The organism is Aliiroseovarius sp. ABM4_368 (assembly GCF_056161205.1).
The window spans coordinates 169,256-398,480 of record NZ_JBSWYR010000002.1; the positions used below are offsets into that span (position 1 = coordinate 169,256).

At 57.2% G+C, this 229,225-nt stretch carries 212 protein-coding genes, 2 tRNA genes, 1 pseudogene and 1 riboswitch (1 of these 216 only partly in view); of the genes and pseudogenes, 101 read left to right on the forward strand and 114 right to left on the reverse strand.

Features of this window, described 5'->3' with window-relative positions:
- The first annotated feature begins 51 nt into the window (after positions 1-51).
- Positions 52-939: a YghX family hydrolase gene (gene yghX, locus ACXAH3_RS06790; protein ID WP_474861321.1), complete on the forward strand. Its 888-nt coding sequence runs from the start codon at positions 52-54 to the stop codon at positions 937-939.
- A gap of 34 nt (positions 940-973) precedes the next feature.
- On the opposite strand, the gene ACXAH3_RS06795 is transcribed toward yghX, so the two are convergent.
- From ACXAH3_RS06795 to ACXAH3_RS06805, 3 genes and pseudogenes are all read right to left on the reverse strand, one after another.
- A complete protein-coding gene (locus tag ACXAH3_RS06795; RefSeq protein ID WP_474861322.1) occupies positions 974-1,549 on the reverse strand; it encodes a ferric reductase-like transmembrane domain-containing protein in 576 nt (191 codons plus the stop codon).
- 59 nt (positions 1,550-1,608) lie between these two features.
- Positions 1,609-2,097: a twin-arginine translocation pathway signal gene (locus tag ACXAH3_RS06800; RefSeq protein WP_474861323.1), complete on the reverse strand. Its 489-nt coding sequence runs from the start codon at positions 2,095-2,097 to the stop codon at positions 1,609-1,611.
- A gap of 478 nt (positions 2,098-2,575) precedes the next feature.
- Positions 2,576-2,938, reverse strand: a pseudogene (locus tag ACXAH3_RS06805) (citrate/2-methylcitrate synthase); the annotation flags it as partial.
- A gap of 1 nt (position 2,939) precedes the next feature.
- Here ACXAH3_RS06805 and ACXAH3_RS06810 point away from each other — a divergent pair.
- From ACXAH3_RS06810 to ACXAH3_RS06820, 3 genes are read left to right on the forward strand one after another with little or no spacing between them, the layout of a single operon-like run.
- Positions 2,940-3,407 carry an acyclic terpene utilization AtuA family protein gene (locus tag ACXAH3_RS06810; protein WP_474861324.1) on the forward strand — a complete coding sequence of 156 codons (468 nt, stop codon included), beginning with the start codon at positions 2,940-2,942 and terminating at the stop codon, positions 3,405-3,407.
- Between the two features lie 36 nt (positions 3,408-3,443).
- On the forward strand, positions 3,444-3,638 hold the full coding sequence (locus ACXAH3_RS06815; RefSeq protein WP_474861325.1) for a hypothetical protein: 195 nt from the start codon (positions 3,444-3,446) through the stop codon (positions 3,636-3,638).
- Entirely contained in the window at positions 3,635-3,934 is a 300-nt protein-coding gene (locus ACXAH3_RS06820) for a DUF4387 family protein (RefSeq protein WP_474861326.1), read from the forward strand. The genes ACXAH3_RS06815 and ACXAH3_RS06820 overlap by 4 nt, the downstream gene beginning before the upstream one ends.
- On the opposite strand, the gene cysG is transcribed toward ACXAH3_RS06820, so the two are convergent.
- The 11 genes from cysG to ACXAH3_RS06875 form a co-directional block, all read right to left on the reverse strand.
- Entirely contained in the window at positions 3,924-5,321 is a 1,398-nt protein-coding gene (gene cysG / locus ACXAH3_RS06825) for a siroheme synthase CysG (protein WP_474861327.1), read from the reverse strand. The two genes, ACXAH3_RS06820 and cysG, sit on opposite strands and share 11 nt — an antisense overlap.
- Positions 5,318-6,313, reverse strand: coding sequence for a glycosyl transferase family protein (locus ACXAH3_RS06830; protein ID WP_474861328.1), 996 nt, complete (start codon positions 6,311-6,313; stop codon positions 5,318-5,320). Before ACXAH3_RS06830 ends, cysG begins: the two co-directional genes overlap by 4 nt.
- Entirely contained in the window at positions 6,310-8,913 is a 2,604-nt protein-coding gene (locus ACXAH3_RS06835) for a nitrate reductase (protein ID WP_474861329.1), read from the reverse strand. The genes ACXAH3_RS06830 and ACXAH3_RS06835 overlap by 4 nt, the downstream gene beginning before the upstream one ends.
- Complete coding sequence (gene nirD / locus ACXAH3_RS06840) at positions 8,910-9,245, reverse strand: nitrite reductase small subunit NirD (RefSeq protein WP_474861330.1); 336 nt, start codon at positions 9,243-9,245, stop codon at positions 8,910-8,912. The genes ACXAH3_RS06835 and nirD overlap by 4 nt, the downstream gene beginning before the upstream one ends.
- Positions 9,242-11,674, reverse strand: a complete 2,433-nt coding sequence (gene nirB / locus ACXAH3_RS06845; protein WP_474861331.1) for a nitrite reductase large subunit NirB — start codon at positions 11,672-11,674, stop codon at positions 9,242-9,244. The genes nirD and nirB overlap by 4 nt, the downstream gene beginning before the upstream one ends.
- A gap of 5 nt (positions 11,675-11,679) precedes the next feature.
- Complete coding sequence (locus ACXAH3_RS06850; RefSeq protein WP_474861332.1) at positions 11,680-13,368, reverse strand: ABC transporter ATP-binding protein; 1,689 nt, start codon at positions 13,366-13,368, stop codon at positions 11,680-11,682.
- Between the two features lie 5 nt (positions 13,369-13,373).
- On the reverse strand, positions 13,374-14,456 hold the full coding sequence (locus ACXAH3_RS06855; protein WP_474861333.1) for an ABC transporter permease: 1,083 nt from the start codon (positions 14,454-14,456) through the stop codon (positions 13,374-13,376).
- 104 nt (positions 14,457-14,560) lie between these two features.
- Positions 14,561-15,931, reverse strand: coding sequence for a CmpA/NrtA family ABC transporter substrate-binding protein (locus tag ACXAH3_RS06860; RefSeq protein ID WP_474861334.1), 1,371 nt, complete (start codon positions 15,929-15,931; stop codon positions 14,561-14,563).
- Between the two features lie 278 nt (positions 15,932-16,209).
- The gene (locus ACXAH3_RS06865; protein WP_474861335.1) at positions 16,210-17,370 is read right to left on the reverse strand and encodes a CmpA/NrtA family ABC transporter substrate-binding protein; all 1,161 of its coding nucleotides are present in this window, start codon (positions 17,368-17,370) and stop codon (positions 16,210-16,212) included.
- Positions 17,367-17,951, reverse strand: a complete 585-nt coding sequence (locus ACXAH3_RS06870) for an ANTAR domain-containing response regulator (RefSeq protein WP_474861336.1) — start codon at positions 17,949-17,951, stop codon at positions 17,367-17,369. Before ACXAH3_RS06870 ends, ACXAH3_RS06865 begins: the two co-directional genes overlap by 4 nt.
- 129 nt (positions 17,952-18,080) lie before the next feature.
- Positions 18,081-20,081, reverse strand: a complete 2,001-nt coding sequence (locus ACXAH3_RS06875; protein ID WP_474861337.1) for a hydantoinase/oxoprolinase family protein — start codon at positions 20,079-20,081, stop codon at positions 18,081-18,083.
- A 204-nt stretch (positions 20,082-20,285) separates the two neighbouring features.
- On the opposite strand from ACXAH3_RS06875, the gene ACXAH3_RS06880 reads away from it, so the two are divergent.
- A complete protein-coding gene (locus tag ACXAH3_RS06880) occupies positions 20,286-21,566 on the forward strand; it encodes a glycerate kinase type-2 family protein (protein ID WP_474861338.1) in 1,281 nt (426 codons plus the stop codon).
- Here ACXAH3_RS06880 and ACXAH3_RS06885 read toward each other — a convergent pair.
- The 3 genes from ACXAH3_RS06885 to ACXAH3_RS06895 form a co-directional block, all read right to left on the reverse strand.
- A complete protein-coding gene (locus ACXAH3_RS06885) occupies positions 21,563-22,396 on the reverse strand; it encodes an alpha/beta fold hydrolase (RefSeq protein ID WP_474861339.1) in 834 nt (277 codons plus the stop codon). The genes ACXAH3_RS06880 and ACXAH3_RS06885 overlap by 4 nt on opposite strands.
- Entirely contained in the window at positions 22,396-24,021 is a 1,626-nt protein-coding gene (locus ACXAH3_RS06890; RefSeq protein WP_474861340.1) for a PHA/PHB synthase family protein, read from the reverse strand. The genes ACXAH3_RS06885 and ACXAH3_RS06890 overlap by 1 nt, the downstream gene beginning before the upstream one ends.
- A 77-nt stretch (positions 24,022-24,098) precedes the next feature.
- Positions 24,099-24,596, reverse strand: a complete 498-nt coding sequence (locus tag ACXAH3_RS06895; RefSeq protein WP_474861341.1) for a MarR family winged helix-turn-helix transcriptional regulator — start codon at positions 24,594-24,596, stop codon at positions 24,099-24,101.
- Positions 24,597-24,716: 120 nt separating this feature from the next.
- Between ACXAH3_RS06895 and ACXAH3_RS06900 the strand changes: the two genes are divergently transcribed.
- Both ACXAH3_RS06900 and ACXAH3_RS06905 read left to right on the forward strand, forming a co-directional pair.
- A complete protein-coding gene (locus tag ACXAH3_RS06900) occupies positions 24,717-25,316 on the forward strand; it encodes a YceI family protein (protein ID WP_474861342.1) in 600 nt (199 codons plus the stop codon).
- A gap of 3 nt (positions 25,317-25,319) precedes the next feature.
- Positions 25,320-25,892 carry a cytochrome b gene (locus ACXAH3_RS06905; protein WP_474861343.1) on the forward strand — a complete coding sequence of 191 codons (573 nt, stop codon included), beginning with the start codon at positions 25,320-25,322 and terminating at the stop codon, positions 25,890-25,892.
- Positions 25,893-25,953: 61 nt separating this feature from the next.
- On the opposite strand, the gene ACXAH3_RS06910 is transcribed toward ACXAH3_RS06905, so the two are convergent.
- The 12 genes from ACXAH3_RS06910 to ACXAH3_RS06965 all read right to left on the reverse strand — a co-directional run bounded on the left by ACXAH3_RS06910 (position 25,954) and on the right by ACXAH3_RS06965 (position 39,465).
- Positions 25,954-27,237 carry an ABC transporter permease gene (locus ACXAH3_RS06910; RefSeq protein ID WP_474861344.1) on the reverse strand — a complete coding sequence of 428 codons (1,284 nt, stop codon included), beginning with the start codon at positions 27,235-27,237 and terminating at the stop codon, positions 25,954-25,956.
- A complete protein-coding gene (locus tag ACXAH3_RS06915) occupies positions 27,234-28,154 on the reverse strand; it encodes an ABC transporter permease (RefSeq protein WP_474861345.1) in 921 nt (306 codons plus the stop codon). The genes ACXAH3_RS06910 and ACXAH3_RS06915 overlap by 4 nt, the downstream gene beginning before the upstream one ends.
- 11 nt (positions 28,155-28,165) lie before the next feature.
- On the reverse strand, positions 28,166-29,278 hold the full coding sequence (locus tag ACXAH3_RS06920; RefSeq protein WP_474861346.1) for an ABC transporter ATP-binding protein: 1,113 nt from the start codon (positions 29,276-29,278) through the stop codon (positions 28,166-28,168).
- A 127-nt stretch (positions 29,279-29,405) separates the two neighbouring features.
- Entirely contained in the window at positions 29,406-30,539 is a 1,134-nt protein-coding gene (locus ACXAH3_RS06925; RefSeq protein WP_474861347.1) for an extracellular solute-binding protein, read from the reverse strand.
- A 333-nt stretch (positions 30,540-30,872) separates the two neighbouring features.
- Positions 30,873-31,712 (reverse strand): EamA family transporter, encoded by an 840-nt coding sequence (locus ACXAH3_RS06930; protein ID WP_474861348.1) that lies wholly within the window; start codon positions 31,710-31,712, stop codon positions 30,873-30,875.
- 4 nt (positions 31,713-31,716) lie between these two features.
- Positions 31,717-32,862: an iron-containing alcohol dehydrogenase gene (locus ACXAH3_RS06935; protein WP_474861349.1), complete on the reverse strand. Its 1,146-nt coding sequence runs from the start codon at positions 32,860-32,862 to the stop codon at positions 31,717-31,719.
- Positions 32,859-34,241 (reverse strand): aldehyde dehydrogenase family protein, encoded by a 1,383-nt coding sequence (locus tag ACXAH3_RS06940; RefSeq protein WP_474861350.1) that lies wholly within the window; start codon positions 34,239-34,241, stop codon positions 32,859-32,861. The genes ACXAH3_RS06935 and ACXAH3_RS06940 overlap by 4 nt, the downstream gene beginning before the upstream one ends.
- A gap of 89 nt (positions 34,242-34,330) precedes the next feature.
- Complete coding sequence (locus tag ACXAH3_RS06945; protein ID WP_474861351.1) at positions 34,331-35,680, reverse strand: glutamine synthetase family protein; 1,350 nt, start codon at positions 35,678-35,680, stop codon at positions 34,331-34,333.
- 55 nt (positions 35,681-35,735) lie between these two features.
- Complete coding sequence (locus ACXAH3_RS06950) at positions 35,736-36,770, reverse strand: TRAP transporter substrate-binding protein (protein ID WP_474861352.1); 1,035 nt, start codon at positions 36,768-36,770, stop codon at positions 35,736-35,738.
- A 33-nt stretch (positions 36,771-36,803) separates the two neighbouring features.
- Positions 36,804-38,123 carry a TRAP transporter large permease gene (locus ACXAH3_RS06955; RefSeq protein WP_474861353.1) on the reverse strand — a complete coding sequence of 440 codons (1,320 nt, stop codon included), beginning with the start codon at positions 38,121-38,123 and terminating at the stop codon, positions 36,804-36,806.
- Positions 38,120-38,638 carry a TRAP transporter small permease subunit gene (locus ACXAH3_RS06960; RefSeq protein WP_474861809.1) on the reverse strand — a complete coding sequence of 173 codons (519 nt, stop codon included), beginning with the start codon at positions 38,636-38,638 and terminating at the stop codon, positions 38,120-38,122. The genes ACXAH3_RS06955 and ACXAH3_RS06960 overlap by 4 nt, the downstream gene beginning before the upstream one ends.
- Positions 38,639-38,700: 62 nt before the next feature.
- Positions 38,701-39,465: an N-formylglutamate amidohydrolase gene (locus tag ACXAH3_RS06965; RefSeq protein ID WP_474861354.1), complete on the reverse strand. Its 765-nt coding sequence runs from the start codon at positions 39,463-39,465 to the stop codon at positions 38,701-38,703.
- A gap of 135 nt (positions 39,466-39,600) precedes the next feature.
- On the opposite strand from ACXAH3_RS06965, the gene ACXAH3_RS06970 reads away from it, so the two are divergent.
- The 4 genes from ACXAH3_RS06970 (at position 39,601) to ACXAH3_RS06985 (ending at position 47,348) form a co-directional block, all read left to right on the forward strand.
- Positions 39,601-40,473: a MurR/RpiR family transcriptional regulator gene (locus ACXAH3_RS06970; protein ID WP_474861355.1), complete on the forward strand. Its 873-nt coding sequence runs from the start codon at positions 39,601-39,603 to the stop codon at positions 40,471-40,473.
- 138 nt (positions 40,474-40,611) lie between these two features.
- Complete coding sequence (locus ACXAH3_RS06975) at positions 40,612-42,804, forward strand: hypothetical protein (RefSeq protein WP_474861356.1); 2,193 nt, start codon at positions 40,612-40,614, stop codon at positions 42,802-42,804.
- 16 nt (positions 42,805-42,820) lie between these two features.
- Positions 42,821-46,279, forward strand: a complete 3,459-nt coding sequence (locus tag ACXAH3_RS06980; RefSeq protein ID WP_474861357.1) for a D-Ala-D-Ala carboxypeptidase family metallohydrolase — start codon at positions 42,821-42,823, stop codon at positions 46,277-46,279.
- A 13-nt stretch (positions 46,280-46,292) separates the two neighbouring features.
- The gene (locus ACXAH3_RS06985) at positions 46,293-47,348 is read left to right on the forward strand and encodes a hypothetical protein (RefSeq protein WP_474861358.1); all 1,056 of its coding nucleotides are present in this window, start codon (positions 46,293-46,295) and stop codon (positions 47,346-47,348) included.
- Positions 47,349-47,604: 256 nt separating this feature from the next.
- Here ACXAH3_RS06985 and ACXAH3_RS06990 read toward each other — a convergent pair whose 3' ends face one another.
- Complete coding sequence (locus ACXAH3_RS06990; RefSeq protein WP_474861359.1) at positions 47,605-47,838, reverse strand: hypothetical protein; 234 nt, start codon at positions 47,836-47,838, stop codon at positions 47,605-47,607.
- 54 nt (positions 47,839-47,892) lie between these two features.
- Between ACXAH3_RS06990 and ACXAH3_RS06995 the strand changes: the two genes are divergently transcribed.
- The 5 genes from ACXAH3_RS06995 (at position 47,893) to ACXAH3_RS07015 (ending at position 52,594) form a co-directional block, all read left to right on the forward strand.
- Positions 47,893-48,825, forward strand: coding sequence for a 4-hydroxyproline epimerase (locus ACXAH3_RS06995; protein ID WP_474861360.1), 933 nt, complete (start codon positions 47,893-47,895; stop codon positions 48,823-48,825).
- 24 nt (positions 48,826-48,849) lie between these two features.
- Positions 48,850-50,088: an NAD(P)/FAD-dependent oxidoreductase gene (locus ACXAH3_RS07000; protein ID WP_474861361.1), complete on the forward strand. Its 1,239-nt coding sequence runs from the start codon at positions 48,850-48,852 to the stop codon at positions 50,086-50,088.
- 88 nt (positions 50,089-50,176) lie between these two features.
- Positions 50,177-50,623: a peptide-methionine (R)-S-oxide reductase MsrB gene (gene msrB / locus ACXAH3_RS07005; RefSeq protein WP_474861362.1), complete on the forward strand. Its 447-nt coding sequence runs from the start codon at positions 50,177-50,179 to the stop codon at positions 50,621-50,623.
- A complete protein-coding gene (gene msrA, locus ACXAH3_RS07010; protein WP_474861363.1) occupies positions 50,620-51,123 on the forward strand; it encodes a peptide-methionine (S)-S-oxide reductase MsrA in 504 nt (167 codons plus the stop codon). The genes msrB and msrA overlap by 4 nt, the downstream gene beginning before the upstream one ends.
- 4 nt (positions 51,124-51,127) lie before the next feature.
- Positions 51,128-52,594 carry a protein adenylyltransferase SelO gene (locus ACXAH3_RS07015; RefSeq protein WP_474861364.1) on the forward strand — a complete coding sequence of 489 codons (1,467 nt, stop codon included), beginning with the start codon at positions 51,128-51,130 and terminating at the stop codon, positions 52,592-52,594.
- 171 nt (positions 52,595-52,765) lie between these two features.
- Here the strand turns inward: ACXAH3_RS07015 and ACXAH3_RS07020 are convergent, their stop codons facing one another.
- The 4 genes from ACXAH3_RS07020 to ACXAH3_RS07035 form a co-directional block, all read right to left on the reverse strand.
- Positions 52,766-53,107, reverse strand: coding sequence for a CBU_0592 family membrane protein (locus ACXAH3_RS07020; RefSeq protein ID WP_474861365.1), 342 nt, complete (start codon positions 53,105-53,107; stop codon positions 52,766-52,768).
- A gap of 82 nt (positions 53,108-53,189) precedes the next feature.
- Positions 53,190-54,968 carry a bifunctional helix-turn-helix transcriptional regulator/alpha/beta hydrolase gene (locus tag ACXAH3_RS07025; protein ID WP_474861366.1) on the reverse strand — a complete coding sequence of 593 codons (1,779 nt, stop codon included), beginning with the start codon at positions 54,966-54,968 and terminating at the stop codon, positions 53,190-53,192.
- Between the two features lie 179 nt (positions 54,969-55,147).
- A complete protein-coding gene (locus ACXAH3_RS07030; RefSeq protein ID WP_474861367.1) occupies positions 55,148-56,140 on the reverse strand; it encodes a type I glyceraldehyde-3-phosphate dehydrogenase in 993 nt (330 codons plus the stop codon).
- Between the two features lie 64 nt (positions 56,141-56,204).
- Entirely contained in the window at positions 56,205-57,032 is an 828-nt protein-coding gene (locus tag ACXAH3_RS07035) for a bifunctional allantoicase/(S)-ureidoglycine aminohydrolase (RefSeq protein ID WP_474861368.1), read from the reverse strand.
- A gap of 175 nt (positions 57,033-57,207) precedes the next feature.
- Here ACXAH3_RS07035 and ACXAH3_RS07040 point away from each other — a divergent pair, with 175 nt between their 5' ends.
- The 4 genes from ACXAH3_RS07040 to ACXAH3_RS07055 are packed head-to-tail and all read left to right on the forward strand — an operon-like array spanning position 57,208 to position 61,413.
- Positions 57,208-57,843 (forward strand): CDP-alcohol phosphatidyltransferase family protein, encoded by a 636-nt coding sequence (locus tag ACXAH3_RS07040; protein WP_474861369.1) that lies wholly within the window; start codon positions 57,208-57,210, stop codon positions 57,841-57,843.
- Positions 57,840-59,048 carry an ABC transporter substrate-binding protein gene (locus ACXAH3_RS07045; protein WP_474861370.1) on the forward strand — a complete coding sequence of 403 codons (1,209 nt, stop codon included), beginning with the start codon at positions 57,840-57,842 and terminating at the stop codon, positions 59,046-59,048. Before ACXAH3_RS07040 ends, ACXAH3_RS07045 begins: the two co-directional genes overlap by 4 nt.
- Positions 59,049-59,093: 45 nt before the next feature.
- A complete protein-coding gene (locus ACXAH3_RS07050) occupies positions 59,094-60,788 on the forward strand; it encodes an ABC transporter permease (RefSeq protein ID WP_474861371.1) in 1,695 nt (564 codons plus the stop codon).
- Positions 60,781-61,413 (forward strand): ATP-binding cassette domain-containing protein, encoded by a 633-nt coding sequence (locus ACXAH3_RS07055; protein WP_474861372.1) that lies wholly within the window; start codon positions 60,781-60,783, stop codon positions 61,411-61,413. Before ACXAH3_RS07050 ends, ACXAH3_RS07055 begins: the two co-directional genes overlap by 8 nt.
- Here the strand turns inward: ACXAH3_RS07055 and ACXAH3_RS07060 are convergent.
- The 6 genes from ACXAH3_RS07060 to uraH form a co-directional block, all read right to left on the reverse strand.
- Entirely contained in the window at positions 61,410-62,060 is a 651-nt protein-coding gene (locus tag ACXAH3_RS07060) for an energy-coupling factor ABC transporter ATP-binding protein (protein WP_474861373.1), read from the reverse strand. The two genes, ACXAH3_RS07055 and ACXAH3_RS07060, sit on opposite strands and share 4 nt — an antisense overlap.
- On the reverse strand, positions 62,047-62,835 hold the full coding sequence (cbiQ, locus tag ACXAH3_RS07065; RefSeq protein ID WP_474861374.1) for a cobalt ECF transporter T component CbiQ: 789 nt from the start codon (positions 62,833-62,835) through the stop codon (positions 62,047-62,049). The genes ACXAH3_RS07060 and cbiQ overlap by 14 nt, the downstream gene beginning before the upstream one ends.
- Positions 62,832-63,419, reverse strand: coding sequence for a cobalt ABC transporter permease (locus ACXAH3_RS07070; RefSeq protein WP_474861375.1), 588 nt, complete (start codon positions 63,417-63,419; stop codon positions 62,832-62,834). Before ACXAH3_RS07070 ends, cbiQ begins: the two co-directional genes overlap by 4 nt.
- On the reverse strand, positions 63,416-64,033 hold the full coding sequence (cbiM, locus tag ACXAH3_RS07075; protein WP_474861376.1) for a cobalt transporter CbiM: 618 nt from the start codon (positions 64,031-64,033) through the stop codon (positions 63,416-63,418). Before cbiM ends, ACXAH3_RS07070 begins: the two co-directional genes overlap by 4 nt.
- A gap of 10 nt (positions 64,034-64,043) precedes the next feature.
- The gene (locus ACXAH3_RS07080; protein WP_474861377.1) at positions 64,044-64,829 is read right to left on the reverse strand and encodes a DUF4198 domain-containing protein; all 786 of its coding nucleotides are present in this window, start codon (positions 64,827-64,829) and stop codon (positions 64,044-64,046) included.
- A 122-nt stretch (positions 64,830-64,951) separates the two neighbouring features.
- Positions 64,952-65,164, reverse strand: a riboswitch (cobalamin riboswitch).
- A 103-nt stretch (positions 65,165-65,267) separates the two neighbouring features.
- On the reverse strand, positions 65,268-65,621 hold the full coding sequence (gene uraH, locus ACXAH3_RS07085; protein WP_474861378.1) for a hydroxyisourate hydrolase: 354 nt from the start codon (positions 65,619-65,621) through the stop codon (positions 65,268-65,270).
- 113 nt (positions 65,622-65,734) lie between these two features.
- Here uraH and puuE point away from each other — a divergent pair, with 113 nt between their 5' ends.
- Together puuE and ACXAH3_RS07095 are read left to right on the forward strand one after the other, a co-directional pair.
- Positions 65,735-67,156 carry an allantoinase PuuE gene (gene puuE / locus ACXAH3_RS07090; RefSeq protein WP_474861379.1) on the forward strand — a complete coding sequence of 474 codons (1,422 nt, stop codon included), beginning with the start codon at positions 65,735-65,737 and terminating at the stop codon, positions 67,154-67,156.
- Entirely contained in the window at positions 67,153-67,644 is a 492-nt protein-coding gene (locus tag ACXAH3_RS07095) for an ureidoglycolate lyase (RefSeq protein ID WP_474861380.1), read from the forward strand. Before puuE ends, ACXAH3_RS07095 begins: the two co-directional genes overlap by 4 nt.
- Here the strand turns inward: ACXAH3_RS07095 and ACXAH3_RS07100 are convergent, their stop codons facing one another.
- The 3 genes from ACXAH3_RS07100 to tmpA all read right to left on the reverse strand — a co-directional run bounded on the left by ACXAH3_RS07100 (position 67,645) and on the right by tmpA (position 70,924).
- Positions 67,645-69,075 carry a M10 family metallopeptidase gene (locus ACXAH3_RS07100; protein WP_474861381.1) on the reverse strand — a complete coding sequence of 477 codons (1,431 nt, stop codon included), beginning with the start codon at positions 69,073-69,075 and terminating at the stop codon, positions 67,645-67,647.
- 119 nt (positions 69,076-69,194) lie between these two features.
- Complete coding sequence (gene tmpB / locus ACXAH3_RS07105) at positions 69,195-69,782, reverse strand: (R)-1-hydroxy-2-trimethylaminoethylphosphonate oxygenase (protein WP_474861382.1); 588 nt, start codon at positions 69,780-69,782, stop codon at positions 69,195-69,197.
- Positions 69,779-70,924 (reverse strand): 2-trimethylaminoethylphosphonate dioxygenase, encoded by a 1,146-nt coding sequence (gene tmpA / locus ACXAH3_RS07110; RefSeq protein ID WP_474861383.1) that lies wholly within the window; start codon positions 70,922-70,924, stop codon positions 69,779-69,781. The genes tmpB and tmpA overlap by 4 nt, the downstream gene beginning before the upstream one ends.
- A gap of 99 nt (positions 70,925-71,023) precedes the next feature.
- Here tmpA and ACXAH3_RS07115 point away from each other — a divergent pair, with 99 nt between their 5' ends.
- From ACXAH3_RS07115 to ACXAH3_RS07135, 5 genes are all read left to right on the forward strand, one after another.
- Positions 71,024-71,884, forward strand: coding sequence for a LysR family transcriptional regulator (locus ACXAH3_RS07115; protein WP_474861384.1), 861 nt, complete (start codon positions 71,024-71,026; stop codon positions 71,882-71,884).
- A gap of 132 nt (positions 71,885-72,016) precedes the next feature.
- A complete protein-coding gene (locus ACXAH3_RS07120; protein ID WP_474861385.1) occupies positions 72,017-72,748 on the forward strand; it encodes an energy-coupling factor ABC transporter ATP-binding protein in 732 nt (243 codons plus the stop codon).
- On the forward strand, positions 72,723-73,334 hold the full coding sequence (locus ACXAH3_RS07125; RefSeq protein ID WP_474861386.1) for an energy-coupling factor transporter transmembrane component T family protein: 612 nt from the start codon (positions 72,723-72,725) through the stop codon (positions 73,332-73,334). The genes ACXAH3_RS07120 and ACXAH3_RS07125 overlap by 26 nt, the downstream gene beginning before the upstream one ends.
- A 6-nt stretch (positions 73,335-73,340) precedes the next feature.
- Positions 73,341-73,892, forward strand: coding sequence for a biotin transporter BioY (locus tag ACXAH3_RS07130; RefSeq protein ID WP_474861387.1), 552 nt, complete (start codon positions 73,341-73,343; stop codon positions 73,890-73,892).
- A gap of 164 nt (positions 73,893-74,056) precedes the next feature.
- The gene (locus tag ACXAH3_RS07135) at positions 74,057-75,592 is read left to right on the forward strand and encodes an alkaline phosphatase family protein (RefSeq protein WP_474861388.1); all 1,536 of its coding nucleotides are present in this window, start codon (positions 74,057-74,059) and stop codon (positions 75,590-75,592) included.
- Here ACXAH3_RS07135 and ACXAH3_RS07140 read toward each other — a convergent pair.
- Together ACXAH3_RS07140 and ilvD are read right to left on the reverse strand one after the other, a co-directional pair.
- The gene (locus ACXAH3_RS07140; protein WP_474861389.1) at positions 75,565-76,248 is read right to left on the reverse strand and encodes a haloacid dehalogenase type II; all 684 of its coding nucleotides are present in this window, start codon (positions 76,246-76,248) and stop codon (positions 75,565-75,567) included. The genes ACXAH3_RS07135 and ACXAH3_RS07140 overlap by 28 nt on opposite strands.
- Before the next feature lie 102 nt (positions 76,249-76,350).
- Complete coding sequence (ilvD, locus tag ACXAH3_RS07145) at positions 76,351-78,186, reverse strand: dihydroxy-acid dehydratase (RefSeq protein WP_474861390.1); 1,836 nt, start codon at positions 78,184-78,186, stop codon at positions 76,351-76,353.
- 187 nt (positions 78,187-78,373) lie between these two features.
- Between ilvD and ACXAH3_RS07150 the strand changes: the two genes are divergently transcribed.
- Positions 78,374-79,393, forward strand: a complete 1,020-nt coding sequence (locus ACXAH3_RS07150) for an NAD-dependent epimerase/dehydratase family protein (RefSeq protein WP_474861391.1) — start codon at positions 78,374-78,376, stop codon at positions 79,391-79,393.
- On the opposite strand, the gene ACXAH3_RS07155 is transcribed toward ACXAH3_RS07150, so the two are convergent.
- The 12 genes from ACXAH3_RS07155 to mutM all read right to left on the reverse strand — a co-directional run bounded on the left by ACXAH3_RS07155 (position 79,394) and on the right by mutM (position 91,160).
- Positions 79,394-79,786 carry a hypothetical protein gene (locus tag ACXAH3_RS07155; protein ID WP_474861392.1) on the reverse strand — a complete coding sequence of 131 codons (393 nt, stop codon included), beginning with the start codon at positions 79,784-79,786 and terminating at the stop codon, positions 79,394-79,396. It abuts the gene before it with no gap.
- Positions 79,783-80,568 carry a hypothetical protein gene (locus ACXAH3_RS07160; RefSeq protein ID WP_474861393.1) on the reverse strand — a complete coding sequence of 262 codons (786 nt, stop codon included), beginning with the start codon at positions 80,566-80,568 and terminating at the stop codon, positions 79,783-79,785. The genes ACXAH3_RS07155 and ACXAH3_RS07160 overlap by 4 nt, the downstream gene beginning before the upstream one ends.
- A 29-nt stretch (positions 80,569-80,597) precedes the next feature.
- On the reverse strand, positions 80,598-80,864 hold the full coding sequence (locus ACXAH3_RS07165) for a spike base protein, RCAP_Rcc01079 family (protein WP_474861394.1): 267 nt from the start codon (positions 80,862-80,864) through the stop codon (positions 80,598-80,600).
- 255 nt (positions 80,865-81,119) lie between these two features.
- Positions 81,120-83,537 (reverse strand): DNA topoisomerase (ATP-hydrolyzing) subunit B, encoded by a 2,418-nt coding sequence (gene gyrB / locus ACXAH3_RS07170; RefSeq protein ID WP_474861395.1) that lies wholly within the window; start codon positions 83,535-83,537, stop codon positions 81,120-81,122.
- A 99-nt stretch (positions 83,538-83,636) separates the two neighbouring features.
- Entirely contained in the window at positions 83,637-84,257 is a 621-nt protein-coding gene (locus tag ACXAH3_RS07175; protein WP_474861396.1) for a LysE family translocator, read from the reverse strand.
- On the reverse strand, positions 84,254-84,670 hold the full coding sequence (locus ACXAH3_RS07180; RefSeq protein ID WP_474861397.1) for a VOC family protein: 417 nt from the start codon (positions 84,668-84,670) through the stop codon (positions 84,254-84,256). The genes ACXAH3_RS07175 and ACXAH3_RS07180 overlap by 4 nt, the downstream gene beginning before the upstream one ends.
- Positions 84,667-85,776: a DNA replication/repair protein RecF gene (recF, locus tag ACXAH3_RS07185; protein ID WP_474861398.1), complete on the reverse strand. Its 1,110-nt coding sequence runs from the start codon at positions 85,774-85,776 to the stop codon at positions 84,667-84,669. Before recF ends, ACXAH3_RS07180 begins: the two co-directional genes overlap by 4 nt.
- 36 nt (positions 85,777-85,812) lie before the next feature.
- On the reverse strand, positions 85,813-86,931 hold the full coding sequence (gene dnaN / locus ACXAH3_RS07190) for a DNA polymerase III subunit beta (protein WP_474861399.1): 1,119 nt from the start codon (positions 86,929-86,931) through the stop codon (positions 85,813-85,815).
- Between the two features lie 150 nt (positions 86,932-87,081).
- Entirely contained in the window at positions 87,082-88,443 is a 1,362-nt protein-coding gene (gene dnaA, locus ACXAH3_RS07195; protein WP_474861400.1) for a chromosomal replication initiator protein DnaA, read from the reverse strand.
- A 603-nt stretch (positions 88,444-89,046) separates the two neighbouring features.
- Complete coding sequence (gene rpsT, locus ACXAH3_RS07200) at positions 89,047-89,310, reverse strand: 30S ribosomal protein S20 (protein WP_246934031.1); 264 nt, start codon at positions 89,308-89,310, stop codon at positions 89,047-89,049.
- A gap of 156 nt (positions 89,311-89,466) precedes the next feature.
- Complete coding sequence (locus ACXAH3_RS07205) at positions 89,467-90,243, reverse strand: enoyl-CoA hydratase (RefSeq protein WP_474861401.1); 777 nt, start codon at positions 90,241-90,243, stop codon at positions 89,467-89,469.
- 65 nt (positions 90,244-90,308) lie between these two features.
- Positions 90,309-91,160, reverse strand: a complete 852-nt coding sequence (gene mutM / locus ACXAH3_RS07210; protein ID WP_474861402.1) for a bifunctional DNA-formamidopyrimidine glycosylase/DNA-(apurinic or apyrimidinic site) lyase — start codon at positions 91,158-91,160, stop codon at positions 90,309-90,311.
- 74 nt (positions 91,161-91,234) lie between these two features.
- Between mutM and ubiE the strand changes: the two genes are divergently transcribed.
- Entirely contained in the window at positions 91,235-91,987 is a 753-nt protein-coding gene (ubiE, locus tag ACXAH3_RS07215) for a bifunctional demethylmenaquinone methyltransferase/2-methoxy-6-polyprenyl-1,4-benzoquinol methylase UbiE (RefSeq protein WP_474861403.1), read from the forward strand.
- Position 91,988: 1 nt separating this feature from the next.
- On the forward strand, positions 91,989-93,518 hold the full coding sequence (ubiB, locus tag ACXAH3_RS07220; protein ID WP_474861404.1) for a 2-polyprenylphenol 6-hydroxylase: 1,530 nt from the start codon (positions 91,989-91,991) through the stop codon (positions 93,516-93,518).
- Here ubiB and ACXAH3_RS07225 read toward each other — a convergent pair.
- Genes ACXAH3_RS07225 through ACXAH3_RS07235 form a run of 3 tightly spaced genes read right to left on the reverse strand, consistent with a single transcriptional unit; the run spans position 93,504 to position 96,831 of the window.
- A complete protein-coding gene (locus ACXAH3_RS07225; RefSeq protein ID WP_474861405.1) occupies positions 93,504-94,415 on the reverse strand; it encodes a phosphotransferase family protein in 912 nt (303 codons plus the stop codon). The genes ubiB and ACXAH3_RS07225 overlap by 15 nt on opposite strands.
- 36 nt (positions 94,416-94,451) lie before the next feature.
- A complete protein-coding gene (locus ACXAH3_RS07230; protein WP_474861406.1) occupies positions 94,452-95,132 on the reverse strand; it encodes a flagellar hook capping FlgD N-terminal domain-containing protein in 681 nt (226 codons plus the stop codon).
- A gap of 10 nt (positions 95,133-95,142) precedes the next feature.
- Entirely contained in the window at positions 95,143-96,831 is a 1,689-nt protein-coding gene (locus tag ACXAH3_RS07235; protein WP_474861407.1) for a flagellar hook-length control protein FliK, read from the reverse strand.
- A 109-nt stretch (positions 96,832-96,940) separates the two neighbouring features.
- On the opposite strand from ACXAH3_RS07235, the gene ACXAH3_RS07240 reads away from it, so the two are divergent.
- The 6 genes from ACXAH3_RS07240 (at position 96,941) to ACXAH3_RS07265 (ending at position 100,701) form a co-directional block, all read left to right on the forward strand.
- Entirely contained in the window at positions 96,941-97,237 is a 297-nt protein-coding gene (locus ACXAH3_RS07240) for a rod-binding protein (RefSeq protein WP_474861408.1), read from the forward strand.
- Positions 97,224-97,559, forward strand: a complete 336-nt coding sequence (locus ACXAH3_RS07245) for a hypothetical protein (RefSeq protein WP_474861409.1) — start codon at positions 97,224-97,226, stop codon at positions 97,557-97,559. The genes ACXAH3_RS07240 and ACXAH3_RS07245 overlap by 14 nt, the downstream gene beginning before the upstream one ends.
- A 205-nt stretch (positions 97,560-97,764) precedes the next feature.
- Positions 97,765-99,057: a flagellin N-terminal helical domain-containing protein gene (locus tag ACXAH3_RS07250; protein WP_474861410.1), complete on the forward strand. Its 1,293-nt coding sequence runs from the start codon at positions 97,765-97,767 to the stop codon at positions 99,055-99,057.
- A 71-nt stretch (positions 99,058-99,128) separates the two neighbouring features.
- Positions 99,129-99,509 (forward strand): flagellar biosynthesis regulator FlaF, encoded by a 381-nt coding sequence (gene flaF / locus ACXAH3_RS07255; protein ID WP_474861411.1) that lies wholly within the window; start codon positions 99,129-99,131, stop codon positions 99,507-99,509.
- A complete protein-coding gene (gene flbT / locus ACXAH3_RS07260) occupies positions 99,506-99,910 on the forward strand; it encodes a flagellar biosynthesis repressor FlbT (RefSeq protein WP_474861412.1) in 405 nt (134 codons plus the stop codon). Before flaF ends, flbT begins: the two co-directional genes overlap by 4 nt.
- Positions 99,907-100,701: a DUF1217 domain-containing protein gene (locus ACXAH3_RS07265; protein ID WP_474861413.1), complete on the forward strand. Its 795-nt coding sequence runs from the start codon at positions 99,907-99,909 to the stop codon at positions 100,699-100,701. Before flbT ends, ACXAH3_RS07265 begins: the two co-directional genes overlap by 4 nt.
- Here ACXAH3_RS07265 and ACXAH3_RS07270 read toward each other — a convergent pair.
- A complete protein-coding gene (locus tag ACXAH3_RS07270) occupies positions 100,698-102,029 on the reverse strand; it encodes a FliI/YscN family ATPase (RefSeq protein ID WP_474861414.1) in 1,332 nt (443 codons plus the stop codon). The genes ACXAH3_RS07265 and ACXAH3_RS07270 overlap by 4 nt on opposite strands.
- Before the next feature lie 87 nt (positions 102,030-102,116).
- On the opposite strand from ACXAH3_RS07270, the gene ACXAH3_RS07275 reads away from it, so the two are divergent.
- The 10 genes from ACXAH3_RS07275 to ACXAH3_RS07320 all read left to right on the forward strand — a co-directional run bounded on the left by ACXAH3_RS07275 (position 102,117) and on the right by ACXAH3_RS07320 (position 107,416).
- The gene (locus ACXAH3_RS07275) at positions 102,117-102,509 is read left to right on the forward strand and encodes a FlgB family protein (RefSeq protein WP_474861415.1); all 393 of its coding nucleotides are present in this window, start codon (positions 102,117-102,119) and stop codon (positions 102,507-102,509) included.
- A 5-nt stretch (positions 102,510-102,514) separates the two neighbouring features.
- Entirely contained in the window at positions 102,515-102,907 is a 393-nt protein-coding gene (gene flgC, locus ACXAH3_RS07280) for a flagellar basal body rod protein FlgC (RefSeq protein WP_474861416.1), read from the forward strand.
- A gap of 11 nt (positions 102,908-102,918) precedes the next feature.
- A complete protein-coding gene (gene fliE, locus ACXAH3_RS07285; protein WP_474861417.1) occupies positions 102,919-103,209 on the forward strand; it encodes a flagellar hook-basal body complex protein FliE in 291 nt (96 codons plus the stop codon).
- Entirely contained in the window at positions 103,209-103,478 is a 270-nt protein-coding gene (locus ACXAH3_RS07290) for a flagellar biosynthetic protein FliQ (protein WP_474861418.1), read from the forward strand. Before fliE ends, ACXAH3_RS07290 begins: the two co-directional genes overlap by 1 nt.
- 1 nt (position 103,479) lies before the next feature.
- A complete protein-coding gene (locus ACXAH3_RS07295; RefSeq protein WP_474861419.1) occupies positions 103,480-104,202 on the forward strand; it encodes a flagellar hook-basal body complex protein in 723 nt (240 codons plus the stop codon).
- Between the two features lie 9 nt (positions 104,203-104,211).
- On the forward strand, positions 104,212-104,997 hold the full coding sequence (gene flgG / locus ACXAH3_RS07300) for a flagellar basal-body rod protein FlgG (RefSeq protein ID WP_474861420.1): 786 nt from the start codon (positions 104,212-104,214) through the stop codon (positions 104,995-104,997).
- Positions 104,997-105,431 (forward strand): flagellar basal body P-ring formation chaperone FlgA, encoded by a 435-nt coding sequence (flgA, locus tag ACXAH3_RS07305; RefSeq protein WP_474861421.1) that lies wholly within the window; start codon positions 104,997-104,999, stop codon positions 105,429-105,431. The genes flgG and flgA overlap by 1 nt, the downstream gene beginning before the upstream one ends.
- Positions 105,432-105,443: 12 nt before the next feature.
- Positions 105,444-106,172 carry a flagellar basal body L-ring protein FlgH gene (gene flgH / locus ACXAH3_RS07310; protein WP_474861422.1) on the forward strand — a complete coding sequence of 243 codons (729 nt, stop codon included), beginning with the start codon at positions 105,444-105,446 and terminating at the stop codon, positions 106,170-106,172.
- A gap of 12 nt (positions 106,173-106,184) precedes the next feature.
- Positions 106,185-106,673, forward strand: coding sequence for a flagellar basal body-associated FliL family protein (locus ACXAH3_RS07315; RefSeq protein ID WP_474861423.1), 489 nt, complete (start codon positions 106,185-106,187; stop codon positions 106,671-106,673).
- 95 nt (positions 106,674-106,768) lie between these two features.
- Positions 106,769-107,416 carry a GntR family transcriptional regulator gene (locus ACXAH3_RS07320; protein WP_474861424.1) on the forward strand — a complete coding sequence of 216 codons (648 nt, stop codon included), beginning with the start codon at positions 106,769-106,771 and terminating at the stop codon, positions 107,414-107,416.
- A gap of 17 nt (positions 107,417-107,433) precedes the next feature.
- Here the strand turns inward: ACXAH3_RS07320 and ACXAH3_RS07325 are convergent, their stop codons facing one another.
- The 10 genes from ACXAH3_RS07325 to ACXAH3_RS07370 form a co-directional block, all read right to left on the reverse strand.
- Positions 107,434-108,204 (reverse strand): endo alpha-1,4 polygalactosaminidase, encoded by a 771-nt coding sequence (locus ACXAH3_RS07325; RefSeq protein ID WP_474861425.1) that lies wholly within the window; start codon positions 108,202-108,204, stop codon positions 107,434-107,436.
- A 77-nt stretch (positions 108,205-108,281) separates the two neighbouring features.
- Positions 108,282-108,974 (reverse strand): fumarylacetoacetate hydrolase family protein, encoded by a 693-nt coding sequence (locus ACXAH3_RS07330; protein WP_474861426.1) that lies wholly within the window; start codon positions 108,972-108,974, stop codon positions 108,282-108,284.
- Complete coding sequence (locus tag ACXAH3_RS07335) at positions 108,971-109,807, reverse strand: alkaline phosphatase family protein (protein ID WP_474861427.1); 837 nt, start codon at positions 109,805-109,807, stop codon at positions 108,971-108,973. Before ACXAH3_RS07335 ends, ACXAH3_RS07330 begins: the two co-directional genes overlap by 4 nt.
- A 159-nt stretch (positions 109,808-109,966) precedes the next feature.
- Entirely contained in the window at positions 109,967-111,604 is a 1,638-nt protein-coding gene (locus ACXAH3_RS07340) for an ABC transporter ATP-binding protein (protein WP_474861428.1), read from the reverse strand.
- A complete protein-coding gene (locus ACXAH3_RS07345) occupies positions 111,601-112,416 on the reverse strand; it encodes an ABC transporter permease (protein WP_474861429.1) in 816 nt (271 codons plus the stop codon). Before ACXAH3_RS07345 ends, ACXAH3_RS07340 begins: the two co-directional genes overlap by 4 nt.
- Complete coding sequence (locus ACXAH3_RS07350) at positions 112,413-113,369, reverse strand: ABC transporter permease (protein ID WP_474861430.1); 957 nt, start codon at positions 113,367-113,369, stop codon at positions 112,413-112,415. The genes ACXAH3_RS07345 and ACXAH3_RS07350 overlap by 4 nt, the downstream gene beginning before the upstream one ends.
- A gap of 9 nt (positions 113,370-113,378) precedes the next feature.
- Positions 113,379-114,965, reverse strand: a complete 1,587-nt coding sequence (locus ACXAH3_RS07355; protein ID WP_474861431.1) for an ABC transporter substrate-binding protein — start codon at positions 114,963-114,965, stop codon at positions 113,379-113,381.
- A gap of 251 nt (positions 114,966-115,216) precedes the next feature.
- Positions 115,217-117,871: a TRAP transporter large permease gene (locus ACXAH3_RS07360; protein ID WP_474861432.1), complete on the reverse strand. Its 2,655-nt coding sequence runs from the start codon at positions 117,869-117,871 to the stop codon at positions 115,217-115,219.
- Between the two features lie 11 nt (positions 117,872-117,882).
- Positions 117,883-118,875, reverse strand: a complete 993-nt coding sequence (locus tag ACXAH3_RS07365) for a TRAP transporter small permease subunit (RefSeq protein WP_474861433.1) — start codon at positions 118,873-118,875, stop codon at positions 117,883-117,885.
- Positions 118,876-118,986: 111 nt separating this feature from the next.
- Positions 118,987-120,075 (reverse strand): TRAP transporter substrate-binding protein, encoded by a 1,089-nt coding sequence (locus ACXAH3_RS07370; RefSeq protein ID WP_474861434.1) that lies wholly within the window; start codon positions 120,073-120,075, stop codon positions 118,987-118,989.
- Positions 120,076-120,439: 364 nt separating this feature from the next.
- Here ACXAH3_RS07370 and ACXAH3_RS07375 point away from each other — a divergent pair, with 364 nt between their 5' ends.
- From ACXAH3_RS07375 to ACXAH3_RS07435, 13 genes are all read left to right on the forward strand, one after another.
- Positions 120,440-120,895 carry a MarR family winged helix-turn-helix transcriptional regulator gene (locus ACXAH3_RS07375; RefSeq protein ID WP_474861435.1) on the forward strand — a complete coding sequence of 152 codons (456 nt, stop codon included), beginning with the start codon at positions 120,440-120,442 and terminating at the stop codon, positions 120,893-120,895.
- Positions 120,896-120,904: 9 nt separating this feature from the next.
- A complete protein-coding gene (locus ACXAH3_RS07380) occupies positions 120,905-121,972 on the forward strand; it encodes an efflux RND transporter periplasmic adaptor subunit (RefSeq protein ID WP_474861436.1) in 1,068 nt (355 codons plus the stop codon).
- An 11-nt stretch (positions 121,973-121,983) separates the two neighbouring features.
- Complete coding sequence (locus ACXAH3_RS07385) at positions 121,984-125,031, forward strand: efflux RND transporter permease subunit (RefSeq protein WP_474861437.1); 3,048 nt, start codon at positions 121,984-121,986, stop codon at positions 125,029-125,031.
- Between the two features lie 119 nt (positions 125,032-125,150).
- Positions 125,151-125,224 (forward strand) — tRNA-Gly (locus ACXAH3_RS07390).
- Between the two features lie 94 nt (positions 125,225-125,318).
- Positions 125,319-126,005, forward strand: coding sequence for a D-lyxose/D-mannose family sugar isomerase (locus ACXAH3_RS07395; RefSeq protein ID WP_474861438.1), 687 nt, complete (start codon positions 125,319-125,321; stop codon positions 126,003-126,005).
- Positions 126,006-126,146: 141 nt separating this feature from the next.
- Entirely contained in the window at positions 126,147-126,707 is a 561-nt protein-coding gene (rfbC, locus tag ACXAH3_RS07400; RefSeq protein ID WP_474861439.1) for a dTDP-4-dehydrorhamnose 3,5-epimerase, read from the forward strand.
- A complete protein-coding gene (gene rfbB / locus ACXAH3_RS07405; RefSeq protein WP_474861440.1) occupies positions 126,704-127,744 on the forward strand; it encodes a dTDP-glucose 4,6-dehydratase in 1,041 nt (346 codons plus the stop codon). The genes rfbC and rfbB overlap by 4 nt, the downstream gene beginning before the upstream one ends.
- Complete coding sequence (gene rfbD / locus ACXAH3_RS07410) at positions 127,741-128,595, forward strand: dTDP-4-dehydrorhamnose reductase (protein ID WP_474861441.1); 855 nt, start codon at positions 127,741-127,743, stop codon at positions 128,593-128,595. Before rfbB ends, rfbD begins: the two co-directional genes overlap by 4 nt.
- Entirely contained in the window at positions 128,592-129,488 is an 897-nt protein-coding gene (gene rfbA / locus ACXAH3_RS07415) for a glucose-1-phosphate thymidylyltransferase RfbA (protein ID WP_474861442.1), read from the forward strand. Before rfbD ends, rfbA begins: the two co-directional genes overlap by 4 nt.
- A gap of 1 nt (position 129,489) precedes the next feature.
- On the forward strand, positions 129,490-131,430 hold the full coding sequence (locus tag ACXAH3_RS07420) for a glycosyltransferase family 2 protein (RefSeq protein ID WP_474861443.1): 1,941 nt from the start codon (positions 129,490-129,492) through the stop codon (positions 131,428-131,430).
- Positions 131,427-132,539, forward strand: a complete 1,113-nt coding sequence (locus ACXAH3_RS07425; RefSeq protein ID WP_474861444.1) for a glycosyltransferase 61 family protein — start codon at positions 131,427-131,429, stop codon at positions 132,537-132,539. The genes ACXAH3_RS07420 and ACXAH3_RS07425 overlap by 4 nt, the downstream gene beginning before the upstream one ends.
- A gap of 57 nt (positions 132,540-132,596) precedes the next feature.
- A complete protein-coding gene (locus tag ACXAH3_RS07430; protein ID WP_474861445.1) occupies positions 132,597-134,405 on the forward strand; it encodes a tetratricopeptide repeat protein in 1,809 nt (602 codons plus the stop codon).
- A 96-nt stretch (positions 134,406-134,501) separates the two neighbouring features.
- Entirely contained in the window at positions 134,502-135,845 is a 1,344-nt protein-coding gene (locus tag ACXAH3_RS07435) for a GSCFA domain-containing protein (protein ID WP_474861446.1), read from the forward strand.
- A 14-nt stretch (positions 135,846-135,859) separates the two neighbouring features.
- Here the strand turns inward: ACXAH3_RS07435 and ACXAH3_RS07440 are convergent, their stop codons facing one another.
- From ACXAH3_RS07440 to ACXAH3_RS07455, 4 genes are read right to left on the reverse strand one after another with little or no spacing between them, the layout of a single operon-like run.
- The gene (locus tag ACXAH3_RS07440) at positions 135,860-136,051 is read right to left on the reverse strand and encodes a Trm112 family protein (protein ID WP_474861447.1); all 192 of its coding nucleotides are present in this window, start codon (positions 136,049-136,051) and stop codon (positions 135,860-135,862) included.
- Positions 136,048-136,692 carry an LON peptidase substrate-binding domain-containing protein gene (locus tag ACXAH3_RS07445; RefSeq protein ID WP_474861448.1) on the reverse strand — a complete coding sequence of 215 codons (645 nt, stop codon included), beginning with the start codon at positions 136,690-136,692 and terminating at the stop codon, positions 136,048-136,050. Before ACXAH3_RS07445 ends, ACXAH3_RS07440 begins: the two co-directional genes overlap by 4 nt.
- Before the next feature lie 27 nt (positions 136,693-136,719).
- Positions 136,720-137,622, reverse strand: a complete 903-nt coding sequence (gene trxA / locus ACXAH3_RS07450; protein WP_474861449.1) for a thioredoxin — start codon at positions 137,620-137,622, stop codon at positions 136,720-136,722.
- 55 nt (positions 137,623-137,677) lie between these two features.
- Complete coding sequence (locus ACXAH3_RS07455) at positions 137,678-138,466, reverse strand: exodeoxyribonuclease III (protein ID WP_474861450.1); 789 nt, start codon at positions 138,464-138,466, stop codon at positions 137,678-137,680.
- A gap of 265 nt (positions 138,467-138,731) precedes the next feature.
- Between ACXAH3_RS07455 and ACXAH3_RS07460 the strand changes: the two genes are divergently transcribed.
- Entirely contained in the window at positions 138,732-139,568 is an 837-nt protein-coding gene (locus tag ACXAH3_RS07460; RefSeq protein ID WP_474861451.1) for a LytTR family DNA-binding domain-containing protein, read from the forward strand.
- A gap of 10 nt (positions 139,569-139,578) precedes the next feature.
- On the opposite strand, the gene ACXAH3_RS07465 is transcribed toward ACXAH3_RS07460, so the two are convergent.
- Complete coding sequence (locus tag ACXAH3_RS07465; RefSeq protein WP_474861452.1) at positions 139,579-139,956, reverse strand: VOC family protein; 378 nt, start codon at positions 139,954-139,956, stop codon at positions 139,579-139,581.
- An 85-nt stretch (positions 139,957-140,041) separates the two neighbouring features.
- Here ACXAH3_RS07465 and soxR point away from each other — a divergent pair, with 85 nt between their 5' ends.
- The 5 genes from soxR to ACXAH3_RS07490 all read left to right on the forward strand — a co-directional run bounded on the left by soxR (position 140,042) and on the right by ACXAH3_RS07490 (position 144,304).
- Positions 140,042-140,509, forward strand: a complete 468-nt coding sequence (soxR, locus tag ACXAH3_RS07470; RefSeq protein ID WP_474861453.1) for a redox-sensitive transcriptional activator SoxR — start codon at positions 140,042-140,044, stop codon at positions 140,507-140,509.
- Positions 140,510-140,578: 69 nt separating this feature from the next.
- On the forward strand, positions 140,579-141,709 hold the full coding sequence (locus ACXAH3_RS07475) for a hypothetical protein (protein ID WP_474861454.1): 1,131 nt from the start codon (positions 140,579-140,581) through the stop codon (positions 141,707-141,709).
- 54 nt (positions 141,710-141,763) lie between these two features.
- Positions 141,764-141,877 carry a hypothetical protein gene (locus ACXAH3_RS07480; RefSeq protein ID WP_474861810.1) on the forward strand — a complete coding sequence of 38 codons (114 nt, stop codon included), beginning with the start codon at positions 141,764-141,766 and terminating at the stop codon, positions 141,875-141,877.
- Between the two features lie 263 nt (positions 141,878-142,140).
- Complete coding sequence (locus ACXAH3_RS07485; protein WP_474861455.1) at positions 142,141-143,244, forward strand: TauD/TfdA family dioxygenase; 1,104 nt, start codon at positions 142,141-142,143, stop codon at positions 143,242-143,244.
- 166 nt (positions 143,245-143,410) lie between these two features.
- Complete coding sequence (locus ACXAH3_RS07490; RefSeq protein ID WP_474861456.1) at positions 143,411-144,304, forward strand: amidohydrolase family protein; 894 nt, start codon at positions 143,411-143,413, stop codon at positions 144,302-144,304.
- 93 nt (positions 144,305-144,397) lie between these two features.
- On the opposite strand, the gene ACXAH3_RS07495 is transcribed toward ACXAH3_RS07490, so the two are convergent.
- Positions 144,398-145,084 carry a response regulator transcription factor gene (locus ACXAH3_RS07495; RefSeq protein WP_474861457.1) on the reverse strand — a complete coding sequence of 229 codons (687 nt, stop codon included), beginning with the start codon at positions 145,082-145,084 and terminating at the stop codon, positions 144,398-144,400.
- Between the two features lie 151 nt (positions 145,085-145,235).
- Between ACXAH3_RS07495 and ribA the strand changes: the two genes are divergently transcribed.
- Together ribA and ACXAH3_RS07505 are read left to right on the forward strand one after the other, a co-directional pair.
- A complete protein-coding gene (gene ribA, locus ACXAH3_RS07500; RefSeq protein ID WP_474861458.1) occupies positions 145,236-146,315 on the forward strand; it encodes a GTP cyclohydrolase II in 1,080 nt (359 codons plus the stop codon).
- Positions 146,316-146,332: 17 nt separating this feature from the next.
- Positions 146,333-146,821 carry a L,D-transpeptidase family protein gene (locus ACXAH3_RS07505; RefSeq protein ID WP_474861811.1) on the forward strand — a complete coding sequence of 163 codons (489 nt, stop codon included), beginning with the start codon at positions 146,333-146,335 and terminating at the stop codon, positions 146,819-146,821.
- A 3-nt stretch (positions 146,822-146,824) separates the two neighbouring features.
- On the opposite strand, the gene ACXAH3_RS07510 is transcribed toward ACXAH3_RS07505, so the two are convergent.
- The gene (locus ACXAH3_RS07510; RefSeq protein ID WP_474861459.1) at positions 146,825-147,478 is read right to left on the reverse strand and encodes a YggS family pyridoxal phosphate-dependent enzyme; all 654 of its coding nucleotides are present in this window, start codon (positions 147,476-147,478) and stop codon (positions 146,825-146,827) included.
- Between the two features lie 90 nt (positions 147,479-147,568).
- Entirely contained in the window at positions 147,569-148,411 is an 843-nt protein-coding gene (locus ACXAH3_RS07515; RefSeq protein WP_474861460.1) for a porin, read from the reverse strand.
- Positions 148,412-148,706: 295 nt separating this feature from the next.
- Between ACXAH3_RS07515 and ACXAH3_RS07520 the strand changes: the two genes are divergently transcribed.
- From ACXAH3_RS07520 to holA, 4 genes are all read left to right on the forward strand, one after another.
- Complete coding sequence (locus tag ACXAH3_RS07520; RefSeq protein ID WP_474861461.1) at positions 148,707-149,225, forward strand: DUF3576 domain-containing protein; 519 nt, start codon at positions 148,707-148,709, stop codon at positions 149,223-149,225.
- A gap of 152 nt (positions 149,226-149,377) precedes the next feature.
- Entirely contained in the window at positions 149,378-151,933 is a 2,556-nt protein-coding gene (leuS, locus tag ACXAH3_RS07525) for a leucine--tRNA ligase (RefSeq protein ID WP_474861462.1), read from the forward strand.
- Positions 151,920-152,417, forward strand: a complete 498-nt coding sequence (lptE, locus tag ACXAH3_RS07530; protein ID WP_474861463.1) for an LPS assembly lipoprotein LptE — start codon at positions 151,920-151,922, stop codon at positions 152,415-152,417. The genes leuS and lptE overlap by 14 nt, the downstream gene beginning before the upstream one ends.
- Positions 152,414-153,439 carry a DNA polymerase III subunit delta gene (holA, locus tag ACXAH3_RS07535; protein ID WP_474861464.1) on the forward strand — a complete coding sequence of 342 codons (1,026 nt, stop codon included), beginning with the start codon at positions 152,414-152,416 and terminating at the stop codon, positions 153,437-153,439. The genes lptE and holA overlap by 4 nt, the downstream gene beginning before the upstream one ends.
- Here holA and ACXAH3_RS07540 read toward each other — a convergent pair.
- Both ACXAH3_RS07540 and ACXAH3_RS07545 read right to left on the reverse strand, forming a co-directional pair.
- A complete protein-coding gene (locus ACXAH3_RS07540) occupies positions 153,436-154,611 on the reverse strand; it encodes a TIGR03862 family flavoprotein (RefSeq protein WP_474861465.1) in 1,176 nt (391 codons plus the stop codon). The two genes, holA and ACXAH3_RS07540, sit on opposite strands and share 4 nt — an antisense overlap.
- Positions 154,608-155,933, reverse strand: a complete 1,326-nt coding sequence (locus ACXAH3_RS07545) for a mechanosensitive ion channel family protein (protein WP_474861466.1) — start codon at positions 155,931-155,933, stop codon at positions 154,608-154,610. Before ACXAH3_RS07545 ends, ACXAH3_RS07540 begins: the two co-directional genes overlap by 4 nt.
- 30 nt (positions 155,934-155,963) lie before the next feature.
- Between ACXAH3_RS07545 and ACXAH3_RS07550 the strand changes: the two genes are divergently transcribed.
- Positions 155,964-156,311 (forward strand): HNH endonuclease, encoded by a 348-nt coding sequence (locus tag ACXAH3_RS07550; protein WP_474861467.1) that lies wholly within the window; start codon positions 155,964-155,966, stop codon positions 156,309-156,311.
- Between the two features lie 18 nt (positions 156,312-156,329).
- Here ACXAH3_RS07550 and ACXAH3_RS07555 read toward each other — a convergent pair whose 3' ends face one another.
- Together ACXAH3_RS07555 and ACXAH3_RS07560 are read right to left on the reverse strand one after the other, a co-directional pair.
- On the reverse strand, positions 156,330-156,941 hold the full coding sequence (locus tag ACXAH3_RS07555) for an enoyl-CoA hydratase/isomerase family protein (RefSeq protein ID WP_474861468.1): 612 nt from the start codon (positions 156,939-156,941) through the stop codon (positions 156,330-156,332).
- Positions 156,938-157,693: an SDR family oxidoreductase gene (locus tag ACXAH3_RS07560; RefSeq protein WP_474861469.1), complete on the reverse strand. Its 756-nt coding sequence runs from the start codon at positions 157,691-157,693 to the stop codon at positions 156,938-156,940. Before ACXAH3_RS07560 ends, ACXAH3_RS07555 begins: the two co-directional genes overlap by 4 nt.
- Before the next feature lie 116 nt (positions 157,694-157,809).
- Here ACXAH3_RS07560 and ACXAH3_RS07565 point away from each other — a divergent pair, with 116 nt between their 5' ends.
- The 7 genes from ACXAH3_RS07565 to ACXAH3_RS07595 all read left to right on the forward strand — a co-directional run bounded on the left by ACXAH3_RS07565 (position 157,810) and on the right by ACXAH3_RS07595 (position 164,214).
- A complete protein-coding gene (locus tag ACXAH3_RS07565; protein WP_474861470.1) occupies positions 157,810-159,156 on the forward strand; it encodes a TldD/PmbA family protein in 1,347 nt (448 codons plus the stop codon).
- On the forward strand, positions 159,143-159,934 hold the full coding sequence (locus ACXAH3_RS07570; RefSeq protein WP_474861471.1) for an inositol monophosphatase family protein: 792 nt from the start codon (positions 159,143-159,145) through the stop codon (positions 159,932-159,934). The genes ACXAH3_RS07565 and ACXAH3_RS07570 overlap by 14 nt, the downstream gene beginning before the upstream one ends.
- Positions 159,935-160,015: 81 nt before the next feature.
- Positions 160,016-161,056, forward strand: coding sequence for a LacI family DNA-binding transcriptional regulator (locus tag ACXAH3_RS07575; RefSeq protein WP_474861472.1), 1,041 nt, complete (start codon positions 160,016-160,018; stop codon positions 161,054-161,056).
- A gap of 36 nt (positions 161,057-161,092) precedes the next feature.
- Positions 161,093-161,169 (forward strand) — tRNA-Arg (locus ACXAH3_RS07580).
- Positions 161,170-161,324: 155 nt separating this feature from the next.
- On the forward strand, positions 161,325-162,182 hold the full coding sequence (locus ACXAH3_RS07585; protein ID WP_170574502.1) for a hypothetical protein: 858 nt from the start codon (positions 161,325-161,327) through the stop codon (positions 162,180-162,182).
- Complete coding sequence (locus ACXAH3_RS07590; RefSeq protein WP_474861473.1) at positions 162,179-162,649, forward strand: plasmid mobilization protein; 471 nt, start codon at positions 162,179-162,181, stop codon at positions 162,647-162,649. Before ACXAH3_RS07585 ends, ACXAH3_RS07590 begins: the two co-directional genes overlap by 4 nt.
- Positions 162,646-164,214 (forward strand): relaxase family protein, encoded by a 1,569-nt coding sequence (locus ACXAH3_RS07595; protein ID WP_170574506.1) that lies wholly within the window; start codon positions 162,646-162,648, stop codon positions 164,212-164,214. The genes ACXAH3_RS07590 and ACXAH3_RS07595 overlap by 4 nt, the downstream gene beginning before the upstream one ends.
- Before the next feature lie 194 nt (positions 164,215-164,408).
- On the opposite strand, the gene ACXAH3_RS07600 is transcribed toward ACXAH3_RS07595, so the two are convergent.
- From ACXAH3_RS07600 to ACXAH3_RS07610, 3 genes are read right to left on the reverse strand one after another with little or no spacing between them, the layout of a single operon-like run.
- The gene (locus ACXAH3_RS07600; protein WP_170574509.1) at positions 164,409-164,957 is read right to left on the reverse strand and encodes a methyltransferase family protein; all 549 of its coding nucleotides are present in this window, start codon (positions 164,955-164,957) and stop codon (positions 164,409-164,411) included.
- Positions 164,957-165,592 (reverse strand): cation efflux transmembrane domain-containing protein, encoded by a 636-nt coding sequence (locus tag ACXAH3_RS07605; RefSeq protein WP_474861474.1) that lies wholly within the window; start codon positions 165,590-165,592, stop codon positions 164,957-164,959. Before ACXAH3_RS07605 ends, ACXAH3_RS07600 begins: the two co-directional genes overlap by 1 nt.
- The gene (locus ACXAH3_RS07610; protein ID WP_170574515.1) at positions 165,592-166,362 is read right to left on the reverse strand and encodes a transglutaminase-like domain-containing protein; all 771 of its coding nucleotides are present in this window, start codon (positions 166,360-166,362) and stop codon (positions 165,592-165,594) included. The genes ACXAH3_RS07605 and ACXAH3_RS07610 overlap by 1 nt, the downstream gene beginning before the upstream one ends.
- A 70-nt stretch (positions 166,363-166,432) precedes the next feature.
- Here ACXAH3_RS07610 and ACXAH3_RS07615 point away from each other — a divergent pair, with 70 nt between their 5' ends.
- Complete coding sequence (locus ACXAH3_RS07615; protein ID WP_170574518.1) at positions 166,433-166,849, forward strand: MerR family transcriptional regulator; 417 nt, start codon at positions 166,433-166,435, stop codon at positions 166,847-166,849.
- Between the two features lie 212 nt (positions 166,850-167,061).
- On the opposite strand, the gene ACXAH3_RS07620 is transcribed toward ACXAH3_RS07615, so the two are convergent.
- The 4 genes from ACXAH3_RS07620 to ACXAH3_RS07635 all read right to left on the reverse strand — a co-directional run bounded on the left by ACXAH3_RS07620 (position 167,062) and on the right by ACXAH3_RS07635 (position 169,336).
- The gene (locus tag ACXAH3_RS07620; protein WP_474861475.1) at positions 167,062-167,586 is read right to left on the reverse strand and encodes a P-loop NTPase family protein; all 525 of its coding nucleotides are present in this window, start codon (positions 167,584-167,586) and stop codon (positions 167,062-167,064) included.
- Between the two features lie 122 nt (positions 167,587-167,708).
- Positions 167,709-168,608, reverse strand: a complete 900-nt coding sequence (locus ACXAH3_RS07625) for an HNH endonuclease (RefSeq protein ID WP_170574531.1) — start codon at positions 168,606-168,608, stop codon at positions 167,709-167,711.
- A gap of 4 nt (positions 168,609-168,612) precedes the next feature.
- Positions 168,613-168,909 carry a hypothetical protein gene (locus tag ACXAH3_RS07630; RefSeq protein WP_170574534.1) on the reverse strand — a complete coding sequence of 99 codons (297 nt, stop codon included), beginning with the start codon at positions 168,907-168,909 and terminating at the stop codon, positions 168,613-168,615.
- Positions 168,910-168,913: 4 nt separating this feature from the next.
- Entirely contained in the window at positions 168,914-169,336 is a 423-nt protein-coding gene (locus ACXAH3_RS07635) for a helix-turn-helix domain-containing protein (protein ID WP_058249360.1), read from the reverse strand.
- 367 nt (positions 169,337-169,703) lie between these two features.
- Here ACXAH3_RS07635 and ACXAH3_RS07640 point away from each other — a divergent pair, with 367 nt between their 5' ends.
- Complete coding sequence (locus tag ACXAH3_RS07640) at positions 169,704-170,798, forward strand: tyrosine-type recombinase/integrase (protein WP_474861476.1); 1,095 nt, start codon at positions 169,704-169,706, stop codon at positions 170,796-170,798.
- 603 nt (positions 170,799-171,401) lie between these two features.
- On the opposite strand, the gene ACXAH3_RS07645 is transcribed toward ACXAH3_RS07640, so the two are convergent.
- The 7 genes from ACXAH3_RS07645 to ACXAH3_RS07675 all read right to left on the reverse strand — a co-directional run bounded on the left by ACXAH3_RS07645 (position 171,402) and on the right by ACXAH3_RS07675 (position 192,058).
- A complete protein-coding gene (locus ACXAH3_RS07645) occupies positions 171,402-174,821 on the reverse strand; it encodes a TonB-dependent receptor (protein ID WP_474861477.1) in 3,420 nt (1,139 codons plus the stop codon).
- A 20-nt stretch (positions 174,822-174,841) separates the two neighbouring features.
- On the reverse strand, positions 174,842-186,433 hold the full coding sequence (locus tag ACXAH3_RS07650) for a DUF7507 domain-containing protein (RefSeq protein WP_474861478.1): 11,592 nt from the start codon (positions 186,431-186,433) through the stop codon (positions 174,842-174,844).
- A gap of 410 nt (positions 186,434-186,843) precedes the next feature.
- Complete coding sequence (locus tag ACXAH3_RS07655; protein ID WP_474861479.1) at positions 186,844-187,734, reverse strand: endonuclease/exonuclease/phosphatase family protein; 891 nt, start codon at positions 187,732-187,734, stop codon at positions 186,844-186,846.
- A 113-nt stretch (positions 187,735-187,847) separates the two neighbouring features.
- The gene (locus ACXAH3_RS07660) at positions 187,848-188,897 is read right to left on the reverse strand and encodes an ABC transporter ATP-binding protein (protein ID WP_474861480.1); all 1,050 of its coding nucleotides are present in this window, start codon (positions 188,895-188,897) and stop codon (positions 187,848-187,850) included.
- Positions 188,898-188,910: 13 nt separating this feature from the next.
- Positions 188,911-189,789, reverse strand: a complete 879-nt coding sequence (locus ACXAH3_RS07665) for an ABC transporter permease subunit (RefSeq protein ID WP_474861481.1) — start codon at positions 189,787-189,789, stop codon at positions 188,911-188,913.
- Positions 189,790-189,801: 12 nt separating this feature from the next.
- A complete protein-coding gene (locus tag ACXAH3_RS07670; protein ID WP_474861482.1) occupies positions 189,802-190,683 on the reverse strand; it encodes an ABC transporter permease subunit in 882 nt (293 codons plus the stop codon).
- Positions 190,684-190,753: 70 nt separating this feature from the next.
- Positions 190,754-192,058: an extracellular solute-binding protein gene (locus ACXAH3_RS07675; protein ID WP_474861483.1), complete on the reverse strand. Its 1,305-nt coding sequence runs from the start codon at positions 192,056-192,058 to the stop codon at positions 190,754-190,756.
- A gap of 196 nt (positions 192,059-192,254) precedes the next feature.
- Here ACXAH3_RS07675 and ACXAH3_RS07680 point away from each other — a divergent pair, with 196 nt between their 5' ends.
- Positions 192,255-193,265: a LacI family DNA-binding transcriptional regulator gene (locus ACXAH3_RS07680; protein ID WP_474861484.1), complete on the forward strand. Its 1,011-nt coding sequence runs from the start codon at positions 192,255-192,257 to the stop codon at positions 193,263-193,265.
- 13 nt (positions 193,266-193,278) lie between these two features.
- On the opposite strand, the gene ACXAH3_RS07685 is transcribed toward ACXAH3_RS07680, so the two are convergent.
- Both ACXAH3_RS07685 and ACXAH3_RS07690 read right to left on the reverse strand, forming a co-directional pair.
- Positions 193,279-193,983: a winged helix-turn-helix domain-containing protein gene (locus tag ACXAH3_RS07685; RefSeq protein ID WP_474861485.1), complete on the reverse strand. Its 705-nt coding sequence runs from the start codon at positions 193,981-193,983 to the stop codon at positions 193,279-193,281.
- Positions 193,955-194,242, reverse strand: a complete 288-nt coding sequence (locus ACXAH3_RS07690; RefSeq protein WP_474861486.1) for a hypothetical protein — start codon at positions 194,240-194,242, stop codon at positions 193,955-193,957. The genes ACXAH3_RS07685 and ACXAH3_RS07690 overlap by 29 nt, the downstream gene beginning before the upstream one ends.
- 165 nt (positions 194,243-194,407) lie before the next feature.
- Here ACXAH3_RS07690 and ACXAH3_RS07695 point away from each other — a divergent pair, with 165 nt between their 5' ends.
- The 4 genes from ACXAH3_RS07695 to ACXAH3_RS07710 all read left to right on the forward strand — a co-directional run bounded on the left by ACXAH3_RS07695 (position 194,408) and on the right by ACXAH3_RS07710 (position 197,646).
- Entirely contained in the window at positions 194,408-194,908 is a 501-nt protein-coding gene (locus tag ACXAH3_RS07695; RefSeq protein ID WP_474861487.1) for a hypothetical protein, read from the forward strand.
- 122 nt (positions 194,909-195,030) lie between these two features.
- Positions 195,031-195,669, forward strand: a complete 639-nt coding sequence (locus ACXAH3_RS07700) for a ribonuclease HII (protein ID WP_474861488.1) — start codon at positions 195,031-195,033, stop codon at positions 195,667-195,669.
- A 113-nt stretch (positions 195,670-195,782) separates the two neighbouring features.
- Positions 195,783-196,883 (forward strand): DNA methyltransferase, encoded by a 1,101-nt coding sequence (locus ACXAH3_RS07705; RefSeq protein ID WP_474861489.1) that lies wholly within the window; start codon positions 195,783-195,785, stop codon positions 196,881-196,883.
- Positions 196,884-197,022: 139 nt separating this feature from the next.
- Complete coding sequence (locus ACXAH3_RS07710; RefSeq protein WP_474861490.1) at positions 197,023-197,646, forward strand: glutathione S-transferase N-terminal domain-containing protein; 624 nt, start codon at positions 197,023-197,025, stop codon at positions 197,644-197,646.
- On the opposite strand, the gene ACXAH3_RS07715 is transcribed toward ACXAH3_RS07710, so the two are convergent.
- A complete protein-coding gene (locus ACXAH3_RS07715) occupies positions 197,643-198,782 on the reverse strand; it encodes an alkane 1-monooxygenase (protein ID WP_474861491.1) in 1,140 nt (379 codons plus the stop codon). The genes ACXAH3_RS07710 and ACXAH3_RS07715 overlap by 4 nt on opposite strands.
- Before the next feature lie 51 nt (positions 198,783-198,833).
- Positions 198,834-199,874 (reverse strand): A/G-specific adenine glycosylase, encoded by a 1,041-nt coding sequence (gene mutY / locus ACXAH3_RS07720; protein ID WP_474861492.1) that lies wholly within the window; start codon positions 199,872-199,874, stop codon positions 198,834-198,836.
- An 87-nt stretch (positions 199,875-199,961) separates the two neighbouring features.
- On the opposite strand from mutY, the gene ACXAH3_RS07725 reads away from it, so the two are divergent.
- The gene (locus ACXAH3_RS07725) at positions 199,962-200,477 is read left to right on the forward strand and encodes a DUF721 domain-containing protein (RefSeq protein ID WP_474861493.1); all 516 of its coding nucleotides are present in this window, start codon (positions 199,962-199,964) and stop codon (positions 200,475-200,477) included.
- 12 nt (positions 200,478-200,489) lie between these two features.
- Complete coding sequence (locus tag ACXAH3_RS07730) at positions 200,490-201,146, forward strand: DsbA family protein (RefSeq protein WP_474861494.1); 657 nt, start codon at positions 200,490-200,492, stop codon at positions 201,144-201,146.
- 27 nt (positions 201,147-201,173) lie between these two features.
- Here the strand turns inward: ACXAH3_RS07730 and lpxK are convergent, their stop codons facing one another.
- From lpxK to ACXAH3_RS07760, 6 genes are all read right to left on the reverse strand, one after another.
- Entirely contained in the window at positions 201,174-202,172 is a 999-nt protein-coding gene (lpxK, locus tag ACXAH3_RS07735; RefSeq protein ID WP_474861495.1) for a tetraacyldisaccharide 4'-kinase, read from the reverse strand.
- Positions 202,172-203,443, reverse strand: coding sequence for a 3-deoxy-D-manno-octulosonic acid transferase (locus tag ACXAH3_RS07740; protein ID WP_474861496.1), 1,272 nt, complete (start codon positions 203,441-203,443; stop codon positions 202,172-202,174). Before ACXAH3_RS07740 ends, lpxK begins: the two co-directional genes overlap by 1 nt.
- 83 nt (positions 203,444-203,526) lie before the next feature.
- Positions 203,527-204,444: an alpha/beta hydrolase gene (locus tag ACXAH3_RS07745; protein ID WP_474861497.1), complete on the reverse strand. Its 918-nt coding sequence runs from the start codon at positions 204,442-204,444 to the stop codon at positions 203,527-203,529.
- Positions 204,445-204,453: 9 nt separating this feature from the next.
- Positions 204,454-205,707: an organoarsenical effux MFS transporter ArsJ gene (arsJ, locus tag ACXAH3_RS07750; RefSeq protein WP_474861498.1), complete on the reverse strand. Its 1,254-nt coding sequence runs from the start codon at positions 205,705-205,707 to the stop codon at positions 204,454-204,456.
- On the reverse strand, positions 205,704-206,708 hold the full coding sequence (locus ACXAH3_RS07755; RefSeq protein WP_474861499.1) for an ArsJ-associated glyceraldehyde-3-phosphate dehydrogenase: 1,005 nt from the start codon (positions 206,706-206,708) through the stop codon (positions 205,704-205,706). The genes arsJ and ACXAH3_RS07755 overlap by 4 nt, the downstream gene beginning before the upstream one ends.
- 80 nt (positions 206,709-206,788) lie before the next feature.
- Complete coding sequence (locus tag ACXAH3_RS07760; RefSeq protein ID WP_474861500.1) at positions 206,789-207,856, reverse strand: NAD(P)-dependent oxidoreductase; 1,068 nt, start codon at positions 207,854-207,856, stop codon at positions 206,789-206,791.
- 335 nt (positions 207,857-208,191) lie between these two features.
- Between ACXAH3_RS07760 and ACXAH3_RS07765 the strand changes: the two genes are divergently transcribed.
- The 10 genes from ACXAH3_RS07765 to ACXAH3_RS07810 all read left to right on the forward strand — a co-directional run bounded on the left by ACXAH3_RS07765 (position 208,192) and on the right by ACXAH3_RS07810 (position 217,016).
- Positions 208,192-211,017 (forward strand): molybdopterin oxidoreductase family protein, encoded by a 2,826-nt coding sequence (locus tag ACXAH3_RS07765; protein ID WP_474861501.1) that lies wholly within the window; start codon positions 208,192-208,194, stop codon positions 211,015-211,017.
- The gene (locus ACXAH3_RS07770) at positions 211,017-211,748 is read left to right on the forward strand and encodes a 4Fe-4S dicluster domain-containing protein (RefSeq protein ID WP_474861502.1); all 732 of its coding nucleotides are present in this window, start codon (positions 211,017-211,019) and stop codon (positions 211,746-211,748) included. Before ACXAH3_RS07765 ends, ACXAH3_RS07770 begins: the two co-directional genes overlap by 1 nt.
- A 12-nt stretch (positions 211,749-211,760) precedes the next feature.
- Positions 211,761-212,630, forward strand: coding sequence for a dimethyl sulfoxide reductase anchor subunit family protein (locus ACXAH3_RS07775; RefSeq protein WP_474861503.1), 870 nt, complete (start codon positions 211,761-211,763; stop codon positions 212,628-212,630).
- Positions 212,631-212,698: 68 nt separating this feature from the next.
- Positions 212,699-213,058 carry a hypothetical protein gene (locus tag ACXAH3_RS07780; RefSeq protein WP_474861504.1) on the forward strand — a complete coding sequence of 120 codons (360 nt, stop codon included), beginning with the start codon at positions 212,699-212,701 and terminating at the stop codon, positions 213,056-213,058.
- 84 nt (positions 213,059-213,142) lie between these two features.
- Positions 213,143-213,754: a ribonuclease D gene (locus tag ACXAH3_RS07785; RefSeq protein ID WP_474861505.1), complete on the forward strand. Its 612-nt coding sequence runs from the start codon at positions 213,143-213,145 to the stop codon at positions 213,752-213,754.
- A gap of 64 nt (positions 213,755-213,818) precedes the next feature.
- The gene (lptC, locus tag ACXAH3_RS07790) at positions 213,819-214,442 is read left to right on the forward strand and encodes an LPS export ABC transporter periplasmic protein LptC (RefSeq protein WP_474861506.1); all 624 of its coding nucleotides are present in this window, start codon (positions 213,819-213,821) and stop codon (positions 214,440-214,442) included.
- Positions 214,439-214,936 (forward strand): lipopolysaccharide transport periplasmic protein LptA, encoded by a 498-nt coding sequence (lptA, locus tag ACXAH3_RS07795; RefSeq protein ID WP_474861507.1) that lies wholly within the window; start codon positions 214,439-214,441, stop codon positions 214,934-214,936. Before lptC ends, lptA begins: the two co-directional genes overlap by 4 nt.
- On the forward strand, positions 214,936-215,694 hold the full coding sequence (gene lptB / locus ACXAH3_RS07800; RefSeq protein WP_474861508.1) for an LPS export ABC transporter ATP-binding protein: 759 nt from the start codon (positions 214,936-214,938) through the stop codon (positions 215,692-215,694). Before lptA ends, lptB begins: the two co-directional genes overlap by 1 nt.
- 243 nt (positions 215,695-215,937) lie before the next feature.
- The gene (gene hpf / locus ACXAH3_RS07805) at positions 215,938-216,516 is read left to right on the forward strand and encodes a ribosome hibernation-promoting factor, HPF/YfiA family (protein ID WP_474861509.1); all 579 of its coding nucleotides are present in this window, start codon (positions 215,938-215,940) and stop codon (positions 216,514-216,516) included.
- Positions 216,517-216,551: 35 nt separating this feature from the next.
- Positions 216,552-217,016, forward strand: coding sequence for a PTS sugar transporter subunit IIA (locus tag ACXAH3_RS07810; protein ID WP_474861510.1), 465 nt, complete (start codon positions 216,552-216,554; stop codon positions 217,014-217,016).
- Positions 217,017-217,022: 6 nt separating this feature from the next.
- Here ACXAH3_RS07810 and ACXAH3_RS07815 read toward each other — a convergent pair whose 3' ends face one another.
- From ACXAH3_RS07815 to cysQ, 7 genes are all read right to left on the reverse strand, one after another.
- Positions 217,023-218,438 carry a nodulation protein NodH gene (locus ACXAH3_RS07815; protein ID WP_474861511.1) on the reverse strand — a complete coding sequence of 472 codons (1,416 nt, stop codon included), beginning with the start codon at positions 218,436-218,438 and terminating at the stop codon, positions 217,023-217,025.
- 1 nt (position 218,439) lies between these two features.
- On the reverse strand, positions 218,440-220,140 hold the full coding sequence (locus ACXAH3_RS07820) for a DUF5927 domain-containing protein (protein ID WP_474861512.1): 1,701 nt from the start codon (positions 220,138-220,140) through the stop codon (positions 218,440-218,442).
- The gene (locus ACXAH3_RS07825; RefSeq protein WP_474861513.1) at positions 220,137-221,147 is read right to left on the reverse strand and encodes a glycosyltransferase family 2 protein; all 1,011 of its coding nucleotides are present in this window, start codon (positions 221,145-221,147) and stop codon (positions 220,137-220,139) included. Before ACXAH3_RS07825 ends, ACXAH3_RS07820 begins: the two co-directional genes overlap by 4 nt.
- A 146-nt stretch (positions 221,148-221,293) precedes the next feature.
- Positions 221,294-222,334, reverse strand: coding sequence for a glycosyltransferase family 2 protein (locus tag ACXAH3_RS07830; protein WP_474861514.1), 1,041 nt, complete (start codon positions 222,332-222,334; stop codon positions 221,294-221,296).
- 18 nt (positions 222,335-222,352) lie between these two features.
- Positions 222,353-223,246, reverse strand: coding sequence for a UTP--glucose-1-phosphate uridylyltransferase GalU (galU, locus tag ACXAH3_RS07835; RefSeq protein WP_474861515.1), 894 nt, complete (start codon positions 223,244-223,246; stop codon positions 222,353-222,355).
- A 202-nt stretch (positions 223,247-223,448) separates the two neighbouring features.
- Entirely contained in the window at positions 223,449-224,252 is an 804-nt protein-coding gene (locus ACXAH3_RS07840; protein ID WP_474861516.1) for a 3-deoxy-manno-octulosonate cytidylyltransferase, read from the reverse strand.
- A gap of 6 nt (positions 224,253-224,258) precedes the next feature.
- The gene (cysQ, locus tag ACXAH3_RS07845; protein ID WP_474861517.1) at positions 224,259-225,056 is read right to left on the reverse strand and encodes a 3'(2'),5'-bisphosphate nucleotidase CysQ; all 798 of its coding nucleotides are present in this window, start codon (positions 225,054-225,056) and stop codon (positions 224,259-224,261) included.
- 129 nt (positions 225,057-225,185) lie between these two features.
- On the opposite strand from cysQ, the gene ACXAH3_RS07850 reads away from it, so the two are divergent.
- The 3 genes from ACXAH3_RS07850 to dnaJ form a co-directional block, all read left to right on the forward strand.
- On the forward strand, positions 225,186-226,007 hold the full coding sequence (locus ACXAH3_RS07850; protein ID WP_474861518.1) for an ABC transporter permease: 822 nt from the start codon (positions 225,186-225,188) through the stop codon (positions 226,005-226,007).
- A 234-nt stretch (positions 226,008-226,241) separates the two neighbouring features.
- Positions 226,242-228,158 (forward strand): molecular chaperone DnaK, encoded by a 1,917-nt coding sequence (gene dnaK, locus ACXAH3_RS07855; protein ID WP_474861519.1) that lies wholly within the window; start codon positions 226,242-226,244, stop codon positions 228,156-228,158.
- A 65-nt stretch (positions 228,159-228,223) separates the two neighbouring features.
- Positions 228,224-229,225: the 5' portion of a molecular chaperone DnaJ gene (gene dnaJ / locus ACXAH3_RS07860; protein WP_474861520.1), read on the forward strand. 141 nt of this gene lie beyond the right edge of the window; 1,002 of the gene's 1,143 nt are visible here — the first part of the coding sequence; the start codon lies at positions 228,224-228,226; its stop codon lies off the right edge, out of view.

Consider the following 229,225-nt stretch of genomic DNA (forward strand, 5'->3'; position numbering starts at 1 on the left):
GACACAAGGAAGGAGCCTGATCCTTCCGCTTTCTCATCCGGAGGACATGATATGAACCGAATGACCGCAAAAGACTTCGACCAAGAACTGCTCGATCTCTATGATTTCTACGCCCACGGGAAAATCACGAAACGCGAGTTTCTGGAGCGCGCGGGTAAGTTTGCCGTTGGCGGCGTGACTGCCATCGCTCTTCTGAAGATGCTCAGCCCGGACTATGCGTTGGCGCAGCAGGTTTCCTTCAACGATCCCGACATTCATGCAGATTACATCACCTACCCTTCCCCAAACGGGACCGGAGACGTTCGGGGTTATTTGGTGCGGCCAAGCGGGGTCGAGGGCCCGCTGCCCAGTGTTCTGGTCATTCATGAGAATCGGGGACTAAACCCCTATATCGAAGATGTGGCGCGTCGATTGGCCAAGGCTGGTTTCATGGCACTGGCACCTGACGGCTTGACCTCGGTCGGGGGTTACCCGGGAAATGACGCCGATGGGCGTGAGCTTCAAAGAACTGTCGACCGAGTTGAGCTGATGAACGACTTCTTTGCAGGATTTGAACACCTTCTGGGCCGGGAAGACAGCACCGGCAAAGTTGGCGCGGTTGGCTTCTGCTATGGCGGCGGCGTTGTCAGTGCAATTGCCGTTGCATACCCTGAACTTGCTGCTGGCGTGCCGTTCTATGGGCGTCAACCTGCGGCAGATGACGTTGCGAAGATCGAAGCCCCGCTGTTGGTCCAAATGGGCGCGCTTGATGAGCGCATCAATGCGGGCTGGCCTGAATTTGAAGCGGCTCTTAAGGCCAACAACAAGGTCTTTGAGGCCCATATATACGAGGGCGCAAACCACGGGTTCCACAATGACAGCACACCCAGATATGACGAGGAGAATGCTAAACTGGCGTGGGAGCGGACGGTGGGGTGGTTTAAGACCTACCTAATGTAGCAGATTAGGCTGGCGAGTGCGTAGTCCGTGACGGCTAGTCGCGCCCCTTGGGCAACCATGTCGTCCATACTCGCAAATCCACCAATGCTTTCACCGTCACGAAGACAATGATCCCACAGAGCAGGTATTTGGAGATCGGTTCCATCGTCCCCTCGATCAGGATTGCGTGGACCACGCTTCCGGCAACGACAGTCGTCGCAAGGCCCGTATGCGTTCGCCGCCAAGTGCGCAGCTGTAAGCGCATTCTCCGACGCAAAACAGCGATCAGAGCGGCGGCAAATGCCGCCCACATTGCAACAACTCCCCACGCCGAAAACGGCGTGGGTGATACAAACAGCAGCGCATCCACAACATCGGGTGGGCTGGTAAGCCAAAGTCCGGCTACGTGGATCACCACAGCAACGACCAATCCCGCTCCTGTCCAACGATGCACGCGCCGTCCATAGCCGGTCAAAACACCCGGCAGATACCCTGCCGCCAATAGGGGCTGAAGCACAATAAGGACCAGCGCGACAATGCCCGCAAATCCCGCCAAAATGTAGACGGGGTCACGCCACGCAAGCAATGGGCTGTTTGCGGCGGCGAAAATCGGCACGACAGTCGCACCCAAAACAGCCGCCCAAATCAGAACGCTACGCAATCGACTGGAGGGGTTTGGGGACAATTCTTTCAGACCGGTTGAAGAACAAAATGCGCTTCTAAACTGGTATCCTTAGCGCTCGACATGATGGGTCGCAGAAACACAGTTTCAAAGTCACCGCTGTCATAGGCAAGATGCCCATGCGGTTGACCAAAAGCCGGGACAATCTGCGGCATTTCAAGTCGAAACACGCCGCTTGCATCTGTCAGCGTCGCGCCATGGCTGTGGGGATCACGCTCGTGCCCCTCGGTCGTATGTGCCCAAATCTGAATGCGTACGCCTTCAAGCGGCGCGCCATCGCTTGCGCGACGTACAGTACCTGACATCCAGAACCCGCCCCCGCCAATCTTGTCCACAATCGGCGCATCCGGGATATAGTTATTCGCCCCGCCGCGCATCGTGCGTGTCGGCTCTAGTCCTTTTGCCTGAGCCGGCAAAGAAAGGCCTGCCGCGCCCGCACCGATTGCTGCGATGCCAGCGGTTAGAACCTTGCGACGTATAAGTAGCTTTGTGGTCATTCCGAACAGCTCCAATCAGACAATGGGCTTTTGGGGAACCGGACAAATCAAAGCAAAAGCCTGCATGTCCAGATTACCCAAGTCTGATCTTATCATAGTGGGTCGAGGGCAAAAATATGCACACAGTTTTGTGAGACCCACCACAGCCGATTCTAGACCCCATTAGGATGCAAAAAAGGTGGAAAGGGAATCTCACCCGAAGCACGACATCAATTCCCGCGCAGCAACGCAATTTGCCTTTTAGGGCAATGTTTTAGCTTTTCGCCAAAGAAATTCGGGTTGTGGCAGGGTTTGTGAAGCTCACTTCCCCACGGCACCATGAAATTTGCCCAATCAGGATCTTTTATTCGGCAGGGCGCAACCCCGTCTAAGGGCAAAGCGATCAGTCCTAGCACCAGATTGCAACGTGACAGGCATCAGGGGCGACCGAGCCTAGGTTCCTGTTGCTTTTCCTTCGTTCAAGGTGCCAAGTTTTGGGCTACTTGTCCCCAATATAGGTCCAGCGATACTTCGGTGGCGTGGGGCCTTTGTTGCGTCCGCCTTGCTGTGTCTGCTCCCATGCGTGGGCAAGGATACCGACCGAGCGGGACAAGCAAAACAGCCCACGCGCAAGGGGGGGTGCGAAGCCCAGCTCGGCATAGATAACGGCAGTGGCACCGTCGATGTTCATCGGGATCGTGCGGGCTTTTCGGGAAGAGATCTCCACCTCGACACGTTCGGCAATCGCCATAAACCGGCCTTCGCAAGCCCCGGCTGTTACAGCTTCACGCACCAGTTCCATCAGACGCGGCGCGCGTGGGTCAGTGGGGGTGTGAAAGCGGTGCCCAAACTCGGGCACGATCATGATCTCCTTTGATCAAGAAGGTTTCACCGTCACCCCCATGGGGGCCGAGGCCCGCGCCACGCCCTATACCGTGTCGGCGCATATGCTGTACGAGAACTCGAACCCCTATCAGCTTTATGAACCCGGCGGGCATCTGGATGTGACCCAAGCGACCTATACCGCGCTGGACGATCGCACCGTCCGCGTAACGGGCAGCGAATGGGTGCCCAGCGACACCTATACGGTCAAGCTGGAAGGCGCGCGCAGCGGTGGATTTCAGACTGTATCTCTCGCCTTGGTACGCGAGCCGCGTTACGTCGCCAACGTTCGCGAGTGGGTCGCCGACATCGAAGCGAAGTGCACCGCCAAAGCCACCCAGCGCGTGAACGAACCCTTTACGTTGGAACTGCGTCTGATCGGCGCGGATGCCACCTTGGGCCCATTGGATACCGAAGCGCGCATTGGCACCGAAGTCGGTGTCATGTGAATCGTCACCGCGCAATCCGAGGCTACCTCGCGCGAGGTGGCGAAGATCCTGAACCCCTATCTTCCGCACCATCCATTGACCGAGCAGGAAGAAATGCCGACCTTCGCTTTCCCCTTCTCGCCTACCGAAATGGGCCGTGGCGAAATATACGAGTTCTGCCTGAACCACGTTCTTAAATTAGACAACCCAATGGACGCCTTCCGACTGGACATTCTCGAGATGAGCGCATGACCACCCTTTCCGACGTCGCCATGAAAATCCGTTCAAAGAATGCAGGGCCGTTTAGGCTGACCATCGACATTTTCTGCGAGGATGAGCAAACATTTCAACAAGCCTGTCAGATCGCCGAAAATGATCGGGTGGCTGCTGCCCTTGGCGCGACACCTGACGCGTTGAAACGGTTCGAAGTGTCAGATTTGAATGTTCTGAAATTCAGCCTGCCGCGCCCAGCGATTCAGGGAACGCGATTTGACCGCGACATGCATGGCGCGTCATTTGCCAACCTGCTGTCGGACCTCAAGGCATAGCGCGACCGGAAGTACGCGCATGGATCTTGGGCGCTCGGTTCTGGGAATCATGCGAAAGAAAGATAAGAGCGGGGTTCTCGATCCCGTTCTTAAGAATCACATCAACCAGATCAGATGCCCCACAGCTGACTGTTTTCTGATCCGGCATTTCCGCCTTTGATACGATCTTTACCGTTGTGGCCTCGGCCAGATTCTCGGCATCAAGCAACGACAGAATATCTGGCGCCTTCGAGACCCCCATATAGACGGCAACCTGTGCCCCATCCTTAAGATGTGAAACCCATTCAGGCGGAGTCGAGCCGTCCCGCTTATGGGCGGTGGTCAGAACCAGCGCATCATTTCGTCCCCGCTTGGTCAAGAATTCCCCGGTGGCGGCAGCAGCCACGCTTGCTGCTGTCACGCCGGGGACGATCTCAACGTCGATCCCCACGGCCCGAAGCGCGTCGGCTTCTTCCGCGCCGCGGGCGAAAATACCGGGATCGCCGCATTTCAACCTGACAATGCGTTTGCCGCGTTTCGCCTCGGACACCAAAAGCGCATTTATTTTTTCCTGCGGCCACGCAACGCAGCCGGGGGATTTACCGACGAAAACACGTTCGGCATCTCTGCGAGCATATTCAAGCAGTTTAGGGTCGATCAGACGGTCATAAAAAATGACGTCGGCTTCCTGAAGACGCTGAACACCCCTTAGGGTGATCAGATCGCAACTGCCGGCACCCGCCCCCACCAATGCGACAGGGAAAGGTTGCGCCGCTGGTGGCTTCCCCAGTTCAATCGCGGCTTTAAGCGTTCCCGCTGCTTCACGTTCCGACCCGCGTGCGAATAGATCACGAACTGGCCCCGAGAACACCCAACGCCACAGATCTCGTCTCTGACGGGGTTCAAGCCGTTCAGCTTTGGAGCGCAGTCGCCCAACCAAGGCTGCGAGGTCGCCCAACCTTGGCTCTAGCTGCTGTTCAAGTTTGGTTTTGATCTGACGGGCCAAAACAGGCGCGGTGCCTTCGGTGCCAATGGCAACGACAACAGGGTCACGATCAACAATTGACGGGGTGATGGCCTCGCAAAGGTCAAACTGATCGACGACATTCACAAGCGCACGCGCCTCGGTCGCCAATGTGTGAAGGCAAACATCGGCCACCGGGCTGCCAGTTGCGATGAAAACCAGCGCTGCATCCTTGAAGCTGTCCGATTGGATGTCACCGCGCATCCAGTCGATCCGGCCTGTTTCAACCAGATCGGTCAGCTCTGGGTCGAGGCTGTCGGCAAACACCACAATTCGCGCTTCAGTCTTCAGGATCAGACGGCATTTCTGGGCGGCTTGTTCGCCGCCACCGCAAATGATCACACGCTTTCCGGCCATCTTAATGAACATCGGGAAGGTTTTCATACGGATGCCTCCTGACAAGTAGTGTAGCGATTTCGGGACTGCCAAAGTGCGATTGCCTTTGACTTGGCGTCTTCGGGCGGGATCTTCTCGGCAAGGCACAACGCCATTGCGGCGGTGCCCAACACGCAGCTCTCGGCGAAGGGATCGACCTTTTCGCCCGACCAAAGCGCCGCCGGGGCCGGAAGGGGCAGGTCAGCGTCGTGAAGCCGGCGCGTATCATCGGTTTCGGCTTGCCAAACGGTTTCAAACCGTGCGCCTTCGGACAAGCCAAACATTGTGACGTCTTTGGCGGGATGGCGTTCAAACTCTCCTCCACCGCCCTTGATTACGCCTAAGGTGTTTTGCCCCAGCAAGGCGGCTGCATCCGTCTGAAGATCCCGGTACGAGGGATGGAACACCCCCTGCACCATCACCGACGCACCTCCGGGATTGAGCATCCGAAACACCGTATTCAGGCAGGACCGAAGCCCCAGCATTTCACGCAGTTGCAGAAGCTTTAACGCAGGTCCGTGAAGGATCTCGGCAGAAAGATACGCGATCCCAGAGCTTTCAAGCGCGGATCGCGCGTTCTGTATATCCGTGACCTCGGCAATGCCAAGGTTCGGCAAGGCTTTGCGCACCGATGCGATCTTGTTCTGGTGCGAATTCCATCCGTGCAGAAGAACGGGAAAGCCCGCCGAAGCAACCAGCTTGGCGGACAGCAGGAAATAGGGCGCGCCCCGCGTGCGGCCCGCTGCATAGCTGGGCCAGTCGATCGCCACGGGAAGCGTATCCCAATCGGTAAAATCAGCACGCAACGCATCGACAAACCCGGCGATCTCGGGCGCAGCTTCACCGCGATAACGCATCAACATCAATAGCGCGCCGATGGCTTCGGGTGGCGCGTCCCCTTGAAGGATAACACGCATAGCTGTGCGGGCTTCTTCCCGCGTTAACGCGCGCGAACGCGAAGGGCCGCGGCCTAATATACGAACGTAAGGGGCCAGGCTCATTCTGCTGCCACCGACTTCATCTGAGACGCGATCATGGCGGCCAGTTCGGGCTTGCAGGATCCGCAGTTCGTTCCTGCCCCCGTGCATGCGCCCAACGAGTCTACGGTGTTGGCCCCTGCCTCGATCTGGGCGCGCAAGGTGTTTGCTCCGACATCCAGACACGCACAGACGATGGCACCCGTGTCCGGACGCCCCGCCCCGGCTTGGCCGGCCAGAGCATCAAGAGCGGGCATGTCCGATCCCAACAGCGATACGACATGGCTGCGCGATACGGCAACCGGCTGTCGCGCAGCGAAAAAGAGCGCTTTGATCTGGTCGCCTTCCCGGATTACGATACGGATATTTCCGGTGGCCGCATCCTCTAGGACCGAAGCCTCACCCGCGTGCAGCCCGGTGATCTGCCGCGCAAACTCCAGCCAATCTTGGGGGGTATCTACACCGGCCAGTTCGGCACGCCAGCCGTTGCGAGCAGGTGCGACGGCAGTGTACGCGATAGGTGCCTCGGCCGAGATCTCGGCCATCGAAGCGGTGAACCCGTACCAGCCCAAGGCAGCGCGTTTCAGGAACACTGGCGTGTCCTTGCTGGCCGGTTGACCCGATACTGGGTCGGTCAACGGCGCCACCAGGTGATTGACCCGCCCGGACGGCCCGGTTTGGGCTGTCCAGTGCATGGGCACGAACACCGCCCCCTTGCGCGCTTTCGTGGACACCAACACGCGGACAAGGGCCGTTCCGAAACCGGTCGATAGCTCGGCCAGATCGGCGTCGCGCAGCCCATAAGCAATAGCGTCTTCGGGGTGGATCTCTGCATAGGGCTCTGCCAGATGGGCCGACAAGCGCGCGCTGCGACCGGTGCGGGTCATCGTGTGCCACTGGTCGCGGATACGTCCGGTATTCAGTGTCAGTCCTTCATAATTGGGCGGCGCAGGGGCTGTGATCGCCAGCATCTTGGCTTTGCCATCTGCATGATAATACCCACCTTCTGCAAAGAACCGGCCACCCGAAGCGCCCTCTGCTGGGACCGGCCATTGCACCGGGGACAGTGTGTCATATGCGTCGTCGGCAAGCCCGGCCAAACCGCTGATGTCAAAGTCACGTGCGAAGGCTTTTCCAAGGCCAGACAATGCGGCGTATTCGCGAAACACCGTGGCCTCGGACGGATAGTCGAACCCAGCATAGCCCATACGGCGTGCGACATCCGCGATGATATCCCAGTCGTGACGCGCCTGACCCGGTACGGGCAGGAACGGGCGCTGACGCGAGATAACGCGCTCCGAGTTGGTCACCGTACCCGATTTCTCACCCCACGCAGTGGCCGGCAGCAAAACATGCGCCAGATCGCAGGTGTCGGTACGTTTCAGAACGTCTGTCACGACGGTAAATGGCACATTACGGATCGCATCTGCCACGCGCGAGGCATCAGGAAGCGACACGGCGGGGTTGGTTGACATGACCCAAAGAGCCTTGATCTTTCCGTCCTCACAGGCACGGAACAGATCGACAGCCTTCAAGCCGGGCTTCGTGCACATCGTGGGGCTGTCCCAAGCAGTCTGCACGGCGTCGCGGTGATCCGGGTTCTCGATATCCAGATGGCAGGCGAGCATATTTGCCAGCCCCCCGACCTCGCGTCCGCCCATTGCATTGGGCTGGCCAGTCACGGAAAACGGTCCCATGCCGGGGCGTCCAATCCGACCGGTTGCAAGGTGACAATTGATGATTGCGTTCACTTTGTCGGTGCCGCAAGTGGACTGGTTCACACCTTGGGAGTAGACGGTGACAACCTTCTCTGTCCCGCTGACAAGCTCATAAAACTGCGCGATGTCGGCAGAGCCCAGCCCGCTTTCTAGCGGGTCCGTGGCACGGGCGGCCTCTATGGCAGCATCGAACCCATCAACATGCGCGTCGATATAGGCTTGGTCGACCTGGCCGGCATCCACCAGATGCGCCAAAAGCCCATTGAACAGCGCGATGTCTCCGTCGCTTCGAACCGACAGATGCAGATCGGCAATGTCACAAGTGGCTGTACGGCGCGGGTCCACAACAACGACTTTCATGCCGGGGCGCGCGGATTTCGCGGCGGCAAGCCGTTGGTACAGAACCGGATGGCACCAAGCGAGGTTCGAGCCTACCAACACGACAAGGTCGGCAAGCTCAAGATCCTCGTAACAGCTGGGCACGGTATCCGTCCCGAACGCCCGCTTATGCCCCGCGACCGAGGACGCCATGCAGAGCCTTGAATTCGTGTCGATATTTGCCGAGCCGATATAACCCTTCATCAGCTTATTGGCGACATAGTAGTCTTCGGTCAGAAGTTGACCAGACACATAGAATGCCACGCTGTCCGGACCGTGTTCATCGACTGCCGCACGGAATTTTTCCGCGACCAGATCAAGCGCATCATCCCAGCCGGTGTCCTGACCATTGACCCGAGGCGCAAGCAAACGCCCTTCAAGCCCGATGGTCTCGCCCAGCGCTGATCCTTTCGAGCACAAGCGGCCCGCATTGGCAGGGTGGGATTTGTCCCCGCGAACCTCCGTTCCCGAGGCGATAACCCCGCACCCTACGCCGCAGTATGGACATGTCGTGCAGGTCGATGTCATGCGGCAGACCTGTTCTTCAAAAACTCGGCATCCAACATAATGCGCCCATCTTCGACCCGGGCGGGATAGGTGCCAACCGTGCCTTCATCCGCACCCTGCGCAACCCCAGTCTCCAGATTGAATACCCAATTGTGCAGGGGGCATGTGACGGATTTCCCGTGCACGATACCTTCAGCCAATGGTCCCTGTTTATGCGGGCAGGCATTATCGAGCGCATAGACTTCATCCGCACCCGTCCGAAACACCGCGACGCAGCCATGGGCGGTTTTCACCACGCGTGCGCCGCGCTGTTTGATACCCTCAAGCGGGCCGATATCAATCCAGTCGCTCATTCCGCGGCCTCCAGCATCAGGTTTGCAATCGGGGTATAAGTGTCGGCCTCTTCAGCCACATGTTCGGCCCAAGGATCGGTGCGATAGATGCTTTGCGATAGCTCGAACCGTTCGTTCAGCGCCTTGCGGATTTCTGGGTCATTCACCTGTTCTTTGACCCAATCCAGCCCCACCTTGGCCACCCACTTATAAGGGCGGTCGAGGTACTTCGCGTTCTCGCGGTAAAGCTGCATGAAGGCGGTAGCGTATTCGATCACTTCGTCCTCAGAGGTCAGATCGGCAAGACGTTCTGTTTCCTTCACGTCCATACCGGCAGCCCCGGCGACACCGACCTGATAACCACTGTCCACACAGACCACGCCAATATCTTTACAAGTCGCTTCTGCACAGTTGCGCGGGCAACCAGACACGGCCAGCTTGACCTTGTGCGGGCTCCACGAGCCCCACAGCTTCTTCTCAAGCTTGATGCCCAGACCTGTGCTGTCTTGCGTGCCAAAGCGACAGTGATCCTTGCCAACGCAGGTTTTCACCGTGCGCAGCCCCTTGGCATAGGCATGGCCCGAGACCATGCCAGCTGCATTCAGATCGGCCCAAATCGCAGGAAGGTCTTCGCCCTTGACACCCAACAGGTCGATCCGTTGGCCGCCGGTGACATGCACGGTGGGAACGTCATATTTTTCAGCCGCATCCGCTATCGCGCGCAGTTCATCCGGGGTGGTCATACCGCCCCACATGCGCGGCACAACCGAGAACGTGCCGTCCTTCTGGATATTCGCGTGTTTGCGCTCGTTGATGAACCGGCTTTGCGGGTCGTCTTTGTATTCCACCGGCCAATCCGCCAGCAGGTAATAGTTGATCGCAGGACGGCAAACGTGACAGCCATCGCGGCTTTTCCACCCCAGTTCCTGCCATACGGCGGGCTGAGACTTCAGCTCTTGCGACTTGATCAGACGACGCACGTCTTCATGGGTCAGGTCGGTACATCCGCAGATCGGCTGCTCGGTCGGCATGACGAAATCATCGCCGAGGGTTGCGCCCAGGAGTTGTTCGACCAGCCCCGTACACGTCCCGCAGGACGCGCTGGCCTTTGTCGTGGCGCGAATTGCCCCAAGATCAGTCGCACCCCCATTGATCGCCGAGACAATGTCGCTTTTGCATACGCCGTTGCAGCCGCAGATCTCTGCGTCATCCGGTAAGGCTGCAACGGCCGCCATAGGGTCCAGCGGCTCTCCTCCCTGAAAGGCTGGACCGAAGATCAACGTCTCGCGCATTTCGGATATGTCGGTGCCATCCTTGATCATGCCGAAGAACCAGTTGCTGTCGGCGGTGTCGCCATACATGACGGCCCCGATCAGCTTGTCGCCCTCGATCACAAGACGCTTGTAGACCCCGCGCGAGGGGTCACGGAACACGATATCTTCGCGCCCGTCCCCATCCGCGAAATCACCCGCACTGAACAGATCACAGCCCGTGACTTTCAGCTTGGTCGCAACCTCTTTCGGGACAAATTCCGCCTCTTCGCCCAGCAGTGTCTTGGCCACGATCTTGGCTTGATCATAGAGCGGTGCAACAAGGCCGAAAAGCTGGCCGCGATGTTCGACACATTCGCCCATCGCCAGAATATCCGAGTCCGAAGTCACCATCTGGTCGCTGACTGTGATGCCACGTTCAACCTCGATCCCCGCGTCATTTGCCAGACGGGTTTCTGGGCGGATACCCACAGCCATGACCACAAGGTCAGCCGGGATCATCTCGTCATCCTGCAACAACACGCCTTCGACCTTGCCATCACCGACAATTGCCGCGGTCGAGGCCTGACAGCGGACGGTGATGCCCTTGTCTTCCAGCGCCCGACGCAGCAGGTACCCGGCGGCTTCGTCCAGTTGACGCTCCATCAGGTGACCCATCAGGTGCACCACGGTCACGTCCATTCCGCGCAGGGCCAGACCTGCGGCGGCTTCCAGCCCCAGAAGCCCACCCCCGATGACCACAGCTTTGCCCCCCTTGGAGGCCGCGTCGATCATCGTGTTGGTGTCTTCCAGATCGCGATAGGCGACCACGCCGGGCAGATCCTTGCCAGGCACCGGAATGATGAAAGGCGCCGAGCCTGTGGCGATCAGCAGCTTATCATAGGCAACTTCACCCTTCTGCCCCACTACGATTTTGCGGTTTCGGTCGATGGCAACGACATGCTCGCCAAACCGGCAGGTCACGTTATTTTCAGCATACCAATCATCGTCATGTGTGACGATTTCCTTAAAAGCCTTGTCCCCCGACAGGACCGGAGACAGCATAATCCGGTTATAGTTCCCCCTCGGTTCGGCGTTGAACAGCGTGACGTCATAGGCGTCGGCATCGCCGTCAAGAAGATGTTCCAGCGCGCGGCCTGATGCCATGCCTGCGCCAATGATAACGAGCTTCTTCTTCATGATATTCACTCCGCTGCTATTGCCTTGGCAGGCTTGGCTTTTTTCGACGTGTTCCCGTGTTCGTATTCCTCGAGGAAATCGAGAACCTCTTGCCGGTAGGTGTAGTAATCCGGGTGTTCCAGCAGCGCTTTTCGCGTGCGTGGGCGCGGCAGGTCGACGTCGACGATTTTGCCAATCGTGGCCTGCGGTCCGTTGGTCATCATGACCACGCGGTCCGCCAGCAGGATCGCCTCGTCCACGTCATGGGTGACGCAGATCGCGGTGACCTTGGTGCGGTCCCAGACCTCCATCAGAACCTCCTGAAGCTCCCACCGTGTCAGGCTGTCGAGCATCCCGAAGGGTTCGTCCAGAAGTAGAAGTTTCGGCGACAGGGCGAAGGCGCGGGCGATGCCCACACGTTGGCGCATCCCGTTCGACAGTTCGCTGGCCTGCTTGTCCATGCTGTCGGCCAGCCCCACGCGTTCAAGATAGTATTCGATCACGTCCTGACGCTCGGCTTGACTGGCGCGCGGATAGACCTTGTCGACCCCAACAGCCACGTTCTCCTTGGCGGTCAGCCACGGGAACAGGTTGGGCGACTGGAAAACCACGGCGCGTTCCGGGTCTGCGTCGACCACCGCGCGACCATCCAGAATGATCGCCCCTTTCGAGATCGGGTTCAGCCCCGCCGCCATCGTCAGAACCGTCGACTTACCACAGCCCGAGTGCCCGATCAGCGAGATGAACTCGCCCTTGTTGACCTTCAGGTCGAAGTCCTCGACCACGGTCAGCGGGCCTTTCGGCGTGGGATAGATTTTGTGCAACTTCGAGAACTCAAGGAAGCGATCTTCGCGCTTGCGTTCCTGCGCTTTCACATCGGCCTGTGCTTTCGGAATGTTGTGAATGGCGTCGACATTGGGCAGCTGCTTGATACCCTCGGCCTTCGCCTCGATCCCCACATCCATCAGGTATTTGGTGACCGCAATGCGCAGCTTTTTGAAGCCGTCATGGTGGTTCATCTCGCCGCGATCACGTGGGCGGGGGATGGTGACCTTGAACTCTTCACCCAGCGACCCGTCGGGGTTTAACGCAATGATCCGGTCGGCCAGCAGGATGGCCTCGTCCACATCATTGGTGATAAGAATGCAGGTCTTTTTGTCCGCGGCCCAAATCTGTTCGATTTGGTCGGCCAGATTGGCGCGGGTCAGCGCATCCAAGGCAGACAGCGGCTCGTCCAGCAGCAGAACCTCGGGGTCCATTGCCAACGCACGTGCAACGTTCACCCGCTGACGCATCCCACCCGACAATTCGGCAGGACGGCGCGCTGCGGCATGGCTCAGCCCAACCATGTTCACATAATGCGCCACCTTATCAGCGCGATCAGGCTTGGGCATATCGGGAAACATCGTATCCACCGCCAAGCCCACATTTCCGCTGACCGTCAGCCACGGCATAAGCGAGTAGTTCTGGAAGATCATCCCGCGTTCCGGCCCTGGCCCCGTGATGGGCGCGCCGCGAAACTTCGCTTCGCCCTTCGTTGGCGTTTCCAACCCGGCCATCATGTTGATCAGCGTGGTTTTCCCGGTGCCCGAAAAGCCCAGAAGGACAAGGAACTCGCCTTCTTCCACCGACAGGTTGATGTCCTTCAGAACATCGGTTTTCGTAGTGCCTTCGCCGAAGCTTTTCGAAACGGAGTTAAGCTCAAGAATTGCCATACCGATCACCGATTGTTCGAGAAGGTAAACAGGGACTGCAGCGCAAACATCACGCGATCCAGCATGAAGCCGATGATCCCGATGGTGAATACGGCGACCATGATTTTGGCCAGCGATTGGCTGGAGCCGTTCTGGAACTCATCCCAGACGAACTTGCCCAGACCCGGATTCTGCGCCAGCATCTCGGCTGCGATCAGAACCATCCAGCCAACACCCAGCGACAGGCGCAGGCCGGTGAAGATCAGTGGCAACGCCGAAGGCAGAACCAGCTTGGTGATCTTGGTATAGGTGTTCATTTTCAGAACTTTTGAGACCGACACCAAATCCTTGTCGATCGAGGCAACGCCCAGCGCAGTGTTGATCAGCGTCGGCCACAGCGAGCACAGCGTCACAGTGATGGCCGAAACCAAGAAGGATTTGGCAAACAGCCCGTCATTGGTGGCATAGACGGCCGACACGATCATGGTCACGATCGGCAGCCACGCCAGCGGCGACACGGGTTTGAAGATTTGAACCAGCGGGTTGATGGCTGCGTTGGCATAGGGTGACAGGCCCGCAAGGATGCCAAGCGGAATGGCAATCAGGGATCCGATCAAGAAGCCAAAGAACACGGTCATGATCGAGGTGCCAATTTGCGCGTAATAGGACGGTGAGCCGGTATAGGGGATGTCTTTGACCTTGTCAGGCTCGCCCCTGTCCAGATAGCGCTGGTTGCGCGCCTCGACTTTCTCATAGTGTTTACGCTCTTTTTCGGCCTTCAAAAGCGCGTCCTGATGAAGGTTCTTCGCCTCGGTCCAGACCTGCGCCGGTCCGGGAACAGCCCCAAGCGAGGTCTGCACTTTGGGCGCCATCGTGCCCCACAGCAGCAAGAAGCCGACAATCGCCAAAAGCGGTACGCCCAGAAGCTTCCAGATCTCTTTCACCTGAGCCTTCGGGTTGTCTCCAGCGATGGCTTTCAGAATGGGCGTAAGCCAAGAAATCCCGATCACCTGAAACCAGGCGTCGGCCTTGTTGATACGGGTGAACAGTTTGGCTTTCCGGGCTTCTTTAAGGTCAGCGTCCAACGTTTGCGGGTCGATGGCGGTCATGGCTTTCAGTCCTCGAACGGCGGGTTATCCGCCAGTTTTCGAAAATGGGGCGCGACTAGAATGGTGTGGTGATCGCGCCCCAAGGTGGTGATGCGGAGGTGCGGTTAGCCCTTAACCTCGGTTCCGACGATCATCTGTTCGCCCTTCAGGCCGATCGGCAGGCTGTCCAGATACGCGTTGGGGGCTTTACCGTCATAGGGAATGCCGTCGATGATATCGGCAGCCGGGGTTGGCGCTTTATAACCATCGCTGTCCCAAGGGAAATCTTCCTCTTTGACGTGGCCTTCTTCGACCAGCAAACGGGCGGCTTCCAGATAGATCTCGGGCTTATAAACCGACTTGGCGACCTCGTCATACCAGCTGTCGGGCTTGGGTTCCGCGATCTGGCCCCAGCGGCGCATCTGGGTCAGGTACCAGATGGCGTCCGAGTAGTAGGGATAGGTCGCGTTATACCGGAAGAACACGTTGAAATCAGGCACGTCGCGCTTGTCGCCCTTTTCGTATTCAAACGTGCCAGTCATCGACGCCGCGATCACTTCGTAATCCGCGCCAACGTAGTCAGGGCGCGACAGAATCTCGACCGCTTCGGGGCGGTTGGCGTTGTCGTTTTCGTCCAGCCACTGGGCCGCACGGATCAGAGCTTTCACAACGGCCAAGGTTGTGTTCGGGTTTTCTTCCGCGAACTCTGCGGTGATGCCGAATACTTTCTCGGGGTTGTTTTTCCACAGCTCATAGTCGGTGATGACCGGAACGCCGATGCCTTTGAACACAGCCTGCTGGTTCCATGGCTCGCCCACGCAATATCCATAGATCGTGCCCGCTTCCAGCGTGGCTGGCATTTGCGGTGGCGGGGTCACAGACAGCAGAACGTCGGCGTCGATCTGACCAGTAATGTCGTCGGTCGAGTAATAGCCCGGGTGCAGACCACCGGCAGCCAGCCAGTAACGCAGTTCATAGTTGTGAGTCGAAACCGGGAATACCATGCCCATGTTGAAGGGCTTTCCTTCGCCTTTGTATTTCTCGACCACCGGGGCCAGAGCCTCGGCCGAGATCGGGTGAACCGGCTTGCCGTCGTCACCTACTGGAATATTCGGCTTCATTTCTTCCCAGATCTCGTTGGAGACGGTGATGCCGTTGCCGTTCAGATCCATCGAGAAGGGCGTGATGATGTGGGCTTCGGTTCCGAAACCAATCGTTGCTGCCAAAGGCTGACCTGCCAACATATGCGCGCCGTCCAAGGTGCCGTCGATGACGCCATCCAGCAGAACTTTCCAGTTCGCCTGCGCTTCCAACGACACAAACAGACCCTCGTCATCAAAGAAGCCTTGCTCGTACGCGACGGCCAAGGGGGCCATGTCGGTCAGCTTGATGAACCCGAATGTCAGTTCATCTTTCTCAAGGTCCAGCATTTCTGCGAAAGACGGCTGGCTAAGGGCCGTGGTCGCTGTCAGCGCAAGTATGGCGAGCTTCTTCATGTGCATTTCCTTTTGGTCTTGCGTCGGGCGGGGAAAGCCCATTTGAAAAAATAAAAGCCGCCTAGAAACCTGACGCCAGAGGGAGGAGGTTCCGGCGATCGGGTTCTAAGCGGCTTTGCTTTTGATGCCCTTCTTCAGCGAAGAGCTAACGAAAGACGTCAGTGCCTTCCGCGTTGATTCCATGTTTAGCTGCGGCGCAGCATAAACCCCAGAAACAGACGGGGGTTAAGGCCTTTAATCGACCCCGAGACACGGATTGCCCAATAATTAAGCGATAATTACGGGGTCGGGTCGAAGATCTGACCGTCAAAGAAACGGTCTGGATTGAGAATCAGTTTTCCATGGGTCGAAGCCACAGCCGTCGGATAGGACAGTGCGCCCTCTTGCTTGTCCGAGGCACCGGGTAGGTCGGTGGCAACGGTCGCCAGTGCATCACGATACAGGTCGCTGCGGAAAACCGAGCGTGCCGTCGCAACTGCATCCACAACATCTAAGTTGTACCGGGCAGCCAGACGCTGCCCGATCCATTGGGCCTGAGACCGCCACGGAAAATTCGTGGCCCCGCCGTGGAAATGAACAAATCCCGGAACGCCAGTACCAAGCGATCGGGCTTGGGCCAAAAGCTGGCCGCTCATCGCGCGTTCTATGACATCCGAAGGCAACCCCAGATATTCGGGCCGTGCAAGAATGTCCGCTGCGATCATTCGGTTAGTGGGCTCGTGCAGCCAGCGCCCTGCCCTATAGACTGCGCGCATCAGACCCGCCGCGGTCGACGCGTTGTCCTGAACCCAATGATGCGGAGCCGCCAGAACCTTTTCCGGGCTGAACTCCCAAATCGCTCGGCCTGCCAAGATGATCTCGCCAGCTTCTTCATCTACGGCGCGCGACCCCCACGGTTCACCCACGCAAAATGCATCGACCTCGCCCGACCGAAGTGCTTCAGCCATCAAGGGTGGCGGGACCGAGCAGATCTCGTATCGTATGTCGCGATCCTTCAGCCAGTATTCCACCAGTTCGCGGTGCATGGATATCGGGAATGGAACGCCAATACGCAGAACTTCCGTAGCCGCTTTCTCAAGCGCCAATCCTGTCACAGTTGCGTCCATCAAATTCGCTGACCAACCTTGCGCCTTCATCCGCTCGACAATCGCGTTGTTTACAGCGATCACATTGCCATTCACCGACAGAACCATCAGCGCGTCGACAGGCGTGTGCATCCCGCCCAACCCCAAGGACATCGCAATCGCCAGTGGCGACAACAGATGGGCTGCCTCAAGATGTCCGAAGGCCAGAAGATCCCGAAGCGCGGACCACGAGGGCTGTTTTAACAGCTCAAGCTCGATCCCTTCCTTGGCGGCAAAATCAAGCTCGCGCGCGATCACCAAGGGCGCGCAATCGACCAGCGGCACGTATCCGCAATGCACCCGTGTCGCGCTCATCGCAGCAACTCCGATGCTGTGATCAAGGCTTGCGCCACGTCGATCATCCGCTTGCCCTGATCCATCGCCGTCTTGCGCATCAGTTGATAGGCTTCCTCTTCGCTCAGCCCCTTGGCGCGGATCAACAGGCCCTTGGCGCGGTCGATGGTCTTGCGGTTTTCCAGCGCCTGTTTGGCGGCGGTCAGTTCGGACTGCATCTGACTCATCATCTGAAAGCGCGCAATCGCGGTTTCAAGGATCGGCCGGATACGGTCGCCGGACAGCCCCCCCACCACATAGGCACTCAGCCCGGCGCGTACTGCGGCGGCGGACAATTCGGGATCGCTTTGATCGACAAACATCGCGACGGGGCGCTGGTGCGCGCCGGACACTTCACTGAGCGCTTCAAGCGTATCGCGACGTGGATTGGTCAGGTCAATCAAGACCACATCCGGATCGATCTTTGACAGCGCCAATGCCAAATGGCTGTCATCCGAAATGATGGACACATCCGCCCACCCGCCGTGGCCAAGAGCCTCGGTAACCTCGGCGGCGCGATCCGCGTTCGGCTCTACAACCACAATTTTCAATGGGCGCGTCATGGGCGCGACGTATCACCTTGGCCGGGAGAGTTTCACGCGGCAAAGCGGATTTACTGAGGGGAATATCCCCAGCGCTCAAGTTTTAATCACGGGAATCAGCCATTCGCCTGATTTGTGGCCGCTTACCCCCTAGCCCAGCGCGACCCGCGGTCTGCCGCTGGCTTCGACCTGCACGGTGCCTTCGACGAACACGTTCTGCCCCTCGATCTGGGCCGATTGGATATCACGATCGACGATGATGCGGATATCCTCGGCCCCGGCGGCTTTTGCAGCATCTTGGGCATCGGCGCGAAGATAATCCTCGATCACCGCCAAGGCTTGATCTGAATCGGTAAAGTCCTGTGGTCCGCTGGCCAAGTGAACGCGGTACTTGCCTTCAGAGGGCGAGGTAACTGTGCCAGACCGGCGGAACGTCACACGACCGACGACAGCCCCTACCGCATTGGCGACGCCTGCATGTTCGGGCAGGTGCATGGGGCAGTGCAGGCGCGCGCCGACCGCCGGGTAATAGCTTGGGGCCGAAGCGCCCAACCCGACGACGTCGATATTCAGTGCCGCATCCAGCGCCAGCAAGCCGCGATGTTTTGACAGGCCGCGCTGGGTCAGAACGTGGCGGGCCAGAAGGTCAGGCGGCAGGCCGAAATCATCTTCCTCGGCGAAGGCAGTTTCCAGCAGGGTGAGGGCGGTTTGTTCGGTCATCTGGTCAATGATCTTTTGTGCCATCTCGTCGGGTGATTGCGCCAACCGCGCACCGCTGCCGACACGCTTGCGGGCAAACAGCTCGAGCCCCTTTCGGGCGGCATCACAGTCCCACGCGCTCAAACGCCCGAGCACATGACTTGCATCTGACGGCGTCACGCCCGACACCTGAACAATCCCGCGATCCACCAGCCTTGTCAGCGCGCTGCCTTCCAGCCGGGTTTTCAGAAGTTTGGCAAGCGGAACGACGGCATCTTCAAGGCGTTCCAGCAGGGTTTCAGCACGCACATCGATTCCGTCGGCGGGGATCCCCATCACGCGGCGAGCAAAACGCGTGTCATGTTCGCTGGGGGCCGTGGCGCGCAGCTGCTCGTCCAGCGCGGCATGGACTACATCGCCAGCCTCGGCTGCAATCAGGGACAGTGGAAGCACCCGGCGTGGCCCCAACGTGATACCCCCCAGCAATCCGTCTGTTATGAGATGCACCTGACTGTCACCACCCAGCCCATGGGTTCGCATGGCGACGGCTTCGACCATGGTGCGGAACCCGCCGACTTGTGCGCCTGCGGGGTCAATCATCGGCTTTCCATCGCGGATCAAAGCAACATCCGTGGTTGTTCCCCCGATGTCCGATACCAGCGCGTTGTCCAATTTGGTCAGCCAGCGCGCGCCCACGATCGAAGCAGCAGGACCGCTGAGGATGGTTTCAATCGGGCGTTCACGGGCTTGGTCGGCGCTCATCAACGCGCCGTCGCCACGAACGACCATCATGGGCGCGTGAATACCAATGTCGCGAAGCGTATCCTGAGCGCGGCCAATCAACCGGTCGATCATTCCGATCAGACGCGCGTTCAGCACCGCCGTTACGGCCCGCTTGGGACCATTCAGTTTCGACGACAGGTGATGTGAACACGTGACCGGCGCTCCTGTCATCTCGGTTATTAGGTCTGCGGCCTCAAGCTCGTGCGTGGGGTTACGGGTGGCAAATTGTGCGGCGACGGCAAAGCCAGAAATTCCATGATGCGTCGCCAGAAAGTCCCGCAAGGCGTCCAGATCCAGATCGGCCGCCTGCCCGCCCGCATGATTGTGACCACCCGACATCACCAGCGCGGGATCGCCTTTCAGCGCGTCCCTTAACCCATGCTTTTCAAGGTCACTTTCGCGAAAGCCGATATAGATCAGCGCCACACGCCCGCCCTGCCCTTCGACCAAGGCATTGGTGGCCAAAGTGGTCGACAGCGACGCCATCGAGATATCCGCGGGCGCGATACCCGCCTGACCGAGCACTGCCTGAATGGCCTTCCCCATACCAATTGCAAGATCCGTGCGTGTGGTCAGCGACTTGGCGCTGGCGATGACCTTCGCCTCGTCCCGGATCAACACCGCATCGGTATAGGTTCCACCCGTATCCACACCCAGTGACAGCGCCATGCCTGATTTCCCTTGTTAACTGTAGCCCTGAACTAGCAGTGCAGCAGAGCCTTAACTTGTCAAAGAACGTCATTCTTGGTCGATTTCAAGTGAGAGCCAGACACGGTTTCCAAAACTTTCCGCTGATGCTCTGCCCTTGCCCTGTTCGGCAGCTTCTGAATAATAGCGCTAACACCTGCGCCTCAAACCCATCCAGAGACTGACATGACCGTTCACAACACCGAAACGTTGCGCAACCTCGCGCGGCAGATTTTCATGAAAGCGGTCAAGGCAGCCGACCCAGCGCTGGCTGTTCGGCGGGCACTGAATGACGCGCCGCTTCCGGTGCCGGGGCCGAACGGGAAAAGCGTTGTGATCGCCATCGGCAAGGCTGCGCCCGCCATGATGAACGAGGCATTGACGCATATTGAAGGCCCGCGACAAGCGCTGTGCATCACGCATCCTGAAAACAAGGACGCCGTGGAAGGTGCGACAGTACTGTATGGGATGCACCCGGTGCCAGACCAAAGCAGCCTTGCGGCGGGTCAGGCTGTGGCAGATCTGCTGGCGCAGGCTGGGGATGGGGACCAAGTGATCGCGCTGATCTCGGGCGGGGGATCGGCGCTGATGGCGTTGCCTGTGCCGGGGGTCTCGATCGAGGACAAGGGACAGGTCAGCGCGCTGTTGCTGGGCGCGGGGATCGACATCAATCAAATGAACCTTGTGCGTCAGCAGCTAAGCCAGTTGAAGGGCGGCGGGGTGCTGCGGGCAACGCAGCCTGCACCGGTGTCGGCCTATATCTTGTCAGACGTGATTGGCGATGATTTGCGGGCAATTGCCAGCGGCCCAACCGTGGCCCCAATTGGCACGCGGGGCGAAGCACGCGCTGTCTGCGAAACGGCTGGGATTTGGGGTGATCTGCCCGCCTCGGTCCAAAAGCACCTGTCACAGGCTGATGATATCCAGATGCCTGCCCACACCGCCCAGAACCATTTGATCGGATCAAACGGACACAGCTTGCGCGCGGCCGAGGACGACGCGCAAGGCGTGGGTGCGGTTCAAATTGTTTCGGACATGTTGACCGGGGACGTGAAAGACGCCGCCGCCATTCTATTGGACGCCGCCGAGGCCGCCCCTGCGGGCACCACCACAGCCCTTCTGGCCGGAGGCGAGACCACCGTACATCTGACGGGTACCGGACGCGGCGGGCGCAATCAGGAACTTGCGCTGCATGTTGCAATGGGCGCTGCGGAACGTGGATTGCAGGGCGACTGGGCTTTCCTGAGCGGTGGAACGGACGGACGTGACGGACCGACCGACGCGGCAGGCGGCATCGTGGATCAAACCAGCCTTTCGCGGATGCGCGATGCGGGCATCGACCCCAATGCGCTTTTGCACAACAACGACAGCTACGCTGCGCTTGCCGCTTCGGATGATCTGTTGATGACCGGTGCGACCGGCACCAATGTCGCCGACATCCAGTGCTTTCTGATCTCGAAACCCTAATCGCCGCCCAAAAAGCTCGTGATCTCGGCCCCGACCTCCTTACGCTGGGTGTACATCAGCAGATGACCGGTGGGGTACACGCGCAGCTTGGCGTTTGGCAGCATGTTGGACAGCAGGATCTGGTTGGCGACCGGTATTAATCCGTCAAACTGACCTGCAATGACCAGCGTCGGCTGGGCCAACGTTCGCAGCCACGGCAGGCTGGTCCATCCACACATCGCCCGCACCTGCGAGAAGTACCCTTCAGGGCTGGGGCGAATGGCGTGTTTCGAATAATCTCGGAACTCGGCCGGCGCAAAGATCGCCTCGCCCCCATACATCCACGGGCCGATGAAGTTGCCGTAGGCTTTACTGGCAAAACGCATCGGGAGCATGATTTCGGACATAGCAATAGGGGTACCCCACCAGCTGCCGATCCCACCCGCCGAGCAAATCGCCAATACCAGTTTTGCCACACGATCCGGCACTGTATGGGCAATCTGCTGCACCAGCGCCCCGCCCCACGAAATGCCGAGCATATCGAAGCCGTCGATCCCGATCTGATCCAGCACCCGCAGCGTGAAATCCGCATAGTCCGGAATGGTCGAAACCCCGTCGATCAGATGCGACCGCCCGGTGCCGGGCATGTCGATGGCGATCAGGCAGCGGTCTTTGATTTCGTCCAGCAGGGGCAGCAGCACCTCGATGGATTGGGCCAGCCCGTTGCAGACCAGAAGCGGCGGCAGGTCAGAATTCACAACCCGGTGGAGGTAACGGATCTTTGCGCCGTCAACCTCGATCATATGAAAATCTGACTTATCGTCGATCTCGGCCAGATCTTGCACGCCCATTAGTCCTTGCCCTCAAGCACATAAGTTCCCGGGGCGTCAGCCAGACGCTTGTACTTGCGATTATCCAGCGTCTTGGCAGGGGCAACCCGATCAGAGGGGTTCTGTTGATCAAGCCACTCTAACCAATGCGGCCACCAACTGCCCTCGGTCAGCGCAGCCCCTTCCTGCCAGCCTTCAGCGCTGGAGGTATCCGAGCCACCTGCCCAAAACTTGCGACGCGTTTTGGCGGGGTGGTTGATCACTGTGCCCGACACGTGGCCACCTGTGGTCAACACAAATTCGGTCTTGCCGGACACAAGTTCCGTCGCCGTGAAGGATGTCTTCCACGGCACGATATGGTCGCCATCGGCAGCTAGGAAATAACACGGGACGTCGATGTTACGCGTATCGACTGGCGTGCCGCAAATCGTCAGCGCGCCCAGCTCTTTCAATTTGTTCGCCATGTACATTTCCTCGACGAAGAAACTGTACCAGTTGGCAGGCAGGTTCTGCGTGTCGGCGTTCCAATACAGCACATCAAAGGGTGCGGGCGATTTGCCCATCAGATAGTTCGAAACCACAAAGCCCCAGATGCTTTCGTTCACATGCAGCATCGCCATCGCGTTGGCGATGTCACGGCCCGGCGCAACCCCTTCAGATTGCAGGCGCTGGTTATAGACCTTTACCTGCGGCTCATCGATGAACACTTTGATTTGCCCGGAATCCGAGAAATCGATCATCGTCGACAGGAAGGTTGCCGTGCCAAGTTTGGTTTTCAGATCGTCCGGCATGACGGCCAGCGCTGCAACCAACATGGTGCCACCGTTGCACCACCCCATGATGTCCACAGCATCCGATTTCGAAACATCAGACGCTACACGCAGCGCTTCGAAAACTCCGTCCGCGATATATTCGTCCCAACCCAGATCACCCATCTCGGCGCTGGGGTTGCGCCATACCATCATGTAAACGCTCTGCCCTTGTTCCAGCAGATAGCGGATCATGGATTTCTTTTCGTTAAGGTCGAAAATGTAGAACTTGTTCACGCAGGGCGGCACGATCAGGATCGGCGCTTTGCGGGTCTTCGCAGCCATCGGCTTGTATTGGATCAGCTCGATCAACTCGTTGCGGTAAATAACCGACCCCGGCGTGGTGGCGAGATTTTTGCCCACCTCGAACGCGTCTTCGTCGGTGGTGCTGATATAGCCCTTTTCCAGATCCGCCAGCATGTTCTGATAACCATCAATCAGGCTTTGCCCACCGGTATCCTGCGCGAGCTTCTGAGCCTCGGGATTGGTTGCAAGAAAGTTTGACGGCGACATGTTGTCTGCGGCGATGCGGGCGTAAAAGCTAAGTTTGTCCTGTTCGTGGTCCGACAGGCCCGCATTGTCAGCCATGTCTACCATCGCTTTTGCAGTCAGCTCGTAAGAATGGCGCAGAAGCGGGAAGATGCCTTCGTTCCACGCGTCGCCACGGAAACGGTTGTCTTTTGACGGTTCAATTGCCTCGCCAGCTTTCAACGCGGTGGACATCCACAGCTTCGCCATATCCTGTTGATACGACATCCAAGTTTCCACCCACGCGCCAAAGGGATTATCCCCGGACTTGTTCATGTCTTCCAGCAGTTTGAAAAAGTCTTTGTTCATGTCGCGCGCCTTGTGATTCCGGTGTCTCGCTTCGCACTATTCCATCGAATTGCATCACGAGTATTTCAATGCTGACTTTAGGGGCAGTTTTTGCCACGTTCGCGCACCAAATTAAGTTCGCCCTGAAGTTTTTCATCCCCCTCAGGGATCAACGCAGCCAAACCTTCAATCAGCCCCTTAGCATGCGCCTCGGGAACCTTGTCTTCAATTTCCGACAGCATCAGCCCGCCATAGATTTCCCACATCTGAGCGCGCAACGTTTTGCCGGCATCGGTAATCCGCAGCATGCGACCGCGTCGGTCGTTTGGCGCGGGACATTGGGTGACCAACCCGTCATCCACCATGCGTTTTATCGTACGCGACAGATTTGGTTGATCAAAAAGGGACTGACGCTCCAGTTCGTTCTGGCGCATCCCTTCGCCTTCACGTTCCAAGGCCCACAGAATGTCATACCACGCGGCAGACGGCAGCCGCGCGCGTTTCAACTCGGACTCGAAGGTTTGCGTGACCCGTTTGTGGGCAATGTTCAAAAGCACCCAGATCGCTGTGGTCTGTTCGTTCGGTTTCTTATCCATCTCACATTCCCGTTACCGGCCCTATCAGCATCTTTTCATGCACACCTCAATTAGATACATGCACATACATCTAATAATTCGTCCCACGTTGCCATGCAACATGACAAAGGAGCACACACAATGAAACCTCTTCTGACAGCTGCCGCCCTTGGGCTTGGCCTTGCCGCCGCTGGAACCGCCAACGCCGAAATCTATAAATTCGACCCCGGCCACACCGAAATCCGCTTCTACTACAACCACGCCGGCCTGTCCGAGCAGTCGGGCCAGTGGAAAGTGATTGGTGGCGAAGTTGACTTCGATCCGGCAAATGTTGCGGCCACCAAAGTCACCGTGACGGTGGACCCATCCAGCATCGATACGGGTGTCGGCCCGCTGGATGATCACCTGAAAAGCGCTGACTTTTTCGACGTCGAAAACTTCCCCGAGATCACATTCACATCGACGGGTGTCGAGCAGACCTCGGACAACGCCATCACGCTGGTGGGCGATCTGACCATCAAGGACAACACCAAGCCGATCACCATGAACTTCACCCTGAACCACAACGGCCCCCACCCGCTGGGCGAATTCTTTGACTACTACCAAGGTGAATGGATTGGCGTTCAAGGCACCGGTGACATGCTGCGCTCGGATTACGGTGTGGGCATGTTCGCACCCGTGACCTCGGACGAAGTACGGCTGGAAATATCGGCCGAATTGCGCGCTGGCGGTTGGGAATAATCAATGCGCCTGACCAACACGACAAACAGCTGGGGGGCGCTGGCGCGCCTCCTGCATTGGGCGATTGCAGGGATCATCCTGTATCTGCTGGGGTTGGGCGTATGGATGACCCAATTTGTCACGGATGCGCTGGCGCAATTTCCCTTGGTGCAGACCCATAAAAGCTGGGGCTTTGTGGTGTTTGCACTGGCCGTGGTCCGTGTGGTCTGGCGGCTACTTAACCGCAACGCGCCCGAGCTGCCCGAGCACATGCATCCGCTTGAAAAGCTCGCCGCGAAGCTGGGGCATTGGGGGCTTTACGCGCTGATGTTCATCATGCCGCTTTCCGGTTGGCTGATGGCGTCGGCATCGCCTTTGCAGGATCGATTTGGCGTAAAGAACAAGGTCTTCAACTGGTTCGAGATGTATGACCCCTTCGTCCCGGGAAGCGAGGCGCTGGCAAACTTCTTTGCGCAGGTGCATTTCCTGTCCGCCATCGCGCTGGTCGGGCTTTTGCTGGGCCATGCGGGTGCCGCCCTGTGGCACCACATCTATCACAAGGACGACGTGCTGAAGCGCATGACTTGGGGCAAGTGATCCCCTAAATGAAAAGGCCCGGCGCTGTGCCGGGCCTTTTCGCTTTCAAGAAACAGAAGCATCAGTCACTGCCCGACCCAATCGAACTGGGCGCAAACACGTTTCCGAAACCAGAGTTATTCGAAGACTCATCTGCGCCTTCCCCCGATGTACCATCCTCGGTACCTTCGTCCGAAGTACCCTCGCCTTGGTTCTGCAACGTGTTCGGAGCGAACACACCACCAAAGCCCGAGTTATTGGACGGTTTCGGAGCTGTCTGGGTTGCCCCACCTTCAGCTTTCTCGGCGGCTTCCTTGGCACGACGCTCGCGCAGTTCCTGAATGCGCTTCTCGGTTTCAAGGCGCTTTTGTTCCTGCACGTCAGCGATACACTGATCCGGGCTATGGGTCATCGCAGACACCGTCACCGTCCCGATGGCAATCACCAGCACAATCAAGGCAATCGCCGCCGGGTTGCGGCTGATCAGGCCGGGGACCTCGATCTTGCCGGCCAACTCAGCCACAGTAGCATCCTTGCGCGCCTTAGCGATCATGGATTTCCGTTTGATGTTCGCCTCGTTTATCAGGGCAAAGAACACAGTTAGTGCCACGATCATAAAGGCCAAGGCGGAAATCGCCGGGGTGATCCCGTAACGCACTTTCTGTGCCAGCTCGATCGTCAGGGTCGGATACTCGCCAAACGTGAAGGTGGTGGTGTTATAGTTCTCGAACGAAGCGAGGAACGCCAGCACCGACGCCGACAGGATCGCGGGCATCATGAAGGGCATCAGCACCTTACGGAATGCCTGCGCGTGGGTCGCACCCAAGTCCAACGCTGCCTCGGTCAGCGCGATGTCATATCGCTGAAGACGAGCCACCAGAACCAGCATGCAGTAGCTGGCGATGAAGGTGGACTGACCGATGATGGTCAGGAACAACCCGTTTGACAGGAAGCTATCTGCACCCAAACCCAACATGCGGTTGATGCGATCCCAAAACACCAGTGTCGAGATACCAATCACAACGCCCGGAATAAGGATAGGCGCGATGATGATCGTGTAATAAGTCGCCCGCAGCTTGGGCCAGATCTGCGTCAGCATCAAAGCCCCTGCCAGACCCATCGACACCGACAAGATCACCGTACCAATCCCGACAAGGATCGAGTTCCAGATCCCGTTCAGGATACGCTCGTCCTGGAACAGCTCGCCAAACCAATTGAAGGTCAGACACTCCCACGGAGACATGCGTGGGAAGCTGGGCGAATTGAACGCCGTCAACGACATGATGATCAGGGGGCCGAGCAGATAGGCAAAGAAGATGCCCAGGTAAACCCAGATAGAGACGCGAATGATTTTATCAGTCGTCATTTGCCAATATCCCCCATGTTCACTTTGAACAGGCGCATCACGGCCAGCACCAGCAGGATACAGGTGACAAGCAGCACAATCGCGTAGGCAGCGCCTTGCGGCCAGTCAGAGTTGTCGTTGAACTGCTGATAGATCAGTTGCGTGAACCAAAGGGATGATGGACCGCCCAAAATCTGAGGCGCGGCCAACGCACCGGCGGACAACATGAACACCATCGTACAGCCCGAGCTGATGCCCGGCTTGGCATAGGGAATAACCACCCGCTTGTGGATCCGCCACCAAGGGGCGCCCAGATCCCGCGCGGCCTCGATCTGATTATGATCAAGGCTTTCGATCACGTTGTAGATCGGGAAGATCATCAAAAGGATGTAAGCATACCCAAGACCCGCATACAGCGCGATGTCGTTGCGAATGAAGTCAAAGGGCGTGTCAAAAATCCCCGTGCCGACCAGAAACGCATTGATCACACCGCTTTCGCCAAAGATAATTCGCAACGCAAAGGCGCGCAGGATTTCGTTGATCCAATAGGGAATGATCAGCATCAGCGCGAGAACGCGGATGTGGTTGCCCTTGTTCTGACCCAGATAATAAGCAATCGGATAGCACAGGATCAGGTTAAAGATGGTCACACAGACGGCGGCCACCAGCGTGCGGAAGAACACTTTCAGGTCCACCGCATTGTAATCCTGTGACCCGCCTTCGGGGCCATAGATCAGGTATTTATAGTTCTCAAGCGTATAGACATCCTTCGGTCCGCCGATCTCGGGCGGGGGAAGGTTCGGACGGAACGAAAAGTCGAGCATCGACAGCTGAGGCAAGATAATCAGGCCAACGATCCAAAAAAGGACCAGACCCAGCATCAAGGATCCCATCAGCATGCCGTTCCGGTTGAAGAATTCCTTCAGGAAACTTGGCATTGCACCCTCTCCTATTCCGCGGCCAATTCGCCGGCGGGAACCGCAACGGCGTTGTTCACTTCATATACCAGCGTCATGTCCTGACCCGAGTGATCTTCGAACGACTGGCCGTGGTTGGGGATGGCAACCTTCAGCTCTTTCCCGCCGTCGCCTTCCATGAAGATGTTATAAGTGTTGCCCTCAAACTCTTCGTGGTTGACCTTGGCCGTCACGAAGTGATCGCCTTGCGCACCAGCCGGGGCAAGCGACAAAGCCTCGGGGCGGATGAACAGCATCGCGTCATCGCCCACGTTCATCTTGCCCTGATTTGCGGTCGAAATCCGCGACAGCAGATCGCCCGAACGGTTGGTGCGGATTAGGGCCTGATCACCTTTGACCTCAAGCACCTTGCCACGGAACACGTTGTTTTCGCCCACGAAGCTGGCCGCGAAGGCGGTCGCGGGATCGTTATAGATGGTTTTGCCATCTGCGATCTGGTCGATCACACCGGCCCGCATCACGGCGATGTCGTCCGACATGGTCAGCGCCTCGCCCTGGTCGTGGGTGATATAGATAAAGGTAATGCCAACACGCTGCTGAATTTCACGCAGTTCGGTGCGCATGTGCTGACGCAATTTCAGGTCCAGCGCCGACAAAGGTTCGTCCAGAAGCAGCACGTCTGGCTCGGCACATAAGGCGCGGGCAATGGCCACACGCTGACGTTGACCGCCCGACAATTCGCTGGGCAGCTTGTCGCCCTGTCCCGGCAGCGCGATCATGTCTAAAAGCTCGTCCGCGCGCTTGCGACGCTCTTTGGCCGATGCGCCTTTAATCTCCATCGAAAACGTGATGTTCTCCCAAACCTTCATCAGAGGGAACAGCGCAAGGTTTTGAAAAATCAGCGCAGTGGGGCGCTTGTTCGGCCCGATCCCGCGCATGTTGTTTCCACCGATCAGCACATCACCTTCGCTGGGCTCAAGAAAGCCCGATACCGCACGCAGGATCGTGGTCTTGCCACAGCCCGACGGTCCAAGGAACGAGAAGAAGTCGCCCCCTTTGATGTGCACATTCGCGTCGCGCACGGCGACGAAATCTCCAAAGCGGATCCAGAGGTTCTCAAGATCGACGCCTACTCCGGCACTCATATGGTATCTCCCCATAAACGGGCCGCTCACGCGCTGATCTCAGGCGTGCGGCCGTGTTTTCCAGACGTTTTGTTCAGTTTGGTGACGCACCCCCGCCCAGCGGCGGAGGCGCGCATTTCCAAGACGCTTAGGCGCTCTTGAACTTGTTGACGAACTCGGTGCGCACATCGGCGTACCAAGGTGCTTCAGCGGGCCACGGGTTCAGATTGGCCAAGCTTTCACCCGGATAGGCTTCCGAGAAGTTCTTCTTATAGGTATCACCCGAATAGGTGTCCGCACCCAGCACCGGCGAGTTATAGCCATGGCTGTCAATCGCGACGCCTGCGGGCTCCTGACGATAGGCGTATTCGATGAAGGCATAGACTTGCTCTTCATTTGCGGCACCGACTGGCATCGACATACCGTCGACCCAAGCCATCGCACCTTCGACCGGTGCTTGATAGTGTACCGGCTCGCCTGCCGATTTCAGAGCCAGCGGCGGACCATCCCATGTCTGACCTACAACAACTCCTTCGTTCAAAAGACCGTTCTTCTGGGTGTCGGCGTCGTTCCAGATCAACTTGATGCGCGACTTGCGTGCGATACACCATTCGGTGATCTGGCCCCATACTTTGCGCATGGTTTCTTCGTCGTTATAGGCAGCCCAGACTGAACCCGGCTCCATCTCGCCAGACGCTTCCATATACAGACCAGCACCCAACATCATCGAATGTGCGCGACCCATGGTCTTGCCAGCGTTTTCTTCCGACCAGACGTCACCATAGCTTGGCGCATCACCGGATGGCAGCCATTTGTCAGTACGATAGGCAATACCTTCGGTACCCCAGATATGCGGCAGCCAGTGTGCGCCTTTCCCACCAAAGTCCCAAGCATCTGTACCAATTTTGGCCATAGCCGGGTTAACAGCATCAATGTTCACTTTCGACAGATCAAACGGCTTTAGAAGCTCAAGCGGCCCCCACTGAAGCGAACGGTTATTGGTTGGTGACACAATGTCAAAGCCCTGACCTTTGGTCGCTTTCATCTTGTTGATGATTTCTTCGTTTGACCCGATGCCGGTATAGTTCACCTTGATGCCGGTCTCGGCCTCAAAGCCCGCGATGAAATCGGCCGGCAGATAGTCGGACCACATCAGGATGTTGATCTCGCCCGAGGACGCCAGCGCGTTCTTCACATAAAGCGGGGTTGCCAGTGCGGCAGCGCCCATCGTGGTCGCGCCTTTCAGCACGGAACGGCGGCTAAACTTGTTCTTTGTCGTCATTGCATTCTCCCGTTGGATTTTACTTTTTTGTTTGGCGATAGTTTTTGGCATTATCTGATGCTCCAATAGCGCCAGCTTTTATGGCTTACTCAGTCCAGTTTCGGCGCACCGATTGTCTTAGATTACCTATCAACAACTGAAAATCTGCGAAATCGCCTGACCGAGATACATTTTTTCTTTATCTTTCAAGTTACTGAGCGTCGCGGTCCAAACTAGACACATGAACACCCAGCAAGTGATTTCACTGGGTCATCTCTTCAACCTCCTTTGAAAGTGAACCCCCTGGAAGGGGTATGAGTCAACATTTTAAGCACTTCGCTTTTCGAATGAGCATCAGATAGAAAACCCAATCAGCGCGACACCTGCTGCCATCAGAACAGCAGCCATAAGACGGCGCTGCCAATTGCCTTCACCAAGGAAGACAAAGCCAATCAATGCGGCGAAAATCACCGATGTTTCGCGAAGCGCCGACACCGCCCCAAGCGGGGCGAAGTTCTTGGCGTACAGGACCAAACCATATGCAGCCATCGACACGATTCCGCCCAGAATACCGATCACCCATGTACGCGTGGGCAGATCGAGCATCGTCTTTCCGCGTCGCAAGACCACAAATCCTGTGATGAAGATATGCAGCACAGAATGCCATGCCCAATAGGAAAGAGTGCCGCCCGACACGCGCACACCAACCCCGTCGACCAACGAATACCCCGAGATACAAATCCCGGTCCCGATCGCAAAGAACAAAGCCGTCCGCCCGACTCCATGGCGCAGCGCCGTCCAGCTTGAGATCTGGATGGCTACGGCAATCAAGGCGATGCCGAACCATGCCTGCGCGGGAAGGATTTCGCCCACGAACAACATCGCCCAAAGCGAGACCAGCGCGGGGACGATGCCGCGCGCGATGGGGTAGACGACGCTGAGGTCTCCGTGTTTGTACGCCTGCCCCAGCATGTAGAAATAGCCGAAATGGATCACCGTCGAGGCAATCAGATACGGCCAGCTTTCCACAGCTGGCAACGGCAGCACCGCCACCATCGCCAAGCCGGGTATGACGTGGCCCAGCGCCACCAGACCCAATGTGGCTGTCCGATCCCCCGCCGTTTTCACGATGGTATTCCATGTGGCGTGCAACATGGCCGCCGACAGGATGATCAGGACAATGCCCGTGGTCATGAGGTCAGATCACGTCTTCAAACAGTTGGCGTAGGTTTTCGCGGGTCAGTTCGACCGGATTGCCGCCACAGCTGGGATCTTTGATCGCGCCCTCGACCAGCGCATCCATCTGGTCGGCGCTCACACCCATCTCGGAAAGTTTGCGCGGGATTTCGAAGCTGTCGTTGAAATCTTGCACGAAGCTTTGGAAGCCTTTGAATCCGCCCTCGATGCCCAGATAGCCCGCTGCACGGTCGAAACGATCCGCGATTTCAGCTGCGTTGAACTCCAACACCGCCGGCATGCAGACCGCGTTTGTCGTGCCGTGATGAGTGTTAAAAATTGCGCCGACAGGGTGGGACAGCGCGTGGATAGCCCCCAAGCCTTTTTGGAACGCGGTCGCGCCCATCGCGGCGGCGGACATCATATTGGCCCGCGCCTCAAGGTCAGAACCGTCCGCATATGCGCGCGGCAGATAATCGACAACCAGCCGCATCCCTTCCAGCGCGATGCCCTGGCTCATCGGGTGGTAATGCGGGGACGAGAACGCTTCCACACAATGCGCGAAGGCATCCAAGCCAGTACCTGCGGTGATAAACTTGGGCATGCCCATGGTCAGCTCGGGGTCGGCAATCACGACAGCGGGCAGAACCTTCGGGTGGAAGATAATCTTTTTCTCATGCGTCACCGAATTCGTGATGATCGAGGCACGGCCCACTTCCGATCCCGTCCCCGCCGTGGTCGGCACCGCGATGATCGGCGCAATCGCATCTGCATCCGCGCGGGTCCACCAGTCTCCAATGTCCTCAAAATCCCAGATCGGGCGGGTTTGACCTGCGAAGAACGCGACCATTTTACCCAGATCAAGTCCCGAGCCGCCGCCAAACGCGATCACGCCGTCATGGCCACCCGCCTTATAGACCTCGACGCCCGCATGCAGATTGATCTCGGACGGGTTCGGGTCCACGTCACTGAACATGCCACGGCCCAGACCGGCGGCCTCCATGATGTCCAACGTCGCCTGTGTGATGGGCAGATCGGCCAAACCTTTGTCGGTCACCAAAAGCGGGCGCTTCATGCCCGCCTGCGCACATGCTTCAGGCAGTTCCTTGATGCGGCCTGCGCCGAACTTCATTGCGGTCGGATAGGACCAGTTTCCAACAAGGTTCATGATGTTACCTTCTTCAGATGGTAGGATTTCGGACGTGTCAGGTTGTGGAAGCCGATGACCGACAAGCCGCCCCCGCGCCCCGTGTTTTTGCAGCCCGTCCAGCACAGGCCGGGATCAAGATAGTCGGCACGGTTCATGAAAACTGTCCCAGTTTCGACCTGATCACCCACACGCGCGGCACGATCCACGTCGCTGGTCCACAGGCTGGCGGTCAGGCCGAACTCGCTGTCATTCATCAGCGCAATGGCTTCTTCGTCGGACGAGACCTTCATGATACCCACAACTGGACCAAAGCTCTCATCCCGCATCACCCGCATATCATGGGTGACATTTGTCAGGATCTGGGGCGTCAGATACGCGCCGCCGTCATCCTCGGCGAAGGTTTCAATATGCGCGACGGCACCATCGGCCAGCGCCTCGGAAATCTGCGCGCGGACCTCATTGGCAAAACGAACATTGGCCATCGGCCCAAGCGTGGTTTCCGCGTCCAACGGATTACCCAACTTATAGCCTTTCACGATCTCGACAGCCTTGGCGACGAAATCGTCATACAGGCTTTCATGCACGTAAATCCGTTCGATCCCGCAGCAACACTGGCCTGCGTTGAACATTGCCCCGTCGATCAGAGTGTCAACCGCAGCATCAAGATCTGCATCCTCCATGACATAGCCGGGATCCTTGCCGCCCAGCTCGGTGCCCACACCCGTAAAGGTGCCCGCCGCCGCACGCTCCATCGCCTGACCTCCACCGACCGAACCGGTGAAGTTCACGAAGTCAAACGCGTTGCCCGCGATCAGATCGTTGGTCACGTCGTGCGACAGGAACACGTTCTGGAACACATCCGCAGGCACACCGGCCGACGCAAACGCCGCCGCCATCCGCTCGCCAACCAAAAGGGTCTGCGTCGCGTGCTTTAACACCACCGCGTTGCCAGCAATCAGCGCAGGCGCAACGGTGTTGATCGCAGTCATGTAAGGATAGTTCCAAGGGGCCACGACAAAAACGACGCCATGCGGCACGCGCTTGATGTAGCGCTTGAAGGTGGCATCCTCGCCCACCTCGATGTCGGAAAGCGATTCCGCTGCGATAGATGCCATGTGGCTGGCGCGTTCGTTGAACCCGCCAAACTCTCCACCATAACGCACCGGGCGGCCCATCATATGGGCCAGTTCCGGCACGATTTCGTCATTCATCTCGCCAACGGCGGCAACGCCGGCCATCACCAAATCGACCCGCTCGGCCAACGGTCGCGCGGCCCAGTCCGTCTGTGCTGCGCGGGCACGTGCTACGGCCCCTTGCGCAGCTTCCAACGACAACACCTCGCGCTCGGCAAAGACCGACCCATCAATCGGCGAGATACATCTCAACATTTGGCCCATGCCATGTCTCCATCTTCCAAGGGACCAAATCCCTTTTTCTTGTCATAAATATCCTGGGGGCCTGGGGGCTAGCCCCCAGACTGACCTCGTTACGCCCGCTCGAACCCGCGCGCGATTTCCCAATCGGTCACGACGCGCTCGAACTCTTCGATCTCGACCTCGGCGGCGCGGGTATAGTGGTCAACCACATCATCCCCCATCGCAGCCCGCAACATCGCAGACCCATGCAGCGCATCGCGTGCGGCGGACAGATTGCCTGGGATCATTCCAGTATCCCCCTGATAGACATCGCCAGTGGTCGGGGCCTGAAGCGCCAACCCTTCTTCGATGCCAGCAATACCTGCAGCCAGCATTCCAGCTATGGCCAGATAAGGGTTCATGTCAGATCCAGGGATACGGCATTCCACGCGCACCGCTTTGGTTCCTTCACCGCAAAGACGGAAGCCCGCCGTTCGGTTATCCACCGACCATATGATCCGCGTAGGGGCAAACGTACCCTTCATGAAACGCTTATACGAGTTGATATAGGGCGCCATGAAATAGGTGTAGTCCGGCGCATATTTCAACAGCCCCGCCATGTAGTTCTTCATCAGATCCGACATGCCCAGCTCATCGTCCGCGTCGTAAAACGCATTCGCGCCGTCCTTCCACAGCGACTGGTGCACGTGGCTGGACGAGCCAACCTTGTCGTGATGCCATTTCGGCAGGAAAGTCGCAGCATGGCCCTGCTGCCACGCGATTTCCTTCACCGCGTGTTTGGCAATCGAGTGATACTCGGCATTGTCCATCGCGGGGGCGTATTTGATGTTCAGTTCTTCCTGACCGGTCTCAGCCTCACCCTTCGAGTTCTCGATCGGCAGACCCGCGTTCCACAGGTGATTGCGGATCGGCCGCATCACGTGTTCTTCCTTGGTGGTCTGCAGGATGTGGTAATCTTCATTATAGGCCGAGATCGGGGTCAGATCACGGAACCCGCCTTTGCTGATCTCTTCAAAGCTCTTCTCGAACAGGAAGAATTCCAGTTCGGTCGCGGTCATCGCGTCAAAGCCCAGTTCGGCCAAACGCGCAACCTGACGTTTCAGGATCGCACGCGGCGAATGGGGTACATCCGCATGCGTATGGTGGTCCAGCACATCGCAAAGCACCATCGCTGTCCCTTCAAGCCACGGGACTGGGCGCAGGGTCGACAGGTCAGGCTTCATCACGTAGTCGCCATAACCATTTTCCCAAGAGGTCGAGGCATAGCCATCAGGCGTTCCCATCTCGAGATCCGTTGCCAGCAGATAGTTGCAGCAATGGGTTTCTTCATACGCCCCATTCAAAAAATGGCCCGCATGGAACCGCTTGCCCATCAGGCGCCCCTGCATGTCGACCAGACATACCAGGACCGTATCGATGCTGCCCTCGGCAAATTGGGCTTTCAGATCGTCGAGTGTCATAACTGCCTCTTTCAAGAAATGCGGGGGCGGCAGGTCGCCGCCCCACGCGGCATCATTAACCGTAGCGGTAAGGCCGTCCAGCCTTCTGCATGTCGGCGTTATACTTGCGGAATATTTCGACCACTTTGGCCTTGGTCGGGCTTTCTGCGGCGATCTCGTCCCAGAAAGCGACGGCGGCTTCTTCGACCTGTGCCCATTCCTCGTCCGGGATGGTGGTCAGGCTCATCTTGTCGCCATTGACGCGCAGGTTGGCTTCACCGCCCCAATACCACCACTGGCGATAATAGTGCGACTGGTCACAGCAGACGCGGAACAGCGTTTGCAGGTCTTCCGGCAGCTCGTTCCAGCGATCCATATTCGCAAAGAACGACCCGGCCCAGGCGCCCGAGATGTTGTTAGTCAGGAAGTAATTGGTCACATCGGCCCAACCCACGGTGTAGTCTTCCGTGATGCCCGACCATGCGATCCCATCCAGCTCGCCGGTTTGCACAGCGACCTCAATGTCTTCCCACGGCAGGGTCACTGGAACCACGCCGAACTGCGACAGGAAGCGGCCTGCGGTTGGGAAGGTGAAGACACGTTTGCCTTTCAGATCGGCAAGCGAGTTGATCGGATCCTTGGTGGCAAAGTGACAGGGGTCCCATGACCCAGCGCTGACATGCTTGATGCCAACGGCCGAATATTCTTCGTCCCAAATCTCGTTCAGGCCGTACTGGTTGAACAGCACCGGCACATCCAGAGAATAGCGCGAGGCGAAGGGGAAGTAGCCGCCGAAAACGGTCACATCCGTGGGCGACGCCATCGAGTCGTCATCCGACTGCACCGCATCAATCGTGCCTTTCTGCATGGCGCGGAACAGCTCGCCTGTTGGGACAAGCTGGTCGGCATAGAACAACTCGATCTGCATGCGGTCGCCTGCGATCTTGTTGAACATCTCGATCGCAGGATCGATCACGTGAGCAGCAAGCGCTGGACCCGCATAGGTCTGCATCCGCCACTTGATCGTGTTCTGCGCAATCGCAGGCGTTGCCAAAGGAGCTGCGGCCATGCCGACCCCAGCGGTGGTTAAAAACTTACGTCTTGTCGTCATCTTCTCTCTCCTAGTTGGTTGTTTTTATTCTCGTTACTTTCCGTAAACGTAATTGGGCAGCCACAGGGCGATCTGGGGGAAGGTCATGATGATTGCCAACGCCACCACCATGATAAGGACGAATGGCACGATCGAACGGTATATATCCCCCAGCCCAATTTCTGGCGGTGCCATGGCCCTCATAAGAAACAGGTTATAGCCAAAGGGCGGCGTCATATACGCGATCTGGGTGGTGATGGTGTAAAGCACCCCATACCAGATCAGGTCGAAGCCCAGCACATTGACCAAGGGCACGTAAAGCGGCGCCACGATGACCAGCATCGCGGTGTCATCCAGAAACGTGCCCATGATGATAAAGCTTAGTTGCATCAGGATCAAAATGACCCACGGATTCAGCCCAAGCTGTTCGGTAAACAGGTTGTCGATCGCCTTGACTGCACCAAGCCCGTCAAAGACTGCACCAAAGCCCAGAGCTGCCAGAATGATCCACATGAACATGCAGGAAATCAGCAGAGTCTGTTTGGTGCAGGTCTCGAAGATATGCCACGTCATGCGGCGTTTGGCGACAGACGCGACCAAAGCGGTCAGCGCACCAATGGCCGAGCTTTCTACAAGCGAGGTCCAGCCGTTCACGAAGGGCACCATCATCGCAGCAAAGATGGCCAGCGGCAGCACGCCCGCACCCAGCAGGCGGATCTTCTCGGCGCGCGAGACTTCGTGGGCGTCCTCCATTGCGGGTCCAAGTTCCGGTTGGATTTTGCAGCGCAACCAAATGTAGATGATGAACAGTGACGCCATCATCAGACCGGGCAATACACCTGCCAGCCACAGCTGCCCAACGGGCTGACGCGCGATCATCGCATAAAGCACCAACACGACCGAGGGCGGCACGAGGATTCCCAAACTGGACCCCGCCTGGATAACCCCAGTGACCATGATTTTGTCATAGCCCCGGCGCAGAAGTTCGGGCAGCGCGATGGTGGCCCCAATGGCCATGCCCGCGACACTCAGCCCGTTCATGGCTGACACCAACACCATCAGGCCGATGGTACCGATCGCAAGACCTCCGTTCACTGGACCCATCCAGACATGGAACATGCGATACAGGTCATCAGCCAAGCGGCTTTCGCTGAGGACATAGCCCATGAAGATGAACATCGGCAGGGTCAGAAGCGGATACCATTTCATCAGCTTCATCGCGGCGGAAAACGGAATATCCTGACCTCCCACGCCCCACAGAAGCAATGCTGCAATCGCACCTACAGCACCGATCGCGCCGAACACGCGCTGGCCGGTGAACAGCATCAGCATCATCGATGCGAACATGAAAATAGCGATATATTCTTGGCTCATGCGCGTGTCACACCAATCTCGTTGCCACGAATGCGGGCGATGTCTTTGAACAGCTCGGAAATAGCCTGTAGCAGCATCAGCAAGAAGCCGATGACCATGATGGATTTGATAGGCCAAGCATATGGCCGCCACGCGGTGGACGAGCGTTCAAGCCGCCCGACTTCCTCGGCACCCGTAATCAGCCCCCAGAAATACGAAAACGGTTCGTCCCCCCAGTATCCCAGCGAATACGCGGTCGATCCGACTCCACCCCAGATCAGCACACTCAGATAGATCAGCAAGAAGAACACCGTGAAGGCGTCGAACCAAGCTTTCTTGCGGTCATCCCAATTATGGTAAAACAGGTCCATCCGCACGTTTGACCCCATCTGGAGCGAATACGGACCACCCATGATATAGTATGTCACCATCGCGAACTGCGCCATTTCCAAGGTCCAGAGCGACGGCAGGAAAAAGGTCTTCGAGATCGAGGACCAAAGCAAGATCCCCATCATCACAAAAAGCCCCCACATCATCACCCGACCGATGCGATAGTTCACGGCGTCCACGACACGCACATATCCCCTCAAGAATGCAGTCACGCGGTGGTCCTTTCGGTCATGGCGGCCTCGGCTGTGTTGATCCAACCTGTCAGAATGCTGGCGATGCTGGCTTGTTGCTCGGGAGTTTCGATCAGGTCATTTCGGATCTCGATCATCACATTCGGCAAATCATACGGCACCGCATGGTGATTCAGCGTGTGCGCGACACCATCCGAGGCGTCATAGGGCTCGTTCAGCTGTACATCCAATCCAAGCCCCGCGGGGATCGTTCGCATCATCGCCTGCGCCAGCCGGTCATCATCGCCATGCAGAATGCCAATCTGTACCGCGCGCATCTGACCGCGATAGATGGGTGTGAAACTGTGCACCGTGACCATCATCCGAAGATAAGCGCGGTGGATCCCGATTTGTTCGGTAAGCATGCTGGTAAACGGGCGATAGACTTGCTCCACCCTCTCGGCACGCTCGGCGTCGCTTAGGTTCGAATTCCCGGGTATTTCGAACACTTCGCTGCGGGATGGAATTGCATCCGGCGCGTCAGGCGGGCGGTTACAATCATAGACCAGACGTGAGATCCCGCCATACACCAGAACAGCACCGGTCTGCGCCGCCAGCCCCTTGGCTACGGGCAGCGCACCGGGATCCCATGCAATATGGCGGCAAAGCGTTTCGTCATCCAACCCAAGCCCCGCCAAATGCGCAGGCACCCGGTTCGAGGCATGTTCACACACCACAATCACGCCAGGCACGTCAGCTGACTGGTCCACATGCACTGCGGGACCGAAATCGGATTTCAACATTTGCGATTCCATTTGTAAAAAGTTCCACAGCTTAATTTGTTGTGTCAATATTTTTCCGTAAAAAATTCACCGCCCTTGATTTTTATGTCGGCTTTTTGACAGAGTGGTGAAATCCACAGCAAAAGGTATTGCCACGTGCGCGTAACCGATCAGCTTTTACAACATCGCGAGGAGATGACCCCATCAGAGCGTCAGCTTCTGAATGCGATCTTGGATGACTATCCCCTGTCTGGGTTAAGCAGCATTACGGAATTGGCGGGGAAGGCCTCGGTCTCGACCACCACAGTCGCGCGGCTTTTGCAAAAAACCGGGTTCAACGGCTATCCGCAGTTTCAGGCTGCTCTTCGGCGCGAGTTGAAGGAAATGATCTCGGACCCCGTCGCCAAGCGGGATGTTTGGAAGACCGACCTGCCGGAAGAGCATATGCTGAACCGCTATTCCCGGCAGGCGCTTGAGAACCAAAAACGCAGTCTGGACGAGGTCGACCCGGACGAATTCGACGCATTGTGCAAGCTGTTGTGTGACCCAAACCGGCGCATCTTTATCACCGGCGGTCGCATCACCGGCACGCTGGCGCAGTATTTCTATCTGCACCTCCAGATGATCCGGCCTGACGTACGGCTTCTGCCCTTTTCGGCCTCGTGGACGCACGAACTTTTGGACATCCGCAAGGGCGACGTCCTGATCGCGCTGGATGTTCGGCGGTACGAAAACACCACCCTGGTCATCGGCCAGTTGTGCCACGAACGCGAAGCCGAGATCGTGTTGTTCACCGACCAATGGCGCTCGCCAATTCACCGCTTAGCGCGTCACACCTTCAGCGCCCGCATCGCAGTGCCCTCTGCGTGGGATTCGATGGCGGCCCTTTTGGTGCTGTTGGAATGCGCCGTGGCCGAGGTTCAAGAACGGCTTTGGGACAGCGTGAAAGCACGCACGGACGCGTTGGAAGAGGCATTTGACCGTACAAAATTGTTTCGTAAATTTGGACAAAACAGCGGCTCTAGCTAAGACTAGATCACAATCGAGAACAGCCCAACACACCCCTCTTAGCCTGCCCAAATTTTGAGAACACCCTGCTTTGTGATAGAGTGGGTGAACAAGTCTTCTAAATTTAAGTGCAAATTCTGATCTGGGCCGCGGGTGCGCATGTCCGATATTGATACCAAATTTGTTAAGAAAAACGGGGTCCGAGCAGATTGGGTTGATCTGAGGGATCAGAACTATGTGCCGAACCTGGCCATCCTGAGGCACGCACTGTCGATTGACCCCAAACTGCTGAGTGACCCAGACGACGCAGGCTTGCAGCATCCGGCCTTCACCGTCAGACATCAAGGCGCATCCGGGCGTTGCGTCGGCTTTGCGCTGGCCAATTTGATCGACATTCAACGACATCTGCAACGGGTTGAACGCGGCGAGTCATCGCACGACACGCGCGCACCCTCCGAGGACATCACCAGCGCTGACATGCTGTATCGGATGGCTCATTTCCACGACCGTTATCCTTCGCTTGAAGCGATGAAAGCAGATGACCACGAAGGGGTTTTAACCCTGCGCTCGGCTATCAAGGGGTTCTATCACCATGGGGCCTGTCTTGACTGGCCTTTCGATGCGCCTCCGCCTGACGAAACAAGATGGCAAAGCGAATGCTACATGAAGGACGGTCCCGACACTGCACGGCGGTTTACCAGCGTGGCGCAGGCACGGAATGCGCGGGACATTGGGTTGGGTGCGTATTTCCGGCTGTCCTCGATCTTGAACCATTTTCACGCAGCGCTGAACGACGCGCAGGCCATATTGGTCAGCGCGAACATCCATGACGGCTGGCGTCAGGCCACGCCGGACAACAGCGGCGTGATTGGCTGGCCGCCAGCGCAAGGTAAGCTGGGCACCCATGCGTTTGTGCTGACAGGATATGATGAACACGGCTTCCATGTCCTGAACTCGTGGGGCCCTGAATGGGGCGGTTATCAGGGCCAAGCCGGGGTCGGACTTTGGAGTTACGACGACTGGGCGCGCAACGTCATTGATGGCTGGGTGCTGCGGCTGGGCGTGCCCGCCCCGGCAGCTTTCGGCGCATCGGTGGGCGAGAAAGGCACCAAGGGAGTGATCGGCAAGATCAGATCCGGCTCGACCCCGTGTTTTGAACTGGTTGGTCACTATATGCATCTGGACGATGGGTATCATGTGTCAACCGGGTCTTACCCGTCTTTCAAGGATGGCTGGACGCGGACGCAAGCACATCTAACCCGCAAGCTGGATCCCAAAGCCGCGCCAGATGACCCGAATAAATATCGCGGGCTTCTGGTTTGGATCCCCGGCAGTTTGGAAGGCATCAAACCCGCGTTCGCGGCTGCCGTTGCGCAAAAGAACGCGATCAAGGCGATGGGTCTATATCCGTACTCAATCTTCTGGTGCAACAGCTTCGTCGAGAAGTCGTTGGAGGTTCTGGAGACCCTATTTGACAGCTGCACCGAGCAAGCCGGAGAAACCGCCGAGCATCTAGACGAGTTGATCGAGAACCGCGTGCGCGGAGTTGGGCGCGCCTTCTGGCGCGACATCGAGATGAGCGCAATGCGCGCCTTGAAAGGCACAGGCGAACTGCCTTTCGAACGTCATTTGGACCGCAGTTATTCCGACACAGGTGTGGTTGGGGATTTCCTACACAGCCTTCTGGATCTGAAAGAACAGACAGGGTGCGAGTTGCACATCGTGGCCGAAGGTGCGGGCGTGTTGATGGTGCACGAAATGCTGTCGCTGCTGAAACCCGACATGCCTCCGCCATTTTCCCGCCCCGGCATAGATTTCCGCGAAACATGGTTCGACACAATGCATCTGGTGCATCCGGCCATTGGTTTGCCCCGCGCGCAGAATGTGCTTCTGCCACGGATCGCGCAGATGAACGGCGCAATGGATCCCGCCCGCCACAGCAAAAGCCGCGCACGTGGGCCGGTGGTGCAACCCCTGTTGCGCGCAGCCGAGGATGTGCCCGCCCGGATCTATGTCCCCACTGAAGAATTGGAAGATCGCGTCTGCTTTGGCGCCTATGGCAAATCCGTTCTACATCTGGTGTCGAATGCCTTTGAAGACCGATACCCGCTGCCCCGCGGCACCGACACGCCGGACGCAGGCGAGTATTTGAAGGCGCGACCCTTTCTGGGCATGGCCAGCCTTGTCGACAACGACGCGGCGGTCGCCAGCGGCGCGATCTTTCGCCTGAACCGCATCCTAAACCAGAAACACGATCTTGAGCGCATTCAGCAAAGCGATCTGAACGCCGACCCCACCATCACCAACAGTATTTTCGAGTGCATCAGAGGATTTCAGAAACACGTGACCTGACAAAAGGAGAAGACCGATGGCCAAAATCTCAGTCGAAAAGCTTATGTCCCAAATGGCGGACCCCAACGTCGCGGAAGAGGACTTGGCCAAGTACTTCATATTGGATGAAGAAAACTCGGGTGCGTTCAACCCGATGTTCAAGCTGAACCCAGACACCGTCGAGATCCCAGAAGGCCCAGATGCCCGTTCGCGCTCGGCTGCGGCGATGAACTTTTTCAACTGGACGTCGCGGGTGAAGCGGCAGGATAGGTTCTCGAAGAAAATCGCCGCTGGCTATTCGGGGCCGATCGTGGTGTCCGAGGGCGACAGCTGGTTTCAGTACCCGGTGCGCTTGCACGACACCATCGATTACCTGATGAAACCCTATGCGGTGTTTTCGCTGGGGGCGGCTGGCGATCTGCTGAAAAGGATGGCGGACAAGCAAGAGTATCTGCGCGCCTTGGAAGACCAGAAGGGCGAGATCCTTCTGCTGTCTGGCGGCGGCAATGATCTGGTCGCAGGGGGGGCGCTTGCCGCGCATCTTGAGGCATACGACCCGGCGCTGAAACCTGCGGACTATCTACTGCCGTCTTTCCAAACCTTGCTGGACGACGCGATCCACAATTACGGGCGCATGTTCCGCGACGTGCAGCAGCACTTCCCGCATGTAAACGTGTTGTGCCACGGCTATGACTATCCGATTCCGGATGGCGGCAAATGGCTGGGCGCGCCGATGGAAACGCAGGGGATCAAAGACAAGAAACTGCAACGCGCCATCGCGGTCGAGATGATGGACGCCTTCAATCGGCGTCTGCGGCGGTTGGCAAAGTCGGTGCCCAACACAACCTATATCGATTGTCGCGGGCTGGTGGCCGACAAAAACTGGTTTGACGAGCTTCACCCCGACAACACTGGATATGCCGAGGTCGCGCGCGCCTTCCATAAAGAGATCAAGAACATCGAGGCGGGGCGCACCAATACGCCTCCAGTCATCAGCGGGCCGTTTGGTTTGGCCAGTGATCTGGAAGCAGACCTTCATCCGGCCCCGGTCATCGCGGGCGGCACGCCCAAGGGGATGTCGCTGCATGTGGGCCTGAATTTGGTGGACCCCGCGCATTATGGCGGGTGGGACGGCAGGCTTTCCGCCTGCGAGGCCGACGCGCTGGACATGGAAGCCTTGGCCGAGGCCGAGGGCTTTACCCCCACCCGCCTTCTGACCACCGACGGCACCCGTCAGAATGTGGTCGACGAAATCGAACGTGCGGCGGCCGAACTAAAAGCAGGCGACATGTTCCTGTTCACCGTTTCAGGCCACGGCGGGCGTTTGCCTGATTTCAATCAGGACGAGGATCACGATGGCGACGAAAAGATGGACGAGACCTTGTGTCTTTATGATTTCCAGATCGCCGATGACGAGCTTTACATGCTGTGGACCAAGTTCAAGGCAGGCGTACGCGTTCTAGTCGTGCCGGACACCTGCCATTCGGGATCGATGATCCGTGTGGGGCCTGATGCGCCAGCCATGCTGTTTGGTCGCCCGATGGATATGGGCGTGAACCCGAACGTGCGCGCCATGCCCTTGCACATCGAAGACCGTGTGTGGCGCGCGAATGAAGCGATCTATCGCGAGAGGTCGAAATCCTATAGCGCGCTGAAAGAAAGCATCATGACCTCGCCGCTATCCAGCCCAATCCAAGCGTCAGTCCTGAACCTTGGGGCCTGCATGGACACGCAATATGCGATGGACGGCCCACAAAACGGTGCCTTCACAGGCGCGCTTTTGAAGGTTTGGGCAGATGGTGCATTCAAGGGGGACTATCGGTCCTTCCGCACCGCCATCGACGCCGAGATCAACAGCGACAGCCAAACGCCACAATTGTTTGAAACCCTGCTGAAAGAGCCGAACTTTGTCACGGATCGGCCTTTCACCCTGATCCCAACACGCGGCGGGCGCACCACGTCCAGCAGTAGTAGCCAGACACGCGCCAGCGCCGAGGATGAAGAAGGCGACGCGCACGACCAGATCCCAGATGACGACGTAAAAGCCATCCTTGAAGCCAAGTCGCGCGGCGCAGGATTTCGCAGTTCTGCCGCGCTGAACTGGCCGGATTATGCGGATTTTGATAGGTTCATCCGATCCCTGCGGCTGCGAAACTTCTCGACCGACGAGTTTCTGGTTCTGGGCGGTGGACACAACACGCCCGGTGGGCGGTGTCAGGGCAAGAACCGCTACCCTCCACGCAACCTGTGGAACAACATTGCGAAAACCGCGCGGGCCATCGACCATCTGCGCGACAGGCTGGGCAAGCCGATTGCAATCACCAATGCCTATCGTGGACCCGCCTATAACAAATGCATCGGCGGCGCGACGTCCAGCCAGCATATGGCCTTCCGGGCGCTGGACTTTCAGGTCTCGGGAATGGACGCGCCCAAGGTTGCGACGGCCTTGCGCTGGTTGCGCGATAAAGAGGGGTTCTTTACCGGCGGCATCGGGCGCTACAACAGCTTCACCCATATCGACACGCGGGGCACCAACGCCACGTGGCCGCCCGCGTTTCGGGACAGTGCGCTGCCCAGCAAGTCTCCTCTGCGACCGCATAAGCCCGGGGCGCACCCAAAACCGGACAAACCTGACAAGCCTCAGACGTCTGGAAAACCGGACCGCATTTCGGACCGCATCCCCGACCAGATTCCTGAACTGGCCGACCGGATCGCGACGCTGATTTCCACCATACTGGCTAAGACGCGGTCCGCGCCAGGCGATTTTGAACCATCCGCCTTTGCCGGACCAAGCACCCGGTCCGCAGGCCAGTTCGACCCAGACTCCACCAACGCCACCGCTCAGCAAGCACTGCAATCGGCGGTGAACGCGTCCAGCGTGATTTCTTTCGTCGAGAACCTGACTCCGCAGCAAAAGGAAGACGTTTTACTGTCTACGCTCTTCGCCCAGCGCGCCGCAGATGCGGCCTTTGACCCGGTGAAAGAACGTGAAGCGTGGTTCGTAAAATACATGGAGATGCTCAGCATTCTGGGATGGGCGCGCGAGGCTGCGCCGGTCGAGTCCAGCCAGAAAATGAAAGGCAATGGCAGCTTCGACAAGGTCATTTTGGCCACTTTGGCGCAGGTCGCAACGGGCAATCAGTTCCGCATTGTTCAAAGCGCCATCGAAGCCTTGCGCGGGCTGACGGAGGATGACGACAAAATCAAACTATTCGATTTCGAAACCTCGTCATCCACCGGCGGCAATTTCCAGATCGGCAGCGCCGAGGCGGCAGGAGGTGTCATCAGCATGGCCTTGGGTGCGTTCAATTTCACCTTCAAGGATCGCAAACAAAACGTGCTGTTCGTGTCATGGGGCAAGAACGAATTGCAGTATTGGTTGTCCGCCCAGAAACTGACCCTCAGCCCCGACATCTATGCCGATCTACGTGACATCGTGCGTGACAAGCTGGCCGACAGCCGCAAAGCGCTGATTGCCGACATAGCGCTGGCCTGATCGGAGTATGGCGATGAAACGCGCGACAGATATGACCAAGCTGCAAATTGACCCGCGATACCTGCTGATCATGCTTCTGCCCGTTGGGGTCCTTATCATGGCCGAATATCTGCTGGGTACGTTTGGGGACACCTCGGTGCACCTTGAGGGGTTGGAGCTGAAAGACCAAGCCAACTTGATCGAACTCAGTGCGAGGTATCGCTTTCTGGCTGCCGTGTTCTTCTTCGGAGGGGCGACGATCTCGGTCACGGCCATTTTTGTGTTCGAGCTTTATTCGCGCCACACACGGCGGTCGATCCTGACCACGTTGGTCGGCATTCTGGGAATCATTGCGGTCTCGCTTAGTTTTTCGACGTTCGAACCGGATTGGATGCCTGCAAGCTTTGAAAGTCAGTCCTTACTTGGAGAAAACTTGTTTCACGCATTGATGATGCCAGCCAATCTGCCCGGCTGTGATGTGGCTGGCAGTCTGTCCAAGAAATGCGGCCAGCAAGGTGCCTATTTCGCGATGGAGTACTTGTTGGATCGGGTAAACATCCTGACCTCTCTCTCCGCAGGTGCAGTGATCGCCGGGATGGTTCTGGCGCTGTCCCGCCCTAGCAGCGTTGGCCAGGCCGTACATCCTGACCTAGAAGCCGAGGCACGTATCCTGAAAACCGCGCAAGAGGCCACGCAACGGTATCTCTATTGCTCGGGCATTTTGCTGACCACAGGAATGGTTTTGATGTTGTCATGGATGTCATGGCCCGGTGACGCCATTCTGGATGACAATATGCGCAAAGCCCATGGCGAACTGGTCAGTTCGCTGTCGATGTATCGGGGTGTCACCTATTCTGTGTTGATCCTGTCCTATTACCTGCCCGTCAGTCTGTTTCTGAAGGTCCGTATCGACGCCTTTCATGAAACAGTTGACGCCGCCGGGAAGCACGAACTGGCACAGGATGTGGCAGGCTTCGACATCCAACGAATCGCAAGCCTTGATGCGCTGAAGGCAATCATCGCCATTGTTTCTCCAATTCTGACTGGTGCGATTGGCTCGTTCGGAAACCTATCCGGGTTTGGCGGTTAGAAAGCGCAACTCAGCATGTCGCGAATTTCACCCAGAGAGTCGCTGACCGGGGCACTCTCAACCGATGCGCTAGTTTACGCCGGGTCGTCAGATTTTCGCTGGATTTTTGGATCCAAAGTGCCCTAGGCTGCCGAAACCACTCGCGGACATCCGGCCTTCTTTCGAACGGTCGTCAATGAAACAGGACATTTCAATCAATGGAGAGCTCACCCCTTTGAACCAGCATAGTATGCTATCCAGAGGATCCATTGGCGTATCAGCCGATACGAGCAATATACATTTCCATCAACGAGAATGCGCTGTGCCTTCCACCCCTTTGGCGCGGCAATACAGTTTCAAAGGCGTACCCAGAAATGAAGGTGTTGAGCGCATCTTGAATGCGAGTCTGCGCGTCGAAGGCAACTTCGATGCCCTTGACCCAGAACCGGCCGTCGCCCATGCGTTTTTCGCACAGGAAGTGGGCGCGGCAGGGCTGGCGGATATACCTCACAACAAGACGGCCCTACGTCAGCGTATGTTTTCTGAGAACACGGAATAAACGCTCATGGATATTGTTGACAGCCACACCGGCGGTGAACCCACACGTGTTATCCTGAACGGAGGCCCTGATCTGGGCACCGGCCCCTTGGCCCAACGCGCCCGGTTGCTCGAGGATAAGCACAAAGACTTCTATCTCTCCGTGATGCTGGAACCACGCGGCCAGCCTGCGATGGTCGGCGCGCTGCTGGTCGAACCCACAGACCCGAGCTGCGCCACTGGCGTGATCTATTTCGACACTGGTGCAGTGATCGGGATGTGCGGGCACGGCACAATTGGGTTGGCCGTGACGCTGTATCACCTTGGGCGGATCGGGCTGGGCACCCACCGGATCGAAACCCCTGTTGGCGTGGTCGAGGTTCTGCTGTCCGACCCAAACACCGTCACCGTCACCAATATCGAAAGCCGCCGTGTTCAGGCGGGTGTCACTTTGGATGTGCCGGAGCTTGGGAAAGTGACCGGGGACGTCGCCTATGGTGGTAACTGGTTCTTCATCCTCGCCCCCTCTCCGCTGCCCGTCGCGACCAGCAACATCCGCGCCCTGACCGATGCGGCCATCGCCATCCGAGACATCGCCAACGCCCAAGGCATCGGCGGCGAAGAAGGCCAGCCGATTGACCACGTGATTTTCCAAGACACTTCGCCCAACCCTGATATGCAAAGCCGGAACTTCGTGCTCTGCCCGGATGATGCCTATGACCGGTCGCCCTGCGGAACGGGCAGCTCGGCCCGGTTGGCCTGTTTGATCGCCGATGGACGGCTTCAATTCGGGGAGGAGATCACGCAGGAAAGCGTCATCGGCAGCCCTTATCGCCTGTCCTGCACACCGGGCCCCAATGGGGGTGTGATCCCCTCGATCACTGGCCAAGCATTTGTCATGTCCGAGGGGCGATTGATCTTTGACGCCGCCGATCCTTTCAGGAATGGTATCCGCACCTGATCCACCCAGTCCCAAAGGTTCGACATGGCTGACGACATCACAATCATCGGTGCCGGTATCATCGGCGTCAGCATCGGGCTGGAGCTGGCCCGCCGTGGCCAGAAGGTCCGCATTCTAGATCGCAAAGGCGTCGCGGGCGAGACCTCGGCGGGGAACGCAGGCGCGTTTGCCTTCCAGGAAATCGAGCCGCTGGCCAAACCCGGCATTATGAAGCAAGCCCCCAAATGGTTACTGGACCCGCTGGGGCCATTATCCGTTCCGCCAGCCTATGCGATGCAGATCGCACCGTGGATGTTGCGGTTATGGCGGGCCAGTTGGCGCGATCGCTATGAAGGTTCGATGAAGGCGCAGGCCGAGCTGATGCATGTTGCGAAGGCCGCCTTCGAACGACAGGTGGCGCATATCAATCGCGAAGATCTGATCCAGCGTAAAGGGCAGATGGCGCTTTATGAGGGCGAGAAAGCTTACCAAAGCACCCTGCCCGCTTGGGATTTGAAGAAAGAACACGGCTTTGATGCCGTCCACCTGACCAGCCCCGTGGCAATCGCAGAATACCAGCCGGGTTTGCATCCGCGTTTTACCCACGCAGCCTTCACTCCCAACTGGTTCAACACCGTGGACCCGAAGTTGTGGACCGAAACCGTGGCGCAGGCACTGCGCGACGCGGGCGGCAAAATCCAGATCACATCCGTCCAGAACATCCTGCCCGCAGAAACGGGGGTGCGGATCGACACGGATGACGGGCCGATCGAAACCCAGAAACTAATCGTCGCAGCAGGCGCGTGGTCACACCATCTGGCGCGTCTTCTGGGCGACAAGATTCCGCTGGAAACCGAGCGAGGATATAACACCACCCTGCCCCCCGGAGCCTTCGATTTGCGTACCCACCTGACCTTCAGCCAACATGGCTTTGTCGCCTCGGGTATCAATGGCGGTGTGCGGATTGGTGGCGCAGTTGAGCTGGGCGGGTTGAAGCTTCCTCCGAATTTCAAACGTGCGGATGTCCTGCTGAAGAAAGCGAAAGCGTTTATGCCGGGCCTGAATACGGACGGCGGCACGCAATGGATGGGATACCGCCCGTCCCTGCCCGACACACTGCCGGTGATCGGCGCTTCGAGCAAGGATTCACGGGTGCTTTATGCGTTTGGCCACGGTCATCTGGGCCTGACCCAATCGGCAGGCACGGCCGAGTTGATCGCCGATCTGGCCCTTGGCACTTCGCCCGCTCTGTCGCTTGCTCCCTTTGCACCCACCCGGTTCTAGGCAGCCGCTCACGTCAACGTGCAATAACCAGCGCTTCCCTTTTGCGCCCGACACCCCATATTCTTCCCTTACCCTTAAGGAGGACCGCATGCGCTATCAAAAAACCCAAGACGCCATTGAACGCCTGACTCTGGAAGAATACCGGGTGACCCAAGAGAACGGGACAGAGCGGGCGTTCACGGGTAAGTATGACAAGCACTATGAACCGGGGATTTACGTGGATATCGTGTCCGGCGAGCCGCTGTTCTCGTCCTCGTCCAAGTTCAATTCGGGCTGTGGCTGGCCCGCCTTCTCGACCCCCATCGAAACGGCGCACGTGACCGAACACCGCGACAGCACGTTCGGAATGGAACGGGTCGAAGTTAGATCCAAGCACGGCGACAGCCATCTGGGGCACGTCTTCCCCGACGGCCCGCGCGAAACCGGCGGGCTACGCTATTGCATCAATTCGGCCTCGCTGCGATTTGTACCAAAAGACCAGATGGAGGCTGAAGGCTATGGCGATTATCTTGACCTTGTGGAGGGAAACCAATGACTGAACGCGCAATTCTGGCCGGCGGCTGCTTCTGGGGCATGCAAGACCTGATCCGCAAGATGCCCGGCGTGACAAAGACCCGCGTGGGGTACACAGGCGGGGACGTTCCCAACGCCACCTATCGCAATCACGGCACCCATGCCGAAGGTATCGAGATCTGGTTTGACCCAGCCAAGACCAGCTATCGCACGCTTTTGGAGTTCTTCTTCCAGATCCATGATCCAACCACGGTAGACCGTCAGGGCAATGACCTTGGCGCCAGCTATCGCTCGGGCATTTACTATCTGTCGGATGAGCAAAAGGCGACCGCGTTGGACACCATCGCAGATGTGGATGCCAGTGGGCTGTGGCCCGGCAAAGTCGTGACCGAAGTGAAAGCCGCAGGCGATTTCTGGGAAGCCGAGCCTGAACATCAGGATTATCTGGAGCGCTTGCCCAACGGATACACCTGCCATTTTGCCCGCCCTGATTGGGTTCTGCCCAAGCGGGCCGCAGAATAAGCGTATGACCCACCCGGATTTCGACAACAGCTTCGTCCGCGAACTTCAAGGCTTTTACGTCGACTGGAAGGGGGCGCAAGTCCCCGATCCAAAAGTGCTGCGCCTGAACCGCCCCTTGGCGAAACAGCTTGGGCTGGACGCCGATCACCTTGAAACCCGCGAAGGGGCCGAGGAACTGGTGGGCATGCGCATTCCCGACGGCGGCAGCTCGGTCGCGATGGCCTATGCCGGGCACCAGTTCGGGGGTTTCTCGCCGCAGTTGGGCGATGGCCGCGCGTTGCTGATTGGCGAGTTGATCGACACGGCTGGCAACCGCCGTGACCTGCATCTGAAAGGATCCGGAAAAACGCCGTTTTCGCGCGGCGGCGACGGCAAGGCTGTGCTTGGTCCGGTTCTGCGCGAATACCTGATGGGCGAGGCGATGCACGCCCTTGGCATCCCCACCACCCGCGCGCTTGCGGCCTCGACCACCGGGGAAACGGTGTTGCGCAATAGTGGACCTGAACAGGGCGCAGTACTTGCGCGGGTCGCGGCATCGCATCTGCGGGTTGGGACGTTCCAGTTCTTTGCCGCACGGGGTGATCACGCACGGGTCAAGCAATTGGCCGACTATGCCATCGCACGGCACTATCCTGAAGTTGAAGGCGCTGAGAACCGCTATCTGGAACTGTTCCGGCAGGTGCAAGCCCGCCAAGCCGCGCTGGTTGCGCAGTGGGTCCAAGTGGGGTTTGTCCATGGGGTGATGAACACTGACAACATGACCATCTCGGGCGAGACCATCGACTATGGCCCCTGCGCTTTCATCGACGCCTACAGCCCGGACGCGGTGTTCTCGTCCATCGACCGGCAGGGGCGCTATGCGTTTGGAAACCAGCCTAATCTGGCGCAGTGGAACCTTGCACGGTTCGCGGAAACGCTGGTCTTGCAGATCAATCCAGATGACCAAGACGCGGCCATCGCACAGCTGATGGAGGTGCTTGAAGAGTTCCCCGCACTGTACCAGCAGCATTGGCTGGAAGGCATGCGCAAGAAGCTGGGGTTGAACTCCAAGCGGGACGAGGATCTGGATCTAGCGAACGACCTGCACAGCCTGATGCAAGACGCGGGCAGCGACTATACGCGCACCTTCCGCGCGTTGTCGCGCGTGGCGGATGGGGATGCATCTGCTTTGGACAGCCTGGTGCCTTCCGAGGGTCGGGCCGACTGGGTTGCCCGCTATCAACATAGGCTAGGGCATGACGCCGAAAGCACCTCTCGAGCCGAGACAATGGACGCCATGAACCCGGTTTATATCCCGCGCAATCACAAGGTCGAGGAAGCTCTGACCGCTGCATCCGACGGCGACATGGCCCCGTTTGATCGGCTGCTAAAGATCCTAAGCAACCCTTATCAAGAACAGCCGGAAGCAGACGCTTACGCCCTGCCTACCCCAGATGGGTTTGGGCCTTATACGACCTATTGCGGAACCTAGGATCTGCGGAAAGCAGGACTTCGTGAATGTCTCGGGATCGTCGTGGGGTTTTGACGATCCCGAGATTTCACATGGACGCGCCACTCTCTACGCCCACGAAGTGTACTTTGCCATTTCCCGACCCACCCCCGGCCGGATCGTCGCAAAGCACAAACCAAATTCACATATCGCTTAGGAGGCTTCCGTCGCGGGGAAACGTGTCAGTCCCCGGTCTAATTCCCGACGGTCTGACACTGTGGAACGTGGTGTCTCTCCGCGACGAAACATCCCTACCAATCCGAAGAAGATGAAACCGACCTGGATCAGGAAGGCGCCCAGGTTGAAAGCATCGATCAGACTGGCCAGCACAAGCACCGCTGCCACGATTTTGGACAGCGAGTACAAAGCGCCATTGCCACATGTGTACCCACATTGAACCATTGCGAACCCACCTACATAGATGGCTGATCCGATTACGCCCCCAGCCTGGAGGAGTAATGGGTATCCCGCTAAAATTTCGAGAACATATGACAATTTAAAAACCTCTTCGCTCCAATACAGTTGAAGCTAAAAGGTTCGCTTTCGTCGGTCATACCCAAGTTGGGGTAAAATGGTCCTAGACCAGATGTTTTTCGACCTCGTCCAGCACATCGCGCCAGTGGCGGAAGAACACAAGCTGCCCGCCGTCGTCATAAAGGCGATAGTCGATCCAGTCGAAATCGACCCGGAACTCCTCCAAGGTGTCCAGCGGGACCTGAGGATCCTGCGCGCCGTTCATATAGATTACGGGCATGCGCCCTTTCTGCGAATTGGCCATATCGGACCAATCGCCCTGCTGTTCGCCCATCACCATCCGCGAGAACGCTTCGTGTGCAGAATGGGTGTCGGTCAAGGCGGTTTCTGATCCGGTGACCATTGCCTCGAAAACTTCTGGATTTTCAAAGGTTTCGATGTCTGCGGGGTTATTGCCATAGACCGCGTGGACAAAGCCACGCTTGCCGATTTTTCGCGCAAGATAGAACCCGGCTTTGACCATAAAGGGCAGAAGATGCGGCGTATATCGGGCACCTGCCAGAATGAAGCGGTGCCACTTCTCCATCCGCTCGTACTGCACCTTTTTGGTCATGGGAAGCGTCCCGGCACAGGCGATGATGGCGGTCAAATCGATATCCGCTTCTGCGGCCAGCGCAAAGGCATAGTAGCTGTCAGAGCCTAGGGAAATTACCGGGCAACGGTCCACCCCTTCAGCTTTCATGATCTGTATGGTGTCACGCGTGGCGCAAACGTCGTAATCGGCTGATTTCGGCACCATGTCAGATTGACCGTAACCCGCGCGGACGGGCACGATGATCCGTAATCCACGAGCCTTTGCCGCGGCCTCGGCGCTGGCGGGCCAACGGACCAAGCCATAGTCCAATGGCAGGAACAGCACGGGCTTTCCGGCGGTATCGCCCAGCACCAAATAATCCAGCCGCCGCCCATCGGGCGTGATCAGCGTCTGGAAGGGGCGTTCTTCCAGTGTGGCATAGCCTCGGCTGACAATGCGCGGGCCGGGATCGGCGTTCATGGTCAGGTTCGACATGTCCATGACCGACAGCGCAAGGCGTACCAGCTCGATCTGGCTTTTGGTTTCGGTTTTGGACAGGATCGATTTGATTTGCGCGCGCACTGTATCGATCGAGCGGCCCCGTTGCTCGGCAATCTCTTTGACTGAACAGCATTCGACAAGGCTCTGCACCACTTTGGCCTCAGCCCCGGTCAAATCAAATGCACGCTTCAGGATGTCTTCGAACCCGTCTGGACAGCTGACTTCAGACGAGGCGGCAAGGACGAAGCCGCCACGATCGCCAACCTGTACCTCTTGCAGGCGCACTACCACGAAATGCCCCTTCTCACGCGAGCGAAGGCGCAGGACGGCGGTGTTTTCCCCCGCATCCGAGATCAACGAGCGGGCGGCGACACGGATGCTTTCGACATCTTCCGGATTCACCCGCATCGCAGCAATGTCATCGCCAAGCGACAGACCCAAAACCTGTGTGGCCGCCGAGTTTACGGCGGCGACCTTGATCTGCTGATCCAGAAGGAAGGCGGCGACCTTGTCGAATGGCGCAATGGCTGCATTCAACTGATCCTGCGTGCTGGACTGGTCCAACCGATCCAGAAACGCGCCCGCGCGCTCGAAATGGCTGGAAATCGCTTGGTCGTCCAGAAGGCGTGGCGCGGACAGATCTACCCCATCGCGCATCGGCTTCAAGGCGGTTTCCCAAAGATCCAGAAGCGTCTCGTAACGTGTTGGGTCAAGCGCCACATCATACAGGCGTTCGATTGCTTCATCACGGGTTTTGCCGGTCAGGCCATCTTCCTGGGCTGACATCGGATGTGCAGGTTCAGTCATGTCCATTCGGGTGTCAGAGCGCCAATGGGCGCAGGGTTCGCATAGGTTAAGTCTAGCAATCAGCCCGTGACCCGCCAAGGGGTGTAAGCTTACGGGAAACCCGTAGGAATCCCCCCTTGACGTGGCACTTTTCACATATGTGTTGCGCAGTTCGCGCCCAGAACGGCTTTTGGAAAAACCTAGCTTTGGGCCATCAAACGGGCCACATCCAGCATCCGGTGCGAGAAGCCCCATTCGTTGTCATACCAACCAAAGACGCGCAGCAGCCCGCCTTCAGACACCGAGGTTTCAGGGCCAGAAATCACAAGGCTTTCCGGTCGCATCCGCAGGTCGGACGAGACCAAGGGCTCTTCCGTCCAGCCCAGTATCTTACCGGTCGCGCCCTCTTGCAGGATCGCGCGGGCTTGGGCCTCGTCTACCTCGTTGCGCAAACGCACGCTCAAGTCGATGCAGGACACGGAAGCGGTGGGAACGCGGATCGCGCGGGCTTCGACCTTTCCAGCCAGCTGCGGCAGCACGTCACCCACCAGCTTGTGTGCGCTAGTGGTGGTCGGCACCATCGACAGCGCCGCCGCCCGCGACCGGGCCGCATTGGCACGGGGTTTATCCACGGTCGGCTGACTGCCGGTGTAACAATGCACAGTGGTCATATGGCCACCAATCACGCCCAGCTGATCGTCGAGCAGCTTCAAAAGCGGCGCCAGCGCGTTGGTGGTGCAGGAAGCATTGGACACGATCCGATTCCCCGCCAACTGATCCTCATTCGCGCCCAAAACCACAGTCACGTCTGCCTCGGAGGACGGGCCGGAAATCAGGACATTGCGCGCACCTGCGGCCAGACCCCGCTCGGCCACTGCTCGTTTGCCCGCCATGCCGGTACATTCCAGCACCACATCCACATCGGACAGATTCATCGTACTGATGTCGGGTTTTGCATAGAAAGGGATGCTCTGCCCATTGATAACAAGCGCTTGATCCCCAGCCGAGACTTCGCCCGGGAATGGGCCGAACACGCTGTCATATTTGAACAAATAGGCGCAGGTATCCAAGCTTTCGATGTCGTTGATAAACGCCACCTCGAACGGACCAGCGTCTTGCGCCAAGATACGCAGAATGGATCGGCCAATGCGGCCGAATCCGTTCAATCCGATGCGAATCTTCTGTGACATCATCTATCCCTCGCGCGTGTTTCCGTGCCACAGAAGGGGAAATGCGCGGAAGGTTCAAGCCTTATGATCAAAACCCGGTCAGGGGCATGTGGCGATTCACGTCTTTATAAAGCAAATAGCGAAACGGCCCCGGCCCGCCCGCATAGCACGCCTGCGGACAGAAGGCGCGCAACCACATGTAGTCGCCGGCCTCAACCTCGACCCAATCTTGGTTCAGGCGATAGACGGCCTTGCCTTCCAAAACGTACAGCCCGTGTTCCATCACATGGGTTTCGGCGAATGGAATGACGCCGCCCGGCTGGAAGGTGACTATGTTTACATGCATGTCGTGACGCAGATCCGAAGGGTCAACAAACCGCGTCGTTGCCCACGCATTATCAGTATCCGGCATCGGTATCGGATCGTGATCAGCTTCGTTCGTGACGAAAGGTGTCGGGGCGTCGATCCCTTCGACCTGTTGATACTGTTTGCGAATCCAGTGGAAGCTGACGGATGCATCTGATCGGTTTGCCAGCGTCCACGCACACCCCGCCGGAAGAAAAGCATAGCCCCCCGTCTGCATGTCATGTGCTGTCCCGTCAATAGTGATGGTCATCTCGCCATCGACAATGAACAACACGGCCTCAGCTTCGGGGTTGTCTTCCGGTCGTTCACTGCCGCCCCCCGGTGCGACTTCGGCGATATAGTGCGAGAATGTTTCAGCAAAGCCCGACAGCGGTCGCGCCAAGACCCAGAACCGCGCGTCTTTCCAATGCGGCAGCGCCGAGGTCGTGATGTCCGAAAACGTCCCCTTTGGAATCACAGCATAGGCATCCGTAAACACTGCGCGATCCGTCAAAAGCTGGGTTTGCGGCGGCAAGCCACCCTTCGGCGTGTAATAGGTCGGTTTCTTCATCAGGGCCTCCGATTGACGCCCTATTCAATCGCAAGACGGCAGACCGGCCAAGGCTTTTAACGCGGAACCTATGACGATTGCTCACGTTTTCGTATGTCGCATGGACGGCGAGGGGCGATTTGGTCCAGATATTCATCGAACGCCGCGATAGATCGGCGATGGGAAAGGGCGCGTCATGCTGGACGCTTATGCACGTAAACTGATTGATCCGCCGCTGGACCGGATCGGTGGCTTGCTGGCGCGGGTTGGTGTCTCGGCCAATGCTGTGACATTGGCTGGGCTTGGCCTTGGGCTTTTGGCTGCAATCAGCGTCGTGTCTGGGCAGTTCACTCTTGCACTGGGGCTGATCCTTGCCTCGCGCTTGGCTGATGGGCTGGACGGGGCCGTTGCCCGCGCCAGCACACGTACCGATTTCGGCGGTTATCTGGATATCACCGCGGATTTCGCATTCTACGGCGCGATCCCCATGGCATTCATTCTGTACGACCCCGCTACCAACGGAATTGCCGGTGCGTTCCTTCTGCTAAGCTTTTATGTGAACGGCGCAAGCTTCCTTGGCTATGCGATCCTTGCCGAGAAGAAAGGGATCGAAAGCCGCGTGCAAGGTCTCAAGTCGCTCTATTATTCCAACGGCATCCTTGAGGGTACGGAAACCATCCTGTTCTTTGTACTTCTCTGCCTTGCGCCCCGTTTTTTCATGCCCTTGGCATGGCTGTTTGCCATCGCCTGCTTCGCCACCGCCATTCTGCGTGTCTGGGGTGCGTATCAGGCCTTTGGCCCCACAATTATCGATCAACCGGAGTCCAAATGAAACATCTTGCTCTTGCCGCCAGCCTTCTGGCGTCGACCCTTCTGCCCATGGCTAGCTTTGCCGATCCTGACCCCGCAAACTGGGACGCTGTGCTGGACGAGGCGAAAGGCCAGACAGTTTACTGGAACGCATGGGGCGGCTCGCCCACGACGAACGCGTTCATCGAATGGGTCGGTAATCAGATCGAGGCACGCTATGGCGTGATGCTGGAGCATGTGAAACTGACCGACACCGCCGATGCCGTAACTCGCGTGTTGTCAGAAAAGCAGGCCGGCCAGGATGATGACGGCGCCATCGACATGATCTGGATTAACGGGGCCAATTTTGCCTCGATGAAGGAGAACGGCCTGCTGTTTGGCCCGTTTGCCGAAGATCTGCCGAACTGGCAGTTTGTGGATGCCGAGGGCAAGACAGTCCGCACGGACTTCACAGTTCCAGTCGAAGGGTACGAGGCCCCGTGGGCGATGGCCCAAGTTGTGTTCATGTATGACACGGCGGATATTGCCGAGCCGCTGCCGTCAGCCGCCGCGATCCTTGAATGGGCCAAAGCCCATCCCGGCCGCTTCACTTATCCACAGCCGCCTGACTTTTTGGGCACGACGTTCCTGAAGCAAATGCTGGTCGAGCTTACGCCCGACGCGACAGCACTTGCCCAGCCGGTCTCGGATGAGAGCTATGACGCGGCCACGGACCCGCTTTGGTCTTTCCTTGAGGAACTGACCCCCAACCTCTGGCGCGAGGGTCGGGCCTATCCCGCCAATGGTCCGCGTCAAATTCAGCTGATGAATGATGGCGAGGTTGATCTGGCGATCAGCTTCTCACCCTCGGAAGCCTCGACCGCGATTGCGAATTACGAGCTGCCCGACACCGTGCGCACCTTTGTTCTGGACAAGGGCACAATCGGCAACGCGTCCTTCGTGGCGATCCCCTATAACTCGGGGTCGAAAGCAGGCGCGATGGTCTTGGCCGACTTCCTGATGTCGCCCGAAGCGCAAGCCCACGCGCAAGACCCGAACGTGCTGGGCTATGGCACCGTTCTGAATATGGCCGCCTTGTCGGACGAAGACCGCGCACGCTTTGACGCGCTGGATCTGGGCATTGCGACCCTGACACCCGCCCAGCTTGGCCGCGTGCAGGACGAACCACACCCCAGCTGGATGACCCGCATCGCGGAAGACTGGCAGACGCGCTACGGCGTTCAGTAAAACATCTGATTGCCCCGCGTCCTGCACGCGGGGCAGTATCCGACCATGTTCCGCCTTCCCCGCCTTCCTCTGTTTCCACTGCTGACGGTCCTGTTTCTGCTGGGACCGCTGGTGGCGGGGTTGTGGGGAACGCTTCTGCCTGCCTTTGGGCACTTTCCGGCAGGCGGGCAACACGGGCCGTCGATGGAACCCTTTCGTGCGTTGTTGGATTGGCCCGGACTGGCTGATGCCTCCCGTTTGTCGCTGGTCACTGGTGCAGTCTCGGCAGTGCTGTCGCTCGCCATCACCGCGTTGATCCTTGCGGGCTGGACCGGCACACGCGGCTTTCGCCTGCTGGAACGTTTGCTCTCGCCCTTCCTCTCGGTCCCGCATGCTGCCGCCGCCTTCGGACTGGCCTTTCTGATCGCCCCCTCAGGCTGGATCACGCGCCTGTTTTCTCCTTGGCTGACGGGGTGGGAGCGCCCACCAGACCTTTTGATCCTGAACGATCCGTGGGGCCTGTCGCTGATCGCCGGGATGGTGGTGAAAGAGGTTCCGTTCCTCTTGCTCATGTCCATCGCCGCACTTGGCCAGATCGATGGCCGCCGCCGCATGGCGCTGAGCCAGAGCATGGGATACGGCCGCATCAAAGCGTGGATGATCGCCATCTTCCCCGCGCTTTACGCCCGCATCCGTCTTCCCGTCCTTGTGGTCCTGACATGGGCCATGTCGGTGGTGGATGTTGCGGTGATCCTTGGCCCGTCCACCCCGCCCACCCTGTCCGTGCAGATTGTGCGCTGGATGTCCGACCCGGATATCGGCTTCCGCCTGCTCGCCGCCGCCGCAGCGCTGTGGCAGTTGCTGCTGGTCATCGCAGGCGTCGGCCTGTGGTTTCTGGGCGAAGCGCTGATTGCCCGGCTTGCCTGTCGCCACATCCAGTCTGGACGGCGCGGGCGCAGCGACGCAACTTTGCGCGTCACCGGCTTCGCCCTTGGCGCCATTGTCTCTCTGTCCCTGCTTCTGGGCTTCTTCGGCTTGGTCACTTGGTCCTTCGCCGGTTTCTGGAGCTTCCCTGACCTGCTGCCCGACCAGTTCACCTTGCGCAGCTGGATGCGCCACCGCGCAGGCAGTCTGGATGCCTTGGGAGAGACTGCATTGATTGCTGGCGTGTCGGTCACCATCGGGATGATCCTGACCGTCGGCTGTTTAGAGACCGAGGAACGATATGGCCTGCGCATAACCCAGCGCGGGATGTGGCTGATCTATCTGCCGCTGATCCTACCGCAAACCGCATTCCTGCCGGGGCTGCAAACGCTTCTGTTAAACTTCGGGTTGGGTATGGGCCGACTGCCCGTCATTGTGGCGCATCTGGTCTTTGTCCTGCCTTATCTGCGCCTGTCTCTGGAAGGACCGTGGAGCGCATGGGATAGCCGCCAAGCCACCATTGCCAAGGCATTGGGAGCCACGCCAAACCAAATCCTGTGGCGCGTGCGTCTGCCTATGCTGCTGGCCCCGCTGTTGACTGCAACCGCCGTCGGTGTCGCCGTATCCGTCGGGCAATATCTGCCCACGCTGCTGGCGGGTGGAGGCCGGGTCGAAACGCTGACAACCGAGGCTGTCGCGCTGGCTTCGGGCGGAGATCGCCGCGCAATTGGAGTTTTCGGCCTGATGCAAACCGCCGCCGCGATGCTGCCCTTCGCGCTGGCCTTGGCACTGCCAGCTTTAGTATGGCGCAACCGAAAGGGGCTTTTGAATGGATAATGGATTGCATCTGGATCAGGTCCGCATCCTGAAAGACGGCGTAGAACTAATCGAGATCGACACCCATGTCGCGCTCGGATCGGTGCTGACCATCATGGGGCCAAGCGGTGTTGGCAAGTCCACGCTTCTGTCCGCGATCATCGGCACCCTGCCCCCGGCATTCACACTGCACGGCCATGTCCGACTTGAGGGCCGCGACCTGCTGCCTTTGCCTTCCGAGGATCGCTGCGTCGGCATCCTGTTCCAAGACGCACTTCTGTTCCCACATCTCAGCGTCGGGGCCAATTTGGCTTTCGGGCTGACCCAAGGCGGTACGCGCGCGGAACGCCGGGCACAGATCGAGGCGGCACTGGTCGAGGTGGGGCTGGAAGGTTTCGCCGATCGCGACCCCGAAACCCTGTCGGGAGGCCAACGCGCGCGGGTGGCTTTGATGCGAATGCTGCTATCTGAGCCGAAGGCACTGTTGCTAGACGAGCCATTTTCGGGCCTCGATGCCGCGCTGAGAGAACAGGTGCGCGCGCTGGTGTTTGAACACGCCCGCGCCCGTGCTTTGCCCGTTCTGATGGTCACCCATGATCAAGAAGACGCGGATGCAGCGGGGGGGCAGTTGGTGAGGCTCGGTTAGATCCGCACCAGCTTCCGGTGTTCCAGCCGATAGCCATCGGGTGCGATCTCGGTCCGGAACTCGGGGGCATGACTGACCAACAGGATCGCCTGATCCAGCCCTTTCAGGATTTCGGTCAAGCGGGCGTAGTTGTCCGGGTCCAGCGCGTTGGTGGGCTCGTCCAAGATCAGCATCTCGGGCTCCATCGCCAGCACGGTTGCCAGCGTCACCAGGCGTTTCTCTCCACCGGACAGCTTATGCGTGATCCGGTCGCGCAGATGCATCAGACTAAGCCGGGTGAGAACCTGATCGACAATCGCCAGCGCCTCGTCCTTGGACTTACCTAGATTCAGAGGGCCAAACGCCACGTCCTCAGCAACAGTGGGACAGAACAGCTGGTCATCGGCGTCCTGAAAGACAAAACCGATACGGCGGCGGACCTCGTGGAAATCAGCGTCTTCGGCGCGCGGTTTGTTAAACGCGGTGATGGTGCCCGCATCCGGCCGCAATAGGCCCATAATCAGCTTCAAAAGCGTCGACTTACCCGCGCCGTTCGGCCCGACAATCGACAAACGCTCGCCCGGGTCCATCCGCATTGATGCGCCTTCTAGCACGGGCTCAAGCCCCGGATAGGCGAAGTGAATATCCGTGAGCTCAAGCAATGGCATAGGTGACCTCGGCCCAGATCAGGGCCGCTAGTGCCAGCAGCATTGCGCCTGCAAACATGACATCTGTACGTGTCAGGCGGAACTCTTCCAGCAGTATAATGCGCCCCGAAAAGCCCCGACATTTCATCGCCGCCAGAATACGTTCCGAGCGTTCAATCGCACGCACCAGCATCATGCCGACCAGATAGCCATAGCTGCGATAGGTGTGCCAGTTGGTGCCGGGGCGAAAACCACGCAGCTTCATAGAGGTGCGCAGACGCATGTATTCTTCGCGCAGCACGTCGATATAGCGGATGGTGAACATCATCAGATGTACCAACCGTTCGGGCGTTTTCAGCGCGAACAGGGCGTGGCCCATAGTGACAGGCTCCATCGAGCCGACCAGCGTCATGACGGCCAGAATGACCGCATTGGCGGTCAGCGCGATCTCGGTCGCGCGCCACAGGCCTTCCCATGTGGCGTCAAATCCGAACACCGAAAACATCGGCGTGCCGGGCATGGTGAAGGGAAGCAGGATCAAGGTGAAAATAATGAAGCCGTCCATCATCGCCATGCGCTTAAAAGTCTTATGAAACGGCAGACCCGAGATCGCCAGAAGCCACATCGACAGGATCAGCGCACCCGACAGAACCCGCAGGTCATCCAGTGCAACTACGGTGATCGCATAAATCACGGTCATGACAATCCGCATCCGGGGATCAAGCGAAGACACGGCAGAGCGCAATGCGCCAAAGCCGGTCAGCGGCTTGTTTTCTCCGGTCAGGACATAGGTCACGCCTTGCCCTCCATCTTGCGGCGGGCCGCGATATAGAAGCCCAGACCAAAGAGCCCAACGATATAGCCAATCCCACCAAGCACCGATTGGAAGTTTGTTTCGGTTTTCAACGCAGTCAGCTCTTGCCGGATCGGGCGCAGTTCTGTGCGGATCATGGTGGCAAGCTCGGCGCGGGTTTGATCGGACAGACCGGCGGGTGCCATGCTAGAGGCCGGGGCACCGTTCAGGACCGAAGCGCCAGCGCTTGCGTCAGCAGCCTCTTGCCCCATCAATTGAGCGACTTCGGCTGCTGGCATGATCACCTCGGCCACATGACCTGCACCCAGATCGCCCCGGAATATATGGGTCACGGGCTGGTTAGGCGTATAGATGAAGAACCCGTCTGCATCAGTGATTGTCTCGCCCAGTTTATTGCCCGCCTCGTCGAAGACTTCGATCTTCAGATCGGGGGCCATGTCGCCGCTGGAAAAGCCGATCTCGCCCTCGATATCGGACCCAGAAGGGAAGACAGATGCGATAACGTTGTGGGACAACGCGGGCAAAGGCGCTGCCAATGCAAGGATCAGAACTAGGGAACGGATCATGCCAACCCTCCTTTCGAGCGGATAAACAGCTCGGGCTTTACGCGGCGGGCCAGGAAAATGGCTGCGCCAGACAAAAGTGCTTCGATGATGATAACAGGAATATGCGCCACAAAGACCAGCTTGGCAGCGGGGATGAACTCTTCGCCCGAAAGGGCAAGCGAAAGAGCGACGGCCACCGTGGTAGCGGCGATGGCAAACCCGCCACCGATCCCACCCCAGATCGCGCCCTGCACCGGGCTGCCTCGGGCAATCAGTCTTCCAAAGATCAAGCCTGCCAAAACCGCAGGCAGCGCAATGTTCACCGCGTTCACGCCCAGCACGGTCAAACCACCAAAGCCGAAGAACACAGCCTGTAGCAAAAGCCCGACAAACAGTGCCGGAAACGCAGCCCAGCCCAGAACCAGCCCCGCCAACCCGTTCAGGATCAGATGGACCGAGCTGGGCCCGATCGGCACGTGGATCAAAGAGGCTACGAAAAAGCTGGCCGACAAAACACCTGCCGCCGGAATTCGCTCGAGCGGCAGATGTTTCAAGCCCATCGCGATACCGCCCACAGCCAAAGCCGCGCCGCCGATCAGCACGGGATTTGACAAGGCTCCATCTACAATGTGCATCGCGCGGTCCTTACTTCAGCTCGGTGGCTTTGATCCACAGAACTGCGTCTTGGCTCAGCTCTTTGCCTTCATGCTCGGTCGCCGGCCCGGACCCCAAGGCAGCAAAGCCCCAGTTGCCCGCTTTCGGAATGCCGAAAGTGAAGACGCCGTTTGCATCAGTCAGGGCCACGATGGTGCCGCCGGGCATCGCGCCTACGCTGCTGTCGGTTGTCGAGAACGCGGCCAGATCCGGCTCGGCAGCCATGTATTCGATCTCGATCTCGGCACCGGAAACAGGTTTTCCGTCCGACAGAACCACACCCGAGAAGGTCGAGCCAACGACAACGTTATAGGGCTTGTTCAGCGGCATGATCTCGGTCGACAAACCGGCAGGCTGATCCCAATCAGTGGGCAAACCGTTGCGGTTTAGAAACGACTTTGTGATCTGCTGAATATAGATGTCTTCGCTTTCTTCATAGTACGGCGCAGGCACGGTCACGACCACATAGTCGCCCGAGCGTTTGACCGGCACGGAAGCTGTAAAAGCAGCGGCTTCGTTATGTGCACCCTTGAAAGTGGCCGGGGCCACGCGATCCATCAGGTCGGTCCTTTCGCCATTGTGGATCATGAAGAACTCTTGTGGAGCGTCCATATCCATAGCGTGCCCGTTCTCCATCGGGTGCCAGAAAATCAGGCCCATCGGCACATCGCCGGGCTTCTCGATCAGCACCTCATCGGTGTGTTGCAAAAGGAAATGCGCCTGTGCGGCAACGGGTACAAAAGCGGCCAGAGTTGCGGCCAGAAGTTTCTTTTTCATGTCGTCCTCATTCGACGTCGCAGGCAAATGACCTGCAATCAGGAATGAACAACGGGGTATTGGCACGGGAAGGTCTTTGGACCGCCGGGCCAGACGCTCACCCCGGCGTCCGGTGGAAATGGGCAAATGCCCAGCGTCCGGCAGGTCTCCTGACTTGCGGGTCGTCGCGTAGCTGGCCTTCCCGGGCTTCAGCCCAGTGGCATATTCAGCTTTGCTCGCCGCTCACAGTTGCGGGGGCAGTCCCGGATTTGGCGCCTGTTGGCTACACCTCACCGGCTTCCCTATTACTTCCACGGTGCTTCTGCACACGCGAAACCGATCGCTGCTTCTGCATGTCAGATCACGACGGGACGAGTCAAGCGAAAGCAGGGCACGCGATGGGTCGCATACGCCACGGGAGAAGTCGCAAAAACTTCAAAGGGTTGTTTTGGAACGAAATTAACTTCCGCGATAAGTCGAGTATCCATAGGGCGACAGCAAAAGCGGCACGTGATAATGCGTCTGTTCGGACATACCGAAACGGATCGGAACCATATCTAGAAACAGCGGGCTTTCCCCGTCCTGACCGGTCGCGCGCAAATAGTCGCCCGCGTGGAAGACCAGTTCGTAAGTGCCTGTTTCAAACTCGTCTGCCGGAAGGATCTGCCGGTCAGTACGCCCATCCGCGTTGGTTGTCAGGCTGTGGATCCACGCCCGCACCTCGCCCTCGATCCGGTAAAGATCGATGCGCAAACCCTGCGCGGGGCAGCCGCGCGCTGTGTCCAAAACATGGGTGGTCAGATATCCGGTCATGAAACGTCCTTTCCTTGGCACCACTATCAAAGGAACCGCGCCTGCGCGCAATCCTGTTTGACCTGCCCCGCGTTCCTTGGAAGGGTGGGCAAGGACAAAGCACGAGGGAACCCATGCCCGACAGATACACCCGCGACATGCGCGGCTATGGCCCAACGCCACCCAACCCGAACTGGCCAAACGACGCCAAGATCGCCGTTCAGTTCGTCCTGAACTATGAAGAAGGCGGTGAGAATTGCGTTCTACACGGCGATGCCGCGTCCGAGGCATTTCTGTCCGACATTCCCGGCGCCGCCCAGTGGCCCGGCCAGCGGCATTGGAACATGGAAAGCATCTATGAATATGGCGCGCGGGCGGGGTTCTGGCGACTGCATCGTCTATTTACTGGCGCAGATATTCCCGTGACGATCTACGGCGTCGCAACCGCCCTAGCCCGCAGCCCCGAACAGGTCGCAGCAATTAAATCCGCTGGGTGGGAGATCGCAAGTCACGGCCTTAAATGGGTCGAACACAAAGATATGCCCGAAAACGACGAGCGCGCTGCGATTGCCGAGGCCGTGCGCCTGCATACCGAGGTCGTCGGCAGCCCTCCGCGCGGGTGGTACACCGGGCGCTGTTCGGAAAACACGGTGCGGTTGGTCGCAGAACATGGCGGGTTCGACTATGTCTCGGACACATATGACGACGATCTGCCTTATTGGGCCGAAATAGGGTCACATGATCAGCTGATCATCCCCTACACGCTCGAGGCCAACGACATGCGCTTTGCCACCGCACCAGGTTGGGTCACGGGCGATGATTTCGGAGATTATCTGATCGACGCGTTCGATACGCTGTATGCCGAAGGACAAGCCACAGATCGCCCCGCGATGATGTCGGTCGGGCTGCATTGCCGCCTAATCGGTCGCCCCGGCAAGATCAGCGGACTGCGCCGTTTCATCGACCATATCCAACGCCACGACGACGTCTGGTGTCCACGCCGGATCGAGGTCGCCGAGCACTGGGCAACACACCACCCGCACAAACGGTTCGAGCGCCCCAGCCAGATGTCCCGCGACCGCTTCGTGGCGCTGTATGGCGGGATTTTCGAGCACTCGACATGGGTTGCCGAACGCGCCTTCGAGCTGGAACTAGGCCCCGCCCATGACAGCGCAACGGGTCTGCACAATGCGCTGTGCCGCGCCTTCCGATCTGCCACTGGCGACGAACGGTTGGGCGTTCTGGGCGCGCATCCGGATCTGGCGGGCAAGCTGGCGGCGGCGGGGCGACTGACGGCGGAAAGCACCTCGGAACAGGCCAGCGCTGGGCTGGATATGCTGACAGACCGCGAACGCCAGACTTTTACGCAGCTGAACGCGGATTATGTGGCCAAACACGGCTTTCCCTTCATCATCGCTGTGCGCGATCACAACAAAGCGTCGATCTTGGCGGATTTCAAACGTCGCATCCTTAATGACCGCGCAACCGAGTTCGCCGAGGCCTGTCGCCAAGTCGAGCGCATCGCCGAGTTTCGCCTGATGGACCTGCTGCCATGACCGAAGTCATCGCTCAGCCGCTGACGGCAAAAGCCTTCGCCCCGTTCGGAGATGTGTTGGAGCTGACCGACCGTGACAGCCTGACCATCAACGCCGGCATGTGCCAGCGCCATCACGATCTGGCGAAACTGGACTTTGGCGAAGGTCGCGCGGGGATCAGCCTGTTTGACGGCAAGGCGCGGCAGTTTCCGTTCACGCTGGATCTGGTCGAACGGCATCCGCTGGGATCACAAGCGTTCATCCCAATGAACAGCGTAACCCTTCTGGTGACGGTCTGCCCGGACGAAGGTGGAAGGCCCGGCACACCAAAAGCCTTCCTTATGCGCCCGGATCAAGCGATCAACCTGCACAAAGGCACGTGGCACGGGGTTCTCGCCCCCATCGGCGCACAGGGGCTTTACGCGGTTGTTGACCGGATCGGAGACGGCGACAATCTGGAAGAGTACCGATTTGCCAACCCGATCCTGATCCACCCGCAAAAGGTGTGATCAATAGAACTGAATGTCGTCGACAAGGTTCATCTTGTTCGACACGTCTTCAATGACCAGCTTGTCACCGCCTTTCAGTTCGATGTGGACATGACCGTTCTTGACCGTGGCCTTCTGCTTCAGAAGCTTTCGAACCGTCAGTCCGTTCGGAACATCATCCCTATCAATGAATATCGTATCATTCTGGCGCGCACTAAAATCGGTGATGCGGTCCTTACCGCCGTTGAAATAGAACTGGTCCGCGCCTTTGCCGCCTGTCATCTCGTCATTGCCACCCGAGCCGTTCAAGTAGTCTTTGCCCTTTCCGCCGCGCAAATCGTCTGCGCCGAGGCCGCCATACAGTTTGTCAGCCCCGCTATTGCCGACCAACTTGTCGACGCCCTTACCGCCAGTCAGCTTGTTACCCTGTCCATTGCCTACAATTGTATCAGCACCCGAACCGCCCTTGGCATTTTCAATCACCGTTCCTTTGGCGATGGACAGGTTACCCTCGTACCCCAGAACATCAGAGAACTTTTCTTGCCGCAGATCGATACGCTGTTTCCGGCCCGTCTCAGAGAAATCAAATGTATCCTCGCCACCGCTGTCCAGAACGGTCATGGCGACTCCTGGATAGTCCCCAACCGGACCAGTTGCCCGAGCGTTGTCAGCAAGACTTGCAAACTTGGCCGCAGGCCCTTCGGCATTGGACCCATACCCATAGGTCGTCTTTCCGGTGTTCACGTCCGTGGGCGCGCCATACAGTTTCTTCATTGCAAGGATATCCGCCGCCATCGGCGTCAGAAGAAAGGCTAAATCTGCATCAACATTGTCATTATCATCCTGTGCGAAATAGGACATAACCGACATTTGCCAGCTGTCATTGGCGAAAGTGGCATCGTTCGGGAATGTTGCCGAGCCGTTGTAATTGCCTGCATGACCAAGCCCAAGCGCATGGCCAATTTCATGCACATAGGTTTGATAGGAATAGCTGTGTAAATCGTACCTGTCATCATAGCCGTGGACGGGGTCTGGGTCATAGTACCAGCCAGTCGACACATTCACGAAGGACTGGTCAATGATTCCAGGTGAATCAAAGGTGGACCACGCGTAAGCACCAGAATCATCATCACCAAAGACGATGTCCGCGCTTGCCACGTCGTTTCGAACAAAGCTGATACCCGTCACGGCGCTCCAAGCCTCGAACGCCTTTTCGACAAACCATGCACCTTCATCTTCCAGCCCGGCGACCGAATATGTCAGCGTCCCGCCGGTTGAAACATCGAATTTACGCGTAGAATACCCGGCGTCGTCCCAGTAGCCAGTGGTCAGATAGTTCGCAGCCTGATTGGTCGAATAGGTCGGAAGACTTGCCGAGCCTACGCCCGCACCACCGATGTTGATATCATCGACTTTATCGACGTGAAATTTGTTACCGCATTTCGTGCACATGTCGACCTCTCAACAATAAGTTGCGTATTCCAAAGCAAATATTGGTACTTATCGCAAGGCTGACATCATTTTTGGCAGTTTTTGGGCGGGCAACATCATACATTGCTGACCAATCAGCATCATTCCGCACGGTGACGGTCCACCATGCGCTGGACCATGGGGGCAAAGTGCCAATAGTCCGGCGTTTTCATTCCAGCGCGTTTGCCCGCTTCATCAAGATAGCGAACGGCGATGATTTCTTTCAGGTTGGGGTTCTTTTCAAACGTGGCCACCTCGTCCGCATTCATCGGTCCGCCCTGCAGTTCCAATGTATGCACAGAAGCCGCGCTAAGCCGGTCGAAATAGGACGGTTTCGTGGCGCACAAATATCGCTTCGCCGCCACGTGAAAGCGCACGCAATCGGTGATCACGCTGGGAAAGAACTGCCCTAACACCTCGGCGCCCGCATCTTCGTGATGGCGGTCCTCGGTGTCGTCGGGGTGATACGTGCCGAACTCGGAGGTAAAGTGGCCGATATCGTGCAGAAGCGCGCCGACGATGATCTCTTCGCTTTGGCCATTCTGTTCGGCGATCGTAGCCCCCTGTAACATATGCTCGGCCATGGTGACGTCTTCGCCCAGATACTCTTCGCCGCCGCGACGGTCGAAGATACCGCCGATGAATGCGACGATGTTGTCCGGCGTCAGTGTTTCGATATCCGGCTTCATTCTGCGGCCTCCTGACGATGCGCGCGCGACAGGGCGGCAGCAGTCGAGCGCAACCCGTCCGTGTCGGAATAACAACCCTGAAGCCATCGCGTGCCTTCACCGGAGTACCCCTTTCGGGCGTGCAACACGCGGGTGTTGTCGACGACGAAACCCTCTCCCGGCTCCAGACGGAAAGTAACCTCCATCGCCGGATCATCAATGATCTCGCCTAGACGGCGATAGGCGGCATAATAGGCCTGCATCTGGTCAAACGGCACATCCGTAACAGCGGCCAGAGAGCGATTGTTGAAACGGACGCCGATCAGCTCGCCATCTGGGGCTAATTCGATCATCGGGCGTCGCGATTGAAGGCAAACGCCTTCTTCGCCCGCGTATTCGAACCGCGCACAGTGATTGGCCAGAACGTCGAATGCGGCCGGGTCTTCCTCGCGCAGACGGCGGGCGGCGGCGAAGCCGTCCACGACCATGTTCTCGCCCCCAGCGGCCGAACTTTCCAAACAATAAAGCACCTGAACCGAGGGCACCGGATCGCGGTACGGGTTGTCCGTATGCGCTTGTAGTCCCAGCCCGGTGAAGGCAAGGTTGGTCGGGTTCACCTCGGTCCGCACCTCGAAATGGCGGCCATAGTTGGTCTCGCGGACATAGCCGAACAGGTCGACCACTTTGAACAGCGCACCGTCCTCGACCGGGCCGTTCACGACCTTGCCGAAGCCGAAACGTGTGACCTGTTCCAGCCAAGCGCTAAGCGCGACGGGGTCGGTGGACAACTGCGCGAAATCACCGATTGCCACACCGCCCATCAGGCGCGCATCCCAAGTCTCGATCCCATCGCGCAGCCATCCGCGTTCCGCGGGCGCGGGGCGGTCATAGGCGTTCTGGGTCAGCCAACCCGCGTCATAAGTGACGGTTTTACCTTCAGGCGCAAAGCGGATGGAGATCTTACCCCCACTGACCGAGGCTTCGGTCATATGCGTATCGGCAGGCAATGCGCCCAAGGACAGCAGGCGCTGACCGCTTCCAGCCGCGCGCGTTTTCGGGTCCCACGAGTTGTCGCGCAGCCAGATGGCATGAAACCGAAGAGGGCCGTTAGGGGTGGTCAGGGTCAGAACCTGGCCAGATGAGTCAAGCTGGGTGGCAAACATGCGCGTGTCTCCTGTGACGCGGTGATCCTGAGGTGATTGTCCGCGCAAATTGCGATAAGGACAATCAAGCGAAAACACACCTGAGGCACCGATCTGCTTATGGATAATCCCCTTTCAAACCTGCCGCTGGACTGGATCCACGCGTTCGAAGTCGCCGGACGGCTGGGCAGCTTCACCGCCGCCGCGCAGGAAACCGGGCTGACGCAGGCCGCGATCAGCCAGCGGATCGGGCATCTGGAAACGCGGCTGGGCGTGGCCCTGTTCATCCGTAAACCGCGCGGCGTCGTGCTGTCGGTCGAAGGCGAGGCATGGCTTCCTTATGTCACCCACGCGCTTGGAACTTTACGTCAAAGCTCTGAGGAGCTTTTCGGCATTCAACGTAGACGCCTGACGGTCTGGAGCAGCACCTCGGTACTTGAACACTGGATTGCGCCGCGATTGGCAAGACTATCACTGGGAGATGACGTGCAGCTGTCGTTCAAGACGTTGATGCTGGCGTCCGAAGACAATTCGCAACTGCGTGGGGTTCGGCTGCGCTATGGCAGCGGGGATTGGAACATCCTATATCGCGCTCGTCTGTTTGACGAGGTACTGGCCCCCGTCGCGGCGCCCGCCTTGTTACAAGGCATGGATGCCGACCACTGGCAGGGCCTACCCCGGATCGGGCTGTCTGGTCCGCGCATGGGCTGGCACGAATGGGCGGCCCAAACGGGCGACGCCCCAACACCCATCCCGTATTTGCGCTTTGATACCTTCACCGCAGCCCTTGCCGCTGCACATGCAGGTGCGGGTGTATTGCTGGCCTCTTTGCCACTGATCGAGGGCGCGTTGGCATCTGGCGCTCTGATCCGTCTGTCAAAGGAAACGCTCCCTTCCGAGAACTCGTATTGGATGGTGGCGGAACGCGGAGAATTGACCAAACGTCAATGGAATAAGCTCACAACCGCATTCTGCGCCTAACTTGATCAAATTCGAGGCGCAAAATGTGACGTAATGGAACTGCACCATCTGCATTTTCTTACGGCATTCTCTCTTGCGTCCCGCGAAAAGGCCCGTCAAAAACCTGCAAACTTCGGGCCTTGGAAAGGGCACATGGACAGTCAGATGAAACCCGCGCGGATCGAATTCCAAGCTGCCAGCTTTACGGTGGCCGAGCGTCGGATTCTGTCGGATCTGTCGGTGGATCTGGCCGCCCAACGTATCGGGATCATCGGACGCAACGGGTCGGGCAAGACCAGTTTCGCGCGGCTGCTGTCGGGGCTGGTGGAACCCAGCGGTGGCACCGTCCGCATCGACGGGCTAGACCCCGCCAAAGATCGCCGCGCAGCGCTGTCGCTGGTGGGCATCCTGTTTCAGAACCCTGATCATCAGATCATCTTCCCCACCGTGGTCGAAGAATTAGCGTTTGGTCTGCGACAGCTTGGGTTGGACGATCCCGAGGTTGCGGCCCGTACGCAACTAGAACGCTTCGGCAAAAGCCACTGGGCAGAAAGCCATGTGCATGGGTTGTCTCAGGGACAGAAGCAATTGGTCTGCCTGATGGCGGTGCTTGCGATGGCCCCGCGTATACTGGTGCTGGACGAGCCCTTCGCGGGGTTGGATATCCCGACGCGGATGCAGCTTGGCCGCTATTTGGATCGTTACGAGGGGACGCTGGTGCATGTCACACATGACCCGGACGAACTGTCGACCTATGACCACGTCCTGTGGATCGAGACCGGAGAGCTGGTCCAACAAGGTCTGCCCGCCGACGTGCTGCCCGCCTTCACCGCCCAAATGAAACAGCAGGGGGAAAGCGATGATATCTCTGACCTCTCCGATTGAGACCCGCGCCCATAGCTGGCCTGCTGGCTTGAAGCTGGCGGGGCTGTGTGTCGCAACGCTCGTGTTGTTTCAGATGCAAAGCCTCTGGTTCCATCTGGCTGCTTTTGCCACCACGCTGGTTCTGTATACCCTACCCGGTCACAGCTTTCTGCGCGCTGGGCTGCGGTCGCTGAAAGTACTGTGGCCGTTCGTTCTGCTGGTTGGGATCTATCACATCGTGACCCGCAGCCCGGTGGACGGGCTGGGGATCATCCTGCGTATGCTGACCGCCGTGGGGCTGGCCAATTTGGTTACCGTGACAACGCGCCTGACCGACATGATTGCTGTCGTCCGCTGGTTGACCGCACCTCTGCGCGTCTTTGGTCTGCGTACCGAATACCTCGAGACCGCCATCGCGCTTGTCATCCGCTTTACGCCCGAGCTTCTTGCAAAGGGCACCCACCTGACCGAGGCTTGGCGCGCCCGGTCTGCCCGCCGCCCTGGCTGGCGCATTATCCTGCCATTCACGGTTCTTGCGTTGGACGACGCAGACCACATTGCCGATGCGCTGCGCGCGCGCGGCGGTTTCGACGCCATGAAGGAGTGAGACACCATGGAAAAGAATGTAACCCTTATCGCACTGTTTGCAGCGCTGATCGCGGCCCTTGGCCTGATACCGAAGATCGACTTGTTCTTCGGCGTTCCGATCACCGCCCAAAGCCTTGGCATCATGCTGTGCGGCACCATTCTGGGCGCCAAGCGTGGCGCGCTGGCCGTGCTGTTGTTCCTTCTGCTGGTCGCTATTGGCCTGCCGCTTCTGTCGGGTGGTCGCGGCGGACTGGGCGTCTTCGCGGGTCCCTCGGTCGGCTTCTTGATCGGCTTCCCAGTCGCTGCCTTCGTCACCGGCCTGATCACTGAAAAGTGGCGTACAGGCCCGGTCTGGCTAAGCGCCGGTGTTGCCGCTGTCATCGGCGGCATTATCGTGCTGTACGCATTCGGCATCCCCGGCATGGCCATCGTTCTGGACAAGTCGCTGGTTGAAGCCACTGGTCTGATCACTGCTTTCATCCCGGGCGATGTGATCAAAGCAGCCCTTGCAGGTATGCTGACCGCAGCGCTGGTGAAAGTACGCCCGGCCAGCGTTCTGTCGCGCGCCGAAGCGTAAACCAAACACGCCTTAAAGCGTCGAAGCCGCAGCGCCCCTTGCGCTGCGGCTTTTCTTTTGCCCAACTAACCAATTTCGCGGTTTCAACGAGTCCAGCACAACTTCTTCTGGACCGATTGAAAATCCATGCCCTATCAATTTGATGACAGGGTAGGAGATCCGCGATGGCCACCAAGAAGAACGTGCTGTTTATCATCATCGACCAATTGCGGGCGGACTGCCTGCATGGCGCTCTGGCGGATCACGTAGACCTGCCCAATCTACGCGCCTTGATGGATGAAAGCATCACTTTCAAACGCCACTTCTCGGTCGTGAACCCGTGTGGGCCCTCGCGTGCTTCAATCCTGACAGGTCAATACGCGATGAATCACCGGTCGGTGCGCAATGGCACGCCCTTGCGCCACGACACGCCCACCATCGCCAGCGAAATGCGCAAGGCGGGGTATTTGCCGATGCTGTTTGGCTATACAGACACCTCGCAGGATCCGCGCGCGTTTGCGCCGAATGACCCGGCCGTGCAGACCTATGAAGCTGCTATGTCCGGTTTTGTCGAACAGGTCGAAATGCGGTTGGAGATGTCGTATCCGTGGCGATCCTATTTGATGGGCAAGGGGCATCACTGGGACAATTACTGGCAGCTTTATGTCCCCGGCGGGGACGGGTCTGCGATAAACGCGCCTGCCGTTTATTCAGCCGAAGACAGCGACACCGCCTTCCTGACCGATCAGTTCCTTGACCGGATGCCCGCCTATGCCAATCAAAGCTGGTTCGCGCATTTGACCTATATCCGCCCGCACCCGCCACTGGTCGCACCCGCGCCCTATAACGACATGTACGATCCAGCCACGTTGCCAGCACCCACCCGCGTCGGCTCGCGTCAGGACGAAGCCGCAGTGCATCCTTTCTTCGGCCCTGCTTTAGCCAACGAAACGGCTGCGAACTTCGTGTTGGGCGCCAAGGCCGATAACAGCGACGAGACCTTGCAAGCCCTGCGCGCCGTCTATCTGGGGCTGGCGACGGAAGTGGACCACCATATCGGGCGCGTCATCAGTTTCCTGAAAGACAGCGGCCAATGGGACGACACGCTGCTGATTGTCACCGCCGACCACGGCGAGATGCTGGGGGATCACCACGCGTGGGGCAAACACTCGGTCTATGACGCGGCCTATCACACGCCGCTGATCATTCGCGCTCCGGGCTGCTCGGCAGGGCATGTGGTGGACGTACCGACCGAAAGCATCGACCTGACGCCCACGATCCTAAACTGGGTCGGGCAAGAGGCACCGAACGCGATGGATGGGCAGTCGTTGCTGCCGTTTCTGTCGGGCGAGACGCCCGATGGCTGGCGCGACTATTCCTTCTCGGAGCTGGATTTTGGGCACCCGATCACACCCACCCTGTGGCAAAAAGAGCTGGGGACAGATGCCAGCAATTCCTGCGTCGGCATCCTGCGCGACAGCCGCTTTACGCTGGTCGAATTCGCCGCCGATCTGCCCCCGCTTCTGTTCGATCACGAGGGACAGGGCGAGTTGAAGAACGTAGCCGAAGACCCCGCCTTCGCCGCCGATTTGGTTCGTCTAACACGACAAATGCTGCGCCACCGGATGCGGAACATGGACCATACGCTATCGTATGACATGATCACCGATCAGGGGCCGAAACGCGCCCAGCGCTACCCAGAGAATGACGCCAGCGCGTAATCTGCTACGTCCTTCAGACTTTTACCACGCGCCGCCGGCTCGACCCCCAGCCGCTCCATCGGAAGGCCATAGCGATTCAGCCAGATCGTGTGATAGCCGAACCACGTGGCCCCGCAGATGTCCCAGCAATTAGACGAAACGAACAGGATTTCGGACACGTCAAAGCCGAAGGCATCTGGGCCCATCTGATAGGCTTCAGGCGCGGTTTTAAATCTGCCCACGGTATCGACGGACAGAACGTGGTCCAACAACCCGTCCAGCCCGGCGGCCTCAAGCGCGCTATCGATCATCGCGGGTGTTCCGTTCGACAGAATCGCCATTGGCACCCCGGCAGCTTTCAAACGGGTCAGCTGGGCGTGGTTTTCTTCGAAAGCGGTCAGCTTTTCATAGGCACCCATCAACGCGTTACGCTGTTCGGCGCTGGGTGTGACACCCAGCAATTCACATGCGTAATCCAACCCATCCCCGGTCACCTGCCAGAAGTCGGCGTAGCGGTCGCACATCGTCCGCAGACGGGTGTATTCGATCTGCTTGTCGCGCCACGTAGTGGCAATTTTGGCACCTCTTCCGGGGAAGAATTCTTCCGCCAAGGCACCAACCGAATAGACATCCAGAAGGGTGCCGTAGGCGTCGAAGGCAATCGCTTTGATGGGCATGGGGGATCCTTTCCGTTCGCATCCATAGCCTAGGGGCAGATGGGCCGGTCGGAAAAGGGAAAACGGGCGCGTTGGTATTCTTACCTACGCGCCCGGATGAGTTTAGTCGATGACACGAACTGCACCTTTGGCAGCCGACGAGGCCAGCATTGCATAGGCCTTCAGCGCCTTTGACACCTTGCGCTTGCGCGGCTCGGCAGGCACCCAGCCTTTTTCGTCCTGTGCCTTGCGGCGGGCAGCCATTTCTTCGTCCGAAATGGCAAGGTTGATGGTGCGGTTCGGGATGTCGATCTCGATCTTGTCGCCGTCCTGAACCAGACCGATCGCGCCGCCCTCAGCCGCCTCCGGCGAGGCGTGACCGATAGATAGGCCCGAAGTGCCGCCCGAGAAGCGACCGTCCGTCAGCAGCGCACAGGCTTTGCCCAGACCTTTCGATTTCAGATAACTGGTCGGGTAAAGCATTTCCTGCATCCCCGGACCACCGCGCGGGCCTTCGTAACGGATAACCACAACGTCGCCCTCCTTGACCTTGCCAGTCAGGATGTTGTTCACGGCAGCGTCTTGGCTTTCGCAGACATGCGCAGTGCCGGTGAAGGTCAGGATGCTTTCATCCACGCCCGCGGTTTTCACGATGCAGCCATCTTCGGCAATGTTGCCAAACAGAACCGCCAGACCGCCGTCTTTTGAGAACGCGTGCTCGGCAGAACGGATCACCCCGCCTTCACGGTCTGTATCCAGTTCCTTAAAGCGGTTGGCTTGGCTAAACGCTTGCGTCGTGCGCACGCCGCCGGGAGCGGCTTTGAACAGGCTTTCGGCCTCGGGGTTGTTGGCAACCTTGATGTCCCACTTGGCAATCGCCTCGCCCATGGTCGCGCTGTGGACGGTCGAGCAATCGTTGTGCAGCAGACCCGCGCGGCTGAGTTCGCCAAGGATCGAGAATATACCGCCGGCACGGTGCACATCCTCCATATGGACGTTGGCCGTGTTCGGCGCGACCTTGCAAAGACAGGGCACTTTCCGGCTGAGCGCATCCATATGCGTCATGTTAAAATCAACTTCGCCTTCGTTGGCAATGGCCAGCAGGTGCAGAACCGTGTTGGTCGAACCGCCCATAGCGATGTCCAGCGACATGGCGTTCTCGAACGCCTCAAAAGTCGCGATCTCGCGCGGCAACAGACCTTTCTCTTCGTCCTGATAGTGGCGTTTGGTGATCTCGACGATCTTGCGACCCGCCTCGAGGAACAGGCCCTTGCGATCCGCGTGGGTGGCCAGGGTCGAGCCATTGCCTGGCAATGCCAGCCCCAGCGCCTCGGCCAGACAGTTCATCGAGTTCGCAGTGAACATACCCGAGCACGAGCCGCAGGTCGGGCAGGCATTTTCTTCGATGTGTTGAACTTGCTCGTCTGTGTATTTGTCGTCGGCAGCGGCAACCATCGCATCGACAAGGTCGATCTTCTTGGCGTCCAAATCGGCAATGTCGATCTTGCCCGCTTCCATCGGGCCTCCGGATACGAAGATCACCGGGATGTTCAGACGCATCGCGGCCATCAGCATACCGGGGGTGATCTTGTCGCAGTTCGAGATACAGACCATCGCGTCAGCACAGTGGGCATTCACCATATACTCGACGCTATCGGCAATAACTTCGCGCGACGGCAGCGAATACAGCATCCCGTCATGGCCCATCGCGATCCCATCGTCGACGGCGATGGTGTTAAATTCCTTGGCGACGCCGCCTGCGGCCTCGACCTCGCGGGCGACCATCTGGCCCAGATCCTTCAGGTGGACGTGACCCGGCACGAATTGCGTAAAGCTGTTCACAATGGCGACAATCGGCTTGCCGAAATCGCTGTCGGTCATCCCGGTCGCGCGCCAAAGGCCACGGGCACCGGCCATGTTGCGGCCATGGGTCGAGGTTCTGGATCTGTAAGCAGGCATGTGGTTCCCACCCTTGTCTTGAGGTTCCTGTCTGGCAGCGATTATCACCTCGCGCGCCTTGAAACCAGAGCAGAATGTTAAGCGCTGCAAGAACCTCGTCGAAAGAAATTAGGCTACCAAGGTGCTTGGCGCTTGGGTTTGGCCCCTTTAGAAAGGGAATGTAGAATTTCAGAAAAGGTCATTTTCAATGAGCAAACGTAAGGTTCTTGTGACGGGCTCGGCCGGATTTATAGGTTATCACCTGTCAAAACTTCTGCTGGAGGACGGCTTTCAAGTCCATGGCTTCGACGGGATGACGGATTATTATGACGTCACACTGAAGCAGCGTCGCCACCAGATGCTATTGCAAAACGAAGGCTTCTCGGCGACCGAAGGGATGCTGGAAGATCTTGAATTGTTCGATCAGATGGCGGACGACTTCGAACCGGACATCATTGTGCATCTCGCCGCTCAAGCAGGCGTGCGCTACAGCCTTGAGAATCCACGTGCCTATATCGACTCGAACGTGGTCGGCACCTTCAACGTGATGGAAGCCGCCCGACGCCACAAGGTCGACCACCTGCTGATGGCCTCGACCAGCTCGGTTTACGGCGCGAATGACGTGATGCCCTTCACCGAGACCGAGAAAGCCGACACACAGCTAACCATCTATGCCGCGACGAAAAAGGCGAATGAAGCCATGGCGCACAGCTATGCGCATCTGTGGAATATCCCTTCCACGATGTTCCGCTTTTTCACCGTCTATGGCCCGTGGGGCCGCCCCGACATGGCGCTGTTCAAGTTCACCAAGGGGATCATCGAAGGCACGCCCATCGACATTTACAACAATGGCGACATGTTCCGCGACTTCACCTATGTCGAGGATCTGGTGCGCGGCATCCGTTTGCTGATCGACAGCCCACCCGTGCGTCCTGAAAGTAAGGATGACATCGAAGAAGGCGACAGCCTGTCCCCAGCCGCGCCCTATCGCGTGGTGAATGTCGGGAATTCGGACAAGGTGCGTTTGTTGGATTTCGTGGAAGCAATCGAGGCCGCCTTGGGCAAGAAAGCCGTGCGGAACTATATGGAGATGCAGAAAGGTGATGTGCCTGCCACATGGGCGGATGCGACCCTATTGCAGCGCCTGACCGGGTATCGCCCCGCCACGGATTTCCGCGACGGGGTAAACAGTTTCGTGGCGTGGTATCGGAACTACTACAAGGTGTAATCAGCCCTCGATGGGTATCGGTGCGAGCCTTAGCAGGGGGATAAGCGTCGCGGGCTCGACACCTATCAGGGCCAGAAGCTTGTTTTGATCCAAGCGTGGTGGCGTGTTTGACAACAACGGCAACCAGACTTGCAGTGCTGTCTGCGCGCGCGTGGCAGCCACCAAGTCGGTCGCCGGCGAATGTTGCGGAACGACAAGCGCGCTTGAAGCGACCACCGGAAAATCATCACCGGCCAACAACGACGCCAGCGCAAACCGCGTGCCATCCTGGTCTTCCCAGCCTGCGCGCTTAAATGTGTGCCCGTCCGCCGCACTGCTTCCAACACACACAGCGAACTGATTTGCGTCCGGAATCAGCGCCTCGGGACAGACAATTGTAATGCGTAGAGTCATAGGGATACTCCCACTTTGTCCGCCATCCATTGCTCGAGCGCATCAATCTGCGACGGGTTCGGTTGCGTGCTCGTCCCATCCCAGACCTGCAGGCCAAACAGCTTGAACGCACCGGGTATGCTGCCACCTGTCAGCGCCAGACCGATGCGCAGCGGATGCGGCTCGATCATTTCTGTTGCAAGGTTCTGCGAGGTACTCATAACCTCGACACCGTCCAACCGAACTGTGACGTTCCCCGGCGCAGTTTGCAGCGTAACGACATGTGGCTGATGACCGCCCCAAATTGAAGGCGCTACGACATGCGATGCACTAACACCTTGATCAGAAAGGCGGCTATAGAACTGCATTCGATCGTTGTTGGCACGAGGGCCAATCGACATACCGTTGTTCTTATTTCTGCTGATCTCGGCGATGTTTACCCGCGCCGTTCCAAGCGTGGTTATCAGCTGACATCCGAATACCATGGTCACCGGATTGCCAACGCGCAACGACGGTGCGGTAGCCATCGCATCATCCACACCATCCGTTTCAATCCAATGTAGCGTGCCATCAGTGCGATAACTGGGACGTGCGGCGCTGACCGCTTGGATCAAATCCAGCCCATTCATGGTTTCATCGCGCCAAAGGCCAACTGGCTGATTATCGGCTGTGACAGCTGTGATACCCGTATCTTCCTGGAATAACTTCTGCATGTTTGAAGGATCGAACATGGCCGAAGGGGCAAGCTGCAAAGGAGAGAACGGCACCGTTGATGTCGATGGTGCCGCACGGCGCAAAGCCATCGCCGGAAGCTCGAATCCTAGCGCCAACATCAAATCAGCACAAACGCATGGATGCCAGTTGCTGTGGTGCCCGTCGACAAGACCTTGCGGACCCCGACCGGAAGGATCGAGTTATCTGCAACAACCACCGTGCGCGTCATCCCCGCAACGCTTTCAAACGAAACTGCGCCGCCGGTTTCAACATACAAGGACACAGCAACATTTGGCAGCTCGCCCAGATCGGATGGCAGAATGGGTTCCATATCGGTGGCTGGTCCACGCAAGGAAGGTGAACGGTTCTCGAAGGGGTTGGACATAGCATGCTCCTGACAAATTCTCACGCAGGCGGTCACTTGCACATTGCGTGATGGGATGCCGAGCTTTCTAGCCAGATAGGTTGAAGAAGCCTTAACCGGGCCGAACGCCCCGTTGCGCCTGTTTCGCGACCAGAAGACAATTGATGCACAAAGGTCAGCTGGTGGCGGTTTGGCGGCCGCCTATTCCATTGCTTCATCTCAAAAAAAAGACCCCGCAAGTGCTGCGGGGCCTTCGATGTCTTTATACTGGCGCGATCAGAAGTCCAGGTTCTCGACCGACAATGCGTTCTGCTGAATGAACTCGCGGCGGGGTTCCACCACGTCGCCCATCAGCTTGGTGAAGATGTCGTCAGCCTCGGCCAGATCATCCACCTTCACTTGCAGAAGCGTACGTGCCTCGTGATCCAGCGTAGTTTCCCACAGCTGGTCGGGGTTCATCTCGCCCAAACCCTTATAGCGCTGAAGCGTCAAACCCTTCTCGCCTTCGGCCAGAACGGCACTTAGAAGGTCGATTGGACCCTGAACAAGAATCTCGCGATCCTTGCGCGACAGGTGCGAATGCTCGCGATAGATGTCGCGGGTGTCTTGGGACACCTCTGACAAACGCCGTGCCTCGCCCGAGCGCAAGACAGCGCCGTCCAGCGTGCGGATCTCTTCGACACCGCGCAGAACTCGGGCCAAACGGATTCCGTGATCCTGCGTGATCCGCCCCTGCCAGCCGCGCTCATATTCCACGGCGACCTTATCCAAACGCGCGGCCACGTCATCCGCCACACGCTGCAAATCCGCATCCGCACGGCCCGGATCAAAGGCACCGGCAAGGGCGGCTTGCTCCAGAATGTTGCGCGGGTAATGGGTCGGGAATGCGTCCAGAATACGTTTGAAGTTCCGGGCACCTTCGACCACGCGGGCCAAATCGGCACCGGCGATTTCTTCGCCATTGGCAAGGCGCAGAACCGTCCCGTCGATGCCTTGATCAATCAAGTAATCCTCAAGCGCGGTTTGGTCTTTCACATAAACCTCGGACTTACCGCGGCTGACCTTGTACAACGGCGGCTGCGCGATATAGAGGTACCCGCCTTCGATCAATTCCGGCATCTGACGGAAGAAGAAGGTCAGAAGCAGCGTCCGAATATGCGCGCCATCCACGTCCGCATCGGTCATGATAATGATCTTGTGATAGCGCAGCTTTTCGATGTTGAACTCGTCGCGACCAATTCCGGTGCCCAGCGCTGTAATCAGCGTGCCGATTTCCTGACTGGAAAGCATCCGATCAAACCGCGCGCGTTCCACGTTCAGGATCTTACCGCGCAGGGGCAAAACCGCTTGATCGTGACGCGAGCGACCTTGCTTGGCCGACCCGCCGGCCGAGTCACCCTCGACCAGGAACAATTCGCGTTTTGCCGGGTCTTTTTCCTGACAATCCGCCAGCTTACCGGGCAGCGACGCCACATCCAGCGTTGATTTCTTCCGTGTCATCTCGCGCGCTTTGCGCGCAGCTTCGCGGGCCAGCGCGGCCTCGATGATTTTACCGACAATCATTTTCGCGATCTGCGGGTTCTCGTCGAACCATTCTTGCAGCTTTTCGTTCATCAGGCCTTCGACCGCTGGACGTACTTCAGACGAAACCAGCTTGTCTTTGGTCTGCGAGCTGAATTTCGGATCAGGTACCTTAACCGACAGAACGCAGGTAAGCCCCTCGCGCGCATCGTCGCCCGTGAAGTTCACTTTCTCTTTCTTCGCCAAGCCCGAGGAGTTCGCGTACAGGTTCAGCGTCCGCGTCAGCGCACCCCTGAAACCCGCAAGGTGGGTCCCGCCATCCCGTTGGGGAATGTTGTTGGTAAACGGCAGTACGTTCTCGTGATAGCCATCGTTCCACCACATCGCGACCTCAACCCCGATGCCATCCTTCTCGCCGGTGACAAAGATGGGCTCTTCCATCAAAGGGGTCTTCGAGCGGTCAAGGTATTTTACAAACTCTTTAACGCCACCCTCATAGAAAAGTTCGGAATGCAACTTTTCAGCAGGACGTTCGTCTTCGATGATGATCCGCACACCCGAGTTCAGGAACGACAGCTCGCGCAAACGGTTTTCCAGCGTCTTGAATTGATAATCAAGGTTCGAGAACGTGTCCGTCGACGCCAAGAACCGCACCTCGGTCCCAGTACGATCACCACAATCGCCAACCACTTTCAGATGTTCTGCCGTCTCGCCGCGTTCAAAGCGGGCGACGTGCTCTTTCCCATCGCGCCAAACACGCAGCTCCAACCAATCTGACAGGGCGTTTACAACCGACACACCCACACCGTGCAGTCCGCCCGACACCTTGTACGAGTTCGAGTCGAACTTACCGCCAGCGTGCAACTGGGTCATGATGACCTCGGCAGCCGACACGCCTTCCTCAGGGTGCATATCCACCGGAATGCCGCGCCCGTTATCGGATACCGAGACCGAGTTATCTGCGTGAATCGTGACGGTTACGGCGTCAGCGTGACCGGCAAGCGCCTCATCAATGCCGTTGTCGACAACCTCGTAAACCATATGGTGCAGACCCGAGCCATCATCGGTATCACCGATATACATTCCGGGGCGCTTTCGCACCGCTTCTAAGCCTTTGAGAACCTTGATGGATTCAGCACCATACTCGGCACTGTTCTGCGCGTCATCAGCCATAGGGGCCTTCCTGTTATTCGTTCCGGAAAATATAGTGTTTTCCGAGGGGATTGTCACGCCGAAGCCACCATATTTAGCGCTTTTCTGGCGATGTTTTTCCTAGACGAAAGGGATCGCCAATCCGACCAGAATTAACAGCCCTCCTGCGGCATAGTTCATCCGCGTAAGTGCCCGTTCTGACGACAAAAGCGCACGTGCTCGGTCGACGAAAAAGGCTAGTATAAGGTTGCCGACCAGCGGCACGACAAAGGACGCCACAGCGATCGCAAAGATGTCCGCTGCCGTCAGGCGCGAGAGGTCGAAAAAGCCCGGCAAAACGCCCATATAGAAAAGGATCGCCTTGGGGTTCGACAGGATCACGATCAAGCCCGCCACGAACCCTGCCAACATGCCCGGGCGCGTCAGGCGGCTGTCCCCAGTCACCTTGTGGCCTGCCGACCGTATGATCGTCACGCCCAGCCAAAGAAAGAACAGCGCCGCCACGATGCGCAACACCAGCATGCCCCCTTCGACGCTGGATGCAACCCAGCCCATGCCCAGTGCGGCAAGCACAGACCAGAAGATGTCCCCAACCGCCACGCCAAGCGTCAAAGGCCAGGCTTGCTTAAAACCTCCGGCCAGCACACGCGCCACAAGCGCCACCCAGACTGGGCCGGGCGTCAGAAAAAGGATGAACAAGCCGAAGATATAGAACCCAAGTTCCGAAGGAGAGATCGTCATTTCAAGTGACCGTCCTCGTCCATTTCCCAAAACGGGTTCATGGCGTATTCCCAGACATGCCCATCGGGGTCAGCGAAGTACCCCGAATAACCACCCCAGAAAATTTTATCGGGTCTAGTCACCACAGTACCGCCAGCAGAAATTGCGGCGTCAAAGGCCGCATCAACCTCGGCCTCGGTCGGGAAGTTCTGGCCCAAGGTCATTGCGCCCACACCCAGTTCGGACACCGGGCGCTTCATGTCTTCGGCCAGCCCGTCCAGCGTATAGAAGCCAAGCTTCATGCCGTTCATGTCGTAGAAAGCCACCTTCTCCATCACTTCAGAAGGCTCCCACCCTATGGCGTTATAAAACTCGACGGCTCGGGCCAGGTCTTTGACACCCAAAGTGATTAACGTCACACGATTGGTCTTCATCCCGAAATCTCCTTCACATCCGAGATCCCGCCGACCTCGCTCACTTCAAAATGGCTGGCGCGGGTGCCGAGTTCTTCGAACAGCTCTGGCCCGGTGCCGGTCATAAAGGCCTGTGCACCCAAGGCGCAGATCTCATCATACAGCGCCGCACGTCGGCCTGCGTCCAAATGCGCGGCGACCTCGTCCAACAACAATATCGGAGGCGCTCCGAAATCCCGTGCCAACGCGCGGCCGTTGGCAAGGATCAAAGACACCAAAAGCGCTTTTTGCTCGCCGGTCGAGCAGTCCCGCGCCGCAACGCCCTTTGCCGCATAGTTTGCGCCAAGGTCCGTGCGATGTGGACCAACCAAGGACCGTCCGGCCAGCAGATCTCGCGAACGGCTTTCAGCAAAGGCCAGCGCAAGATCTCCTTTGTCATCTGGCAAGGCGCTCTCATCCACCTGCACCAGCGACAGATCCGCCACAGGAAAGGCCGTTTTTGCTTCGGCTTGGGCGCCTCGCAGTTGTTCCAAGCAAACGGCACGGTTGGCGATTATCCGAGCTCCTGCCTGCGACATCTGCGCCTCAAGTGCTCCGTACCAATGGGCATCCCGCTGGCCGTCTTTCAGCAGCCGATTGCGTTCTCGCATCGCCTTCTCATAGGTCAGAACCGCGTCCGCATGGCCGGGCTCGAAGCTCATAGTCATGCGGTCCAGAAAACGGCGACGTCCCTCCGCGCCCTCGACCCATAGACGATCCATCACCGGGACCAGCCAAACGATCCGCGCGATCCGGCCCAGCGCAACCTGCGCGGCGGCTTTCCCGTCGATCTTCACCTGCCGCGACGCCCCAGCCTCGCACCAGGTTTCAACCTCATGCATCTGGTGCAGGCTTTGCAGCACCGACGATATCTTCCAACCCACAGCTTCAGGTTTTCGGATCATGTCGTCCAATGCCGCGCGTCGTAGCCCCCGCCCCGGGGACAGCATCGACACGGCTTCAAGGATATTCGTCTTGCCCGCCCCGTTGCGCCCGTGAATGGCAACAGGCCGCCCGTCCAAGGACAAGCGGGCCAGCTTGTGACTGCGAAAATGGCTAAGTGTTAGCTCGCGAAGGGCGAGTGTCATCACGCCCTCCTTTTCAACGCTTCAAAGACCGATGGTTCACACGCGCATCGGCATAACGACGTAAACGGCGCTCGTGTCATTGCCTTCACGCATCAAAGTGGGATCGCCCGAGGAATTGAACATGAAGACGGCGTTTTCACGGTCTACTTGGCTGGCGATTTCCAGCAAGTACTTGGCGTTAAAGCCGATTTCCAACCGCTCATCATTATACGCAACGGCCAGCTCTTCTTCGGCAGCACCCGCATCCGGTGCATTAACCGACAACACCAAACGATCTTCGTCCAGTTGCAGCTTCACGGCACGCGAGCGTTCGCTGGATACGGTCGCCACACGGTCCACGGCCTGCGCGAACTCGGTCGCGTCCACTTCCAGTTTGCGCGTATTGCCCGAGGGGATAACTCGCGTGTAATCCGGGAACGTGCCGTCGATCACTTTCGACGTCAGCGTGATGACAGGCGTTGCAAAGCGCACTTTGGTTTCCGAGACCGACACGGCAATCGTCGCGTCATCGTCATCCAGCAGCTTGCGCAGCTCGCCCACGGTCTTGCGGGGAACAATAATGCCGGTCATATCCTCGGCCCCTACCGGCAAATCGGCGTCAATTCGCGCCAAACGGTGACCGTCAGTGGCCACGGCGCGAAGCACCTTGCCGCCATCAGCATCCGAGACATGAAGATAAACACCGTTCAAATAGTAACGGGTCTCTTCCGTCGAAATCGCAAATTTCGATTTGTCGAACAAGCGGCGCAGAACCGGCGCGGGCGCCGAGAAGTTGGCCGAGTACTCCGACGAGGCCATAACCGGGAAGTCTTCTTTCGGAAGCGTCGCCAACGAGAAGCTAGAGCGGCCAGCCTCGACGCTCAGACGCCCGGTGGCGCCATCGTCGGTCAGCTGTACCAGCGCCCCGTCGGGCAGCTTGCGCACAATTTCATGCAAGGTCACGGCAGATACCGTCGTCGCGCCAGCGCGTTCGACCATGGCGTCGGTCTTATCGACCACTTCAATATCCAAGTCGGTGGCGCGGAAGGATACGCTGTCGCCCTCGGCCTCAATCAACACATTTGCGAGGATTGGGATGGTGTTCCGGCGTTCTACAACAGATTGCGCCTGTGCCACGGCCTTCAGAAGCGCGCCGCGTTCGATACTGATCTTCATGTCCCACTCCTGACAGATACCGGGGCGGAGACCATATCAGGTTCACCGCCCGGCTCAATTCTTTATTCGGAATGTCCGCTTCTTTCGGGGGCGGGTCAAGGCTTTAAGCCCTGAAACCCATCAATTCACGCCCACCGATTCATGGTTGCATCACGCCTCGAGCGCGCGACGCAGCAATTCCAGATCCTCTGCGATCTGATCGTCGATGCCCTTCAGCTCGTCGATGCGCTTAACGCCATGCATGACGGTGGTGTGATCCCGGCCACCAAAACGGCGCCCGATCTCAGGCAAAGACCGCGAAGTCATATGCTTGGCCAGATACATCGCCACCTGACGCGGACGGGCAATGGTGCGCACGCGCTTGGGTCCGATCAGGTCCGACAGGCGGATGTTATAGTGCTCGGACACTTTGCGCTGGATTTCCTCCACCGTGACCTTGCGATCCGACGCGCGAAGAATGTCACCCAGGCAATCCTGAGCCAGCTCCAGCGTAATCTCGCGCCCTACAAGCGAGGCAAAGGCAAAGAGACGCATCAAAGCCCCTTCAAGCACGCGAACATTGGTCGAGATACGATGGGCCAGATACTCCAGCACGCCATCAGCAATCACCAAACCCTTATACTGTTCGCGGTAGGCGTTGACCTTGGTTTGAAGCACACCCAGCCGCAATTCATAGTCGGTAGGGTGCAGATCCACGACCAGCCCACATTGCAGACGGCTTTTGATCCGATCCTCAAGATCCTTGATCTCGCCCGGCGCACGGTCAGCCGAGATGATGATCTGTTTGTTCTGATCCACCAGCGCATTGAAGGTGTGGAAAAATTCTTCTTGGGTCGAATCTTTTCCTGCAATGAATTGCACATCATCCACCATCAACACATCAACCGAGCGGAAAAGCTGTTTGAAGTCGATCATCTGCTTTTCACGGATCGCCTGTACGAAGCGGTACATGAACTGCTCGGCGGACAGGTACACCACACGAAGGTCGGGCTGGCGGGTCTTCATCTCGTGCGCGATGGCGTGCATCAGGTGGGTCTTACCCAGACCAACGCCACCATACAGGAACAGTGGGTTAAAGGTCACAGGCCCGCCTTCGGCCACGCGACGGGCTGCAGCATGGGCCAGCTCATTCGGCTTACCGACAACGAAACTGTCAAAGGTGAAACGCGCATCCAAAGGTGCGCCCGGCAGATCGCTTTGGTCCCGTTTGGCAGAAATCGTCTGGGGTGCGGATTTCTCGACAGGCTTCGCAGCAGGGCTCGGCTTTGCCTTTTCAGGCACCATGAACTCAAGACGCGCAACTTTAACGCCCTCGCTGTTCAAGTGGCTTAGAATCTGATCTCCAAAATTCTGGCTGACCCAGTTTCCCAAAAAGTTCGTCGGCACCAGAAAGCGCGCTACTCCGCCATCCAGTTCCGCAAATTCCAAGGGTTCGATCCAGCTGGTATAGTTGTTCTGTCCCACTGCTTTTTGCAGCTTGTTGCGGACCTTGCCCCATTCTTCGTTCGTCATTTTACCTCGACCCAGCGTATTATTTAAGACCACCCAAGTTGGTCCTTAACAGGCACTAATATCCCAATCTCATGGCGCACTTGCAGCGCACCCCTCACAGCGACACACGAAATTAGCCGCCCGCTGGTCACGGACATGCTTAAACGCCGCGCCCAATACGGAACCGCACCACATGGTTGCCCATTCTGGCGACATGTCCCACAGGACGTCCGGAACTTGACAGTCTGCTCAACCGCCCCGGCAGTCAGGGCGGCAACAAGCCTTGGCGCGCACCCTTGCAGAGGGATGCATAACAGGCTTTGGGATTTGACTTTTCAGAATCAAATCCAGATGTGGCAAAAAGGGGTTTTCCCTTATAATTCGCGGGTTTAGCCCGCGTATGTCTAATAGTCCCAAGTCGGCGAAGTGAATCGCTGAATGCAAGCTAGCAATCCCTCAGCGACCCGCGCAATAGAACTTCACGCTTGACTCTGTGATTACAAAAACGAATCCCAAAGCCAGTCGACAAAATCAAATTTCTTGGCAGGTTTAACAAAAAGAGCGTGCCCAATTGGACACGCTCTCTTTTTTGTTTTTGAACGGCTGTTCAGCGGTGAAACTGATTCAGCCCAGCGCTTTCACACGTGCGCTCAAACGCGAGACTTTACGCGACGCGGTGTTCTTGTGGTAAACGCCTTTGGTGACGCCGCGCATCAGTTCAGGCTGAGCAGCTTTCAGGGCAGCAGCGGCTGCGTCCTTGTCACCCGACTCGATTGCTTCTTCAACAGCGCGCAGGAAGGTACGGATGCGCGAACGGCGTGCTTTGTTTACGGCGAAACGACGCTCGTTCTGACGGGCGCGTTTTTTAGCTTGGGGCGAATTTGCCATGTGTCTGATCCCTCTTTCGGGTGTGTTACGTTTTATAAGCTGCGCGTACAGCACCCGACCGGGTTCAGAACCGGTGATTCTGGCCTAAGCGGGCCTCACGCGCATGGATGGGCTGTCCTTTAAGCCATTTCGGCCACAAAGGGAAGCCCTATTGAATTACTTATCACGGAACTGCGCTTCGCGCTTTTCTGCAAATGCCGCCATGCCCTCTTTCTGGTCTTCGGTTGCAAAGAGCGAATGGAAAACGCGGCGCTCAAACAGAATTCCTTCGGTCAGCGGAAGCTGTTCGGCACGGTTCACGGCTTCTTTGATGGCCATCACGGTGATCATGGATTTCTCAGCGATCTTGGCGGCGGCCGACATCGCTTCTTCCATCAGCTTCTTGGCAGGCACGACGCGGCTGACCAGCCCCGAGCGTTCGGCCTCTTCGGCGTCCATAAAGCGACCCGTCAGGTTCATATCCATCGACTTGGCGCGACCAACCAGCTTGGTCAGGCGTTGCGTGCCGCCCATACCGGCCATCACGCCCAAGTTCACCTCGGGCTGACCAAATTTGGCGGTGTCAGACGCAATGATAAAGTCGCACATCATGGCCAGTTCACAGCCGCCGCCCAGCGCGTAGCCCGAAACGGCTGCGATAATTGGCTTGCGGATCCGCATGATCGCGTCTTCTTCCGGCGTGAACAGATCGCCCGCGAATACGTCGACAAAGCTTTTCTCGGCCATCATCTTGATGTCGGCGCCAGCGGCAAATGCCTTCTCCGATCCGGTGACCACGATGCAGCGCACCTTGTCGTTGGCCTGCGCGTCGGCCAGGGCATCGCCTAACTCGCCCAGCAGCTCCATGTTCAGAGCGTTCAAAGCATCCGGCCGATGCAGCTTGATCAGCGTCACATGGTCTTCGGTTTCAACGATGATATTTTTATAGGCCATGGTTCCCCTGCCTTTGTCACGAGTGGTTGGAGCGGAGTCCTAGCACGCCGGTCCGCTCGATCAAGCTATCTTTGGCACTGCGGGCAGTAGAATGTCGAGCGCCCAGATTGAGTTATCCGCGCAATTTCCCCCGCGCAGCCGGATGTGACGCAACGTTCACCCTTGCGTCCATAAACGCGAAAATTGTGTTGAAAATAACCCAGATCGCCGTCCGCCTGACGGTAATCCTTAAGCGACGAGCCCCCACTTTCGATAGCTTCAGACAGCACATCCCGAATGATTGGAACCAACGCGGCAACACGCTGTTTCGAGATCTTGCTGGCCTTGCGCGCAGGGTGGATCCCGGCCCGAAACAGCACCTCGCAGACATAGATATTACCCAGCCCCGCGATGATTCCCTGATCCAGCAGCGCCGTTTTGATGGGCGAGTTCTTGGTGTGCAGCGCCTGGACCAGATAGGATTCGTCGAACTGGTTACCCAAAGGTTCCGGCCCCAACACGCGGATCAGCTTGTGATCGTCCAGCGCACCGGTCGGGCACAAATCCATTGCTCCGAACCGACGCGGATCGTTGAACGTCACACGCGCACCGTTCGCCATATCAAACACCACATGGTCATGCTTTTCGGGCGCGGGGTGTTCGTGATGGAACTTCCCAAGTTTATGACCCGAGATCAGCATCCGACCCGACATCCCCAAATGCACAATCAGCGTCTCATCCGTATCCAGATCAACCAGCAGGTATTTCGACCGTCGCCCCAGCCGCTGCACGGTCGCCCCGGTCAGACGTTCGGCCATACGATCGGGGAACGGCCAGCGCAGTCCTTCGCGCCGGGTCTCGGCCCGTCCAATGCGCACGCCCTCCATCACTGGAAGTAATCCGCGACGTACTGTCTCGACCTCGGGTAATTCGGGCATGTTCAAAGCCTCTCCATTGTGCGTCCCTTACTGTCACGATATGAGGGATCAACCGCAAGAAGCGAGTATGCCCAATGAGCACGTCAGACAACCGCACCACGCATTTCGGGTTTAAAACCGTAGATGAAGACGACAAGGCCGGAATGGTCCACGGCGTCTTTACCAATGTGGCCTCGAAATACGACATCATGAACGATGTGATGTCTGTCGGCATTCACCGCGTTTGGAAGGACGCGATGATGGATTGGCTGACCCCACGCGACGGGCAGCGCCTGTTGGACGTCGCGGGTGGCACCGGAGACATCTCATTCCGCTTCTTGAGCCGCGCGCCGGGGGCTGAAGCGGTCGTTCTGGACATGACCGAAAGCATGCTGGTCGAAGGCCGCCAGCGGGCCGAGGCCACGCATCTGGCCAATCATCTGGATTGGGTCGTCGGCGACGCCATGGCCCTGCCGTTTGAGGACAACAGCTTCGACCGCTACACGATCAGCTTTGGCATCCGCAACGTGACCCGAATTCCGGACGCGCTGAAGGAAGCCTACCGCGTGCTGAAACCTGGTGGGCGCCTGATGGTGTTGGAATTCAGCCAACTGCCCGATGACGGCATGCAGAAGCTGTATGACTTTTATTCCTTCAACGTCATTCCCAAGATGGGTCAGCTGATCGCAGGTGATGCGGACAGCTATCAGTATCTGGTGGAATCGATCCGAAAGTTCCCCGATCAAGAAAACTTCGCCCGCATGATCCGCGAGGCCGGGTTCGCAAATGTGAAATATCGCAACCTGTCGATGGGCATCGCGGCACTGCATTCGGGGTGGAAGATCTAAGATGCGCGGCCCTCACAACATTTGGCGTCTGATCCGCACGGGCGCAACGTTCCAACGCACGGGTGCCATGGGTGTTGTACTGGACGCGATGAACGCGCCCCCCGCGTTGCGCGTCGCCGCGCGTGTGATCGGCTTCCCGTTCGCTTGGTTGGGCAAGAAAGGTGATACATCCCTTCCCCCCGTTACGCGCGCGATCACTGCTTTGGGGCCGGCCTACATCAAATTTGGACAGATCCTTTCGACGCGCCCTGACGTTGTTGGGCCAGAGCTGGCAGATCAGTTGCAATACCTGCAAGACAAGCTGCCTCCGTTCGAACAGGCTGTTGCCCGGCGGATGATCGAAAACGAGCTTGAGATCGACATCGACACGGTATTTTCCGAGTTCTCAGAACCCGTCGCCGCCGCCTCGATCGCGCAGGTGCACAAGGCGCGGCTGGCCGATACGGGCGAATCCGTTGCTGTAAAAGTTCTGCGTCCCGGCATAGAACGCGCCTTCCGCACCGATATTGATGCTTTCCACTTCTCGGCCCGCGTGATCGAGATGCTTTTGCCCTCGACCCGCCGCCTGCGTCCGACCGATGTGGTCGAACATTTCGAACAAACCGTTATGGGCGAGCTGGACCTGCGCCTTGAAAGCGCTTCAGCCAGCGAGTTTGCGGAAAACACAGTACAAGATGACGGTTTTATCGTGCCCGAGGTGAACTGGGGTCTTACCGGCCGCACCGTCATGACCCTTGGCTGGGGTGAAGGCATCCCGGCCAACGATCTGGATGCCATCCGTGCGTCCGGCTTGGATATGCACGGGCTGGGCGAGCGTGTGCTGCAACTGTTTCTCTCCCATGCCCTGCGCGACGGGCTGTTTCATGGCGATATGCATCAGGGCAATCTGAAATTTGCCGCGAACGGAGACATAATCGCCGTTGATTTTGGCATCATGGGGCGGATCGACGAATACACCCGCCGTGTCTATGCCGAGATCCTGTATGGCTTCATTACCCGCAATTATCGCCGCGTCGCCGAGGTGCATTTCGAAGCCGGATACGTCCCTGCTGATCGCGATGTCGAGGAATTCGCCCGCGCCCTGCGTGCCGTTGGCGAACCGATTTTCGGAATGAACGCCACCCAGATTTCGATGGGTCGCCTTCTGGCTTACCTCTTTGAAGTGACCGAGAAATTTGGCATGGAAACCCGCACCGAACTGATCTTGCTTCAACGCACCATGGTGGTGGTCGAAGGCGTCGCGCGTTCGCTAAGCCCGGATATCAACATCTGGAAAGTCGCGAAGCCCGTGGTGGAAAGCTACATCTCGAATTCGATCGGTCCGAAGGCGTTGTTGCAGGATCTGGTGCATACAGCACGTGTTCTGGCCCGTTTCGGTCCGCGTCTTCCCGAACTAGCCGAAGCCGCATTGATCCGTCAGTCCGAAGCCCACCCGGAAAGTGATCGCGCCCGACCGCTTCGTGCGATGAGCTATGTCGCTTTGGGGGGCGGACTTGCTTTGGTGGCAGCTTGGGTTTCAACCCTGCTCTAAGGCGCGGCGTTCCAAAACAGCCACCTCCCGATATGCTACATCTCCGTGCGCGGCCTTCCAGTCGCAGTAGCTCGCCATTCGCCAGTGAAAAAGCGGCGCAAGCGCCCGGAAACGCTCGACACCAGTCGCATCACCCCCGGCGTGAATATAGGCCGTCAGGAAATCCGATTGCTCGGCAAGCATTAGGGGCCGATTACCATACAACACCTGCATGGCAGGCGACAAAAAGATCGCGATGTCTGCCGCCGGATCGCCAATCACCGGACATTGCCAGTCGATCAAACGCAGCCCGTCACCGCTGGCCACGATATTGCCCGGAACAATGTCCCCATGCAGTAACCGCCGGGTCGCGGTAGGCAGTTCGTCGGATATACGTGGCGGCGCAGGCGGCTGGATCCCGGTTGCATCCGCCATCGCGCGTGTCTCGGCTTTCAAGGTGATGGGCGATGTGATCGTTTCAGGCAGGCCTTCAGGCGCTTCTATCTTGTGAAGCTTGGCCATCAACTGCGCCACCTCCTCGACACCCCCCGCCCACGGCACCCCATCAACGTGCTGGTACAGGATACTCGCGCCCAGCGCGCTGTCCAAGAACCCCACATAATCAGGTGCGATGCCTTTGCCCGCCAAGTGCTTCAGAACCAGCGCTTCGCGCGTACCGTCATTGGCAAACAAAGGAGTCGCTGCCGCGTCATCATAGAGCTTGCAAACAAGGTCATACGGCATTTCATCAGAGGTGATGCGCCAAACAGGATTGGTGCGCCCGCCCAGAAGACTGGACCAATTGGCCTGTTCCGGCACATGGCCCTCTTCCTGCCAAATCAAGGCCAAAGCCTGTTGCAGCCTATTCTTGCCCTGCACCTCAGCCGGGTGGGCCTGCATGTTGTCGTGCAACGTCATGCAAGCTGTATAGCCTGCTACTTGGGCGTCGAAAACTCATTCATCAGCCTCGCGCAAGGCGGAAACAGCATCGGCGGTCACCTTCTCGCCGCTTTCCAGCACCAGCCAAAGCTGCCCACCGCTGTTTTGGGTTTCGACAATGCGACCGTAGCTCTCCATTGGATCGGTCGACAAATGCTGCCCATTGCTTCGACTGGTCAGCGCGAAGGAATAGATCCCGTGGGGCAGGGCATTGCCATGCTCATCCGTACCATCCCATTCCACCGGGTCCGTCGAAACCGGAAGAGGCTTGCTATCGACAATTGTTCCTTCGGCATTCTTCACCACCAAAATGACCTCGTCCGCGGTTGCGACCGGGTTTGGAGACAAGGTTATGGGGTCACCGTCAAACTGAACCGGAGCCGACACGCGTGCCTCTTTCCCGACCCAATCTGCAATGTCGGACATTCCCATCAGCCCAAGCTGTACGCCCATGTTTTTCAACAAGTCATTGGTACGCACTTGCTGCTCCACGCCCGAGAACGTGGCCAATTGCACGGCATAGTCGGTCGATTCGATCGGGTTCAGCGGGTCCTGGTTTTCCATCTGTGCGGTCAGCATTACCAGAAAGGTTTCAAAGTCAGACGAGATCGTAGGATCCTCCGACACCGTGGCCTGTGCATAATCCGCAGGGGCGGCCGTCAACGCGGCCGGCATCGCTGTAGGGGTAACGGTCATGTTTTGCTCCTCATACTCGAATATCCACACCCGTACTGCTTTCTATGTTCAGCACGATTGGTGCATCATCATCCGAAGCGGCGCTCGGGTCGGAATGCTGTTCACTAGCAGTCCATGTGGTTTCACCGTTAGGGGAAGCGCCACCACCCCCGTCAGATGTCTGCTGTTGAAATGTAAAACTCACTTCGGACATTCCAGATGCGCGCAAATCTTGCGCCAACTGATCGATATGCCGCCGCATCAAGTCCAGTGTATCGGGCCTTTCGAAGCTAAGGGTGACATGCATGGAAGACCCCTCGGATTGGAACGACATACGCAACCGTCCAAGCTCTTCTGGGCTTAGTGTCAGTTCAACAGGCCGATCCGGCTGTTGGCGAACGACATCCGCGATCTGCACCAAAGTGATTCGCGGAAGCTCGGCCGGACGTGCAAACGCGCTTGTTTTCAAGTCGCCGGTTGTGGCTGAAAGCTGCTCGACCATACGAAAGCCAGCGTCATCAAAGAACTGTTGCCCTACCTCGCCTTCCAAAACTTGCACCAAGGGCGCTGCTCCAAAAGGAAAGGTGGCGGCTTGGGTCGACACCGGAACGAAATCGGTCCCGTTACCATGCAACTCCACAGCACGTGCAGCTGTTTGGTTAGTGTCTTGGATCGTGTTCGAAATTGGATCTGTCAACGCCGGATCCTCGACAGTTTTTGGCACGCTCTGCAATTGGTCACCAATGCCGCTTGCGGGGGCAAGCACATGCGGGTGCTTTATCATGGGAGTGCCAAGACTGTTTGAGTCGACAGTACTTTCTGGCGTTGGGCGGCCTGTTTCCACCTGCATCTCGGTGCCCCGTCTGGGGGAAACACCGGCCAATCTATTGCTCAAAACCGTAGTCGGTCCTGACACGGGAAGCGGATGCTGAGCCGGATTATTCTGCGCCTCGATTGCCGGTTCATCAGGAGCGAGAAAAACCGTGTCCAAACGCGCAAGCGGCAGATCCACTTGTTCTGTCGCGAGAGCTCCGGTGCCGCGCGTTGATCTTGGTTCCTCGGATGTAGATAGCGACTTAGAGGCCTTAGGGAGCAGTTCATTTGTTATGTCAGCATTGGCGGCTGGCACTCGATTCGCTGGGGAGTTCCGCACCGTCGGCGCGCTTATTTCGAGCAATTGCGAGGGTGCGGGCGAATAAACCTTTGGAGCTTCGGCAGAACTGGTCGACCGATCGAAAGCTTCGTCCACCGTCGCTGCCTGATGAATCGGGTCCTGTGACGACCAAGCGATTTCAATCTTTGAACCCGCGAGGGCATAAGCGTCCGCGTCCTGACTGGCATCCGTGCTTTCATGCGCAGCCAAATCACGCACTACAGGCATCAGTAACATAGCCTCTGAAAGCTCGGCCTGCATCTGATCAGGCCGCTTTAATTCATCAGCCACGTCCTGTTTCGCTTCCCGAAGACGACCGCTCTCCGGTTCCATCTGGACTACCAGATCCGACGCATCACCGACAGGTTCAGTGCTTACATCGCCCTGTACCTCAAATTGCAATCCGCCCTTGTGATCCGGTCGCATTTCGTGAGTCGCAAACACAATGCCAAAGGACTGCCCCAACTGCTCGGACTGCCTATCTGCATCTACGATAGGGCCCTGAATTTCCCTGCCCATCTTCCCCGCATGAGGGATAAGGGGTTGTGTCATATCCATATGTTCCATCCGGGATTCCTGCCTCGGTCGATCACAGATTTGCAGATGGGAATTACCAAATCTTTACCGCTGTTCGGGATAGTTGGAAAAAATGTGGTTAACTTGAAAGGTCGAAGCCATGGACCCTGTTTCGGGTGTATCGACGCACCTCACAAAGCAAAATCCGGGCGCAGCAGATACTGACAAAGCCCTATGGGACGCCGCGAAAGAGCTTGAGGCCAGCTTTTTGTCCGAGATGTTGAAATCTGCCGGGATCGGCAAAACACCTGACAGTTTCGGTGGTGGAATTGGCGAGGATCAATTCGCATCATTCCTGCGTCAGGAACAGGCGCGCAGCATGGTCGACAGTGGGGGAATCGGGCTTGCCCAATCCCTTTTTGAAGCACTGAAGGAGCAATCGAATGCACAACTTTGACACACTGCTTTCCCTTCTCGAGGATGAACGCCAACTGATTCTAGCGGGCAAGATTGATGCTCTGCCCAACCTGGCCGATGCGAAGTCTCAGGTGCTGTCGCAACTCGGGTCAAGTAGGATCAGCCAAAAGCAGATCTCACGACTTCAAACCGTGATCACCCGCAATCAAAGCCTGCTTGCCGCGGCAGCCGAGGGGATTCGCTCTGCGCAGAATAGGCTTCGCGCCATCCGCAACCCAGATCAAAGCCTTAAAACATATACGCGCGCGGGCGCGTCACAGGTACTTTCGCGTACCGACTCGAGTTTCGAGAAACGCGCGTAGCACCATCAGTTTAGTTCAACTTGTATGGAATCTAATTTGGGGGATTCAGTTTTCCTTCAGAGTTTCCATCGCAGGCTCACTTTGCATCCAGACGGGTGGCGCAGCCGAGCAGATCGGTTTGCAGATGTCAGAAGGCAAAGACTCCCCAGTTTGAAACGGGGTCATGAAAACAGGCGCAAAGCGCCTTAGATTGAAGGAAATAAAGATGTCCAGCATTCTGACAAACAACAGCGCCATGGTGGCGCTTCAAACGCTGAAATCTATCAACTCGAACCTTGCTAACACACAGGCCGAAATCTCGACCGGTAAAGCAGTAGGATCGGCAAAGGACAACGCAGCTGTCTGGGCGATCTCGAAAGTTATGGAGGCCGATGTAAAAGGCTTCAAAGGCATCTCGGAAAGCCTGTCCTTGGGTGAAAGCACCGTTGCAGTGGCGCGCCAAGCGTCGGAAACGGTCACCGATCTTCTGACCGAGATTAAAGGCAAAATCGTTGCTGCTCAGGAAGACAATGTGGACCGAGCTAAAATCCAGACCGACATTGTTGCCCTGCGCGATCAAATCACATCGGTTGTTGGTGCGGCGCAATTCAATGGCCTGAACCTGGTCGATGGCTCGCAGTCGGGTACGAATTCGAATGGTAACGAAGGTGTCGATGTTCTGTCGTCGCTCGATCGGCAGGCAGACGGCTCGGTTGTGACCAGCTCGATCGGTGTGGATTCTCAAAACCTGTCTTTGACAGCTGGTACTGATCTTGCCGCAGCGGCAGCATCTGTTGGAACTGACACAGGCACAGCTGGGGTGATCGATGCCAATGATGGTGGCACGAACGATTCGATCACCTTGAACACATTTGCGTTTTTGGACACGTCAGGTGGTGCAACTGCAACATCCGCCGTTCTGCCTAATGCAGCTGGTGTAGACACAGCAGTGAACACTGGTCTTGTAGTCGGTGACCAGCTTTCGCTGACTGTGGGCACAGTTCAGGGCAACTATGTCATAAAAGATGGTGATACAGCCGAATCCGTCGTAGCAGGCATGAAGAACGCTATGGTTGCTGCCGGATTGGACAGCAACGCCCTGTCCATGGATATCGACACAAACGCGGGCCAGTTGGTTATAGCCAACGAAACCAACGCCGATATCGCATTCTCGTTTGAAGCAACGCGTGGATCGGGCGGTCTGTCTGACTTAGGAACCATCGACGTTTCCACGTCGTCCGGAGCTGACGCAGCTCTGGGTGCAATCGAGAACATGATCCAGGCCTCGATCGACGCTTCGGCCTCGTTCGGTTCGGTTGAAGGCCGGATCGAGATCCAGTCTGACTTCGTTGGCAAACTGTCTGACTCCCTGAAATCCGGGATCGGTGCCTTGGTTGACGCCGATATGGAAGCTACGTCAGCTAAACTTCAGGCGCTTCAAGTACAACAACAGCTGGGCACACAGGCCCTGTCGATCGCTAATCAGGCGCCACAAAACATCCTGTCTCTGTTCCGCTAAAGGAACTGGAGGGCGCCAAAATGGCGCCCTCCTCCTTGATCACATAAATTTCGTTACCGGAGGGAAACACCGTGAACGCAATCACTATGGCCAAAACGGCCTATGCCACCTCATCCCGCACCCCGCTGCAAACCAACCGCGGCACCGAGTACGAGCTGTTCGCTCAGATCACACACCGCTTGGATCAGCACGCCAAAGGCGACAAATCTTCGTTTGCAAATCTGGCGCAAGCGCTTCACGACAATCGCAGGCTTTGGACCATGCTGGCAGCAGATGTCGCCGAAGACACAAACGGTTTGCCCGCAGATCTACGCGCCCGCATTTTCTATTTGGCTGAGTTCACGGCAGACTATACCCGCCACGTTCTAAGCAACGACGCAGATCCATCGGCTCTGGTCGACATCAACACCGCCATCATGCGCGGCCTGCGTCAAACGGGGGTGGCAGCATGAGCGGTCTTGTCCTGAAACTCAGTCCGAAAGAACGAGTACTTATTAACGGGGCCGTAATCGAAAACGGAGACCGCAGGTCGCGTCTTTCGATTGTCACGCCGAACGCCAACATACTGCGCCTGAAAGATGCCATTCATCCGGAAGAAGTAAACACACCGGTACGGCGCGTTTGCTATATTGCCCAGCTGATCTTGTCCGGTGATGCCGAACAGGACGAAGGGCGATTGCAGCTTTTACGCGGCGTCGAACAACTCAGCCAAGTGCTGACCGACGCCGACAGCCGTACAATCCTGAACATGGCCACCAGCGCTGTTCTAGACAATCAGCACTATCACGCACTGAAGCATCTAAGAACCCTTCTGCCACGCGAGGAGCGCCTTCTGTCGGCGCGCTATGCATGAGCTTTCAGCCGGTCATACCGTTCAGCGGCGCGGCCGGCTGGGCCTTTTTGCAGCGCACTAAAGACGCCCAGCAGACCGCATTTGAAAGCAGCCCGGTCATTCAGCGCGATGTTGAATACTTCAAAGAAAACATCGGCGACGTCGCAACAGCTGAACAGTTGGTCAGTGACCGCCGTCTGTTGTCCGTTGCATTGGGAGCGTATGGGCTAAGCGACGATATCAACAACACCTACTTCATTCGAAAGGTGTTGGAAGATGGCGCGCTGGACACAGATGCATTGGCCAACAAGCTATCCGACAAACGTTATCTGGAAATGGCAAAGGATTTCGGGTTTGGCGACTACAATATCCCACGTACTCAGATCTCTGATTTCGGGGATACGACTGTCGAGGCCTACAAAGAGCGTCAGTTTGAGGTCGCCGTTGGTGATCAGGATCAGGACATGCGCCTGGCGATGAGCCTTGAGCGTGATCTGGGAAACATAATCGACAAATCGACTTCAGAGGCTGGAAAATGGTACTCGGTCATGGGTAACCCGCCCTTGCGCCAAGTGTTTGAAACGGCATTGGGACTTCCTTCGTCCTTCGGAACCATAGACATCGACAAGCAACTTGAGGTTTTTCAAGAGAAGTCGGAAAGCTATTTCGGTTCATCAGGCGTTGATCAATTCGCAGACCCTGAAAAACTGGAAGAGCTGACCAGAATATTCCTTGCACGCAGTCAGATCGCGCAAGGCACCGCCGCGCTCAGTTCGAACGCGATTGCATTGACTTTGTTGCAGAGTATTTAACCCGCACCGTCACCCTCTGCCAAACACTGGGACAATTGCTCAAAGCTGGCATGGGTGTTTACGACTTCAGGTGCTGCAAGAAACCTATCGATCTTCGGCCAAGCATCCACGGCATGATCCAAGGACGCATCGGACCCCTTTGAATAAAGCCCAGCTTGGATCATCATTTCGGACCGATCATAAAGCCCCAACAACCGGCGCCCTTCTAAAATCAATTCATTCTCTTCGCCCGAGGCAGCCTCAGGTAAAGCACGCGACACCGACCGCAGAATATCAATCGCCGGAAAGCGTCCACGCTCGGCGATTTTTCGATCCAGAACCACGTGCCCATCCAGAACCCCTCGCAAAATATCCGCAACAGGCTCTTCCATGTCCGAACCTGCCACCAGAACGGAAAACACAGCCGTGATATCCCCGGAATGCCCGACCCCGGGACCAGAACGTTCGCAGAGGGATGTGATTTGTTGTGTGGTGGATGGGGGGAAGCCTCGCAGATTTCCGGCCTCGCCCGAGGCCAGCGCCACTTCCCGATGTGCTTCGGCAAATCGAGTGATGCTGTCGGCCAGGAACAACACCTGCCGCCCCAGATCTCGGAAGTGCTCGGCCACAGACATGGCCATCCAGGCACAGCGCCGCCGCATCATGGGCGACTGATCTGATGTCGCAGCAACGACGACGGCACGCTTCATCCCCTCTTTCCCCAGAACCCGATCGACAAACTCTCGCACTTCGCGCCCGCGCTCTCCGATCAAAGCAATTACAACCACGTCTGCATGAACCCCCCGGGCGAGCTTGGCCAGAAGCGTGGATTTCCCCACACCAGAACCCGCGAACAGCCCGATACGTTGCCCGCTGACAATCGGCAGAAAGGTATTGAAGACGGTCATCCCGGTCTCGAGCCGATCCCCCAAGGGTCGCCGTGCAGTTGGATTCGGCACCTCACCTTTCAGGGCACGCGTCTGCCCCCCTTGCAAGATCGGTGTTCCATCCAGACTTTGACCTAGCGGGTCGATCACGCGGCCGATCCAACTGTCATCCGGGGAGATGCTGGTGCCGCCTAAAAGCACGACCTCATCCCCGATTTGAAGACCCGCACAATCCCCATCGGGTAGCACTGTAATGGCCTGATCGCTCAAGCCCAAAACTTCGCCCATTCGCGGATCGCCCGCGCGGGGCTGGATCTGAACCAGATCGGCCTGCGCGGCCCGCTTTGTCAGACCCGAGACCTTAATGACGCCTTGCTGAATACCTGACACCCGCCCGATGTGCCGCACAACTTCTAAAGACGTGACCGCGGCAGAGACCTGTTCAAACCCAACATTATGCATCGGCATTCTCCTAAAATTTTCGTTGAAACTGTTTATAAAGGAATCAGGGTTAAGCCTTGGTTGAAGCCAATCGAGGGAGAAGCCCCGATGTTTGAAAAACTGACCATCTTTGCCAAGGCGAACGACCTTGCGCTCCATGCTGCGGCCCGGCAATCCGTTATCGCTCAGAATGTGGCGAACGCGGATACACCGGGATATCGCGCCCGTGACATTCCTTCCTTTGCGGAAACTTATCAACCCGGCAAGGCTGACCAAATGCGCGCCACGCGTAATGGGCATTTTGGGGCGGGTTTAACCAATTCTGCGAGGGAAGAAGCCGATACCGTCTATCGTGCTGGCGCGACGTCCCCCAATGGAAACTCGGTCTCGATTGAGACCGAGATGATGATGGCGGCCGAAGCCAAGCGCGATCACGACATGGCGCTTGCCGTTTACAAATCGACACTGGGCATCGTGCGCAGTTCGCTTGGGCGGAGGTAAGTGATATGAGTGATCTTCGAAATTCAGTCGCCGCAGCAGCATCCGGAATGCAAAGCCAAGCCAATCGCTTGCGTCATGTCTCGGAAAACATCGCCAATGTGGACACGCCTGGTTATCGGCGCAAGATGGTGAGCTTTCAGGCCGCTATTGAAGGTGGTCGTCCGACTGGTTTGGTAGAAACCGGCCACGTTCAACTGGATAAAACCACTCTGCCCAGCATCTATGACCCATCGCATCCGATGGCTGATGAAAGCGGGCACTATCAAGGCTCCAACGTTGATCTGGTGATCGAGATTGCAGACGCCCGCGAAGCGCAGCGGAGCTATGAAGCCAACCTAAAAATGTTCGACCAGTCGCGCCAAATGTCGCGCGGGCTGTTGGATTTGCTGCGCCGCTAGGAGGATAGATTATGGACATTCGTACAACACTTGCTTCGCAGCAGTATGCTGCTTCGCGTCAAGCCGCACAGCCAACCCCAACAAATGAACAAAAAGTGAACGGCTTTGCAGGCGTGGCTCAGGATTTTGCGCAGACCCTGCAAAATGGCGAAAGCACAGCGATGGCTGCGTTGTCTGGTGACGCGGATCCGCATGCGCTGGTGCAGGCGCTGGCCCAGACAGAATTGGCTGTCGAGACCGCCGTTACAGTCCGTGACAAGGTAGTCGAGGCCTATCAGGAAATTCTAAGGATGCCGGTCTGATGATGGACGAGATAATCTTCTATGACACGCTGCGCGCGGGGCTATGGGATGCGGTCCTGATATCGCTTCCGATTCTGTCCGTGGCGCTTGTCGCCGGTCTGATCGTCGGCCTATTCCAGGCCCTAACCTCGATCCAGGAAATGACCCTGACCTTTGTGCCAAAACTGGTCGCCATCTTGGTCGTTTTCTGGGGCAGCATGGGGTTCATGACTGAAACGCTGGTCAGCTTCTTCCAACTGCGCGTCGTTCCACTGATTGCAGGAGGCTGAGATGGACAATATCGGCTATACATCCCTGACACGGCAATCGGGCTTGATGCGCGAAATGCAGAGCATTGCCAACAACATTGCTAATGCCTCGACCACAGGTTTTCGACGGGAAGGTGTAATTTTTTCTGAATACATTCATGCGCTTGAGAGTCAGGATCCGTCGCTATCCATGGCGACAGCCAACACGCGTGCGCTGAATTTAGAGCAAGGTACATTGACCCAAACTGGCGGCACCTATGATTTTGCGATCGAAGGTGACGGATTCTTTTTGCTGGGCGGTCCGAACGGACAGTATCTAACCCGCGCTGGTGTTTTTACCCCCTCTGCCGAGGGTGAGCTGGTGACACCAGATGGATATCAACTGCTGGATGGCGGCGGGGCGCCCGTGTTCATCCCGCCCGACGCGACATCCATTTCGCTGTCGCCTGACGGAACCCTTTCTGCGGACGGGCGGGCCATGGCCCAGATCGGCCTCTTCGCACCCATCGATCCAACCGATCTTCAGCACCGCGACGGTGTCCGGTTCGAAGCCCCCGGCGGCGTCGAGCCCGCCCTAACCGAAGCCACGATTCTGCAAGGGTTTGTCGAAGGATCCAACGTCGATCCCATCGCTGAAATCGCCCGCATGATCGAAGTGCAGCGCAGTTACGAGCTGGGTCAGAAATTCATGGAGAAAGAGGATGAACGCATCCGCTCGGCCACGAAAACGGTCATTGGACAATAGGAGGTTTAGATGCGCGCTTTGAACATTGCAGCAACCGGGATGTTGGCCCAGCAAATGCGGGTCGAGACGATCTCGAACAATCTGGCGAACATGTCGACCACGGGCTACAACACCCGCCGGGCTGAATTCGCGGACCTGCACTATCAGCAAGCCACGCGGGCGGGCACGATCAATGCCTCGGATGGGACGGTATTGCCGACAGGCGTCCAGCTTGGACTTGGCGTCCGGCCAACTTCGGTCACGATGATGGTGCAGCAGGGAACGCTGGCGCAGACCAATGGTGATCTGGATCTAGCGATCGAAGGGCGCGGCTACCTTGAGGTGACACTACCTTCGGGCGCATCGGGTTATACCCGTGATGGTGGGCTGAAACTGTCGGGCGATGGTCTGATCGTGACCTCTGATGGTTACCCCGTCGCGCCTGAGATCACCATTCCAAGCGACGCGCGCCAGATCTCGATCAACGCCGATGGCGAGGTTTACGCCTATTTCGACAGTACGGTCGAGCCCGAACTTCTGGGCGCTTTCACACTTTCCAGCTTTACCAATGACAAAGGGCTGGAAGCCATCGGGTCGAACCTGTTTCGCGAAACCCCGGCCTCGGGACCTGCGTTTGTGGGTGTCCCAGGCGAAGACGGGCGCGGGACATTGCGACAGGGATATCTGGAAAACAGCTCGGTCGATGCGGTGCGCGAAATCACCGAACTGATCGCCGCGCAACGCGGTTACGAGCTGAATTCCAAAGTCATCACCGCAGCCGATCAGATGCTTGCGGCAACCACACAGGTGCGCTGATGAAACGAACTTTGGTCCTGGTCCTAGCGTTTCTCGCCACCCCCGCTGCTTCAGAAACGGTCGTTGCCGCCAAGAACCTCCGCCCCGGAATGATCGTGACCGCTCAGGACGTAAAACTGGCCGCCGCAGATTTTGCGGGCGGTTTCCAGTTGCTGGAAGATGTCATCGGCCAAGAAGCACGTGTGGTCCTTTACGCTGGGCGCCCTGTCCTGCCCAACGACATCGGCCCACCCGCCTTGATTGATCGGAACCAAATTGTGACTCTGGTCTATACAGCCGGTCCGATGACCATCCTGACCGAAGGGCGCAGCCTTGGGCGCGGAGCCATCGGAGACCGGGTTCGGGTCATGAACCTATCGTCGCGCACAACAGTCACTGGCTCGGTCACGATCAATGGCGACGTCATCGTATCCAATTCTCACAATCATTTCTGACAAGGACACCCCATGCGTTTGATCCTATCCCTCCTCATCCTTTCAATGGTGGCAACTGCCTGTTCTCGTATGGAAAATATTGGCAAAGAACCCGAGCTAAACCCTGTCGAAATGAGCGCTGAACATCTTGCGATGAACGCCTCGGCCTTGCCGCAAGACATCCCGCCACAGGGTACTGTGGACCGGTCTTCACTATGGAGCGGCGGTCGCCAATCGCTGTTGGGGGATCGACGGGCGCAACAAGCTGGCGACATCCTTACCGTGGTCATCGAAATCAATGATCGCGCCGAGTTTTCCAACAGTTCGAACCGCGCACGTGGGGCATCCGAGGATATGGGTATTCCCAATCTGTTTGGGCTGCCGCAATCCATCGACAAAGATCTACCCGAGGGCGCTTCACTTGGAACAGCGGTTGGGCTGTCGTCGAGCAGTTCGTTCAATGGCAATGGATCGGTAAAGCGCAACGAAAAGCTGGAACTGCGCGTGGCAGCAACGGTTTTGGGCACGCTGCCCAACGGCGTTCTGCAGATCCAAGGCACGCAAGAAGTTCGGGTGAATTTCGAACTGCGCGAGCTTTTGGTTACTGGGTTCGTGCGCCCGGAAGACATCTCGCGCCAAAACGAAATTCCATATGACAAGATCGCATCGGCCCGCATTTCCTATGGCGGTCGGGGTCAGATCAGCGATGTTCAGCAGCCCCGTTATGGCCAGCAAGCCGCCGACATTATTCTACCATTCTAAGAGGGTAGGCAGATGGGCAAGATCATTCCTATCATTCTGGCCCTTGTTGGGCTTGGGGTTGGCGCCGGGGCAGGCATGGTGCTTCAGCCCGAACCCGAACCAATTGTCATGAACCCGTGCGGCGATGTGGATACCGCCAAGGGCGACGCGAAAGACACGGTCGAAAACGAACCCTCGGACACCGAGTTTGTGAAGATCAACAATCAGTTCGTCGTCCCCGTTGTCGCGGACGGAGACATCTCGTCCCTGGTGGTGATGTCCCTGAACATCGAGGTCGAACTCGGAGGGCGCGAGGCCGTATACCAACGCGAACCCAAGCTGCGCGACGAGTTTCTTCAGGTGATGTTCAACCACGCTAACACAGGAGGGTTCGACGGGGCTTTCACACAATCCAGCCGCTTGGATCCGCTGCGTACGGCCTTGCTTGAGGTGGCGCAGGCCATCCTTGGATCGGACGTGAAAGACGTTCTGGTCACAAATATTGTTCGGCAGGACACCTAGGTCATGCCGAATATATAAGTGTGAACAGGCGGCAATTGAATCGCTTCAACCTGAACGGCGGAATTGCTAACCTGCCAGAAAAGGGGGGACTGTGAATGCAGCTGAAATCCGTGGATGTATCAAAGACAGCGTCGGCCACCAGCATTATCTTTGACGCTTTGCAGCAAGCAATCGTAGAAGGCGAGCTGAAGGATGGCACGCCACTGCGCCAAGACGAAATTGCGAAGATGTTCAACACATCTCGTATCCCTGTTCGCGAAGCCATTTTGAAGTTGGAAGAGCATGGCTTGGTAACGTCGCAAAGGTACAAAGGCGCCGTCGTATCGTCATTATCGCGGGAAGAAGTCAGCGAAATTTTCAGTTTCCGAACTTTGCTGGAGCCTCACGTGATTGCTCAGGCCGTCCCCCGAATGTGTGCAAACACCTTGCGCACTGCTCGCGACCATTGCGAAGCGCTGGCAGACTCGACTGATTCCGCGAGATGGGGGGATCTGAACCGCAAATTTCATGCAACACACTATGCGGCAAGCGGTATGACCTATCATTTGGCTGCAATCGACAATGCGCTGAACCGGATCGACCGTTACCTACGCGCCCACATCATGATGAGTGACAGCGCGGTGCGTGCCGACAGTGATCACTTCCTGATTCAAGAGGCCTGCGAAGCAGGAGATGCGCAAAAAGCGGCTGAACTGACTTTCACACATATTGACGAGGCGCGTCAGAACTTGATGGGTTCTTAACGAAGGGCCAAGGCAGCCTATTTGCACGGACGCACCCAAGCTCCTAGGTTACGTCGTTTGAAAATCATCGAGATCTTCAGCTTCTTAGCCTTCCGGCAAGCCGCTTGAAATTCGACCTTCCGGTCTGTGTATTCGGCATCGAAAACAGGTTTTCCGCGATTGCTATACGGCTTCATCTGTGCGCACCATCGGTCTTGAAAGCAGCTTTCGGTTATTGCGAAATCCATCGTGCCCACCAGTTTCTTGGTCAGCTCGGGCACGTTTTTCTGGCCGATCTTCAGACCCATCTCATGCGCAATTTTTGCCAACGCCTTCACATAGCGCACCGTGTCGGCGCGCCCAATGGGAAAGCCAGACATATTGCTGTGCACGTCCATGTTGTCCGGCTCAATCGCCTTGAAGCCTTTGTTTTTACAACGCTGAAACCGCGCCTTCATGATGGGAAGCAAGACATCAAGTTGTCGGATGTCCAAAAACTTCTCATTCGGCCAGTCACCATAGGTGCGCCCAACAACCCAGCTGGGAAAGAGGTGCACATCACTACGCCAGTTTTCCAAGGTCCCGATCGAGACATAGCAAATTGTAAAGACCTTGTTTTTATTCATTTTTTGAACACGGGCCTTGGGCAAACCGTCTGGCTCGACGTCGATTGCTCCTACACCTTTGGGGACTTTGATTTCCCCCACCAGTTGCCAATTCCACGCGGCTCCGGGTTTGGGCGTCGCACCCACAGGCGAAGCAAGACCAAGGACCGCAAAAAGCGTTACTAGAAGCAAAGAGCGTATCATTATCAGCCCAAGTTGACGGCGTTCATTCAAACCCTAGCCCGACAACCCGACCGTGCAACCCTTCATGCTCAATAGGCTTAATTCGGTGTGAACGTCGTGGTTAGGCTGCCCAAGCCGTCGATCTGCGCCACGCAGGTGTCTCCGGGCTGAAGTGGACCTACGTTTTCTGGCGTTCCTGTAAAGATCAGATCGCCAGCGCAAAGCTCGACCAGTGTCGAGAGATAGGCGATCACGTCCGCCACAGGCCAGATTAGATCGGAAATGTCCGAGCTTTGGCGCGTCTCGTCATTCACGCTTAGGGAAATCGCACCCTTCGTGAAATGCCCGACCGCTCCCACGGGGTACAGCGCCCCACACGGGGCTGAACGGTCGAACCCTTTGGCCATATCCCATGGGCGACCGTTGGATTTTGCCTCGGCCTGCACATCGCGGCGGGTCAGATCATTGCCAACCGCGTACCCCCAAACGTGTTTCAACGCCTCATCGGCTGTGATATTCGCGCCGTCCTTGCCAATGGCAACTACCAGCTCAACCTCGTGATGCAGATTCGAAGTGCCCGTCGGATACGGGATGGTTGCCCCATCCGCGACCAAGGCGTCTGCGGGTTTCGAAAAGAAAAAGGGCAGTTCCCGATCTGGGTTCGATCCCATCTCGCGCGCGTGGGCGGCATAATTCTGGCCTACGCAAAAAATCCGGCGCACCGGAAATTTCTGGTCAGAACCAGCGATGGGAAGAAATGGTTGCGCGGGAGTTGGAATGGCCCAAGTCATTTCAGAAACACCTTGCCTTTCATCGTGTCTGCAATCGGCGCGCCCATTAAGGACAGAACGGTGGGCGCAAGCTGAGTTTGGCACAGAACCTCGCGGTTATCGACGATCTCTGCATCCCCGAAATAGTAAAGCGCGACGTCTTGTTGCAAGTCTTCATGCCCGCCGTGGTGGCCGCGATCCGTCTGACCATGATCTGCGGTCACAATCACCTCATACCCTTGGTCCCGCCAGCGCTTGATAAACGGCGCCATCTGTTCGTCCATCTTAAAACACGTATCGTCCATCTGGCGACAGTCATGACCGAACCGATGCCCCATGCTGTCCAGTGTGCAGGTGTGCAGGATCCCGTAATCGATCCCCTTCCGCTCACAAAGCATGGTCAACGTACCAAACAGATCCACATCGGCAGGGGTGCATTGATTGATCATCCCATAGCCGGTCATCGTGTGGAAACGGCCATGGTTGATCGTGTCACTTTCCGGCTCGTCATACTCGATGTCACGCACCACGTCGAAAGGCGCACGGTTGAAAAACTCGGACCAGAAAGAATGCGTGACGGCACCGGTCACACCACCGGCCTTGCGCACTTGGCTGAAAATATCGTCATGCGACAGGCGGAATACATCGTGATTGCCCGTGCAGCCATGTTCCTGCGGCGTGACGCCCGTATGGATCGAGGCATAGCAACTGGCCGAGGTCGACGGCAGCACTGCCCGCATCTTCATGAGCTTCGCCTCGCCGGACTGAACCCAGCCCTCGAGATTGCCAAACAATCGACGCCAGTTGCGATGCGGCACCCCGTCGATGATAAGAAGCAGGAGTTTTCTGTCCATGTCAGCGCCCTTCCTTGTCGCGCATTCCGTTGCCCCAGACTAGGCGATGGCTGTCACGGATTTATGTAATGGTCGCGTCAGAATAGGTCGGTTTTGTTCCGGGCAAAGTAAAGCCAGGGGCGTTTTGGCGGCGCCCCCGGTTCTTTCGAAATCCAGCAATCAGTTGCCCGCGCTTTCCATCTTGCGGTTCTGGACAACCTCTTCCAGCCAACCCAACCGCATCTCGGGGACGGAACTGAGTAGCAGATCGGTATAGTCGTCGAACGGCGGCGCCAGCACATCGGCCTTCGACCCATAGCGCACGACGCGACCCTGATACATCACGGCAATGCTGTCCGCGATGGCCTTCACCGTTGCAAGGTCGTGCGTGATGAACAGATAGGCGACATTCTCGATCTTCTGAAGGTTTTCCAGAAGCTTCAAAATACCGTCCGCAACCAGCGGGTCCAAGGCCGATGTCACCTCGTCACAGATGATGACCTTGGGCTTGGCAGCCAGCGCCCGGGCGATACAGACACGTTGTTTCTGCCCCCCCGAAAGTTCAGCCGGATAGCGGTCGATGAACTCGACCCCCAGCTCGATCTCGTCCAGCAGCTCGATGATCCGCTTCTTCTTCTCGGCACCTCTCATACCGAAATAGAACTCCAATGGGCGGCCAATGATCGTGCCCACGGTCTGGCGCGGGTTCATGGCGACGTCGGCCATCTGATAGATCATCTGAAGCTCGCGCAGATCCTCGCGCGATCGGCCTTCCAGATCCGATGACAGGTCACGCCCGTCGAAATGGATCTTGCCTTCACGCGGGGGAAGAAGCCCCGTGATTACACGGGCCGTGGTCGATTTTCCGGATCCGGATTCGCCCACGACCGCCAAGGTCTGGCCGGGGTGAAGCTCCATCGTGACATTGTGCAGAACGTCGAAATTCGTGCCTTTATAGCGGGCAGTGACGTTTTCCACGGTCAGAACGGGATTATCGGTGGGCGGCTTACCATCATGCTGCGTCGACCGGACGGACACCAAATCACGGGTATAATCCTCGACCGGATTGTTGATGATCTGATCCGTGGTGCCATGTTCGACCATGTCGCCCATGCGCAGCACCATGATCTCGTCCGAGACCTGCGCCACCACCGCAAGGTCATGCGTGATATAAAGCGCCGCAACACCAGTGTCCCGAATGGCGTCCTTGATCGCCATCAGAACGTCGATCTGCGTGGTCACGTCCAGCGCGGTGGTGGGTTCGTCGAACACCACCAGATCAGGCTCGGGGCACAAAGCCAAAGCCGTCATACAGCGTTGCAACTGACCACCCGACACCTGGTGCGGATAGCGGTCGCCGATGTTTTCGGGGTCTGGAAGTCCCAACTTGGTGAACAGTTCTACCGCGCGAGCCTCGGCCTCTTTCTTGCCGAACTTACCTGCGTGCAGCGAGGCTTCAATCACCTGCTCCATGATCTTCTTGGCGGGGTTAAAGCTGGCCGCAGCCGACTGGCTGACATAGGTTACTTCGGTCCCGCGCAGCTTGCGCAGGTCGCGCAGATTGGTGCCAAGGATCTCGCGACCATTGACCCAGACCTTGCCGCCAGTGATCTCGACCCCACCCCTGCCATAGGCCATCGAGGCCAGACCGATAGTGGATTTACCGGCACCCGATTCCCCAATCAAACCCAGCACTTTGCCCTTCTCCAACTCGAAGGACACGCCGTGAACAATATCAATGTTTCGGGGCTTTTCGCCGGGCGGATATATCCGCGCACCGATTTTCAGGTTTTCGACCTTCAGAAGTTTATCGCTCATCCGCGGCCTCCTTTCAGGCTGGTGGTGCGGTTCAGCACCCAGTCGGCAACAAGGTTCACGGATATTGCGAGCGTCGCGATGGCGACGGCGGGCACAAGCGCTGCCGGTATGCCATAGACGATGCCGTCTTTGTTTTCCTTCACGATACCGCCCCAGTCAGCGTTTGGCGGTTGCACGCCAAGACCAAGGAAGGACAGCGTCGACACGAATAGAACTGCGAAGATGAAGCGCAGACCCATCTCGGCCACCAATGGGGACAGCGCGTTGGGCAGAATTTCGCGGAAGATGATCCAGCGACGCCCCTCGCCGCGCAACTTGGCGGCTTCAACATAGTCCATGACATTGATGTCCACGGCGACCGCGCGGGCCAGACGATAGACGCGGGTCGAATCCAGAAGGCCCATTACAAGGATCAGGATGAACAGCGTTACCGGCATGACCGAAAGCACCACCAATGCGAAGATCAGTGTCGGGATCGACATGATCAAGTCGACAAAGCGACTCATCGCCTGATCAATCCAGCCGCCAATCACTGCGGCGGTGAAGCCAAGGATCGAGCCCAGCGTGAAGCTGAGGATCGTTGCGGCGGTGGCGATAAAAATTGTCGTCCGCCCACCATAGATCATGCGGGTCAACAGATCGCGACCGATATTGTCGGTCCCCAACCAGTGCTCGGACGAGGAGGGCTCCCAGACGTCACCGACGATCTCGGTCATCGAATAGGGCGCAATCAACGGGGCAAAGATTGCCATGAAGAAATAAAGCCCGGTGAAAAACAGGCCGATCAAGGCCGCAGGAGGTATTCTTATCATTTCGGATGCCTCAGCCTTGGATTCGCCAGGATCGACACGATGTCAGCAATCATGTTCAACCCAATATAAACGGCTGCGAAGATCAGGCCGCAGGCCTGCACAACGGGCACGTCTCGTTTGGCCACGTGGTCGACCAGATACTGGCCCATGCCGGGATAGACGAAGACCACCTCGACAACCACAACGCCCACGACAAGGTAAGCAAGGTTCAGCATGACCACGTTCACAACCGGCGCGATGGCGTTCGGGAAGGCGTGGCGCGCGATGACCTGAAAGCTCGTCAGACCCTTCAGTTCCGCCGTTTCGATATAGGCCGATTGCATCACATTCAAGATCGCCGCGCGGGTCATGCGCATCATATGCGCCAGCACAACCATGGTCAGAACGGTGACGGGCAGCGCGATGGCGTTCAGTTTTTCGCCCAAAGACATACTGTCATAGATCGTGGAAACAGTGGGCGCCCAGCCCAGTTTCACACCGATGAAGTACATCAGGACGTATCCAATCAGGAATTCAGGAACCGAGATCGACGCCAAAGTTACTGCCGAAATCAGCTTATCCGGCCAACGCTCGCGGTAACGCACGGCAAGCAGGCCAAGGAAAATGGCAAGCGGCACGGCAACAACAGCGGCCCAAAAGGCCAGAAATAGCGTGTTTTTCAAGCGCCCGCTCAAGCTGTCGACAATGTCGCGCCCATTGGTTAGCGCAGTCCCAAGATCACCCTGCAACGCACCAAAAAGCCAGTTGAAATAGCGTGTGGTGGCGGGCTGATCCATTCCCAGCTCTTTGCGCAAGTTGGCAAGGCTTTCGGGCGTGGCGGATTGTCCAAGGATGTTCTGCGCGACGTCACCCGGAAGGATGGTGGTGCCCGCAAAAATCAGTACGGAGGCTGCTAAGAGCAGAAGGGTGCTCAGCGCAAGGCGCTGAGCAACCAGTTTAAGGACGGGATGCATGAGCTGGCCTTATTTCAACCAGCAACGCGAAGCTGCCAGACCGGACATCAGTTCGGCATTCGGATCTGGAATGTAGCCACCGATATCGTTGCTGACACCGTCGATGAAGTCGTTGAACATCGGAACGATCACGCCGCCATCGTCATGCAGGATGCTGGCCATCTTGGCGTAGGTCTCTTTACGCTTGGCCGGATCCAATTCGGCTTTGGCCGAGTTTAGCAAGCTGTCGAATTCGGCGTTGTTGAACCGAGTGTCATTCCAGTCTGCGGTCGACAGATAGGCGGTCGAATACATCTGATCCTGCACCGGACGGCCGGTCCAGTATGAGGCACAGAAGGGCTGTTTGTTCCACACTTCCGACCAATAACCATCATTCGGTTCGCGCTTGATTTCCAGCGGAATGCCGGCAGCGGCAGCTGATTGCTGGAACAGTTGCGCTGCATCCACAGCACCCGGGAACGCAGCCTCAGCGACACGCAAGATGATGGGAGACCCATCATGACCCGAGTTCTTATAATGCTCAGCGGCTTTTTCCGGGTCATACGAGCGCTGCTCAAGTCCGTCATCGAACAAAGGATAGGCGGCGTTGATCGGAATATCGTTGCCGACACTACCGTATCCGCGCAGGATCTTGTCTACCATTTCCTCGCGGTTGATGGCGTATTTAAGGGCCAAACGCAGTTCTTTGTTATCAAAAGGAGGCGTATCAGTGTGCATGATGAACACATAGTGGCCACGCCCTGAAACGTTTTGGACAGTCAGGTTAGGAGCGCGCGCCAAAAGACCTGCAATCTTCGGATCAACCGAGTTCACCATGTGCACCTGACCCGACTGCAATGCCGACATACGCGCAGTGGCGTCGTTGATAATCAGAATCTCGGCCGAATCCGCATGTCCGACGCTATCGTCCCAGTGGTTGGCAAACTTGGTAAATGTGTGACGTACGCCAGGCTCGTTGCTTTCGATTTGGTACGGGCCACTACCGATGCCTGCGGTGGGATCATCCATGCCGCCATTCGGCTGAATCACCAGGTGATAGTCAGCCATCAGATAGGGAAGGTCAGCATTCGGCGTTTCGAGGTTCAGCGTCAGCGTATTGCCGCTAACCGACATGCTTTCGATGCCTTTCACAATTCCCAAAGCGCCCGACTTGGATTCTTCGTTCGAGTGACGCTCAATCGTTTTCATCGCGTCTTCGGCGGTCAGGGTTTTACCATTGTGGAATTCGACGCCCTGACGAATGTTGAAGTGCCAAGTTTTCGCATCGGCCGAGCTGTCGATACTTTCAGCAATGCGCATGTCGATTTCACCAGCCGGCGATACGTTCACAAGGGTGTCACCCCAGATGCCCAATGCAGCCCGGGGCGCCTGCGATGCAACCAGACCCGGATCAAGTGAATCCGTGCCTGCGCCGCCATTCATACCCAGCTTGATGGTGCCGCCCTTGTTAGGCGTAGCAGCCATGGCAGCGGTGGACAGCATGGTGCTTGCAGCAGCAGACGAAACGCCCAGCGCACTTGCCCGACCCATGAAGTCACGACGCGACATCTTGCGCTCTGCCACGCATTTAGACAGATATTCGAGTTCTTTTGACATGGAGTTCTCCCTGGAATTTCAGCGCAGCCTTAGCGCGCTGTATTTTATTGGTTCGGCCAGCAGAGTTGCCCAGAACCCGGCGTATCGCAAGGGTGGTTACCGACTCTCGATTACAAGTTTGCGACATTGGATGACGCAAAAAGACAAGTTCAAGCGGAGTGACAGGCGCGAGAAGCACGGATCTAGAATCAGAAAGGGCCGGATAAAATCCAGCCCTTTCAGTGTTTTATGAGATCTCTTTGACTGCTGAATCAGAAGTTAAGCGAGATATCGCGGTGATAGGCCGTACAAGACGCCATTTCCAGTGCTTGATCACGGCTGAAGCGCGGCTGCTGGCGGATGCCCAGGGTATCGCTGATACCATCCAGATAGGCGTTCAGCCCATCACGCAGCTTTGCATCGGCTTCGGTGCGCCATGCCAGCTGGGCCTCATAGGCCGCAACCGCATCGTCATACGACGTCAGCGCCTTCTCGCGATCAGGTGTCTTCGAGCGCAACGCCTTGCGGGCCGTACTTAGCGCCTTCTTCACGTCATCTGCGCCCTCGACCTTGCCAAACGCCTTCGACAATTCGTTGACCAGTTCTTGCGCTTCATCCTCTGGCGTCGACATGATCGTCGCCTTCATGTCGCGAAGCTCCTGCTCCAATGCTGTAAATGCCTCATTGGCATCCAGCACCGCCAGAACCGAAACCGGAGCCTCCCACGCACCATCGGCTGCGCGACGATACTTGGATCGCGCAGTGTTTTCAGCCTTGGTCAGCGTCAGGAACTCTTTGTTCACACCTTCCCAGCTTTCGGGGATACCTGCTTCAAGATGCTCGATCTCGGCCTTCAAGGCAGCAACCTTGGTGTCCAGCTTGGCCTTCGCGGCGGCCTGACTTTCGTCACGCATCCGGCTGGCTTGCTTTTCAAGCTCGTCCACTTCGTGCTGGATATTGCGGATCTGTTTCTCGATACCACGAACCAGTCGAAGCTGCGGACGATACTCGCCCGAGGCTGCCTGCACGTTGTCAGCAGCCGCAAAGGCAGCGTTCAACTCGCCCAAGGCATCATCTGCCGAATCAAGCCCATCGGTTAGATCATCCGCCAGATCCTTCGGCAGCACCGACAGGTCCAACCCACGCGCAGCCGCAATCGCATCCCGCGTGGCCGAGCTTTCGGCAAGCCTTTGACCCACGTAATCCTCGACACACAGTTGCAGTTTCGGGTTGCGCGGCGGCGGGCTGCTTTCCGACAGGAAGCTGACGCGGTTGGGCAGATAGTTCACCAGCGGCGGGTACAGACCCACGATCACCAACGCTGCAATCTGCAATGAGATAAAGGCAATCACGCCCTTATACATCTGCACCGTCTTAACAATCGCAGGCGCAACGCCACGCAGATAGAACAGCGCGAAGCCAAAGGGCGGCGTCAAGAAACTGGTCTGAATGTTCAGACCAATCATCACACCCAACCAGACGGCCGTGATGTTTGCTTCGGGATCAGCCAACAGGATCGGTGCCACGATGGGCACAACGACCACGGCAATCTCGATGAAATCCAGGAAGAAACCCAGAACGAAGATCACCAACATAACGATGAAGAACTGCGTCCAGAAGCCGCCCGGCAGCCCAAGAAGGAATTCTTTCACCAGATCCTCGCCCCCGAACGCGCGGAAGGCGGCGGTCAGCATGGCGGCACCCAAAAGGATGATAAACACCAACGAGGTTGTCTTGGCAGTCTCTAACATGACGCCCGCCAAAGTGTTCTCGATGTTCAGGACACGCCAGCACGACCAGATCAGGGCGGTCAGCAACATGATCGTACCAACCGCGCCCAGAATAATTCCGAACTGATCGGAAGCATCCTCGACCGCTTTCACGTTCATGTCGAAATTGGCCAAAGCAAACCCAATCACAGCAAGCGCGGCAATCGCCAAAAGCGCCGGATAGTATAGCGTCTTGCTGGCTTTCGGCAGGCGATAGCCCGCCATGATCATCGCACCCGCAGCACCAATGGCACCCGCTTGGTTCACAGTGGCAACACCCGCGATGATCGACCCCAGAACAAGGAAGATCAGCGCCAGCGGCGGCACCAGAGTGATCAGAACGTTCTTCAGGAACGCGCCGTCATACTTGCCTTCGTAGGGCACGGCCGGCGCCTGCTTCGGCTTCAGGATCGCATAGACAAGGATGTACAGCATGTACAAACCCACCAGCAGCAGACCCGGAATAAACGCACCCAAGAACATCTCGCCTGCCGATGTGGAACCCACGTCGAAAACCGACGGCATCGACAGCTCGCCCGTGGCATCCTTGTGCAGCGTTTTACGTGCAGTCGACGCTTGGTCGGTCGCTGATGCCAGCTGGTCAGCCAGAATGATCAGCACGATCGAGGGCGGAATGATCTGCCCCAACGTGCCCGAGGCTGCAATCGTACCGGTCGCCAGCGATGGCGAATAGTTGTTGCGCAGCATCGAAGGCAGCGAGATCAGGCCCATTGCCACAACGGTTGCACCAACGATCCCGGTGGTGGCTGCCAGCAATGCACCCACAAAAACAACCGAGATGCCCAGACCACCCGGCACCGGGCCGAACAACTGCGCCATAGTGACCAGCAGGTCTTCGGCGATTTTGGAGCGTTGCAGCATGATGCCCATGAAGATGAACAATGGGATGGCGATCAAGGTATCCCTCTCGACCTCCCAATAGACGCCCCTAAGGTTCGTCACCCCCGCGGACAGCCATTGATTTGGCCCACCCGAGTGGAAATAGGCATCGGTCGAGCCTGCAAAAATGTAACCGGCACCAGCCGCAAGGCCGATTGTGATGATGGCCGCGCCGGGAAGCGCAAAGGCCACGGGATAGCCGGACCCAAGGGCGGCGGCCATAATCAGGATAAGAAGGGCTAGGAAGTAGAATTCCATCTGTCGTGTCCTTAGTGGGCCGCTGGGGCGACTTCTCGGTGTCCGGGCTCGTCACGTCTGTCGGCGACGGCCTCAAGGAAATAGCTTACGAATTGGATCAGCATGGTGATGGCAAACACGCCAAGGAAGGCAGCCATCTGATACTTGATGAACATGCCAACGCCACCAGATTGTGAGATCTCGAAATTCACGATGGGGCTGTTGATGATCGAGGTCTTGCCGTTGAAACCAACCGCAAGGATCACCCAGACGGTGCTCATGCCCAATGCGATCGAGCCAAAGGCGTTTACAAACCCGCGGGTTGTACGCCCAAAACCTGCATACAGAACGTCAACGCGCACGTGGCCTTCCTCGAACAGGGTATAGGCTGAGGCGAACAGGAACAGGGCTGCATACCAGTAACGCACAAGGTCGCCCATCAGCGCTTGTTCATAACTGAATACAAAGCGCGAGATCACGATCAAAAGCTCGGCTGCAACGATCATCAGGGCAAGCCAAGTAAAGCCCAGAGTGCGGGTAAACAGAGCGACCAAGAAGCCCGCGACGATCAACGGCACGTGGATATACGGCCCGACCCAGCGCGACTTATTGAACAGCTTTGCGGTGTCTTCGCTGAAGATGTTTGCCAGAATGCCTTCGGCCCGCAGGAAAGCAATTGCGCTGTCTGCTATTCCGACCAGAAGGACAGACCAGAACATGGCACGGATCAGGTACACATTGAAATTGTGGATCTTCTTTGCGTCCCAACGCAGTGCCGTAGACCTGGTGCTGAGGACATAAAACGCGGCCACTCCGAAACTGACCAGATATGCCGCCATATTGGCCCAGCTTGCGCCGGATGCGGTCCCTTGGAAAATCGGTTTGGCACCGGGCATCCCAAAGCCCACGACCAATATGTTGTTAACAAGAAACGCGAACAAGAAGCCAAGCATGCCCCATGCGAATAAACGTGCGGCCAGCGCGGGGCTGCCTTCGCGTGAAATGTCGGAAAAATCGGTTGCCATCAGCTCCCCCGAGGTCGGTTGGAGTAAGGTGTCAGGTCAGTGGTTGCCATACGCCTTACAAAAGAGCGGGACCATTTCGGCCCCGCTCTGATTGTTTAAAAAGTAAGCGAATTACTCGCTCAGACCCAGAACGCGGTTACGTTGGTTTACATAACCAATTTCGAAGTTCGCGTTCATAGCTCCCATTTCGCGGAGCTTGGACTGGAAGGAATCGTCGACACGCGCTGCCAGTTCGGAATGGTCACGGACCTCTGCGAACACTTCTTCTGCGGCGCCACCAAAGGCATCCCAAACGTCATCATTGAAGTTGCGAACCTCTACACCTTGCTCCTCAACAAGCTTGGCCAGGTATTCGCCGTTCTTCGCGATGTTTTCTTCATAGGCCGCAGCGTTTTCTTCCATACATGCAGCTTCGATAACGGCCTTTTCCCAGTCGCTCAGACCTTCGTACCAGGATTTGTTCATGCTGAACGACAGACCGCCACCGGGCTCATGCATACCAGCGGTATAATAGAACTTGGCAGCCTCGTAGAACTTCATGAAGTAATCGTTGAACGGGCCAACCCATTCGGTTGCATCAATCGCACCCGAAACAAGGTTTTCATAGATCTGCGACCCCGGAACCGACACGGTCGAAGCGCCCAGTTTCGACATCACTTGACCACCCAGGCCAGGAATACGCATCTTCAGACCCTTCAGGTCGTCTGCGCTTTCGATTTCTTTGTTGAACCAACCACCAGCTTGGGTACCGGTCGCACCTGCGGTGAATGCTTTCAGGCCGAATTCGCCGGAAACTTCGTCCCACAGCTCTTGACCGCCGCCGAACTTAATCCAAGCGTTCCATTCGGGGTTGGTCATACCAAACGGCACCGAAGTGAAATAAGCAAATGCCGGGTGCTTGCCGGTGAAGTAGTATTCAGCGCCGATGTAAGCCTGAGCATTGCCCGAGGCAACTTCGTCAAACACGTCAAATGCACCAACACGTTCGCCGGATGCAAAGTATTCAACATTCAACGCACCGTCGGACAGCTGGCCGATGCGGGCGGCCAGACGCTGCGCCGAAATACCCAGACCCGGGAAGTCCCGCGGCCAGGTCGATACGATGGTCAGGGTTTTGCCACTTTGGGCAAGTGCGGGCGTTGCAAGAGCGGTTGCACCAGCGCCCAACGCTGCACCCTTTAGAAACTTACGGCGTTCCATATTGGAATTTCCTCCTCCGAGTTCTCAATATATTCTTCTGGGGCGCGCAAGAGAAGCAATGGCCCACCTGCGCTGCCACGCTAATTACTACGCAGCTGGATCAAGATTTCAACGGGAATTTGCAGGGCTGGTAAAATTTTCTTACCAATCCTCACCTATCCTGCTGCCGGCCCTGTAGAACTGACATCAGAATGCTATCGTTTCAGTTGAACTGAACCGCACTCTGGACCGAATTGGTACCCTTTTCTTCTGAGTTACCCACTTGACGTTACGTCCGCTTTTTATTTCTCGGCATTAATTTAGTTTCTGGACATTTCATTTTCTGAACTATATGTGGGCAAACTCACTGCACGGAATCTGCGCTATGACTGCACAATTGAAAATCGACATGGAAGGGGTGGAACCCGAGCTGCGCGCCCTGATGGGTGTGTTTTCGTTGTACACCTATATCGACACAAACCTGCGCCAGCCGGACGATTGTGACGGCCCCAGCCTGGAACGCAAAGTGCTGATCAAATTGGACCGACCCAAGCGGATCGGCGCGCTGGCCCGCGACTTTGACGCGCTTCCGTCGACCATGACTATGGTGGCCGACCAAATGGAAGAACGCGGCCTGATTGAACGCATGCGCGACCCCGAAGACCGCCGCGCGTGGCTGTTGTGCTTGACCGAGAAAGGGCAACAACAGCGCAAGGAAATCGTCGGCATGGCCCATGAGCTTTTGCACGAAACCTTGGGCCTGTCCGACAATGAGGTCGAGGCCTTCGCCCAGATCTCGCTGAAAATACACCTGAAAATTCAAGAATTAAACAACGGTTGAGTGATCCATATGACACGTCCTACCCGTCCCTTTGTTGCCGCAGCATTGGCAACCGCATTGTCCTTTGGCACCGCCTTTGCGCAAGACGAGGCCACCAAACCCGCACCGGTGAAGCCGGTCAAGCTGATGACCATTTCCGACACCCAACAGACGTTCTCGCGGACGTTCTACGGCAAAGTCGTTGCCCGCCAGACCATTGATCTTGCATTTCAGGTCGGCGGACAGATTGTCGAGTTCCCGATCATTGAAGGCGAACGTCTGCCTGAAGGCAGCCTGATTGCCCGACTGGACCAAGAGCCGTTCTCGCTGGCGCTGGAGCAGTCCGTCGTTCAAAAAGATCAGGCCGACCGCACGCTGGAACGTCTGACCAAGCTGCGTGGCAACACCGTCAGCCAAGTAGCGATTGACGATGCTGAAACCCAAGCCAGCCTTGCGGACATCGCGGTCCGTCAGGCTGAAAAGAACCTGAGCAACGCCACGCTGCACGCTCCTTTCGATGCACTTGTGGCGTCGCGCAATGTTGACAACTTCAACACTGTTGGCGTCGGCACGCCCATCGCCCGCCTACACGACATGAGCGAGATTCGCATCGAAATCGACGTGCCGGAAATCCTGTTCCAATCCGCAGGTGATGAAAAAAACATCCAGATCGAGGCGCATTTCGCCGGCCACGAAGAAACCTATCCGCTTGGTATACGCGAATTCAACGCCGAAGCTTCGGCGGCTGGCCAGACCTATCGCCTGACCTTGGGGATGGAACCGGTCGACGATCTGAACTTGTTGCCCGGCTCGTCGGTTGATGTTCGCATTCGCGCCACGGCCGATGCGTCGGAAATCAAGCTGCCCGCCACAGCCATCGCAGTTGACCCGCAGGGCAACACTATTGCCATGAAGTACGAGGAAAGCGCAGAGGGCCAAGGCACCATCGCCGCCGTCCCGGTTCAGGTGGCCGCCGCCCCCGATGGCAGTTTCGTCATCACCTCGGGCTTGTCGAATGGTGACGTCATCGTCGCCGCCGGCGCATCCACTGTGCAGGACGGCGAAACCGTGCGTCCCTTCACCGGCTTTGCGAACTGAGGCCCACCATGATGAACATCGCACGCGCCTCGATCGAGAAGCCGCTTTATACGTGGCTGATCATCCTAACCATGCTGTTTGGTGGGACATACGGCTTCTTCAATCTGGGTCGCCTTGAAGACCCGGCCTTTACCATCAAGCAAGCTGTCGTGGTCACGCAATATCCCGGCGCCAGCGCCGAACAAGTCGCGACAGAAGTCTCTGAACCGCTTGAAAGCGCCCTTCAGAAGATGGAGGAGATCGACAAGATCACCTCAACCAACCGTCCGGGCGAAAGCCGCATTGATATCGAGATCAAGTCGACCTATCCGGCCGAAGCTCTTCCCGACATCTGGACGCGCCTTCGTGCACGGGTGCGTGACACCTCGCGCAGCCTGCCTTCTGGAACTCTGCCGCCTTTCGTGAATGACAGTTTCGGGGATGTGTTTGGCCTGTATTATGCCGTCACCAGTCCCGGCTTCACGGATGCTGAACGGCACGATCTGGCAACCTTCATGCGTCGCGAACTGCTGGCCGTTGATGGCGTGGCAGACGTGGATTTGGCTGGCCTGCCGAACGAAGTGATTTATATCGAGCCCAACATGACACTGGCCATCAATCAGGGCATCCCACCTGATGCAATTGCTGCGGCTGTGTCGACCTCGAACTCGGTTTCGTCGGCGGGCGGGCTGGACAACACAGCAGGCCGCACCATGTTCCGCGCGCCCGAAGGGTCGGAAACAATTTCTGACATCGCGTCGCTGAACGTGGGTGTGAACGGCATCTTGGTGAATATCGCAGACATTGCCGAGGTAACGCGCGAACGTGAGGCAAACCCCGATCAGTTCATTCGCTTCAACGGCCAAGAGGCGTTCACCATCGCCATTGCCGGTCTTGAAAGCGAAGACATCGTCGAGGTCGGCCACCGCGTCGACGCACGCTTGGCACAGCTTAGCGAAGGCATCCCTCATGGGATCGAGCTGCATCCGATCTATCAGCAGCACTTGGTGGTCGAGCAAAGCTCGAACGACTTCCTTGTAAACCTCGCCATGTCGGTTGGGATCGTGATCGTCGTGCTGGGGGCCTTCATGGGCTGGCGCGCGGCCATCGTTATTGGCTCGACGCTTCTGTTGACCGTTGTCGGCACGATCCTGTTCATGTGGCTCTTTTCCATCGAGATGGAGCGGATTTCGCTGGGCGCCCTGATCATCGCGATGGGGATGCTGGTGGACAACGCCATCGTTGTGGCGGAAGGGATGCAGATCTCGATGCTGCGTGAGCGCAACTCACGCCAGGCCGCAGACGATGCCGCGAAGAAAACGCAAATCCCGCTTCTGGGCGCAACAGTAATCGGCATCATGGCCTTCGCTGGGATCGGGCTGTCGCCGGATGCCACTGGGGAATTCCTGTTCTCGCTCTTTGCGGTGATTGGCATTTCGCTGCTTCTGTCTTGGGTGCTGGCGCTGACCGTGACCCCTCTTTTGGGTCACTATCTGTTCAAACATGATAACCAGAACGCAGAAGACGCCTATAACGGACCGTTCTTCCGTATGTATAAGCGCACGCTTGATGTGGCACTGTCTGCACGCTGGCTGGTGATCGCCGGGCTGGCGGCCATCACGGTGGTGTGCTTCATGGGCTTTGCGCAGGTGAAACAGCAGTTCTTCCCGAACTCGAACACGCCCCTGTTCTTCGTCTATTACAAACTGCCTCAGGGCAGCTCGATCCATCAGGTGTCGGACGATCTGGCCCAGATCGAAGACTGGCTGCTTGAGCAGGAAAAAGTGGTTTCGGTTGCGTCCTATGCAGGGAGCGGCGCGTCGCGTTTCATGTTGACCTATGATGGCGGCAAGGACAATCAAAGCTATGGCCACCTGATCATTCGCACCGAGGCCTTGGACGACATTCCTGACCTGCACGCCCGTCTTGAAAGCTTTGGCAACGAGACCTTCCCGCAGGCTGAATTCCGTGTGCAACGTTTGGTCTTTGGCCCCGGCGGCGGAGATCCCATTCAGGCGCGCTTCTCGGGCAGCGATCCGAAAGTGCTGCGGGAACTGGCTGAAGACGCCATGCAGATCATGCGCGAGAACTCGGACAGTCTTTTGAACCTGCGCACCGATTGGCGCGAGCAAGAACTGGTGATCAAACCGATCTATGCCACCGAACGCGCCCAAACCGCTGGCGTGACCCGCGAAGACATCGCAGGCACCCTGCAATTTGCGACTGACGGACAAAACGTGGGCGTCTATCGTGAACGGGAACGTCAGATCCCGATTGTGATGCGCAAACCGCAGGACGAGCCGTTCAATATCTACGATCAGCTGGTCTATTCCCCGGTTGCAGGCGGCCACATGCCGATTGAACAGGTGACGGACGGGTTCGAAGTGCACACCGAAAACACGCTTGTGCAACGCCGAAACCGCGTTCCCACGATCTCGGTCGGGGCGGATGTGGTGCCGGACGTAACCGCCGCACAGGCCCACTCCGAGATTCGCGCCGCGATCGAAGCCATGCCGCTTCCCGCAGGTTACAAGCTGGAATGGGGTGGCGAGTTCGAAAACTCGAGCGACGCACAGGCCAGCCTTGGGTCGCAGCTTCCGGTCAGCTTGTTAATCATGGTCATGATCTCGATCCTATTGTTCAACGCGATCCGCCAGCCGATCGTCATCTGGCTTTTGGTGCCGATGTCGGTGAACGGCGTCGTTATCGGACTGCTTGGCACAGGATTCCCCTTCAGCTTCACCGCTCTTCTGGGTCTGCTCAGCTTGTCGGGAATGCTGATCAAGAACGGTATCGTGCTGGTCGAGGAAATCGACCTAGTCCGCGCCGAAGGCAATGCCCTGCGCCCCGCAATCATCGAGGCCTCAGCGTCCAGGGTGCGCCCGGTGATCCTAGCTGCTGTAACCACAATCCTAGGCATGGCACCACTGCTGGGCGACGCGTTCTTCGTGTCGATGTCCGTCACCATCATGGGCGGTCTGGCCTTCGCGTCGGTCCTGACGCTGGTTGCCGCACCGGTGTTTTACTACGTGTTCTTCAAGCGCGACGAGAAACACGAAGCCATTGCTGCGACGTCGTGATCTACTCCAGTCACCGACGCAGTTGGAAAGGGCGGCCCATCGGGTCGCCCTTTTTCGTTTCCCTGTCCGCTCGGCCCTTGACGCTTAGAAACTGATCCCATATGTCAACTGCACACTGCGCGGGCGTTGTGTAGTGGTAAGACCTTAGCCTTCCAAGCTAATGACGCGGGTTCGATTCCCGCCGCCCGCTCCAGACCTACCTAACATCTCTGAAAAGCGGCCCTGCAGGTCTGGCGTTTTTGTGTGCAAACACTATGGTTAGCGCAAACACGACAAGGGAACTGCCCGTGAAACGATCCCGCATCAACACCATCATGGCCCAAGCCGATGACATGATCCGGCAGTATGGCTTTACTTTGCCACCCTTCGCCTATTGGACGCCGGACGAGTTTCGCGCCCGAAAAGACGATGCCCGCCACCTGATTGACGCGCGCTGCGGCTGGGATATTACCGACTATGGCGATGGGCGCTTTGACGAAATGGGCCTGTTTCTGTTCACCCTGCGCAATGGACGACTGGACGATCTGCAACGCGGCACCGGCATGTGCTATGCCGAGAAGCTTCTGATCTCACGGCAAGATCAGCTTAGCCCGATGCACACCCATGTCATCAAGGCCGAAGACATCATCAACCGGGGTGGTGCGACTTTAGTGGTCGAGCTATTCGGCTCGGATGCTGACGGCAATTTTGCCGAGGATAAGGGCGGTACGGTCTATTGCGACGGAATCAGGCGCGACTTTGCGCCCGGCGAGAAACTGAGGTTTGCCCCAGGCGAAAGCGTCACGTTGATGCCGGGCGACTGGCACGCCTTCTGGGGCGATGGCGGTGACGTTCTCATCGGCGAGGTTTCGACTGTTAACGACGACGAAACCGACAACATCTTCCGCGAGCCCATCGGCCGCTTTGCCGAGATCGAAGAAGACGTCATCCCCACGCATCTGCTGGTCAGCGACTATGCCAAGTGGCTGGCCTAGGCTAAACAGCTAGGCGTTGAGAATAGGCCGCGCTCCAAGCCAACCCGTCAACAAACAGCCACATTTGGGCCTAATATCGTTCCGTGACAATTTACGGCTGCCTTGCTATTTGCAGGGCAGTTCTAGTGCGGGAGTCCATTTGTGAAGATTACTGAAACCGCCTTACCCGGCGTGCTGCTGTTGGAGCCCGCACGGTTCGGGGATGATCGCGGCTTTTTTTCGGAAAGTTGGAATCGCCAGCGTATGGCGGATAACGGGATCGACATTGATTTCGTACAGGACAATCATTCCCTGTCGCGTCAGGTGGGCACGGTGCGCGGTCTGCACTTCCAATCGCCGCCCCATGCGCAGGCCAAATTGGTGCGCTGCGGACGCGGATCCTTGTTCGACGTGGCCGTGGACATTCGCAAGGGCAGCCCGACCTATGGCAAATGGGTGGGATACGAGCTGAGCTTCGAGAATGGTCGCCAACTTTTGGTGCCCGAGGGCTTTTTGCACGGCTTCATCACCCGCAGCCCGGACACGGAAATCGTCTATAAGTGCTCGGATTACTATGCACCAGATTGCGACGGCGCGGTGCGCTGGGACAGTTGCGGCATTGATTGGGGCTTTGACGGCGAACCGCTGTTGTCACCCAAGGATCAGGACGCCCCGGCGCTGGCCGAGTTTGACAGCCCCTTCACCTACGAGGTGCCCGCATGAAGATCCTGATCACAGGCGGTGCAGGCTTCATCGGATCGGCCGTGGTGCGGCTGGCGATTGAGCGCGGCTATCAGGTCGTCAATCTGGACGCGCTGACCTATGCCGGACGGTTGGAAAACGTGGCTTCGGTGGCAGACAATCCGAACTATGCGTTCGAGCACGCCGACATCCGCGACCGCGCCGCTCTGGACCGGATCTTTGCCACGCACAAGCCCGATGCCGTGATGCATCTGGCCGCCGAAAGCCATGTGGATCGCTCGATCGACGGCCCGGGCGACTTTATCGAGACCAACATCACCGGCACCTATAACATGCTGGAAGCCGCCCGCGCCCATTGGGTGCGCGAAGGCAAGCCCGATGGTTTTCGCTTCCACCATATCTCGACCGACGAGGTCTATGGTTCGCTGGGCGAGGACGGCATGTTCACCGAACAGACACCCTATGACCCGCGCTCGCCCTATTCGGCGTCCAAGGCCAGTTCGGACCATCTGGTGCGCGCGTGGTTCCACACCTATGGGCTGCCAGTTGTGCTGACCAATTGCTCGAACAATTACGGCCCCTATCACTTCCCCGAAAAACTGATCCCGAAGGTTATTCTGAACGCGCTTCAGGGCAAGGAAATCCCCGTTTATGGCCAAGGCCTGAACGTGCGCGATTGGCTTTATGTGGAAGATCACGCCGACGCGCTGCTTTTGGCTGTGACTAAAGGCACCCCGGGCGAAAGCTACAACGTGGGTGGCGAGAACGAGCGGCGCAATATTGATCTGGTCACCACGATCTGCGCCCTTCTGGATGAAATGCGCCCCGGCCCTGCGCCCTATGCCGATCTAATCCGTTATGTCGAAGACCGCCCCGGCCATGACGCGCGCTATGCGATTGATCCGACTTTTATTGGCGAGACGCTGGGCTGGCGTCCGTCTGTCACGGTCGAGGAAGGTCTGCGCAAAACGGTCCAGTGGTATCTGGACAATCAATCATGGTGGGAGCCGCTGTTGGAAACCGACGGCGTTGGCACCCGCGTGGGGGTGGGCGCATGACGCTTTTGGTCTTTGGTAAATCCGGGCAAGTGGCGCTGGAATTGCAGGTGCGCGCATCGGACGCTGTCTTTCTGGGACGGGATCAGGTGGATTTGACGGATGCGGATGCCTGCGCCGCTGCAATCCGTCAACACGCACCCAGCGCGGTAATAAACGCCGCCGCCTATACTGCCGTGGACCGCGCCGAAGAAGACGAAGCCACCGCCCTTGCCGTTAATGGCACTGCCCCCGGAGCAATGGCGCAGGCCTGCGCGGAAATTGGTATTCCGTTCGTCCATATCTCGACCGACTACGTCTTTGCGGGCGACGGCGTGACGCCTTGGACGCCCACCGACCCGGTTGCCTCGCCCAACGCCTATGGCCGGACCAAGCTGGCGGGCGAAAACAGCGTGCGCGACGCGGGCGGAGCCTTCGCCATCCTGCGCACCTCGTGGGTCGTGTCTGCGCATGGCAACAACTTCGTCAAAACCATGCTGCGCCTTGGAGCTGAACGGAACAAGCTGACCATCGTGGCGGATCAGATCGGCGGCCCAACTCCGGCAGGCGCCATCGCAGATGCCTGCCTGTCCATTGCGGACCAATTACAAAGTGACCCTAACCTTGCGGGAATCTATCATTTCTCGGGCGCGCCAGACACCAGCTGGGCCGATTTCGCGCGCGAGATCTTTGCGCAATCCGGCACCGACTGCGCGGTCGAAGACATTCCGACCACAGCTTTCCCAACCCCGGCGACACGCCCCCTGAATTCGCGCCTCGACTGCACCACAACGCAGCAAGCCTTCGGCATCGACCGCCCTGACTGGCGCGCCGAGCTTTCCGCGATCCTGACCGACCTAGGAGCACGCACATGACATCTTCGACCACAGGCTCGACCACTGGGCGCAAAGGTATCATTCTGGCGGGCGGCTCCGGCACGCGGCTCTATCCGATCACCATCGGGGTCTCGAAACAGCTTCTGCCGATCTATGACAAGCCGATGATCTATTACCCGCTGTCCGTGCTGATGCTGGCGGGCATCCGCGAGATTGCGATGATCACCACGCCGCAGGATCAGGAACAGTTCAAACGAACCCTTGGCGATGGTAGCCAATGGGGTATTTCGCTGACCTATATCACCCAACCCTCGCCCGATGGGCTGGCGCAGGCCTATCTTCTGGCCGAGGATTTTCTGAACGGCGCTCCGTCCGCGATGGTCCTAGGCGACAACATCTTTTTTGGGCACGGTTTGCCTGACCTTCTGGCAGAAGCAGATCAGCGCACCGATGGCGGCACGGTGTTTGGCTATCACGTGGCCGATCCCGAACGATATGGCGTGGTCAGCTTTGATGACAACGGCATGGCCCAACAGATCATCGAGAAACCCGCCGTTCCCCCCTCGCGCTATGCGGTGACGGGCCTGTATTTCCTGGACGGCGATGCGCCACGTCTTGCGCGCGAAGTACGCCCCTCGGACCGGGGCGAGCTTGAGATCACGACCTTGCTGGAAATGTACCTGAACGCGGGCAAACTTGACGTTCAAAAGATGGGTCGTGGCTATGCCTGGCTGGATACGGGCACCCATGCCAGCCTTCTGGACGCAGGCAATTTCGTGCGCACGCTGGAACGTCGTCAGGGCTTGCAAACCGGCTGTTTGGACGAAATCGCCTTCCTGTCTGGCTGGATCACCGCAGACCAACTGTCAGAACGCGCCGAAACGTTCGAAAAGAATGAGTATGGCACCTATCTGAAGGGGCTTCTTGCCTAGTATGCCCCAACGCACCCTTGTCACAGCCGCCCGCAACGAAGGGCCCTATCTGGTCGAATGGATCGCATGGCACCGGATGATCGGCTTTGACCAGATCGTAGTGTTTGACGAACCGTCGCAAGATGGCTCAACCCCGTTGTTGGACGCTTTGGATCAGGCGGGAGTGATCAAGCGTGTCGACAATGCGGATCCGGGGGCCGCCTTGGATCACGCCACCCGCGCCCTAAACAAGGCCGTGAACCTGCCGGACGTGCAGAATGCTGATTGGGCGATGGTGCTGGATGTGGACGAGTTTTTGATGATCCACACCGGGGATGGCAGCCTTGATGCGCTTTTCACCGCGACCCCAGATGCACACGCCATTAGCCCGTGCTGGCGGTTTTTTGGCGATGGCGGGCAAAGGGAATTTGTGGACGCTCCGGTGACAGTGCAATTCACCTGTGCGGCCTCGGACGACGCGCTGGAACAGAACCCACACCCCGGTATAAAGACCCTATTCCGCCCAAATATGGCCAGTGGGCTCCGCCCCCACCGCCCCATTTTGCGTGAGGATCTACAAACTGATCCTGAATTTGTTTGGCGAAACGGCGCAGGCGATCGGTTCGACACCAGCCTTCAGCAGAAAGGATGGCGCGCGCCTGCCGGTCAAGATGGTCGCGACTTGTGCGAGGTGCATCACTATATGATCCGCAGCACCGAGAGTTTCGTGGCGCAGTCGCTAAGCCCGACCTTGCCCGGCAGCGATACACAAGGCTTTGACACCAGTGCCTATGACCGCTTTAACTGCAACGGCCAACGCCGTCCGGTGATGCTGCCCTTCGCCACTCGACTGTCGGCGCAAATCGAGGCATTGATGGAACTTCCCGGCGTTCGTGGTGCCCATCAGGATTGCGTCGCCGCCTACACACAGGCGATTGCCCAGATGCGCGCCGGCCTGAATCCAGAAGACCCCAAAGACGCAGCCATCCTTGCGCTTCTGTCACCCACCACCGATCAGGCCGAGGAATTCGCAGCCGAGGACAACACTCCTGCCCCACAGATCGAAACCGCCCCTCGTTGGCTGGCCGATTTCCGGCGCAGCGATCACCGTAGGGGATTTTATCAGTCGCTGCCCAAATGCGCGCTACAGTTTACGGATCGGCGATCGGACGTTCTGATCGTGTCCTTCGACAACCTGTCCAGCGTCAATGATCCAGCGCTCTCGCGCGAGACGTGGGGTTATCCCTTCTATCGCGATGAAGGATGGTCTCATCTGGGTGTGCTTGCCTTCGAACGCTACTGGTATCGCGACGACGCCCTGTTTGACGCTCTGAAAAAAATGGCCACAGACGGGTTCTTCAAGGGCTATCGAAAGGTAATTTTAACCGGCACGTCGATGGGCGCGTACGCCGCCACCGCCTTTGCGGATCTGGTGCCCGGCTGCACAGTATTGGCATTTTCTCCGCAATCCACCCTGCATGAGGGGCTGGTCCCGTGGGAGGAACGCTTTAATTCAGGCCGCAAACAGGACTGGTCAGGCCGCTACGCCGATGCACCGCGCCATTGCAGCAAAGCGGATCAGGTCTTTGTGTTCTATGACCCCTATTTCGAACCCGACGCCAAACACGCTGTGCGCTATGATGGGGAGAATATCACCTTTCTGAAAAGCTGGCACTCCTCGCACAAATCCGCGCTGTTTCTGCGTCGCGCCAAGGTTCTGAAAACAATCGTGCGCGAGGCTGTCGCGGGGAAGCTTACGCCCGCACGTTATTACGCGCTTTATCGCACACGCCGCGATCTGCCTTGGTTCTTGAACGGTTTGGCCGACCGGCTGGCCGAGCAAGGTCGCGACCAGCTTGCATTGCGACTTGCGGACTGGCTATCTGAACACAACCACATTGCCCTTGCGAACAAGGTTAAGCAGCGGCACCATACAGGCAAAACGGATAAGAAAACCTCATGACTTTTAGCGCCCCTTCGCTGGCTGACAGCATTGCCGACAAAATTGACGTTCTGGACAACGCCCTTGTGATCCCGCCGCCCAAAGGCGATGCGAACCGGTCTGTCCAGAAGTCGGGCGTCTTGGATGCCGACGGCAATTTCGTGGCCAACAGCATCACGTGGCGCAACACCAACCAGATCAATCTGGAACCGCCCATGCCCGCAGCTGACGAGATTACCGAGCTGAAGGGCAACTATATGTTCGCAGGGCCCCTGTTCGGTCATTTCGGGCATTTTCTTGTGGAAAGCATCTGCCGTTTCTGGGCCGTGGATCAGCTGCGCGACAAGATCGATGGCGTGGTCTGGGTACCCAAGTTCCAGAATCGCCCACAGCACGTGCTGAACGTCTTTAAACCGCTGTCTGAAATGCTGGGCATCGACGTGCCTTTGTTCAATCTGGAAGACCCAACCCGCGTCGAAAAGCTGTACGTCCCGCAGCAAGGCTTTGGCATGTTCGAGATGATCGAAGGCGCACCCGAGTTTCGCGAGTTTGTTGGCCGCATTGGCGATCACGCCCCAGCCCCCAAAGGGGCCGAGAAGATCTATATCTCGCGCACTCAACTGCCGCCGCAGCGTGGCAGCATTCTGGGCGAGAAGGTGCTGGAAGAGAAGCTCAAGGCCGAAGGGTACGTCCCCTTCCATCCGCAAAAGCACAACTTCCAAGAGCAGATCGAGGCCTACCGCGCCGCGCGCTATATCGTGTCGACCGACTGTTCGCCGCTGCATCTGGCTGCGCTTGTTGGGGATGCCGATCAAAAGGTGGCCTGTATCGCCCGTCGCGCCGGAAATCTGGATCAGATCTTTGCCCGCCAGATGAAAGCCTTCCAAGGGATCGAGACGACGACAGTCAGCGCGCTCATGCGCAACTGGATCCCGGAATCCGATAACCGCCCCAGCCGCGTTTCATTTGGCGAGGTCGACTTTACCGTCATGTATGAACGCCTAAAACAGGGCGGCTTTATCGAAAACGAAACGCCTTGGGTCCATCTTGATGACGACCAACGGAAAGAGGCGCTGGCCGAGCTTGAAGTCTCGCAAAAGCAGGCCTTCAAACCGTTTGAAAAGAAATAATGTGACCGATTGGCCCCGGCTCCGGCTGGACAAAAATTCAACAAGGAGCACCGCACCGTGACTGATCTTCTTTCCAGACTTGCCATTTTGCACGGCACGGACAAATTCGGCTATCACGACTATACGCCCAATTATTTCAAGCTGTTGGCGCATCTGCGGGACAAGCCTGTGAAGATCCTTGAAATCGGGGTTGGGGGTTACGCGGATGACGATCGGGGCGGGCAATCACTTCGGATGTGGCGTGATTTCTTCGAGAACGGCGAAGTGACCGGGATCGATATTCAGAAAAAGACCATGGATCTGGGACCACGCGTAAAAATCCTGCAGGGCAGCCAAGTGGACCCGGATTTCCTGGCCGAAGTGATCGCGGAACGCGGACCGTTTGACATTATTGTGGATGACGGCTCGCACAGGAACGAGCATATCGTTGAAAGCTATCAGATCCTGTTCCCGACGCTGAACCCCGGCGGGGTTTATATCGCCGAAGACGTCCAAACCTCGTTCCACCCGCGGTTTGGTGGCTCGCTAACATTGGACGAGCCCAACAGCGTGGGATATTTCGGCACGCTGATGCAGCAGCTGAACACAGGCAGCGATGATCCGCTGATCCGCGATGTTGCAGGGATGGAGCGGTATCACAACATCATCGCCCTGCATAAACGTGACGCGGGCGGAAACGACCGCGATGTGTTCAGTTCTTCCTTGTTCGAGCGGTACAAAGATACTGCGCCCAAACTGGCATTTTACGGGCGCGATGACATAGATATCAGCGCGTTGACCGAGGTGACCGGCAAAACCTCTTCCGCCAAGGATGGCAGCACCGCAGACATCGCGATCTGGACTCTGTCGGACGATACGCCCTTTGAAACGGACACGCTAGAAACCCGCCTGTCGGCGATGGGCGACAACAGTGTTATGGTCTTGCGCAGCGATGATCCCGACGCGGATTTCGCCCCGGATGGCACCGTGATGTCCTATGCCAAGCACCGCTTCACCATGGTCGATCATGTTGAAATCGTTGTACATTACCCCAAGGCCGAGATCGACGCGCTGGCCCCCATGATCTATTCGGTCGAGCGCACACAGGACGCGCTGGTTCTGTATAAAACCCCCAATACCTATCCCTCGAACTTCGCCTATGACGCCGAAAATGCCCAAGCATCGTCAGCGCTGAACCAGATGGAGGCCGTTCTGGAAGACGCGACCGAAGAAGGCGGGCTTGTACAATATGCCGGGATCCTCACCCGCCACCGCTCGCGCGAGGCGGCGGCGGATATTCTGGCGCGATTGGGCGATCTGGGCGCGACCTCGCGCGAGTACTACCTGATGGCAGGTGCATTGGCCCAGCGCGAACGGCGCTTGGACGACGCGGAGAACCTTTTCTCGACCGCCTTGGAGAAGTTCAAAGACGACGCACAATTCAGCGTCATGCTAGCCGGCGTCAAAATCGGCAAGCGCGAACTGGAGCAGGCCGAAGTCGTTTTGCGCAATGCGCTTGCCGTGAATCCGCGCGCGCGGGCCGTGATCTCGCAACTGATCAAGGTTCTGGCGCTACGTGACAACCGTGCCGAGGCGATCGAATTGACCAAGTCGTCGGTCAACATGTTCCCACAACATCTGCGCCCAGCGCGGTGGGTTCAGCTTTCTCAATTGCTCCGCGCGGACGGTCGTGCGGACGACGCCCGCGAGGCCGTCAATAAGGGGCTCGAGCTGGACGCCGAAAACCCCGATGCCTTGATCGAACTGGCCGAGCTGGAATTGGCCACGAACAATGTGCAAAGCGCTCGCGACATTGCCGAGCGTGTACAGTCTGCACATCCCAAGCATCGCCATCTGGCCGCGCTTTTGAAGAACATCCCGGCCTGACCCCTTCCAAGTCGGGGAAACTGCCCCACCACTCCCTTTCCTTCAAGGGCATGGGGTGTATAGTTTCTATGTAGGCGTATAAAATCGAGTAACTGGATGTCAGATAATCCCCTAGAATCCATCTCTGGTGCAGAGGCATTCAAACGCATCAGACGCAACAAGCTGCGGCGCTATCCCTCGCCCGAGCGGGATGGGGACCGGCTGTACCCTTTGGCGTCGCCTGCCGCCAAACCGTCTTTCAGCATCCAGCAGACCGACAAGATTTTTACAATCGGATCGTGTTTCGCACGGAATGTCGAAGCAGCACTGATCGACAATGGCCTGACCGTCACCAGCCGCGAGCTGGATCTTGGCCCAATCGGAGAGAGCCTTGGTTTTGCAGCGAACTTCTATAACAAATACTCGATCCACTCGGTCCTGAACGAAATTCGTTGGGCGCTAGAACCTGACACGTTCCCCGGCGAAGACATCATCTATCCGGTGAATGAAGGCAAGGAATACGCCGACCTGCAACTGGGCATGGCACGGCTGAAGTATCCGCTGGACGAGATTATGGATTTTCGTCAGCGATTTACTGGCGTGATGGGCCGGGTTTTAGAGGCGGATGTGATCATCATCACGCTGGGCTATGTGGAAACTTGGTACGACAACAAGCTGGGCATCTATCTGAATGTCTCGCCCCCGCAGCCCCTTGTGAACGCCAATCCCGACCGGTTCGAATTTCGCGTGCTCAGCTTTCAGGATGTGCTTGATGGGCTGGAGGATATCTATGCCCTACTGACCAAACACCGCACCAAGCCTTTGAAAATGTTGCTGACAGTCTCGCCCGTGCCGCTTCTGTCCACCTTCCGTGACATGGACGTGCTGGTCGCCAACGCCTATTCCAAATCGGTGCAACGCGCCGCGTTAGAGCAGTTTGTGCTGAACCGGGAGGGCGTGGATTACTTCCCGTCTTATGAATTCGTCACCCTGTCTAACCCAAATGTCGCTTGGTCACGCGGGGATTATCGCCACGTGTCGCCAGATCTAGTTGCCCGGATCATGGCCAATGTGGTGCAAAGCTATATCGACAGCCCTTCGGGTCAGCAGCAGGAAGACACGCTCGAGGCACTTTTGGCCTCGGCTCGGATGCTGGACAAGTTGGATGACAGCGAAGATCTGTTCAAGCTTTATGACGCCAACAAGGAAATCTTCGCCAGCAGTGCCGAAGCGCTCGCCTTATTTGGTAAACGATACGTCCAAGCCCGCAATTTTGAACCTGCATTCGAGTGTTTCGAGACCGCTTCCAAGCTGGAACCCGCGACGCCAAATTACCTTGAGCGGTTGATTACCCTGTGCCGCCCGTTACGGTCCCCAGATGCAGCCAAAAACCTGCTGAAAGAACACGAGCATCGCTTCCCGGATCGGCGGGAATTTCGTGAACGGATCAACTGGGTTTAAGCAGGTCGAAGGGCTTAGTCTTCGATTTTACGCGCTTCGTCGACCAGCATCACAGGGATGCCGCCACGGATCGGGAAAGCCAAATTGGCAGCTTTCGACAGCAGTTCTTGCTTATCCGCGTCATAGGTCAGTTGCGTCTGCGTGACGGGACAAACCAATGCCTCGATCATGCGGCGGTCGAACTTGGTCTCAGATGGGGTGGTCATTGAACTTTCTCCTCGCCAGCGCCTTTGCGCAACGCAAATTCCATAAGAGTTACAAGGGTCTCACGGCGGGTTTGCAGCGATGGTGCCTCTAGCAACGCCTGCTTATCCTCAGCTGCAAAAGGGCACAACATGGACAGAGCGTTGATCAGTAATTCATCCTCGGCGACCTCAAGGCTTTCCCAATCGGTCTGCAACTCCTGTAAGTTAAAATAACGCGTCAGCAGCGCCAAAAACGCCTCGCGATTCAGGCCGGTATCATGTTCTGCCTTGCCAAGGTCGCGGTCGAAACTATCCCAACCCATCTGCGCTTTCAGATAGGGCAAGAACCCGGTTTCCAATTGCCCTAAACGAAAGCGCGACACACCGGTCAGCGTGACCATATAGCGCCCGTCTTCGGTTTCCGTGAAACTGGTGATCCGCCCCGCGCAGCCGATGCTGTGCAGCCGCGTATCTTCGCCGCATTCCTCGCCGATGGGTTGGATCATCCCGATCAACCGCTCGGGCGTTTTTAAGGCGTCATCGACCATCGCAAGATAGCGCGGTTCGAACACATGCAAGGGAAGCCGGCCACGAGGCAAGAGCAATGCGCCCGGCAACGGGAAGATCGGAAGGACGTCCGGCAAGTCAGCTGATGAGATCATGACACCAGTCTAGCGCGACTTTTCCGTTCACACAAAGATCATCGACGACAGCTTGCGGCGACCGGTCAGCGCGATCGGATCTTTGGCGTCCAAAGCATCGAAAATGGTGAACAGCTGCTGCTTAGCGGCGGCGTCATTCCAGTCTCTATCCCTGCGGAAAAGCTCCAAAAGCTCGTCTACAGCGCCTTGCACATCACCGTCTGCGTTCATCGCAACGGCCAGATCGAACCGCGACTGGTGATCATCGGGGTTGGCGTCGACGGCGGCGCGCAGTTCGGCCAAGGGACCGGCGCTTTCAGCCTGACGCGCAAGTTCGATCTGGGCGCGGACGGCTTCGATTTCAGGGGCTTCCGAGATCTCGGCAGGCGCACCATTCAGGGTTGCCTCGGCATCGTCAGCACTGCCGACAGCAAGATGTGTACGGGCCAAACCAGCATAGGCCGCGGCCGAGTTAGGGTCTTCTTCAAGGATGGCGGCATAGGTTTGGGCGGCGTCCTGAACCTCGCCTGCCTCCAGCATCTCATCTGCGGCTGCAATGGCATCTGCCAGACCACCATCGCCCCCAAGGGCCGCAACGCGCTTTACGAATTCCTCGATCTCGCTGGGCGGAACCGCGCCTTGGAATCCATCCACGGGCTGGCCTTGCCAGAAGGCATAGACCGTCGGGATCGACTGCACGCGCATTTGACCAGCAATCATCTGGTTTTCGTCGACATTCACTTTGGCCATGCGAACCTTGCCGCCTTCAGCGGTCACAGCGGCTTCAAGGGCCGGGCCAAGCGTCTTACACGGACCGCACCACGGCGCCCAGAAATCGACGATCACTGGCACCTCTTGCGAGGCTTCAATCACGTCCTGCATGAAGGTCGCTTCACCCACATCTTTGATCAGTTCCACGCCGTCTGACGCGCCGCCCAGTTCAAGTTCCATGGCCTTGGCTCCGTTTAATAGGTCTAACGACTATATGGCGCGGGTCGGACAGGATTTAAAGATCAAACGTCGCGAAGACCGGCGCGTGATCCGACGGTTTCTCCCACCCACGCGCATCGCGCATCACCCGCGAGCCATGACCGGCGTTCGAGATGTCGGGCGTGGCCCAGACGTGATCCAGTCGACGGCCCTTGTCCGCAGCATTCCAATCCTTGGCACGATAGGACCACCAGCTGTAAAGCTGCCCTTCGGGAATATCCTGACGGGTGATATCGACCCAACCAGCGGCGTCTTGCACGTCACCCAGAGCCTCGACCTCGACCGGGGTATGGCTGACCACTTTCAGAAGCTGTTTGTGCGACCAGACGTCATCCTCGCGCGGGGCGATGTTCAGGTCGCCCACAAGGATCGACTTTTGCGGCTTGGCCTTGCCAAAATGGTTCCGCATGTCGGTGAGGTAATCAAGCTTTTGGCCAAACTTCTCGTTCACCTCGCGGTCAGGCACGTCACCGCCCGCTGGTACATAGAAGTTGTGAACTGTCACACCGTTTTCCAGCTGCCCCGCGATGTGGCGCGCATGGCCCAGATCGGCGAAATCGAAGCTCTCGGCTTCGACCATGGGGATGCGCGACAGGATCGCGACGCCGTTGTAACCCTTCTGCCCACGGGCCACCATGTGGGTGTAGCCCAGCGCCTTGAAGCCCTCCATCGGGATCTTTTCCACCGGGCTTTTACATTCCTGAAGGCAAAGCACGTCTGGCGCTTCTTCTTCCAGCAGTTTCAGCACGATGGGTTCGCGCAGACGGACCGAGTTGATGTTCCAAGTGGCAAGGGTAAAGCTCATCGCGCGTCTTCCTGTTGATGGTCGCTTGAACCATCAGTCTTGCCAGAAAATCGGAACTGGCACCATTCAGAAATTATTTACAACTTTGGAATAGAAAAGAGCGCCGAGTGCATTAGGCACTGGCGCTCTAGTATCATGGTAAATACTAACTACTTAACCCACCGTTCTCGGCCATCATGCCACTACAGCATTTGACCCACCTTAAGCTCCATGATTAAGTTTTGATCACATGAAAAAACCAACAAATACAGCTCGGTGGAATGAAATGCATGTATTTGCCATAAATGGCACACGCATAAAATGTGACTGGAGCGTTGTTCACCACCTATTGACCTCGGGTCGCATGAACGGGGCGATCGTGCTGATCGCGCTGGCAATGGCGACCTTTAAGTCAACAATCTATGGGGTCGAAACATCGTATCTGGGCCGGATCGTATTTTGGCAGTTCGGGGTTTATATGACCGTGCTGTATTGGTACCTCGTAGCGCGCATATTTCATACGGTCCTGTACTGGCTAAAGATCGAGATTGCGATCTTCAACTATTTGATAACTGCCCTTGCGACGGTTGCGGCAGTCTATTCAAGCACAACACTTACAGATCTTTTGTTGGACATCACGTTATCGGCCTCGGATCTGGCGTGGGCTGATTACTTTCGCAATCTTGTTATCGCTGCGCTTGTGGAGTTCTTGATTGCAACCAGCATCTGGCCAAATTTCTGGTCAGAGGTGGCCCCCAAAGACACCCCTGACGTTCTTCAACCAGACGATCCCGAGAAAACTAAAGTTACGTTTAAGGACACAGTGATTCATCTCGAATCGCTTTTGCACGTTCGCTCGCAAGAGCACTATTTAGAATTCGTGTTCGAACAGACCAAGCTTCTGTTGCGGGGCGCGTTGAAGGATTTCGTGGAGTTGTGTGACCATGCGCACGGCATTCAGTGCCATCGCTCGCATTGGGTGGCAAAGAAGGCCGTAACTGGCCGCAAGCGTCAAAAAGGAAGTCCGGTGTTGCAATTGTCGAACGGCACGAATGTCCCAATTGCGCGCGGCCGACTGGCGGACGTTAAGGCATGGCTTATGCAACACCGGCCCGAGATCTGATCATCGCGGATCAGGCGTAGGACACGACCTCCCATTCGACGCCATCATGGTCATCGAAGTAGAAGCGTTTGCCCGGCTCGTAATCCCCGTGATTATGCGGTTTGAACCCAGCAGCCTTAACCCGTGCCTCGGTCGCAGTGATGTCATCCACAGTGACGCCCACATGGTTCAACCCGGCACGGGTTGTATAGGAATGCTGCGGGTCTTTCATCGCAATGTTGGGCGTGTATAGAGCCACATACGACCCCTCGTCGCCCACATGCGCGGTATAGCCACCGGACATGGCGTTGCCCTCCCACCGGATTTTCCAGTTGAACACCGCGCCCAACCACGCGGCTGTTGCTTTGGGGTCGCTTACAGTCACATTCACATGTTCCAGATTTGCCATATTGGCCTCCTTGATTACTGGTGCGACTCGGTTGATAATTCCTAAAGTTAACTTTAGCTCAAGCTTTTTCTTTCGGAGACCTAACATGGAGCGCAGGAACGAAATTTCCATCGGCACATTGGCAAACCGCACCGGACTGGCCGTGTCCGCAATCCGGTATTACGAGACCCAAGGATTGGTCGCGCCAGAGCGCAATGCCGGCGGGCAACGACGGTTCCTTCGGTCCGACATTCGACGGCTAAGCTTTGTGATGATCGCGCAGAAGTTTGGCTTCACACTGGACCGCATCCGCGAAGTTCTGGGACGGCTTCCTCAAAGCCGTACGCCAACGGCCAAAGACTGGACCGAGATTTCGCAAGACTTCCGCACGGAACTTGATGAACAGATTCAGTCACTAACCCGCCTGCGAGACAAGCTGGACGGGTGCATCGGCTGTGGCTGCCTGTCTTTGGATCGCTGCGCGCTGTACAACCCGGACGATGTGGCGGCGGATAAGGGCGCGGGGCCGCGATACTTAATGGGGGATGAAGCGGTAAGGCCGGAAGATCAGTAATCACAACGCTGGAGTCACAGCTTATGATCCCCTATTCAATTGGCTATGCACAAAAGAACAACAACGCCCATGTCACACACGCCGGCACATCAGACGGATATCCCGCGCTTGGCGGCTCTGTTTGTCGTTATGGCCGCGTTAATTTGGCATCTGGGGCTTCAGCTCGCGCCGACCCCCTGGGTATTAACTCACTATTATTTCAGCTATGAACACGAGTTCTTGAAACGCGCATTCCCCGGCACGGTTTTGCGACTGGTTGGCTCTCCCGATCCGTGGTCCGTTATGACCACCAGCCTTATCATTATTGCAGTGGTAACCGCGGCTCTGATCTGGTCGGTCTCATGGCTGACACGTCGGGCACAGGTGCAAGATCGGGCGCTATTGCTTCTGTTTTTTCTGGGATGTCCAGCGTTTTTGGGGCACTTTCTGCTAGATCTTGGACGCTATGATATTTTTCTGATTTTTCTGACACTTCTGGGTATCTGGATATGCGCGCATGTACGGTTCTGGCAGGGGCTGGGCGCAGTGATGGCCCTTCAGACACTCGCCATCCTGACGCACGAGATCGCGTTCCTATGTACCATTCCTATCAGCCTGATGGCACTAGCAGTTCTGAAAGGACGCACGGCCAAGCTGGTCCCAATGCTTCTGGCGCTAATATTGTTAGGGCTGATCACATTTGCTGTGTTCAAATACGGCGGCTCGGACACGCAAAGCTTCGACGCGCTCATGTCGCTGTATCACGCGCGTTATGATGGGTTGGTCAGTGACCTGTCCCTACGTGTCCTTTTTCGGGACCTAAGCGAGAATGCCGCCTATTCAGCAGGATATGTGCTGGACCCAAACCGATTGCTCGAGAACCTGATTGTCCTAGCACTGTTCTTGCCTTTCATGCACCTGACGCTGGGCATCATTGCACGGTCTGATCTTCGGGCAAGATTTGGAATGCCCCTTATCCTGATTGGCGTCTTCGCACCTCTGCTGCTTAGCTTTGTAGGGCACGACCAGTTTCGCTGGTGGAGCTTTGTCTTCGCCAATCTTTACCTGCTGATGTGGATCAGCGCCTTTGATCAGCCCGCACTGCGCGATCGGCTTCTGAGCACAATCCGCGCAAAACGCAGACTTCTTTGGATCACATCTATCCTGTTCCTGATCGTTGGTCCGATGGGGATCGAAACTGCGTTCTGGTTCACACGGTAACGTACAGGTTGCTCAATTGGTTTTTGGCCCCAGAACACCACCTCGGTCAGCGCCCTGAAAAGCCACTGGTCCCTCAGCCCGTGGTGGCGTTCAGCTTTTGAAACGCTGCTGATTGGGGGGGCAGCGGCAGCGTTGGCCTATGGTGTGGGCAGTTTGTTTAATGTGTAATCACGTAAGTCAAATTCTTAGCGTACCACCGGCAGTGCGCGCCCCTCAGGACGCAAAATAGACTTGCGACAACTCATCCCTATTGGCATAGCTCAGATCAACGCGAACAAGGTTTACTGAGATGCATGTCGTATTGGGGCAGCGCCCCGGACATCCATATAAAAAAGCCTATGATTGGTGGCCACCCCCCGGTCACCACACCTGACTGGCGCGGCCGGTCACATCATTAATAGCTTAACAATCTCAGTAACATGGAGTTTCCCATGACCAGTGCAACCATGCACGACGCAACCGTGTTCATCCAATGGGACGACGGACAAGACGCCCATTTCCCTTTCATCTGGCTGGCTGATAACGACCCCGCCGGATTTCACCCGCAGACACAGGAACGGATCACCGATCTGACCGCCATCTCGCTGGACAAAACGCCCGAGGTGATCGAGGCCAACGACAAGACCCTGACCATCCATTGGGCGGGCGACAAAACCGTGTCGAGCTTCGATATGAACTGGCTGAAGGCCCACCGCCCCGGCCAATATGCCTTTGATCCGGCGCGCACCGGCTTCACCACTTGGCGTTCAGATCTTGGTGCCGAAGGTGTACCCCGCGCCAATGCACGCGATATCATGACCTCGGACATCGCGTTGAAAGACTGGCTGATCGCCACGCAGACCTATGGCTATTCGATTGTCGAGGGGCTGGCGGATACGATTGAGGCAGGCACCGACGTTGCCAAGCGCATCGGCTTTCTGCGCGAAACAAATTTCGGACTGGTATTCGAGGTCCAGTCGAAGCCAAACCCGAACAATCTGGCCTATACGCCGATTGCTTTGCCTCTGCACACCGACCTAACCAATCAAGAGCTGCCTCCGGGCTTCCAATTCCTGCACTGTCTGGCAAACGAAGCACGCGGCGGTGGGTCTCTGTTCTGCGACGGCTATGCAATTGCCGAGGACCTGCGCGACCAGGACCCCGAAGCGTTCGAGCTTCTGTCCACAGTGTCAGTCCCCTTCCGCTTCCACGACGAAGACACCGACATCCGCAACCGCAAGAAAGTGATCAATCTTGACGAGGATGGTCGCGTGATCGAGATCTGCTTTAACGCGCATCTGGCGGATATCTTCGATCTGGAGCCTGCGCTGATGGCCCGATACTACCGTGCTTATCGCCAGTACATGATCATGACCCGGTCGGACGAATACGTCGTGTCGCTGCGCCTGAAGGGTGGTGAAATGGTCGTCTTCGACAACCGCCGCGTGCTGCACGGCCGCGAAGCCTTCGACCCACAAACGGGCTTTCGCCATCTGCACGGCTGCTATGTCGACCGCGGTGAATTCGAAAGCCGTCTGCGTGTATTGAGCCGGTAAGGTTCGGATTTAAGAGAAGGGATCGGGCTGAAAAGCCCGGTCCATCAGGCACTAATCTTGCGCAAATAGGGTCAAAGGCAAGCTTTGAAACGGCCTGCGCAGAGTGGCGACACGCGAATACATGCGCTACCGTAGAAGGGCCGAGCCTACTTGCGGAGACGTTCAGATGTCAATTTCCAAGAACACCCCTGCCCTTGCGATGATCGCGCTCTTATCGCTTGCTGGCGCAGCAACCTCCCACGAACACGAGGCTCCCATCGGCGATGCCGTGTCCGAGCTGCCGATTTTCGACGCACATATTCACTATAAAGAACCCGCATGGGGGCCATATCCCGTCGAGAGTGTCGTGCAACTTATGGACAATTCCGGCGTGGCGATGGGGCTGGTGTCTTCGACCCCTGACGAGGGCACGATCATGTTGTGGGAACACGCACCAAACCGTGTGGTGCCAGAACTTCGACCCTATCACGGGGATGCCGGATCTTCGAACTGGACCAGTTTTCCCGAGATGGCTGATTACATCAAAGGGCGTTTAGACAGGTATCCACATGAAGGCATTGGCGAATATCATATCCACAATCGCCGGATGTGGTCCCCAAGCTTGTTTCGTGAACTGATCAAGATCGCCAAGGAACGGGATTTGTACCTGCATGTGCATTCCGGCACCGAGCCGATCCGCTGGCTTTATGACCTTGATCCAGACGTCAAAATCATCTGGGCGCATGCGGGGTTGGGTGAACCCGCAAGCGAGGTTTACCGCTTGATGGCAGAATTCCCAGAGCTCATCGCGGACACGTCTCTGCGGGAACACGCCATTTTGGGATATGGCGACGAGCTTGATCCCGATTGGAAGAAGATCGTGTTCGATTTTCAAGATCGACTAATGGTTGGTAGTGATACTTGGGTCAACAGTCAGTGGGACAACTATGAAGACATCATTGCAATGAACCGCAAATGGTTATCCAAACTACCGCGCAGTGTGGCCGAGAAGATTGCGTATAAGAACGCGGAACGACTGTTTGATCGGGATATTTCGATGGAATTGATTGGCACAAAGTAAAAAAACCGGGCCACGTGGGCCCGGTCAGTCTTCAGGGAGGAAATGTGCCATTTGCGGCAAGGGAGTTACCGCCCTCTTGGCACCAGAGGAACCTTAGGCGTTCAGGCGATAGCCACCGCTTTCAGTTACCAAAAGCCGCGCGTTCGAGGGGTCGGGCTCGATCTTTTGGCGCAGGCGATAGATGTGGGTTTCCAGCGTATGCGTGGTGACGCCCGCGTTATAGCCCCAGACCTCGTGCAGCAGCACATCGCGGGCGACGACGCCATCGGTCGAGCGATAGAGGAACTTCAGGATGTTCGTTTCTTTCTCGGTCAGGCGGACCTTGCGGTCGTCTTCTGTCACCAGCATCTTCACCGACGGCTTGAACGTATACGGCCCAAGCTGGAAAACGGCGTCTTCGGATTGTTCGTGCTGGCGCAGTTGGGCACGGATACGAGCCAAAAGCACAGGGAACTTGAAGGGCTTTGACACATAGTCATTGGCGCCCGCGTCCAGCCCCAGAATGGTGTCTGCGTCAGTGTCATGCCCGGTCAACATCAGGATCGGGCATTTTACACCCTGCTTGCGCATTACGCGGCACAGCTCGCGGCCGTCTGTGTCGGGCAGGCCCACGTCGAGGATCACCAGATCATAAAGGGCTTCCTTAGATTTCACGATAGCCTCGGCCCCGTTTCCGGCTTCGAACACGTCGAAATCCTCGGTCATCAGCAACTGTTCGGCTAAGGCGTCGCGCAGATCCTCGTCGTCATCTACCAGCAAAATCTTTTTCAACGTGGACATGGCGTCCTCCTCTGTCGTGTTGCAATCAAATTTGTGGGCGCGCACGGAAATGACAAGATATGCAACAAAACTCTCACGGGCTCGTGTCAATTCACCGGGAAATGTTTCATATCGTGACAGAACCGCCTATCTAGGGACCGAGAGGATTGCCATGACGCTTGCCCCCAACCAGACCGAGCTTCTTGCCCGCGCCCGTGCCGATTTGCGCATGGGGGTGCCGGTGGTGTTGCGGTTAGATGGGCGAGATGTGATCGCCGCAGCGGCCGAAACCCTATCGGCAGGACGCTTGACCAATCTACGCGCGCTGGGGGATGCCGTTCTGGCGATCACTCCACGTCGGGCGGAAACCTTAAAAGCGCGGGCGTATTCGGATCGGGTTGCGCGAATTGAGCTGCCCTTGGATGCGGACACCCGCTGGATCACCTCGGTTGCGGATCCGGCGGATGACTTGTCAAACCCGATGAAAGGCCCGTTTCGCACCTGTCGCGGCGGAGATGACGCGCTTGAAGCGCACGCGATTGCGCTGTGTAAAGCGGCGCAGCTTCTGCCTTCGGCCTTGGTTGTCGAAACGCTGGATGCCAACGAACTGACCCGAATGCACGGGCTGACCTCGGTCCATCTGGACCAGCACACCCTGCGAGATTTGCACCTGGCCCCCGTGGTCCATGCTCGCCTGCCCATGCAGGTCTCAGAGGCCGGAAAGCTTCATATTTTCCGCCCCGAAGATGGAGGCGAAGAGCACTATGCCGTCGAAATCGGGCGCCCTTCACGGGATGAGCCGGTGCTGGCCCGGTTGCATTCGGCCTGTTTTACCGGCGATGTGCTGGGCAGTCTGAAATGCGATTGCGGCCCGCAGTTGAACGCGGCTTTGGCAGCAATGGGGGCGAATGGTGCGGGTGTACTTTTGTACCTGAACCAAGAGGGTCGCGGCATTGGGTTGGCCAACAAGATGCGCGCCTATTCTCTGCAAGATCAAGGCTTTGACACGGTCGAAGCCAATCACAGGCTGGGTTTCGAAGACGACGAACGTGACTTCCGCATTGGGTCCGAGATCTTGAAATCCATGGGATTTTCGCAGGTCAGACTGATGACCAACAACCCACGCAAAGTGGCGATGATGGAAGAGAACGGCGTGAAAGTAGCCCAGCGCGTGCCGCTTAAGGCCGGGGAAAGTGCGCACAACGCTGACTATCTGGCAACGAAAGCCAAGAAATCCGGGCATTTACTGTGACACCGCGGCGTCATGACATGGTGGTCACCCGCTGGGGTGCACGCTTCATGGGGCGACGATTTCCCGTGGCGATCGGACGCGGCGGCATGACTGATGACAAGCGCGAGGGTGACGGAGCGACCCCTCGTGGCATCTGGCGTCTGTTGGGTGGCGCTTATCGCGCAGATCGGCGGCCCTGCCCCGACACAATACAAGACCTGACGCCCATCGGACCTTCGGATATCTGGTCAGATGACCCCGCCGATCCAGCCTATAACCAAGGGCTGCGCGCGCGGAATTACCCCCGCAGCCACGAAAAGATGCGCATGACCGCGCCGCTTTACGACGTGGTGCTGTTCAGCGACTGGAACTATCCGGACGCCACACCCGGCAGAGGGTCCGCCATTTTCGTGCACCAATGGCGCAAATCGCGCCATCCAACCGCAGGCTGCTTGGCATTCGCACCCAAAGACTTGCGTTGGATCCTTGAGCACTGGACCTCGCACAGCCGGATCATTGTGAAATAGCGATCAACCGTAATCCCGTTCGCCAAATATCGCCGAACCAACACGGACATAAGTCGCACCCTGCGCAATGGCGCGCTCGAAATCACCGCTCATCCCCATCGACAGCCCTTGAAGCCCATATTGCTTCGCCAGCTTGGCCAGCAATGCAAAATGCAGGCTAGGTTCTTCGTCCGCAGGGGGGATGCACATCAGACCCTCGACGGGCAGCTGCAATTCACGGCAAAGATCGACAAGCTCGGCCAGATCATCGGGCAGCACACCCGCTTTCTGATCTTCTTCACCCGTGTTCACTTGGATAAACAAACGCGGGCAGTGGCCGTCTTCTTCAGAAATCCGCGCTATGGCTCGGGCAAGCTTCGGCCGATCGACAGAATGAATCACATCGAAAAGCCCCATCGCTTGACGAGTTTTGTTGGTCTGAAGCGGACCAATCAGGTGCAGCTCGACCCCGTCGAACCTTTCCTTAAGGTCAGGCCACTTGCCCGCGGCCTCTTGCACCTTGTTTTCGCCAAAGACGCGGTGACCTTCCTCCAGCACCGCCACAACACGTTCCAACGGCTGAACCTTGGACACGGCAATCAACTGTGCCGATCCGGGGGTGCGACCCATGCGGGCCTCTTCCTTGGCGATACGGTCCTGAATGTCTGAAAGGGGCATGGGCTATCCTGTGCTTGCTTGAAACAGGTTTCCCAAAAGAAAAGAGCGGGCGCAAGGCCCGCTCTTCCCATTCCAAATAATCCGTTAGGATTAGAAGGTCATGATGATACCCAGATCGGCTTCGGTAACATCGTTGATCTCGCCAACACCGGCGTTGATCGATGCACCGCCACCCAGGTCGTAGGAAACGCCGATGCCGTAAGCGTCGGTCGAACCCAGCGGGGTGTCCAGTTCCGAGTAAGCAGCAGTTACGCTAACTGCACCCATGGTGTAACCAGCGGTCAGGCCGTAAGCGTTGATGTCAGCATCGTCCGCACGCGAGTACAGAGCGTCTACAGCGAAGTCGCCGATGTCAGCACCCAGTTTGATGTGGAACGCGTCGCCGTTGGCAATGTTGCCCCAGTCGTCGTAACCCAGACCAACTTCGTAGTCACCGATGGTGTAGGTGGCTGCGATCGAGAAGTTTTCTGCGCCGTTCATGTCGTACGAAGCAGCAACAGCGAAGTCACCGAAGGTGCCGGTGTACATCAGGTTACCAGCGTCAGCAGCGTCGATCAGAGCTTCAGCGGTGTTGTCGGTACCCAGACCCGAGTAACCGATGTCGCCCAGACCCAAAGTTGCGTCTACAGCCGAACCAACGGTACCAACTGCGAACTTGCCGAAGCCGCCTTCAACCCAAACAACTTGGTTGTCGGTAACGCCCGATGCGCCGTTGTCGAAGGTGATGTCCAGATCGGCACCGAACGACAGACCACCATCGGTTTCACCGGTGAAGTCGATGTTCAGAGTGGTGTAGAAGTCAGCTACCCATTCGTCAGCGGCTGCATCGTTATAGATGAAGCCAAAACCAGCTTCACCACCGAAGCTGATTTCAGCAGCGGCGACACCAGCGGTTGCGACCAGAGCGGTCGAAGCGAAGAGAATCTTTTTCATTTCGTTTTCCCTCATATTTCAAGAGTTGACCTCAATTCAGGGGAATCCGAATTGAGTATGTTTGGGTAATTCCACCTTTCCGCCGCTCATTGCAAGCCGACTGGAACGTCGAAAACAGTTTGCATGGCACATTGGTGCTTCTATGCCACAGTTTCTTTCCCGCATCCGGCGAAAACCCGCATTATCAAGAGATTCTCTTAATATAGGGGTGTTTTACAGCATTTTGGAAAACGCTTGCCCGCCCGCAGGCGCTTATATACTAACAAGAGGAATTTTCTGCATATGGGGCTGTTTTATGGGCATCCTGAAAACTTCTGCTTTTGGATTGTCGCTGATTGCGATTCTCGGCCTTTCGGCCTGTGGCGGTAGCCGCGGGTCCGCTGGATCGGGCAATATTTTCGGCGGAGGGTCGAACGCCCAACAGCAAAATGGTGGTGTTCAACACTCACCTCAGGCCGAAGAACCCCGTGAAACGATCTGGGATCTATTCAAGAACGTCGATGACCCCAACACGACGGTCGAAGTAAACCGCTATATCTGGAATGCGTCGCTGGATGTGCTCAGCTTTATGCCGGTTCAGGCGGCGGATCCGTTCTCGGGTGTGATTGTATTTGGCTTGGGTCGCCCACCGGGTGGCGGTTCGGCATATAAGGCCACGGTATATGTACGCGATCCCGCGCTCGACGCCCGTTCGCTGTCGGTTGCGCTGTATACGAGTGGCGGTCGCCCGGCCAGTGCAGAAGCGGTTCGCAAGATTGAAGATGCGATTCTGACCCGTGCGCGTCAGTTGCGCATTCGTGACGGCAAGCTCTAAAAGCATGTCGCTCAAAGGTGGGAACCGGTTTTGAGCTTCTCAGACATGCGTCATGGATGGATGGGGCCAAAGGCCCTAGACCCGGATCGACCAGACTTATAAGACATGCGCCGGGCCCACTGCCCGGCGTTTTCACATCAAGGACCTGACGAATGTCGCGATACACTGCCGCAGATATCGAACCGAAATGGCAAAAAGCCTGGGACGAGGCCGGAATTTTCACCGCCAAGCGCGATGAATCGAAGCCGAAATATTATGTGCTCGAGATGTTCCCTTATCCGTCGGGCCGTATCCATATGGGTCACGTGCGCAACTATACGATGGGTGACGTGATCTCGCGGTATAAATCGTCGTGCGGGTTCTCGGTTCTGCACCCGATGGGCTGGGACGCGTTCGGGATGCCCGCCGAAAACGCGGCGATGGCGCAAGGTGGCCACCCCGGCACGTGGACCTATGACAATATCAAGACCATGAAAGGTCAGATGAAGCCGCTTGGCCTGTCGATCGACTGGAGCCGTGAATTTGCCACCTGCGACCCGGAATATTACGGCCAACAGCAGTCCATGTTCATCGATTTCATGGAGAAGGGGCTGGTTTACCGCAAGAACGCCACGGTGAACTGGGATCCGGTGGATATGACGGTTCTGGCCAATGAACAGGTGATTGACGGCTGTGGCTGGCGCTCGGGTGCGCCGGTGGAACGTCGTGACCTGACGCAATGGTTCTTCAAGATCTCGGATTACTCGGGCGAGCTGCTTGACGCGCTGGATGGCTTGGACAACTGGCCCGAGAAAGTGCGCACCATGCAGGCCAACTGGATTGGCAGGTCGCAAGGTCTGCAATTCTCGTTTGAGCGCACGGATGGTGGCGACGGGATCGAAGTCTATACGACGCGCCCCGACACGCTGATGGGTGCCAGCTTCGTTGGCATCTCGCCGGATCACCCAATTTCCAAGGCGCTCGAGGCCGAAAACCCCGAAATCGCAGCGCAGCTTATCGAAATGCGCAAGGGCGGTACCACCGCGGAAGCCATCGAGACCGCCGAGAAGCTGGGCTATGACACTGGCATCCGCGTGAAACACCCGCTGAACCCAGATTGGGAGCTGCCCGTCTGGATCGCCAACTTCATTCTGATGGACTACGGCACCGGTGCGATTTTCGCCTGCCCGGCACACGACCAACGCGATTTGGACTTCTGCCGGAAGTATGACTTGCCTGTCGTGGACACGTTCCTGTCGCTGGACGATCCGAAGCCCGTCGAGAACGAAGCCTTCGTGCCGCCGAAAACCGAGAAGGTGAAATGGGTCGACCACTTCGCCGGTCTGACTGAGGCCACGGGTGAGGAAGCCATCGACGCCACCGTAAAGTTTGCCGAAGAGGCCGGCTGGGGCACGGGTGTCGAGAAATTCCGCCTGCGCGACTGGGGTCTGAGCCGACAGCGCTATTGGGGTTGCCCGATTCCCTTTGTACATTGCGACGATTGCGGGGTCGTGGCCGAAAAGAAAGAGAATCTGCCGGTCAAACTGCCCGAGGACGTGTCGTTTGATACCCCTGGCAACCCGCTGGATCGTCACCCGACCTGGCGCGGCTGCTCTTGCCCGTCCTGCGGCAAGCCTGCCAAGAGAGAGACCGACACGATGGACACGTTCGTCGATTCGTCTTGGTATTACGCGCGCTTTACCTCGCCCAATGCAGCGACGCCGACCGATTTGGAAGAAGCGTCCTATTGGATGAATGTCGATCAGTATATTGGCGGCATCGAGCACGCTATTCTGCACCTGCTCTATTCGCGCTTCTTTGCCCGCGCGATGAACATCTGCGGCCACTTGCCCAACTCGGCGCGCGAGCCATTCAACGCGCTGTTCACGCAAGGCATGGTGACCCACGCGATCTATAAGAACGCAGACCGCACCGATGAAAACGGCCGCGCGATCTATCACTACCCCGAAGAAGTCGAAGAACGTGACGGCGAAATGGTCGTCTCGGAAACTGGCGAGAAGGTCAAAGTGATCCCCTCGGCCAAGATGTCAAAGTCGAAGAACAACGTGGTCGACCCGGTGAACATCATCGACGCCTTCGGTGCCGACACCGCGCGCTGGTTCGTGCTGAGCGATTCGCCCCCCGAGCGTGACGTGGAATGGACCGCTTCGGGTGCAGAGGCTGCGGCCAAGCACTTGGCCCGCGTTTTCGCCACCGCTGTGAAGATCGCCGATATGGATGACGCGGATGGAAATGATGAAGAACTGCTGCGCGCCATGCACAAGGCCATCCATGATGTGACCATGGGCATCGAAAGCTTTGGCTTTAACGCTGCGATTGCAAAGCTTTACGCCTTCCAAAACGCCGTGTCGAAGTCGAAAGCAGGCGGCAAAGCACAGAAGCAGGCCATGCGCGTCATGGCGCAGCTGATGTCGCCCATGACCCCGCATTTGTCCGAGGAAATCTGGTCGATGCTGGGTGGTGAAGGTCTGGTGGCACAAGCCGCATGGCCCGTCGCAGACGAGGCCATGCTGGTCGAGGACACCGTTACCCTGCCGATCCAGATCAACGGCAAACGCCGTGCGGAAATCAGCGTGCCCAAGGATATGGACAAAGCCGAGGTTGAAAAACTTGCGCTGGCCGAGGATGCTGTTGTCAGGGCGCTGGATGGTAAGGCCCCGAAGAAAGTCATCGTTGTTCCGGGACGTATTGTGAATGTCGTGGTCTGATCGCCGTCATTTCCTGAAAATCGCTGCCGCTGCCGCGCTTTTGTCCGGCTGCGGCTTCACGCCCGTTTATGCGCCGGGCGGGTCAGCTGACGGGCTGCGCGGGGCGGTGACCATCGCCGAACCCAACGATTCGAACAGCTACGAATTCGTGAAACGGATGGAAGAGCGTCTGGGTCGCAACCTTGCTGCGCCTTATCGTTTGGACTATTCGATCACCACGCGTTCGGAAGGCGTTGGCGTGACGCCCAATCAGGAAATCACCCGCACACAGGTTCTGGGCGCGGTCGAGTTCTCGGTAACGTCCGTAGCCTCGGGACAGGTGGTTGAACGTGGAACAGTGTCGAATTTCGCATCTTATTCGACCGAAGGGTCCACCGTATCGACCGCCGCGGTTGAACGCGACGCAAACCGCCGCTTGATGGTGCTGTTGGCCGACCAAATCACCACACGCTTCACGGCCACGTTCTCGGGCTGGGGTGAATGAAGCTTTCACCTCGGGACGCCAGCGGCTATTTCGCCAAGCCTGATCCCAAGCGGATGGGCGTGCTGATTTTCGGGGCGGACGCGATGCGCGTTGCGCTGAAGCGGCAAGAGTTGATTGCGAACCTGATAGGCCCCAATGGCGAAGACGAAATGCGCCTGACCCGCATTCCCGCCGCCGATCTGCGCAAAGATCCCGCGATGCTGTCAGACGCGATCAAGTCGCAGGGCTTCTTCCCCGGCCCGCGCGTGGCCTTTGTCGAGGATGCCACCGACACGCTCGCCAAGATTATCACCCCCGCCATTTCCGATTGGCAGGACGGTGACGCGCAGGTGGTGGTCACCGCCGGGTCTTTGACCGCACGATCCGCATTGCGAAAGCTGTTCGAAGGCCACCCTAATGCATACGCTGCGGGTATCTATGACGATCCGCCGTCAAGGGGCGAGATCGAGGCCGACCTGAAACGCGCAGGCATCGCACAGGTCAGTCCCGAGGCGATGAACGACCTTTTGGGGCTATCGCGCGATCTGGATCCGGGGGATTTTCGGCAGACCGTGGAAAAACTGGGGCTTTACAAGCTGTCCGACCCATCGCCGGTCACACCCGATGATGTACTGGCGGTCGCCCCTGCCTCGACCGAGGCTGCGTTGGATGATTTGCTGCACGCCGTGGCCGAGGGTCGCGCAGGCGAAATAGGCCCTATTCTTGCGAAATTGCAGGCCCAGGGTGTGGCGGCTGTCGGTCTATGCATCGGGGCCACCCGTCATTTCCGTGCGCTTCACGGGGCCAGTTCAGATCCCGCCGGACCCGGCCAAGGCATCAACCGCTTGCGCCCGCCTGTGCATTTCAAATCGCGCGACCGGATGGTGCGTCAGGCCAACAAGTGGGGGCTGCGGCGGTTGGAGCAAGCGCTGGAAGTTCTGATCGACACAGACCTGACCCTTCGATCCGCGCAGAAAGCCCCGCAAATGGCGCTGATGGAGCGGACACTGATCCGTTTGGCGATGATGGGTGGGCGGCGTTAACGCGTGGCGTAAACCGCAGCAGCACGCCCTGTATGGCGCCCGGTCGCCAAACAGGTTGTGATCAGATAGCCGCCGGTCGGGGCTTCCCAATCCAGCATTTCACCACAGGCAAAAACGCCGGGCAGGGCTTTGATCATCAGGCCTTCATCCAGCGCCTCAAAGGGCAGCCCTCCTGAAGTCGAGATCGCCTCGTCCATCGGTCGCGGGCCTTGATGGGTGATAGGCAGGGCCTTGATGAGGACAGCAAGGTCAGCGGGATCATTCGGCAAAGGACGCGAAAACTCCTGCAAGAGAGACGTTTTCACCGGGTCCAGCTTCAACGTTTTCCGCAGGTGATTGGACAGGCTTGCCTTACCACGGGGTCGAGAAAGGCGAGCGATGACGTCCTGAAAACTGCGTCCAGGAAGAAGGTCTAGAGTTAGAGACGCCCCCTCGCGCATCGCTCGACTGACCGCATAAATTGCGGATCCTTCGATCCCACGGGACGATATCACGAATTCCCCCATCACCGATTGATCCCCAGCAGTGACGCGCACGGACTTCACAGGCTGACCGAAATGGCGGTGCATGTGATCGCTCCACGCGACTTGGAATCCCATGTTTGCGGGTTGGAAAGATACGCACTTTACGCCATTTTTCGCCAGAATAGAGACCCAGTTACCGTCAGATCCTAGCCGTGCCCAACTGGCACCACCCAGCGCAAGAACGGTGACATCTGGCCGCAGGGATTGTGGGCCTTCCAGCGTGTCAAACTGCATCTCACCATTCGACATTCCGACCCAACGCCAACTCCGAAGAAGCTGAACCCCTGCCCGATCCAGTCGCGCAAGCCAATTGCGCAGCAGTGGCGACGCCTTCATCGCCTTGGGAAAGACCCGGCCCGAAGAGCCGGTAAAGACCTCTTGCCCCAGATCGCGCGCCCAATCCTGAACAGCCTCGGGACCAAACTCGCCCACAATCCCGCGCAGTCTGTCCGGGCCATGAATTTGAGCCAAAAAGTCCGAAATAGGCTCGGATTTCGTGAGGTTCAGCCCTGACTTCCCGGCCATCAGAAACTTGCGGGCGGGCGAAGGCTTGGCGTCAGCGACGGTGACAGAAAGTCCTGCCTTCGCCAGTTCTTCTGCCGCCATCAAACCTGCCGGACCTGCTCCAATAACCAGCGCTGTTTTCACGAGGGCTTTGCCCCTTCCCCCAGCATCTCGACCACACGATGCGGATAGGGGATCTCGATGTCATTGGCCTTTAGCGTCTTCCAGATTTGCATCATGACACGCGGCGTGAACTTGTTGCGGCCGTCGTCGATACCGTTCACCCAGAATTCCAACGCGAAATCTACGCCGCTATCACCAAAGGCGCGCAGCTCGCAATCTGGCATATGTTCTTCACTGTCTGTCAGGATGAAGTCCAGCTCGGCCACGGCCTTCTCGACGATCCCCGGCACCGCTTCGACGTCGGCCTTATAGCTGACCGAGAACGGAGCCTCGTACCGATTGGCGCTGCCCGCATCCGAGTAATTCACCACGCGCGTTGTAATGAAATGCTCGTTCGGCACGACGATCCAGCGGCCGTCAAACGTCTCTAAAATGGCAGCTCGGGCCGTCATTTTGACAATCGTGCCAGCTTCGCCACCGTCCAGTTCGACATAATCGCCGACCGTTGCCTGCCCTTCCAGAAGAAGGATAATGCCCGATATAAAATTCGAGGCGATCTGCTGCAAACCAAAGCCCAACCCAACGCCAATCGCACCCCCCAGCACAGCCAGAGACGTCAGGTTGATGCCCATAATGTTCATCAAGACCAGGAAGGCCGCGCCAAAAATACCGATCTCGGCCGCTTTCACGGCCAACTCGCGCGTGGCAGGGCGCATTTCTTCCTGCTTCTTAATTGCCTGCGCGGTTTGGTTGTTCGACCAGCGACCCAGCCAGAAGATGACACCTCCGACCACGGCAAAGCGGATGGCAAACAAAAGCGAGAAGCTCATATTGCCCAGCGGAACAATGGTTTCGTCAAGCTTAGCGGTCACCAGATCCAACAAACCAACAGTATACAGCGCAGCCATTGGGATCAGAATGTACTTACCCAATAGTTTCAGGAAGGGGTCGCTGATGATCTTGTTCACAAAGGCGCGGACCGCCAGGAACAGGAAGACGCGTTTACCGAAAGCGATCACCGCGCCCGAACCAAAGATCGAGCGAGTCACTTGCTCGCCCAGTGCGGTATAGCCCCATGCCAGAAGCGGCATGGTCAGTGGCAGGAAAATCAGGGCAAACAAACGGGCCTTGGCAATCGGATGGTTACGGTCGCCATTCGGCGTCAGGATACGCGTCAGGAAGGGCTCAAGCTTCTTGTCCGTAATCACTGCCGCCAAATAGGCAACAATCAGAATGCCGAACTGAGACCATGCCGCAGGGGACAATAGCCAGCCTTCTGCGATCTCCCATCCTTGGTTCAGATAGCCCAGTGCCGTGTCCACGATCTGAGGTCTGTTTTCCATCTACTTTTCCTTGCTTTCGCACGTTCCCTGATGACACCTTTGGAAATGGATAGCGGTTTGGCCTCAAAGGGCAAGGCTTCCTTGCCGGAATGCGTGCTGTGCGGGCGCGATATCCCGCCGGATGTGGCGCAAAGCCGCCACCATCTTATCCCTAAGCTGAAAGGCGGTAAGGGCGGCAAAACCGTGCTGCTGCATCAGATCTGCCACAACCAAATTCATCTTGTGCTGAGCGAGGCAGAACTAGCGCGCAGCTATCACACGCCGGAAGCCCTGCGCGCCCATCCAGAATTGGCCAAGTTCATCCGTTGGGTCTCAAAAAGGCCACCGGATTTCTACGCCGTCACCAAAGGTCCGCGCCGCCGAAAAGGACACAATTAAGCTGAGTTAGAGCCTGTTTCATGGGATCATCCGCTTCATTGCCGCCACATGATCAGCACTTTGCGATCTAGCGTGCTCGGCAAGTTCTAAAACCGCTTCCGTCAGCGTATCAGGTTCAACCACGCGATCGATCAGACCCCATGACAGCGCCTCGTCTGTCAAGATTTTCTGGCCCGCCATCAGGATCATTTTGGCCCGCGCGGGGCCAATAAGCGCAGACATACGTTGGGGGTCGGATGGCTGGGGCAAGTAACCCAGTTTCATCACTGGATAGAAAAACTTGGCGTCTGGCACGGAAATGCGCAAATCACAGGCCAAGACCATACCGAAGGCGCCGCCCGCCAGCGTGCCGTTCAAGGCGGCGATGGTGAGACAGGGTGCTTTGGCGATGGCGCCGGACAGGCGCTCCCATACATCGTCGGTGGCCAGCCCGGCCTTTGCCTCGTCCAGATCAGCGCCGGCGGAAAACACTTTGCCCGCGCCGGTCAACACCAACACGCGCGCGTCCCCTGCCGCGTCCTGAGCGATTTGGGCGAGCTCTTCCAACATCGCTTTGGTCAGCGAGTTTGCCTTGTCCGGGCGATTGATGGTCACCACCCAGACACCGTTTTGCTTTGAAAGGTCTATCATCCGAATACGTTTGCCCGTTGCCTGATGTCGATATCACGCAGCGAGATTTCCTTGCCCAGAAACTCGTCTGCATCTTCAGAACACATCCACAACAGCGCACGCGCGGGCCATTCAGCAGGGATGTGGTCATCCCAGTTCAGCTGCGCCACCGCGTTGATGCCCGAGGATTTGATCTCGCGCTGCATTTGGGTCGCGACGGTGCCGGGGGACAGGCCGATTGCACGGATGCCCTTGCCAGAGGTTTCAAGGTGCAGTGCCTCGTTAAACATGTGCACGCCTGCCTTAGAGGTGCAGTAATGCGCCCAGCCTTCCAGCGGGCGATGCGCGGCTCCGGAACTGATCGTCAGGATCGAGCCGCCGCCCTGTTCGATCATATGCGGCAAAGCAGCTCTTGCGCCGTAATAGACACCTTTTAGGTTCACATCGATAACATGACTCCACCCTTCTGGGTCCGACGTCTCCAACGGGCCGATGGGTTCAATCACGCCCGCATTGTTGATCAGCACATCGACGGTGCCAAAGCGCCCATGGGCAAGATCTATCGCCGCTTTCACTTGGCTCCAGTTTGACACGTCACAGGTCACTGCCAGTGCACGCTCACCAATAGATTCTGCGATGGCTTGGATCTGCGCCGCGCTGCGGGCAGTTAAAACCACGTTGGCCCCGGCCTGCGCGAAAATATGCGCGGCGGCTTCTCCGATCCCACGGCTTGCGCCTGTGATCACAACGGTTTTTCCTGTCATATCATGCATATGGTGCCCTCCGTTCTCTTGATGCTAACGCAGCAAACGCGCAGATGCCAGAGACACATCTTGCGAGCGCGGGGTGCAAGGGTTACCTGAGAGGCACGTAATTGAAAGGACGCCCCATGCGCGCATCGCTTGATAGCCTGACACAACAGCTTTTGGACGCCGCACGGAAGGCGGGGGCGGACGCGGCGGATGCGTTGGCCGTAGATGGCACTTCGGTGTCGATTGATGTGCTGAACGGCAAGTTGGAGCATGCAGAGCGGTCCGAGGGCGTGGACATCGGTCTGCGTGTGATGCTGGGACAGCGACAGGCCTGTGTGTCGGCGTCGGATGTATCCGAGGCGACAATCAATGAAATGGCCGAGCGCGCCGTTGCCATGGCCAAGGAAGCGCCCGAAGACCCGCATATCGCACAGGCCGATCCCGCTGATTTGGCAACAGATTGGGATCTGGAGGCGTTAGAAATGGCAGACCCAAGCGCCGAGCCGGATCCCGCTGCGCTGGAACGCGATGCGTTAGAGGCCGAGGCCGCGGCACTCGCCGTGAAAGGCGTGTCACAGGTCAGCAGTTCATCGGCAGGCTATGGAAGGCACCAGTTCCATCTGGCGTGCTCGAACGGGTTTTCAGGGGGCTATGGCCGAACCAACCGCGCGATCTCGACCGTGGCGATCACTGGTGAAGGCGCGACGATGGAGCGTGACTATGCAGGCGAAATGCGCATTTTTCAGACCGACCTGCCCAGCGCGGAAAGCATCGGAACCAAGGCCGGTAATCGCACGGTGGAACGTTTGGGCGCGAAGAAGCCACCAACTGGGGCCTATCCCGTGCTGTATGACGAACGGATTTCAGCGTCCTTGATCGGGCACCTGCTAAGTGCCTCGAACGGGGCGATGATTGCACGTGGCTCGTCCTGGCTGCTGGATGCATTGGGTGAACAGGTACTGCCGGATGGCATCGACCTGATAGAAGATCCGCACCGCAAACGCATCTCGGGCTCGCGCCCTTTTGATGGGGAAGGTCTTCCCACGAAGACGCGCAAAATCGTCGACAATGGTCAACTGACCGGCTGGACGATGGACATTGCCACCGCGCGGCAGTTGGGGATGCAAAGCACCGCAAGCGCTTCACGTGGGACCTCTGCGCCGCCCTCGCCCTCGATCTCGAATGTGGCTCTAACACAGGGGGATTTGTCGAAAGAGGACCTGATCACGCAGATGGGCACCGGGCTGTTGGTAACCTCGATGATCGGATCCACGATCAACCCGAATACAGGCGATTATTCCCGCGGGGCATCAGGCTTCTGGATCGAGAACGGGCAGATCGCCTATCCCGTCAACGAATGCACCATCGCGGGCAATCTGCGCGACATGCTGAAGCGGATTACGCCCGCCAATGATGCCGAACCGCATCTAAGCCGCATGATCCCCAGCTTGCTGGTCGAAGGGATGACCCTTGCCGGTGACTGATGACCTGAATCTTTTGATCGACGCAGCCAAGGCGGCGGGCAACATCGCGTCTGGATTCTTCCACGGCGCGGCCGAACGTTGGGACAAACCCGGCGGGCAAGGCCCCGTAACCGAAGCGGATCTGGCTGTCGATCGCATGTTGCGGAATGAACTGACCAGCGCGCGTGCCGGCTATGGCTGGCTGTCGGAAGAGACCGAGGACACACCAGCGCGGCTGGAAGCAGAATACGTGTTCATCGTCGACCCAATCGACGGGACCCGCAGCTTCATTGAAGGCTCGACCACATGGGCGCATTCGTTGGCGATTGCCCGCAATGGAATTGTCGAGGCCGCCGTGGTCTATCTGCCCGAGCATAGCAAGCTCTATGCCGCCGCGCGTGGGCAAGGCGCGACGCTGAATGACACCCCCCTTACCGTCAGCCCCAAAGCCGAGATCGAAGGCGCGACCGTTTTGGCCGCGAAACCCAATTTCAACCCCACTTTCTGGCGGAACAGAGACGTTCCTCCGGTCGAGCGCGCCTTCCGAAGCTCTTTGGCCTATCGGTTGTCGCTGGTGGGCGAAGGTCGATTTGACGCAATGATGACGCTGCGCCCCACATGGGAATGGGACGTCGCTGCCGGGGCGTTGATCGTGGAAGAAGCGGGCGGTGCAGTCACGGATCAAACCAATGGCTTGGCGCGCTTCAACAATCCACATCCACAGCTTCACGGCATGGTCGCAGGGACCCCGCCGGTTCATGGGGCACTGATCCAACAGTTAGCGGAAACGTTAGCCTAACATCCCTGTGAAATTAGGGCATTGCCAAGCGCATCTCTATCGCTAACATACGATAGCTCTCATATGTTCAAGGATGCCGTCGTGACAGACACCCGTACCCCCCCGAACCGCCGCCCATTGACCCTTCGTGACGTATCCGAGGCCTCGGGCGTCAGCGAAATGACGGTCAGCCGGGTGTTGCGTAACCGGGGCGATGTCAGTCAAACAACCCGAGACCGCGTACTGGAAGCCGCGAAAGAGCTGGGATACGTGCCCAATAAAATCGCAGGCGCGCTGGCCTCGCAACGGGTGAACCTTGTGGCCGTGATCATCCCGTCCCTATCCAACATGGTCTTTCCCGAAGTCATGATGGGCATCAACGAAGTGCTGGATGAAACACCTTTGCAGCCAGTCGTGGGCGTCACGAACTATGACCCCAAACGCGAAGAAAAAGTCTTGTACGAGATGCTGTCATGGCGTCCCTCGGGCGTAATTATCGCAGGGTTAGAGCATTCTGATGCTGCCAAAGCGATGCTGAAGGCCGCAGGCATCCCGGTGGTCGAAATCATGGACACCGACGGCGACGCCATCGACGCCTGCGTCGGCATTTCCCACCGCCGCGCGGGTCGCAAGATGGCCAAGGCCATTCTGAAAGCGGGTTATAAAAATATTGGTTTCCTTGGCACCAAGATGCCGCTGGACCACCGCGCCCGGAAACGCTTTGAAGGCTTTACCGAAGTACTGGCCAAGGAAGGCATCGAAATCGCGGATCGCGAATTTTACGAGGGCGGGTCGGCGCTGGCGAAGGGTCGAGAGATGACCGAGGTCATGCTTGAACGTACTCCCGAATTGGATTTCCTGTATTATTCCAATGACATGATCGGAGCGGGCGGGCTGTTGTACTGCCTAGACAAGGATATTGGTGTACCAAGCCAAGTTGGGCTCGCGGGCTTTAACGGCGTTGAGCTTTTGGACGGCCTGCCCCGCAAACTGGCCACGATGGACGCCTGCCGAAAAGAAATCGGTCGTGCTGCCGCTCAGATCATTGCAGATCGCAGTACCGAAAGCGGTGATGTTGGCGGCGGTGAACGGATCGAGCTGTCACCCAAAATCGAGGCGGGCCAGACCCTGAAACGCCGCTAGACAAGCTACGCACGCTTGACTATTTCCTGCGCAATCGGCCCCGTGGCTCAACTGGATAGAGCAGCCCCCTCCTAAGGGGCAGGTTGCAGGTTCGAATCCTGCCGGGGTCGCCAAAACTGCCTGAAAAATATGGCTTATTTACAGGATGTTGTGCGGAAGACTGCAAAAAGTCCCGCCAGCTTTCGCGGCGAAATCGGCTGAAACGGCCGATTTTTCGTACAAAACCTGTACAAAATTCGCACGTTTGTGCGCATTTCGGGGGTCAATCATGAGCCGCCATAGCTTTGATCCTGAAATCGCCGGACGTGTTGGTCTGAACGCGGCGGTGATTTTCCAGAACATCACCTTCTGGATCGAGAAGAACCAAGCCAATCGCCGAAACCTTCGCGACGGTCGGTATTGGACCTACAACTCGATCTCGGCCTTTGGTGAGTTGTTCCCCTATCTGAGCGAGAAGCAAATCCGAACGGCGCTCGAAAAGCTGGTCAGCGCGGAGCTAATCATCAAGGGTAATTTCAGCGATGATCGTTATGATCGGACCTGTTGGTATGCCTTGGGCAACTCCATTTGCCCAATTGGGCAAATCGATCCGGCCGAAAGGGAAAATGATGCATTTGCCCCTGAGGGCAAGCCATCTGCCCCAGAGGGCAAATCCTATAAGAACAGATATAAACCATATCAAAAACCAGATCCTTCGCACGCGAAGGCGGCGGTGGACGATGAGATTTCAGAAAAGATTTTGTCCGCCTATCCCGAGGATCGCGTTCGCGGCAAAGCGGTCTGCGTTTCACAAATCCGCCAGGCGCTGGCCGATGGTGTGGACGCCAAAGACCTTGAGGGCGCCGTGCGGGCCTATGCGAGTGAGAGCGAAGGTTTCACCCGATCCAAGGTGTGCTTCTCCGACAACTGGTTCACCTCTGGCCGTTGGTTAAAATATCTTCACGACGTTGAGGAGGCACGAGAAGCGGGCAAGGCCAAAGAGGCCGAGTTGCTGAAAGGCTTGGCCGAATGGGTCACAGATCGCCATCCACTGTGCCGTCACATCACGCCCGGCCAAGTGACCGCCTTGCTAGCTGCAAACCTGGTCAGCCCCGCCGAAATCGAGGCCGCTGGGCTGAGATCATGAACGCAACTGATCCCCACAAAGAGCCGAGAGCAAGGTTACCCACCGATTACATCGGCGGGACTTGTGAGGGGCGGCAAGCCTCCCCTTCAAACCCCAACCAGACGCGCGCAAGCGGCGTCAAAGAGGGCCTTTCCGAGAGCGTGATCTTTCGATGCACCCCATCGGAAAAGGCAGCGCTTGTAGGCAAGGCGCGCGCCGCTGGCCTACCCAATGCCACGCTGATGCGGGAGGCCCTTGGGCTGGTCGAGGCACGTCGGCGCAAGCCCGTCCCTCGCGTTGATCCGAAGCTGACCTTTGCGATTGCCCGTGTCGGCGGCAACCTCAATCAGCTCTCCCGCTGGATCAACGGCGCGGTCAAATCCGGCCGCGCGAGCCAGATCGATGCGCTCAAGGTCGCGACACAACTGGTGGTCATCGAGCGGCATTTGGCGCAGATTGTGGCGGCGCACACAGGCGGCGGCGAATGATCATCTCGTTCTTCTCCACCGGCACAGGTGGCGGTGTAGCTCCCGTGGATTACCTAACAGCTCGCGAAGTTCTGGCCTATGACGAGAACCGCAATCTGATCCGCGACGACACCGGCCAGCCGCAAACCAAGATCCGCGACCCGCTGCCCGAGGTACTGCACGGTAATCCAGACCAGACCCGCCACCTGATCGACGCGAGCCCCAACAAGTGGAGCTATACGGCAGGTGTGATCAGCTTTGCCGAGGGCGATGATCCCAGTCCCGCCGCCCAGCAAGAGGCCATTGAGCTATTTGAGGCTCTGGCCTTTGCCGGGCTGGACAGGGATCAATACGATTGCCTTTGGGTGCGCCACTCGCATGAAGGCAACGTCGAGCTGCACTTCTGCACGCCACGCCTTGAGCTCAGCACCGGCAAGGCGCTGAACATCGCTCCGCCAGGGCATGAGAACGCCTTTGCGAGCCTGCGCGATCTGTTGAACCAAACGCACGGTTGGGCAGACCCTTTGGACCCAGAACGCGCCCGTGAAGTGAGGGCAACGATTGAAGCGCCGACGCGCGCGCAAGGTCGCGAAGCGCTGCACGATTGGATCCTCGATCAGATCAGCATCGGAACCATCACCGACCGTGCCAGCATGATCGACGCACTCACTGACGCGGGCTTCGAGATCCCCCGCGCCAGCAAAAACCACATCACCGCCCAAGACCCCGACACCGGCGAGCGCTGGCGTTTGAAAGGAGAGATTTTCCATGACGACTGGCACACCGAACCGCCTAGCAGAGAAATTGAACGCGGACCTAGAAACGATCCGGAGCGACCACGCCGCCTTGATGGCATCTCAACTGGAGAGCTTCAGGAGCGATTTCAGCAGCATTGCGACCAGCACGCTGCATACAATCGAGACCGATATCAGGTTCTTTCTGAGCGACAGCAAGAGCGAGTTGGAGAGGCGGAGCGAGACGATCAGGCGCTGGTTGACGATCTCACCTTGGGTGATCGTGGGGATGGTCTCAACCTGGATCGCGACAGTGCTGATGGCGAGTTGGTTTTGGACGGGTTTGATCACGCGCTCGGAGCTAACGCAGATGGGTATGACGCGGATCGAACAGGCGGGGCAGACATGGGTGACGCTGGACCCCGACCGGACGGAGTTGAAGACCTGCACGATGGCGCAACGGCCCATCATCTGTATCGAGATCAAGGAGCCTTAGATGACCATTCCACCGATAACACCCCTGACAGCTTTGGAGCGCGAATTGCTCGCATCCGTCGAACGGTTGGTGACGGCCTGCGAGAGCTCAGCCAAGGAATTGCACGCCTTGGAGAAACGCTCGACCAGCAGGATCGAAAGCAAGGTGAATGGCTTGGCGCACTGCGTGGCGCTATTGATGAAATCACATCTCACGTCCGTAACCACATTGGCCGACTTGCTGCGCGAGGAGCAGACTTACGAGACGCTTCAAGCGGGATTAGAGACCAGCTGGAAACTCGCGAAAGACGCCGAGAAGCGGCTGAACGAGAGTTAGACGCCAGAGATAGCCACCGCAGCGCGGGCCACTCGCTGTGATCTAACTGCAAATGTTGGCGTGGTTCGAGGGTCTGCAGCGGGAATCTTAGATTCGTTCTGCAGCAATTCACCACACGTCTGCGATTTCTTTGCTGGGTGGGCATGCGGATAAACCGGAAGTTCATGTAGAATGCAGCGAAGAGCTTGAAAGAGCCCATACCTCCCAAGTTTCTGCGTTGTGGCGAATGACCGCTTCAGAGAAAACGCCGAACGCGGGAGGCGTATTCCTCGAAGTCCGCGCCGTAGCGCGCGCGCAGCCATGGCTCTTCCGCGAATGGTGCAGCCAACAGCACGAGGACCGCGGCACTTCCGACCGGAAAGACCAGCGGTGCCGCCGTCAGCAGCATCCATCCGATGACCATGAAGATATCTGCGACATACTGGGGATTGCGGGAGTAGCGATAAAGACCGTCGGTTCGCAGATGCCCAACGGCACCGCCGGTTTGGGCGATGCCAAAGCGTACAACTTCAAACCAGACGGCTGCGTTTCCGGTGAGGATTAAAGGCACCCCGATCCAGAACCGCATCCAGTCTGGAAATGGCAGGGTCGCCCATCCAAGAATGCCAAGCAGAACAAGCACGCCGAACAAAGTGAATGTTGGAACCCAGACAAGGAAAGGCGTTCTGATCGTGTATTCTTCCGGGGGCCAGAGCCGCCGCGATGGACGCGCAAACGACCAAACGAGCGCGGCCAAGGTTCCTGCGGCAATCCCCAAGCCAAGAAGAGCAAGAAAGGCCTCCATCAGACTTCGGCATGATTGTGTGAATTGAACTCACGGCGTTCAGCGAGCGCCTGGCGCACGATCTGGAACGCTGAGGACAGAAACAAGCTGGCCATGATCGCAGCGACGATCAGGTCGGGCCAGCCGGTGGCCGTGCCCCATACGCCCAAAGCTGCTAACATCACGGCGACGTTGCCGATGGCGTCGTTTCGCGAGCAGAGCCAGACAGAGCGCACATTGGCATCCCCGTCCTTGTAGCTGACCAGCAGCAGGACGCTTGCAAGGTTTGTCGCCAGAGCCAGAGCGCCGACAACGCCCATGATTTCCGCTTCCGGTACGCCGACATAGAAAACCCGGTAGACTGTCGAGCCGAAGACCCACAGGCCCATCAGAAGAAGACTGATGCCCTTGGCGAGCGCTGCATTCGTCCGCGCGCGGATCGAAGCACCGATGACAGCAAGTGAGATGCCATAGGTCAGAGCATCGCCCAAGAAGTCGAGGGCGTCAGCCTTCAGAGCTTGCGACTGTGCGACCTGGCCTGCTGTCATCTCGACGGCAAACATCGTCGCGTTCAGCGCGATGACGATCCACAGCCGCCGTTTGTAGTCGTCCGATACGCCATCGAACTTAGCGCCATGTCCACAACACCCTGACATCACACGGCCTCCTTTAGAATGATTGGTGCCTGTTTAGGAAGAAGGTTCTCTGCGCCGCCGGGGATGATTGGCACATAGCCTTGCCTGATCCGCGCCACGCGCCGGTTCATCCAGTGCCGTATGACAAGACGATAGAGCAACCCGCGAAAACCGGACAGCTGGTGGTGGTCCTTGTAGAAATCATCCGGACTGTCAAAGACATCGAAGTCGTGGTTGATCCCGGTCTTCTGGATGTATGTGCTTTGGCCAGACCACTCGACGGGCGGGGCCTGAAGGCAATCTGTCCCCGCGCCATAGGCACAGAGCGACGTGCGATCCGGAAAGGTCTCCTGAAGCGCTCCCAGAACGCCTTGATCGAGGATAAACCCTTCGAGATTGATCCACTTGCCGTCGATCAGAACTTCCACCCAGGAATGGATGATGCTTCGGGGGGCCAGCGGGAAAACCAACTCTGGCACAACGCCACGCTGCAAGCCCTTGTCGATGGTGAAACCATGAAACCGGCAAGGGATATTCAACGCCCTGAGCAGTGCCATCAGAAGCGTGCCCTTGGTGTTGCACTGCCCATAGCCGTCCGCCAGCACTCGGGAGGCAGGCAGCGCATCGTCGCTGTTGTATCCGAACAGGATTTCGTTCCGCACGAAATCATAGGCCGTGCCGACGCGTGCGGTGGGGTCAAGAGAAGACCACCCGCGCTCGGCGATCAATGCCTGGATCGCATCGGATCGAAAATCGAGTATGGGGGTTTCGGCGAGGTATTTCTGGGACATGGTTCACTCTGGTTTCAGCGTCCCAACTGATATACGATCTCTAGTGACTAGAGGTTCAAGAGGTATTTTCATGTTTTCCATTGGCGAGCTATCGCGGCGCACGAACGTCAAGGTTCCAACAATCCGCTACTACGAAGAGTCTGGGCTTCTCGACGCACCGGAACGGACTGAAGGCAATCAGCGTCGGTATGATGCGGCGGGGCTGGAGCGCCTGAGCTTCATCAAGCACGCCCGCGACCTCGGCTTCTCGATTGAAGCTATTGCTGCCTTGATCGAGCTACAGGGCCACCCGGACCGGTCGTGTGCAGAGGCCAATGATATTGCGACGGCTCAGCTCTCGGACGTGCGCGCAAAGATCAAACGCCTCCGCGCGCTTGAGAAAGAACTGGTGCGGATTTCCAACGGCTGCGATGGCGGCGGAGTGACCGAAGACTGCTATGTCCTGGCTTCTTTGTCGGATCATGGCCTTTGCGAGCGCGATCACTGAAAAGGTAAAGCAGACTATCACATCGTATAGCCAAACGTCGGCAAAGTCCGCACTGCGGACACTGGACTTGACAGTTTCGAATGACTGCAACGCGGACGAAGATGCCGTTCGGCACTAAAGCACAAGCGTCTGGATTAACGAAAGGCTACAGAATCCCGAGTTTTGTTGGCGCAAATGTTTGACAGAAAACAAAACCTGAAGGCTAACCTTAATTAGACATGCTTTATTCTTGCTATGAAGCCAGAGGTTTCTCTCATGTTGACCAGACGGTATTTTGGCCCGAGGAACTCATTGTATAGTTGGAGATGTGCATTGAAGGAGGACGAAGAGGCGCGGTCCCAGTAGTTTGAGGACCAAGCTTCGAGTTCAGTGAAATTACTAGACGGTCCAAGTGCCGTTTCTCTCGCTAACAGGTTATTTCTGCTTTCGGACCAAGGAATATCTATCCAAATCAAGCATGTGGCACGTTCCATTATCGGGATGACCAGCCAACCATAAACACCTTCGATAATCCACTGATCGTTTTTGGCTTCTCTGACAGTTTTCTCAATCGCGGCAGACCTGGTCTCTTTGCGGCTATAGTCACCTTCAATCCATCGTATCTGATCGAGATCGACGACCTTCAATGATAGCTTTGCGCCCAATTTCTTTGAAAGCCAGCTCTTGCCGGACGCCGTATTACCGATGATGACCATGCGATCAAATTGGCCGGCAAGAACACCATCGCTTTGATGCATTCCTCGTCCCCCTTTCATGTAAAGCACAAGAGCTGACATTAGCCGCTTTGCAGCAATTATGAAAGGTAGGGCTCATTCCGGCCGTTAGCTGCGTTTTGCACCAAGGTCCGCACTGAGTATCGTTAATGCTTGAAACAGTTCTCTCTGTGCCAGGTTACAAACTCAGTCCTTGGCTGGTTGGCGAGGCGGTCCGGCACCAGGATCTTGCCGGACGAGTTAATCATCGACGTCACGGCTTCGATGTCGTTGCTCTGACGGGAAACCAGAATTGTCAGGTCGTCAGCCAACCCAACGAGGCCGCGATCAAACATCCAATGCGCAGTTCCGGACAGGGCGAGCCCGTTGCTAACGATGTCGGGGCCGTCATGCTCTACCGGTCTGATATGAGCGGCTTCCACCTCAGCGCGACCACCACCATTGATCAGACGCAAGCCAGTGATGGCGCAGCGTTCGCCATAGGCGCGCAGGACATTCTTTCTGAAATTGCGGTCGCGAACCGCGCGATTGGTCAGCTGGTTGACGCGTTCTCGAGCGGGCATGTGTTGGAAAAGTGTCTGCGCGTCATGAAACCCTGGCAACTGCATCGTGTCGCCTACGCGAGGCAGGATGTCCTCATCTCGCCCAAGACCACGTTCGACTATTCGGGCAAAGTCTTCAGCTGAAAGGGTTCTTACCGCCGCTTGCGCGCGTCCGGAGATCTTGCCTTGATCGTTCAGCAATCCTCTTTCGATGATTGAATTCTCGTCTCGGAATGAAACAGGGTCGCCGAAATCAAGATACGTTCCCGGCTCAATCACCGCCAAGAACATGTCCTGCTTCCTAGGATCCGGAATGATCTCCTGGACTTTGGCGACAGCAAAGTACCCTTTGGTCTCTTTGACCTTGCTTGGCTCCAGGTAGACGATCCAATCCCCTTCGCACTGTTGGGCACGCGAGAGGTATTGCTTGGGAAATTGATACCGCTCCGAGGGAATGTCGTCGTAGATCGAGTCGCTGCGATGGATGAAGATACCGAAGGCCATCGGATCACCCGCGTTGAAGGCGTTCCAGTTTTCGATCGGCTGCGCGGAGGGTCAATACCGCACCTGTCAAAAATGGAAGTGCAAAGCCAGCCGCAGCGATGGCAAAAATCATGATGGCCGCCAAAACCGAGTATTCGGCGGACTGTTGTGCCAATGACAATTGACCTAAGCCAATCAGGTAAAAGACACTGGTTCCCAGGAAGATCAGGTAAAGCGGGCCAAAGGGTTCGATCACCTCACGGCGGGTGCGCTCCAAGACTGAGTGTCGCAACATGTTCCAGCGTTTGCTTACCTTGTTCACCAGATTACTCCCTTACCAACTCGATCCATGTGTGCACGTCATCATCCGTCACTTCACGGCCTTCGACTTGCGATTGATACCAGCGCGCTACGATGGCCCCGCGCTTCTCGCTTTTGACTTTTATGCCCTCGTCGGTGAGGTGCTTATCCAGCGAGCTTTCGATGTGTTTGAGGGCCTCGAAATCATGCCCAGCCCGAATGGATTTGGTGCCGAGCAGTAGCCAAGCGACGTCAACATCGTAGCGGCTTTGCATCTTGACGAGGGCCTCGACCGGGACGCCGCGTTTGCCCTTTTCGTAGCTGTGATAGGCACGATGTGACACGCCAATAGCTTCAGCCATAGCGGCCTGCGAGACGCCTATCTCATTGCGACAGATCGCGAGGCGAGCGCCAATCTCTGCAAACAATTCAGCATCATCTCGCACCATGCAAGTTTCCCAATTGACGAGTGCGCAATTTTGTATAAACATAGCACAAAATGACGCATATTTACGGTTTGATCCATCTGACCACGTCAGAAGGTGCAGAACAAGCGATTCCATGCGCATCGCCGATTCAAATTAAGCGGACAAGGACGACTGAAATGGCCGAGACCAACTATTCAGAAAGCTCTCAGATCCTGGGGCTTGGGAAAACGCCCGCTCAATGGGTCGAAGTCATGGCCGGGATGGGGATCGATATTTCTGAACGCACTTTGCGCGAACGGGCCAATGAGACGGGCGCTTTTTATCGCCTTGGGCGGACCATGCTCATCACGCCCGCGCAGATTGATACGATTTTTGAAGGAGGCCAGTCATGCCGCTCCAAATTTACAAGAGGGGCCGTGTCTATTGGGCCAAGGGGTGGATCGAATACAACGGCAGGCCAATCGCCGGCCCATACCGGCGAAGCACTAAGGCATCTACAGAAGAGGGCGCACGGGACTGGATAAATCGCGAGACCGAGCTTCAGATACGCCGCCATGTCGTTGGCGATGAGCCGAGCAAGACGTTCTCGGACGCCATCATGCTCTACAATGCCTCTCCCAACACCGCGAAGCAGTTAATCCCGATTGTCGAGGAGATCGGTGACATGCCCTTGGGCGCGATCTCAGGTGCGCTTCTGAAGGGTCTTGGTCCAAAGCTGAAACCTAAGGCTTCGACCGATACTTGGTGGCGGGAGATTGTGACGCCAGCGAGTGCGGTCATCAACAACGCGCACGAGCTGGAAGGAACGCCGCTGATCCGGGTGAAGCCTTATGACAAGTTCGAACGGATTGCTCAGGATAAACGCCGAGGGAAGCTCAGCCGTGTTGAACGCAAACCTGCCGATAAGGAGTGGATCGAGGCCTTCTGCCGTGCGGCTGATCCATACAACGCTGCTTTGGTCCGGTTTATGTTCGAGACGGCGGCGCGGATCGATCAGGCTGTCTCGATTGAGCCTGACGATCTGCGCCCAGCCGAGAACAAGGTCAGGGTGAAGGCGCAAAAGGGCCACCCGGAAAGCTGGATCACGGTTTCGCCTCAGATGATGGACGAGTTGCTGGCCTTACCGCCCAAGCGGCCAAAGAACCGCAAGACCGGCAAGTTCATGAAGCCCCGCGTGTTCGGCTACGGCAGCTCTACCGGCTACAACACGCGCTGGAAGACGATCTGCAAGAGTGCAGGCATCCACTACCTCTCAGCGCACCCGGCAGGGCGGCACGGGTTCTTCACTGAATTGGTCGTGCGCCAAGGCGTCGATCCTGTCACCGCCGCCAAGGCTGGCCGCTGGTCTGACCCCAATTTGCCCATGCGCATCTACGCCCATGCGGAGACGGATGAGGCCGATGTCAGGGCCCGTTTTCGTACAAACCACGTACAGGCGGACACTGTACAAACTCCCAAGAGCAAGAAATCACAGAAGGAATAACGCTATGAACGGTTCCCTCCTAAGGGGCAGGTTGCAGGTTCGAATCCTGCCGGGGTCGCCAGAACTTCCTCAACCATTCAAGTTTTCTGTTTCATGCGGAGCTGGCACATTGTTCGTGGAATGTGAACAAAAAATCCGGAAGCTGCAAAGCGTCTGCGGATAGATTGGTAAAGAACATCCGCCGCGAAATCAGACAGACCTGCTCGGCCAAGAGTATCCGCGTTTTTTGGCAAGGTTTCGCGGAGGAAACGGGATCCCGGCTCTGTGCCGTCGGGAAGGTACCGCCGAGAGCAATTTCTATGGCCAGTCGAAGCAGGAAAACGCTGCCCACCTAGTGACACAGTGCATCAAACCACATTTTCAAAGGTTAATACGCTGCATTCAGATCCATGAGCATGAAGAGCCGCATACTTCTGAAAAGCTACAGCAGCCGGAGCGTCCACAAGAGCCTAAACAACATCACTCCTGCCGACATCCGCTTCGGCCAAGACTAAGCCGTTCTCAGTGAATGAAAAAATCAAGAATCAGACGATCCAACACCACTGCCGACAGCACCAGAAACAAACCCCGAAATCGGTCGCACAGAAAAGCTGAGGCAGCCTTCTAGAACTTGGCGATGAGATTAATGAACGCACCTTTGTCGTCGAATGTCATATCGGTCAGGTCATCGCTGAAGCTGCCAAAGTTATATCCGACACCAATCTTCGCGTTCTCACCCACATGCCGATAGACCGCGCCAAGGAAGCTGGATTCCGACAATCCGGCTTGTTTTGCTTCGAGGTGGCGGGCTTCGAACAACATATCCCAGTTATGGACCGCATGGTATCTGGCGTTCAGCACGGCCAGCCCAGCATCATTCTGTTGGAATGCCACGTCTTCGCTGGGCGATGACATGGATTTCCGCAGCCCCAGTTTCCCGCCAACAGTCCAGAATTGGTTCAGGTCATACTCGGCATCAAAAGACAGGATATGGCTTTCCTGACGTGTTCCGCGCTCTCCGGTATTGTCGACCACCTGACCAAGCGAGTCATGGAAATAGCGATACTGGAACAACAGGTTCAATCGGTCGTGCAGGACTGGACGATAGGCAAATCCCAACACAGCATCGGTGTAAACACCGTTATCCAAAGCGGGGTCGACGCTGTCTACGTTGCTGTGCTCAGCTGAAAAGACCACGCGGCGGCTGTCATCAAATTTGTATTGTCCGGAGGCAGCAATTCGCCAAGCGTCCGCATCCCGGATCGTACCCGAGGTGATACCGCGATCTCGGCGATACTCGACCGTTGCTGCGGCGGTCAAAGCGTTTCCGTCATCGTACCGAACACCCAACGAAAGCGCATTGCGCTCATAGTCACCGTTCACGTTGTCATCAATGCGGCCCATTTCGAACCCGGCCGAGAAGGTCAGGAACTCACCATGTGTATATTCAGCCCCATAAGCGCTGACCAATGACCGGTGCCGGCCAAAAATATCATAGGTGTTTTCGCCATAGATATTCACGGTATCGCTGACCTGGCGTTTTCCCCCCAATACGAAACGTCCATTGTCCGTTCCGGCAAGGTCAACGCCGGACAGCTCGCGCCCGGGTTCCAAGCGATAGCCAAAATAGGCGCTGTTATACCCGTCCGAGGAATAGTTGAACATTAGCTCTGCGCCGACCCCCAACGTACCGTCTGATACTTCGCCGGCAACCGTCCAATGGTCGGCAAAGCGATATTCTGCGCCAACGCCATAGCGATCATTGCGGCGCAATCCGCCTGTGCGCTCTAACGTTTGTTGTCCAAAGACATAAAGCCCAAGGTCTTCACTGTGTTGATAGCTCAAACGGATCGCGGCATCCGTACGTGATCCAGTTTCATCTGCATCGCCACCCGGCGTAGAGCGGTCCAAATGCTCGACCCCAAATTCAAGCGTGACTCTGTCGGTTGCTTTGAAGGTAAGTTCGGCTCCGATTTCGGTCAATTCACGGCCGGTACTGTCTTCGAAATCATCCGCATAAAACCGGAAGCCCAACCGCTCGGTTGGCTCCACTTCAAGCGTCAGGCCCCAAAGCTCTTCGTCATTGGCGACTTGATAGTCCAACGTCGAAAACCCTGCCGATCGCTTTTCATAATACCCCGTGACCCGTCCCGGCACAGCAATGCCAATATCCGAAAACTCGGCCTGTCCGCGGGCGCGCCATGCTTCACCAGTGCCATCGGTGACCCCTGCCGTGTCGTTTGTCGTGACGATCAGCCCGCCATCTGAGCTGATGGAACTGTCGAAACCCGGCCCCTCGGTTTCGGCGTATTCCAGTTCAACATAGCTTTCTTCAGCAACCTGCAGCCGCACATCCGCCCCGATCGCCGTTTGATCGGCAATATCGGTTTGTTCGACCATTCCAGTTGCACCGATCCGCAGACTGTCGCTAACCCATGTTTCAACGCGACCACCATAGGACAACCCGTCTAGATCGGTGGCGTTCGGCGTGTATTCGTATTGGACAGCCAGTCGAAGGACTTGTTCGCTGCTTGGGCCCGAGACCAGGTTGCCCGATCCCACAAACCCGCTGAGCGGAGAAGTTAGCGTGATGACACCTTGGCTATAGTCAATCTCGTAATCGACGCCATGTGCCAGTGCCGTGGTTGAAACAAGTCGCCCCGTGCGTTTGTCGCGAAGTTCAACCGAAATGGTCTCGGAGCCCAGCATCAGATCATCACGCGTCAGGAAATAGACGGACCCACCGGTTCCCTCGAAATACTCGCGACCTGGCAATCGGTCTGGGCTGGCTGCATAAGCCTCGGCCGACAGAACAGATTCACCGTGCGAGGTTTGCGCTTGCGACCGGAACAATGCTTGCGCCCCGTATAGGGTGCGTTCATTGCGCAAGTAGGTGCTGTTTTCGATTTGGCTTTTATAGTTGCCCCACAAGATGTGGCTGCCGTCTTTGGCAAACTTTAGATAGATTTTGCCATCCGATGGGGCGCCGTCAATCAACGTGCTGTCATCGCCGAACGTGGGATAGGCATCTTCCAAAACCATCCGCCGTAGCCGCGCCTGAGGGTCTTTTTCGTCAAGATCTTTGAACAGGTTCTTGAACTCGTCTTCGCCCGTGTCGATGCGGGCCGTGATGTCCCAGCCATTTGCGGTATTGCCAGTAACAAAGCCCGCGATGCGCCCATATCCATAGTCGCGTTCGAACGGGCCACCGGCGGCCTCTACGCCACCTTCAAATTTGCGTCCGAAGGTCAGGTCGACCGCCCCAGTACCGAACCATTCGGTGCGCGGGATCGAGATCTGGCGCTCGATATATCCCGGTGCAGCCCCGGCAACGCGCACGCCGACCGGGTGATCCCCCGGTGGCAAAATACGTTGCACGACGAACCGGCCTTCGGGATCGGCTTTGATCTTTTCACCCATCGTGTTGACGGTCGCGCCCGGAAGCGCGCTTGAGCCACTGACGGTTACCGCACCACCTCGCACCGGAATGCGCCGGCGCGAGGTCCGGTCCGCACCGGCCTCGGTTTCTTCAGTTTCGGCGTCAAACGCAGACAGCGGCGAAATCTCGATCGGGCTGGTTTCATCGTATCGGCCGAACTTGTCATAAACCCGGTGTACGATCGCCAGACTATCCCCTTCGGGCATGGTGAACGCGGCATCGCCATTGGCAGCAATCGGCACCACCAAAACTGTTCGCGCACCCCCCAAAGCACCGCGGTCTACAACACGAACCTGCGCGCTTGATACAAATGCCGGATAATTCAACTCGCTGCGCACCCGCACGGTTTCGCCGGGTTTCGGTTGGGCGTCATTCAACACCAACATCGTCAGACGCGGCTGCACCCCTAACCCGTCAAATTTAACCTGAATGTCGGCATCAGCCAGCGCTTGGTCGACTTTGCGGACCTCGGTTGTGATGGCCGGATCACCTGCGAATTGCTCGTCATCAATCGAGATGCTGAACCCATCTTGCGCATGGGCTGCACCTGACAGGGCCAGCACCGATGCGCTGCACACCAAAGTAAGCTTGTTCAACCGGTTCATCATCTTGTTCCTCTGGACGCTCATTGTTGGCGCACCACATTTGTGTCGACCTCAAGTCGATAATTTCCGTGCCAGTGACGCTTCAGCAGATCGCGAACAGAACGAAGGCGCGCGCGTGCCGTCGATGGCGCTTCGCCACGTCCAAGCACATAGGTCACATCGATCACGGTTTCTTTGGCTTTGATTTGGTTCACCAAAGCTTTAAGCGCCCGCTCAAGTTCCGCCTTCGGCATTGCGGAGCCAGCTGCAAATGCGCTGGCGCTTAGGTCAATGTCCACAACGCTGCCTATCGCTGCACCAAAGTTCAGTTTAGCAATCTTGCCCGGGGTCAGGCGGATAACGCGCGGATTTTCGGTTGTGACGCGGAACCCAGTCGGCAAGGTCCGGTCATCCAGCTTCAGTTGGAAATTGGACCCGATCGTGCGCGGCAATGCTGCACAAGGCACCGAGAAGCGGCCAAACTCATCCGTGGTGATGATCGTGCCATTCGGGGACACCAAACGCACATCAGGCAGGCCAGGCTCTTGGGTATTTGGCCGTTTAGGGTTAGGAGCCAGTTTGCCCTTCGATCCCGCATATCGCTGATCATCGAAGATCCGTTCGGCCAAATTACCCGGCCCGTCCTGATATCCGTTGCGGTTCTTGTCGTTAAACACTTTGCCAATCACATCCGAGCAATCAAAGACATGTTCCGGCCGGATTTCGATATCAGCAGTGGCGATATTCGACACCACGTTACCTGAGGCATCCTGCACCCATGTGCGGTTTGTCAGGGTCCCAAAATTACCGCGAGATGCGATGCGGGCAGCGAAAGTGATTTCCACCAGATCCGTCGGGGCAAGAGTTTCTCTCCAGATCAGCCTGCGTCCTGCAACGCGCGGTTCGATCGCGGCGCCGTTCAAGCGGGCCGTACCAGGTGTATACAGAACGCCCGGCGGCAATTCGTCGATCAACCGCGCATTGCTATAGGTGACACCCGAGACGTTTTCGAAGGTCAGCGCATAGTTCACAGTCTCGCCGAACACAGCCGTTTCACGGTCGACGGTTTTGGTCGCAATGATCGGCAAGGTGGATCCACAATTCTTCAGCGGAATGTTGTTGTTCAGCAAGATCGGATCGCCCGCTTCGATGTCGAAGACGAAATAGAATGTGTTCGCCGAAGCCGAGGGATCAACCAGCGCCGAGCCGTCCGCATTGACCGAAGATCCGATCAAAGCAGGGTTGTCCGGCAGAAGGCTGGTTGCATCCAATGTGCCCGCCGGGGTGCGCGCTGTCGAAGGCTTGCCCGATGATGGGTAAGTCACGCTCAGCGTATAGGTGCCAGGTGCCGTGACGTGGAACTGATAGAATCCAGTCGAGCCATCGCTATTGATGAAGATAGGCCCGCTGTTGCCGTTTCCGGTTTGGGTGAAGCCCCCCCCTGAGACACTGATCAGCCCGCCAGACAAGACACTGCCGTTTTCCTCGCAATAGAAGTATCCGGTCGGGTCAAAATCTTCGTAATCAGGGATGCCGTCGCCATCAACATCGCTTGGTGTAAGCGCGCCATCGGCGTCGGTGGGCGTCGTCAACTGAGTTGACGTCGCACTTGCGGTGTTTGGCGCAGTGGGGAAGCCATCGGCGGTCGAATACACGATGGTGATCGTGATGGTTCCGACCTCGCCGGGGTCAAGGGTGGGATCGCCGGTCAAAAGTGCGGTGTCTGCCACCCCATCATAGGTGCTGCTGGCGGCTCCGCTGGTGAAGCCTGTGGCGCTCACCAGAACCGGATAGTCAGGATGCAATGTTGCAGGCGATAGGAAGGCTGCCAGATCATCCGTGACCTGAATGCCCGACTGCGTGATGTTGCCCGTGTTGGTGACGGTAATGGTGAAGGTCGACTGTTCAACTGTGTGGAAAAGTCGCTCTGGCGCGCCAGCAGCTTTGGTCACGCCAAACTCGGGCGCTGCCGCAATTGGGGTCAAGGTCGGGTCGCTGTCCCCAACGCCATCATCATCGGATACATCTGCCACCGGCCCGCCAAGCGGCGTCGAGGCATTGGCCGTCACCGTGTTGATCACCCCGCCATTGTTGACATCATCCTGCGTCAACACATGGGTCAAGGTATAGGTGGCGATCTCTTGCGGGATAAGCGATCCCGCAGGTGACGGAGGAGTTCCGTCATTGCTGACAAAACTGGGCGATGGGCTTCGCGGATCGCTGCCGTCAAGTGCCGTCAACTGATCGGTCAAAGCAATCCCGCTTAGGGTCACGTTGCCGGTGTTCTGCACGGTGATTTCATAGACGACGTTTTCGCCAGCGCGCGTTCCGGCTGACACTTCACGCTTGATCACAACCATCCCCGGTGCTGGCGGGATTGCCAGTTCGGTTGGGTCATTGGAGTTGTTGCCATCCAGCGGATCATCATCCGCTGAAACATCGCTGATCGGGGTGTTATCTGGCGACAGGCCATTCACAATTGCACTGTTGCGCAGACCGCCCGCGTCTACATCGTCTTGTGTCAGCGTGTGGGTCACGCGCCAGACCGCGTCCTGTGTCGGAGACAGCGGAACAGGCACATTCATCGGTACAGCCGTTGCGGCAACGGTTGAACCATCGAACCGCGACAAGTTGTCGGTTACAGACAGGTTGGTCAGATCTTGGTTGCCTGTGTTTGTCGCCGTGATTTCAAATACAACCTGGTCACCTGCCACTGACCCGGCGGTCAGAATGCTTTTGACTACCGTCAACTGCGGGTCTGTGACGACATTAAAGATGGTCGGATCATTGGTTGTGTTACCGTCACTGTCATCACCATCATCTGATACATCTGTGGCTGACCCGCTGCCTGCAGGGCCATCAGCAGTAACGGTGACTTGGTTGCTTAGACCAGCGTGGTTCAGGTCGATCTGGCGTAAAGTGACCGAGGCCGAATAGATCCATGTTTCGCCCACATCCAGCTCGCCGTCGCCATCGGTGTCGCTTGCCGGATCCAGCGCAAATGGCGCGTCCAGTTCTGCAGCAGCACCCAGAAGGGTTTGCATCTGATCGACAACATTCACATTCACCAATGTCACGTTGCCGGTATTGGCAACAGACAGGCTGTAATCCACAACACCGCCTGGCACCGACGGACCACCCAGAACCACCTTTGTCACTTCAAGCGCGGGGTTTCGGGCCGGGCCGGGCGTAGTCAGGCTGTCTGCTGCCCCAACCGGAGTCGAGAACGGATCGGTGGCCGAAGCCGTGGCGTTGTTTGTGATCTCGCCATCGTCAACCATGTCTTGAGTTACAGTGATGTCAAAGTTGCACCCGCCCGTGGTTACACCCGGAGCGATGGATGGAATCGTACACACATCTCCACCACCCATCGGGTCGTTCACCACGACATTCGACAAGGTTGTGTTGCCCGTGTTCTCGACTTCGAACGAATAGGTCAGCGTTGTGCCCACTGGGCCAAATGGCGACGGTGTCGCTGTTTTGGTCAGCTCCATACTGGGGTCCGAGGCAGGCATTGGCACGTCAAGCGTCGCGAAATCAGTCACAGATCCGCCCTGCGGATCGGTGCTGGCAACGTCTGCACGGTTGGACAGGATACCTGCATCCACGTCATCTTGCGTGACGGTGTAATCCCCGTCGCACTCCAGCGTATCGCCGCGATCAAGCTGGGCAATGCTACAGCTGAAGCCGGGCAGCAAGGGATCGGTGATATTCACATTGAACAGCGTCTGGTTGCCAGTGTTTTCGGCAATCAGCGTATAGGTCAACACTTGGTCCACCGCAGTAACCGGCAGGGTTGCAACCGATTTGGTCAGCTCGATCGCCGGGGTGCGGTCGGCATCGGTCGTTACGTTATCAGGCGGGCTGACAACAGGAGTATCATCAACGCCATAGACGGTTTCGGCATAGGCTTCGTTGAAAACAAACCCTCGGTCCAGATCATCTTGGGTGACGACATAATCGCCCCCACAAATGGCCTGCTCGCCTGCACGGAAGTCATTGTCGATGGGGGGATCCGAGGCCCAACACGTGATCGAGGGCAGCAGGCTGTCTTCCACCGTGATCGGATCAATCAACGTGCGCGTGCCGCTGTTGGTCACGATGAATTCATAGCTGATGATGTCGCCCACTTCGTCGAAGTCGGCGCCCGAGGCAAGCACTTTGTCAATCGTCAAAGCCGCAACGCCTTGATCCGGAATGGTTTCCGAAGTTTGCGGGGACGTCGTGGTGGACGAGCTGCCAGCAGCTAGGTTCGTCACAGAACCAATATCCACATTGGTGGCCGTCACCGTATATGTGCCAGTACAGACAAGCTCTTCCCCCGGTGCCAGCTCATCGCCCGGAGGCGTTGGGCACGAGATATTTCCGGCCGAGATCAGGTTATCGGTGATGGTAAACGGCCCAACCTGTGTCGTGTTTCCTTCGTTGGTCAAAGTATAGGTATAATTCGCAATTGCACCGGTGAAGAAATCCTGCGCGGGCATTGGATCAGCCACTTTTACCAGCGACAATTCGTCATTCTGCACCGCGTTCACCGTCACGCTGTCAGAAGGTGAGGTCGTCGCCCCACTGGATGCGGTTGCAGTGTTGGTGAAGGATCCGTTGTCAATGTCGTCCTGCGTTACGGAATAGCTGCCGCTACAGGCCAAGGTCGCTCCGGGGGCAAGCCCGCCCGCTGGCATCGGATCACAGGTGACGCTTCCGCCCTGCGCTTCGATCAATGGATCGCTGACAGCGATCGCATCCGTCAACGTGACGTTCCCGTCATTGGTGACGGTAAAGTCAAACGTAATGACCTGATCCACGGTGTCATATGATGTCGGCGATGTTGGGGCCAGTTCCTTGTCGATCAACAAAGCGGGCGCGGCGGTTACCGGCACTTCGGTCGGATCGTCGGTGGTGTTGCCGTCTCCATCATCGCCATCATCGGTCACATCTGTGATGGTGCCTCCGCTGGGCGGAGTGCCGGTGACAATTGCGCTGTTACGCACGCCGCCTGCATCAATATCAGCTTGGACCAGCGTATAGCGCACTTCATAGGTCGCAGCTTCGTTGGGAAGCAACGTGCCAGCACCCGAACCAAGCGTTGAACCTGTGAAGATCGCGGCTGACGGGGTCAGCGGTGTTCCGTCCCAACGGGTCAGCGTATCCGACTGGACCCCAGCGCCAGTCAAAGTCACGTTGCCGGTGTTGGTCACGGTGATTTCAAACACCAGCTCGCTGTCGACTTCTCCGACACCTGCAATCAGCGTTTTCTCGCCCTCAATGCCAGGAGTAGACGGGATGGCCAGAACGGTTGGATTGTCTGCCCCGTTTGCAGGGTTGCCGTCATCCGAAGCATCGGAAACGGGCGCGTTGCTGGGCGACAGGGCTTGTGCAGTGGCCTGGTTGCTGACGCCGCCAGCGTCAATGTCGTCTTGAGTCAGCGTATGGGTGAAGGAATATGTCCATTCCTCGTCCACTTCCATCACGCCACCGACACCTGCATCGCCACTGACATATTGCGGCGGGGCAGCGGGTGTGATGGTGGATCCATCCAGCCGCTGGAATGTATCGCTCAGCGTGACCGTATTCAGGTTCTGGTTGCCAGTATTGGTGACGGTGATGGTGAAGTTCAGCACCTCGCCCGCAACCGGCGGTGAGGACAAGCCACCGGTGGCCAATGTCTTAAGGACAGTCAGTTCCGGCGCCGCAGGTTCCACGCTGACCGACACATTGTCACTGTCCGTTATATCCGGCAGCCCATTCGGCGGAGTGGCTGTGACGGTCGCCACGTTGTCCAAGGACACCTGTTGGTCGATATCGTCTTGCGTCACGGTATAGGACGCCGTGAAGGTCACGCTGTCGCCAGGTGCAAGTGTATCCCAGACACCATTTGTGGCGGCATCGCTACTGTCATTTGCAGGGGCCGCATCGGTATCAATGACCTCGTCCCCGACGGTCAAGGCAACCGTGCCCGCAGCACTGGTATGCTGGTCGTCCACGCTAACATTTGTCAGGGTGACATTGCCGTCATTGGTCACGGTATAGGTGTAGTCGATCACATCATCGACTGCGGCACCGGTAGTGATCGAAGCATCTTTGACGATCTGAACCGAAGGAGTTTGCACAACAGGCAAGGTCACGGTGTCGGTTTCGGGGCCTTGCGTCGCGGGCAAAGGCACCTCGGTCGACGAAACACGGGCAATGTTGGTCAGGCTTCCGCTGTCAAAGTCGTCTTGCGTTACTACATAGGACGCTGTGCAGGTGAGGGTATCACCCAATCCCAGCTCACCGCCCGGAATTGGAGGGCAAGATACGCTGGCGATTTTGTTGTCTGTCACATCCGGCAAAGCGGTCAACGTGATGTTGCCTGTGTTAGTCACCAGATAGCTGTAGTTGATGGTTTGTCCAACCGACGTCACCTCGGTCACATCTGCGGATTTATCAAGCGAGAATGCCGGAGCGTGATCGGGGCCACGGACGAAGATGTCATCATCATCGCTGACAGGTGTCGCCGATGGGGTGGCATCGGTTGCCGTGGCGCGCGCGATGTTGGTAAACCCGCCAAAAGTCGGAGCGGCACCATTCACCGCATCAACATCATCCTGAGTGACCGTATATGTGAATGTGCACAAAGACAGTTCCTGCCCGACGTTCAAAGTGCCGATATTGCAAGATGCTGGTGTGACCGGAAGGTCATCAGTGATAACCACGTTCTCAAGCGTGACATCGCCAGTGTTGCGCGCCAGAACCGAGAATGTGACCGTGTCGCCTTCTGCCGTAAAGACCGGCGTGCCAGGAGCAACGGCTGGAGTAATGGTCTTTTCAATCTCAAGACCTGGTGTGGGCGCAGCAAGCGTGACAACAGCGTCATCCGTCAGTGAAATAGTCGTGCCACTTGGATCAACACCTTGGACCGATCCCACATTCACAAGGCTTTGTGCGTCGAAATCGGTCTGAGTTACCGTATAATTGCCAATACAAACGATCGATTCCGTTGGGGCAAGGGAAACAGGCCCAGATACAGGATTGCCTTCATGCAGACAGGTTAGATCTGGCAAATCTGGGTCCAGAACCTCGGTATTGCTGATGGTCTGGTTGCCGTCATTTGTTGCTGTCAGCGTAAACTCAATCACATCGCCTTCAGAAGCGGGCGACGGGCCATCGGTGATAATTTTGCTAAAGTCCAACGAGGGATCAACGACGGCATTGACGGTTTTGTCGTCATCGTTCGACAGTACTGTGGTTTCGAACAAAGTGCCGGGTGCAAAGATCGTAGACGCGTGGGCCGTGTTGGTCACAAAACCTGCGTCGATATCTTCCTGTGTCACCAGATAATCTGCGGTACAGGTGGTTGTTGCGCCGACGCCAAAATTTCCGTCTTCCGACGCATCGTGGCACAGTATGTCATTCGTGAATTTATCATCCGTGATCGAGATATCTTCAGACAACGCTACGGACGAGTTGTTGGTGATGGTATAGGAATACGTCACCACATCATCTACCGCTGCATAGGTCACGTCTGTTGGAACGCTGTCTTTGACCAACTCCAACGAAGGCGTAGCGGATACCGGATAGATGGCATCATCCTCGGCCGAGGTGACAGTGTTGCCGTCATAGGTGCCCGATGCAGTCGCGATGTTTGTTACAGACCCGAACGGGATATCGCTTGAAGTCAACGTATATGCACCGGTGCAGGTTGTGTCATCGCCGGGGGCAAGTTCGTTTGGAACCAGCGGTGGACAGGCAATTCCGACAGCCCTGTCGTCATCAATCGTAATCGGCCCATCGATGGTGACGTTTCCTGTGTTAGTCACAAGAAACTCGTAAGTCAGCACGGTGCCTTCGTCGAACGTATCCGGAACAGCCATCAACAGCGACTTTTCCAGCGTCAATTCGGGATTGGTTGCGGCATTCACGGTGACGGTGTCCGTGGGGGACACGACCGGCGTTCCGTCTTGAACCGTTTTACCGGATGCGATGTTGGTGACAGAGCCGTTGTCCAAATCTTCCTGTTCAGCGGTCCAGATGTGGGTACATGTTACCTGATCACCGGGTGCAAGCGGACCAGCGCCACAGGTCAGATCATTGCCGATTTGGTCGTCATCCACCAAAAACGGACCATCCAGCGTGATGTTGCCGTCATTGGTGATGGTGAACTCGAATGAAACCTCGTCCCCGACTGCCGCATAGGTTAGGGCCGAACCGGTTGCCAGCGCCTTTTCGAACGCCAGCGAAGGATCTTCGTCAGCAGGCACAGTGACGCCGGACGGGCCGTCTGTCGCCGTAACTTGCGTGGGATCGCCGGGGTTCTGAGGAACTACGGGTTGAGTAACACTTGCGGTGGCTGAATTCACCACCTCGCCATTGTCCAGATCGCCTTGACCAATTTCATAGCTGCCTGTGCAGGTGATGCTGGCGGTCGGCAAAATCGGACCGGCCGGACAGGTGACAGGACCAGTGCCCTGCCCTGCGATCAACGGGTCATTGATTGTAACCGGAGCCGTAATCGTGACGTTGCCAGTGTTGGTGACAAGGAATTCATAGTTCAGAACTTGTCCGACCGCATCAAACGGGTTGGGGCTTCCTGCCGCGAGCGACTTCGCCATCGTAATGGTGGGTGCGGCTACGATATTTACCTGAGTTGGATCGTCAGTGGTGTTGCCGTCACCATCATCCCCATCGTCCGAAGTATCAGACACCGTTCCGCCGCTAGGCTCATCCGCCGTGGCAGTGACCGTGTTCTCAACCCCACCTGCGTTGATATCATCTTGGGTCAGCGTATAGGTCGCCTGATACTCCCACGTCTCGCCGATATCGAGCGTGCCAATTGTGCCAGCGTCCCCCGAGTTTGGCGTCGCCGGAACGCTGAGCGTCAGAGGGGTGCCGTCGCGGCGCGTGAACGTATCGTTCAGCGAAACATTTGTAAGGATTGTATTGCCCGTATTGGCGACGCGGATCACAAATGTGACCTGATTTCCTTCAACAACCGGAGAGCTGAAGCCTGACGTGTCTGCCGTCTTCTCGGTATTCAGGCTCGGTGCGGCGGTATATCCGGTTGTGGCTGTGCTTGGTGTAACGGCGGGCAGGCTACCGGATGCCGGTGTTGCGGTGCCGGTTGCGCTGTTGGCAATGGCGGTGGATGTATCCGCAGCCGAGGTCAGCGCAGCAACATCCGCTGGCACCAATGTATATGTCGCAGTGAATGTTGCAGTTGCGCCCGGTGAAAGCGTGGTGCTGTCTGTCGTGGTCCAAACCAGATCGGCACCTGCATGGGAATTGCCGTCAAATGTTGGGCCAGTATCCACAGGGGCAACGCTTGAAAGATCGACATTGCCCGTGTTTTCCAAAATGACTTCATAATCGATTGTATCGCCCGCGACTGGCGGGTTGGATAGGTTTGTGGCCGCAACTGACTTTGCGACGGTCAGCTCTGGCGCAGGGGTGTAACCTGTGGTGGCGCTGTCCGGTGTGGGCGGTGGCAGCACACCCGAAGATGGCGTACCTGTCGCGGTCGCCGTGTTGGCCACGGCGTTGGTTGGATCACTGGCAGCGGTCAAAGCATCTACATCTGCTGCGACCAGAATATAGGTCGCGGTAAATGTCTCTTCCTCGCCGGGGGCGATGGTTCCGTCACCGGTGGTTTGCCAGAACAGGTCGGCCCCCGCATGCGGGTTGCCATCAAAGGTTGGACCGGGATCAACCGGTGTCAGCCCCGAAATCTCGGTGTTGCCGGTGTTGCGGATCACCAGCTCGTATTCAATGGTGTCGTTGACTGCGGGCGGGTCCGAGAAGTTAGTGGCCGCGACTGTTTTCTCGACCTCCATCGATGGTGTCGCAGCATAGCCTGTGGTCGCTGTGCTTGGTGTCACAGGGGCAAGAGTGCCCGCGGCAGGCGTGCCTGTAGCCGACGCGCTGTTTTCGATTGCGTTTGATGTATTGCTGGCGGCTGCAAGAGCCAGCACATCATCAAGAACAAGGGTGTATGTCGCGGTAAAGGTCGCGCTTTCACCAGGGGACAACGTGGTTGGATCAGCAGTCGTCCACACCAGATCAGCCCCCGCATGCGGATTCCCGTCAAATGTCGGACCGGTATCAATCGGGGCTACACCCGAAATGTCTGTGTTGCCGATGTTCTCAATCTCGACTTCATAATCAATCGTGTCGCCGGGAATGGGCGGCGTCGACAAGTTTGTGGCCGCAACCGTTTTCGTCGGTGTCAAAGCAGGCGCGGGGCTATAGCCTGTGGTTGCTGGGCTAGGGGTGACAGGTGGCAAAGTACCGCCAGCCGGGGTGCCGGTGGCGGTCGCGCTGTTGGCGATTGCGTTTGTTGGATCTGACGATGCGGTTAAGGCATCAACATCCGCTGCAACCAACGTATAAGTCGCGGTAAAGGTGGCGGTATCACCCGGATCAAGTGTGGTGCTGTCCGACGTTGCCCAGACCAAATCAGTGCCTGCATGCGGGTTGCCGTCGAATGTCGGGCCTGCATCGACCGGTGCGGCACCCGTAATCTGGTTATTTCCGGTATTCTCGACAACAACCTGATAATTGATCGTGTCGCCCACAGCGGGCGGGTTGGACAGGTTGGTGGCCAGAACGGATTTCGTCGCCTCCAGCTCGGGTGCAGGCACAAACGTGTTGACGTAGGTACAGGTCACGCGCTCGGCATCGGCAAGGTCCAAGCCGTCATTCGGATTGCCATCCGCCGCGCCAACGCAGCTGAGCGACAGGTCATAATCTGATGGCCCTGTTTCATCCAAAGTGAATGTGCCCGGGGGCAGGGGAACATCCGTCACGGCCGCAGAGCCTGACACACCTCCACCAGAAACGCTTCCGCCATTGTCATAGGTCAGCGTAAAGTCACCCACTGCAGCAGAGCCACCGCCCGTGTTGTCCACTGTTTTTTGCAATGTCAGCTCAGGAGCGATATCGGCAATCAGCGGCGCGATCTCGAAAAACATCCGCGCGTTTCGTGCACCTTCAACGTCATCCATTAGGATTTTGAACGTGGTGGTGGGTGTGTCCAAAACGAAATTGGCGCTGTCATCGACAGGGTTGTTGCCGCTGGCTCGGGCCAAGAAGTTTCCGACACCGCCAGCTGCAACCAAGCGCGCGCGTTGGTCTTGTGAAGCTGCCAGCCATGGGGGGCGCGTTCCTGTCAGCGGATACACCCCCAACTGAGGCGATGTCCAAGTACCCGGCACGTTCGCTGCAAATGAATCCCGAGGCGAGATCCCGTCCATATCGTCGATGTCGACAAACCCAAGCGATCCCAAAAGGAAGCCATTGGTCGTGATCGTCATTTCAATCGAGCGGTTACAAATGGGGTTGCTCTGCGTTGCGAACAAGGTGACACGGCCTGCCCCGTTTACACTGAAACAGGCGGTGTTTTGCGGTTCGCCCGTGACGGTGACGGTGTTGCCGTTACCGTCTGACAGGACCAATGTATAGGGGTTGGGGACGGAATCGACCAGAAACTCCGCAGCCATCAAGGTCTGAGCGGCGCCAGTTACCAGAACGCCCGCCATCAGCAAGGTTTTGGTTGCAAACCGCCGGAAACGATTAAGAACGCACGGCGCTGCAATCGACAGTTTTGCAATGGTCAGCACCAGCAAAAGCGTTACAAGAACCACAACTGTCATATCCATCGCAGACACCTAAACACACCAATTTATTGAGAGAGCGCACGTTTTTTCAAACGATCACTGCTGCTAACCTGCCACTCAACTCATAGTTTTTTTTGGGGATTGACGCACATCCGCGTGAGCTCGTCAATTAATTAAACGCTTGAAATGCAAATGCCATCTGCTCTGTGGACTACCTTCAACACCATCTGAGCTAAAATGTCTTGGGGCTAGGCAAGGTGACGGTTCACCCTGTGATCCTGATCTTTTTGCACCGCTGAATGCTTCTTACGCTCAAATCGGCGGGGAACTAAAAACCACCGATTAACATCCTGCCCAGATTCTCAATGAGCTCAATTTACCAACTGAACATCTGAAGCGGCTGGCCAAAGTGCCAGACCAAATCAAAGGCAGCATCCAGCCGTGGCTGCGTGTCAGGAATTCAGCTCTATCCGCGCCCAGACGCAGTCATGATCTGACAGCGGTTTTTCATCCTCGGTCAAGGATGACAAGATCCCGACATCCCGCGGAGTGATCCCGCGTCCGGCCAGCCAATCCAGCTTCATCACACGGTCCGGGTGGGGTGTAATCAGACTGGGGCGGGTGGTAAAGCCATCGGCGGTGAACGCCCAAGAATAGTCTCTATCCTTGCCTAAATCGAACAAGGTTTCATTTCGCCAGTCGAAATCAGGGGGTATGTGATTGCCAGTGTTCAGGTCGCCTCCGATCAAAACGGGCATATCCGGCGCGAAGGCGTCGATCTGGTCCAAGAGACGCTCAAACTGCATATGACGGTGGGCAGCATCCGCGTTGCTTTCCAGATGGGTCGAGACCACGCAGAGCGGACCGGTCTTGGTCGGAACAACGGCCGCCAGGGCCATCCGTCCACCGATCCGAGGTTGATCGGGGTCCGAGGCACCGCTGTCGGCAGCGAACCAATGACCATGTTCGTCCAACCGGATCATACAGACACGTTCAAACGGGACCGCGGACAGGATCGCGTTACCGTGCCAGCCCAGCGCGTTGAAGTCATCCGTGCAAAAATGTCGTTCCGTCGGACCGCCGAGCCCAAGCTCGTGAAACTCGACGCCAAAGGCGTAAGTCATGCCCAGCGCGCCGGCAACCTCGGCCGTGGTGTGCCGCTGTGCAGTGCGGGCCATACCGTGATCAACTTCCGACAAAAGCAAAATCTGGGGGGCAATGCCGGACAGATGTGCAGCGGTTTCAGCAGGAAATAGACAGCGCTCTACGTTCCATGCCGCAACGGAAAAGGTCTCGGGTAAAGTGATCGAAGATGCCACCCCACCCAGCTGAACTGCGTTCATTGCAGGCAGGTTAGAGACTATTTCTCGATGCGACTGGGCCGTACGGGGGGACGAAAAAATCCTGTCGCGTAGATCCTGAGGAACGGCGGGGAGCGCGTTCATGGTCCGTGTGATCATAGCGATTTGCCGCTTTCCATATCAAACAGAGACAGGGTTGCAGGGTCCAGCGTCAAGCGGGTTTGGCCCGGCTGAACTTCGACCTCTTTACTGACATTGACAGTGAAAGGTTGATCGGCCAACTGACCGTGCAACAGACGATGCGCGCCAAGCTCTTCCACAATCGAGACCTCAAACGGCACTGCCCCATCAGGATCCAACACAGCGTCTTCAGGTCGAATACCAAGGGTGATGTCACCCCCCTGCCAGCCCTCTGGCACCGCCATCACGTTGGTGCTGCCGTTGATCATGACTTGTCCCCGCTCGATCCGCGCACGGATCAGGTTCATCGGCGGAGCACCCATAAAGGACGCGACAAAGGTCGAGGCGGGGTTGTGATAGATTTCGGACGGTGTGCCGATCTGTTCAATGCGCCCTTCGTTCAGCACAATGATGCGGTCGGCCATCGTCATGGCCTCGACCTGATCATGCGTCACATAGATCGAGGTCACGCCCAAGCGCCGTTGCAGCGCTTTGATCTCGATCCGCATCTGGTTGCGCAGCTTGGCGTCTAGGTTCGAGAGCGGTTCATCAAACAGAAACAACTTCGGATCTCGAACCACCGCGCGGCCCATGGCGACGCGTTGGCGCTGACCGCCAGACAGTTGACTGGGTTTACGGTCCAAATACTCGGTTAGGTTCAGCATCTTCGCTGCTTCCTGTACCTTCGCCTCGATCTCGGCTGCTGGAACCTTCCGGTTTTTCAGCCCGTAGCCGATATTCTTTCGCACCGTCATGTGCGGATAAAGCGCATAGTTCTGGAACACCATCGCAATGTCACGATCCGCCGGATCAACGTCATTCATCGCGTGATCACCAATGGACAACGTACCTTCAGTAATGTCCTCGAGCCCCGCAATCATCCGCAATAGGGTCGATTTTCCGCAACCAGACGGACCTACAAGCACGACGAATTCGCCATCTTCGATCTGAAAGCTGGTGGGCAGAACGGCTTCGTAACCGTTGGGATAAACTTTGCGCACCGCATCAAGTTTGACCTGAGCCATATTATTGTTTTCCTTACTTGTCGGATTCCGTCAGGCCCTTGACGAACCAGCTTTGGAAGAAAATGACGATCAGAACCGGGGGCAGGATGGCGATCAGCGCCAACAGGTTTGCCCGGCCATATTCGGGGATGTTGGTGCCTTCCAGATCCTGCGTGATCTGTTTGATCCCGCGCACCAGCGTGTACATATCCTCGTCCGTGGTGATCATGGTGGGCCAGAGGTATTGGTTCCACCCGAAGACGAACATGATGATGAACATCGCGGCGATCATGGTCTTGGACAACGGCACAAGGATGTCGATGAAGAACTTCACGGGACCAGCGCCATCGATGCGCGCGGCTTCGACCAGCTCTTCGGGGATGGATCGGAAGTATTGCCGGAAGAAAAAGGTCGCCGTTGCCGACGCAATCAGCGGAATGATCAACCCGTTGAAACTGTTCAGCATGCCCAGTTTCTGCACAACTTCATAAGACGGCAGGATGCGCACCTCGAGCGGCAGAAGAAGTGTGGTGAAGATCAACCAGAAGGCCAGCGTGGCAAAGCGCAGACGGAAATAGACCAGCGCATAGGCGGCCATCATGCCCAGAACGATCTTGCCTAGCGCAAATCCGATGCCCAGAACGAACGAGTTATACAGCATCCGTGTGCCGGTATTCAGCCCCGAGAAGCCCGAAGCCTCGAACATGGCTTTGTCAAAATTCGACCCTAACTCGCCCCCAATCTTCAGTTGAGGGCCATTCTTGATCACCTCGACATCGGGCATTGTGGTCATTTGCAGCACCACCAAAAGCGGCAGCAGCATGAACAGAGACCCAACAATCAGGATCGTGTGGTCCAGCAGGGTATTCCAGCGCAGACGGCGGCGGGGCGGGGCTTGGGTGATGTCAGTCATGTCTGAGTCCCCTTACGTATAGTGGATGCGACGTTCGACCAGCCGAAACTGGAAGACGGTCAACGCCAGAACCAACAGCATCAACACGACCGACTGGGCCGAGCTGCCGCCAAGGTCATTGCCGCGGAACCCGTCCACATAGACCTTGTAGACAAGAGTCATGGGGTTGTTGCCCGGCTCGCCCTTCACCAGAACGTCGATCGTACCGAACGTGTCAAACAGCGAATAGGTGATGTTGGTGATCAGCAGGAAGAACCCGGTCGGGGCCAGCAGCGGGAATGTGACATCCCAAAAGCGGCCCGCGGCGGATCGGTTATCGATCATCGCGGCCTCGCGCACGGAACGCGGGATAGATTGCAAGCCGGACAAGAAGAAAATGAAATTCACCGGCACTTGCTTCCAGACAGACACAATCACCATAGCGATGGCAGTGTCACGGAAATTGACGCCAAGGGTGAAATCCCAGCCCAGGCTTTGCAGAAAGCGCGTCAGCGGTCCCCAGCTTTGGTCGAACATGATCAGGCCAATAAACCCTGCGACAGGGGGCGCAATCGCATAGACCCACATCAAAAGCGTGCGATAGGTCTTGGCCCCGCGCAGCACGTTGTCCGCTTTCACCGCCAGCAGCAGCGCTAAGGCGAGCGAAAAGAAGGTAACCAGCAGCGTGAACAACAAGGTAAACCGAGCGATGCGCATGTATTCCTTATTGCCACCAAGATCGCGGTAGTTATCGAAGCCCACGAAAGTCGATCCGAACCCGAAGGGGTCTTGCAGATAGAAGGATGAATGAACCGCGTGCCCTGCGGGCCAATAGAAGAACACGAAGATGATCAGCAACTGCGGAAGCAGCAGCAATATGGGTAACCAGCGCGTGGTAAAACCGGCACGTTTCAAGGGGAACCTCCCGTCGGATCGAAAGAGTGGCCGCGACGGATCGCGACCACCTGATAGTCTCTAATCTTGCTTATTTTTGCGTTTTTGCAAATTTAGCAAGCAGACCGTTTGCTTCGGTTTCGATGTTCGCGAAGGCGTCTTCGACCGAGGTTTCGCCAGTCAGGATGCGACCGTATTCACGGTTCATCACATCGCGGATCTGAACATAGAAACCCATGCGATAGCCCTTGGTGTGCTCACCGGCAGGAAGCGACAGCTGCTGGATGCCAACCTCGGCTGCGGGCATGCGGTCATAGTGACCATCCGATTTGGCCAGCTCGTACGCGGCTTCAGTGATCGGCACATACCCGGTATCTTGGTGCCAGAAATACTGGGTTTCAGGCGAAGTCAGGAATTCGAAGAACGCAGCAGTTGCTTTGTTTTCTTCGGCCGATTTGCCCGCCATTGCGAACAGCGCTGCACCACCGATGAAGGTCTGCTTCGGCTCGGTCGTCACGGCTTCCCAATAGGGCAGATAGGTCGCCGAGAAGGTGAACGGCAAGTCTTTCTTCGACAGGCCGCCGAAAGAACCGGACGAGCCCAGCCAAATCGCAACTTTGCCCTCTTCAAACGGAGTCTGGTTGTCGCCCCAGCCGGTGCCGAACCATTCAAAGTAACCTTTGTCCTGCCAGTCGGTCACGGCAGTAAAGTGAGCTTTGATGGCATCGTTGTTCACCAGAATTTGCGTGTCCGTGCCGTTGTACCCGTTGTCATTCGTGGCGAAAGGCAGGTCGTGGCGCGACATGAAGTTCTCGGTAAAGATCCAAGGCAAGTGCGACTGCGACAGGCCGGTGTATCCGGCTTCCTTCAAGGCGGGGGCAGTAACGGTCTGGAACTCTTCCCAGGTTTTCGGTGGGGTCACGCCCGCTTTTTCCAGCGCGTCCACGTTGTAATACATAATCGGCGAAGACGAGTTGAACGGCATCCCGATCATCTTGCCATCGCTATCGGCATAGAAGTAACGCACGCCCGAGATATAGTCGTTGATGTCGAAAGCAACGCCATTGTCGGTCAGCAGATCCTGAACCGGGATCGTCGCGCCTTTGGCACCGATCACAGTGGCCGCACCTGCGTCAAACACCTGCAACACGTTGGGCTGTTCGCCCGCGCGGAAGGCGGCGATGCCTGCGGTCAGTGTCTCTTCATAAGTGCCTTTGAAAATTGGCGTGATTTTATAGTCGTCTTGGCTGGCGTTGAAATCTTCCGCAATTTTATTGACGGTTTCACCCAGCGCGCCGCCCATTGCATGCCACCAGGTGATTTCAGTCTGAGCAAACGCGGTGTTTGCCATCATCGCTAGGGCGGCAGCTGCCGCGCTGAGTTTGAACTTGGTCATCTCGGTCCTCCGAATTCTGTTCCCCCGACAGAACACCTGCATCGACTGCCTGCTTATCTGGGGCTGGTCGAAAGGTGTCTTCTTCAGGTATGCACAGATTGTGCACACGTGTTCACATACTTGATGCGTGTAACAGTTCTGTCAAACTTTCTTGTCACATTGACGAAAAGATACCGGATAGCGCATCAGGGGCGACATGAGCAACGAGACTGATAAACAAGAGCAAAAACGCCGTGTGACCGCTCAAATGGTGGCAGATGCGGCAGGCGTATCACGGTCCGCTGTTTCACGCGCATTCACCGAAGGCGCGTATTTGGATAGCGAGAAACGGATACGAATCAAGCAGGTCGCGCTTGAGCTTGGATACCAGCCGAACGCACTGGCCGCCGGGCTTCAGGGCGGTCGCAGTCACTTGGTGGCGATCTTCGTTGGTAATATGCGCAGCCCCTATGACACTGCCTTCGTCAGCCACCTTATCGGCAGGCTGAACGGGTTGGGAAAGTGGCCCATTCTAATTGATGGCAGCGGTGAACAGGCGCGCACAGCCGTGGAAGATGTCCTTAAATATCCTTTAGAAGCGATGATCCTGAGAGGTGGCAGTATGCCCGAAGGTCTGGTTCTTCAATGCGCCAAGATCGGGATCCCAATGATCTCTTCCGGTCGCCCCGTCGAAAGCCACGGCGTAGACAATGTGTGCTGCCGCAATGCGGTCGGCACGCGAATTATGACAGAATTTCTTACCAAACGAGGGCGCACAAAGTTCGCCTATATATCTGCGCCCAAGGCCTTCTATTCGTCTAAAGAGCGCCGGAATGGTGTTGTGGAGGCACTGGCTAAGGTAGGGCTTGAGTTAATTGCCGAAGAAGATGGCGATTTTACCGTAGATGGGGGATATGACGCGGGGTCGCGGCTTTTGTCACGGCACAAACCTGACGCGCTGATCTGCGCAAACGACGCATCTGCCATCGGCGCCTTAACTGCCGCGAAAGAACTGGGTTTCAGGGTCCCCGACGACATCTCGATCGTAGGATTTGACGATATCGACATGGCGCGCTGGCCTGCCTTTGACCTTACAACCGTTTTGAATCCAATCGATAAAGCAGTCGATTCGATCATTGATCTGCTGAACCGTCGACTGGATGCACCCGAAAAGCCAAACGAGATGATCTTTGTGGAGCCAGACTTGGTTCTGCGCGGCACGCATTAGTACAACTGCTAGCTCAGATCATGCGGATCACATCTTTATCAATCGACAACATGTAACCACGCCGCGCGATGGTTTTCACCAAAAGTTCGCTCATCAACTGATTGCCCAGCGCATCGCGCAGACGTTTGATGCGGGTGGCGCCGGCGGCTTCATCACATTCAGAGGGATCACGGCCGGAAATCAGTCCCTCAAGCTCGGACCCGGACAGGACGTCCTCGTCCATCCGCGCTTCGGCCAAAGCTGAAAGGGTTTCGATGGCGGCTTCGGTTAGCGAGAACTCCATATTGTTCAAATAAACCGTGCGTTCCTCTCGGCTGATCAGAAGCGAATTCACCTGAATGCCTGCGCGTTCAATTTCCCCCATGCGGCGGTTCAGACCGAAAATGGTCAGAAGAAACAGAAGTGCGGCGACCAGCAAAGCGGTCGAAAACACCAACAGCACAAAAATCACCATGCGATAGCTGGTCAGAGTGTCGGCGAAGGACGTGCCGGATTGGGCCAAGATCTCAAGCAACTTGATCTCGCCGCCTGAATTCAGCCCGTCATTTTCCACAAAGATCCGTTCGACCCGTGCGTTGAACGCATTCGCGTCCGGCAGGGTCATGAACAGGAATACGGCGGCCACCAGAAGGATCAGGACAATCGCCCCAATCCCGATAACCACCACGCGGTTCGAACGCTTTAACGTATCAGAAGCGAAGGAAGAATTTTCCGGCACTTTCTTTCCTTTCCTCAAGACCTGCGTCGTCGAATATGGATTGGACTTTCAAAAGGGACCAGCCATTTGCGCTTAGGCGGTCACTTATCTGCCGACGCGCCGCTTTGCGATTGTCGCAGACGTCATCAGACAACGCGATCACACCATAGTGGAGCTTCAGCGGATCGTCCCGTTTGGCCTTGTAGTCAGCATAGCACGCGGCCTGCGCCGTCGATGCCATGGCGACAAGAAGTAAAGAGAGAGCGGTTTGTTTCATCATGCGTCGAACATGCGGCGGGGGGGCCGGTTATTCAATATCAAACCCCGCCCAGAGGCGTTGATAGGTGATAGCAATCGACCGATATTGCCTGTCTTTCAGGGGAATCCGCATGTTGGGGGCATGACAAGCGCCTGCTCGCGCCGACCCAACAGAAAGGAGGATCCCATGATCCGCAATTCCATGCCTCGCTCTTTTATGAAGCTCATTCTCAGTGCCGCTGTGGCGGCCTCGCTGACTACCGCGCCTGCTCAGGCAAGCGATGGTGATGACAGCGCAGCCATTATCGCCGCCCTTCTCGGTTTGGTCACTTTGGGGGTGCTGCTGTCTGGTAACGACGACGAACCGACCCATCCCGGCGGTCACGTGACGCGCCCGTACAAACCGACCCATCCGACGGTCAAACCACGTCGCCCCTATCACCCGCATGGTGTCAGCAACTTCAGAAAACTGCCGTCCAGCTGCCTGCGCGAATACCGCACGCAGACCGGCCGCAAGATCATGTTCGGCAATCACTGCCTGCAAAAGAATTTCTCGTATGCCCACGAGCTGCCCCAAGCCTGCCAAAGCACCGTGGTCGTAAGAAACCGCAAAGGCGTTTACGTGACGCGCCGTGGCTACTCGCCTGAATGCCTCAGCAAACGCGGGTATCGCGCAACGCGTACATAATAAGGAACATCGAGCAGCGGCGCGACGGTCCCTTTCACTTTTCGCGCCGTTAAACTTGGCAGAGGCTTCGGCCTCTGCCCTTTTTACTTGCGGGGCGGGGCAGTTTGGGTCACCTCAATGGTATGACAAAAACTGTTCCTGATTTCAGCTTCGAAGCCGCTGCAATAAATCGTGGCTTTCAGTACGTTGCCGGTGTGGACGAGGTTGGGCGCGGTCCGCTGGCAGGTCCTGTGACAGCCGCCGCGGTAGTCCTAAACCCCGATGATATCCCTGAAGGGCTGAACGATTCCAAGAAACTGTCCGCCAAACGGCGCGAGGCGTTGTGGGACGCGATCCATGAAAAAGCATGCGTTTGCATCGCCCATGCATCCGTCGAAGAAATCGACGAGCTGAACATCTTGCGTGCCAGCCACCTGGCGATGGAACGGGCAGTGGCTGGACTGGCCCAGCAAGCGGACTATCTTCTGATCGACGGAAACCAAACGCCGCGCGGTTTGACGCTGCCGTCGGAAACCATCGTGAAGGGCGACGCGCAATCCGTGTCGATTTCCGCTGCTTCCATCGTGGCAAAAATTGCCCGCGATCGGATCATGGTGGATTTGGCGCAACAGTTCCCCGGCTATGGCTGGGAGACGAACGCAGGATACCCATCAAAAAGTCACAGGTTGGCGCTTCAAAATATCGGTGTGACCCCACACCATAGACGTTCCTTCAAACCGGTACACAATATCTTGTATCAACAAGAAAATGTAAGTGACTGATTCAAAAAAGAATTTGACGACGAATCAGCTTTGACTCATGCTGACCTCATCAAAACGAGCGTGAAAACACGCCGCTGATAAGAGCGCAAAATGCGCCGGTACATGAGGCAGAAATGGTAACCAAAACCAAGACAAAGGCGGCTGTAGAGCTGCCCCTGAACCAGATTCTTGACGGCGACTGCATCGAAGTGATGAACAGTCTTCCGGAAAACTCGGTCGATATGATCTTCGCGGATCCGCCCTATAACTTGCAGCTGAAGGGCGAATTGCATCGTCCCGACAACTCGAAAGTTGATGCGGTTGACGACGATTGGGACCAGTTCGACAGTTTCAAGGCATATGACCAGTTTACCCGCGCTTGGCTGAAGGCCGCGCGTCGTATTCTGAAGCCCAACGGTGCAATCTGGGTCATCGGCTCGTATCACAACGTTTTCCGTATGGGGGCCGAGCTTCAGAACCAAGGCTATTGGATCCTGAACGACGTCGTCTGGCGCAAATCGAACCCGATGCCGAACTTCCGCGGCAAGCGTTTTACCAATGCGCATGAAACGATGATCTGGGCCTCGAAATCCGAGGGCGCGAAATATACGTTTAACTATGAAGCCCTGAAGGCGCTGAACGAAGGTGTTCAGATGCGTTCCGACTGGGTTCTGCCGATTTGCACAGGCCATGAGCGTCTGAAAGACGAAAACGGCGACAAAGCACACCCGACACAAAAGCCTGAAAGCCTGCTGCATCGCGTTCTGGTTGGTTCGACCAACCCCGGCGATGTGATCCTTGATCCGTTCTTTGGCACCGGCACCACCGGCGCGGTTGCCAAGATGCTGGGCCGTGACTTTATCGGCATCGAACGCGAGGCCGCCTATCGCAAAGTTGCAGAAAAGCGCATCTCGAAAGTGCGTAAGTTCGACAAAGAAGCCCTGACCACAACACCGTCGAAACGCGCCGAGCCGCGCGTTCCCTTCGGTCAACTGGTCGAGCGCGGCATGCTGCGTCCGGGTGAAATTCTTTCCAGCCCGCGCGGCAAAACCGCCAAGGTGCGCGCCGACGGTACGCTGATTTCCGGCGAGGCCCGTGGATCGATCCACCAGGTTGGTGCAGCGCTGGAAAGTGCGCCCAGCTGCAATGGCTGGACCTATTGGCACTTCAAGCAGGACGGAAAGAAAGTTCCGATCGACCTGTTGCGCCAGCAAATCCGCGCAGAAATGAACTAATCCACACAGAATTTGCGGGGCGCGCAACAGACGCGCCCGCATCATCAGGTACCGCCTGTGCCTGTGGCCCGCCGCCACAGCACAACCTGACTGGCCCTGCCTACTTGTTAGGCAGGGCTTTTTTTGCTTTCTGGGGGATATGACACCGATCCTCTATTCCTTCCGCCGCTGCCCCTATGCCATCCGCGCCCGCCTTGCGATTGCCAGTTCTGGCGTACAGGTTGAGCTGCGCGAGATCCTCTTGCGCGACAAACCACCTGCGTTTTTAGAGGCATCGCCCAGCGCGACGGTGCCTTGTCTTGTTCTGGAAGACCGCGTGCTGGATGAAAGCTTCGACATCATGCGCTGGGCATTAGAGCAGTCAGATCCCGAAGATCTGTTGCAAATGCCGGATGCTGGGTTTGACTTGATCCAGATGTTCGATAGCCCATTCAAACGCGCTTTGGACCTGACGAAATACGCAGTGCGTCACCCGGATAGCGATCCCGAAATCACGCGCGCCGAAGCGATGGAAATATTGGGTGGGTTAGAGGATCAACTTGCCGAAGGATGGCTTTACGGTCCCCTCCCCACTTTGGCAGACCTCGCAATCCTTCCATTCCTGCGGCAGTTCGCAAATATCGACAAATCCCGCTTCGACAGCGAAGTCACACCCCATGTATCCGCATGGTTAGAGACGTTTTTGACCAGTGATCGGCTGTTATTTGTGATGAAGAAGAACCCGGTTTGGGTTGAGGGCGACGCGCCGCTTCAGTTCCCTTAACGGATCGCAGGCGGCGGCAGAGTGCCCGCCTTATACGCGCTCCAGTCCTCGACCTCGGGATAATGCAGTTTACGCCAAGCGCGCACGCGCGGGTTCATCACGCGCCGCCAAACTGGTGGGATCATCGCGGCCACTGTCATCACTGGATAGCCAAAAGGCAATTGCGGAGCCTCGTCGTCAGGATAGGTTTGAAGCAGTGGAAAACGACGGGCCGGCTTATAGTGGTGGTCCGAATGTCGCTGAAGGTTAATCAGCAGCCAGTTCGACGCTTTGTGATCCGCATTCCAGCTGTGATGTGGCTTCACGCGCTCATACTTTCCATCTCCCAGATATTTGCGGGTCAAACCATAGTGCTCGACATAATTCGTCAGCTCTAACTGCCAAATGGCAACCAGCGCTTGGAAAGCAAACAGGGCAAGCCCAAGCCAGCCACCGACCCAAACGGCCAAGATAAGTGCGAACAACTGCAATGTGCCATAGCGCCAAAACGGATTCGCGCGATCTGAAACGGCCAAACCGCGACGCGCCAACATCGCTTTCTCGGCTTTCCAGGCCGAAGCTGGGGCCTCGAACAGCACACGAAAAAAGAAGCGGTGGAAGCCTTCGTTGTATTTCGCAGTCACTGCATCGCGGGTGGTGCCAACATAGGGGTGGTGAACCAGCAGATGTTCGGTGCGGAAATGGTTGTAAAGCACGGTGGCCAGCAGAAGGTCACCCAACCAACGCTCGAAGCGGTTGGATTGGTGCATCAACTCGTGGCTATAAACGATCCCGACCGTACCAGACAGCACGCCGACACCAAAGAACGCACCGAACTTTTCGCCGGTCGACAGGTGCTCGGCTCCGGTCACGTACCAGATCATGCCGTAAATCATAACGAACTGAATCGGAAACCAGATCATTGTGATCAGGCGATACCAGAAAAGGTCGGCATCCTCGGTCATCGGATCCGCGTTTTCAGAATAGCGCCCCATGACGGCGTCCAAAACGGTGTAAAGCCACCAAGTGCCCATCGGGGGGAGCAGCAGATACCAACCACCCTGAGTTGCCGCGACAATCACCAAAATGGGCAAAGCAATCGAAATGCCAAAAGGCGCAGCGTTGCGAAAGCGCGTGATTGTGGACGCGGAATGCATGGGTTTGGTCCTTGTCGTTCACGCGCAGGTTAGCGGTGAATCCAAACGCGCTCAATGCGTCAGATGTGCTGTCGCTACGTCAAATGCCTTGCGCATAACTGTTGGAAGATCGCTGCGCTTGATGTCTTGAAACAGACCCTGTTTCGCGAGTTGATGGCCATTTACCCGCGCAACACGTAAGGACAGGCGCAGATGGAAATGCGTGAAAGTGTGGCGCACCTCGACCGCGGGATCCTGCCAAGCTGCGTCGAAAGGAGGCTGTTCGATTGCGACGTCACCCCAGTCGGCGCCCGGCCAGCCCAGCATTCCGCCCAGCAGCCCTTTGTCAGGTCGCCGTTCTACCAGCCACTCTCCAGCTTCATTGCGTGCCAGATACGCCACGCCATATCGCGTGGGTTTCTTTGCCTTGGGTTTCTTTCTGGGAAGTTCTGCCTGAATGCCCGCCTTACGGGCAGAACAGTCTCTACTCCAGGGACAAATACCACAAGCGGGGGATTTCGGTGTGCAAATGGTTGCCCCCAAATCCATCACAGCTTGTGCATAATCTCCTGCGCGTTCCTGTGGGGTCAGCGATTGCGCAAGCTCTGTCAGTTCTGCTTTCGAATCCGGTAGCGGGGTCGTCACCTTGAACATTCGGGACATGACCCGTTCGACGTTTCCATCCACCACGGTTTCAGGCAAATCATACGCGATGGCCGAGATTGCTGCCGATGTATAAGGGCCAATCCCGGGCAATGCCTGCAGTCCCTCCCGGGTGGTTGGAAAGCCTCCCATTGTCGCGACTTCCCGCGCACATTTCAGAAGATTGCGCGCCCGTGCATAGTATCCAAGCCCAGCCCATTCACCCATGACACGCGCGTCTTCAGCGCCGGCCAGATCCTGAACCGTTGGCCAAAGTGCCAGAAATCGGGTGAAATAGTCTCTTACCGCAGCAACAGTGGTTTGTTGCAACATGATCTCGGACAGCCAAACGGCGTAGGGATCAGGCACAACACCGCAAGCACGATCCGCCGGACTGACACGCCACGGAAGGGTCCGCGCGTGTACATCATACCAATCCAGAAGATCGGCAGTTTTCGGCCCGTCACGCACGTGTTATCTCCTATCCGTCGTTTGTTCTGGCATAGCAAAGTGATGCGCCTAAAATAAGCGAAAAGAAACGAGTCACCGATCTGCAAGATGGAAAAGCCCAACACATATCCCCGCCGCAAGAAGGGTTTCGAGCGTACCTCGTCCTTGTTGTCGGCCCGGATTCGCAAGGCCAGCGAAACCCGCGGCTTTGCGGTGACGCGTGTTCTGACCCATTGGGCGGAAATCGTGGGCGAGGCGACGGCCAAGATCTCGCGGCCCGTCGACATATCCTATGCGCGCGATGGCATGGGGGCGACGTTGACGGTGCTAACAACAGGCGCGCAGGCACCCATGCTCGATATGCAGAAGGATCAACTACGTCAGAAAGTGAACGCGATTTATGGCTATAATGCAATTTCGCGCATTCGCGTGACGCAGACCGCGGCCACCGGCTTTGCCGAAGGACAGGCCCAGTTCACCCCTGCCCCAAAGAAACAAACCCCGCCCGACCCCAAGGCTTTGGCCCGCGCAACAAGCGTGACCAAAGACATAGGTGATGACGGGCTAAGGTCCGCGCTGGAACTTCTGGCGCAGAATGTCATAACGAAAAACAGACACAAATAAGGCTGAAAACAGATGAATCGTATCCTTCCCATCCTGATCGCTGCGGTGATCGCCATCGGTGGCGCATTCTATATGACGCAGAACAATGGATCGGTCCCCGGCGTGTCCGTGGCCGAGGCACAAAGCAGCGATGCCACGGTTGAGCTTGCACCCGACATGATCATGGGCGACGAAAACGCACCCGTAACTGTGATCGAGTACGCGTCCTTTACCTGCCCGCACTGCGCCAATTTCCATACGGAAACCTTTAAGAAGCTAAAGCAGGACTATATCGACACCGGTAAGGTCAAGTTCATCCATCGCGAGGTCTATTTTGACCAGTTCGGTCTGTGGGCAGGTATGATCGCACGTTGCGGTGGCGACACGCGGTACTTTGGGCTGGTCGACCTGGTCTACAGCGGTCAGAAAGACTGGATCGGGGACGGATCACCGACAACCATCGTGGCCAATCTGAAGAAACTGGGCCGTACCGCCGGTATGACGGACGAGCAAATGGATGCTTGCTTGCAGAACGAAGCCTCGGCCCAGAGCCTGGTTGCTGCTTACCAGCAAAACGCCAATGCGGATCAGATCACCGCCACCCCGTCTTTTGTCATCGACGGCACCAAATATTCGAACATGAACTATGACGATTTCGCCGCCATTCTGGACGAAAAACTGGGTTCGTAAGCCAATTGGGTTAGAGCTTCAAAGGCTCTAACCCACCAAAACACGCGTAAGCGCGGCGTCAACAGCGCTCCAATCCTCAAGCTCTAACCGCACCGGAACGGTAAGCACCTGACGGCGAAAGCTGTCGGGCAGTCGCACCGCGTCCTTTTCCGTGGTGACCAGTTGAGCACCCAGCGCGGCGGCCTCGATCTGAAGCCGCTTCATTAGTGCCTCGGTCAGGGTTTGGTGATCGGCCAAGGCCTCGGCGCGCAGAAGATTTGCGCCCAGATCGCTGACAGTGGCAAAGAACTTCTCGGGCAGGCCGATGCCTGCGAAGGCCAGCACGTCCACTCCTTCCCAATCCATTCCGGTTTGAAGCGGTTGCAGCTGTCCGGTGACATGCGGGCACGGGATCAAGCCACCCCAATTCTGCTGGAACAAGGACTGTGCGCGGGCATGACCGATGGACAAAACCAGATCGGCCCGCTTCATCCCAGCCGAGACAGGTTCGCGCAAAGGCCCTGCTGGAATACAGCGCGCGTTCCCGAACCCTTTCACAGCATCCACAACGACAATGGACAGAGTTTTGTGCACGCTGGGGTTTTGAAACCCGTCATCCATCAGGATAATCTCAGCCCCGTCGGCCTCGGCAGCTTGCACCCCTTTCACACGGTCGCGCGCGATCCATGTGGGCACAAAAGCAGCCATCAAAAGCGGCTCGTCCCCGACCTGATCAGCGCTGTGCACCCGTTCATCCACACGAAGCGGCCCTTCTTCGCTGCCCCGATGGCCGCGCGACACGATATGCACCGCCTTTCCCTGCGCCATCAGCCTTTGCGCCAGCGCTATGGTGGTTGGCGTCTTCCCGGTGCCGCCCGCATTGATGTTCCCGATGCAAACCACTGGTACCGAGGCACGATAGGCGTTCGACAAACCCGAAACTCGGCGGGCGGTGCCAAACCCATATAACCAACCCAGAGGAGCCAGCAGGCGCGCGCGCCAGTTCGGTTTGTCAGGATCGGTGAACCAATAACTTGGTGTCCGCATCAAAGGCCCTTTCGACTTTCGGCTTCGTCCAACAAATCAAGAAGCCTCTTCATCACGTATTCGCCTACTTCAGCACCCTTTGTGGTGACGTCCCAAGCGGCCATTGCCATCTCGGCAGCTTTGTCCGGGGCAAGAAGATGCTCGACCTCGACGGCTAAGGCGGATGCATCGCGAACCTTGCGCGCAGCCCCTGCCTGGGTCAAACGCTCTAAAGACGTGTGATATCTTCCGCGTCTGGGTCCGTACAGTACAACAGACCCTAACGCAGCGGGATTCAATGGGTTTCGGTTGGCTCCATTGGCCAAGGTTCCGCCAATCCACGTGATCCCTGCAAGATGCATCCAAAGCCCACATTCATCGGTGCGATCGACGATAAAGATCTGATCGTCGCGATGCGGCATTCGATCGACAGAGCGGGTTGAGATGATCCAGTTATCGCGCTCAAGTTGCTGGGCCAGATCCAAGGCACGGGAAGGATCTTCCGGAATCAGAACCAGCAGAAGACGGTGCGATTTACGAATCAGGATTCGATGCGCGGCAAGGATGGCGTTTTCCTCGTCTCGGTCGATTCCTGCGGCCAACCAAACTGGACGCGCGTCGAGTTTCTGAGCGATGCGATCACGCTCTTCTGAATCACAACCGGGCACCTGGCTTAGAGGCTGAATTGCGCCGGTGACTTGCATCTTCTCGGCCGGAATGCCGAGGCGCAGAAGCTCTCGCTTAGATGCGCCATCTTTGGCGACAATCGTGTCTATTTCTGTAAAAAAATCCCGCAAAGCAGATTGTTTCAGCATCTGCGCCAGCCCGCGATCTGGTGGCGCCGCTGCCCCCATCCAGATCACCGACACCCCATCCTGCTTCAGCGCATCAAAAACAGTCAGGTCGATCTCGGGAAGCATCCAGATGACGACATCCGGCTGCCAATGTTGAAGGAAATTTCCAATCGATGCGGTTTCAAAACTCGGACAAATCTGATGCAGGCCGTCGACCAAGGTGACGTCTTTCGGTGGCTGCTCTGGTGTAGTTAGCAAAAGAGTCACGTCGCCCATCTCTGCCGCCAGAGGTGGGATAAGGGATGAAAGCGCCTCGCTGTCGGTTAAGTCGGGCAAACATGCCCAGATGATCGACCCGTCTGGGCGGAGATGATCGGATTTTCCTTGCCGTGCGCGCTTGATCTCGTCCGAAGTGCCCTTGGGGCTGGCCTGCTGAACAGTCTTCTTACCTTGCAAAGCCTGCAAGCGCCGCAACAGCGAAGATCCAATGCGCGACATGGCACGTCCAATCGTTAACACGCCCGACCGGCGCAAATTTCAACTGTCAGATTACGGGAAGCGAAGGCCGGTGGAAAGGCGGATCAGTGACGCCATTCGCCACGTGCCAGCATTCCGATTTGGTCGACAATCCGAACAAAGCTGCGGCGGGCGCGTTCAGACTGATGGCGTGCACGCAGATAGCCATGCACCAACCCCTCTTCATTAAGCCAAACGGCCTTGCCACCTGCTGCAAGAATAGCATCACGATAGGTGCCCCCATCATCTGCCAACGGATCGCATTGCGCTGTAATCGAGACAGTAGGCGGCAGATCACGGAAGTCCGTATCCTCAAGTGGAGCGGCCGTGGGATCCGGTCCAACTGGCTGTGTCGCAAAGCGGATCGTATTATAGAATTTCAGGTCCTCCATCGACAACATCGGCGCGTTGGCGTGATCGATATAGGACCCTGTGGTCATATCTCCGCCCAGACCGGGATAAATCAGGACTTGGCCAGCGATTTCGACCCGCCCGCGCAAGGCGTGACAGCATGCAGCAGCAAGGTTTCCTCCCGCACTGTCTCCAACCAAAACTAGTGGTTTGGGCCATGTTAGAGACGTATATTTGACTGCCTTTACCGCGTCATCGAACGCAGCAGGATGCGGATGTTCGGGACAAAGGCGGTAATCCACACTGACCACGCGCAACCCTATTTCATGGGCGATTTCAGCACACACATCGTCGTGGCTGTCCAGTCCGCCGACCACGAAACCTCCGCCGTGGAAATAGACCACGGTGCCCTGTGGATTTTCCGGTTCATAAATACGGATTGGCACATCTTCGACCACATCGTCCCGAACGTTCAACCCATCGGGATGGCCCGCAAAGAACGCACGGCACATGTTATCGTAAACCTTGCGCTGCTGAGCGGCAGATTGGTTTACGGCGTCTGGGGGATAATGCGCCTCCGTCTCGCGAATGAAGCGCCAAATTTCGTCGTCAATCAGCTTTGAGTAATCCATGCCCGAAGGCTAGGCGGCGTGATCCAGATTGGCAAGCTGGCGTGCAGCCAGCCAGCTGGCAGCGGACAGGGCGGCGGCGGTGCCAAGACACAATGGCAGACCTCCGATCTGATAGGACAGGCCGGACAGAAGCGTGCCGATCAAACGACCCGCAGCGTTCGACATATAGTAAAAGCCAACGTCCATCGTCACGCGCTCGGCCTTGGTGAAGGCAAGAATCAGATAGGAATGGAGCGAGCTGTTCACAGCGAAGACAAAACCAAAGATCAGAAGACCTGCGACCAGAACCGACGTTAACCATGGGCCGGGGAACAGCGCGGCGAAGGCAAGCGCGCTGATCACGACAGTCAAGATACCGACCCAGAACACAGCCAATCGCGGGAATTCATCTGGGTCACGTTGCGCCGCTTTCAGTAGTTTTGGCGCCCAAGCCTGCACAGCTCCGTATGCGATGATCCAAACTGCCATAAAGCTGCCGATCAGGAAAAACGCGCTGCGATCGCCGGCATGCGTGCCGTCCGAGACCACAGCGTGGAAATAGACCGGGATGCCCACAACGAACCATACGTCGCGCGCGCCAAATAGGAACATCCGCGCCAAGGACAACTTGTTGATGCGCGCGTCTTTCGACCAAACTTGCGAGAATTTGGCAGATTTCGAGCCCTTCGGAAGCCCTGCCGGCATGAAGGCAACCACGCCGATTAGGATCGCGCCCAGTACAACCGCCATTGCGACAACAGATGGTGTAAATCCGATCAAAGCCAGCAAAGCTGCACCCAACAGGAAACCGAACCCTTTTACTGCGTTCTTCGATCCGGTCAGGATCGCCACCCAGCGAAACAGCCCGTCGCCCTCGGGCGCTAGAAGTTTCACCGCACTTTTGGATGACATCTTGGAAAGATCCTTGGCCACACCAGACATGCCTTGCACGACCATTACATAGATGACCGAGGTCACAACTGCCCAGTCCGTTGACAGTTGCGACAAGGCAACCAGCGCCACAATCTGCAGGGATAGACCCGCATAGAGCGTCGAGGTCAGACCGAACCGCGCCGCAATCCAGCCCGCCGACAGGTTGGTGACAACGCCCATGAACTCGTAAAGCAGAAAAAGCCAAGCCAACGTAAAGGGCGAAAAGCCCAGCGTATGGAAATGCAGAAGCACGAGCATCCGCAGCGCACCATCCGACAGCATAAACGCCCAATAGGCAGCTGTGACGGCTATATATGCCGCAAGCCCCTGTTTGGGCTCGGTTAGACTCATATCGAGGCTCCGACCATGCGGGCAACATCGGCCAAGCGGCAGGCATAACCCCATTCATTATCGTACCAGGCATAGATCTTTACCTGCGTACCGTTGACCACCATCGTCGACAGCGCATCAATGATCGAGCTGCGCGGGTCGTTAGTGTAATCGGCGGACACAAGCGGGCGATCCTCGTAGCCCAGAATGCCGTTCAAATCGCCCTCTGCGGCCTCTTTGAAGAAGCTGTTGATTTCCTCGGCCGTGGTTTCGCGCTCGACCTCGAACACGCAATCGGTCAGCGAAGCATTCAGCAGCGGAACGCGCACAGCATGGCCGTTCAAGCGCCCTGTCAGCTCGGGGAAAATCTGGGTGATCGCCTTTGCTGAACCGGTCGAAGTCGGGATCAGCGAATTCAGCGCAGACCGTGCGCGCCGAAGGTCTTTGGCGGGACGATCCACGATGGTTTGTGTATTCGTCACATCATGGATGGTGGTCATCGAGCCGTGCTTGATGCCAATCTGATCCAGCAGCACCTTTACAACAGGAGCCAGACAGTTCGTCGTGCAGGACGCGGCCGTCACCAGATCATGCCCGTCATACAGGTCATGGTTCACGCCATAGACAATGTTCAGCGCGTTCTCTTCCTTCACGGGGGCGGACACGACAACTTTTTTGACACCTGCGGAATAGTACGGAGCCAGTTTTTCATTGGTTTTGAAAGCGCCGGTGCAGTCGATCACCATATCGACACCCAGTTTTTCCAGCGGCAAAGCATCCAATGTCCACGATCCAGTGAGGGCCATTTCGTGGCCGTTGATCATGATGCTGTTCTCGCCTGCCGAGAACTCGGCTGGCCAGCGGCCATGCACCGTGTCCCATTCCAGCAGATGCGCGTGCTGTTCGGCATCACCCACGGGATCGTTTAGAAGCACAATCTCGCCCGGCGCACCGTTGTCGATCAGATCGCGCAGAACCAGCTTGCCCATGCGCCCAAGTCCGTTGATTGCGATGCGTGTCATGTCATGCCCTTTTCGTTGGAACCCACACGTGCGGGATATGACGAAGGCGTAACAGATTTATGACGGCGCAAACAACGGGGTCAGAGCGACGCGCGCGGGGACAGGCTCATGGCATGAGATGCAGTTTCCGAAGTCTGAGTCAACGAGATGACATTGCCTTGAGAATGGGTGGAATAACCTGTGTTAGAGACACCTGGAACCACTTGAACCTCGGCCCCCTGCCCGGTCAGCCGAGCGATCCAAGATTTTACATCCGCTCGGCTTGCAGGATCGCCCGAGACCAACCAGACTACACGGCGACCATTTTTCGCCATCCCGGCATAGTCGGTCAGGGCAGTGTCATCCGCAGCGATCCGCGTCGCATCACGGCGGGTCAGCGCCAGAATGTCGGCATTGGCCGCGGCATCGTGAATAATCACATCTGCGCGCTGCATCACAGACAGAGCACGGAAGGTCAGCAGATCCTGAGCGCCTGATCCGATGCCCACCAGCCAAATCCCACCCTTCTGATCCGGGTTTTCGCCGGTCAGGCTTTGGTCGATCAACGCTTCGGCTTGGGCTTCATCACCGGCCAGAAAGGCGTCGCCAATCGGTCCTTCGATCATCTGTTCCCAGAAACGACGACGGGCGCGGCCGCCTGTGATATGTGTCTCGATCTTGCCGCGAAAGCTGCTGAGGAAGCTTGCAAGACGCCCATAGCCAGACGGCAAAAGTGACTCGATCCGGGCGCGTAGGATACGGGCGATGACGGGCGCGGCGCCTCCGGTCGATATGGCAATTGTCACTGGGCTGCGATCCACGATCGACGGCGTAATGAAATCGCACAGCGGCTTCACATCCGCGACATTCACCAACGCGCCTTCGGCCTTTGCAGCGGCGTGCAGAAACTCGTCCCGCTCGGGGATATCAGAAGCACCATAGGCGATGATGCAGTCCTTGAAATCTTGCTTTTCCGGCAAACGAGCGTGGTGCGTCACACCCGGCCGCGATAGCAATGTCAGCAGTTCGTCCTGCGGGTCAGGTTCGAAAACATACACCAACGCACCCGCATCCAAAGCGCGCTCAACGCGTCGGGCGGCGGTTGTACCACCCCCGTCTATGACCACTTTCCGATCCTTTATATCCAGAAATATTGGCAGATGATCCATGTCGCGCCTCCGATGAGTTGGATGTGATATGCCCTTACTTGGGAAATATTTCTAGTTTTTTGGGCAAAAACACCCTTCGAAAAGGACAGAAGGGCGACTGTACCCTCGGTGAGGAACCAAAGTTCCAATATTACACATTACTTTGGTCCAGTTTTGCGACGCATACAGCGCCGAACCAAAGCTGCGATGCAGCAAAATCTGGACATAAACCCAGGGGTTTCTGGTCCTACCGAACCCCCTACCAAAATCGGCATTTTAATATCTAGACCAACAGGATTACGTCAAAAGACGCCTGCCAACCCAGCCGTGAATGCGGCCAAGGAACAGCAACCGCGATGACCAAACCGGAAAATATCCAGATCGACACCTCTCCGCCCGTTTCAGATGAGGTTCGCAAAACGACTTGCTACATGTGTGCTTGCCGGTGCGGGATCAACGTGCACATGAAGGACGGCAAGGTCGCCTATATCGAAGGCAACCGTGATCACCCTGTAAACAAAGGCGTTTTATGCGGCAAGGGATCGTCAGGGATCATGCAGCATTATGCTCCGTCGCGCCTGCGGGCTCCGCTGAAGCGGGTCGGGCCGCGCGGATCTGGCGAATTTGAAGAGATTTCCTGGGATGAAGCGCTGGACATGGCTGTCGGTTGGATGGGTCCGTTACGCGAAAAAGATCCGTCGAAGCTGGCGTTTTTTACAGGTCGTGACCAAAGCCAAAGTTTTACGTCGTGGTTTGCGCAAAGCTATGGCACGCCGAATTATGCCGCGCATGGCGGGTTCTGCTCGGTCAACATGGCGGCTGCGGGCATTTACACAATGGGCGGCGCATTTTGGGAGTTCGGCCAACCCGACTGGGACCGTACCAAACTGTTCATGCTGTTTGGTGTGGCGGAAGACCACGATTCGAACCCGATCAAGATCGGGCTGGGTAAGTTAAAGGAACGCGGCGCGCGGGTGATTGGCGTGAACCCGATCCGCTCGGGCTATAACGCAATTGCGGATGAATGGGTTGGGATCACCCCCGGTACGGACGGGCTGTTCATTCTTGCGCTGGTGCACGAACTTTTCCGCGCAGGCCAAGTCGATCTGAACTATCTGTCGCGCTATACCAACTCGGGTTTCATCGTAAATGAAGAACCTAATACAGCGGAAACCGGGCTTTTCTTGCGTGGCGCAACGGGCAAGCCACAGGTGCTTTGCCGAGAGACTGGCAAGCTTGCGGATTATGACACACCCGGCGTGATGCCTGATCTGGCAGCGACATATCGCCATGCGGGCCAAACACACCGCCCAGTGTTCCAGTTGATGGCCGAGCGCTATCTTTCTGACGAATACGCACCAGATGCTGTGGCCGAACGCACAGGTGTTTCGGCGGACAAAATACGTTCTATCGCCGCAGAACTTGCCCGAGTGGCTTTCGAGGAAGAGATCGTTCTGGATCAGCCTTGGACGGACTGGAAGGGTGAAAAACACGACAAGATGATCGGACGCCCGGTCAGCTTCCATGCGATGCGCGGAATTTCCGCACATTCGAACGGCTTCCAGACCTGCCGTGCCTTGCATGTGCTGCAAATCCTGCTGGGCTCGGTCGAGGTACCAGGTGGTTTCCGCTTCAAACCGCCCTACCCCAAGCCCTATGACGCCCATCCGACACCCCATGTCGGCGTGACGGTTGGCGGACCCCTCGATGGCCCGCATCTGGGCTTTGTGCGCGGACCCGAGCATCTGGCATTGAAGAAAGACGGCAGCCCAGCGCGGATCGACAAGGCGTTCACGTGGGAAAACCCGATGTCCAGCCATGGGCTGATGCATATGGTGATCTCGAACGCACATGCTGGCGATCCCTACAAAATCGATACGCTGTTTTTGTATATGGCCAATATGGCGTGGAACTCGTCGATGAACTCGTCCGAGGTGATGCGAATGCTCACCGACAAAGACGAGAACGGCGATTACGTGATCCCGCACATCATCTATTCTGACGCCTACAGCTCGGAAATGGTGGCTTATGCGGACCTAATCCTGCCCGACACGACATATTTGGAGCGTCATGACTGTATTTCGCTGCTGGACCGCCCGATCTGCGAGGCTGACGGCGCTGCCGATGCGATCCGCTGGCCTGTGGTTGAGCCCGATCGAGATGTGCGAGGCTTCCAGACTGTTTTGATCCAGCTTGGGGTCAAAATGGGTCTACCCGGTTTCGTAAACGAAGACGGTTCGGCCAAGTACGAAGACTATGCCGATTACATCGTAAATCACGAACGTCGTCCCGGCGTGGGGCCGCTCGCCGGATGGCGTGGCGAAGATGGAAACGGCAAGGGCCGAGGAGAGCCTAATCCTGCTCAACTCGACAAATACATCGAAAATGGTGGTTTCTGGATCAACCACGTTCCCGAAAACGCCAACTTCTATAAGCCGTGGAACAAGCACTATCAGGAATGGGCCGTGAAACGCGGGATTTTCGATGTAGAATCGCCCTATGTCTTCAGCCTGTACGTTGAACCCATGCGTAAATTCCAGCTGGCTGCCGAAGGGTTCGGAGATCGCCAACCCCCAGACAATCTGCGCGACCGCATTGGCCAAACGATGGATCCGCTGCCAATCTGGTACGAACCATTTGAAGAGAGCAATGTCGATACAGACGAATACCCGATTCATGCCCTGACCCAGCGCCCGATGCACATGTACCACTCGTGGGGTACGCAGAATGCTTGGCTGCGTCAGATCACCGGGAAGAACTACCTGTATCTGCCCACCAAAATCTGGGAGGAGCATGGGTTCGAAGACGGCGACTTTGCCACTGTGTCCTCGGTCCATGGTCAAATCACCGTGCCAGTTGCGCATCATGCGGGCCTAAATGGCAGCACGATCTGGACGTGGAACGCCATTGGAAAACGCAAAGGTGCCTGGGCGCTGGACGAAGACGCACCAGAGGCCACCGATGGCTTTCTTTTGAACCACCTGATCAGCGAGCTTCAACCGCCGAAAGGCGACGGGCTGCGCTGGACGAACTCGGACCCAATTACGGGGCAGGCAGCGTGGTTTGATCTGCGCGTGAAAATCGAGAAATGCGAGACTAAACCAGCGGAAAGCCAGCCTGCCTACCCGCCGATCAAGTCCCCCGTGGGCAAAGGCCCCAAAACTGTGGCGAGGAAGATCTGATGACTGCTTTGCCTGAAAAAACCGACAAGAAACTGGGTCTGGTTATCGACCTTGATACATGCGTGGGCTGCCATGGCTGTGTGACCGCCTGTAAGGGCTGGAACACCCAGAACTATGGCGCGCCACTGTCCGATCAGGATGCTTACGGCGCGGATCCGTCGGGGGCATTCCTGAACCGCGTATTCAGTTACGAGGCCGAGAAATCCGGTTGTGCCTCGCAAACCGTGCATATGCCGCGGTCGTGTCTGCATTGCGAAGACGCGCCCTGCGTGACTGTCTGCCCGACTGGTGCCAGCTATAAACGCGAGGAGGACGGGATCGTTCTGGTGAACGAGGATCGCTGTATCGGCTGCGGCCTTTGCGCTTGGTCCTGCCCTTACGGCGCGCGTGAGCTGGATCGCGAAGCGGGTGTTATGAAGAAGTGCACGCTATGCGTTGACCGGATTTACAACGAAAACCTGCCGGAAGAAGACCGTGTACCCGCCTGCGTACGCACTTGCCCTTCTGGCGCACGTCATTTCGGGGATCTTGGCGACCCAGACAGCGATGTGTCGAAGCTGGTCGCAGATCGTGGCGGGTTTGACCTGATGCCGGATTTGGGCACCAAGCCCGTAAACAAGTACCTGCCGCCCCGCCCCAAGGATCAGCTGGACACAGCGCCGCTGAATGCTGTTGCGGACCAACCCAAGGGCTTCCTTGGCTGGCTGGACAAAGCGCTCGACAAGCTCTGACGGAGGAAACGGATGCATCCCGCACCCAGTGTTATCATTTTCACCACCTTTTCCGGTCTTGGCTTCGGGCTTTTGGCATGGATGGGGCTTGGCATTCCCGATGTCGGCGGCATGACGTTGCTGGCGTTCTTTATCATCGCCTATGTTCTGGCGGCCGGGGGGCTGCTGGCCTCGACCTTCCATTTGGGTAACAAAAAGAACGCAATCTATGCGTTCAGCCAATGGCGTACATCATGGTTAAGCCGCGAAGGCGTGGCTTCAGTCATAACGCTGACCCTGTTTGGCTTGATCGCTTTGGCACGGATCTTCCTGGGCGCAGAAATGGCGCTTTCAGGTGTAATAGGATCTGTTCTGGCGTTGATCACGGTCTTCACGACCTCGATGATCTATACACAGCTCAAGACGATCTCGCGCTGGAACCAACCGCTGACCCCTGCCCTGTTCTTGCTGCACGCTATTGGCGGTGGAGCCCTTCTTGCGGGCGAGGCAAAGATCGCCGGGTTCCTGCTGGCCGCTCTAGCCGTTGTTATGTGGCTGCATTGGCAGCAAGGTGACGCACGTGCCGCCAACCGTGGCACACTGGGCGATGCCACCGGGCTTGGCCATCTGGGCGAGGTGCGTATGTTCGAAAGCGGCCACACCGGTGGCAACTATGTGCTGGACGAGATGGTCTATCGCGTCGGTCGCAAGCACGCGCAGAAGCTGCGGATGATCGCGCTGGGCCTTGCTGCAGTGCTGCCCGCGGCCATACTTCTGCTTACGCCAGCCGGACATGTCACAGCTTTCATCGCGCTGGCACTGCACATCGCGGGCGCGATTGTGGGCCGTTGGCTGTTCTTCGCCGAAGCCGAGCATGTTGTGGGGCTTTATTACGGCAAGTAAGCCTTTTCATTGAATGTCTGAGGGAACCAACTGATAGTCTTCCGACGCATCTAACATCGAGGCTTTCTATGGGTACGCAGACGACAATTGAGTTGGTGAACAGCGGCAGGCTCGAGAACCTCTTCATTTTACAGCTCAGCCTCTCTTGGGATGCCAAGCGGCTTTCTTACAACCTTGCGGTTGAGCTCGGCGACGATATGGAGTCTGAACCTCAGTTCAGGCTCTCATTCTCCGGCGTCTCGGGGCTCAATCTTAATCACTTCAATGGTGGACTTGCCCAGATTGGGTCTCCGCGGATTGAGAAGAACGACAATGGCTGGGATCGTAGGAACTATCGCGTATTCGATCTTGAGACCGGAGATGACCTTTGGTGGTTCGAGAGGGCTGCAGACCCCTCAATCCGGTCGGTCGAGGTATGGGCAAACTAGCGGCAATTCTCTTCCTCTGCATTGTCACCCTTCACCAATGCGCACAAACATCCTATCACGGGGCAAAGCATTAATGAGGGCGACATGGCCAACCATCTTTACAAGCGCGATCTTCCCGATGGGCTGGACCTTGGTCCGGTCGTAGCCATCGACTGTGAAACCATGGGTTTGAACCCGCATCGCGACCGTCTGTGCGTGGTGCAGATGTCAGGCGGGGACGGTAACGCCCATATGGTGCAGGTCGAGAAAGGCCAGACCAGCGCGCCCAATCTGGAAAAGATGCTGACAGACCCCAACGTGCTGAAGATCTTCCACTTTGGTCGGTTTGACATCGCCGCAATGCTGAACGCGTTTGGTGTGGTCACAGCGCCTGTCTATTGCACCAAGATCGCCTCGAAACTGGTGCGAACCTATACGGATCGGCACGGGTTGCGGAACTTGCTGGATCAGTTGTTGAAGGTCGATATCTCGAAACAACAACAGATGAGCGACTGGGGCGCGGAAACGTTGACTGATGCGCAGTTGGATTATGCCGCATCGGACGTCTTGCACCTGCATCGCCTGCGTGAAGAGCTGGACATGCGTCTTGCCCGCGAAGGTCGGACCGACATGGCGCAAGCCTGCTTCGACTTTCTGCCGATGCGTGCGCAGTTGGATTTGGCGGGCTGGCCCGAACAGGACATCTTTGCGCATTAAGCGGCTGACTTGGAATCCGGCGCATCTGCGCTAGATAACAGTCAGACCCAATGGAAAGCTGATCATGTCCGGCACCGGCATCACCTATTCACGGCTTGTAAGCTGGCTGAAGATTATTCTGCCAGCTGCCTCTCTTGTGCTGTTGTCGCTTATGTTTCTGGTGTCAAAATCCGCCGACCCGACCACGTCCGTGACCTATGCACGGATCAATCTGGACGAGTTGACGGGCGAGCAAAAGATCTCGAACCCCAAATTTTCCAGCGTGACAGCGGATGGCGCAGCGATCCAATTTCAGGCAGCCAGCGCAGCTCCGGATGCCGAACGCTCTAATTATTTCAAGGCCTTAGACCTTGTGGCGGATATCGAAACTCCGGACGGGGCGCAGGTGAATATCAAAGCAGCCGAAGCGGATATTGACGGTGGCCAGAACCGGATCAACCTGTCGGGTGGCGTGTCATTGCACACCTCAACAGATTATTGGATCTCGTCCGAAACGCTGACCACCACGATGGACAGCACCTATGTCGCCAGCAATGGCCCGGTCGAAGCGACAGGTCCAATGGGCGATCTGTCGGCAGGTGACGCGGTCATTTCACAGTCCGAGGGCGAGGGCGGCGGATATGTTCTTGTTTTCAAGGACGGGGTGAAGCTGATATATGATCCAAAAGACAAGGGGGACCCCCGGTGATCAAACGCAGTATTCTTGCTTCGCTTCTGTTGGCGATCTGCCTGCCTGTCGCGGCTTTCGCGCAGGCAAATGTTGCGTTTGGCGGTCTGAAACACGACAGCAGCTTGCCGATCGAGATCTCGGCGGATCAGCTGCAAGTGGACCAATCCAGCGGGGCTGCGACCTTCTCTGGTAACGTTGTGATCGGGCAGGGCGATATGCGGTTAAGCGCGGGCAAGGTGCGTGTGGAATACGCGACTGGTGCCGACACCACGGGCGAGATTTCGCGCCTTCATGCGACTGGCGGTGTGACCCTTGTAAACGGCGCTGAAGCAGCCGAAGCGCGCGAGGCAGTTTATACCATCGCGTCTGGCACGGTTGTAATGACCGGCGGCGTGATCCTGACACAAGGCCAGAACGCCCTGTCTTCGGACAAGCTGACCGTAAACCTTGCCACCGGAAAGGGTCAGATGGATGGACGAGTAAAGTCGATTATCCAGACCGGAGCGAACTGATGGCCACCCCCAATTTGACAGTCGAGCAAGGCGACGCCGGGCTGCGCATCGTCGGATTGCGCAAAAGCTATCGCAAAAAGCCGGTGATCCGCGAGGTTAATCTGGAACTGCACCGAGGCGAGGTAGTCGCGCTACTGGGCCCAAACGGCTGCGGCAAATCCACGACGTTTTATTCCATCGCAGGACTGGTCACACCGGAAGCTGGGCAAGTTATCATCGACGGGCACGACGTGACGCTGTTGCCGATGTATCGCCGCGCACGCCGCGGGATCGGCTATTTGCCACAGGAAATGTCGATCTTCCGGGGCATGAGCGTCGAAGACAACATTCTGTCGATCCTCGAAATCTCGACCAAAGACCGGCACAAGCGCCGCGAACGGCTGGAAGAGCTGCTGAACGAGTTCTCAATCAGCCACCTGCGCCGCACCCCTGCGATGGCCCTGTCAGGCGGTGAGCGCCGCCGCTGTGAAATCGCGCGTTTGTTGGCGTCGAATCCCAAGTATTTGCTGCTGGACGAACCCTTCGCGGGCGTCGATCCGATTGCTGTCGGCGAGATTCGGACACTTGTACACGACCTGAAAAATCGCGGCATCGGCGTCTTGATCACCGACCACAACGTGCGCGAAACGCTGGAAATCGTCGACCGTGCATACATCCTACATGACGGACATGTTTTGATGAGCGGCACCACCGATGAAGTGGTGAAGGACGAGAACGTTCGACGCGTCTATTTGGGACAGAATTTCTCGATCAATTGACGAAAGTGACGCCCGGTCGCTTGACAATCCCCACCGACTCGTCGCCAAATAAGGGTGATGCATGAACACGCAAACCTTCGTTCGTGCCGCGCCCGTCATGGGCTCGCACATTTGATCGCCCCAGAACTGATCGGGCGGATAAATCTCTGCAAAGACAAAACATCCCCATGTTTTCAAACGGTTTTCCCGCTTTATGCCTGCGTGGCATAAGGCCAAATTCCTACAACGACCAAAGGAGATAGGATGCAATATCAAATCAGTGGCAAGCAGATCGACATTGGTGAGGCCCTTCAGGTTCACGTGAAAGATGAACTCGGCGGAATTGTTCAAAAATATGCTGAACGCCCCACCGATGCACAGGTCATTTTCTCGAAAAACGCGCATGAATATGTCTGCGAAACCATTGTTCACCTGTCCACTGGGCTGACCGCTCAGGCCAAGGGTCACGCGACCGAAATCTATGCGGCATTCGACCAATGTGCCGAAAAAATGGAAAAGCAACTGCGCCGTTATAAGCGTCGGTTGAAAGACCATCACCGCGACCGCGTCGATCCGGTTGAAGTTTTCGGAGGATCCTCGTATATCCTCGCCAACGAAGAAGGCCAGGACGAGGCAGAGGACGCTACGCTCCAACCCATGATCATCGCCGAAATGGAAACGCGCATCCCGTCGCTTTCCGTTGGCGAAGCCGTCATGCAGATGGAGCTGGCCCACGCCCCCGTACTGGTTTTCAAGAATGAGAAAACTCAGGGTATGAATGTCGTCTACCGTCGTGAAGATGGAAATGTCGGCTGGATTGACCCGGTAAACAACGAAGCGTAGGCCCCCCGCCATGGCGGGCGGGAAATTGGTCAAGAATGGAACTAGCGAACATTTTGTCGCCGTCCGCCGTAAGGGTTATTTCAACGGTGTCGTCCAAGAAACGTCTGTTTCAGGACTTGGGCGACATCGCTCATGACTGTTACGGCATCAACTCGGAAGACGCGTTTGCGGCTTTGTCCGAGCGTGAAAACCTAGGGCCGACCGGCGTAGGGCGCGGCGTCGCCCTGCCGCACGCACGCCTGACTGGCGTCACGGAAGTGACCGGTTGCTTTCTACGCGTTGAAAATCCGTTTGATTTCGACGCCGTAGACCGTCAGCCCGTCGACCTGATCTTTGCACTGTTCGCCCCTGAAGGGTCCGGTGTGGACCACCTGAAAGCTCTGGCTTTGGTGTCGCGGTCGATGCGGGATCCATCGATCTGCGCCAAACTGCGCGCGAACACGGACACGGCTGCGCTGCACGCTTTGTTGACGGACAGCCTGTCGAACAAAGCCGCCTGATCGCCGTCAGGTTTTGCCCCAAGGCTTAAACCCGAACATCATGTAATCCCGCTGATAGGCCGCCTTCACGGCGGCCTCGACGTCTTCGTTATAGATCTGTCCAAGCGTAAACGGGGCATCCGGAACCGATGCGGACAGCTTAGCCGAGCCAAGCCCCACATCCTTGGCAAGGGATGCTAACCCATCTTCAAGTTCATCCTCGCGCAGAATACGATCTGGAAGCTGAAACTCGGAAAACCCCTTTAAAACAGCTGATTGTGTTGCCCAAGCCGCATCAACGCGGATGCCAGTTTGACCAACCAAATTTCGTTTTACGAAGTCAGCGAAGGCGATAAACGCTGTGCGGTGGGCTGTTTCATCCCAGTCTGGCCCGGGGAGATTCTCGGGCAGCGGGATGTCATAGTTGTCACGCAGCGCGGTTTTGATCTCGGATTGGGTTTCGGGTCCGTCTTGCAAAAAGTACTTGCAAAAGACTGCATGAAGCCTCGCAACAGGATGCCGGACGACCGTAAAGGTGCGGTGCCCTTTGTTCCGGTTCTTCCATTGGCGCAGTGTTTTTTGTGTGAAATCCGTGGACAGAACCCCATATCCCTGCATCCAGTCCTGCACCCGTGCAACCGGGCCGCCTTTGATCGGCAGGAACATCAAAGGAGCATTCTCGGCAGTAGTATAGGTCGGTACAGCAGGCGGGCGTGCAGGTTCAAAATTCGGGACCTTACCAAGATCGAAAAAATCAATGTTGCGGACAGCCTCAACCAGCTCGTCCATATTGCGGACCTTGTCGGCCAGCGTCTCGGGGTTTTGCTTTTTGAACTTGCTCGAAAAGCCCGAGATCTCGTGCTCGGCGCCCAGAAACTTGCCCAAACCATTAACGCAGTCGATATTCTGCGTGTCTTCATAGTCAATATAGAACGCAGTCTGGCCCGTTTTCTGAAGCCGCTCTTTGATTTTCAGTTGGAAAGCTTTGTATTCATAGAAAAAGCTCTGAAATTCGCTTGGGTCAAACCGAACGCGAAACTTCTTAACATCCTTGCCATTTGTCAGCGCCCATTGCTGCGTGGCCCAGGCAATCCGGCGGCTGACGTAACTTTCCACCTGATTGCGTGTCAGAACCACTTTGGCACAGCGCGGATCTTCAATGACGTGCTCGAAAACCCGCATGTCGTGGTCATGGAAGAACCTGAAACCGGGAATCCCGTCAGTGTTTTCCTTCATTTTCTCAAGCAGTTTCACCGGGTTTTTGTCCCGTTGCTTGACGGTAACGCCGAATAGTTCTTCCAGCTCCGGTTTCACCATGAAATAGGGGTTGAAGGTCTCGCCATAGCATTTCACGCCATCGAACAGATCCAGATTGCTTTCCAGAAAGTTCGATCCGGTGCGCATCTCTGCGAAAATCACAAAGCAATCATATTTCATCGTCATATCACTTCTTCACCAATTCAGGTTGCTTTACGGCCCGCGAGCGAATGTCGTGACCCAAATCGCTGGGAAAATCCCCAACAAGATGCAGATGCATACCCTGGTTTTTCAGGTTTTGCAGGAACTGCCCGAATCCACCCAGATGCACCATGTCGGGGGTTTCGCTAAGTGTCGGCCGATCGTGCACCCCCAGCTCGTCAATGACGGCCTGTAAGGGCTCGAGCGGGTTCAAAACAAACTCGGATAAGGTTTGAATGCTGACTTGGGCGTGTGCGTGGTTCGAACGAAGCGCGTTAAGATGTTCAACTTCACGCTTCTGAAGGCGTGCGGCCAAACGCCGAATGTCTGAAAATTTTTTGTTCGACCGGAACAGCGGCACCGCCCACGCCCCCGAAATCACATGAATTCGCGCATTTGCGTCGCGCACAAGCCGCCACGCGACGTCCTGATTGTCCGCCGGACCAAACTGAAAACACTGCCGTTCGCCGCGCGTGTTCCAAATCAGACTGGTCAGGAATGCGCCGGGGTCATAGTCCCGCAGCGTGGCATCGGAACTGAGCGCGCCGAAATACTCGGTCTCGCCGCCGGCGAAATAGGCTTGGTCCGGCGCGAACAGATGGCCATGAACGGGGGTCTTGCTAAATCCTGACAGCCACGTTTCGAAATCCGTGAACAGCTCGGTAAAGCCTTCCAGAACGACATAGGGCTCAGCAGAGATCCCCTTGCCCCAATCCTTGTTCGGAAACCGAGATTGCATCATCAGACCCGGTCGGCCTTGGGTTCGACGCTCGACCGCCGTTGAAAAGATTCGGTCAATTTCGCCGGGGTTCGGCTCAACCTTGGCGCCTTGGCCCAGTTCATTGGATAGGAAAACTTTGTAGAGCACATCTGCTTTGCGCCAGATCTTCCGTGCTAGAAAGCAGTTCGAACGCCTTAGCAATTGGAGGTGATCGTCATAGAACACATGCGGTTTTCCCTGAAAGTCGAATTTCGACAAAGTCAGAGAGCGGCTTTCGATTTGACGCGAATACTGGCGGGATAGGGTCTGATAATAGCTTTCATCAGGGATCCACACACTGCTGAAATATGAGTCATTCACCGGTCTGCGTGGGTCTTCCAAAATCGCCAATAAAGTTCGACGCGTCAGGCACCACCACTGACTGCCCAGATGCGGCGCAGTCCCCAACGGGATCTTCCGCTGAATCCCAACTTTGCGCTGAAACCAAACATAAGCGTCAAACAGCTTGCGCTGCCGCTTCCACGAGAATGGGAAGTGAAGCGTGAAGCGTTCAATGTCCAGCCCGCCAATGGCCCATGGCACATCCTCAACCCTGACGCTCTCGATGAAATCAGTCTCGGGCCGTTCATTCAGATAGTCTTTCAGCTCGGCCACTGGTCTAAGCGGCAGGCACGCCCCCGAGGCCAGCAGAACATGCGCCACATCGGGGAAGCTCTTTAGCATAAGCTCGGACGCGGCCTGACTTGCAGCGACCAAGGACCACGTACCCCATTCACATTCTCGCCGGTCACAAAATAGGATGTTGTCGAGGTCTGAAAGGCTTTCAACAAAACTGGCGTGCCTATCATTGTCCACTTTCGCATCCACATGGATCACCATCGGGCAGCCATGCTTGGCCCAGTGACGCGCCAATTGCGTTGCGCGATCCAATGCATCGTGCACCAACATGACAACGCCCAAGTTCATGCCCAGTTCCCTTTTGACATCAGGCCCAGAACCTCGAGTTGTCTCCAATTGATGTACTCGTCGCTCCAATCACAGCGCAGCGACAGGTCGTCAGAAAGCAAGGCGTCATAGGCGCGGTATTCGTGGCTGTTGGCATAGTGCTGTCGGCGGACGAGTTCTTCTTGCGACTTTTCATGAAAGGTGTTCAGAAATTTCGTGTGCAGCAAGCAGCCAGAGCTTCTTTCGCCGCCCCCTACTTCATAAACACGGTTCAACCCACGTGGCAAAAGCATGTGGGTCGAACTGACATAGGCATAGGACCGGTGCCATTTCACCAGCGGGACTTTATTCAGGGCAGGGGCGCGTTCGGGATTGTCTTTGAAGAACACACGCGATCGAACGCCACCCTGAATCCAAAGATTCCAGAAACGTTTATTCTTGCGGATCGTATAGTTACCGCTGTCAAACCAGCGCGTTATCTCTAACGGATCCTGCCCCGAGCGATAGGGTTCGGCGTCAACGGCCCCTTCAGGATACATATCCAGCAACATCGCCCCGAAACTGCGCACTCCGCTGTCATCCAGCCAATCGGTAAGCGCCCGAAGGGGGCGGGCATCGCAAAAGGGATAAACCAAAAGCTCATCCGTATCGACAGTCAGGCACCAGTGACCATGGCCGTATTTTCGCTGGAGCCAGTTCAGCCAATCCACCCCAAATTTCGCGCGCTTATAACTTGCTTGTGTCGTCCAAAGGGACACATCGCCTTGCTTGGCCAAATACTCGCGCGAGCCATCGTCGGATCCGTTGTCTATAATCACGAAATGATTGACGCCCATGTCGCGGTAGTACTTCAGAAAATAGGGTAACCGGACCAATTCGTTGCGCAGTGTGGAAAAGACGATGATGTCAGACGGTGCTATCTGACTGGTTCGGTTCTTAACGCTTTTCAGCTCGCGCCGTTTGCGGAACGCGCGCAACAGGCGATGCCTGCGTTTCAGTCTCAGCCGATATGAAGTCCAAACACCCAAACCCGTTCCTGTCTGCGTTTTCCTGTCCGCAATAAGAAATGCAAAATCATTACGAAACAACCGGGCTGGAGCCGCGCCAAGTTATTGCCTCTTGTTCAAAGGTTTACAGGTGTTCCCATCGTTGTGCAATTCGGCGTGAATACATCTTATGGATGATTTATCGACTTTTGTTCGCCGGCTGAGATCAAACCCAGCTCTTCAAGTTGCCGCCAATCTTCGAACCGGCAGGCGTTCTCGTGCCAAAGATCCGGGGTTTCGGCGATGGCATCGTAGTAGGCGTCGAACTGGTCAGGCTGTCCGAAATGTTCGCGCCGCTGGTGCTCTTCTTGCGCGCGCGCGACGATGTGAGGCAGGAATTTCGTATGCAGAAGCACGCCCGACAGACGCGTGTCGCCCGAAACCGCAGGCGGGCCGTCCCACTCCTGATTCAGGCGCGGCGGCAGGATCGCGTGGGTCGAGTTTGCATAGGCATAGCGACGCGACCACTTGACCAAGGGCAGCTTATTCAGCGTTGGCCCGCGCGTTGGGTTCGTGGGAAAAAAAACACGTTCCCGCGCGCCACCCTGAAGCCACAGGTTTTGCATCGGCGTTTGGCGGCTTGCGCGATAGGGTCCGTCATCGAACCAAGGAAGGGCTTTGATCGGATCTTCAGCCACATCAATCGACCCGGTGCCCAGCGGACCCTTGGGATAAAGATCCAACATCAACGCGCCCAGCGCCTGCGCGCCCACAGCCTCTAACTGCTGGGTTAGAGACGAAATACTGCGTGTATCGTGATGTGGAAAGATCAACAACTCGTCTACATCGACTGTCAGACACCAGTGGTCATGCCCGTATCGAAACTGAAGCCATGTTAGCCAATCCACGCCAAACCGCGCGGATTTATAGCTGGCATCGGTGGACCACACAGACACATCCGGTTGATCCGCTAGGTATTCCATGCTGCCATCCGAGCAATCGTTGGCCACAAAAAGGAAATGCCCGACCCCCAAGCGACGGTAATATGCCAGGAAATGGGGCAGGCGCTGCATTTCATTGCGCGCCACCACGAAAGCCAGAACCTGATCTTTCTGTATCAGGTCCGTGCTGTTCGTAATCTGGGTCAGCTGTCGTCGGGACCGGATCGAGCGCCAAAGAAGACGTCGACGTTTCAGGCGCATCCGATACGCGGTCACCAGACCGGACACGCCACCCCCCATGCAGAGTTACTCGGCCGCTTTATTTTGAACCATCAGGTCGTGCAAATAGTCGGTGAACTCTTCCCGAAGCTCTTCTCGGGCCATGCCGAAGGCCACGGTCGCTTGCAGGAACCCAGCTTTCGATCCGCAATCAAAGCGCTGGCCGCGGAACCGATAGCCAAAGACGTCGCGACCCTGAGCCAGCTCTTCCGCGATGGCATCGGTCAGCTGAATTTCGCCACCGGCACCGGATTTCTTTTCGTTCAGGCTGCGCAGTACGTCCGGGGTCAGGATATAGCGGCCAATCACAGCCAGATTGGACGGTGCTTCTTCAATCGAAGGCTTCTCGACCATGCCGCGGGTCGATACCAGTTCGCCCATATCCTCTTTCACGTCCAGAACACCATAGGCGCTTGCCTTCTCAGGCGGCACCTCCATCGCTGCAACCATGCAGCCACCGGTTTCCTCATAGGCTTCCACCATCTGCTGCAAGCAGGGCTTTTCGGCAGCAATGACATCATCGGGCAGGATCACGGCGAAGGGTTCATTCGCGATCAGACGACGTGCACACCAAACTGCATGACCCAAACCCAGCGCCTTATGTTGACGCATATAAGCAATGGCACCAGATTCCATGTTGGTGTCTTTCAAAACCTCAAGAAGATCATCTTTGCCCTTCTTGCGCAGTTCTTGCTCTAGCACTGGCGAGTTGTCGAAATAATCCTCAAGCGCGCCTTTGCCGCGCGAGGTCACAAAGATAAACTCTTTAATGCCAGCAGCGCGCGCTTCGTCAATCGCGTATTGGATCAAGGGCCGGTCCACCAGCGTCATGATCTCTTTCGGGATTGATTTCGTAGCCGGCAGGAACCGTGTTCCAAGTCCAGCAACAGGGAAGATCGCTTTGGTAACTTTACGAGTCATTAATTTCACTTTCGTACGAACCGCGGACCTATCCTAGAACAGCCATCTCTCCGGTGAAAGATTGACGGCGTCACCTAAAGACCGCGCTAATTTGTTCATTCTCTAATTGATAATTCTGAAAACTTCATGGTCTTTTTTTGCCATTCTAAGGCAAGGCCGTGTTTTTCTCGACTCTTTTCCGAAGGGCGAAAGCTTGTTGAGGCTATACGATTCCAAGCTCCTGCAAAATCGTCTCGATCCGGGGGACGTCTTCTGGGTTGTTCAGTTCCCAAAATTGGCGAGACTTGGCGTCAACCTCGACGCATTGGATCGGCTTTTCCCGCTCAAGAAAACGAAGCTGTTCCAACCCTTCCAGCTGCTCCAAAGGACCGGCCTGCCAATGCGGATATGCAACAAGGGCTGAAGCGCGGTACGCGTATACGCCGACATGGTGATACACCGGGGTTTGATCATGTTTTGACCAGCCATTTCCTTGGGTGTAGGGGATTACCTCTTTCGAAAAGTAAAGCGCCTTACCCTCGGCTCCGAACACGGCGGTTGTGCCGCCAACGCGTCCAGCCTTGCGATCTTCAAGAAATCCACCCAGCGCCCGGCCATCACAGCGCAGAACCGGGGTTGCAACCTCGGCGGTGGGGTGAGTTTCAAGTGCCGCAACCAATTCTTCCACGAACCACGGAGGTGTCAACGGCGCGTCACCCTGCAGGTTGACGATAATGTCGAAACCTTCGCCCAGCGCGGTCAGGGCCTCGGCACAACGCTCGGTCCCGTTTTCGCAAGCGTCCGAGGTCATCACTACCTCGGCGCCAAAGCCTTTTGCCTCATCCCGGATGCGGTCATCATCGGTGGCCACGACAACCCGGTCCACACCGCGCACAGCCTGCGCAGCCTCCCAACTGCGGCGGATTAGGGTCTTGCTTTGACCCGTCGCCCCCCGCAGTGATGCAAGCGCCTTGCCCGGATACCGGGTCGAGGCGAAGCGTGCCGGGATCACGATCAGAGTGGCCATGGCGACTTAGGCTTTCTGCAGCTCAACGCCAGGCGCGAAGGCAATGAAAAACGGGTTTTCATAGATCGGTTTGCCATAGGTCAGCGGAGTGTGATCGTCGAAACGCACAACGTCACCACCCGCGCCTTTCAGAACGGCATGACCGGCGGCTGTGTCCCATTCCATTGTGCGGCCAACGCGGGGGTACAGGTCGGCCTCGCCCGTCGCGACAAGGCAAAACTTCAGCGAGCTGCCCGCCGACTTACTGTCTTTCACGCTGTATTTGTTGATGTAATCTTCGGTCGCTTGGTCGCGGTGCGATTTCGAGGCGACGATGAACAAAGCCTCATTATCGGGCTTGGACACGTTGATCGGGTTCAGAGTGCCCACTGTCTCTTTCGCGAACGGCCCTTGTTCTTCCACGCTTTCACCGCCCGAGCGGGTGAAGAACATGCGACCTTTTGCGGGGGCGTACACCACCCCGCGGATTGGGGTTCCATCTTTGACATAGGCGATGTTCACGGTGAAATCGCCACGACGGTGAATGAATTCTTTCGTGCCGTCCAAGGGATCCACGATCAGAAACTCGCTGGCCTGTTCGCTGTGGCTGTCAGCTTGTTCTTCCGTCACCAAAAGCACGTCCGGGAAGGCGGCACGCAACCCCGCCGAGATCAAAGCGTCCGCCGCCTCGTCTGCCGCGGTCACCGGGCTGTCGTCAGATTTGGCGCGTACGTCGAAATCGTCCGAGTTGTAAATCTCCATGATCACATCCCCAGCTTCCAAAGCCAGCGTGCGCATAACGGTTTCCAGACGGTCGAAATCCAAGACGAAACTCCTTAAATAAGGCCAAAACCGGCCCTGTTGATAACATTTTGTCAGCCCCTTATGATCAACCGGTAAAGGATCAGCAAGAATTCCCTGATAAAAAAACCGCATTACCGTTTGGGGTTCGCCATGTTTGAGGCAAGGAAAAAGAAGTCGCGGCTGTCTGCGACCTTCTCGATGCTCGAGGTCATATTTCATATGACCGCGCACAGCGTGCGCAGTACCCATACCAATCCGATCGTGGCGATTGCACTGAACATGGTGCAGATGATGCTGATGCTTGCCGTGTTCTATGTCCTGTTTACCGTCATCGGGCTGATGCGGAACTCGGTCAGGGGGGACTTCCTGCTGTATCTGATGTCAGGGATCTTTGTGTACATGGTGAACATCAAGACGCTGGCGGCGGTTTCGGGGTCCTCTGGCCCCTCGCACCCTTTGATGCATCACGCGCCGATGAACACGTTTGTATCCATGGTATCCGCCGCTTTGGGGGCGCTTTATATTCAGGTATTGACCATTATGGTCATTTTGATTGTGTATCATATCGGCTTCAAGCCGGTTGAGATCTATCAGCCTGTGCAAGCCCTGACGATGATCCTTCTGGCTTGGTTCAACGGTGCGGCTTTTGGGTTGGTATTTCTGGCCTTGAAACCTTGGATGCCGCAATTCGCCAGCATCTCGCAGACCATCTATACGCGCGCCAATACGATTGCATCCGGCAAGATGTTTCTGGCCAACTCGATGCCGTACTACATCGTCGCGATGTTCGCTTGGAATCCGCTGTTTCACATCGTGGACCAAACGCGCGGGTTTGTGTTCATCAACTACAATCCGCACTATACGAACTGGGTTTACCCACTGGCTTTCTCGGCGGTGTTTATGCTGATCGGCTTCATGGGCGAAAACTATACACGTCGCCATATCTCGGCCAGCCGTGCGGCGCGTCAGTAAGCGCAATTTGGCGCGTCTGATCGTCCAGAACGGCAAAAACCACCCAAATCCTCAAATTGACTCGGAATTTTTGCCACCTAAGGGGCATCGGACCGCTTGCAGGGCCGATTTTGCCTACTTATATACGCCGAGACGCCGGAGATGGTTTTCTTGATCCGGTAAAAATCTGGGATCTGGGGCCGATGCTTTGCAAGGTCGGTCCTGACAACATCGCCTTAAGAGAGGATATTACGCATGGCCAAAGTCATCGGTATCGACCTCGGCACCACCAACTCGTGTGTTGCCATCATGGACGGCTCGCAGCCGCGAGTCATTGAGAACGCAGAAGGTGCACGTACCACGCCTTCGATCGTCGCCTTCAAAGACGACGAGCGCCTTGTGGGCCAGCCTGCCAAACGTCAAGCTGTCACCAACCCCGACAACACTGTCTTCGCCGTGAAGCGTCTGATCGGACGCAACATGAACGACCCAGCTGTTGAAAAAGACAAAAAGCTGGTTCCGTACGCTATTGTAGATGGCGGCAACGGCGACGCATGGGTTGAAGCTGCTGGCGAAAAGTACTCGCCCTCGCAGATTTCGGCCTTCATTCTGAGCAAGATGAAAGAAACGGCAGAAAGCTATCTGGGTGAAGACGTCACTCAGGCCGTGATCACCGTGCCCGCATATTTCAACGACGCACAGCGTCAGGCCACCAAAGACGCCGGCAAGATCGCTGGTCTGGAAGTGCTGCGGATCATCAACGAACCGACCGCCGCTGCCTTGGCATATGGTCTGGACAAAGAAGACACCCAAACCATCGCGGTTTATGACCTTGGTGGTGGTACCTTCGACGTGACCATCCTGGAAATTGACGACGGCCTATTCGAAGTAAAATCGACCAACGGCGACACGTTCCTTGGTGGTGAAGACTTCGACATGCGCATCGTCCAGTATCTGGTCGATGAGTTCAAAAAGGAAAACCAAGTCGATCTGTCGAAAGACAAGATGGCTCTGCAGCGCCTGAAAGAAGCCGCTGAGAAAGCCAAGATCGAACTGTCGTCGGCTTCGCAGACCGAAATCAACCAGCCCTTCATCTCGATGGGTGCTGATGGTGCGCCGCTGCACATGGTCATGAAGCTGACCCGCGCCAAGCTGGAAAGCCTTGTATCGGACCTGATCAAGCGTTCGATCAAGCCCTGTCAGGCTGCCTTGAAAGACGCTGGCCTGTCGACTGGCGACATCGACGAAGTGGTTCTGGTTGGCGGTATGACCCGCATGCCGAAAGTGATCGAAGAGGTCACCAAATTCTTCGGCAAGGAACCCCACAAGGGTGTGAACCCGGACGAAGTGGTTGCCATGGGTGCTGCCATTCAGGCCGGTGTTCTGCAAGGCGACGTGAAAGACGTTGTTCTTCTGGACGTGACCCCGCTGTCGCTGGGTATCGAAACGCTGGGTGGCGTGTTCACCCGTCTGATCGACCGCAACACGACGATCCCGACCAAGAAGTCGCAGATCTTCTCGACCGCGGAAGACAACCAGAACGCTGTGACCCTGCGCGTGTTCCAAGGTGAGCGTGAAATGGCTGCGGACAACAAAATCCTGGGCCAGTTCAACCTGGAAGATATCCCGCCCGCACCGCGCGGCATGCCTCAGATCGAGGTGACCTTCGACATCGACGCCAACGGCATCGTTGAAGTGGGTGCCAAGGACAAAGGCACAGGCAAAGAGCAGAAGATCACCATCCAAGCATCGGGTGGCCTGTCGGATGACGACATCGAAGCAATGGTGAAAGACGCTGAAGCCAACGCCGAGGCCGATAAGGACCGTAAAGAGCTTGTCGAAGCCCGCAACCAGGCGGAAAGCCTGATCCACTCGACCGAGAAGTCGATGGAAGAGCATTCGGACAAGGTCGACCCGACCACGATCGAAGCCATCGAGCTGGCAATTGCAGCCTTGAAGGACGATCTGGCCAAGGAAGACGCGTCGGCTGACAAGATCAAGGGCGGCGTTCAGAACGTGACCGAAGCGGCCATGAAACTGGGCGAAGCGATCTATAAGTCGCAGCAGGAAGAAGCTGCTGGCGAACCCTCGGAAGAAGCAGACGGCCCGTCGTCCGTGGACGATGATATCGTCGATGCCGATTTCGAAGACCTTGACGACAGCAAACGCTAAGTCGCTTAGGTTAAAGGGCGGGGCTGCATAGCGGCCCTGCCTCCCTCCCAAGTGGAGACGACCCCATGGCAAAACGTGATTATTACGAGGTACTTGGCGCCGCGAAAGGTGCTTCGGCAGACGAGCTGAAGAAAGCCTATCGCAAGAAAGCCAAAGAGCTTCACCCTGACCGGAATTCCGACAATCCAGACGCCGAGTCTCAGTTCAAAGAAGTGAACGAGGCTTACGACGTCCTGAAGGATGCCGAAAAGAAAGCCGCCTATGACCGCTTTGGCCATGCCGCCTTTGAAGGTGGTATGGGTGGGCGCCCCGGTGGTGGACATCCGGGCCAAGGTGATTTCGCCAGCGCGTTTTCGGACGTGTTTGACGATCTGTTCGGCGACTTTATGGGTGGCGGACGTGGCGGAGGCCGCGCACGTGCTCAACGTGGATCCGACCTGCGCTATAACCTGCGTGTAACGCTGGAAGAGGCGTTCTCGGGCCTGCAAAAAACCATCAACGTACCGACTTCGGTCGCCTGTGAAGAATGTGATGGTACCGGTTCTGAATCCGGCGCCGAGCCCGCCATTTGCCCGACCTGTCAGGGCATGGGAAAGGTTCGCGCGCAGCAAGGTTTCTTTACAGTCGAGCGCGCCTGTCCGACCTGTCAGGGCACCGGCCAGATTATCCAGAACCCTTGCAAATCCTGCCACGGGGCAGGGCGCAAGGAAAAGGAACGCTCGCTGTCGGTGAACATCCCTGCCGGTGTTGAAACGGGCACTCGAATTCGCTTGGCTGGCGAAGGCGAGGCCGGGATGCGCGGTGGACCTTCTGGCGATCTGTACATCTTCATCGAGGTGGCAGAACACGCCATTTTCGATCGTGAAGGCACGCATCTGCATTGCCGCGTTCCAGTTTCCATGAGCGCCGCTGCACTGGGCGGCGATATCGAGGTTCCAACCATCGACGGCGGCCGCTCGCGCGTGAAAATCCCGGCGGGCAGCCAATCGGGCCGTCAGATGCGTCTGCGCTCGAAGGGGATGCCTGGCTTGCGTGGTGGACCCAACGGCGACATGTATATCGAGCTT

Excerpts from the sequence above, each read along its gene's own strand:
- ACXAH3_RS07275 (WP_474861415.1), top strand. The coding sequence starts at position 102,117 with ATGTTTGAAAAACTGACCATCTTTGCCAAGGCGAACGACCTTGCGCTC.
- ACXAH3_RS06880 (WP_474861338.1), top strand. The coding sequence starts at position 20,286 with ATGACCGTTCACAACACCGAAACGTTGCGCAACCTCGCGCGGCAGATT.
- ACXAH3_RS07355 (WP_474861431.1), bottom strand. The coding sequence starts at position 114,965 with ATGTCAAAAGAACTCGAATATCTGTCTAAATGCGTGGCAGAGCGCAAG.
- ACXAH3_RS06870 (WP_474861336.1), bottom strand. The coding sequence starts at position 17,951 with ATGACGCGCCCATTGAAAATTGTGGTTGTAGAGCCGAACGCGGATCGC.
- ACXAH3_RS07595 (WP_170574506.1), top strand. The coding sequence starts at position 162,646 with ATGATCATCTCGTTCTTCTCCACCGGCACAGGTGGCGGTGTAGCTCCC.
- ACXAH3_RS06955 (WP_474861353.1), bottom strand. The coding sequence starts at position 38,123 with ATGAGCCAAGAATATATCGCTATTTTCATGTTCGCATCGATGATGCTG.
- ACXAH3_RS07505 (WP_474861811.1), top strand. The coding sequence starts at position 146,333 with ATGGTGGTCACCCGCTGGGGTGCACGCTTCATGGGGCGACGATTTCCC.
- lpxK (WP_474861495.1), bottom strand. The coding sequence starts at position 202,172 with ATGCGGACACCAAGTTATTGGTTCACCGATCCTGACAAACCGAACTGG.
- hpf (WP_474861509.1), top strand. The coding sequence starts at position 215,938 with ATGCAATATCAAATCAGTGGCAAGCAGATCGACATTGGTGAGGCCCTT.
- tmpA (WP_474861383.1), bottom strand. The coding sequence starts at position 70,924 with ATGTTTGCCACCCAGCTTGACTCATCTGGCCAGGTTCTGACCCTGACC.
- ACXAH3_RS07245 (WP_474861409.1), top strand. The coding sequence starts at position 97,224 with ATGCACAACTTTGACACACTGCTTTCCCTTCTCGAGGATGAACGCCAA.
- ACXAH3_RS06995 (WP_474861360.1), top strand. The coding sequence starts at position 47,893 with ATGGATATTGTTGACAGCCACACCGGCGGTGAACCCACACGTGTTATC.
- ACXAH3_RS07665 (WP_474861481.1), bottom strand. The coding sequence starts at position 189,789 with ATGACTGACATCACCCAAGCCCCGCCCCGCCGCCGTCTGCGCTGGAAT.
- ACXAH3_RS07515 (WP_474861460.1), bottom strand. The coding sequence starts at position 148,411 with ATGAAAAAGATTCTCTTCGCTTCGACCGCTCTGGTCGCAACCGCTGGT.
- ACXAH3_RS07045 (WP_474861370.1), top strand. The coding sequence starts at position 57,840 with ATGAAACATCTTGCTCTTGCCGCCAGCCTTCTGGCGTCGACCCTTCTG.
- ACXAH3_RS07465 (WP_474861452.1), bottom strand. The coding sequence starts at position 139,956 with ATGGCAAATCTGGAACATGTGAATGTGACTGTAAGCGACCCCAAAGCA.
- dnaN (WP_474861399.1), bottom strand. The coding sequence starts at position 86,931 with ATGAAGATCAGTATCGAACGCGGCGCGCTTCTGAAGGCCGTGGCACAG.
- ribA (WP_474861458.1), top strand. The coding sequence starts at position 145,236 with ATGACGCTTGCCCCCAACCAGACCGAGCTTCTTGCCCGCGCCCGTGCC.
- ACXAH3_RS07520 (WP_474861461.1), top strand. The coding sequence starts at position 148,707 with ATGGGCATCCTGAAAACTTCTGCTTTTGGATTGTCGCTGATTGCGATT.
- ACXAH3_RS07055 (WP_474861372.1), top strand. The coding sequence starts at position 60,781 with ATGGATAATGGATTGCATCTGGATCAGGTCCGCATCCTGAAAGACGGC.
- ACXAH3_RS07610 (WP_170574515.1), bottom strand. The coding sequence starts at position 166,362 with ATGTCCCAGAAATACCTCGCCGAAACCCCCATACTCGATTTTCGATCC.
- ACXAH3_RS07600 (WP_170574509.1), bottom strand. The coding sequence starts at position 164,957 with ATGGAGGCCTTTCTTGCTCTTCTTGGCTTGGGGATTGCCGCAGGAACC.
- ACXAH3_RS07295 (WP_474861419.1), top strand. The coding sequence starts at position 103,480 with ATGGACAATATCGGCTATACATCCCTGACACGGCAATCGGGCTTGATG.
- msrA (WP_474861363.1), top strand. The coding sequence starts at position 50,620 with ATGACTGAACGCGCAATTCTGGCCGGCGGCTGCTTCTGGGGCATGCAA.
- ACXAH3_RS07325 (WP_474861425.1), bottom strand. The coding sequence starts at position 108,204 with ATGATACGCTCTTTGCTTCTAGTAACGCTTTTTGCGGTCCTTGGTCTT.
- ACXAH3_RS07455 (WP_474861450.1), bottom strand. The coding sequence starts at position 138,466 with ATGAGCTTTACCCTTGCCACTTGGAACATCAACTCGGTCCGTCTGCGC.
- ACXAH3_RS07250 (WP_474861410.1), top strand. The coding sequence starts at position 97,765 with ATGTCCAGCATTCTGACAAACAACAGCGCCATGGTGGCGCTTCAAACG.
- ACXAH3_RS07180 (WP_474861397.1), bottom strand. The coding sequence starts at position 84,670 with ATGAAGACCAATCGTGTGACGTTAATCACTTTGGGTGTCAAAGACCTG.
- galU (WP_474861515.1), bottom strand. The coding sequence starts at position 223,246 with ATGACTCGTAAAGTTACCAAAGCGATCTTCCCTGTTGCTGGACTTGGA.
- ACXAH3_RS07050 (WP_474861371.1), top strand. The coding sequence starts at position 59,094 with ATGTTCCGCCTTCCCCGCCTTCCTCTGTTTCCACTGCTGACGGTCCTG.
- ACXAH3_RS07290 (WP_474861418.1), top strand. The coding sequence starts at position 103,209 with ATGATGGACGAGATAATCTTCTATGACACGCTGCGCGCGGGGCTATGG.
- ACXAH3_RS07135 (WP_474861388.1), top strand. The coding sequence starts at position 74,057 with ATGGCCACCAAGAAGAACGTGCTGTTTATCATCATCGACCAATTGCGG.
- ACXAH3_RS07265 (WP_474861413.1), top strand. The coding sequence starts at position 99,907 with ATGAGCTTTCAGCCGGTCATACCGTTCAGCGGCGCGGCCGGCTGGGCC.
- ACXAH3_RS07025 (WP_474861366.1), bottom strand. The coding sequence starts at position 54,968 with ATGACTGAACCTGCACATCCGATGTCAGCCCAGGAAGATGGCCTGACC.
- ACXAH3_RS07550 (WP_474861467.1), top strand. The coding sequence starts at position 155,964 with ATGACACCTTTGGAAATGGATAGCGGTTTGGCCTCAAAGGGCAAGGCT.
- ACXAH3_RS07745 (WP_474861497.1), bottom strand. The coding sequence starts at position 204,444 with ATGGATTACTCAAAGCTGATTGACGACGAAATTTGGCGCTTCATTCGC.
- ubiB (WP_474861404.1), top strand. The coding sequence starts at position 91,989 with ATGCGCGGCCCTCACAACATTTGGCGTCTGATCCGCACGGGCGCAACG.
- ACXAH3_RS07655 (WP_474861479.1), bottom strand. The coding sequence starts at position 187,734 with ATGAACGCAGTTCAGCTGGGTGGGGTGGCATCTTCGATCACTTTACCC.
- ACXAH3_RS07730 (WP_474861494.1), top strand. The coding sequence starts at position 200,490 with ATGAATCGTATCCTTCCCATCCTGATCGCTGCGGTGATCGCCATCGGT.
- ACXAH3_RS07690 (WP_474861486.1), bottom strand. The coding sequence starts at position 194,242 with ATGATGAAACAAACCGCTCTCTCTTTACTTCTTGTCGCCATGGCATCG.
- ACXAH3_RS07660 (WP_474861480.1), bottom strand. The coding sequence starts at position 188,897 with ATGGCTCAGGTCAAACTTGATGCGGTGCGCAAAGTTTATCCCAACGGT.
- ACXAH3_RS06875 (WP_474861337.1), bottom strand. The coding sequence starts at position 20,081 with ATGGCGCTGTCACTGGGTGTGGATACGGGTGGAACCTATACCGATGCG.
- ACXAH3_RS07620 (WP_474861475.1), bottom strand. The coding sequence starts at position 167,586 with ATGCATCAAAGCGATGGTGTTCTTGCCGGCCAATTTGATCGCATGGTC.
- ACXAH3_RS06900 (WP_474861342.1), top strand. The coding sequence starts at position 24,717 with ATGAAACCTCTTCTGACAGCTGCCGCCCTTGGGCTTGGCCTTGCCGCC.
- ACXAH3_RS07360 (WP_474861432.1), bottom strand. The coding sequence starts at position 117,871 with ATGGAATTCTACTTCCTAGCCCTTCTTATCCTGATTATGGCCGCCGCC.
- flgG (WP_474861420.1), top strand. The coding sequence starts at position 104,212 with ATGCGCGCTTTGAACATTGCAGCAACCGGGATGTTGGCCCAGCAAATG.
- ACXAH3_RS06965 (WP_474861354.1), bottom strand. The coding sequence starts at position 39,465 with ATGTTGAAATCCGATTTCGGTCCCGCAGTGCATGTGGACCAGTCAGCT.
- tmpB (WP_474861382.1), bottom strand. The coding sequence starts at position 69,782 with ATGAAGCCGGATATCGAAACACTGACGCCGGACAACATCGTCGCATTC.
- ACXAH3_RS07425 (WP_474861444.1), top strand. The coding sequence starts at position 131,427 with ATGACTTTTAGCGCCCCTTCGCTGGCTGACAGCATTGCCGACAAAATT.
- ACXAH3_RS07765 (WP_474861501.1), top strand. The coding sequence starts at position 208,192 with ATGACCAAACCGGAAAATATCCAGATCGACACCTCTCCGCCCGTTTCA.
- ACXAH3_RS07510 (WP_474861459.1), bottom strand. The coding sequence starts at position 147,478 with ATGCCCCTTTCAGACATTCAGGACCGTATCGCCAAGGAAGAGGCCCGC.
- ACXAH3_RS07760 (WP_474861500.1), bottom strand. The coding sequence starts at position 207,856 with ATGGATCATCTGCCAATATTTCTGGATATAAAGGATCGGAAAGTGGTC.
- rfbD (WP_474861441.1), top strand. The coding sequence starts at position 127,741 with ATGACGCTTTTGGTCTTTGGTAAATCCGGGCAAGTGGCGCTGGAATTG.
- ACXAH3_RS07315 (WP_474861423.1), top strand. The coding sequence starts at position 106,185 with ATGGGCAAGATCATTCCTATCATTCTGGCCCTTGTTGGGCTTGGGGTT.
- ACXAH3_RS06915 (WP_474861345.1), bottom strand. The coding sequence starts at position 28,154 with ATGCCAAGTTTCCTGAAGGAATTCTTCAACCGGAACGGCATGCTGATG.
- ACXAH3_RS07345 (WP_474861429.1), bottom strand. The coding sequence starts at position 112,416 with ATGATAAGAATACCTCCTGCGGCCTTGATCGGCCTGTTTTTCACCGGG.
- ACXAH3_RS07080 (WP_474861377.1), bottom strand. The coding sequence starts at position 64,829 with ATGAAAAAGAAACTTCTGGCCGCAACTCTGGCCGCTTTTGTACCCGTT.
- ACXAH3_RS07585 (WP_170574502.1), top strand. The coding sequence starts at position 161,325 with ATGAGCCGCCATAGCTTTGATCCTGAAATCGCCGGACGTGTTGGTCTG.
- ACXAH3_RS07495 (WP_474861457.1), bottom strand. The coding sequence starts at position 145,084 with ATGTCCACGTTGAAAAAGATTTTGCTGGTAGATGACGACGAGGATCTG.
- recF (WP_474861398.1), bottom strand. The coding sequence starts at position 85,776 with ATGACACTCGCCCTTCGCGAGCTAACACTTAGCCATTTTCGCAGTCAC.
- ACXAH3_RS07070 (WP_474861375.1), bottom strand. The coding sequence starts at position 63,419 with ATGATCCGTTCCCTAGTTCTGATCCTTGCATTGGCAGCGCCTTTGCCC.
- ACXAH3_RS06800 (WP_474861323.1), bottom strand. The coding sequence starts at position 2,097 with ATGACCACAAAGCTACTTATACGTCGCAAGGTTCTAACCGCTGGCATC.
- ACXAH3_RS06835 (WP_474861329.1), bottom strand. The coding sequence starts at position 8,913 with ATGACATCGACCTGCACGACATGTCCATACTGCGGCGTAGGGTGCGGG.
- rfbA (WP_474861442.1), top strand. The coding sequence starts at position 128,592 with ATGACATCTTCGACCACAGGCTCGACCACTGGGCGCAAAGGTATCATT.
- ACXAH3_RS07490 (WP_474861456.1), top strand. The coding sequence starts at position 143,411 with ATGTCAATTTCCAAGAACACCCCTGCCCTTGCGATGATCGCGCTCTTA.
- ACXAH3_RS06905 (WP_474861343.1), top strand. The coding sequence starts at position 25,320 with ATGCGCCTGACCAACACGACAAACAGCTGGGGGGCGCTGGCGCGCCTC.
- ACXAH3_RS07635 (WP_058249360.1), bottom strand. The coding sequence starts at position 169,336 with ATGGTGCGAGATGATGCTGAATTGTTTGCAGAGATTGGCGCTCGCCTC.
- ACXAH3_RS06975 (WP_474861356.1), top strand. The coding sequence starts at position 40,612 with ATGTCCGATATTGATACCAAATTTGTTAAGAAAAACGGGGTCCGAGCA.
- ACXAH3_RS07820 (WP_474861512.1), bottom strand. The coding sequence starts at position 220,140 with ATGAACTTGGGCGTTGTCATGTTGGTGCACGATGCATTGGATCGCGCA.
- ACXAH3_RS07100 (WP_474861381.1), bottom strand. The coding sequence starts at position 69,075 with ATGTGCACGAAATGCGGTAACAAATTTCACGTCGATAAAGTCGATGAT.
- ACXAH3_RS07560 (WP_474861469.1), bottom strand. The coding sequence starts at position 157,693 with ATGCATGATATGACAGGAAAAACCGTTGTGATCACAGGCGCAAGCCGT.
- ACXAH3_RS07165 (WP_474861394.1), bottom strand. The coding sequence starts at position 80,864 with ATGTCCAACCCCTTCGAGAACCGTTCACCTTCCTTGCGTGGACCAGCC.
- ACXAH3_RS07335 (WP_474861427.1), bottom strand. The coding sequence starts at position 109,807 with ATGGACAGAAAACTCCTGCTTCTTATCATCGACGGGGTGCCGCATCGC.
- ACXAH3_RS07420 (WP_474861443.1), top strand. The coding sequence starts at position 129,490 with ATGCCCCAACGCACCCTTGTCACAGCCGCCCGCAACGAAGGGCCCTAT.
- msrB (WP_474861362.1), top strand. The coding sequence starts at position 50,177 with ATGCGCTATCAAAAAACCCAAGACGCCATTGAACGCCTGACTCTGGAA.
- cysG (WP_474861327.1), bottom strand. The coding sequence starts at position 5,321 with ATGAAAACCTTCCCGATGTTCATTAAGATGGCCGGAAAGCGTGTGATC.
- uraH (WP_474861378.1), bottom strand. The coding sequence starts at position 65,621 with ATGACCGGATATCTGACCACCCATGTTTTGGACACAGCGCGCGGCTGC.
- ACXAH3_RS07330 (WP_474861426.1), bottom strand. The coding sequence starts at position 108,974 with ATGACTTGGGCCATTCCAACTCCCGCGCAACCATTTCTTCCCATCGCT.
- ACXAH3_RS07365 (WP_474861433.1), bottom strand. The coding sequence starts at position 118,875 with ATGGCAACCGATTTTTCCGACATTTCACGCGAAGGCAGCCCCGCGCTG.
- trxA (WP_474861449.1), bottom strand. The coding sequence starts at position 137,622 with ATGGAACTTGAACTGGGCGGCGCGTCAGACGGCGTGGAACTGATCAAA.
- ACXAH3_RS07175 (WP_474861396.1), bottom strand. The coding sequence starts at position 84,257 with ATGACGATCTCTCCTTCGGAACTTGGGTTCTATATCTTCGGCTTGTTC.
- flgA (WP_474861421.1), top strand. The coding sequence starts at position 104,997 with ATGAAACGAACTTTGGTCCTGGTCCTAGCGTTTCTCGCCACCCCCGCT.
- mutM (WP_474861402.1), bottom strand. The coding sequence starts at position 91,160 with ATGCCCGAATTACCCGAGGTCGAGACAGTACGTCGCGGATTACTTCCA.
- ACXAH3_RS07755 (WP_474861499.1), bottom strand. The coding sequence starts at position 206,708 with ATGACACGCATCGCAATCAACGGACTTGGGCGCATGGGCAAGCTGGTT.
- ACXAH3_RS07380 (WP_474861436.1), top strand. The coding sequence starts at position 120,905 with ATGACACGTCCTACCCGTCCCTTTGTTGCCGCAGCATTGGCAACCGCA.
- ACXAH3_RS06950 (WP_474861352.1), bottom strand. The coding sequence starts at position 36,770 with ATGACGACAAGACGTAAGTTTTTAACCACCGCTGGGGTCGGCATGGCC.
- ACXAH3_RS07700 (WP_474861488.1), top strand. The coding sequence starts at position 195,031 with ATGACAAAAACTGTTCCTGATTTCAGCTTCGAAGCCGCTGCAATAAAT.
- ACXAH3_RS07650 (WP_474861478.1), bottom strand. The coding sequence starts at position 186,433 with ATGGATATGACAGTTGTGGTTCTTGTAACGCTTTTGCTGGTGCTGACC.
- ACXAH3_RS07565 (WP_474861470.1), top strand. The coding sequence starts at position 157,810 with ATGCGCGCATCGCTTGATAGCCTGACACAACAGCTTTTGGACGCCGCA.
- ACXAH3_RS06820 (WP_474861326.1), top strand. The coding sequence starts at position 3,635 with ATGACCACCCTTTCCGACGTCGCCATGAAAATCCGTTCAAAGAATGCA.
- ACXAH3_RS07435 (WP_474861446.1), top strand. The coding sequence starts at position 134,502 with ATGTCAGATAATCCCCTAGAATCCATCTCTGGTGCAGAGGCATTCAAA.
- ACXAH3_RS06920 (WP_474861346.1), bottom strand. The coding sequence starts at position 29,278 with ATGAGTGCCGGAGTAGGCGTCGATCTTGAGAACCTCTGGATCCGCTTT.
- lptB (WP_474861508.1), top strand. The coding sequence starts at position 214,936 with ATGGCCACCCCCAATTTGACAGTCGAGCAAGGCGACGCCGGGCTGCGC.
- ACXAH3_RS07445 (WP_474861448.1), bottom strand. The coding sequence starts at position 136,692 with ATGATCTCATCAGCTGACTTGCCGGACGTCCTTCCGATCTTCCCGTTG.
- ACXAH3_RS07205 (WP_474861401.1), bottom strand. The coding sequence starts at position 90,243 with ATGGCCTATAAAAATATCATCGTTGAAACCGAAGACCATGTGACGCTG.
- ACXAH3_RS07370 (WP_474861434.1), bottom strand. The coding sequence starts at position 120,075 with ATGGAACGCCGTAAGTTTCTAAAGGGTGCAGCGTTGGGCGCTGGTGCA.
- ACXAH3_RS07235 (WP_474861407.1), bottom strand. The coding sequence starts at position 96,831 with ATGGAACATATGGATATGACACAACCCCTTATCCCTCATGCGGGGAAG.
- ACXAH3_RS07440 (WP_474861447.1), bottom strand. The coding sequence starts at position 136,051 with ATGACCACCCCATCTGAGACCAAGTTCGACCGCCGCATGATCGAGGCA.
- ACXAH3_RS07160 (WP_474861393.1), bottom strand. The coding sequence starts at position 80,568 with ATGGCTTTGCGCCGTGCGGCACCATCGACATCAACGGTGCCGTTCTCT.
- ACXAH3_RS07230 (WP_474861406.1), bottom strand. The coding sequence starts at position 95,132 with ATGACCGTTACCCCTACAGCGATGCCGGCCGCGTTGACGGCCGCCCCT.
- dnaK (WP_474861519.1), top strand. The coding sequence starts at position 226,242 with ATGGCCAAAGTCATCGGTATCGACCTCGGCACCACCAACTCGTGTGTT.
- ACXAH3_RS07140 (WP_474861389.1), bottom strand. The coding sequence starts at position 76,248 with ATGCCCATCAAAGCGATTGCCTTCGACGCCTACGGCACCCTTCTGGAT.
- ilvD (WP_474861390.1), bottom strand. The coding sequence starts at position 78,186 with ATGCCTGCTTACAGATCCAGAACCTCGACCCATGGCCGCAACATGGCC.
- ACXAH3_RS06895 (WP_474861341.1), bottom strand. The coding sequence starts at position 24,596 with ATGGATAAGAAACCGAACGAACAGACCACAGCGATCTGGGTGCTTTTG.
- ACXAH3_RS07680 (WP_474861484.1), top strand. The coding sequence starts at position 192,255 with ATGAGCAACGAGACTGATAAACAAGAGCAAAAACGCCGTGTGACCGCT.
- flbT (WP_474861412.1), top strand. The coding sequence starts at position 99,506 with ATGAGCGGTCTTGTCCTGAAACTCAGTCCGAAAGAACGAGTACTTATT.
- lptC (WP_474861506.1), top strand. The coding sequence starts at position 213,819 with ATGTCCGGCACCGGCATCACCTATTCACGGCTTGTAAGCTGGCTGAAG.
- ACXAH3_RS07840 (WP_474861516.1), bottom strand. The coding sequence starts at position 224,252 with ATGGCCACTCTGATCGTGATCCCGGCACGCTTCGCCTCGACCCGGTAT.
- ACXAH3_RS07120 (WP_474861385.1), top strand. The coding sequence starts at position 72,017 with ATGGACAGTCAGATGAAACCCGCGCGGATCGAATTCCAAGCTGCCAGC.
- ACXAH3_RS07780 (WP_474861504.1), top strand. The coding sequence starts at position 212,699 with ATGGGTACGCAGACGACAATTGAGTTGGTGAACAGCGGCAGGCTCGAG.
- ACXAH3_RS06890 (WP_474861340.1), bottom strand. The coding sequence starts at position 24,021 with ATGAACAAAGACTTTTTCAAACTGCTGGAAGACATGAACAAGTCCGGG.
- ACXAH3_RS06925 (WP_474861347.1), bottom strand. The coding sequence starts at position 30,539 with ATGACGACAAAGAACAAGTTTAGCCGCCGTTCCGTGCTGAAAGGCGCG.
- ACXAH3_RS07590 (WP_474861473.1), top strand. The coding sequence starts at position 162,179 with ATGAACGCAACTGATCCCCACAAAGAGCCGAGAGCAAGGTTACCCACC.
- ACXAH3_RS06885 (WP_474861339.1), bottom strand. The coding sequence starts at position 22,396 with ATGGGCGTGCAAGATCTGGCCGAGATCGACGATAAGTCAGATTTTCAT.
- ACXAH3_RS07000 (WP_474861361.1), top strand. The coding sequence starts at position 48,850 with ATGGCTGACGACATCACAATCATCGGTGCCGGTATCATCGGCGTCAGC.
- cbiM (WP_474861376.1), bottom strand. The coding sequence starts at position 64,033 with ATGCACATTGTAGATGGAGCCTTGTCAAATCCCGTGCTGATCGGCGGC.
- ACXAH3_RS07320 (WP_474861424.1), top strand. The coding sequence starts at position 106,769 with ATGCAGCTGAAATCCGTGGATGTATCAAAGACAGCGTCGGCCACCAGC.
- ACXAH3_RS07130 (WP_474861387.1), top strand. The coding sequence starts at position 73,341 with ATGGAAAAGAATGTAACCCTTATCGCACTGTTTGCAGCGCTGATCGCG.
- ACXAH3_RS07115 (WP_474861384.1), top strand. The coding sequence starts at position 71,024 with ATGGATAATCCCCTTTCAAACCTGCCGCTGGACTGGATCCACGCGTTC.
- ACXAH3_RS07125 (WP_474861386.1), top strand. The coding sequence starts at position 72,723 with ATGATATCTCTGACCTCTCCGATTGAGACCCGCGCCCATAGCTGGCCT.
- ACXAH3_RS06855 (WP_474861333.1), bottom strand. The coding sequence starts at position 14,456 with ATGACCGCCATCGACCCGCAAACGTTGGACGCTGACCTTAAAGAAGCC.
- ACXAH3_RS06940 (WP_474861350.1), bottom strand. The coding sequence starts at position 34,241 with ATGGGCCAAATGTTGAGATGTATCTCGCCGATTGATGGGTCGGTCTTT.
- ACXAH3_RS06850 (WP_474861332.1), bottom strand. The coding sequence starts at position 13,368 with ATGGCAATTCTTGAGCTTAACTCCGTTTCGAAAAGCTTCGGCGAAGGC.
- holA (WP_474861464.1), top strand. The coding sequence starts at position 152,414 with ATGAAGCTTTCACCTCGGGACGCCAGCGGCTATTTCGCCAAGCCTGAT.
- ACXAH3_RS07605 (WP_474861474.1), bottom strand. The coding sequence starts at position 165,592 with ATGTCAGGGTGTTGTGGACATGGCGCTAAGTTCGATGGCGTATCGGAC.
- ACXAH3_RS07640 (WP_474861476.1), top strand. The coding sequence starts at position 169,704 with ATGCCGCTCCAAATTTACAAGAGGGGCCGTGTCTATTGGGCCAAGGGG.
- ACXAH3_RS07225 (WP_474861405.1), bottom strand. The coding sequence starts at position 94,415 with ATGACGTTGCACGACAACATGCAGGCCCACCCGGCTGAGGTGCAGGGC.
- ACXAH3_RS07850 (WP_474861518.1), top strand. The coding sequence starts at position 225,186 with ATGTTTGAGGCAAGGAAAAAGAAGTCGCGGCTGTCTGCGACCTTCTCG.
- ACXAH3_RS07775 (WP_474861503.1), top strand. The coding sequence starts at position 211,761 with ATGCATCCCGCACCCAGTGTTATCATTTTCACCACCTTTTCCGGTCTT.
- ACXAH3_RS07385 (WP_474861437.1), top strand. The coding sequence starts at position 121,984 with ATGAACATCGCACGCGCCTCGATCGAGAAGCCGCTTTATACGTGGCTG.
- ACXAH3_RS07710 (WP_474861490.1), top strand. The coding sequence starts at position 197,023 with ATGACACCGATCCTCTATTCCTTCCGCCGCTGCCCCTATGCCATCCGC.
- gyrB (WP_474861395.1), bottom strand. The coding sequence starts at position 83,537 with ATGGCTGATGACGCGCAGAACAGTGCCGAGTATGGTGCTGAATCCATC.
- ACXAH3_RS07015 (WP_474861364.1), top strand. The coding sequence starts at position 51,128 with ATGACCCACCCGGATTTCGACAACAGCTTCGTCCGCGAACTTCAAGGC.
- ACXAH3_RS07475 (WP_474861454.1), top strand. The coding sequence starts at position 140,579 with ATGTCACACACGCCGGCACATCAGACGGATATCCCGCGCTTGGCGGCT.
- lptE (WP_474861463.1), top strand. The coding sequence starts at position 151,920 with ATGTCGTGGTCTGATCGCCGTCATTTCCTGAAAATCGCTGCCGCTGCC.
- leuS (WP_474861462.1), top strand. The coding sequence starts at position 149,378 with ATGTCGCGATACACTGCCGCAGATATCGAACCGAAATGGCAAAAAGCC.
- ACXAH3_RS07155 (WP_474861392.1), bottom strand. The coding sequence starts at position 79,786 with ATGACTCTACGCATTACAATTGTCTGTCCCGAGGCGCTGATTCCGGAC.
- yghX (WP_474861321.1), top strand. The coding sequence starts at position 52 with ATGAACCGAATGACCGCAAAAGACTTCGACCAAGAACTGCTCGATCTC.
- ACXAH3_RS07485 (WP_474861455.1), top strand. The coding sequence starts at position 142,141 with ATGACCAGTGCAACCATGCACGACGCAACCGTGTTCATCCAATGGGAC.
- ACXAH3_RS07040 (WP_474861369.1), top strand. The coding sequence starts at position 57,208 with ATGCTGGACGCTTATGCACGTAAACTGATTGATCCGCCGCTGGACCGG.
- ACXAH3_RS07695 (WP_474861487.1), top strand. The coding sequence starts at position 194,408 with ATGATCCGCAATTCCATGCCTCGCTCTTTTATGAAGCTCATTCTCAGT.
- ACXAH3_RS07715 (WP_474861491.1), bottom strand. The coding sequence starts at position 198,782 with ATGCATTCCGCGTCCACAATCACGCGCTTTCGCAACGCTGCGCCTTTT.
- ACXAH3_RS07035 (WP_474861368.1), bottom strand. The coding sequence starts at position 57,032 with ATGAAGAAACCGACCTATTACACGCCGAAGGGTGGCTTGCCGCCGCAA.
- ACXAH3_RS06910 (WP_474861344.1), bottom strand. The coding sequence starts at position 27,237 with ATGACGACTGATAAAATCATTCGCGTCTCTATCTGGGTTTACCTGGGC.
- ACXAH3_RS06865 (WP_474861335.1), bottom strand. The coding sequence starts at position 17,370 with ATGAGCGCGACACGGGTGCATTGCGGATACGTGCCGCTGGTCGATTGC.
- ACXAH3_RS07810 (WP_474861510.1), top strand. The coding sequence starts at position 216,552 with ATGGAACTAGCGAACATTTTGTCGCCGTCCGCCGTAAGGGTTATTTCA.
- ACXAH3_RS07270 (WP_474861414.1), bottom strand. The coding sequence starts at position 102,029 with ATGCATAATGTTGGGTTTGAACAGGTCTCTGCCGCGGTCACGTCTTTA.
- ACXAH3_RS07625 (WP_170574531.1), bottom strand. The coding sequence starts at position 168,608 with ATGGCCTTCGGTATCTTCATCCATCGCAGCGACTCGATCTACGACGAC.
- ACXAH3_RS07815 (WP_474861511.1), bottom strand. The coding sequence starts at position 218,438 with ATGACGATGAAATATGATTGCTTTGTGATTTTCGCAGAGATGCGCACC.
- flgH (WP_474861422.1), top strand. The coding sequence starts at position 105,444 with ATGCGTTTGATCCTATCCCTCCTCATCCTTTCAATGGTGGCAACTGCC.
- ACXAH3_RS07350 (WP_474861430.1), bottom strand. The coding sequence starts at position 113,369 with ATGCATCCCGTCCTTAAACTGGTTGCTCAGCGCCTTGCGCTGAGCACC.
- soxR (WP_474861453.1), top strand. The coding sequence starts at position 140,042 with ATGGAGCGCAGGAACGAAATTTCCATCGGCACATTGGCAAACCGCACC.
- ACXAH3_RS07030 (WP_474861367.1), bottom strand. The coding sequence starts at position 56,140 with ATGATGTCACAGAAGATTCGCATCGGATTGAACGGATTCGGCCGCATT.
- ACXAH3_RS07545 (WP_474861466.1), bottom strand. The coding sequence starts at position 155,933 with ATGGAAAACAGACCTCAGATCGTGGACACGGCACTGGGCTATCTGAAC.
- ACXAH3_RS07375 (WP_474861435.1), top strand. The coding sequence starts at position 120,440 with ATGACTGCACAATTGAAAATCGACATGGAAGGGGTGGAACCCGAGCTG.
- ACXAH3_RS07095 (WP_474861380.1), top strand. The coding sequence starts at position 67,153 with ATGACCGAAGTCATCGCTCAGCCGCTGACGGCAAAAGCCTTCGCCCCG.
- ACXAH3_RS07240 (WP_474861408.1), top strand. The coding sequence starts at position 96,941 with ATGGACCCTGTTTCGGGTGTATCGACGCACCTCACAAAGCAAAATCCG.
- ACXAH3_RS06945 (WP_474861351.1), bottom strand. The coding sequence starts at position 35,680 with ATGACACTCGACGATCTGAAAGCCCAATTTGCCGAGGGCAGCATCGAT.
- ACXAH3_RS07785 (WP_474861505.1), top strand. The coding sequence starts at position 213,143 with ATGGCCAACCATCTTTACAAGCGCGATCTTCCCGATGGGCTGGACCTT.
- ACXAH3_RS06985 (WP_474861358.1), top strand. The coding sequence starts at position 46,293 with ATGAAACGCGCGACAGATATGACCAAGCTGCAAATTGACCCGCGATAC.
- ACXAH3_RS06935 (WP_474861349.1), bottom strand. The coding sequence starts at position 32,862 with ATGAACCTTGTTGGAAACTGGTCCTATCCGACCGCAATGAAGTTCGGC.
- nirD (WP_474861330.1), bottom strand. The coding sequence starts at position 9,245 with ATGAGCGACTGGATTGATATCGGCCCGCTTGAGGGTATCAAACAGCGC.
- ACXAH3_RS06930 (WP_474861348.1), bottom strand. The coding sequence starts at position 31,712 with ATGACCACGGGCATTGTCCTGATCATCCTGTCGGCGGCCATGTTGCAC.
- rfbB (WP_474861440.1), top strand. The coding sequence starts at position 126,704 with ATGAAGATCCTGATCACAGGCGGTGCAGGCTTCATCGGATCGGCCGTG.
- ACXAH3_RS07460 (WP_474861451.1), top strand. The coding sequence starts at position 138,732 with ATGCATGTATTTGCCATAAATGGCACACGCATAAAATGTGACTGGAGC.
- flgC (WP_474861416.1), top strand. The coding sequence starts at position 102,515 with ATGAGTGATCTTCGAAATTCAGTCGCCGCAGCAGCATCCGGAATGCAA.
- ACXAH3_RS07555 (WP_474861468.1), bottom strand. The coding sequence starts at position 156,941 with ATGATAGACCTTTCAAAGCAAAACGGTGTCTGGGTGGTGACCATCAAT.
- ACXAH3_RS07705 (WP_474861489.1), top strand. The coding sequence starts at position 195,783 with ATGGTAACCAAAACCAAGACAAAGGCGGCTGTAGAGCTGCCCCTGAAC.
- ACXAH3_RS06860 (WP_474861334.1), bottom strand. The coding sequence starts at position 15,931 with ATGAAGAAGCTCGCCATACTTGCGCTGACAGCGACCACGGCCCTTAGC.
- ACXAH3_RS06830 (WP_474861328.1), bottom strand. The coding sequence starts at position 6,313 with ATGAGCCTGGCCCCTTACGTTCGTATATTAGGCCGCGGCCCTTCGCGT.
- ACXAH3_RS07060 (WP_474861373.1), bottom strand. The coding sequence starts at position 62,060 with ATGCCATTGCTTGAGCTCACGGATATTCACTTCGCCTATCCGGGGCTT.
- puuE (WP_474861379.1), top strand. The coding sequence starts at position 65,735 with ATGCCCGACAGATACACCCGCGACATGCGCGGCTATGGCCCAACGCCA.
- ACXAH3_RS07740 (WP_474861496.1), bottom strand. The coding sequence starts at position 203,443 with ATGTCGCGCATTGGATCTTCGCTGTTGCGGCGCTTGCAGGCTTTGCAA.
- ACXAH3_RS06960 (WP_474861809.1), bottom strand. The coding sequence starts at position 38,638 with ATGATGTGGGGGCTTTTTGTGATGATGGGGATCTTGCTTTGGTCCTCG.
- arsJ (WP_474861498.1), bottom strand. The coding sequence starts at position 205,707 with ATGAGTCTAACCGAGCCCAAACAGGGGCTTGCGGCATATATAGCCGTC.
- ACXAH3_RS07770 (WP_474861502.1), top strand. The coding sequence starts at position 211,017 with ATGACTGCTTTGCCTGAAAAAACCGACAAGAAACTGGGTCTGGTTATC.
- ACXAH3_RS07150 (WP_474861391.1), top strand. The coding sequence starts at position 78,374 with ATGAGCAAACGTAAGGTTCTTGTGACGGGCTCGGCCGGATTTATAGGT.
- rpsT (WP_246934031.1), bottom strand. The coding sequence starts at position 89,310 with ATGGCAAATTCGCCCCAAGCTAAAAAACGCGCCCGTCAGAACGAGCGT.
- dnaA (WP_474861400.1), bottom strand. The coding sequence starts at position 88,443 with ATGACGAACGAAGAATGGGGCAAGGTCCGCAACAAGCTGCAAAAAGCA.
- ACXAH3_RS07725 (WP_474861493.1), top strand. The coding sequence starts at position 199,962 with ATGGAAAAGCCCAACACATATCCCCGCCGCAAGAAGGGTTTCGAGCGT.
- fliE (WP_474861417.1), top strand. The coding sequence starts at position 102,919 with ATGGACATTCGTACAACACTTGCTTCGCAGCAGTATGCTGCTTCGCGT.
- nirB (WP_474861331.1), bottom strand. The coding sequence starts at position 11,674 with ATGAAGAAGAAGCTCGTTATCATTGGCGCAGGCATGGCATCAGGCCGC.
- ACXAH3_RS07675 (WP_474861483.1), bottom strand. The coding sequence starts at position 192,058 with ATGACCAAGTTCAAACTCAGCGCGGCAGCTGCCGCCCTAGCGATGATG.
- ubiE (WP_474861403.1), top strand. The coding sequence starts at position 91,235 with ATGAGCACGTCAGACAACCGCACCACGCATTTCGGGTTTAAAACCGTA.
- ACXAH3_RS07340 (WP_474861428.1), bottom strand. The coding sequence starts at position 111,604 with ATGAGCGATAAACTTCTGAAGGTCGAAAACCTGAAAATCGGTGCGCGG.
- ACXAH3_RS07645 (WP_474861477.1), bottom strand. The coding sequence starts at position 174,821 with ATGAACCGGTTGAACAAGCTTACTTTGGTGTGCAGCGCATCGGTGCTG.
- ACXAH3_RS07615 (WP_170574518.1), top strand. The coding sequence starts at position 166,433 with ATGTTTTCCATTGGCGAGCTATCGCGGCGCACGAACGTCAAGGTTCCA.
- ACXAH3_RS06980 (WP_474861357.1), top strand. The coding sequence starts at position 42,821 with ATGGCCAAAATCTCAGTCGAAAAGCTTATGTCCCAAATGGCGGACCCC.
- ACXAH3_RS06810 (WP_474861324.1), top strand. The coding sequence starts at position 2,940 with ATGATCTCCTTTGATCAAGAAGGTTTCACCGTCACCCCCATGGGGGCC.